Origin of the sequence: Streptomyces sp. P3 (assembly GCF_003032475.1) — a bacterium.
In the GTDB taxonomy this organism is placed as follows: domain Bacteria; phylum Actinomycetota; class Actinomycetes; order Streptomycetales; family Streptomycetaceae; genus Streptomyces.
In genome coordinates this window covers 3,381,860-3,612,545 of record NZ_CP028369.1, presented here as the reverse complement: position 1 = coordinate 3,612,545, position 230,686 = coordinate 3,381,860, and the positions used below count along the sequence as shown (strand labels likewise).

At 71.3% G+C, this 230,686-nt stretch carries 193 protein-coding genes, 4 tRNA genes and 3 pseudogenes (2 of these 200 cut by a window edge); 71 read left to right on the top strand and 129 right to left on the bottom strand.

Annotated features, from left to right (window positions below; all coding sequences use genetic code 11):
- Positions 1-137, top strand: the 3' portion of a protein-coding gene (locus tag C6376_RS16160) for an IS5 family transposase (protein ID WP_254075816.1). 685 nt of this gene lie to the left of the window's left edge; only the last 137 of its 822 coding nucleotides appear in the window; the start codon falls outside the window, past its left edge; it ends in the stop codon at positions 135-137.
- On the opposite strand, the gene C6376_RS16155 is transcribed toward C6376_RS16160, so the two are convergent.
- The 3 genes from C6376_RS16155 to C6376_RS46140 form a co-directional block, all read right to left on the bottom strand.
- The gene (locus C6376_RS16155; RefSeq protein ID WP_216825569.1) at positions 64-621 is read right to left on the bottom strand and encodes a hypothetical protein; all 558 of its coding nucleotides are present in this window, start codon (positions 619-621) and stop codon (positions 64-66) included. The two genes, C6376_RS16160 and C6376_RS16155, sit on opposite strands and share 74 nt — an antisense overlap.
- A gap of 328 nt (positions 622-949) precedes the next feature.
- Positions 950-1,888 (bottom strand): oxidoreductase, encoded by a 939-nt coding sequence (locus C6376_RS16150; protein ID WP_107444060.1) that lies wholly within the window; start codon positions 1,886-1,888, stop codon positions 950-952.
- 78 nt (positions 1,889-1,966) lie between these two features.
- Positions 1,967-2,095 carry a hypothetical protein gene (locus tag C6376_RS46140; RefSeq protein WP_301554697.1) on the bottom strand — a complete coding sequence of 43 codons (129 nt, stop codon included), beginning with the start codon at positions 2,093-2,095 and terminating at the stop codon, positions 1,967-1,969.
- A 202-nt stretch (positions 2,096-2,297) separates the two neighbouring features.
- Between C6376_RS46140 and C6376_RS16145 the strand changes: the two genes are divergently transcribed.
- Complete coding sequence (locus C6376_RS16145) at positions 2,298-3,119, top strand: MerR family transcriptional regulator (RefSeq protein ID WP_107444059.1); 822 nt, start codon at positions 2,298-2,300, stop codon at positions 3,117-3,119.
- A gap of 34 nt (positions 3,120-3,153) precedes the next feature.
- Here C6376_RS16145 and C6376_RS16140 read toward each other — a convergent pair whose 3' ends face one another.
- From C6376_RS16140 to C6376_RS16130, 3 genes are all read right to left on the bottom strand, one after another.
- A complete protein-coding gene (locus C6376_RS16140) occupies positions 3,154-4,461 on the bottom strand; it encodes a serine hydrolase (RefSeq protein ID WP_254075956.1) in 1,308 nt (435 codons plus the stop codon).
- Between the two features lie 197 nt (positions 4,462-4,658).
- Positions 4,659-6,956, bottom strand: coding sequence for an FtsX-like permease family protein (locus tag C6376_RS16135; protein WP_107444058.1), 2,298 nt, complete (start codon positions 6,954-6,956; stop codon positions 4,659-4,661).
- The gene (locus C6376_RS16130; RefSeq protein ID WP_107448994.1) at positions 6,953-7,639 is read right to left on the bottom strand and encodes an ABC transporter ATP-binding protein; all 687 of its coding nucleotides are present in this window, start codon (positions 7,637-7,639) and stop codon (positions 6,953-6,955) included. Before C6376_RS16130 ends, C6376_RS16135 begins: the two co-directional genes overlap by 4 nt.
- A 371-nt stretch (positions 7,640-8,010) precedes the next feature.
- On the opposite strand from C6376_RS16130, the gene C6376_RS43835 reads away from it, so the two are divergent.
- Entirely contained in the window at positions 8,011-8,187 is a 177-nt protein-coding gene (locus C6376_RS43835; protein WP_159083209.1) for a hypothetical protein, read from the top strand.
- Between the two features lie 255 nt (positions 8,188-8,442).
- Here the strand turns inward: C6376_RS43835 and ppdK are convergent, their stop codons facing one another.
- Both ppdK and C6376_RS16115 read right to left on the bottom strand, forming a co-directional pair.
- Positions 8,443-11,136: a pyruvate, phosphate dikinase gene (gene ppdK / locus C6376_RS16120; RefSeq protein ID WP_107444056.1), complete on the bottom strand. Its 2,694-nt coding sequence runs from the start codon at positions 11,134-11,136 to the stop codon at positions 8,443-8,445.
- Positions 11,137-11,776: 640 nt separating this feature from the next.
- A complete protein-coding gene (locus tag C6376_RS16115) occupies positions 11,777-12,976 on the bottom strand; it encodes an ROK family transcriptional regulator (RefSeq protein ID WP_107444055.1) in 1,200 nt (399 codons plus the stop codon).
- A gap of 274 nt (positions 12,977-13,250) precedes the next feature.
- Here C6376_RS16115 and C6376_RS16105 point away from each other — a divergent pair, with 274 nt between their 5' ends.
- The 3 genes from C6376_RS16105 to C6376_RS16095 all read left to right on the top strand — a co-directional run bounded on the left by C6376_RS16105 (position 13,251) and on the right by C6376_RS16095 (position 19,036).
- A complete protein-coding gene (locus tag C6376_RS16105) occupies positions 13,251-14,729 on the top strand; it encodes a hypothetical protein (RefSeq protein WP_254076385.1) in 1,479 nt (492 codons plus the stop codon).
- Positions 14,726-16,675, top strand: a complete 1,950-nt coding sequence (locus C6376_RS16100) for a glycogen debranching N-terminal domain-containing protein (protein ID WP_107444053.1) — start codon at positions 14,726-14,728, stop codon at positions 16,673-16,675. Before C6376_RS16105 ends, C6376_RS16100 begins: the two co-directional genes overlap by 4 nt.
- 588 nt (positions 16,676-17,263) lie before the next feature.
- Positions 17,264-19,036, top strand: a complete 1,773-nt coding sequence (locus tag C6376_RS16095; protein WP_254076384.1) for a CDP-alcohol phosphatidyltransferase — start codon at positions 17,264-17,266, stop codon at positions 19,034-19,036.
- Between the two features lie 105 nt (positions 19,037-19,141).
- Here the strand turns inward: C6376_RS16095 and dusB are convergent, their stop codons facing one another.
- Positions 19,142-20,284 carry a tRNA dihydrouridine synthase DusB gene (gene dusB / locus C6376_RS16090; protein WP_107444051.1) on the bottom strand — a complete coding sequence of 381 codons (1,143 nt, stop codon included), beginning with the start codon at positions 20,282-20,284 and terminating at the stop codon, positions 19,142-19,144.
- 128 nt (positions 20,285-20,412) lie between these two features.
- Here dusB and C6376_RS16085 point away from each other — a divergent pair, with 128 nt between their 5' ends.
- Together C6376_RS16085 and C6376_RS43830 are read left to right on the top strand one after the other, a co-directional pair.
- Positions 20,413-21,858 (top strand): MFS transporter, encoded by a 1,446-nt coding sequence (locus tag C6376_RS16085; protein WP_107444050.1) that lies wholly within the window; start codon positions 20,413-20,415, stop codon positions 21,856-21,858.
- Positions 21,859-21,965: 107 nt separating this feature from the next.
- Positions 21,966-22,310, top strand: a complete 345-nt coding sequence (locus C6376_RS43830) for a hypothetical protein (RefSeq protein WP_159083208.1) — start codon at positions 21,966-21,968, stop codon at positions 22,308-22,310.
- Here the strand turns inward: C6376_RS43830 and C6376_RS16075 are convergent.
- Positions 22,286-23,296, bottom strand: a complete 1,011-nt coding sequence (locus C6376_RS16075; RefSeq protein WP_254076383.1) for a helix-turn-helix transcriptional regulator — start codon at positions 23,294-23,296, stop codon at positions 22,286-22,288. The genes C6376_RS43830 and C6376_RS16075 overlap by 25 nt on opposite strands.
- Positions 23,297-23,508: 212 nt before the next feature.
- Between C6376_RS16075 and C6376_RS16070 the strand changes: the two genes are divergently transcribed.
- From C6376_RS16070 to C6376_RS16060, 3 genes are all read left to right on the top strand, one after another.
- Positions 23,509-24,867 (top strand): MFS transporter, encoded by a 1,359-nt coding sequence (locus C6376_RS16070; protein WP_254076382.1) that lies wholly within the window; start codon positions 23,509-23,511, stop codon positions 24,865-24,867.
- A 152-nt stretch (positions 24,868-25,019) separates the two neighbouring features.
- Complete coding sequence (locus C6376_RS16065) at positions 25,020-25,241, top strand: hypothetical protein (protein ID WP_107444049.1); 222 nt, start codon at positions 25,020-25,022, stop codon at positions 25,239-25,241.
- Between the two features lie 250 nt (positions 25,242-25,491).
- The gene (locus tag C6376_RS16060) at positions 25,492-26,505 is read left to right on the top strand and encodes an AraC family transcriptional regulator (RefSeq protein WP_107444048.1); all 1,014 of its coding nucleotides are present in this window, start codon (positions 25,492-25,494) and stop codon (positions 26,503-26,505) included.
- A gap of 97 nt (positions 26,506-26,602) precedes the next feature.
- Here C6376_RS16060 and C6376_RS16055 read toward each other — a convergent pair whose 3' ends face one another.
- Both C6376_RS16055 and C6376_RS16050 read right to left on the bottom strand, forming a co-directional pair.
- On the bottom strand, positions 26,603-27,199 hold the full coding sequence (locus tag C6376_RS16055) for a TetR/AcrR family transcriptional regulator (RefSeq protein ID WP_107444047.1): 597 nt from the start codon (positions 27,197-27,199) through the stop codon (positions 26,603-26,605).
- A 25-nt stretch (positions 27,200-27,224) separates the two neighbouring features.
- On the bottom strand, positions 27,225-28,235 hold the full coding sequence (locus tag C6376_RS16050) for an aldo/keto reductase (protein WP_107444046.1): 1,011 nt from the start codon (positions 28,233-28,235) through the stop codon (positions 27,225-27,227).
- Between the two features lie 210 nt (positions 28,236-28,445).
- On the opposite strand from C6376_RS16050, the gene C6376_RS16045 reads away from it, so the two are divergent.
- Together C6376_RS16045 and C6376_RS16040 are read left to right on the top strand one after the other, a co-directional pair.
- On the top strand, positions 28,446-29,558 hold the full coding sequence (locus C6376_RS16045; protein ID WP_107444045.1) for an endonuclease/exonuclease/phosphatase family protein: 1,113 nt from the start codon (positions 28,446-28,448) through the stop codon (positions 29,556-29,558).
- A gap of 188 nt (positions 29,559-29,746) precedes the next feature.
- Positions 29,747-30,127, top strand: a complete 381-nt coding sequence (locus C6376_RS16040) for a hypothetical protein (RefSeq protein WP_107444044.1) — start codon at positions 29,747-29,749, stop codon at positions 30,125-30,127.
- Positions 30,128-30,192: 65 nt separating this feature from the next.
- On the opposite strand, the gene C6376_RS16035 is transcribed toward C6376_RS16040, so the two are convergent.
- Positions 30,193-31,575 (bottom strand): glycine--tRNA ligase, encoded by a 1,383-nt coding sequence (locus C6376_RS16035; protein ID WP_107444043.1) that lies wholly within the window; start codon positions 31,573-31,575, stop codon positions 30,193-30,195.
- A gap of 218 nt (positions 31,576-31,793) precedes the next feature.
- On the opposite strand from C6376_RS16035, the gene C6376_RS16030 reads away from it, so the two are divergent.
- The 4 genes from C6376_RS16030 to C6376_RS16015 are packed head-to-tail and all read left to right on the top strand — an operon-like array spanning position 31,794 to position 34,926.
- Positions 31,794-32,750, top strand: coding sequence for a metal ABC transporter substrate-binding protein (locus C6376_RS16030; protein ID WP_107444042.1), 957 nt, complete (start codon positions 31,794-31,796; stop codon positions 32,748-32,750).
- Positions 32,751-32,767: 17 nt separating this feature from the next.
- The gene (locus tag C6376_RS16025) at positions 32,768-33,544 is read left to right on the top strand and encodes a metal ABC transporter ATP-binding protein (RefSeq protein ID WP_107444041.1); all 777 of its coding nucleotides are present in this window, start codon (positions 32,768-32,770) and stop codon (positions 33,542-33,544) included.
- The gene (locus tag C6376_RS16020) at positions 33,544-34,446 is read left to right on the top strand and encodes a metal ABC transporter permease (protein ID WP_107444040.1); all 903 of its coding nucleotides are present in this window, start codon (positions 33,544-33,546) and stop codon (positions 34,444-34,446) included. Before C6376_RS16025 ends, C6376_RS16020 begins: the two co-directional genes overlap by 1 nt.
- A 60-nt stretch (positions 34,447-34,506) precedes the next feature.
- A complete protein-coding gene (locus C6376_RS16015; RefSeq protein ID WP_107444039.1) occupies positions 34,507-34,926 on the top strand; it encodes a Fur family transcriptional regulator in 420 nt (139 codons plus the stop codon).
- Between the two features lie 52 nt (positions 34,927-34,978).
- Here C6376_RS16015 and C6376_RS16010 read toward each other — a convergent pair whose 3' ends face one another.
- The 4 genes from C6376_RS16010 to C6376_RS46135 form a co-directional block, all read right to left on the bottom strand.
- Complete coding sequence (locus C6376_RS16010; protein WP_107444038.1) at positions 34,979-35,569, bottom strand: hypothetical protein; 591 nt, start codon at positions 35,567-35,569, stop codon at positions 34,979-34,981.
- An 87-nt stretch (positions 35,570-35,656) separates the two neighbouring features.
- On the bottom strand, positions 35,657-36,508 hold the full coding sequence (locus C6376_RS16005) for an isoprenyl transferase (protein ID WP_107444037.1): 852 nt from the start codon (positions 36,506-36,508) through the stop codon (positions 35,657-35,659).
- 31 nt (positions 36,509-36,539) lie between these two features.
- Entirely contained in the window at positions 36,540-37,289 is a 750-nt protein-coding gene (gene recO / locus C6376_RS16000) for a DNA repair protein RecO (protein WP_057574747.1), read from the bottom strand.
- Entirely contained in the window at positions 37,286-37,408 is a 123-nt protein-coding gene (locus C6376_RS46135) for a hypothetical protein (protein ID WP_301554696.1), read from the bottom strand. Before C6376_RS46135 ends, recO begins: the two co-directional genes overlap by 4 nt.
- 199 nt (positions 37,409-37,607) lie before the next feature.
- On the opposite strand from C6376_RS46135, the gene bla reads away from it, so the two are divergent.
- Genes bla through C6376_RS15985 form a run of 3 tightly spaced genes read left to right on the top strand, consistent with a single transcriptional unit; the run spans position 37,608 to position 40,122 of the window.
- Positions 37,608-38,423 (top strand): class A beta-lactamase, encoded by an 816-nt coding sequence (bla, locus tag C6376_RS15995; RefSeq protein WP_254076381.1) that lies wholly within the window; start codon positions 37,608-37,610, stop codon positions 38,421-38,423.
- A 1-nt stretch (position 38,424) separates the two neighbouring features.
- The gene (locus C6376_RS15990; RefSeq protein WP_107444035.1) at positions 38,425-39,180 is read left to right on the top strand and encodes a hypothetical protein; all 756 of its coding nucleotides are present in this window, start codon (positions 38,425-38,427) and stop codon (positions 39,178-39,180) included.
- Between the two features lie 3 nt (positions 39,181-39,183).
- Positions 39,184-40,122: a pyridoxal-phosphate dependent enzyme gene (locus C6376_RS15985; RefSeq protein WP_107444034.1), complete on the top strand. Its 939-nt coding sequence runs from the start codon at positions 39,184-39,186 to the stop codon at positions 40,120-40,122.
- Between the two features lie 82 nt (positions 40,123-40,204).
- Here the strand turns inward: C6376_RS15985 and C6376_RS15980 are convergent, their stop codons facing one another.
- Positions 40,205-40,687, bottom strand: a complete 483-nt coding sequence (locus C6376_RS15980) for a protein phosphatase (RefSeq protein ID WP_107444033.1) — start codon at positions 40,685-40,687, stop codon at positions 40,205-40,207.
- An 80-nt stretch (positions 40,688-40,767) separates the two neighbouring features.
- Here C6376_RS15980 and C6376_RS15975 point away from each other — a divergent pair, with 80 nt between their 5' ends.
- Together C6376_RS15975 and C6376_RS15970 are read left to right on the top strand one after the other, a co-directional pair.
- Positions 40,768-41,352 carry a SigE family RNA polymerase sigma factor gene (locus C6376_RS15975; protein WP_254075955.1) on the top strand — a complete coding sequence of 195 codons (585 nt, stop codon included), beginning with the start codon at positions 40,768-40,770 and terminating at the stop codon, positions 41,350-41,352.
- Positions 41,300-42,238: a hypothetical protein gene (locus C6376_RS15970; protein ID WP_254075954.1), complete on the top strand. Its 939-nt coding sequence runs from the start codon at positions 41,300-41,302 to the stop codon at positions 42,236-42,238. Before C6376_RS15975 ends, C6376_RS15970 begins: the two co-directional genes overlap by 53 nt.
- A 6-nt stretch (positions 42,239-42,244) precedes the next feature.
- On the opposite strand, the gene C6376_RS15965 is transcribed toward C6376_RS15970, so the two are convergent.
- The 5 genes from C6376_RS15965 to leuA all read right to left on the bottom strand — a co-directional run bounded on the left by C6376_RS15965 (position 42,245) and on the right by leuA (position 49,142).
- Positions 42,245-42,922 (bottom strand): response regulator transcription factor, encoded by a 678-nt coding sequence (locus C6376_RS15965; protein ID WP_107444031.1) that lies wholly within the window; start codon positions 42,920-42,922, stop codon positions 42,245-42,247.
- Complete coding sequence (locus C6376_RS15960) at positions 42,919-44,319, bottom strand: sensor histidine kinase (RefSeq protein ID WP_107444030.1); 1,401 nt, start codon at positions 44,317-44,319, stop codon at positions 42,919-42,921. The genes C6376_RS15965 and C6376_RS15960 overlap by 4 nt, the downstream gene beginning before the upstream one ends.
- A complete protein-coding gene (locus C6376_RS15955) occupies positions 44,300-46,387 on the bottom strand; it encodes an MMPL family transporter (protein ID WP_107444029.1) in 2,088 nt (695 codons plus the stop codon). Before C6376_RS15955 ends, C6376_RS15960 begins: the two co-directional genes overlap by 20 nt.
- A 153-nt stretch (positions 46,388-46,540) precedes the next feature.
- Positions 46,541-47,236, bottom strand: a complete 696-nt coding sequence (locus C6376_RS15950) for a TerB family tellurite resistance protein (protein WP_107444028.1) — start codon at positions 47,234-47,236, stop codon at positions 46,541-46,543.
- Between the two features lie 184 nt (positions 47,237-47,420).
- Entirely contained in the window at positions 47,421-49,142 is a 1,722-nt protein-coding gene (gene leuA / locus C6376_RS15945) for a 2-isopropylmalate synthase (protein WP_107444027.1), read from the bottom strand.
- 345 nt (positions 49,143-49,487) lie between these two features.
- Between leuA and C6376_RS15935 the strand changes: the two genes are divergently transcribed.
- The 4 genes from C6376_RS15935 to C6376_RS15920 are packed head-to-tail and all read left to right on the top strand — an operon-like array spanning position 49,488 to position 53,483.
- Positions 49,488-50,558: a M4 family metallopeptidase gene (locus C6376_RS15935; protein ID WP_107444026.1), complete on the top strand. Its 1,071-nt coding sequence runs from the start codon at positions 49,488-49,490 to the stop codon at positions 50,556-50,558.
- A gap of 21 nt (positions 50,559-50,579) precedes the next feature.
- Positions 50,580-50,846: a protealysin inhibitor emfourin gene (locus C6376_RS15930; protein WP_107444025.1), complete on the top strand. Its 267-nt coding sequence runs from the start codon at positions 50,580-50,582 to the stop codon at positions 50,844-50,846.
- Positions 50,847-50,904: 58 nt separating this feature from the next.
- The gene (locus C6376_RS15925; RefSeq protein ID WP_107448990.1) at positions 50,905-52,227 is read left to right on the top strand and encodes a GH1 family beta-glucosidase; all 1,323 of its coding nucleotides are present in this window, start codon (positions 50,905-50,907) and stop codon (positions 52,225-52,227) included.
- Positions 52,224-53,483: an MFS transporter gene (locus C6376_RS15920; RefSeq protein WP_107444024.1), complete on the top strand. Its 1,260-nt coding sequence runs from the start codon at positions 52,224-52,226 to the stop codon at positions 53,481-53,483. Before C6376_RS15925 ends, C6376_RS15920 begins: the two co-directional genes overlap by 4 nt.
- A 136-nt stretch (positions 53,484-53,619) precedes the next feature.
- Here C6376_RS15920 and era read toward each other — a convergent pair whose 3' ends face one another.
- Positions 53,620-54,573: a GTPase Era gene (gene era, locus C6376_RS15915; RefSeq protein ID WP_173985655.1), complete on the bottom strand. Its 954-nt coding sequence runs from the start codon at positions 54,571-54,573 to the stop codon at positions 53,620-53,622.
- A gap of 173 nt (positions 54,574-54,746) precedes the next feature.
- On the opposite strand from era, the gene C6376_RS15910 reads away from it, so the two are divergent.
- Together C6376_RS15910 and C6376_RS15905 are read left to right on the top strand one after the other, a co-directional pair.
- Entirely contained in the window at positions 54,747-56,057 is a 1,311-nt protein-coding gene (locus tag C6376_RS15910; RefSeq protein WP_107444022.1) for an ammonium transporter, read from the top strand.
- Positions 56,054-56,392, top strand: a complete 339-nt coding sequence (locus tag C6376_RS15905) for a P-II family nitrogen regulator (RefSeq protein WP_107444021.1) — start codon at positions 56,054-56,056, stop codon at positions 56,390-56,392. Before C6376_RS15910 ends, C6376_RS15905 begins: the two co-directional genes overlap by 4 nt.
- A 13-nt stretch (positions 56,393-56,405) precedes the next feature.
- Here C6376_RS15905 and C6376_RS15900 read toward each other — a convergent pair whose 3' ends face one another.
- The 11 genes from C6376_RS15900 to C6376_RS15850 form a co-directional block, all read right to left on the bottom strand.
- The gene (locus tag C6376_RS15900; RefSeq protein WP_107444020.1) at positions 56,406-57,440 is read right to left on the bottom strand and encodes a DUF916 domain-containing protein; all 1,035 of its coding nucleotides are present in this window, start codon (positions 57,438-57,440) and stop codon (positions 56,406-56,408) included.
- Between the two features lie 101 nt (positions 57,441-57,541).
- Entirely contained in the window at positions 57,542-58,867 is a 1,326-nt protein-coding gene (locus C6376_RS15895) for a beta-xylosidase (protein ID WP_107444019.1), read from the bottom strand.
- 172 nt (positions 58,868-59,039) lie between these two features.
- Complete coding sequence (locus C6376_RS15890) at positions 59,040-59,516, bottom strand: hypothetical protein (RefSeq protein ID WP_107444018.1); 477 nt, start codon at positions 59,514-59,516, stop codon at positions 59,040-59,042.
- A 404-nt stretch (positions 59,517-59,920) separates the two neighbouring features.
- Positions 59,921-60,274 carry a cytidine deaminase gene (locus tag C6376_RS15885; RefSeq protein WP_107444017.1) on the bottom strand — a complete coding sequence of 118 codons (354 nt, stop codon included), beginning with the start codon at positions 60,272-60,274 and terminating at the stop codon, positions 59,921-59,923.
- A gap of 99 nt (positions 60,275-60,373) precedes the next feature.
- Positions 60,374-60,733: an MmcQ/YjbR family DNA-binding protein gene (locus C6376_RS15880; protein ID WP_107444016.1), complete on the bottom strand. Its 360-nt coding sequence runs from the start codon at positions 60,731-60,733 to the stop codon at positions 60,374-60,376.
- Positions 60,730-62,034: a hemolysin family protein gene (locus tag C6376_RS15875; RefSeq protein ID WP_107444015.1), complete on the bottom strand. Its 1,305-nt coding sequence runs from the start codon at positions 62,032-62,034 to the stop codon at positions 60,730-60,732. Before C6376_RS15875 ends, C6376_RS15880 begins: the two co-directional genes overlap by 4 nt.
- Positions 62,031-62,528, bottom strand: a complete 498-nt coding sequence (gene ybeY, locus C6376_RS15870) for an rRNA maturation RNase YbeY (RefSeq protein WP_057574725.1) — start codon at positions 62,526-62,528, stop codon at positions 62,031-62,033. The genes C6376_RS15875 and ybeY overlap by 4 nt, the downstream gene beginning before the upstream one ends.
- A gap of 12 nt (positions 62,529-62,540) precedes the next feature.
- On the bottom strand, positions 62,541-63,599 hold the full coding sequence (locus tag C6376_RS15865) for a PhoH family protein (protein WP_107444014.1): 1,059 nt from the start codon (positions 63,597-63,599) through the stop codon (positions 62,541-62,543).
- A gap of 123 nt (positions 63,600-63,722) precedes the next feature.
- The gene (locus tag C6376_RS15860) at positions 63,723-64,799 is read right to left on the bottom strand and encodes a carbohydrate kinase family protein (RefSeq protein ID WP_254076380.1); all 1,077 of its coding nucleotides are present in this window, start codon (positions 64,797-64,799) and stop codon (positions 63,723-63,725) included.
- Positions 64,800-65,140: 341 nt separating this feature from the next.
- A complete protein-coding gene (locus C6376_RS15855) occupies positions 65,141-66,430 on the bottom strand; it encodes a glucarate dehydratase family protein (RefSeq protein ID WP_107444012.1) in 1,290 nt (429 codons plus the stop codon).
- On the bottom strand, positions 66,427-67,374 hold the full coding sequence (locus C6376_RS15850) for a 5-dehydro-4-deoxyglucarate dehydratase (protein ID WP_173985654.1): 948 nt from the start codon (positions 67,372-67,374) through the stop codon (positions 66,427-66,429). The genes C6376_RS15855 and C6376_RS15850 overlap by 4 nt, the downstream gene beginning before the upstream one ends.
- Positions 67,375-67,479: 105 nt before the next feature.
- Between C6376_RS15850 and C6376_RS15845 the strand changes: the two genes are divergently transcribed.
- On the top strand, positions 67,480-68,262 hold the full coding sequence (locus C6376_RS15845) for an IclR family transcriptional regulator (RefSeq protein ID WP_107444011.1): 783 nt from the start codon (positions 67,480-67,482) through the stop codon (positions 68,260-68,262).
- Between the two features lie 162 nt (positions 68,263-68,424).
- Here the strand turns inward: C6376_RS15845 and C6376_RS15840 are convergent, their stop codons facing one another.
- The 5 genes from C6376_RS15840 to C6376_RS15820 all read right to left on the bottom strand — a co-directional run bounded on the left by C6376_RS15840 (position 68,425) and on the right by C6376_RS15820 (position 74,576).
- On the bottom strand, positions 68,425-69,414 hold the full coding sequence (locus C6376_RS15840) for an adenosine deaminase (RefSeq protein WP_173985653.1): 990 nt from the start codon (positions 69,412-69,414) through the stop codon (positions 68,425-68,427).
- A 20-nt stretch (positions 69,415-69,434) separates the two neighbouring features.
- Positions 69,435-70,340, bottom strand: a complete 906-nt coding sequence (locus tag C6376_RS15835) for a ribonuclease Z (RefSeq protein WP_107444009.1) — start codon at positions 70,338-70,340, stop codon at positions 69,435-69,437.
- 6 nt (positions 70,341-70,346) lie between these two features.
- On the bottom strand, positions 70,347-70,700 hold the full coding sequence (locus C6376_RS15830; RefSeq protein ID WP_107444008.1) for a histidine triad nucleotide-binding protein: 354 nt from the start codon (positions 70,698-70,700) through the stop codon (positions 70,347-70,349).
- A 102-nt stretch (positions 70,701-70,802) separates the two neighbouring features.
- Entirely contained in the window at positions 70,803-74,039 is a 3,237-nt protein-coding gene (locus C6376_RS15825) for a S41 family peptidase (RefSeq protein WP_107444007.1), read from the bottom strand.
- 45 nt (positions 74,040-74,084) lie between these two features.
- A complete protein-coding gene (locus C6376_RS15820; RefSeq protein ID WP_254075953.1) occupies positions 74,085-74,576 on the bottom strand; it encodes a hypothetical protein in 492 nt (163 codons plus the stop codon).
- Positions 74,577-74,650: 74 nt separating this feature from the next.
- Here C6376_RS15820 and C6376_RS15815 point away from each other — a divergent pair, with 74 nt between their 5' ends.
- Positions 74,651-75,046, top strand: a complete 396-nt coding sequence (locus C6376_RS15815; protein ID WP_107444005.1) for a hypothetical protein — start codon at positions 74,651-74,653, stop codon at positions 75,044-75,046.
- On the opposite strand, the gene C6376_RS15810 is transcribed toward C6376_RS15815, so the two are convergent.
- The 5 genes from C6376_RS15810 to hrcA all read right to left on the bottom strand — a co-directional run bounded on the left by C6376_RS15810 (position 74,988) and on the right by hrcA (position 79,712).
- Positions 74,988-75,380: a VOC family protein gene (locus tag C6376_RS15810; RefSeq protein WP_107444004.1), complete on the bottom strand. Its 393-nt coding sequence runs from the start codon at positions 75,378-75,380 to the stop codon at positions 74,988-74,990. The genes C6376_RS15815 and C6376_RS15810 overlap by 59 nt on opposite strands.
- A 68-nt stretch (positions 75,381-75,448) precedes the next feature.
- Positions 75,449-76,195: a 16S rRNA (uracil(1498)-N(3))-methyltransferase gene (locus C6376_RS15805; protein ID WP_107444003.1), complete on the bottom strand. Its 747-nt coding sequence runs from the start codon at positions 76,193-76,195 to the stop codon at positions 75,449-75,451.
- Positions 76,192-77,328: a nitronate monooxygenase gene (locus C6376_RS15800; RefSeq protein WP_107444002.1), complete on the bottom strand. Its 1,137-nt coding sequence runs from the start codon at positions 77,326-77,328 to the stop codon at positions 76,192-76,194. The genes C6376_RS15805 and C6376_RS15800 overlap by 4 nt, the downstream gene beginning before the upstream one ends.
- A 233-nt stretch (positions 77,329-77,561) precedes the next feature.
- Positions 77,562-78,695 (bottom strand): molecular chaperone DnaJ, encoded by a 1,134-nt coding sequence (dnaJ, locus tag C6376_RS15795; protein ID WP_107444001.1) that lies wholly within the window; start codon positions 78,693-78,695, stop codon positions 77,562-77,564.
- Complete coding sequence (gene hrcA / locus C6376_RS15790; RefSeq protein WP_107444000.1) at positions 78,696-79,712, bottom strand: heat-inducible transcriptional repressor HrcA; 1,017 nt, start codon at positions 79,710-79,712, stop codon at positions 78,696-78,698.
- Positions 79,713-79,873: 161 nt separating this feature from the next.
- On the opposite strand from hrcA, the gene C6376_RS15785 reads away from it, so the two are divergent.
- Together C6376_RS15785 and C6376_RS15780 are read left to right on the top strand one after the other, a co-directional pair.
- Positions 79,874-80,602 carry an MBL fold metallo-hydrolase gene (locus C6376_RS15785; protein WP_107443999.1) on the top strand — a complete coding sequence of 243 codons (729 nt, stop codon included), beginning with the start codon at positions 79,874-79,876 and terminating at the stop codon, positions 80,600-80,602.
- 33 nt (positions 80,603-80,635) lie between these two features.
- Complete coding sequence (locus C6376_RS15780; RefSeq protein WP_107443998.1) at positions 80,636-81,445, top strand: DUF3097 domain-containing protein; 810 nt, start codon at positions 80,636-80,638, stop codon at positions 81,443-81,445.
- A 96-nt stretch (positions 81,446-81,541) separates the two neighbouring features.
- On the opposite strand, the gene hemW is transcribed toward C6376_RS15780, so the two are convergent.
- The 5 genes from hemW to lepA form a co-directional block, all read right to left on the bottom strand.
- Positions 81,542-82,774 (bottom strand): radical SAM family heme chaperone HemW, encoded by a 1,233-nt coding sequence (hemW, locus tag C6376_RS15775; RefSeq protein ID WP_107443997.1) that lies wholly within the window; start codon positions 82,772-82,774, stop codon positions 81,542-81,544.
- 148 nt (positions 82,775-82,922) lie between these two features.
- Positions 82,923-84,137, bottom strand: a complete 1,215-nt coding sequence (locus tag C6376_RS15770; RefSeq protein WP_107443996.1) for a Dyp-type peroxidase — start codon at positions 84,135-84,137, stop codon at positions 82,923-82,925.
- Positions 84,138-84,388: 251 nt separating this feature from the next.
- Positions 84,389-86,413 carry a SpoIIE family protein phosphatase gene (locus C6376_RS15765; RefSeq protein ID WP_107443995.1) on the bottom strand — a complete coding sequence of 675 codons (2,025 nt, stop codon included), beginning with the start codon at positions 86,411-86,413 and terminating at the stop codon, positions 84,389-84,391.
- Positions 86,414-86,702: 289 nt separating this feature from the next.
- Entirely contained in the window at positions 86,703-88,577 is a 1,875-nt protein-coding gene (locus tag C6376_RS15760; protein ID WP_107443994.1) for a long-chain fatty acid--CoA ligase, read from the bottom strand.
- Between the two features lie 296 nt (positions 88,578-88,873).
- On the bottom strand, positions 88,874-90,742 hold the full coding sequence (gene lepA / locus C6376_RS15755; RefSeq protein WP_107443993.1) for a translation elongation factor 4: 1,869 nt from the start codon (positions 90,740-90,742) through the stop codon (positions 88,874-88,876).
- Between the two features lie 220 nt (positions 90,743-90,962).
- Here lepA and rpsT point away from each other — a divergent pair, with 220 nt between their 5' ends.
- Positions 90,963-91,229, top strand: a complete 267-nt coding sequence (rpsT, locus tag C6376_RS15750; protein WP_057574704.1) for a 30S ribosomal protein S20 — start codon at positions 90,963-90,965, stop codon at positions 91,227-91,229.
- 194 nt (positions 91,230-91,423) lie between these two features.
- On the opposite strand, the gene C6376_RS15745 is transcribed toward rpsT, so the two are convergent.
- The 9 genes from C6376_RS15745 to leuS all read right to left on the bottom strand — a co-directional run bounded on the left by C6376_RS15745 (position 91,424) and on the right by leuS (position 103,718).
- The gene (locus C6376_RS15745) at positions 91,424-91,819 is read right to left on the bottom strand and encodes a nuclear transport factor 2 family protein (protein WP_107448988.1); all 396 of its coding nucleotides are present in this window, start codon (positions 91,817-91,819) and stop codon (positions 91,424-91,426) included.
- 218 nt (positions 91,820-92,037) lie between these two features.
- The gene (holA, locus tag C6376_RS15740) at positions 92,038-93,027 is read right to left on the bottom strand and encodes a DNA polymerase III subunit delta (RefSeq protein ID WP_216825588.1); all 990 of its coding nucleotides are present in this window, start codon (positions 93,025-93,027) and stop codon (positions 92,038-92,040) included.
- Between the two features lie 45 nt (positions 93,028-93,072).
- Positions 93,073-93,318, bottom strand: coding sequence for a hypothetical protein (locus C6376_RS15735; protein WP_107443991.1), 246 nt, complete (start codon positions 93,316-93,318; stop codon positions 93,073-93,075).
- Between the two features lie 254 nt (positions 93,319-93,572).
- Positions 93,573-94,508 (bottom strand): arylamine N-acetyltransferase, encoded by a 936-nt coding sequence (locus C6376_RS15730; RefSeq protein WP_107443990.1) that lies wholly within the window; start codon positions 94,506-94,508, stop codon positions 93,573-93,575.
- A gap of 4 nt (positions 94,509-94,512) precedes the next feature.
- Positions 94,513-97,275, bottom strand: a complete 2,763-nt coding sequence (locus C6376_RS15725; RefSeq protein WP_254076379.1) for a ComEC/Rec2 family competence protein — start codon at positions 97,273-97,275, stop codon at positions 94,513-94,515.
- A 113-nt stretch (positions 97,276-97,388) separates the two neighbouring features.
- The gene (locus C6376_RS15720) at positions 97,389-98,741 is read right to left on the bottom strand and encodes a helix-hairpin-helix domain-containing protein (RefSeq protein WP_107443989.1); all 1,353 of its coding nucleotides are present in this window, start codon (positions 98,739-98,741) and stop codon (positions 97,389-97,391) included.
- A gap of 107 nt (positions 98,742-98,848) precedes the next feature.
- Positions 98,849-99,694: a DegV family protein gene (locus C6376_RS15715; RefSeq protein WP_107443988.1), complete on the bottom strand. Its 846-nt coding sequence runs from the start codon at positions 99,692-99,694 to the stop codon at positions 98,849-98,851.
- A 214-nt stretch (positions 99,695-99,908) separates the two neighbouring features.
- Positions 99,909-100,643, bottom strand: coding sequence for a hypothetical protein (locus tag C6376_RS15710; protein WP_107443987.1), 735 nt, complete (start codon positions 100,641-100,643; stop codon positions 99,909-99,911).
- A 189-nt stretch (positions 100,644-100,832) separates the two neighbouring features.
- Positions 100,833-103,718, bottom strand: a complete 2,886-nt coding sequence (leuS, locus tag C6376_RS15705) for a leucine--tRNA ligase (protein WP_107443986.1) — start codon at positions 103,716-103,718, stop codon at positions 100,833-100,835.
- A gap of 427 nt (positions 103,719-104,145) precedes the next feature.
- Between leuS and C6376_RS15700 the strand changes: the two genes are divergently transcribed.
- Entirely contained in the window at positions 104,146-105,462 is a 1,317-nt protein-coding gene (locus tag C6376_RS15700) for a ferric reductase-like transmembrane domain-containing protein (RefSeq protein ID WP_173985652.1), read from the top strand.
- The gene (locus C6376_RS15695) at positions 105,459-107,069 is read left to right on the top strand and encodes an NADH-quinone oxidoreductase subunit NuoF family protein (protein WP_107443985.1); all 1,611 of its coding nucleotides are present in this window, start codon (positions 105,459-105,461) and stop codon (positions 107,067-107,069) included. Before C6376_RS15700 ends, C6376_RS15695 begins: the two co-directional genes overlap by 4 nt.
- Positions 107,070-107,210: 141 nt before the next feature.
- Here C6376_RS15695 and C6376_RS15690 read toward each other — a convergent pair.
- The 10 genes and pseudogenes from C6376_RS15690 to C6376_RS44445 all read right to left on the bottom strand — a co-directional run bounded on the left by C6376_RS15690 (position 107,211) and on the right by C6376_RS44445 (position 113,116).
- Positions 107,211-107,283, bottom strand: a tRNA-Ala gene (locus C6376_RS15690).
- Positions 107,284-107,415: 132 nt separating this feature from the next.
- Positions 107,416-107,649 carry a hypothetical protein gene (locus C6376_RS15685; RefSeq protein ID WP_003976229.1) on the bottom strand — a complete coding sequence of 78 codons (234 nt, stop codon included), beginning with the start codon at positions 107,647-107,649 and terminating at the stop codon, positions 107,416-107,418.
- A gap of 245 nt (positions 107,650-107,894) precedes the next feature.
- A pseudogene (locus tag C6376_RS45210) lies at positions 107,895-108,418 on the bottom strand (MFS transporter); the annotation flags it as partial.
- Between the two features lie 198 nt (positions 108,419-108,616).
- Positions 108,617-108,689, bottom strand: a tRNA-Ala gene (locus tag C6376_RS15665).
- Between the two features lie 119 nt (positions 108,690-108,808).
- Positions 108,809-109,480 (bottom strand): histidine phosphatase family protein, encoded by a 672-nt coding sequence (locus C6376_RS15660; protein WP_107443983.1) that lies wholly within the window; start codon positions 109,478-109,480, stop codon positions 108,809-108,811.
- Positions 109,477-109,923, bottom strand: a complete 447-nt coding sequence (rsfS, locus tag C6376_RS15655) for a ribosome silencing factor (RefSeq protein WP_107443982.1) — start codon at positions 109,921-109,923, stop codon at positions 109,477-109,479. The genes C6376_RS15660 and rsfS overlap by 4 nt, the downstream gene beginning before the upstream one ends.
- A 148-nt stretch (positions 109,924-110,071) precedes the next feature.
- The gene (locus C6376_RS15650; protein WP_107443981.1) at positions 110,072-111,895 is read right to left on the bottom strand and encodes an LCP family protein; all 1,824 of its coding nucleotides are present in this window, start codon (positions 111,893-111,895) and stop codon (positions 110,072-110,074) included.
- A 16-nt stretch (positions 111,896-111,911) separates the two neighbouring features.
- Positions 111,912-112,538 carry a nicotinate-nucleotide adenylyltransferase gene (gene nadD, locus C6376_RS15645; protein WP_107443980.1) on the bottom strand — a complete coding sequence of 209 codons (627 nt, stop codon included), beginning with the start codon at positions 112,536-112,538 and terminating at the stop codon, positions 111,912-111,914.
- A 106-nt stretch (positions 112,539-112,644) separates the two neighbouring features.
- Positions 112,645-112,809 carry a hypothetical protein gene (locus C6376_RS44450; RefSeq protein ID WP_173985651.1) on the bottom strand — a complete coding sequence of 55 codons (165 nt, stop codon included), beginning with the start codon at positions 112,807-112,809 and terminating at the stop codon, positions 112,645-112,647.
- 145 nt (positions 112,810-112,954) lie between these two features.
- Positions 112,955-113,116: a hypothetical protein gene (locus C6376_RS44445; protein WP_173985650.1), complete on the bottom strand. Its 162-nt coding sequence runs from the start codon at positions 113,114-113,116 to the stop codon at positions 112,955-112,957.
- 139 nt (positions 113,117-113,255) lie between these two features.
- Between C6376_RS44445 and C6376_RS15640 the strand changes: the two genes are divergently transcribed.
- Positions 113,256-114,440, top strand: a complete 1,185-nt coding sequence (locus C6376_RS15640) for a M48 family metallopeptidase (protein WP_254076378.1) — start codon at positions 113,256-113,258, stop codon at positions 114,438-114,440.
- Between the two features lie 40 nt (positions 114,441-114,480).
- Here C6376_RS15640 and C6376_RS15635 read toward each other — a convergent pair whose 3' ends face one another.
- The 5 genes from C6376_RS15635 to proB form a co-directional block, all read right to left on the bottom strand.
- Positions 114,481-115,551: a hypothetical protein gene (locus C6376_RS15635; RefSeq protein ID WP_107443979.1), complete on the bottom strand. Its 1,071-nt coding sequence runs from the start codon at positions 115,549-115,551 to the stop codon at positions 114,481-114,483.
- 123 nt (positions 115,552-115,674) lie between these two features.
- Positions 115,675-116,250 carry a hypothetical protein gene (locus tag C6376_RS15630; protein WP_107443978.1) on the bottom strand — a complete coding sequence of 192 codons (576 nt, stop codon included), beginning with the start codon at positions 116,248-116,250 and terminating at the stop codon, positions 115,675-115,677.
- Between the two features lie 131 nt (positions 116,251-116,381).
- On the bottom strand, positions 116,382-117,668 hold the full coding sequence (locus tag C6376_RS15625) for a glutamate-5-semialdehyde dehydrogenase (protein ID WP_107443977.1): 1,287 nt from the start codon (positions 117,666-117,668) through the stop codon (positions 116,382-116,384).
- A 95-nt stretch (positions 117,669-117,763) separates the two neighbouring features.
- Positions 117,764-118,273 (bottom strand): hypothetical protein, encoded by a 510-nt coding sequence (locus C6376_RS15620; protein WP_107443976.1) that lies wholly within the window; start codon positions 118,271-118,273, stop codon positions 117,764-117,766.
- Positions 118,274-118,426: 153 nt separating this feature from the next.
- The gene (gene proB, locus C6376_RS15615; protein ID WP_107443975.1) at positions 118,427-119,533 is read right to left on the bottom strand and encodes a glutamate 5-kinase; all 1,107 of its coding nucleotides are present in this window, start codon (positions 119,531-119,533) and stop codon (positions 118,427-118,429) included.
- A gap of 246 nt (positions 119,534-119,779) precedes the next feature.
- Between proB and C6376_RS15610 the strand changes: the two genes are divergently transcribed.
- On the top strand, positions 119,780-121,180 hold the full coding sequence (locus C6376_RS15610) for a polysaccharide pyruvyl transferase family protein (RefSeq protein ID WP_107443974.1): 1,401 nt from the start codon (positions 119,780-119,782) through the stop codon (positions 121,178-121,180).
- A gap of 39 nt (positions 121,181-121,219) precedes the next feature.
- On the opposite strand, the gene C6376_RS15605 is transcribed toward C6376_RS15610, so the two are convergent.
- From C6376_RS15605 to rplU, 6 genes are all read right to left on the bottom strand, one after another.
- Positions 121,220-122,449 (bottom strand): glycosyltransferase family 2 protein, encoded by a 1,230-nt coding sequence (locus tag C6376_RS15605; protein ID WP_107443973.1) that lies wholly within the window; start codon positions 122,447-122,449, stop codon positions 121,220-121,222.
- Between the two features lie 195 nt (positions 122,450-122,644).
- Positions 122,645-124,732 carry a hypothetical protein gene (locus C6376_RS15600; RefSeq protein ID WP_254075952.1) on the bottom strand — a complete coding sequence of 696 codons (2,088 nt, stop codon included), beginning with the start codon at positions 124,730-124,732 and terminating at the stop codon, positions 122,645-122,647.
- Positions 124,733-124,890: 158 nt separating this feature from the next.
- Entirely contained in the window at positions 124,891-126,390 is a 1,500-nt protein-coding gene (locus tag C6376_RS15595; RefSeq protein ID WP_107443971.1) for a bifunctional cytidylyltransferase/SDR family oxidoreductase, read from the bottom strand.
- Positions 126,391-127,185: 795 nt separating this feature from the next.
- Positions 127,186-128,622, bottom strand: a complete 1,437-nt coding sequence (gene obgE, locus C6376_RS15585) for a GTPase ObgE (RefSeq protein WP_107443969.1) — start codon at positions 128,620-128,622, stop codon at positions 127,186-127,188.
- Positions 128,623-128,754: 132 nt separating this feature from the next.
- Positions 128,755-129,009 (bottom strand): 50S ribosomal protein L27, encoded by a 255-nt coding sequence (gene rpmA / locus C6376_RS15580; RefSeq protein ID WP_003990207.1) that lies wholly within the window; start codon positions 129,007-129,009, stop codon positions 128,755-128,757.
- Positions 129,010-129,023: 14 nt separating this feature from the next.
- Entirely contained in the window at positions 129,024-129,344 is a 321-nt protein-coding gene (gene rplU / locus C6376_RS15575; protein WP_007381993.1) for a 50S ribosomal protein L21, read from the bottom strand.
- A gap of 335 nt (positions 129,345-129,679) precedes the next feature.
- Between rplU and C6376_RS15570 the strand changes: the two genes are divergently transcribed.
- The gene (locus tag C6376_RS15570) at positions 129,680-130,279 is read left to right on the top strand and encodes an acyltransferase (protein ID WP_107443968.1); all 600 of its coding nucleotides are present in this window, start codon (positions 129,680-129,682) and stop codon (positions 130,277-130,279) included.
- Positions 130,280-130,363: 84 nt separating this feature from the next.
- Here the strand turns inward: C6376_RS15570 and C6376_RS15565 are convergent, their stop codons facing one another.
- From C6376_RS15565 to C6376_RS15500, 14 genes are all read right to left on the bottom strand, one after another.
- A complete protein-coding gene (locus C6376_RS15565) occupies positions 130,364-131,515 on the bottom strand; it encodes an acyltransferase (protein WP_107443967.1) in 1,152 nt (383 codons plus the stop codon).
- Between the two features lie 253 nt (positions 131,516-131,768).
- Complete coding sequence (locus C6376_RS15560; RefSeq protein ID WP_107443966.1) at positions 131,769-133,052, bottom strand: nucleotide sugar dehydrogenase; 1,284 nt, start codon at positions 133,050-133,052, stop codon at positions 131,769-131,771.
- Positions 133,053-133,061: 9 nt separating this feature from the next.
- Positions 133,062-134,708, bottom strand: a complete 1,647-nt coding sequence (locus tag C6376_RS15555; RefSeq protein WP_107443965.1) for a glycosyltransferase family 2 protein — start codon at positions 134,706-134,708, stop codon at positions 133,062-133,064.
- A complete protein-coding gene (locus C6376_RS15550) occupies positions 134,705-136,288 on the bottom strand; it encodes a glycosyltransferase family 4 protein (protein ID WP_254075951.1) in 1,584 nt (527 codons plus the stop codon). The genes C6376_RS15555 and C6376_RS15550 overlap by 4 nt, the downstream gene beginning before the upstream one ends.
- Before the next feature lie 20 nt (positions 136,289-136,308).
- Positions 136,309-138,897: a glycosyltransferase gene (locus tag C6376_RS15545; protein ID WP_107443964.1), complete on the bottom strand. Its 2,589-nt coding sequence runs from the start codon at positions 138,895-138,897 to the stop codon at positions 136,309-136,311.
- A 103-nt stretch (positions 138,898-139,000) separates the two neighbouring features.
- On the bottom strand, positions 139,001-140,020 hold the full coding sequence (locus C6376_RS15540; protein ID WP_107443963.1) for a Gfo/Idh/MocA family protein: 1,020 nt from the start codon (positions 140,018-140,020) through the stop codon (positions 139,001-139,003).
- On the bottom strand, positions 140,017-141,132 hold the full coding sequence (locus C6376_RS15535) for a DegT/DnrJ/EryC1/StrS aminotransferase family protein (RefSeq protein WP_107448984.1): 1,116 nt from the start codon (positions 141,130-141,132) through the stop codon (positions 140,017-140,019). The genes C6376_RS15540 and C6376_RS15535 overlap by 4 nt, the downstream gene beginning before the upstream one ends.
- A 434-nt stretch (positions 141,133-141,566) precedes the next feature.
- The gene (locus tag C6376_RS15530) at positions 141,567-145,721 is read right to left on the bottom strand and encodes an Rne/Rng family ribonuclease (protein WP_107443962.1); all 4,155 of its coding nucleotides are present in this window, start codon (positions 145,719-145,721) and stop codon (positions 141,567-141,569) included.
- Between the two features lie 277 nt (positions 145,722-145,998).
- Positions 145,999-146,760, bottom strand: coding sequence for a TIGR03936 family radical SAM-associated protein (locus tag C6376_RS15525; protein ID WP_107443961.1), 762 nt, complete (start codon positions 146,758-146,760; stop codon positions 145,999-146,001).
- A 48-nt stretch (positions 146,761-146,808) separates the two neighbouring features.
- Complete coding sequence (locus C6376_RS15520; protein ID WP_173985649.1) at positions 146,809-147,948, bottom strand: hypothetical protein; 1,140 nt, start codon at positions 147,946-147,948, stop codon at positions 146,809-146,811.
- A gap of 143 nt (positions 147,949-148,091) precedes the next feature.
- A complete protein-coding gene (locus C6376_RS15515; protein WP_254075950.1) occupies positions 148,092-149,243 on the bottom strand; it encodes a glycosyltransferase in 1,152 nt (383 codons plus the stop codon).
- 884 nt (positions 149,244-150,127) lie between these two features.
- Complete coding sequence (locus C6376_RS15510) at positions 150,128-150,538, bottom strand: arsenate reductase ArsC (RefSeq protein ID WP_107443960.1); 411 nt, start codon at positions 150,536-150,538, stop codon at positions 150,128-150,130.
- Positions 150,539-150,562: 24 nt separating this feature from the next.
- A complete protein-coding gene (locus C6376_RS15505; protein ID WP_173985895.1) occupies positions 150,563-151,309 on the bottom strand; it encodes an aquaporin in 747 nt (248 codons plus the stop codon).
- On the bottom strand, positions 151,300-151,677 hold the full coding sequence (locus C6376_RS15500; RefSeq protein ID WP_107443958.1) for a helix-turn-helix transcriptional regulator: 378 nt from the start codon (positions 151,675-151,677) through the stop codon (positions 151,300-151,302). Before C6376_RS15500 ends, C6376_RS15505 begins: the two co-directional genes overlap by 10 nt.
- Positions 151,678-151,781: 104 nt before the next feature.
- Between C6376_RS15500 and arsM the strand changes: the two genes are divergently transcribed.
- Positions 151,782-152,678 carry an arsenite methyltransferase gene (gene arsM / locus C6376_RS15495; protein WP_107443957.1) on the top strand — a complete coding sequence of 299 codons (897 nt, stop codon included), beginning with the start codon at positions 151,782-151,784 and terminating at the stop codon, positions 152,676-152,678.
- A gap of 287 nt (positions 152,679-152,965) precedes the next feature.
- Here arsM and C6376_RS15490 read toward each other — a convergent pair whose 3' ends face one another.
- The 11 genes from C6376_RS15490 to C6376_RS15440 all read right to left on the bottom strand — a co-directional run bounded on the left by C6376_RS15490 (position 152,966) and on the right by C6376_RS15440 (position 168,606).
- Positions 152,966-154,915 carry a TIGR03960 family B12-binding radical SAM protein gene (locus C6376_RS15490; protein WP_107443956.1) on the bottom strand — a complete coding sequence of 650 codons (1,950 nt, stop codon included), beginning with the start codon at positions 154,913-154,915 and terminating at the stop codon, positions 152,966-152,968.
- 121 nt (positions 154,916-155,036) lie between these two features.
- Positions 155,037-156,695 carry a CYTH and CHAD domain-containing protein gene (locus tag C6376_RS15485; protein ID WP_107443955.1) on the bottom strand — a complete coding sequence of 553 codons (1,659 nt, stop codon included), beginning with the start codon at positions 156,693-156,695 and terminating at the stop codon, positions 155,037-155,039.
- Between the two features lie 92 nt (positions 156,696-156,787).
- On the bottom strand, positions 156,788-157,987 hold the full coding sequence (gene rodA, locus C6376_RS15480; protein WP_107443954.1) for a rod shape-determining protein RodA: 1,200 nt from the start codon (positions 157,985-157,987) through the stop codon (positions 156,788-156,790).
- Positions 157,984-160,233 (bottom strand): penicillin-binding protein 2, encoded by a 2,250-nt coding sequence (gene mrdA, locus C6376_RS15475; protein ID WP_107443953.1) that lies wholly within the window; start codon positions 160,231-160,233, stop codon positions 157,984-157,986. Before mrdA ends, rodA begins: the two co-directional genes overlap by 4 nt.
- Before the next feature lie 142 nt (positions 160,234-160,375).
- A complete protein-coding gene (mreD, locus tag C6376_RS15470) occupies positions 160,376-161,047 on the bottom strand; it encodes a rod shape-determining protein MreD (protein ID WP_107443952.1) in 672 nt (223 codons plus the stop codon).
- Between the two features lie 15 nt (positions 161,048-161,062).
- Complete coding sequence (mreC, locus tag C6376_RS15465; protein ID WP_107443951.1) at positions 161,063-162,001, bottom strand: rod shape-determining protein MreC; 939 nt, start codon at positions 161,999-162,001, stop codon at positions 161,063-161,065.
- A 203-nt stretch (positions 162,002-162,204) separates the two neighbouring features.
- Positions 162,205-163,224, bottom strand: a complete 1,020-nt coding sequence (locus C6376_RS15460; RefSeq protein WP_054244925.1) for a rod shape-determining protein — start codon at positions 163,222-163,224, stop codon at positions 162,205-162,207.
- 231 nt (positions 163,225-163,455) lie between these two features.
- Complete coding sequence (gene ndk, locus C6376_RS15455) at positions 163,456-163,869, bottom strand: nucleoside-diphosphate kinase (RefSeq protein ID WP_107443950.1); 414 nt, start codon at positions 163,867-163,869, stop codon at positions 163,456-163,458.
- Positions 163,870-163,975: 106 nt separating this feature from the next.
- Positions 163,976-164,341: a DUF4233 domain-containing protein gene (locus tag C6376_RS15450; protein WP_107443949.1), complete on the bottom strand. Its 366-nt coding sequence runs from the start codon at positions 164,339-164,341 to the stop codon at positions 163,976-163,978.
- An 8-nt stretch (positions 164,342-164,349) separates the two neighbouring features.
- A complete protein-coding gene (locus tag C6376_RS15445) occupies positions 164,350-165,882 on the bottom strand; it encodes a folylpolyglutamate synthase/dihydrofolate synthase family protein (RefSeq protein WP_107443948.1) in 1,533 nt (510 codons plus the stop codon).
- 99 nt (positions 165,883-165,981) lie between these two features.
- Positions 165,982-168,606 (bottom strand): valine--tRNA ligase, encoded by a 2,625-nt coding sequence (locus tag C6376_RS15440; protein ID WP_107443947.1) that lies wholly within the window; start codon positions 168,604-168,606, stop codon positions 165,982-165,984.
- Between the two features lie 136 nt (positions 168,607-168,742).
- On the opposite strand from C6376_RS15440, the gene C6376_RS15435 reads away from it, so the two are divergent.
- Positions 168,743-169,717, top strand: a complete 975-nt coding sequence (locus C6376_RS15435; RefSeq protein ID WP_107443946.1) for a hypothetical protein — start codon at positions 168,743-168,745, stop codon at positions 169,715-169,717.
- A 766-nt stretch (positions 169,718-170,483) separates the two neighbouring features.
- Here C6376_RS15435 and clpX read toward each other — a convergent pair.
- From clpX to C6376_RS15410, 5 genes are all read right to left on the bottom strand, one after another.
- On the bottom strand, positions 170,484-171,773 hold the full coding sequence (gene clpX / locus C6376_RS15430; protein WP_057574661.1) for an ATP-dependent Clp protease ATP-binding subunit ClpX: 1,290 nt from the start codon (positions 171,771-171,773) through the stop codon (positions 170,484-170,486).
- A gap of 182 nt (positions 171,774-171,955) precedes the next feature.
- The gene (locus C6376_RS15425; RefSeq protein ID WP_057574660.1) at positions 171,956-172,636 is read right to left on the bottom strand and encodes an ATP-dependent Clp protease proteolytic subunit; all 681 of its coding nucleotides are present in this window, start codon (positions 172,634-172,636) and stop codon (positions 171,956-171,958) included.
- Positions 172,637-172,866: 230 nt separating this feature from the next.
- Complete coding sequence (locus tag C6376_RS15420; protein WP_062043785.1) at positions 172,867-173,475, bottom strand: ATP-dependent Clp protease proteolytic subunit; 609 nt, start codon at positions 173,473-173,475, stop codon at positions 172,867-172,869.
- A 319-nt stretch (positions 173,476-173,794) separates the two neighbouring features.
- Positions 173,795-175,198: a trigger factor gene (gene tig / locus C6376_RS15415; RefSeq protein ID WP_107443944.1), complete on the bottom strand. Its 1,404-nt coding sequence runs from the start codon at positions 175,196-175,198 to the stop codon at positions 173,795-173,797.
- 200 nt (positions 175,199-175,398) lie between these two features.
- Positions 175,399-175,475: transfer RNA gene (locus tag C6376_RS15410), tRNA-Pro, on the bottom strand.
- A 166-nt stretch (positions 175,476-175,641) separates the two neighbouring features.
- Between C6376_RS15410 and C6376_RS15405 the strand changes: the two genes are divergently transcribed.
- Positions 175,642-175,712, top strand: a tRNA-Gly gene (locus C6376_RS15405).
- Positions 175,713-175,810: 98 nt separating this feature from the next.
- Here C6376_RS15405 and C6376_RS15400 read toward each other — a convergent pair.
- Positions 175,811-176,005 carry a hypothetical protein gene (locus tag C6376_RS15400; RefSeq protein ID WP_107443943.1) on the bottom strand — a complete coding sequence of 65 codons (195 nt, stop codon included), beginning with the start codon at positions 176,003-176,005 and terminating at the stop codon, positions 175,811-175,813.
- 410 nt (positions 176,006-176,415) lie between these two features.
- On the opposite strand from C6376_RS15400, the gene C6376_RS15395 reads away from it, so the two are divergent.
- Entirely contained in the window at positions 176,416-177,648 is a 1,233-nt protein-coding gene (locus tag C6376_RS15395; protein WP_107443942.1) for an acyltransferase family protein, read from the top strand.
- Positions 177,649-177,711: 63 nt separating this feature from the next.
- Here the strand turns inward: C6376_RS15395 and C6376_RS15390 are convergent, their stop codons facing one another.
- Positions 177,712-178,188, bottom strand: coding sequence for an HD domain-containing protein (locus C6376_RS15390; protein ID WP_107443941.1), 477 nt, complete (start codon positions 178,186-178,188; stop codon positions 177,712-177,714).
- A gap of 49 nt (positions 178,189-178,237) precedes the next feature.
- The gene (locus C6376_RS15385) at positions 178,238-179,422 is read right to left on the bottom strand and encodes a PP2C family protein-serine/threonine phosphatase (RefSeq protein WP_107443940.1); all 1,185 of its coding nucleotides are present in this window, start codon (positions 179,420-179,422) and stop codon (positions 178,238-178,240) included.
- Positions 179,423-179,584: 162 nt separating this feature from the next.
- On the opposite strand from C6376_RS15385, the gene C6376_RS15380 reads away from it, so the two are divergent.
- Positions 179,585-180,850, top strand: a complete 1,266-nt coding sequence (locus tag C6376_RS15380; protein ID WP_254075949.1) for a GNAT family N-acetyltransferase — start codon at positions 179,585-179,587, stop codon at positions 180,848-180,850.
- Positions 180,851-181,015: 165 nt separating this feature from the next.
- Here the strand turns inward: C6376_RS15380 and C6376_RS15375 are convergent, their stop codons facing one another.
- Entirely contained in the window at positions 181,016-181,822 is an 807-nt protein-coding gene (locus C6376_RS15375) for an Fpg/Nei family DNA glycosylase (protein WP_107443939.1), read from the bottom strand.
- A 98-nt stretch (positions 181,823-181,920) separates the two neighbouring features.
- Positions 181,921-182,406, bottom strand: a complete 486-nt coding sequence (locus C6376_RS15370) for a ribose-5-phosphate isomerase (RefSeq protein ID WP_107443938.1) — start codon at positions 182,404-182,406, stop codon at positions 181,921-181,923.
- A gap of 217 nt (positions 182,407-182,623) precedes the next feature.
- On the opposite strand from C6376_RS15370, the gene C6376_RS15365 reads away from it, so the two are divergent.
- The gene (locus tag C6376_RS15365) at positions 182,624-184,132 is read left to right on the top strand and encodes an amino acid permease (RefSeq protein WP_254075948.1); all 1,509 of its coding nucleotides are present in this window, start codon (positions 182,624-182,626) and stop codon (positions 184,130-184,132) included.
- Positions 184,133-184,298: 166 nt separating this feature from the next.
- Here C6376_RS15365 and C6376_RS15360 read toward each other — a convergent pair whose 3' ends face one another.
- Entirely contained in the window at positions 184,299-185,525 is a 1,227-nt protein-coding gene (locus tag C6376_RS15360; protein WP_254075947.1) for a hypothetical protein, read from the bottom strand.
- Between the two features lie 76 nt (positions 185,526-185,601).
- Here C6376_RS15360 and C6376_RS15355 point away from each other — a divergent pair.
- Positions 185,602-185,994: pseudogene (locus tag C6376_RS15355) on the top strand (hypothetical protein); the annotation flags it as partial.
- Between the two features lie 131 nt (positions 185,995-186,125).
- Here the strand turns inward: C6376_RS15355 and C6376_RS15350 are convergent.
- On the bottom strand, positions 186,126-186,701 hold the full coding sequence (locus C6376_RS15350) for a biotin transporter BioY (protein ID WP_107443936.1): 576 nt from the start codon (positions 186,699-186,701) through the stop codon (positions 186,126-186,128).
- Between the two features lie 757 nt (positions 186,702-187,458).
- Between C6376_RS15350 and C6376_RS15345 the strand changes: the two genes are divergently transcribed.
- The 6 genes and pseudogenes from C6376_RS15345 to C6376_RS15320 all read left to right on the top strand — a co-directional run bounded on the left by C6376_RS15345 (position 187,459) and on the right by C6376_RS15320 (position 192,231).
- On the top strand, positions 187,459-188,514 hold the full coding sequence (locus C6376_RS15345) for an ABC transporter substrate-binding protein (protein ID WP_107443935.1): 1,056 nt from the start codon (positions 187,459-187,461) through the stop codon (positions 188,512-188,514).
- A 5-nt stretch (positions 188,515-188,519) separates the two neighbouring features.
- Positions 188,520-189,362: an ABC transporter permease gene (locus C6376_RS15340; RefSeq protein ID WP_107443934.1), complete on the top strand. Its 843-nt coding sequence runs from the start codon at positions 188,520-188,522 to the stop codon at positions 189,360-189,362.
- Positions 189,338-190,075 (top strand): ABC transporter ATP-binding protein, encoded by a 738-nt coding sequence (locus C6376_RS15335; RefSeq protein ID WP_107443933.1) that lies wholly within the window; start codon positions 189,338-189,340, stop codon positions 190,073-190,075. The genes C6376_RS15340 and C6376_RS15335 overlap by 25 nt, the downstream gene beginning before the upstream one ends.
- Positions 190,076-190,240: 165 nt before the next feature.
- Positions 190,241-191,581 carry an LLM class flavin-dependent oxidoreductase gene (locus tag C6376_RS15330; RefSeq protein WP_107443932.1) on the top strand — a complete coding sequence of 447 codons (1,341 nt, stop codon included), beginning with the start codon at positions 190,241-190,243 and terminating at the stop codon, positions 191,579-191,581.
- A gap of 135 nt (positions 191,582-191,716) precedes the next feature.
- Positions 191,717-191,851 (top strand): annotated as a pseudogene (locus C6376_RS15325) (TauD/TfdA family dioxygenase); the annotation flags it as partial.
- 143 nt (positions 191,852-191,994) lie between these two features.
- A complete protein-coding gene (locus C6376_RS15320; RefSeq protein WP_107443931.1) occupies positions 191,995-192,231 on the top strand; it encodes a hypothetical protein in 237 nt (78 codons plus the stop codon).
- Between the two features lie 105 nt (positions 192,232-192,336).
- Here C6376_RS15320 and C6376_RS15315 read toward each other — a convergent pair whose 3' ends face one another.
- Positions 192,337-192,981, bottom strand: a complete 645-nt coding sequence (locus C6376_RS15315) for a DsbA family protein (RefSeq protein ID WP_107443930.1) — start codon at positions 192,979-192,981, stop codon at positions 192,337-192,339.
- 152 nt (positions 192,982-193,133) lie between these two features.
- Here C6376_RS15315 and pepN (C6376_RS15310) point away from each other — a divergent pair, with 152 nt between their 5' ends.
- Positions 193,134-195,725, top strand: a complete 2,592-nt coding sequence (pepN, locus tag C6376_RS15310; RefSeq protein ID WP_107443929.1) for an aminopeptidase N — start codon at positions 193,134-193,136, stop codon at positions 195,723-195,725.
- Between the two features lie 278 nt (positions 195,726-196,003).
- Complete coding sequence (locus C6376_RS15305; protein WP_107443928.1) at positions 196,004-197,065, top strand: hypothetical protein; 1,062 nt, start codon at positions 196,004-196,006, stop codon at positions 197,063-197,065.
- 116 nt (positions 197,066-197,181) lie between these two features.
- On the opposite strand, the gene C6376_RS15300 is transcribed toward C6376_RS15305, so the two are convergent.
- Complete coding sequence (locus C6376_RS15300; RefSeq protein WP_173985648.1) at positions 197,182-197,718, bottom strand: NUDIX hydrolase; 537 nt, start codon at positions 197,716-197,718, stop codon at positions 197,182-197,184.
- Positions 197,719-197,966: 248 nt separating this feature from the next.
- Here C6376_RS15300 and C6376_RS15295 point away from each other — a divergent pair, with 248 nt between their 5' ends.
- On the top strand, positions 197,967-201,281 hold the full coding sequence (locus C6376_RS15295; protein WP_107443927.1) for a S8 family serine peptidase: 3,315 nt from the start codon (positions 197,967-197,969) through the stop codon (positions 201,279-201,281).
- Positions 201,282-201,549: 268 nt separating this feature from the next.
- Here the strand turns inward: C6376_RS15295 and C6376_RS15290 are convergent, their stop codons facing one another.
- Positions 201,550-202,395, bottom strand: a complete 846-nt coding sequence (locus C6376_RS15290) for a hypothetical protein (RefSeq protein WP_107443926.1) — start codon at positions 202,393-202,395, stop codon at positions 201,550-201,552.
- Between the two features lies 1 nt (position 202,396).
- A complete protein-coding gene (locus C6376_RS15285) occupies positions 202,397-202,939 on the bottom strand; it encodes a sigma-70 family RNA polymerase sigma factor (RefSeq protein ID WP_107443925.1) in 543 nt (180 codons plus the stop codon).
- A gap of 315 nt (positions 202,940-203,254) precedes the next feature.
- Between C6376_RS15285 and C6376_RS15280 the strand changes: the two genes are divergently transcribed.
- Positions 203,255-204,271 (top strand): aspartate-semialdehyde dehydrogenase, encoded by a 1,017-nt coding sequence (locus C6376_RS15280; protein ID WP_107443924.1) that lies wholly within the window; start codon positions 203,255-203,257, stop codon positions 204,269-204,271.
- 60 nt (positions 204,272-204,331) lie between these two features.
- On the opposite strand, the gene C6376_RS15275 is transcribed toward C6376_RS15280, so the two are convergent.
- The gene (locus C6376_RS15275; RefSeq protein ID WP_107443923.1) at positions 204,332-204,679 is read right to left on the bottom strand and encodes a type II toxin-antitoxin system PemK/MazF family toxin; all 348 of its coding nucleotides are present in this window, start codon (positions 204,677-204,679) and stop codon (positions 204,332-204,334) included.
- Positions 204,666-204,896 carry a ribbon-helix-helix domain-containing protein gene (locus tag C6376_RS15270; RefSeq protein WP_107443922.1) on the bottom strand — a complete coding sequence of 77 codons (231 nt, stop codon included), beginning with the start codon at positions 204,894-204,896 and terminating at the stop codon, positions 204,666-204,668. The genes C6376_RS15275 and C6376_RS15270 overlap by 14 nt, the downstream gene beginning before the upstream one ends.
- A 100-nt stretch (positions 204,897-204,996) precedes the next feature.
- Between C6376_RS15270 and pepN (C6376_RS15265) the strand changes: the two genes are divergently transcribed.
- The gene (pepN, locus tag C6376_RS15265; RefSeq protein ID WP_107443921.1) at positions 204,997-207,564 is read left to right on the top strand and encodes an aminopeptidase N; all 2,568 of its coding nucleotides are present in this window, start codon (positions 204,997-204,999) and stop codon (positions 207,562-207,564) included.
- Positions 207,565-207,691: 127 nt separating this feature from the next.
- Here pepN (C6376_RS15265) and C6376_RS15260 read toward each other — a convergent pair whose 3' ends face one another.
- A complete protein-coding gene (locus C6376_RS15260; protein ID WP_173985647.1) occupies positions 207,692-208,642 on the bottom strand; it encodes an EamA family transporter in 951 nt (316 codons plus the stop codon).
- Between the two features lie 108 nt (positions 208,643-208,750).
- Between C6376_RS15260 and C6376_RS15255 the strand changes: the two genes are divergently transcribed.
- Positions 208,751-209,287: a MarR family winged helix-turn-helix transcriptional regulator gene (locus C6376_RS15255; RefSeq protein ID WP_107443919.1), complete on the top strand. Its 537-nt coding sequence runs from the start codon at positions 208,751-208,753 to the stop codon at positions 209,285-209,287.
- 15 nt (positions 209,288-209,302) lie between these two features.
- Here the strand turns inward: C6376_RS15255 and C6376_RS15250 are convergent, their stop codons facing one another.
- The 4 genes from C6376_RS15250 to C6376_RS15235 all read right to left on the bottom strand — a co-directional run bounded on the left by C6376_RS15250 (position 209,303) and on the right by C6376_RS15235 (position 214,185).
- The gene (locus C6376_RS15250) at positions 209,303-211,189 is read right to left on the bottom strand and encodes a hypothetical protein (protein WP_107443918.1); all 1,887 of its coding nucleotides are present in this window, start codon (positions 211,187-211,189) and stop codon (positions 209,303-209,305) included.
- A gap of 266 nt (positions 211,190-211,455) precedes the next feature.
- Positions 211,456-211,740 (bottom strand): hypothetical protein, encoded by a 285-nt coding sequence (locus C6376_RS15245; RefSeq protein ID WP_107448979.1) that lies wholly within the window; start codon positions 211,738-211,740, stop codon positions 211,456-211,458.
- A gap of 69 nt (positions 211,741-211,809) precedes the next feature.
- Positions 211,810-213,993, bottom strand: coding sequence for a 4-alpha-glucanotransferase (gene malQ / locus C6376_RS15240; protein WP_107443917.1), 2,184 nt, complete (start codon positions 213,991-213,993; stop codon positions 211,810-211,812).
- Positions 213,994-214,185 carry a hypothetical protein gene (locus C6376_RS15235; RefSeq protein ID WP_057574850.1) on the bottom strand — a complete coding sequence of 64 codons (192 nt, stop codon included), beginning with the start codon at positions 214,183-214,185 and terminating at the stop codon, positions 213,994-213,996.
- Positions 214,186-214,678: 493 nt separating this feature from the next.
- Between C6376_RS15235 and C6376_RS15230 the strand changes: the two genes are divergently transcribed.
- From C6376_RS15230 to C6376_RS15215, 4 genes are all read left to right on the top strand, one after another.
- On the top strand, positions 214,679-215,098 hold the full coding sequence (locus tag C6376_RS15230; RefSeq protein WP_107443916.1) for a hypothetical protein: 420 nt from the start codon (positions 214,679-214,681) through the stop codon (positions 215,096-215,098).
- A 432-nt stretch (positions 215,099-215,530) separates the two neighbouring features.
- Positions 215,531-216,457 (top strand): hypothetical protein, encoded by a 927-nt coding sequence (locus tag C6376_RS15225; RefSeq protein WP_159083207.1) that lies wholly within the window; start codon positions 215,531-215,533, stop codon positions 216,455-216,457.
- A complete protein-coding gene (locus C6376_RS15220; protein ID WP_107443914.1) occupies positions 216,454-217,032 on the top strand; it encodes a hypothetical protein in 579 nt (192 codons plus the stop codon). Before C6376_RS15225 ends, C6376_RS15220 begins: the two co-directional genes overlap by 4 nt.
- A complete protein-coding gene (locus C6376_RS15215) occupies positions 217,029-217,772 on the top strand; it encodes an ABC transporter ATP-binding protein (protein WP_107443913.1) in 744 nt (247 codons plus the stop codon). The genes C6376_RS15220 and C6376_RS15215 overlap by 4 nt, the downstream gene beginning before the upstream one ends.
- A gap of 98 nt (positions 217,773-217,870) precedes the next feature.
- Here the strand turns inward: C6376_RS15215 and C6376_RS15210 are convergent, their stop codons facing one another.
- A complete protein-coding gene (locus C6376_RS15210; RefSeq protein ID WP_057574627.1) occupies positions 217,871-218,407 on the bottom strand; it encodes an HNH endonuclease in 537 nt (178 codons plus the stop codon).
- Between the two features lie 324 nt (positions 218,408-218,731).
- Between C6376_RS15210 and C6376_RS15205 the strand changes: the two genes are divergently transcribed.
- The 10 genes from C6376_RS15205 to C6376_RS15160 form a co-directional block, all read left to right on the top strand.
- Positions 218,732-219,844, top strand: coding sequence for a mechanosensitive ion channel family protein (locus C6376_RS15205; protein ID WP_173985646.1), 1,113 nt, complete (start codon positions 218,732-218,734; stop codon positions 219,842-219,844).
- Between the two features lie 216 nt (positions 219,845-220,060).
- Positions 220,061-221,272 carry an ROK family transcriptional regulator gene (locus tag C6376_RS15200; protein WP_107443911.1) on the top strand — a complete coding sequence of 404 codons (1,212 nt, stop codon included), beginning with the start codon at positions 220,061-220,063 and terminating at the stop codon, positions 221,270-221,272.
- Between the two features lie 123 nt (positions 221,273-221,395).
- Positions 221,396-222,745 (top strand): ABC transporter substrate-binding protein, encoded by a 1,350-nt coding sequence (locus C6376_RS15195; RefSeq protein WP_173985645.1) that lies wholly within the window; start codon positions 221,396-221,398, stop codon positions 222,743-222,745.
- Between the two features lie 2 nt (positions 222,746-222,747).
- On the top strand, positions 222,748-223,692 hold the full coding sequence (locus tag C6376_RS15190) for a carbohydrate ABC transporter permease (protein WP_107443910.1): 945 nt from the start codon (positions 222,748-222,750) through the stop codon (positions 223,690-223,692).
- Between the two features lie 4 nt (positions 223,693-223,696).
- Complete coding sequence (locus C6376_RS15185) at positions 223,697-224,590, top strand: carbohydrate ABC transporter permease (protein WP_107443909.1); 894 nt, start codon at positions 223,697-223,699, stop codon at positions 224,588-224,590.
- Positions 224,591-224,679: 89 nt separating this feature from the next.
- On the top strand, positions 224,680-225,945 hold the full coding sequence (locus C6376_RS15180) for a 6-phospho-beta-glucosidase (RefSeq protein ID WP_107443908.1): 1,266 nt from the start codon (positions 224,680-224,682) through the stop codon (positions 225,943-225,945).
- The gene (locus C6376_RS15175) at positions 225,936-226,907 is read left to right on the top strand and encodes an N-acetylglucosamine kinase (protein ID WP_107443907.1); all 972 of its coding nucleotides are present in this window, start codon (positions 225,936-225,938) and stop codon (positions 226,905-226,907) included. The genes C6376_RS15180 and C6376_RS15175 overlap by 10 nt, the downstream gene beginning before the upstream one ends.
- A gap of 396 nt (positions 226,908-227,303) precedes the next feature.
- Entirely contained in the window at positions 227,304-228,650 is a 1,347-nt protein-coding gene (locus C6376_RS15170) for a hypothetical protein (RefSeq protein ID WP_254076376.1), read from the top strand.
- Positions 228,651-228,664: 14 nt separating this feature from the next.
- On the top strand, positions 228,665-229,699 hold the full coding sequence (locus C6376_RS15165; RefSeq protein WP_107448977.1) for a glutamate ABC transporter substrate-binding protein: 1,035 nt from the start codon (positions 228,665-228,667) through the stop codon (positions 229,697-229,699).
- Positions 229,700-229,835: 136 nt separating this feature from the next.
- Positions 229,836-230,686: the 5' portion of a hypothetical protein gene (locus C6376_RS15160; protein WP_107443905.1), read on the top strand. It continues 487 nt past the right edge of the window; only the first 851 of its 1,338 coding nucleotides appear in the window; its start codon is at positions 229,836-229,838; its stop codon lies beyond the right edge, outside the window.

The window sequence follows — 230,686 nt, the reverse complement described above, 5'->3', positions numbered from 1 at the left end:
TGCGCGACTTCGAGACACTGCCCGCCTCCAGCGAGGCGTTCATCTACTTCTCGCAGGCCATGCTCATGAGCCGCCGTCTTGCCCGGACAGCCTCCCGGCCCCGGCAGGAGCGGTCACAGTGGACTGCCGCGGCGTGAACCGTCCAGACGGCGACACCGCCAGCCAGCCCCGCTCGGCCAGGCGCCTCGCCTTGGACCGCACCCCCTCGATCTTCGCCGGCACCAACTCCAGCCCCAGCCCGGACGCGATCTCCTTCGCCGGCACCCCCTCACCGCCTCCCGGACCGGACTCCACCACCTCCACGATCCGCCGGTAATCCGGCGCGAGCGCCTCCACCGTCGTCCCCTCCCCGAAGTGCGGCACGATCGACCCCGCAACCGGGACCTTCACCGCTGTGGTCTCCGGCACCGGTTCTGGCGCCTCCCGCACGGCCGCATCCGCCGCATCACCAGGGGCGGCCAGGGCCTCGGCCAGCTCCGCCCGAGCGATCGCCCGGCGTTCCAACACCGCCTCGGCCGCGGCGAGTTCGGACAAGATCCGGTCCGCCTCCACCTGAAGTTCCTCCACCCGCACCCGGGCAACGGCCTCCCGCTCCTCCAGCAACCCCATCACCGACGCCACCGGCCACCTCCGCATCATCCAGGACGAACTGATCGCCCGAACGCTCCCACGACGACACCGGAACCATGCCTGAGCAGCGGAAACTCAGTGATCACATCCGGAAAGACAACGGCTTCTGAGGGTGGCTTGTCAGAGGGTGCTTGCCTGAGGGTGGTTTGCCTGAGGGCGGCTGACGGGGGCCCCCGTAAGAACGCCGGGCGGCTTCGGGTGCCGAGCAGCCCGGCGCGGGGACACGAACCCGGTTCCGGGGCCCGGCTCTCCGGGCCCCGACTCCGAGCCCCGGAGAACTCAGGGGTTCGGGACATCAGGGCGTCGGGGAGTCGGGACGTCAGTTCTTCAGGGCGTCGTACGACACCCCGGTCAGCTCCTCGGAGGCGGTCCACAGCCGTGCCGCCACCCGGTCGTCGAGGGTCCAGGGCGCGCGCCAGGAGGGTCCGGGAGCGCCGCGCCACATCGCCAGCGACGGGCCGGTGAACGAGTCCGGACGCACACCCGGCGCGGTCGCCGCGTACAGGGCGGGCAGCGCACCGGCCTCGGCGGGCTGGGCGAGCACCCGGTTGCCGAGTGCCATCATCCGCTCGGCAGCCCGGCGCCCCTCCGCGCGCGGACCGGCCGTCTGGAGGTTGGTCGACGCGTAGCCCGGGTGCGCGGCCGCCGCCACGACGTCGGCGCCTGTCGCCGCGAGCCTGCGCGCGAGCTCGTGCGTGAAGAGGAGGTTGGCGGTCTTGGACCGCCCGTAGGCGATCCAACGGCGATACCGGCGTTCGGAGTTGAGGTCACGGAGATCGACGGCGCCGAGAAGGTGCGCCATGCTGGACACGGTCACGACCCGAGGTCCGGCGGTCCGACCGGGCGCGGCGAGCAGCGTGGGCAGCAGAAGCCCGGTGAGGGCGAAGTGCCCCAGATGGTTCACCCCGAACTGCGTCTCGAACCCGTCGGCGGTGACGCCGTACGGCATCGCCATCACACCGGCGTTGTTGACGAGCAGGTCGAGCCGCTCGTACGGCAACGACGCCGCGAACGCCCGCACCGAGGCGAGATCACCGAGGTCGAGCGAGCCCAACTCCACCTCGGCCTGCGGCACTTCTGCGCGCAACCGCTCGACGGCGTCCCTCCCCCGCGCCTCGCTCCGGCAGGCGAGCACGACGCGTGCACCCCGCCGCGCGAGTTCCCGCGCGGTGACGTACCCGAGCCCGCTGTTGGCCCCGGTGACCACAGCGGTGCGACCGCCCTGGTCAGGCATGTCACGCACACCCCAGGCAGCCATGGCCGTCCTCCCTCCGCACACCCTCTCGTTGGCAGGCACAGCGTACGGCGACCGTGGCCGGGGCCCGCGCGAGGCGCCTCAGCCGCCTGTCACCCGACAGCCGTACGCGTAGGTGATCAGCGTGTTCTCGAACCGCAGCTCCACGGGACGCTCGCAGAGGACGACGGAGTCGTCCAGGGGCCACCACCGGCGGGACTCCCTCGCCACCCTTCCGCGACCGCCCCGGTCACCGGCTCTTCGTCACCCATGCCCCCGAGCCTCCTCTTCGACCGCCCGGCTCACGCACGGGCGGGCACCCGATGCGGCTGCGCCGGCGAAGCCCGGTGTTCTCGCTGTCCGGCCTCCCTCCCCTGCTGCCAAGTAGCTTCTTGACCCTCACACCGTGTGAGGCGGTCAACTCGGAGACATCATGTTCACCATCGGAGACTTCGCCCGGCACGGCCGCGTTTCAGTCCGCATGCTGCGTCACTACGACGCGACCGGACTGCTGCGCCCGGCCCACGTCGACCCCGCCAGCGGCTATCGCCACTACACCGCCTCCCAGCTCGCCCGCCTCAACAGGGTCATCGCCCTCAAGGACCTCGGATTCACCCTCCAGCAGGTCCGGGACATCGTGGACGAGAAGGTCGGCCTCGAGGAACTGCGCGGCATGCTGCGGCTGCGGCGGGCCGAGCTGGAGACCGCGATGGCCGCCGCGGGAGCGCGGCTGGTCCAGGTCGAGGCGAGACTCCGAGCCATCGAAAGTGAGGGCCACATGCCCACGAACGACGTTGTCCTCAAGAGCGTCCCTCCCCTCAGGGTGGCGGAGCTGTCCGCGACCGCCGCGAGTTACGGGCCCGAGGACATCGGTCCCGTCATCGGCCCGCTCTACGACGAACTGTTCCGGTGCCTGGGCTCGGCGGACATCACCCCCACGGGGCCCGGCGTCGCGTACTACGAGGACGCCCCGGAGGGCGGTGGCAGGATCAGCGTCCACGCCGCCGTCCAGGTCTCCGCCCCTCTCCAGGACAGCGTCTTCCGCGTCCTCGACCTGCCACCCCTCGACCGGGCGGCGACCATCGTGCACCGCGGCCCGATGGACACCGTGCTCCCCACCGCCCAGGCCCTGGCCCGCTGGGTCGACGCCAACGGCTACCGGTCGATCGGGTACCCCCGTGAGATCAACCTGGAATGCCCCGAGAACCGCGACGACTGGGTGACGGAGTTGCAGGCGCCGGTGACCCGGATCTGACCACTCGCACCCCGGACGCTCTCCTCTTCGACGGTCAGCTCGTGGCCGGGACCACGGTGCCGAAGGAGGCGGCGGCGATCTGCTGGACATAGCGGATCTCGGAGCCGTTCACGTTGGTGGGGTTGACCGAGTAGACGATCTTCCGGGAGAGGTCGCGGGTGGAGAACACGCCACTGGTGTAGCCGGGACGGGAGCCGGTCTTGCCCCAGACCACGGCACCGTTGGATGCCTTCACCCGCATCAGGCCCATGGTCATACAGGCCCGGCCGGCATCGGTCTCGGTACGGCACTGGCTGCTGCGGAAACTGGGGACGTCCGGGACCGCGAAGAGCTCGGCCTGCTGGGCCGGCGGAAGGAAGCGGCCACGGAAGAGCGCGGATATGAAACGGTCGAGGTCAGCGGCGGTGGAGATCATGCCGCCCTCGGCCCAGGGCCAGGGACTCTGCTCCGTGACATCCACCGGATGCGAAGTGCCGTCCGAGGACTTGACCGTCAGATATCCATGGGAGTGCGGGCTCGGCAGCCGCGGGTCGTGGGCGTTGGGGACATACGTGTCGTGCAGGGCGAGAGGCCGGGTGATGCGGGCCCGCACCTCGTCGGCGAAGCGGTGCCCGGTGATCTTCTCGACCAGCAGGCCGGCGACGTAGTAGTTCATCCCGTTGTACTGCTGCGCGGTACCCGGCGCGAACTGCACGGGCTGGCCCGCCATCAGGTCGATCACCTGCTGCGGTGTGAAGCTCTTGAGGCGATTGGCGGCGAACCACTCGGGACTGCCGTCTCCGAAGTCGGGGTTACCGGCGCCGCGCGGAAGCCCGCTGGTGTGGTTGAGCAGCTGGCCGACGGTCACGGGCGGCAGCCCGGCCGGCAGAACGCCCGGCAGGTACCGCTGTACGGGCTCGTCCAGATCGAGCCGGTGCTCGGCGGCGAGCTGGAGAACGATCGTGGCGGTGAACACCTTGGAGATGCTGCCGATCCGGATGTGCGCATCAGACGGCACGCCCTGACCGGCCTTCAGGTCGCCCACACCCGAGGTGCCCGACCAGTGGCCCGCGCGACCGGTGATCCGTAACAGCGCGCCGGTGACGTCCGCGTTGGGCAATCCGCCGATGGCCGCCTGGAGCGCGACGGGATCCAGCCCGGGCAACGGCGCGGTGACGGCAGCGCGCGTCGGGCCGGAAGCGGCGGAGGAGGCAGGCGCTGCCAACGCCGTGGCCAGCAGGCTTCCGCAGGCGGCCAGGGTGATCCAACAGGTTCGACGCGCAGAGCTGTTCACTGTGGGGCCCTCCATGAGGGTGACGATGGTGGTCGGACCGGCAAGCGACCGGCCCACCACCAGTCTCATCCGCACCGACACCCCGTCCCATCAGGGAGGCCCCTGAGCCAACCCCGATCCAACCCTGGTACCACCCCTGCGCTGCCCGCTGCCCGCTGCCCGCTGCCCGCTGCCCGAACGAAGCAGCACACTCCTGCATGCCGGCCCGGCGGCACAACGAGAAGAGGGGCGGCGACACCGGCCGCCGCCCGTCATCACCCCCACCGCTAATCCCGCCGAATCAACTCCGGATCAATCCGCCGCCCCACCAACGGCAAGGACCCTAGAGCGGCGATGACGACGACCCCGAGCGCCGACCCAACCAACAACGGCAACCCGTCCCCGTCCCAGAAGATGGCTCCGCCACCGGTCACCAGATAGCTCGACTCAGCCATCTTCCCAGTCACCACGGCTAGCACGAGCCCGACGGCCAAAGGCACAACAACTTGGGCAACTTGAACGGCCTGCAGCGTACGAGGCCTGACCCCCAGCAACGTCAATGCGGTGACCTGCGGGCGACGCTCCACAGCCCTGTCGGTGGCGGCGACGAGATAGGCAGCCACACCGATGATCAGCCCGAGGATCATGCCCACCCCGAGGAGGGTCTTGATGACGGTGATCTGCTGGAGGGCGGCGGGGTCGACCCCGTCCAACTCAACCTCGATCGTGGGATCGACTCCTGCGATGCCCTCAAGTACAGAGCGCACGGTGTCGGGGTCGGAGCTACTGATGAGGGCAAGCGTGGCCCTGGTCTGCGGACGGAAGCCCTTGGGAAGGGCGGAGGGCGGGATCAAGACTGAGCCACTGCCAGCCAACTGCGTCGCGGTGTCGTCGTGGTAACGAATAGTCCGGGACGGCACTTGAACCGTCACGAAGCGGCTCTTACCCTCCGCGTTCTGTAACTGGAAGGGGAAGCGCCTCCCGGCCTTGCTGAACTCATTATTGGAGTAGTCCGGAATCATGAGTCGCGCGGAACGTCCTTCTACGCAGTTCCCGACTACTGACGCCATTCTGCGCAACTGGTCGCAGGTGGCGATCACCGCACTGATACTCTCCGGAAACTTCTCACTGTCAAGGTCGACCCACGAGTCCGCGAGGACGGCGTGCCCCCGCACTCCTGACACCCGTTGCATGGTCTGCTCCGTACGAGGACTCATGCCGCCGAGTGGCATTGTGTAGAGCTGAACCCGTGCGGTGTTCTTTGACACTTGGTCCAGTTCGATGAGCACCCCCTGGGTAAGGGAGGCTGCATACACCAGAAGCACCAGACCCGTCGCCACACGCAAAGCTCCGCCCGGTTCCATCTCGTTGCGACGCATGGCCAGACCGAGGGACAGTGAACTCGTCACTCGGGCCACCCTGCAGGCAAGAGCACGCGAGAGAATCGGAAGCGTCAACACGAGACCCGCACCGACCAACACGACGGCGAGGGGCATCAGGATCGCGGAAAGCGAGGTCTCGCTAGGGGCATGCCCTGTCGCTCCAGCCACGCAATATCCGATGACGATGCCCATGCCCGGAACGAGCGGGAGCAACCCCCACAAGCGGGGTGGCTTCTCCACCGCGCTGCGCCGCACGGACAGTGGATTGGCGGCAGCCTTCTTCGCGCCGGCTCTGCCCACGAACCAGGCAAGCGCCGGACACCCCACCAGGCAGACCAGGAACGTACTCCCAGACAGCGCACCATCACTCGGGTACCACTTGAATCCAGGCAGCCCCACTCGTGACACCAACTGATTGACGACCCAGTACGCCCCCAGACCGAGAACGGCGCCCAGCAAGGTGGCGGCGACGGTCTCCGCAGCGTTGACACGCTGCGTGCCCTTTCGGCTCAGACCGAGCAGACGCAATGCGGCCAGCCGCCTCATTCGAGAGGCGGCCGACAGCCGAGCGCAGACGGAAAGGAACACCGCCAGCGGAAGCAGGACGACGCCAGCGAGAGTGAAGCGGAGGATGTCGAGTGTTGAGGCTTCGACAGTCGGAAATCTAGTTTCCACCTGCCCGAACTTCGACAAATGCCCACCCGCCTTGAGCATTTCTCGACTGGAGCCCACATACGCATAGAGTTCATCGGGATTAGACAGCCCCTCGTGAGAGATCACACCTGCCTCGCGGCCCGGCAAGAGATGAGCCAAGCCCGCATCACCCCGAAGGAGATCATGCAATCGCGGGGACACAATCACTTGACCAGGTTCGGGAAGTTTAGATAGGCCTGGCGGCGGAGCGATCGACGCACCTCCTGCTGCCACGAAAATCCGAGTTAGGGGCTCCGTTCCGTAAGGGTCCACTCTAGTAAGCGCTAGCCCCCTTCCGGATTCAGAAATACATCCCCCCAGGCCGTTGGAACAATCCGGCTCACGAGCTGCCTTACGAGCGTCCTGCGCGGACAAAATACCTGGAATTGCGAGCATGGCGGCAAGGCAACACACCCCGATAGCGCTGCCTGCCGCCATGAGGAGGAAGCGGGCGCGATTTCCTCGACCACTGCCCATCAGGAGCCTCAGACCCAGGAGAAGTTCCTTCACGATGCTTCACATACCTCTTCTTTGAGCTCGCCATCGCACATGGTGTAGCGAATATCAGCCCGGGCTGCCACCTGAGAATCATGAGTCACAAGCACAACCGCCGTCCCCTGCGAGCGCGCCAGGCTCAGGAATTCTTCCAAAACAGCAGCGGCGTTGCCGCTATCGAGCGAACCAGTGGGCTCATCGGCAAACACAACGGCAGGTTTGTGCACCAAGGCCCGAGCGACGGCCACACGCTGACATTGCCCGCCTGAAACCTGCGATGGGCGACGTTCCCGAAGTTTCGCGAGACCGAGACGATCAAGTACCTCACCAGCTACGGCAAGCGCTTGAGCTTTTCGCTGTCCGGCAAGGCGCAGCGGCAGCGCCGCATTCTCCTCGACCGTCAACTCAGGCAATAGCTCTCCGTATTGAAAGACAAACCCGAACTGCTCACGACGGAGGGCACTGAGCCCCTCATCGTCGAGATCACCGAGAGCACGACCTGCAAAGCGAACCTCTCCACGGCTGACCGGGAGTACGCCAGCGAGGCAGTAGAGCAAGGACGACTTTCCAGAACCGCTCTGCCCAGTGATCGCCACAACTTCTCCTCGACCAAGAGAGATCTCAGCGTTCCGAACAGCTAGCGTTTCACCGTAGAGGAGATCAACACCTCTAGCGGACAGGACTTCTGACGTATTGATTTCGTTCCCCAATCAGGAGCCCGGGGCCAGGTTGATTTACCTGGACCCGGGATTTCCGAAGCCCTCAGCCATGATCCCAGTCGTAGGTGAGCATCTTTGATCGCATACAGTTGTCCGGCCGAAGGGTGCCGCGGTCACGACAGGCTCGAAGCCTGGCCTCCCCTGTATACCGCTGAGCACCATTCCAATTGAATTTATGCAGCTCCACTGCACTCCGCTGCTTACCGTAATAGCGTACCCAGCCGTGCCCCTGAACCTTTACCTCGACGTAGACGTTGTGTCGGTCGCTGGAGATCACATCCAGGAGTCGCCCAGACCATTCAAACGCCCCGTGATTTACGCCCGGCCGATTGAATACGTACTATCCCCCCGTGAACGCCACCCCTGCCGTTTCAAGCGTCGAAATCTCCCCCCTCGCCGGCGAGGCGAACGCTGCCACCGCCGCGCTGAGCACCAGGCCCACTGAAGCCACGCCGAGCACTGCCCTCTTCACGCATACCTCCATCACCACCAGCGACACTGTCGTCGCCTTGAGTAACGGACTGTAGCGGTGCGTATGTTGACAGAAACGATCTATCACCGCGTAACCACCACATCAGGTGATCGACTTCCAGCCAGACCGTCGGAAACAAGAAGGGGCACTCTCGGCTCGCGTGTGACGGCGTTCGCACGCGCCATGCCACCGCGAACGCAAGAAGACGGCACCCCCGCACAGGGTGCCGTCCTTCTTGTGGGCCGGGGCCACCGTCGATCGGTGAGGGTCGGGGACCGGCGGCGGTCCCGGGGTTCGTTGCCCGGAGGGGTCAGCGGTGGTCGCTGCCCGTGGACTGGGTCGCCGCCCGGCCCGCTTCCAGGCGGGCGACCGGGATGCGGAACGGGGAGCAGGAGACGTAGTCCAGCCCGACCTCGTGGAAGAAGTGCACGGACTCCGGGTCGCCGCCGTGTTCGCCGCAGACGCCGAGTTTCAGGTCGGGGCGGGTGGCGCGACCGGCCTCGGCCGCGGCCTTGACCAGGGAGCCGACGCCGTCCCTGTCGATGGTCTCGAAGGGGCTGACGCCGAAGATGCCCTTCTCCAGGTAGGCCGTGAAGAAGGAGGCCTCCACGTCGTCGCGGCTGAAGCCCCACACCGTCTGCGTGAGGTCGTTCGTGCCGAAGGAGAAGAACTCGGCCGCCTCGGCGATCTGGCCGGCGGTGAGGGCCGCCCGCGGGAGTTCGATCATCGTGCCGATCGCCAACTTCAGCTCGACGCCGGTGGCCGCCTCGACCTCGGCGATGACCTGGTCGGCCTCCTCGCGGACGATCTCCAGCTCCTGGACCGTGCCGACCAGCGGAATCATGATCTCGGCACGCGGGTCGCCCTTGGCGTTGCGGCGCTCCGCGGCCGCCTCGGCGATGGCGCGGACCTGCATCGTGAACAGGCCGGGGATGACCAGGCCCAGGCGCACGCCGCGCAGACCCAGCATCGGGTTCTGCTCGTGCAGCCGGTGCACCGCCTGGAGCAGCCGCAGGTCGTTCTCGTGGGACTCCTGGCGGGACTCGGCCAGCGCCACGCGTACGGACAGCTCGGTGATGTCGGGCAGGAACTCGTGCAGCGGCGGGTCCAGGAGACGGACCGTCACCGGGAGGCCGTCCATGGCCTCGAAGAGCTCGACGAAGTCCTTCTTCTGGAGCGGGAGCAGCTGCTTCAGCGACTCCTCGCGCTCCTCCTGCGTGTCCGCCAGGATCAGGCGCTCCACCTGCTCGCGGCGGTCGCCGAGGAACATGTGCTCGGTGCGGCACAGGCCGATGCCCTGGGCGCCGAAGCGGCGGGCGCGCAGCGCGTCCTCGGCGTTGTCCGCGTTGGCGCGCACCCGCAGCCGGCGCTTGCGGTCGGCGAAGGCCATGATGCGGTGGACGGCTTCGACCAGTTCGTCGGCGTCGTCGGCGCCCGCGTGCATCCGCCCCTCGAAGTACTCGACGACCGGGGACGGGACGACGGGTACCTCGCCCAGGTAGACCTTGCCGGAGGAGCCGTCGATGGAGATGACGTCGCCCTCCTCCACCACGTGGCCGCCCGGCACGGTCATCCGGCGGCGCTTGGTGTCGACCTCGAGCTCCTCCGCGCCGCAGACGCAGGTCTTGCCCATGCCGCGGGCCACGACCGCCGCGTGCGAGGTCTTGCCGCCGCGGCTGGTCAGGATGCCCTCGGCGGCGATCATGCCGTCCAGGTCGTCGGGGTTCGTCTCACGGCGGACGAGGATGACCTTCTCGCCGGAGCGCGACCACTTCACGGCCGTGTAGGAGTCGAAGACCGCCTTGCCGACGGCCGCACCCGGGGAGGCCGCGATGCCCCGGCCGACCTTCTCGACCTTCGCGTCCTCGTCGAAGCGCGGGAACATCAGCTGGGCGAGCTGCGCGCCGTTGACGCGCTGCAGCGCCTCCGTCTCGTCGATCAGGCCCTGGTCGACGAGCTGGGTGGCGATGCGGAACGCCGCGCCGGCGGTGCGCTTGCCCACGCGTGTCTGGAGCATCCACAGATGGCCGCGCTCGATGGTGAACTCGATGTCGCAGAGGTCCTTGTAGTGGTTCTCCAGCGTCTCCATGATGCCGAGCAGCTGGTCGTAGGACTTCTTGTCGATCTGTTCCAGTTCGGCGAGCGGCACGGTGTTGCGGATGCCCGCGACGACGTCCTCGCCCTGGGCGTTCTGGAGGTAGTCGCCGTAGACGCCCTGGTGGCCGGAGGCGGGGTCGCGGGTGAAGGCGACGCCGGTGCCCGAGTCGGGGCCGAGGTTGCCGAAGACCATCGAGCAGACGTTGACGGCGGTGCCGAGGTCGCCGGGGATGCGCTCCTGGCGGCGGTAGAGCTTGGCGCGGTCGCCGTTCCAGGACTCGAAGACGGCCTTGATGGCGAGGTCCATCTGCTCACGCGGGTCCTGCGGGAAGTCCCGGCCGGCCTCGGTCTTGACGATCTTCTTGAAGCGGGTGACCAGCTTCTTGAGGTCGGCCGCCTCCAGCTCGGTGTCGACGGCGACCTTCTTCGCCTTCTTCGCCGCCTCCAGGGCGTCCTCGAAGAGCTCGCCGTCCACGCCGAGGACCGTCTTGCCGAACATCTGGATCAGCCGTCGGTAGGAGTCCCAGGCGAAGCGGGCGTCGCCGGCCTGCTCGGCCAGCCCCTGGACCGACCTGTCGGAGAGCCCGATGTTCAGGACGGTGTCCATCATTCCCGGCATGGAGAACTTCGCGCCGGAGCGTACGGACACCAGCAGCGGATCGTCGGCCTGGCCGAGCTTCTTGCCCATCCGGTCCTCGAGGGCGACGAGGTGAGCACTCACCTCGTCACGCAGTGCCGCCGGCTCTTCGCCGCTGTCGAGGTAGACCTTGCAGGCCTCGGTGGTGATGGTGAAGCCGGGAGGGACGGGGAGGCCCAGGTTGGTCATCTCGGCGAGGTTCGCGCCCTTGCCGCCGAGGAGGTCCTTGAGGTCCTTGTTGCCCTCGGTGAAGTCGTAGACGAACTTCACGCCCTCAACGCTCGCGGCCTGCTCGGCACCATGAAGATCTTTGTTTTCCGACACGGGTCTCGACTCCTCGAGGACGCGGTGGCTGCCCTGACGGGCAGGAACATACCCAGATCAAAGGCTTCTGGGTACGTCCACTTGCACGTCATACGCGCGTAACCAGCCGTCCGCCAGCGGATCGAAAGTCAAGGCTTGGCAAGCGCAGGGCAGTCGATGTTTTCACCTCTTGAACGCAAGCATCTCCCATCCGTCGCCTATTGCGCTCACATGAGCGTCGAGTGGCGCGATTGTTTTCGATCGATGAACGATCACCTGGTGGCACTCAGTGCCACTCCTTGGAGAAGTGCAGTCGCCCTCGATTTGCTCATCTGAGCACCACTCCCCTCAGGGGTGGCGAGAATCACGCTTCTTCAGGCCTCCTCATGTCACCATGCGGACACCCCGGCGGACGCCCCGTCAACGCGGCCGGGCGACGGAAACCCGCCCGTCACACGAGCACGCGACAGCACGCGACCCACGAGTACGTGACCCACGAGCACCCGACGCGGGAGATCCGTCGTACGAGCCGTCGAGCGAGGTCCGTCGCACCAGCACCCGATGCATGAGCACCCAACACGCGAGCACCCCGTCACACGAGCGTCCCTCACACCCCCAGGGCCAGCAACCGCGCCTCGGCCCGCTCGGGCGTGTACAGGTGCTCCACCACCAGCGCTCCCGCCCCCACCAGGCCCGCCCGCTCCCCCAACCGCGAGGTCACCACGTCCAGCCGGGCCGTGGAGCGGGGCAGCGCGCGCTGGTAGAGCAGCTCGCGCACGCCGGTGAGGAACGCGGTTCCGGCCAGATCCCCGGCGATCATCAGCACACCGGGGTTCAGCAGCGTCACGACCGTGGCGAGCACGTCCCCGACGCGGCGGCCCGCCTCGCGGGCCAGCGCGGCCGCCTCGGGGTGCCCGGCGGCGAGCAGGTCGCGCACATCCGAGCCGGACGCCGCCGGCACCCCCGCCTCCGCCAGCCGGCGGGCCACGGCGCCTCCGCTGGCGACGGCCGCGAGGCAGCCGTGCGAACCGCAGCGGCACAGCGCGTCCGCGCCCACCCGGATGTGCCCGATGTCGCCGGCCCCGCCGTCCACGCCCCGGAAGATCGCACCGTCGACCACCACTCCGGCGCCGATGCCGGTCGACACCTTGACCAGCACGAACGCCGAGCAGTCGGGGTGTCCGGTGCGCTGTTCGCCATATGCCATGAGGTTCGCGTCGTTGTCGACGAGGACCGGGACCGCGGCAGGTGCGCCGCTCCGCTCCGTGAAGGCACGGGACAGGCGGCCCCGTATGTCGTAGCCGTCCCAGCCCGGCATGATCGGCGGCTGGACCACCCGCCCGGTCCCGGAGTCCACGGGTCCGGGGACGCCGAGTCCGATGCCGCAGACCTCTTCCGGCAGGTGGCCGGCCTGCTCGAGCAGGCCGGCGAACCAGCCGCCGAGCGCGCCGAGCACCGCGTCCGGGCCGTCCTCGACGACCAGCGTGCCGCCGCGCTCCGCAAGGATCTCCCCGGTCAGCGTCAGGACGGCGGCACGCGCGTGTCTGGTGTCCAGGTCCGCCGCGAGGACGACCGCGTGGGCGTCGTCGAACTCGAGGGTGATGGAGGGGCGGCCACCCAGCGGGGAGTCCACCGGGCCGCCGGCACCCTCGCGCAGCCAGCCCGCGCGGAACAGTCGGTCCAGGCGCTGGCCCACGGTGGCGCGGGAGAGTCCGGTGGCCTGCTGGAGGGCGCCGCGGGTGGTCGCGCGGCCCGTGCGGACCAGTTCGAGCAGATCTCCGGCGCTGCCCTGGCCTCGCCCCGTCATGCGCACCCCCTTGTGTTCATCAAGCCTGCATTACATATTGGGTTCTGCGTGTTAAATAGACGTAACTCTACGGTAGCCATCGCCGAGCCCTGCCGCGCGCGGTGGTCTCGTCGTCTTCGGGGAGCCCCGTGTGGATCGCACCGCCCAGCTCGTCGTCAACGCGGCCGAGCCCGCCGTCGCACGTCTCTCAGGCGACGCAGCTGTCACGGACATCACGGATGTCACATATGTCACCGAAGACGCAAGCCTCACAGGTGTCACAGGTGCCGCAGGCATCACAGGCGTCACGGGCGGTACAGGCGTCACAGGCACGGTCGGCGGGGAAGCGACCGCGTCGCCCGGCGGCGGGTCGGCATCCCTCCGTGTTCTGCACAGGAGGGCGGTGGCGGTGCTGGACGCCAACTGGACCGGCACGTCGACGGTTCCCTCACGCGGCCTGTACCCGCACCAGTGGTCCTGGGACTCGGCGTTCGTCGCCATCGGACTGCGGCACGTCTCGCCGCGCCGGGCGCAGACCGAGCTGGAGACGCTGCTGAAGGCCCAATGGGGCGACGGGCGCATCCCGCACATCGTCTTCAACCCCTCCGTGCCGCTCGACGCGTACTTCCCGAGCCCCGACTTCTGGCGTTCCTCGACCGCGGGGCGCGCTGCGGGCGCCCCGCGCACCGTACAGACCTCCGGCATCGTGCAGCCACCGGTGCACGCGCTCGCGGCCTGGCTGGTGCACCGCGCCGATCCGGGGCTCTCACGGGCCCGCGGCTTCCTCGCCCGGGTGTACCCGCGGCTGGCCGCCTGGCACCGCTATCTGGTGCACCGGCGCGACCTGGGGGGCGGCGGGCTGGCATCGGTCGTCCACCCGTGGGAGCAGGGTATGGACAACTCCCCGAGCTGGGACGCCCCGCTCGCCCGGATCACCCCCGCTCCCGCCCGCTCGTTCCGCCGCGCCGACCTCGATCACGGCGCGGCCGAGGACCGTCCGACGGACCTGGACTACGGGCGGTACGTCCGGCTCGCGACGGAGTACCGGGACGCGGGCTACGCCGACCCGGACCGCACCCGCACAGGTCGCACCGAGCCAAGCCGCACCCGCACAGGTCGCACCGACACGGGCCACGCCGACGGCTTCGCCGTCGAGGACCCCTCGTTCAACGCGCTGCTCATCGCGTCCGAGTACGCGCTCGCGCACATCGCGGACGAGCTGGGGGCGACGGGCGCGGCCCGCCGCACGCGCGCGGAGCGGCTGACGGCGGCGCTCGTCGAGCGGCTGTGGGATCCGGCGGAGGGCATGTTCTTCTGCCGGGACGTGATCGGCGGGGACCTCGTGCCGGAGCGCGGCGTCTCCGGTCTCGTCCCGCTCCTGCTGCCCGGGCTGCCGCACGAGGTCGCCGCCGGCCTCGTACGGACCCTGCGCGGCCCGCACTTCGGGCTGGGCTCCGCCACCCGCCTCGTGCCCAGCTACGACCTGCTCGGCGAGGCTTTCGACCCGCAGCGCTACTGGCGCGGCCCGGCCTGGTTCAACACGAGCTGGCTGCTGGAGCGGGGGCTCGCGCTGCACGGCGAGCACGCCGGGGCAGAGGCGCTGCGCCGGGCGGTGCTCGACCTCGCGGGCTCCTCGGACTTCGCCGAGTACGTGGACCCGTACACCGGCGAGGCCTGCGGCACGACCGGCTTCAGCTGGACGGCCGCGCTCACGCTCGACCTCGTCCACCGGGACGGGCCGGGCACCGGTACCGAGGGAGGGGACCTGGTATGACGGACCGGCACCATCTGCTCGTGTACGGCGGGACGTTCGCCGCCGTGGACGACCGCGGGGACATCAGCGGAGTCAGGGGGACCGGCACGGCCGCCGGGTCCCCGGAGGGGCTGTTCGTCCGGGACGCCCGGCACCTCAGCCGGTGGCAGCTGACCGTCGACGGTGCCGTGCCGGAGACGCTCTCGCCGGTGACGGACGGGGACGTCGCGCGGTGCGTGCTGGTCCCGCGCGGCGGGCGGGACGAACCGCCGTCCTGCACGGTCTTCCGCGAACAGGCCGTCGGGGACAGCTCGTTCGTGGAGTCGCTGCGGGTGGTCAGCAACCGTCCGGTGGCGACGACGGTACGTCTCGCGGTCACCGCCGACGCCGACTTCGCCGACCAGTTCGAGCTGCGCGCCGACCACCGCACCTACGCGAAGACCGGGGCCGTCCGCGGCCGCCAGGTCCTCGACGACGGGGTGGAGTTCGGCTACCGGCGCGGCACATGGGCGTCCTGCACGACGGTGACGGCCGAGCCCGCGCCGGACGGCGTGGAGGAGACCGGCACCGGGGCGCGCCGTCTGGTGTGGAGGCTGGAGCTGGAACCGCACGGTGCGGCCGAGCTGGTCCTGCGGGTGATGGCCCGGCCGCACGGCGAGCGGCGGGCCTTGCGCGTGCCTCGCTCGCCGGCCTCGGTGGCCGGTCAACTGCAGGCGCTGGAGGACGAGTTCACCGAGGGGGTGGCGTTCCCCACCGGCTGGCCCGACCTGGCCGCCGCCTGCGCCCGCGGCCTCGCGGACCTGGCCGCGCTCCAGGTCCTCGCGAGCGGTCCGGACGGTGAGGAGCTGCGCGTGCCGGCGGCGGGCGCCCCCTGGTTCCTGACCCTGCTGGGCCGCGACGCCCTCCTCACCTCCCTCTTCACGCTCCCCTACCGCCCCCGCACGGCCGCGGCCACGCTGCTGGCGCTGGCCGCGGCCCAGGCCACCGAGGCGTCGCCGCGGACGGTGTCCCAGCCCGGCAAGATCGTGCACGAGGTACGGCACGGCGAACTCGCGCACTTCGGGCAGGTGCCGTTCGGCCGTTACTACGGCTCGGTCGACGCCACCCCGCTGTTCCTCGTCCTGCTCGGCGCGTACGTCGAACGGACCGCGGACACCGCGCTGGCCCGGCAACTGGAGCCGCACGCCCGGGCGGCAGTCGGCTGGATGCTGGACCACGGCGGGCTCACCACCCGCGGCTACCTGGTCTACCGGGCCGACCAGGGCGGTCTGGCCAACCAGAACTGGAAGGACTCCCCCGGTTCCATCTGCTCCGCCGACGGCGTCCGCGCGACCGGGGCCGTGACGGCGGCCGGGGCCCAGGGATACGCCTACGACGCGCTGCGCCGCACGGCGTGGACGGCGCGCACGGTGTGGGGCGACGCGTCGTACGCGGCCCTGCTGGAACAGGCGGCCGCCGACCTGCGCGACCGTTTCCAGCGGGACTTCTGGATGCCGGGCCGGTCCTTCCCGGCACTCGCCCTGGACGGCGCGGGCCGCCAGGTGGACGCGCTCGCCTCGGACGCCGGACATCTGCTGTGGTCCGGGCTGCTGGACAAGGAGTACGGGGAAGTGGTCGGCCGGCGCCTGCTCGAGCCGGACTTCTTCTCCGGCTGGGGCGTGCGCACGCTGGCGGCCGGGCAGCCCGCGTACCACCCGCTCTCCTACCACCGCGGGTCGGTCTGGCCGCACGACAACGCGCTGATCACGCTGGGTCTCGCCCGCTACGGCCTGCACGACGAGGCCCGGACGGTCGCGCACGCGCTGGTCGACGCGGCGGCCGCGACGGGCCACCGGCTGCCCGAGGTCCTCGCGGGCTACGGCCGCGACACGCACGCGGAGCCGGTGCCGTACCCGCACGCGTGCGTGCGGGAGTCCCGGTCGGCTGCCGCGCCGCTGGCCCTGCTGACGGCGGTCGGCGGCGCGTAGCCGGATGGCGGCGGGGGTGTTTGGCGTGGCGTTTGCGCGGTGTTTGCCGAGCGCTGGCCGAGGGGGCTGAACGCGGGCCGGGGGCAGGCCGTACGAAACTGTGGCGGATCCGGCCCGCCTCGGATCCGCCGATCGCCAGGCTTCGTACGGAAGGACCCTCGGGTGCCTGTCTCCACCTCCACCCCCTCATCCCCGCTGCCCGACTCGACAGAACCCGAGGAGGCGCCGACGGCCAAGACCGCCCCGGCGGAACCCGCGGAGGAGGCGGCGAGGACCGCGAAGACGGCCGGTCGCGGCCCGGCGGAAGGCGCGGGGGACGCGGGGGACGCGGACGAGGCTGCGGGGGACGTGGACGAGGCCGCGGGGGAAGCGACGGGAAGCGCCGTGGAACCCGCGGGGGAAGCGGCGGGCGCGGGTGCAGCCGCGACGCGGCCCGCGGGGGAAGCGGCGGACGCCCCAGGAGACACGGCGAAGGCCGCGACCGACGCCGATCCCGCACCGGCTACGGGGGACGCGGCGGAAGCGCAGGAGGCTACAGGGGACGCGGCGGAGGCAAAGGAACCTGCGGGGGAAGCCGTGGGGGAAGCCGTGACGCGACCCGCGGAGGACGCACCGGAGGTCGCACCGCAGGACGCGGCAGGGGACGCCTCGGAGGACGCGGCGGACACCCCGGGCGCGGCGGGTGTCGTCGCGGAGGTTCGCTGGTGGCGCTGGCGGAGCCGGCACCCGCGGGCCGCCCGGGTGGTGTGGTGGACGGTGACCGTCCTCGCGTTCGGGCTCGTGCTCGGGGCGCTGCTGCTGCCCAACCGGATCTCCGGGCTCCAGGTCAACAGGTTCACGCGGCTGCCCGTGGAGGCGATCATCGGGGCGGCCCTGCTGCTGGTGCTGCCCCGGCGGCCGCGGACGGTGGTCGCGGTGCTGGGCGGGGTGCTGCTCGGCGCGCTGACCGTGCTGAACGTGCTCGACATGGAGTTCACGGAGTATCTGGGCCGGGACTTCGACCTCGTCCTGGACTGGGGCCTGCTGGACGACGCCCAGTCCTATGTGGCGGACTCGATGGGCCGGGCCACGGCCGTGGGCGCGGCGGTCGGCCTCGTCCTGCTCGTCGTGCTGCTGTCCGCGCTCATGGCGCTGGCGACGGTCCGGATCGGCAACCTGATGGCGCGCGACACCCGGCGGGCGACCCGGGCGACGCTGATCGCCGCCACGGCCTGGGTCACCTGCTCCGTCGTGGGCCTGCAGATAGCCGACATGCCCGTCGCCTCGCACCGCAGCGCGGACACGCTCGTGAAGAAGGCCAGGCAGGTGCGGCAGACGATCAAGGACGAGGCCACGTTCGGCAAGGAGGTCCGTCACGACACGTTCGGGGCCACCCCGGCCGACCAGCTCGTGCCGGACCTGCGCGGCAAGGACATGATCTTCACGTTCATCGAGAGCTACGGCCGCAGCGCCATCGAGGACCCGGTCATGGCGCCGGGCGTCGACAGGACGTTGGGCACGAGTACGCAGGCCCTGGCGAAGGCCGGCTTCCACGCGAAGAGCGGCTGGCTGACGTCGGCCACGTACGGCGGGAGCAGCTGGCTCGGCCACTCCAGCACGCTGTCCGGCCTGTGGGTCGACAACCAGCAGCGCTACCGCTCGGTGATGGCCAGCGACCACCTGTCCCTGACGAAGGCCTTCAAGAAGACCGGCGCCTGGGACACCGTCGGCGTGATGCCGGGCATCCAGAAGGGCTGGCCGGAGGCCAAGTACTATGGGCTGGAGAAGGTCTACAACGCCTTCGAGATGGGTTACCAGGGACCGAAGTTCAGCTGGTCGACGATGCCCGACCAGTACGCGCTGGAGGCGTTCCAGCGGCTGGAGCACGGCCGCACCGACCGCGACAAGCCTCTGATGTCGGAGATCATCCTGACCTCCAGCCACCAGCCGTGGGCCCCGATCCCGAAGATGGTGGACTGGGACTCCCTCGGTGACGGCTCGGTGTTCGAGGGCATCGAGAAGGACGGCAGGAAGGCGTCGGACGTCATCGCCGACGGCGCCGCGTCCAAGGAGGAGTACGGCAAGTCGATCCAGTACTCGGTGACCGCGCTCACCCAGTGGCTCGAGCGTTACGGGACCGACGACACGGTCCTGGTCGTCCTCGGCGACCACCAGCCGATCGCGCGGGTCAGCGGCGACAACGCCAGCCGGGACGTGCCGATCTCCCTCGTCGCCAAGGACCCGAAGGTCCTCGACAAGATCGCCGGCTGGAACTGGACGGACGGCCTCAGGCCGGCCCACAACGCCCCGGTCTGGAAGATGAGCGCGTTCCGCGACAAGTTCCTCACCGCCTACGGCTCGACCCCCCACCCGACGGGCTGACCGGCGGGGACGGTGGCCGCGCCGCCGCCCGGCCGGGGGGCCGGGCGGCGGCGCGAGGCGCGCTCCCGGCCCTCGGCCGCCCAAAGTCCGGCCGGGGGCCGGGACTCAGCCGCCCGAGGTGTCGAGTTCCGCTTCCTCGCTGATGCCCGCGCAGTCGTACGGGTCCTTCAGCCAGCCGTCCGGGAGGACGACCCTGTTGTTGCCGGAGGTGCGGCCGCGGGGGCCGTCGGCGCCGGTGGGCCAGGGCTGGTCGAGGTCCAGTTCGTCGAGTCCGGCGCGCAGTTCGGCGAGGGAGGACGTGATCGCGAGGCGTTTGCGCATCTCGCTGCCGACCGCGAAGCCCTTGAGGTACCAGGCGACGTGTTTGCGGAAGTCGACGACACCCTTGGTCTCGTCGCCGATCCACTCGCCGAGGAGGGTCGCGTGGCGGACCATGACGTCGGCGACCTCGCGCAGCGACGGCTCGGCGATGTCGTCCGGGCGGCCCTCGAAGGCGGCCACGAGGTCGGCGAACAGCCACGGCCGGCCCAGGCAGCCGCGGCCCACGACGACCCCGTCGCAGCCGGTCTCGCGGACCATCCGCAGCGCGTCCTGCGCCGACCAGATGTCGCCGTTGCCGAGGACGGGGATCTCCGGGACGTGTTCCTTCAGGCGCGCGATCGCCTCCCAGTCCGCCGTGCCACCGTAGTGCTGGGCGGCCGTGCGGCCGTGCAGGGCGATGGCCGTCACGCCCTCCTCGACGGCGATGCGGCCCGCGTCGAGGTAGGTGATGTGGTCGTCGTCGATGCCCTTGCGCATCTTCATGGTGACGGGCAGGTCGCCGGCGCCGCTGACGGCCTCGCGCAGGATCGCGCGCAGCAGGTGGCGCTTGTACGGGAGTGCGGACCCGCCGCCCTTGCGGGTCACCTTGGGGACCGGGCAGCCGAAGTTGAGGTCGATGTGGTCGGCGAGGTCCTCCTCCGCGATCATGCGGACGGCCTTGCCGACGGTGGCCGGGTCCACGCCGTACAGCTGGATCGAACGCGGCTTCTCGGCCGCGTCGAAGTGGATCAGCTGCATGGTCTTCTCGTTGCGTTCGACCAGCGCCCGGGTCGTGATCATCTCGCTGACGAACAGGCCCTTGCCTCCGCTGAACTCCCTGCACAGGGTACGGAAGGGCGCGTTCGTGATCCCGGCCATGGGGGCCAGGACGACGGGCGGCCGGACGGTGTGCGGGCCGATCTGCAGGGGGGACACGGGCGTGGACATTGCTCCATTGTCGCGTACGCGAAGGGGTGCCCGGCTTCCCGTTTCCCCGCGAGACCATGCGGCTCCCCCGAGATCGTGCAACACTCATTAGTTAGACGCACTATCGATATCGGCGTACGATGGTACGCATGCCCGAGCTCAGCCCTCGCCGACGTCTCCTGGTCCTCGCGATCTGCTGCATGAGCCTGCTGATCGTGAGCCTGGACGTCACCGTCCTGAACGTCGCGCTGCCCGCGATGCAGCGCGACCTGCACGCGACGACCGCCGGCCTCCAGTGGACGATCGACGCCTACACCCTGGTCCTGGCGGCGCTGCTGATGCTGGCCGGGTCGACCGCCGACCGGATCGGCCGCAGGAAGGTGTTCATGGCCGGCCTGGTCGTGTTCGCCGCCGGCTCCCTGCTGTGCTCGCTCGCCCCGAACCTGGAGCTGCTGGTCGTCGCACGGATGGTGCAGGCGGTCGGCGGCTCGATGCTGAACCCGGTCGCCATGTCGATCATCACCAACACCTTCACCGACCCGCGCGAACGCGCCCGCGCGATCGGCGTGTGGGGTGCGGTGGTGGGCATCTCGATGGCCGCCGGCCCGCTGCTGGGCGGACTGCTCGTGGAGTCGGTGGGCTGGCGCTCCATCTTCTGGATCAACCTGCCGGTCGGCCTGGCGGCCCTCCTGGCGACCCTGCGGTACGTCCCCGAGTCGCGTGCGCCGAAGGCCCGCCGCCCCGATCCGGTCGGCCAGTTGCTGGTCATCGTCCTCTTCGGCAGCCTGACGTACGCGATCATCGAGGCTCCCGAGGCGGGCGCGACCACCAGCGGTCCCTTCGCCGCCGTCGCGGTCGCCGCCCTGCTGGGCCTGCTGCGGTACGAGCCCCGCCGCGCCGAACCCCTCATCGACCTGCAGTTCTTCCGCTCGGCGCCGTTCAGCGGGGCGACCGTCGTGGCGATCAGCTCGTTCGCCGCGCTGGGCGGGTTCCTGTTCCTGTCGACGCTGTACCTGCAGAACGTGCGGGGCCTCGACGCCCTGCACGCCGGGCTGTGGATGCTCCCCATGGCGGTGCCGACGTTCCTGTGCGCCCCGCTGTCGGGCCGGCTGGTGGGCGCCCGCGGCCCGCGGCTGCCGCTGGTGATCGCGGGGACGGCGATGACGCTCAGCGGGCTGCTGTTCGCCCTGTTCGACGCGGAGACGTCCGACGCGACGCTCTTCCTCGGGTACGCGCTGTTCGGGGTGGGCTTCGGGTTCGTGAACGCGCCCATCACCAACACGGCGGTGTCGGGCATGCCGCGCAGTCAGGCCGGGGTGGCGGCGGCCGTCGCCTCCACCAGCCGTCAACTGGGCCAGACCCTCGGCGTCGCGGTGATCGGCGCGGTCCTGGCAGCGGGCGTGAGCGCCTCGTCGTACCGCGCCACCTTCACCGAGGCCGCCGTCCCCGGCTGGTGGATCCTCACCGGCTGCGGCGCGGTCGTCCTCGTCCTCGGCGCGCTGACGACCGGCCGCTGGGCCCGGCGCACGGCCGAGCGCACCGCGGAGCAACTGGAGGCCCCGGACGTCCGCGAGGCGGCGGGCGTCGGCGCCTGACCCGCCCGAGCGCGCGGGACCGGGGGGACGGCGTCCGCGCGGGCGGCGGAACGCGACCGCGGCGCACCCGGAACAGCCGCGCGGCCGTGCGGTTCACGACGGGCGACATGGCCGACGGAGATCTCGGAACCTGCGAGGGCAAGCTGGTCGCGACGGTCGCCGAGGCGATCCGCGGCACCGGCGATCACCGGTGCGCCGTAGCTGTGCCCGCACGGCGCGACGGGCGTTCCGTCGCCACGGTCGACGATCTCGGCCACCTGGTCGACATGGGCCTCCAGGTTCCGCGGACAGTGCACGTCGGCCGGCCTGTCCGGTTCCAGCCCGGCCAGGGTCACCGCCTCGACGCGGTGACCGCCTCGACGCAACTCGGCGGCGACCGGGCCGAACACCCAGCCGCCCTGCCGACCGCCGGGCACCATCACGAACCTCACCGGGCCACGCCCTGGGCGTAGACGTGCAGCTTCTCCAGACGCTCCCGGCTCTCCTCGTCCACCGGCGTGTAGGTCACCATGCGCGCCCCGTGGTCCGGGCTCAGCCAGAGGTCGGTGTGGGTGAGGGTGAGGAGGCCGACGTGCGGGTTGCGGAACTCCTTGGTCTTGCTGCGGCCCACCACCACCTCGTAGCGCTCCCAGTTCTCACGGAACTCCGGTGACTCCGCCTGCAGTCGCTTGACCAGCATCTTCCAGGCAGGCTCGGAGAGGTGACCGGCCATCGAGGCGCGCAGTTTCGCGGCCATCAGGCGCATGGACGCGTCGAGGTGGACGACCGACTCGCGCCACTGCGGATGGGTGTGGATGAGGACCATGCAGTTGCGGTCCTGCGGCGGGATCGCGTCGAGGTCGCACAGCAGATGGGCGTAGGTGCGGTTGTAGGCCAGGATGTCGTAGCGGCTGTTCTGGACGCAGGCGGGGAGCGGGTCGAGCTGGTCGAGCAGCAGACGCACCGCGTCGGTGACGCCGGCGCAGGAGGAGGCGGGCGTCGGGTCGGTCGCGCCGGCCAGCTGGAACAGGTGGGCCCGTTCACTCGGGTCGAGCAGCAGTGTGCGGGCGAGGGCGTCCAGCACCTGGACCGAGACGTGGATGTCCCGGGACTGCTCGAGCCAGGTGTACCAGGTGACGCCGACGGCCGAGAGGTGGGCGACCTCCTCGCGGCGAAGACCCGGCGTGCGGCGGCGCGCTCCGCGCGGGAGGCCGACCTGCTCGGGCGTGATGCGCTCGCGGCGGCTGCGCAGGAAGGCGGCCAGCTCGTGGCGCCGGATCTCCGAGCCGCCCGCCGCGCCGGCCGTGCCCGCCGTACCGGCCGCCCTCCTCGTCCCGGCCGAACCCGCCGAACCCGCCGCTCCCGCCGCTCCCGCCGTGCCCTCCGTTCCCGCCGTCCCCACCGCTCCGGCGGCTCCCGCCGTACCGGTGGTCGCGGTGCTCGTCGTCTCCTGAGCCATGGTCGTCATGTCTCCAGCCTGCCGCCGCGCGGATCCTGTTGCCAGGTACTCCTGCTACCAGGATAAGGAGACTCTGGTACCCGTCTGCGGGGCGGCGCAGGCTCGGCGGCGTGACCCAGACAACCCCGACCCCATCAACCGTCCCCGTCCCCGTCCCCGGCCCCCGGGGCGCCGGGGCCCCGGAACCGGACCACGTCCTCGGCCCGCTCGGGCTGTTCACGGTGCTGCTCGGCGCGGCGCTCCCCCTCATCGACTTCTTCATCGTCAACGTCGCCCTGCCCACCATGGGCCGGGACCTCGCCGCGAGCGAGTCGGTCCTCGAACTCGTCGTCGCCGGGTACGGACTCGCCTACGCGGTACTGCTCGTGCTCGGCGGGCGGCTCGGCGACCTGTTCGGCCGGCGACGGCTCTTCCTGGGCGGCATGACCGCCTTCGGCCTGACCTCGCTGGCCTGCGGGCTCGCTCCCGACGCGTGGTCACTGGTCGCGGCCCGGGTCGCGCAGGGCGCGTCGGCCGCCGCGATGGTGCCGCAGGTGCTCGCCACCATCCAGTCAGCCACCGCGGGCCCGCGCCGCGCCAGGGCGATGAGCCTGTACGGCGCGACCGCCGGGCTGTCCATGGTGGCGGGCCAGATCCTGGGCGGCGTGCTGGTCGCCGCGGACATCGCCGGCAGCGGCTGGCGGTCCGTGTTCCTGGTCAACGTGCCGTTCGTGGTCGTCGGGCTGCTGCTGGCCGTCCGTAGCGTCCCGGAGACCCGCTCGCAGCGCCCCGAGCCCGTGGACGGACCCGGCACCGTGCTCCTCGCCGCCGCGCTCCTCACCCTGCTCGCCCCGCTCACCGAGGGCAGGGCGGCAGGCTGGCCGCTGTGGACCTGGCTGTCGCTGGCCGCGTTCCCGCTGGTCACCGGCGCGTTCTACGCCGTGGAACGGCGGGCCGACCGGCAGGGCCGCACGCCGCTGGTCCCGCCGAGCCTGTTCGCCCTGACCACCCTGCGACGGGGCCTGACGATCATGGCGCCGCTCGCGGTCGGCTTCAGCGGGTTCATGTTCGTGATCGCCGTGGCGTTGCAGAGCGGGGCGGGGCTGGGTCCGGTGCGGGCCGGTCTCGCGCTCGCACCGATGGCGCTGATGTTCTTCCTCGCCTCGCTGGCCGGACCGCGCCTGGTGGCACGGTTCGGGGCGCGGGTGGTGACCGCGGGCGCGGTGCTGCAGGGCGCGGGCGTCATGCTGATCGTGCTGGCGGTGCGCGCCGACTGGCCCGACGTCGGTTTCGTCGAGCTGCTGCCGGGCGCGGCGGTCGCCGGTGCGGGGCAGGCGCTCCAACTGCCCGTCGTGATGCGGATCGTGATGTCCGAGGTGCCGCCGGCCCGGGCGGGCGTCGGCAGCGGTGTGATGGTGACCACCCAACAGGCCTCGCTGGCCCTGGGCGTGGCCACCCTCGGCACCCTGTTCCTCTCCCTGGTCCCGGGGATGGGCATGCGGGGCGCCCTGCTGACCACGCTGGCCGTGCAGTTGGCCGGGGTGGCCGTGACCGGGCTGCTGAGCCTGCGGCTGCCCCGCAAGGTGGGCTGAGGCCCGGCGGGGTGGACGCCGTGGAGAGGTGGTCGGAGCACGGCTTGGTCAAGTCGTCACCCCGGAATCCCCGTTGATGTCGGTCGTGCTGCACACTCCGAGAGGCCCTTGCAGGGGCAGCCGCGCTGTCCTCGGACACTGGGAGACGTCACATGCCGGAGAGCAACACGAGCAAGGTGAGCCGCTTCGACCAGCACGGCCGGCAGCACGTCGTCCGGGTGCGGCGCGCGGGCGTGCAGCGCACCATCAGCTGCGAGACGTGCGGCTGGCGCACGGGGGCGCAGTTCCTGCCCTGGCTGAAGGCGGAGGAGCATCTCGCCCAGGCGCACCAGGCGACCGTGGATCCCTCGGCAGGCGGCGGCGAGTCGCGATGACTCCCGGTCCGAGGGCCGGCTCATGAGCGCTCTGCCGCGATTGTCGGCGTTGCGCGGCGGCGAGTTGACCGACTCCGGGGCTCTGGAGCCGCTGTCCGCAAGCTGAAGTACCCTCCGCAGAAGCAGAAGCAGAGCACCCCGGCGGACGCCGACGCGGACGCATCGGCGGACGCGAACGGGCGGAGACGCGGCCGGGGTCGAGGGCGGGGCCGGGCGAGGCCCCCGGGAGTCGGGCGGAGAGCAGGGCGCAATGATCGGGACGGCGTTCCGCACCGCGGACGTGCCGGTGGCGGACAGGTTCGAGTACTGGCGTCAGTTGATGGACCGCACGATCGCGCCCAGCGACATCAGCAGTGACTACGCCGCGGACTTCCGGGCGGAGCAGCGGCTGTTCGAACTGGGGGCGGTGCGGGTGTGGCCGATCCGCGTGGTGCCGACGCGGTACCGGCGGAGCACGCGGCTGGTGCGGCAGTCCGATCCCGAGGAGTACCACCTGTCGCTGGTGCTGGGCGGTGGGCTCGGCTTCGACCACGTGGGGCGGTCCGAGACGTACGGGCCGCAGGACCTGTGGCTGTCCGACAGCTCACGTCCGTACGTCGTGGAGCCGCACGGCATGCGGGCGTCGGCCACCGCGGAGCCCCCCTTGGTCACCGGGGTGGGTGTGGAGGTCCCCAAGAGCCTGCTGCCCCTGCCGTCCGCCCGGGTCCGGGACCTCCTGGGCAGACGGCTGTCGGGACGGGAGGGACCGGGCGCCCTGCTGACGGGCTTCCTCTCCGGCCTGGACCAGCAGGCCGCCTCCCTCCGGCCGGCCGACGCGCCGCGTCTGGGCATGGTCCTGGTCGACCTGCTGGCGGCATGGCTCGCCCATGAGCTGGAGGCGGAGACCGCCCTGTCGCCGGAGGCCCGCCGCCGCATCACGGTCACCCGGATACGGGCGTTCATCCGGCAGCACCTGCACGACCCGGAGCTGCGCCCGCCCGTCGTCGCCGCCGCGCACCACATATCCCTCAGCTACCTGCACCGGCTCTTCCAGGAGGAGGGGACGGGCGAGACGGTCGCGGCCTGGATCCGGGGCCAGCGGCTGGCGGGCGCCCGCCGCGATCTGGCCGACCCCGCGCTGCTCACCACGCCGGTGCACGTCATCGCCGCCCGCTGGGGCATCCTCCGCGCCTCCGACTTCACCCGCGCGTTCCGCGCCGCGTACGGGATGTCGCCCACGGAGTACCGGTTCCTGGCGCTGACCGCCCCTCCCGAGGACGAGTAGTCGCGTCCGTCCGGCACGCCGGGGACAAGCCGTTCGGGCCGCGCCCCCGGGGACGTCGGGGCCGCGAGCCTCGGGGCTCTCAGGGCTCTCGGGGCTCTCAGGGCGAGGTGCGCAGCCCCCGCAGCAGCAGGTCGACCACGGCCGTGAAGTCGTCCTCGACGCCCGGCCGCTCCCACACCCGGTGGTAGCCGGGGGCGTGGAAACGGCCGGTGGCGTGGAAGACGGCGCGGGCGGCGGCCGCCGGGTCGGGGGCCGTGAAAGCCCCGGACGCGACTCCCCCCTCGATGATCCGGGTCAGCTGGCCGGTCAGGTCGGCGAGGTGTTCGTCGACCACGTCACCCGTCTCCCCGGTCAGCACCATGTACGTGGCGAACAACTCGGGGTCGTCGCCCGCCTTGCGGCGCTTGGCCTCGAACAGCGCCGCGAGCCAGTCGCGCACCCGGGTCTCCGGGGCCCGTGACGCGTCGGCGGTGATGGCGGACAGGGTCTGCGACGTACGGTCCAGCCACCGCTTCGTGACCGCCGCCCGCAGCGCCGCCTTCGTACGGAAGTGCCGGTAGACACTGCCGTGGCTGACCCCGAGCGCGCGGGCCACGTCGACCACGGTGGCCTTGGCAGGGCCGTGTCGGCGCAGCACCTCCTCGGTCGCCTCGAGGATGCGCTCCGCGGTCAGGGTCTCGGTGGTCGGTGGCATGCTCAGACCGTACCCGGAGGGCGGGTCAGCGCTCGCTGTCGAGGTGGGCCATCGCGGCGGCCGCGTAGCGCTCCCCGGCGGCCGCGCCGGCGGGGACGGCCTCCTCGATGGCGGCGAGGTCGGCGGCATCGAGGACGACGTCCAGCGCGCCCAGCGACTCCGCGAGCCGCTCCCTGCTCCGCGCGCCGATCAGCGGCACGATGTCCTCGCCCTGGGCCAGCACCCAGGCGATCGCGATCTGGGCGACGGAGACGCCCTTGTGCCCGGCGATCTTCCGCAGGGCCTCCACCAGGTTCAGGTTGTGCTTGAGGTTGTCGCCCTGGAAACGGGGCGAGTAGAGCCGGAAGTCGTCCGCGGCGAGCTTGCGGTCAGCCGTGAAGTGCCCGGAGATCAGCCCGCGCGACAGCACGCCGTACGCGGTGATCGAGATCCCCAGTTCCCGGGTCACCGGCAGGATCGACTTCTCGATACCGCGGGAGATCAGCCCGTACTCGATCTGCAGGTCGGCGATCGGCGCGGTGGCGGCGGCCCTGCGGATGGTCTCGGCGCCGACCTCGCTGAGGCCGATGTGCCGGACGTGGCCCTGTTCGACCAGTTCGGCGATCGCGCCGACCGTCTCCTCGATCGGGACGTCGGGGTCCAGCCGTGCGAGGCGGTAGACGTCGATGTGGTCGACCCCCAGGCGCTGGAGGGAGTAGGCGGCGAAGTTCTTCACGGCGGCGGGTCGGCCGTCGTAGCCGGACCAGGAGCCGTCCGGCCCGCGCAGGGCGCCGAACTTCACACTGGTCAGGGCCTGTTCGCGGCGGGCGGCGGGCGCGCCGCGCAGCGCTTCGCCGATCAGCAGTTCGTTGTGGCCCATGCCGTAGAAGTCGCCGGTGTCCAGGAGGGTCACGCCGGCTTCGAGGGCGGCGTGGACGGTCGCGATCCCCTCGGCCCGGTTCCCGCCGCTGTACAGCGCGGACATGCCCATGCAGCCGAGGCCGAGGGCGGATACCTGGGGACCGGTGAGGCCGAGGGAGCGGGTTGGCATCGTCATGCACACCAGCTTGACATGACGAGTGACAGATTTCAATATCTGTCATCTGTCACTTGTCACGTCACCGTCGGTTCGCGGCCCGGACCTCGGCACGGTCCGCCCGGTCGACGGGGCGCGAGACGCGAGGACAATGGGACATGTCGGTGCGCAGTCACCTCGGCGGCGCCTGCGGCCGACCGAGCGGCCCTTCGCGCCGCCGTGGAGGCTGCCATGAGCATCCGCATCGCCACCTTCAACATGGAGAACCTGTTCCGCCGGCCCACCGCGTTCCGCATCGAGGACCCGGCGAAGCGCGAGGAGATCCTGGACGACTTCGCCACGCTGGTCGCCCTCCTCGACCTGCCGGTGTACACGGACGACGACAAGAAGAAGATCGCCGGGCTCGTCGAGAAGCACCGGGCGTACGACATCGACCCGAAGGACCCGCCGCCGATCTACGTGAACCAGTCACGGCCGGGCAAGGACTCCGGGCTCTTCAGGACGACGGGCACCGGAAAGAACACCCGGGTCGAGGTCACCGCCAAGGGCCGTGCCGCGTGGGCCGGTTGGGCCGAACTCGGTCAGGACGACTTCGAACTGAACGTGGTGCGCAACACCGGCCGCGTGGTCTCGGAGGTCGACGCCGACATCCTGCTCACCGTGGAGGTCGAGGACCGGCTCACCCTGGAGCGGTTCAACACGCAGGTGCTGGCCGGGGCGCTCGGCCGGCGGCCGTACCCCTACGCCCTGCTGATCGACGGCAACGATCCCCGGGGCATCGACATCGGCATCCTCAGCCGGTACCCCGTCACGTCCGTACGGACCCACCTCTTCGACACCGACCCCGAGCGTCCCGACCTGCGCCTCTTCAGCCGCGACTGCCCCGAGTTCGAGGTCCGGCTCGACGGGACACCCCTGGTGGTCCTCGGCAACCACCTGAAGAGCAAGTTCCAGGACAACCCCGGCCTGCGCCTGGCCCAGGCGAAGCGGGTCGCGGAGATCTACCGGGCGGCGCTGGAGCGCACCCCGCACGTCATCGTCGCCGGGGACCTCAACGACGACCCGGACAGCGACTCCGCCACGGCCCTCCGGGACACCGGACTGCGGGACGTGATGAGTCACCGCGCCTATCGCGGACTTCCCGGCACCCACGGTGAGTGCCGGAGCGAGCGGGACAAGCTCGACTACCTCCTGCTCTCTCCCGAGCTGTGGCCGGAGGTCCAGCACGTCGGCCTGGAGACCCGTGGCATCTTCGCGAAGGACATCAAGTCCTTCGACACGGTGACCTCCAAGGGCACCGCGGCCTCGGACCACGCGGCGCTCTACGTGGACGTCGACCTGTAGGTACGGACGAGGCAGCCCCGGGCGTCCGGCTCCCGGAAGTTGTCGATTTTGCGCCGCCGGGAGTTGACGAAGGCCTCGTCGACGGCATGTCGGCCTCGCCCGGGGGTCATCCTGACGACGACCCCCACCACCTCGAATTCCCCAACCCCTGTATTCCTTGCGGAGGTTGGGTGCAAGGAGCGGACGACATGCAGCACGAACCCGGCACCCTCCTCTACGACCCGGCCACCGACAGGTTCGGCGAGTACCAGGACCGTTCCGGCCCCCACGCGATGCTGCGGCCGGTCGGCGGCGGCCGGGAGTGGCAGGCCGACCCGACGGCGCTGCGGCCGGCGACCGAGCGCGAGAGGCTCCGCGCGGGCGTGCGCGCGGCGAACGCGCGGGCGCGCACGGACGGCCCGTTCATGCTGGGCCTGCGCCGTCCGCCCGAGCCGGTGCCGGACTGCCCGGAGTGCGTCGAGCTCGCGACGCGACGCGCCGAGGCCCGGGCCGCGTACGACCGCAGCGCGGAGACCGACGCCGACGTCCTGCTCCGCGGCCACCAGCGCGAGCGGAACTGCCCGTCCTGACGCGAGGCCGGCCCCGACGGGAGTCCCGTCGGGGCCGGCCTCGTGGTGCTGAACGCCGTGGGCGGCTACGCGCCGATCAGGCGGGCGGCGAGGTAGCCCTCGATCTGGTCGAGGGAGACGCGCTCCTGCTTCATCGAGTCACGCTCGCGGACGGTGACCGCGTTGTCCTCGAGGGTGTCGAAGTCGACCGTCACACAGAAGGGCGTGCCGATCTCGTCCTGGCGGCGGTAGCGGCGGCCGATCGCGCCCGCGTCGTCGAACTCGATGTTCCAGTTCTGGCGCAGCGCGGCGGCGAGGCCCTTGGCCTTCGGCGACAGCTCGGGGTTGCGGGACAGCGGCAGGACCGCCACCTTCACCGGGGCGAGACGGTGGTCGAGGCGCAGGACCGTGCGCTTCTCCAGCTTGCCCTTGGCGTTGGGCGCCTCGTCCTCGACGTAGGCGTCGAGCAGGAACGCCAGCATCGCGCGGCCGACACCGGCCGCGGGCTCGATGACGTACGGCGTCCAGCGCTCGCCGGCCTCCTGGTCGAAGAAGGAGAGGTCCTGGCCGGAGGCCTTGGAGTGGGCGGAGAGGTCGTAGTCGGTGCGGTTGGCGACGCCCTCCAGCTCACCCCACTCGTTGCCGCCGAACTGGAAGCGGTACTCGATGTCGGCGGTGCGCTTGGAGTAGTGGGAGAGCTTCTCCTGCGGGTGGTCGTACCACCGCATGTTCTCCTCACGCATGCCGAGACCGGTGTACCAGTTCCAGCGCTGCTCCATCCAGTACTCCTGCCACTTCTCGTCCTCGCCCGGCTTGACGAAGAACTCCATCTCCATCTGCTCGAACTCGCGGGTGCGGAAGATGAAGTTGCCGGGCGTGATCTCGTTGCGGAAGGACTTGCCCATCTGCGCGATACCGAACGGCGGCTTGCGGCGCGAAGTGGTCTGCACCTGGGCGAAGTTGGTGAAGATGCCCTGGGCGGTCTCGGGCCGCAGGTAGGCGATGGAGCCGGTGTCCTGGGTGGGGCCGAGGTGGGTGGAGAGCAGACCCGAGAACTGCTTGGGCTCGGTGAACTGGCCCTTGTTGCCGCAGTTGGGGCAGTTCACGTCCGCCAGGCCGTTCTCCGGCGCGCGCTTATGCTTGGCCTCGTACGCCTCTTCCAGGTGGTCCGCGCGGAACCTCTTGTGGCAGGAGGTGCACTCGGTGAGCGGGTCGGAGAAGGTGGCGACGTGACCGGAGGCCACCCAGACCTCGGAGGCCAGGATGACGGACGAGTCGATGCCGACCACGTCCTCGCGCGACGTCACCATGTAGCGCCACCACTGGCGCTTCAGGTTCTCCTTGAGCTCGACACCCAGCGGTCCGTAGTCCCAGGCGGCACGCTGACCGCCGTAGATCTCACTGCAGGGGAATACGAAGCCACGGCGCTTGCTCAGGCTGACGATGGTGTCGATCTTGTCGGCGGCCACGGTGCTCTCTTCATAACGACGACGGGCGACGAAGCGAGATGCTTCCAGCGAAGACTTCAGGGTACCGGCGGGGACTCCCCCTCGACCAAATCGGGCCCCCGCCGGGACCGGGTCCCCAGCGGCCATACCGCAGCCCTTCGGGGCTTACCGGGCCCATACCGGGCCCTTGCCCGACAGCTTGTTGACAACGGTTTCCATATTTGTTGAAAATGACTGTCATGAACGTACGGCGACTCATATCCGGCACGGCCGTCGCGGCGGCCACCGCCCTCGGCCTCGGCACTCTCTCCGCCTGCTCCTCCGACAGCGCGGCCGCGGCCGACACGGACAAGTTCGACGTCGTCGCGTCGTTCTACCCGATGGCCTTCCTCGCCGAGCAGATCGGCGGGGACCACGTGCACGTCACCAGCCTCACCCAGCCCGGCCAGGAACCGCACGACCTGGAGATCAGCGCCAAGCAGACGGCCGCGCTCCAGGAGTCCGAAGCGGTGCTCTACCTCAAGAACCTCCAGCCCTCCGTCGACGACGCGGTGGCCCAGTCCGAGGTCAAGACCAAGATCGACGCGGCCTCCCTCACCACGCTGGAGAAGCACGGCAACGAGGTCGGCGGGCACGCGGCCGAGCACGACGACCACGAGAACGAGGAGCTGTCCGGCCTCGACCCCCACATCTGGCTCGACCCGGTGAGGTACTCCCAGGTCGCCGAGGGCGTCGGCAAGGCCTTCGAGAAGGCCGACCCGGCCCACGCGGCCGACTACCGGACCAACACCGCGACCCTGGTGAAGAGGCTCGGCGACCTCAACACCGAGTTCAGGGAGGGGCTGGCGAACACGAGGACGAAGGTGTTCGTCACCACCCACGCCGCCTTCGGCTACCTCGCCGAGCGCTACGGCCTGACCGAGGAGGCCATCAACGGCCTCGACCCCGAGTCGGAGCCCAGCGCCGCGCGCGTGAAGGAGCTTGAGAAGATGGCCAAGGCCGACGGCGTCACCACCGTGTTCTACGAGACGCTCGTCAGCGACAAGACCGCGAAGACCATCGCCGGCGACGCCGGACTGAAGACGGACGTCCTCGACCCGATCGAGGGCATCACGGACAAGTCCCGCGGCGAGGACTACTTCTCGGTCCAGCAGGCGAACCTCAAGGCGCTGCAGACGGCCCTGGGAACCAAGTGATCTCTACGGAGGGCGTCATGGACGCGAAGGCCGAGCCCGTGATCGCGATGCGCGCAGTCAGCGCCCGGCTGGGCTCGCGCCCCGTGCTGCGGGGCGTCGACCTCACCGTGCGGCGCGGTGAGGTCGTCGCCCTGCTCGGCGCGAACGGCTCCGGGAAGTCGACGGCCGTGCGCAGCGTCATCGGCCAGGTGGCGATCGACGCGGGCGAGATCGAGCTGTTCGGCACCGCGCACCGCCGGTTCCGCGACTGGTCGCGGATCGGTTACGTGCCGCAGCGCACCACGGCCGCGGGCGGCGTCCCGGCCACGGTGACGGAGATCGTCTCCTCGGGCCGGCTCTCCCGCACCCGCTTCGGCGTCTTCCGCAAGGCCGACCGCACGGCCGTCCGCCGGGCCCTGGACCTCGTCGGCATGGCAGACCGCGCCAAGGACAACGTGGACGCCCTCTCCGGCGGCCAGCACCAGCGCGTACTCATCGCCCGCGCGCTCGCCGCCGAACCCGAACTGCTGATCATGGACGAGCCGATGGCGGGCGTCGACCTCGCCAGCCAGGAGGTCCTGGCCCGCACCCTGAAGGACCAGGTCGCGGCCGGCACGACCGTCCTGCTCGTCCTGCACGAACTGGGCCCGCTGGAGCCCCTCATCGACCGGGCGGTCGTCCTGCGCGACGGCTGCGTCCTGCACGACGGCCCGCCCACCCCGGCCGTCGGGCAGCACGCCCTCCCCGGCCACGACCACGTACACCCGCACGCGCCCGCGGGCGTCGAACCGATCCGCACGGGACTGCTGAGCTGATGGACATCCTCGACTACGCCTTCATGCAGCGGGCCCTGCTCGCCGCCGTCCTCGTCGGCATCACCGCGCCCGCGGTCGGCATCTACCTCGTCCAGCGCCGCCAGGCCCTCATGGGCGACGGCATCGGCCACGTCGCGATGACCGGCGTCGGCCTGGGCTTCCTCCTCAACGCCTCCCCCGTGTGGATGGCGACCGCCGTGTCCGTCCTGGGCGCCGTGGCGATGGAACTGATCCGCTGGTACGGCAGGACCCGCGGCGACATCGCCCTCGCCATGCTCTTCTACGGCGGCATGGCCGGCGGCGTGATGTTCATCAACCTCGCGCCCGGCGGCTCCAACGCCAACCTGACGTCGTACCTCTTCGGCTCGCTGTCGACCGTCTCCGAGTCGGACGTCACCGCGATCTGCCTGCTCGCGGCGTTCGTCGTGGCGGTCACCGTGGGCCTGCGCCGTCAGCTCTTCGCGGTCAGCCAGGACGAGGAGTTCGCCCGCGTGACCGGCCTGCCCGTGCGGGCGCTGAACCTGCTGACCGCCGTCACCGCCGCCGTGACCGTGACCGTCGCCATGCGGGTGGTGGGCCTCCTGCTGGTCAGCGCGCTGATGGTGGTCCCCGTGGCCGCCGCCCAACAGCTCAGCCGCAGCTTCGCGGCCACCTTCGCGATCGCCGTCGCGATCGGTGTGACGGTGGCCCTCGGCGGCACGGTGACCTCCTACTACCAGGACGTTCCGCCCGGTGCGACGATCGTCCTGCTGACCATCGCCGCGTTCGTCGCGCTCGGCGTGCTGGCCGCCCCGCTGGCCCGCCGCCGCGCCCGTGCCCTGGCCGCGCAGGGACCCGCCGGCGACCCGGCCGAGTGCACGATTCCGGCCACCCGGGACGCGGGGGACGGGGTCGGCGTCTGACCGCGCACAGCCGCGGGCTGGCACAATGGCCCGGCAAGCCGCAGACGTGAGGAGACGACGGTGACGACCGCTGGACCGCCTGTGAGGGGCCGCTCCACCCGGCAGCGTGCCGCGGTGGCGGCCGCGCTCGACGAGGTCGAGGAGTTCCGCAGCGCTCAGGACCTGCACGACATGCTCAAGCACAAGGGCGACTCGGTGGGCCTGACCACGGTGTACCGCACGCTCCAGTCCCTCGCCGACGCCGGCGAGGTCGACGTCCTGCGCACGTCGGACGGCGAGTCGGTGTACCGCCGCTGTTCCACCGGCGAGCACCACCACCACCTCGTCTGCCGCGTCTGCGGCAAGGCCGTGGAGGTGGAGGGCCCGGCGGTCGAGAAGTGGGCCGAGGCGATCGCGGCGGAGCACGGCTACGTCAGCGTGGCCCACACCGTGGAGATCTTCGGCACGTGCGCGGACTGCGCGGGCGCCTCCGGCGGCTGACCCGTCGCGCGGCGCGGTCCGCCGGGGCGACCGTCGAGTGCCGGTCCGACCGTCATGACTGCACGGGGCCAGGCCGGGCGGGACCGGTGCGCGGCGCCCAGGCGCGCGGCAGCCGGCTGTCCAGCAGGGCCCGCAGCCGGTCGACGTCCTCCGGAGTCCGGGCGCCCCGCTTGACCAGCACGATCGCGCAGCGACCGGCCTTGTCGGGACTGCGCAGGGCGAAGACCCGGCCCGACTCCGCGTAGCTGCCGTAGTTGGCCCAGCCCATGCGCAGATCGGCGTGCGCGCTCACGGTGCGTACGCCCTCGGGGCCGACGGACACCTGGAGCCGGCCGTGGTGCCGGTTCGCCTTCAGCAACCCCGCGGCCGACATCCGCGGCGCGAAGTACATCAGCACCGGCCACACCACGCACATCACGCCGAACGGGATGTCGGCGCCGTCGCCGTCGCCCCGCACGCCCTGCGTGAGCATCCACACCCCGACCAGCGCGACGCACACCAGGAAGACCGGCCGGTGGATCAGACCCACCCGGCCGTTCTTGCGGGACACCAGCCTGACGGCGTCCTCCATGTCCGCGAGGTGATGCTCGTACTCGAGCACCACGGCGTCCTCCCGCACTCCCACAGCCTGCTCTTCGGCCACGGCCCCTCCCCCGGTCCTACGGTGACGAGCCGTGATCGTAACGGCCGGGGGCGACAGCCGGTGCACCGCCCGGGGGCGTACGACGGCTTACGAGGTGACTTCCTGGTCCGGGGTCCGTCCCTCCAGGGACAGCAGCACCTCGTTCGGGGTGGCGCCGCCGAAACGGCGGTCCCGGGAGGCGAACTCGACGCAGGCCCGCCACAGGTCGCGGCGGTCGAAGTCGGGCCACAGGACGTCCTGGAAGACCATCTCGGCGTACGCGCTCTGCCAGATCAGGTAGTTGGAGGTGCGCTGCTCGCCGCTCGGCCGCAGGAACAGGTCGACGTCCGGCATGTCCGGGTAGTACAGGTACTTGGCGAGGGTCTTCTCGGTGACCTTGGACGGGTCGAGACGCCCCGCCTTCACGTCCTGGGCCAGCGCCTGCGCCGCGTCCGCGATCTCGGCCCGGCCGCCGTAGTTCATGCAGAAGTACAGAGTGAGCCGGTCGTTGTCCTTGGTCTGCTCCTGGGCGACCTGGAGCTCCTTGGCGACCGACTTCCACAGCTTGGGCATCCGGCCCACCCAGCGCACCCGGATGCCGAGCTCGTCGAGGGTGTCGCGGGTCTTGCGGATGAAGTCGCGGTTGAAGTTCATCAGGAAGCGGACCTCGTCGGGCGAACGCTTCCAGTTCTCGGTGGAGAAGGCGTACAGAGAGATGTTGCGCACGCCCATCTCGACGGCGCCCTGCAGCACGTCGAGGACCTGCTCGGCGCCGACCTTGTGCCCCTCGGTGCGCGGCAGCCCGCGCTCCTTGGCCCAGCGCCCGTTGCCGTCCATGACGATCGCCACATGCTCGGGGACCAGCTCACCGGGGAGCTTCGGCGGCCGAGCGCCGGACGGGTGCGGCTCCGGAGTCCTGTACTCCCGACGCTGCCGCCCCAGGAACCCGCGTACGACCATGTGCCTCTCGTCTCCTTAGACGTTCGCTTGCTTATTTCTCGACGTACCGAAGGGAGCGCAGTCCGCGCTCCAGGTGCCAGTGCAGATAGGCGGACACCAGCCCGCTGCCCTCCCGGACGTGCCGCGGCTCGCACGCGTCGGCCGTCTCCCAGTCTCCCGTGAGCAGCGCGCCCAGGAGGACCAGGGTCTGCGGCGAGGGTACGACGCTGCCGGCCACCCGGCAGTCCGCGCAGACGGAGCCGCCGGCGGCGACCGAGAAGAACCGGTTGGGTCCCGGCATCCCGCACCTGGCGCAGTCCCCGAAGCTGGGGGCGTACCCGTTCACGGCCAGCGACCGCAGCAGGAACGCGTCCAGCACGAGGTGCGGGGCGTGCTCGCCGCGGGCCAGGGTCCGCAGCGCGCCCACGAGCAGCAGGTACTGCTGCACGGCCGGCTCGCCCTCGTGGTCGGTGAACCGCTCGGCGGTCTCCAGCATGGCCGTCCCGGCGGTGTAGCGGGCGTAGTCGGTCACGATGCCGCCGCCGTAGGGGGCGATGATCTCGCTCTGCGTGCACAGCGGCAGCCCGCGTCCGACCAGCTCGCTGCTGCCCCGCGCGAAGAACTGCACGTCGACGTGGGAGAAGGGTTCGAGCCGCGCCCCGAACTTGGACTTCGTCCGCCGCACCCCCCGCGCCACCGCCCGCACCCGCCCGTGCCCGCGCGTGAGCAGCGTGATGATGCGATCCGCCTCACCCAGCTTCTGGGTGCGCAGCACGATCCCGTCATCGCGGAACAGACTCATCGCACACCGCCGTGGGCCTGCCGGGGTCGCGGTCCGCCGTCCGGCCGCGGCGTGCCGCGCCCTGCCTCCCCCGGCTTCTGGGGGCGCAGCACGATGCCGTCGTCGCGGAACAGGCTCATGGCCCCATTCTCGCCTACGCCGAGCCGGGGTGTGCCCCACCGTCACGATCGCCGACGCCGCCCGCAACCACGGGGCGGCCCGTGACGTCTGTGCTGTCGGAGAAGCGATTCCCGACGGACGGAGAGACCGATCTCACGCTCGACCGGCTCGACCACTCGCCGCACCCTGCTCGCCGTCGGCGCGGGAGCGGGCGCCGCCCTGTTCACCGCCGGTCCGGCACGGGCGGCCGCCGATCCCGTCACCGCCCACCTGAGCGAACTGGAGGCCCGACACGGGGCCCGGCTCGGGGTGTTCGCCTACAACATGCGCACCCGCCGCAGTGTCCGCCACCGCGCGGACGAGCTCTTCCCGGTCTGCTCACTGTTCAAGACGCTGGCGGTGGCGGCCGTGCTGCGCGACCTGGACCCGGCGGCGCTGGACCGGCGCGTGCACTACTCGGCCGACGACGTCGTCGAGAACTCGGAGATCACCAAGGGCCACGTGGCCGACGGTATGACGATCGCCGAGCTGTCCGCCGCAGCGATCTGGCACAGCGACAACACGGCCGGCAACCTGCTGCTGCGCGAGCTGGGCGGTCCGGCCGCGATCACCCGCTTCGCCCGCTCCGTCGGCGACCGGGTGACCCGCCTCGACCGCTGGGAGCCGGAGCTCAACTCGGCCGAGCCGTGGCGGACCACGGACACCACGAGCCCGTACGCGATCGCCCGCACCTACGCCCGGCTGGTCCTCGGCGATGCCTTGCGGGCTCCCGACCGGCACCGTCTGACGGATTGGATGCTCGGCACAGTCACCAGCGCCAACCGCTTCCGCGCAGGCCTGCCCCCGACCTGGACGATCGCCGACAAGACCGGCGGCGGCTGGTACGGCGCGAACAACGACGCCGGCATCGCCTGGGCCCCGGACGGCACCCCGATCGTCCTCGCGGTCCAACTCACCAAACCGGACCGCGAGGCCCCTTACGACCACGCCCTGATCGTGGAGACAGCGGGGGTGTTGGCGAAGGCGCTGGGCTGAGGTGACCGACTGGGACAGCTTCGACAGCGAGGCCTACGCGGCTTCGAACTACGGCGACAGGATCCATGCCGAGGACGAGCAGATCATCCGGTTCGTGGTGACCGAATTGAAGAAGCTGCGAATCCCGTTCGGACACATGCGGCACGCGGCGGACATAGGAGCCGGGCCGAACCTCTACCCCGGCCTCCTGCTCACTCCGTACATGTCTCCCGGCGGCACACTCGAGCTTGTCGACCGTTCTGCCGCGAACCTTCGCCATCTGAGGAAAGCCATGGACGACGCGTACGGCAGCGCCGCGTCGTGGACGAAATTCGAGGATCTCCTCCTGCGGCTGGGCCACCGAACGAGCCTCCAGCGCCTGCGCGACATCGCAAGGGTGAAGGAAGGGAGCATTTTCGAGCTTCCCACCGGGCGATACGACGCTGTCCTGTGCTTCTTCGTGGCGGAATCCATAACCACCGACCGTGAAGTATTCGCCGCCGGTCTGGATTCTCTGATGAAGTCGCTGAAGCCCGGAGGCCTGTTCATCACGGCCCACATGGTCGGCTCGACCGGTTACCGAACGGGAACGGGAAACTCCTTTCCGGCATGCCACCTGACCATGCCGGACATCGAACGGCACTACCGCCCGTACGGAGAATTCCGGTCGATCTTCGCCTCGCACGGCGTGTGGGACGCCATTCGGCCCGGCTATCAAGGGATGACCGCCCTGATCGGCCGAAGGCCTCCCCCACGGCCTCGCGCGACCAACCGATAGCCGATGGATCACACAGCCGGGATCGAGGCCGCGGCTTCACGCATCGAGAGTGTCACGGTGAAGACGCCGTTGCACACCGCCGCCCGCGGGAACGTGCTGTTCAAGCGAGAGGATCTGCAGGCGGGCGGGTCGTTCAAGATCCGCGGCGCCGCCAACAAGCTCCTCGCGGGGGACGAATCCGCGTCCCGCAACGGCGTCGTCACCGTGTCCTCGGGGAACACGGGCCGTGCGCTGTGCGCACTTCGTGCGAAGTTCCCCGTCCCGGTCCACGTGTTCGTGCTCGATCAGTGCGAGGCCGCCAAAGTCGGCCACTTGAAGCGGGCAGGGGCCGCCGTTCACATGGCCGGGCGCTCGTTCTTCGCCGCCGGCGTACGGGCCAGAGAGTTCGCCCGGGCCCATGGAATGCTGTTCTGCTCCTCCTCGGCCGACTGGGAGTTTCTGTACGGCGTCGCGACCATCGGCCTGGAACTGCACCGGGCCCGGCCGGATCTGGAGGTGATCTATGTGCCGATAGGCGGCGGGGGCCTCGCCGCCGCCCTCGGCACGTTCTACGCGGGATTGCGCGGCACCGGGCGTCCTCACATCATCGGTGTCCAGTCGGCTCGCTCCCGGCCGGTCTACGAGCATTTCCACCACGGCCGGATCCTCAGCACACCGCGGGCCACGGCGGCGGCCTGTCTGGAGGGCGAGCCCGAGGCGGGTGCGATCATCCTGGACATCGGCCGGAAGGTCCTGACCGACGTCGTGGTCGTCACCGACGACGAGATCCTCGAAGCGGTCGCCCGCCTGGCCCGCGTGGGAGTCCTGGTCGAACCCGGCGCCGCGGCGGGCTATGCCGCCTACCTCGGGCACGCCAACGCGGCCGATCCGTCGGGAGTCATACTCACCGGCACGGCCATCGTCCCGGAAGACCTCGGACACACCCCTGTGGCTGAGCCGTAGTGGACCGCGCTCGGCCCCGGGTGAGGGGTGACGGAAGCACGTGCGCACCGCCGCCCCGGCATCCCCGAGTCAGGAATTCTGTTCACATGGTGTCCGGAACGGGCCGCCCCCCGGCGTCGTCCGCAGGTTTGAAACGGTGCACGTATCGTCGCTGGCCAGGCGTTTCCACCGCGCGGCGGTCGTAGTGGTCGCGGACGAAAGCGACCGCCGCCCTCGGGGGCACGCCGTCCAGGACGGCCAGGCAGGCGAGGGCGGTGCCGGTGCGGCCGCGGCCGCCGGCGCAGGCGATCTCCACGCGTTCGTCGGCCGCCCGGAGCCACACCTCGGCGAGGGCCGCGCGGGCGTCCTCACGGTCGGCGGGGAGGCGGAAGTCGGGCCAGCGCACCCAGCGGGACTCCCAGGGCGGCGCCGGAGGGCGGCGGCCCAGCAGGTAGAGGCCGTAGGCGGGGACGGGCGCCGCCGGGTCGAGCGGGCGGCGCAGACCGCGGCCGCGGATCAGCCGGCCGGAGGGCAGGGCGAGCACTCCGGGGGCGTCCTCACTCCATGCCCATGTGTCCTTCTGCACCACTCCATTCCAACGCGTTCGCCGCGACCGGGCAACCGATTCGGGCCCGCCGGTGGTCTGGGGGGCGAGGAGGGTGCTTGATGCAGGCCGAACAAGAGGACCGGTTCCACGAGTTCGTCAGAGCGCGGTGGTCCCGGCTCGTGCGAACCGCGTATCTGCTCACGGGCGACGTCCACCACGCGGAGGACCTGACGCAGACCGCGCTGGCCAAGGCGTACCGGTCGTGGCGGCGGATATCGCGCAGCGACAGCCCGGAGGCGTACGTGCGGCGGATGCTGGTCACGTGCAACAGCGACCGGTTCCGCAAGCGGCGGGTCACCGAGGCGCTGACCGCGGCGCCGCCGGACCGCGCAGGGCTCGACGAGGGCGCGGGGCAGGTGGAGGAGCGTGGCTCGCTGCTCGCCGGACTCGCCCAACTGCCGCCCAGACAGCGGGCGGTGGTGGTGCTCCGGTACTGGGAGGACCTTTCCGAGGCGGAGGTGGCCGAGGTGCTCGGCTGCTCGACCGGCACGGTCAAGAGCCAGGCGTCGAAGGGCCTGGCGAAGTTGCGAACGTATCCGGGACTGTCCGCGGGCCGCACGCCGGCGGACGGTCGGGGGCAGGGAGACAGCAGTGAACGAGACAGGCGGGCAAGAGGACTTCGGGTTCGAGGCGCGGATGCGTGAGCTGCTCGCGGAGGACGCGTACACCATCAGCCCTTCCGCGGCGCCGTACCCGGCGATCAGGCAGCGGGGGCTGGCCGAACGACGGCGGCGCGTGGCGCTGACCGGGGCGGTGCTGGCGACGCTGGCCGCCGTGCCGGTGGGGGCGTACGCCGTGGCGGGCGGGAGCGGAGGGCGGGGCTCCGACACCGCGGCGCCGCAGGCGTCGGCGAGCGTCCGGGGCGGCACGGCGGCGAGCCCGGGCACGACGCCGGGCACGACGGCGGGCGGCGACGCCTCCGGGCCCGCGCGGCCGGCCACGGACGGCCAGTTGCTGGACGGCATCACCTTCGCTCAGGCGGCGGACGGGCTGGCGGCCTGTCTGAAGGCGGAGGGCGGGACGAAGGCCCGTCTGGGCAGGGCCGAGGAATACCGGATCATCCTGGCCGCGAAGAGCACGGGCGACTCCAACGCCCCCGGTGACGGCTTCCACGTCGTCGGCGTGAAGGAGCAGCCGGCCGGCTTCCGGGTGGTGTGCGACGTCGAGGACGGCGTGGGCACCGGCATCAGCGTCAGTTCGAGCGACGCGAACTCGGCAGACGCGGGCGTGGTCGTGCCCGACGTCAACGGCGGGAACCTGTACCAGCAGTCGTTCCTCGACAAGGGCCACTGGAAGCTGCCGTTCCGCTGGGCGGCCATCGGCACCGTCGAGCCGTCGGTGGCCAAGGTGACCGTCTCCTACGGCGACGCCGGCCCGGTCGCCGCCGCCCTCGACCACGGCTGGTTCGTGGCCGCGGGAATGCTGGACCGGCAGGTCACCCTGGCCCCGCACGTGAAGGGTTACGACGCCGCGGGCAAGCTCGTCTACGACTCCGACACGGACAGCACGTACCACCGCACGCTGCCGTAGACGCGGTCATCCCCTGCCCGGGGTGACCAGCCCCGACTCGTAGGCCACGATGACCAGTTGGGCCCGGTCCCGGGCGCCCAGCTTGCCCATGATCCGGCTGACATGGGTCTTCGCGGTGAGCGGGCTGAGGCCCAGCGTCTCGCCGATCTCGGTGTTGGTCAGCCCGCGGGCGACGAGGGCGAGCACCTCGCGTTCCCGCTCGGAGAGTCCCTCCGGTCCGCCGACGGCGGGTGGGCCGCAGGGGCTGCGCAGGAACCGGGCGATCAGCCGGGCCGTCGGACCGGGCGACAGCAGCGCCTCGCCGGCGGCGACCGTGCGGATGGCGTCCAGGAGTTCGGCGGGCCGGGTGTCCTTCACCAGGAAGCCGGAGGCGCCCGCGCGGAGCGCCTCGACGATGTTCGCGTCGGTGTCGTACGTGGTCAGGACCAGTACGCGAACCCCGGTCAGGGTCTCGTCGGCGGCGATCAGCCGGGTCGCCTCGATGCCGTCGAGATCGGGCATGCGGACGTCCATGACGACGAGGTCGGGCCGCTCGCCCCGGGCCGCCGCCAGCGCCTCCCGGCCGGTGCCGGCCTGCCCGACGACCTCCATGTCCGGTGCGGAGTCGACGAGCATGGCGAACGCGGCCCGGACCAGGGTCTGGTCGTCGGCCAGCAGCACCCGGATCGTCCCGCCCTCGTTCATCGGCTCTCCCCCGTCGGCAGCACGGCGCTCACCGCGAAGCCCCTCCCGTCGTCCCGCGGCCCCGCGGTCAGCCTGCCGCCGACACTGCGGGCGCGTTCGCGCATGCCGACGAGCCCGAAGCCCGGCGCGTCGGCGACGGCCCCGGATCCGCCGGCGCCCGCGTCCACACCCTGAACCCCCCGCACTTCGGCACTCGGTGCGGCACCGCGCACGCCGGCGCCCGCCCCGTCGTCGGCGCCCGCCCCGTCGTCGGTGATCTCGACCCGCACCGCGCCCTGCGCCTCGTACACCCGTACCCGCACCCCCACCGGCGCACCGTACCGTCCGCCGTGCCGGACCGCGTTGGTCAGCGCCTCCTGGACGATCCGGTAGACGGCCGCGCCGACCGACGGCGGCGTCCGCGGCGCCGTCACCGTCACCGTCAGGTCGACCTCCGCCCCGGCCGCCCGCGCCGTCTGCGCGAGGTCGGCCAGGCCGTGCAGGCCGGGGAGCGGCCCGCGCGCGTCGGGGGCGCCGTTCTCGCGCAGCACCTCCAGCGTCGTACGGATCTCGGCGCGCGCGCTGCGGCAGGTCTCGGCGATGTCGTCGAGGGCCCTGGCCACCGCCGCGCGGTCGAGGCGTTCGGGGTCGGCGGTCAGGACGTGAGCGGCGACGGAGGTCTGCACGCCGACCAGGGTGATGGTGTGCGCCAGCAGGTCGTGCAGGTCACGGGCGATGCGCAGACGTTCCTCGGCGACCCGGCGGCGGGCCTCCTCGTCCCGGGTGCGTTCGGCGCGCTCGGCGCGCTCCACGATGGCGGCGACGTACTGGCGGTAGAAGCGGGCGCTCATGCCGCAGAACAGGACCGCGATGACCCAGCCGGAGATCCGCAGCACCTCCACCACGCCGTCGGGGTTGGTGAGGGCGTTGGCGACCATCGTCACGCCGAGGACGGCGACGCCGGTGAGCAGCGTGCGGCGTGCCGTGCCGCTCGCCGCGACCGTGTAGAGCGCCACCATGGTCCCGGCGATGGGCGCGGCGTGGTCGTAGTCGAGGGCGTGGTACGGCACGATGCAGGCCACCACCGCGAGCAGGGCCGTCAGCGGGGAGCGGCGGCGCCACACGAGGGGCACGTGGCCCGCGAGCAGCAGCGACCAGCCGAGTGCGTGGGGACGGCCGCCGTCACCACCGGCGAGGGCGATGGCCGTGGCGAACAGGGCGGTGGCCGCGGCCAGCAGCGCGTCGGTGCGGGTGCGGTGCGGGGCGGTGCGGGGATCCCGGTTGATCACCGTCATGATCCGCTCGCCCCGCCGGGCACGCGCTGGTGTCGTGGTCGGCTGCACGGGACCATCCTGCGGCACCCGGGCGCCCCTCCGACAGGGAGGGGCGCCCGGGCGTTCAGGCGAACTGCCGCTCATGGGCGGCGGCTTCGGGTTCCGGCGCCCGGGACAGCCGGCCCGGCCACCACACCGTCCGTCCCAGCGCGACGCTCGCGCTGGTCACCAGGTAGGTCCGGACGAGGAAGGTGTCCAGGAGCACGCCCACCGCGATCACGAAGCCCAGCTCGACGAGTTGCACGAGCCCCATGTTCGTCAGCACGGCGAAGGTCGCGGCGAGGACGAGACCGGCGGAGGCGATGACCCCGCCGGTGGTGCGCAGCGCGGTCAGCGCCGCCGCGTCGGGTTCGGCGCCGCGCAGCGACTCCTCCCGCATCCGGTGCATCAGGAAGATGCCGTAGTCGACGCCGAGGGCGACCAGGAACACGAAGGACAGCAGACCGAGCCCGGGATCCGTGCCCGCGAAGCCGAACACCGGCCCGAACACCAGCCCGCCGAGTCCGAGCGCCGCGCCCCACACCGCCACCACGGCGGCGACCAGCATCAGCGGCGCGACCAGGGAGCGCAGCAGCACCATCAGGATCAGCAGGACGGAGACGAGGACGATCGGCACGACCACGAGCCGGTCGCGGGCGTTGGCGTCCTCGAGGTCGATCTGCTGGGCGCTGGGCCCGCCGACGTAGGAGTCGGGCAACCGTTTGCGCAGTGCCTCGATGGTCGCCGTCTCGGCGGCGGACTGCGGCGGTGCGGCGGCGGTCACCGCGATCTCCGTCCAGCCTGCTGCGGTACGGCCCCGGCGGGCGTCGGCGACACCGTCCGTGTCCCGGATCGCGGCGAGGGCGGCGTCGGCGCGGCCGGCCGGGGTGAGCACGTCGACGGGCTGGGCGGACTGCTCGGGGAAGGCGTCGGCCAGGGTCTGCATGGCGACGACCGACTCGGGCCGGTCGACGAAGGAGTCCTGCTGCCTGACCGCGCCGGGCAGGTTGAGCGCGCCCAGTGCGAGCGCGCCGAGCAGCACGGCGCCGGCCGCCAGAACGGTCCGCGGGCGCCGCCCGGCCGAGGCGCCCATCGCGGCGAACAGCGTCCGGCGCGCTCTGGGCGTGCTGCCGTGGGCGGGGATCAGCGGCCAGAACACGCGGCGGCCCAGCAGGACGAGGAGCGCGGGCAGCAGCGTCAGCATCGTGACGAGCGCGCACAGCACACCCACCGTGCCCAGCGGGCCCATCCCCCGGTTGGAGTTGAGGTCGGCGGCGAGCAGGCACAGCAGCCCGGCGGCGACGGTCCCGGCGGAGGCGAGCACGGCCGGACCGCAGCCGCGCAGCGCGGCCCGCATGGCGTCGTGGGGCCGCTCGAAGCGCCGCAGCTCCTCCCGGTAGCGGGAGACGAGCAGCAGGGCGTAGTCCGTGCCGGCGCCGAAGACGAGGATGGTCATGATGCCGGAGCTCTGCCCCGACACCGTGGTGCCGAAGGTCTGGTTGAGGCCGTAGGCGACGCCCATGGAGAGGTAGTCGGCGATCCCGGCCACGGCGAGCGGCACCAGCCACAGCACGGGGCTGCGGTAGATGAGGATCAGCAGGAGGGCGACGACGCCGACGGTCGTGTAGAGCAGCGGGCCGCCGAGCGAGTCGTAGACCTTGGTGGCGTCGGTGGCCAGCGCGCCCGTGCCGCCCACCTCCACGGTCAGTCCGCCCCGGCTGTGGGCGACGTCCCGTACGTCCTCGACGAAGGCGTCCCGCTTGTCCTCGTCGGTGCCGGGCTCGTTGGTCGCGACCGGGTACATGAGCGTGGTGCCGTCGGCGGACGGGACGCCTCGCGGGGCCCCGGTCAGCGTGTGGTCCCCGGCGATCCGCGCGAGTTGCTCCCGCGCGGTCGTCCGGTCGGCGGCGGTCAGGCCGCCGTCGCGGTGGTAGACCAGTACCAGCTCGGTGCTCTCACCGCCGGGCAACTGCTCCTGGAGCCTGGCGACCCTGGTCGAGTCGGCGCTCGCCGGCAGGTAGTCGGTGACCCGGTCGTGCTGTACTCCGGCGAGTTCGGCGGCGAACGGCGAGGCCAGCGCGAGCACTCCCGCCCACAGCGCGAGCACCACCCAGGGGATGGCGCTGCGCCCGCCCTTCGTCCGTCCGGTCCTGATGAAATCTGCGGCCCCCATGAAACGGGACCTCCCTTCGGCGCGGCTGTCCGGTTGCGTTCTCCAGACTTCCGGCGGGGAAGGGGCGGATCGTCGCGCGTGAGGGCGAGTTCGGGCGTACTGCCGGGGGTGACCGGGTGGGGGGATTACTCCCCGGGGAGTATCCGGGGTGGGTCAGGACGGCGTGCGGGCCGCTGCCAGGAGGCGGGTCACGTCGTCCGCGCAGATCGTCAGGGCCGCGCCCACCGTCGCGAGGACCTCGCGTTCGGCCGGGGTGTAGGGGCCGTCCGCGAGGGCGATCCGGGCACCCTGCAGCAGGATCGACTCGCGGCCGACCGGTGCGAGGTGGGGTGTGAGCGGGTCGAGGGCCTCGTGGAGCTCTATGGCGAGCCCGGGGCCGTACGGCTCGCCGTAGCTGCGGCCGGTGTCCGAGGCCAGCGCGTCGACGAGGGCGGCGAGCTGTTCCTCCGTGCAGTCGGCGAAGCCGGCCGCGCGGACCGCTCCCGCCGCCGTCTCGAGGGCGGTGCGGGCGCAGCCGCCGCCCGCGGACAGCACGGCGAGGGCGACGGTGTGGACGGCGTCGCGGAGCATCGCCGAGAAGCGGACGGTGGTGGGACGGTCGAGGGCGTCGGCGCCGAAGTGCAGGTGGCAGGCCGCGCACTCGACGACCGGACCGGTCTCGCCGCGCGGCAGGACGGGCACGCCGAGCACGGTGAAGCGGCGCTGGCCGGTCAGCCGCTGGTAGTTGCGGTCTCCGCCGCAGCCCGGGCAGAAGAACTCGCCGTCGCCGACGGGCGTCCACGCGGTGCGGGTGCCCAGGATGCGGGCACGCCTGGTGACACGGCCGTCTCGTCCCCGTTCTGGCAGCACGTCGCACCTCCATCAGCCGCGGCAACATCGCCGCATGCCCCCGTGATGTTAGCCACATCATTGAGGTGTAGTCAGCACCCGGGACGAGACCTCTCCGTGACCTTCACGGCCGGATGGCCGATATACGACGGGGCCCCGGCCGCCGAGTACGGCGACCGGGGCCCCGAACCACCGATCGGGGTGGTCAGCGGCTCGCGCGGTTGACGGCCGAGACGACCGCCTTCAGCGAGGCTCGCGTCGTGTTCGCGTCGATGCCGATGCCCCACAGGACCTTGTCGCCGATCGCGCACTCGATGTAGGAGGCGGCCTGCGCGGAGGCGCCCTCGCTCATGGTGTGCTCCTGGTAGTCCAGCAGGCGTACGTCGACGCCGACGGACTGCAGGGCGTCGAAGAAGGCCGAGATCGGACCGTTGCCGGTACCGGTCAGGACGGTGTCCTCGCCGTCGACCGTGGCCTCGACGGTCAGGGTGTCCACGCCGTCGGTGTCGGTGGTCGACTGGCCGGTGCGGACCTGGATGCGGCCCCAGGGGTTCTCGGGGTTCGGCAGGTACTCGTCCTGGAAGACGGACCAGATGGCGCTGCCGGTGACCTCGCCGCCCTCGGCGTCCGTCTTGGCCTGGATGAGCCTGGAGAACTCGATCTGCATACGGCGGGGCAGGTCCAGCTTGTGGTCGTTCTTCAGGACGTACGCGATACCGCCCTTGCCGGACTGCGAGTTGACGCGGATGACCGCCTCGTAGGAGCGGCCGACGTCCTTCGGGTCGATCGGCAGGTACGGGACGGCCCACTCGATGTCGTCGACGGTGACGCCCCTGGCGGCCGCGTCGGCCTCCATCGCGTCGAAGCCCTTCTTGATGGCGTCCTGGTGGGAGCCGGAGAAGGACGTGTAGACCAGGTCGCCCACGTACGGGTGGCGCGGGTGGACCTCCATCTGGTTGCAGTACTCCCACGTACGACGGATCTCGTCGATGTCGGAGAAGTCGATCTGCGGGTCGACGCCCTGGGAGAACAGGTTCATGCCCAGGGTGACCAGGTCGACGTTGCCGGTGCGCTCGCCCTGCCCGAACAGACAGCCCTCGACGCGGTCGGCGCCGGCCATCAGCGCCAGCTCGGCGGCGGCGACGGCGGTCCCGCGGTCGTTGTGCGGGTGGACGGAGATCACGACGTGTTCGCGGCGGGAGATGTTGCGGCTCATCCACTCGAAGCGGTCGGCGTGGGTGGAGGGCGTGGAGCGCTCCACGGTGGCAGGCAGGTTCAGGATGATCTCGCGGCCCGGACCGGGCTGGTAGACGTCCATCACCGCCTCGCAGACCTCCAGGGCGAAGTCCAGCTCGGTGTCGGTGAAGATCTCGGGGCTGTACTGGTAGCCGAACTCGGTCTCCGGGCCCAGCAGCTTCTCCGCGTACTCCATGACCAGGCGGGTGCCGTCGACGGCGATCTGCTTGATGTCGTCCTTCGAACCGCGGAAGACGACCCGGCGGAAGACCGGGGCGGTGGCGTTGTACAGGTGGACGGTGGCGCGACGGGCGCCCTTCAGGGACTCCACGGTCCGCTCGATCAGGTCCTCACGGGCCTGGGTCAGTACGGAGATCGTGACGTCGTCCGGGATCGCGCCCTCTTCCTCGATGATCGAGCGCACGAAGTCGAAGTCGGTCTGTCCGGAGGCCGGGAAGCCGACCTCGATCTCCTTGTAGCCCATCTTGACCAGCTGGTCGAACATCCGGCGCTTGCGCTCGGGCGACATGGGGTCGATCAGGGCCTGGTTGCCGTCGCGCAGGTCGGTGGAGAGCCAGCGGGGGGCGGCGGTGATCCGGTTGTTCGGCCAGGTGCGGTCGGGGATGTCGACCTGGTCGTACTGCCCGTACTTGTGGATCGGCATCTGGCTGGGCTGCTGGCGGTTCGCCATGGGGCGTTGGCTCCTCGGGGTGACCGGAGGGATGTCCGGACGGAAGGACGGCCGACACGCAACACCAAGCTCCGCGGGGAGGGGGTCGGCCTCGACTACAGGCCCTCGCCGCGGCAGCTAAGGAGAAGCAGCCCGAAACGCATAGTGCTCCGCAGCCTAGCCGAGCCGCATCTGTCGCGGTGGTGCGTATCAGTATGCGGGACCACCGGGAGCAACTGAAGAGAAAAGGGACGAAACGTGCTCCATACCACTTGAAGCCATGAATCTGCCGTGTTTGTCACCGTTTTTCACCGATCATGGTTGCCTGTCGTGACAAGGGCGTCACACAGTGCAAGGGTGCCGGGCATGACGACCCACGGGGGCTTCGAGCCCGTCTTCTGCACCGTCGTACCGCCGCACCTCCTCCACCGGCTGGCGCGCAACGACGACCCCGCGCTCTCCGGTCCCGCCCGGCGCACCCTCCTGCGCGACAGCGAACTGCGCGCCCTGCGTCAGGTGACCACCGAATTCCGCCTGGCCGCCGCCCCGGCCGTGAAGGCCCCCTCCGACCAGCCGCTGCGCACGATCCACGACTGCGGGCACGGCACCGACCTGCCCGGCGAGAAGGTCCGCTCCGAGGGCCAGGACCCCGGCCGGGACGCGACCGTCAACCGCGCCTACTCCGGGCTCGGCGCCACCTTCGACCTCTATCTGAAGGCCTACCGCCGCCACTCCATCGACGACGACGGCCTGCCGCTGAACGCCAGCGTCCACTACGACGAGGGCTACAACAACGCCTTCTGGAACGGCGAGCAGATGGTGTTCGGCGACGGCGACGGCGAGATCTTCCTCGACTTCACCAACTCCATCGACGTCATCGGGCACGAGCTCACCCACGGCGTCACCCAGTACACGGCGAACCTGACCTACTACGGGCAGCCCGGCGCCCTCAACGAGTCGATGTCCGACGTCTTCGGCTCGCTCATCAAGCAGTACTCGCTCGGCCAGACCGCCGCCGAGGCCGACTGGCTGATCGGCGCGGGCCTGCTCGCCCCGGACGTCACCGGCACCGCCCTGCGCTCGATGAAAGCCCCGGGCACCGCGTACGACGACGACGTCCTCGGCAAGGACCCGCAGCCCGCGACCATGGACGAGTACGTCCGCACCGGCCGCGACAACGGCGGCGTGCACATCAACTCGGGCATCCCCAACCACGCGTTCTACCTGGCCGCCACCGCCCTCGGCGGATACGCCTGGGAGAAGGCGGGGCAGATCTGGTACGACGTCCTGACCGGCGGCGAGCTCGGCGACCGGGCCTTCTTCACCGACTTCGCCGCACTGACGGTGAAGGCGGCGCGCGAGCGGTTCGGCGACGGCGGCGACGAGTTCCAGGCCGTAGAGAAGGCGTGGGAGCAGGTCGGGGTGCGGATCCTGTAGTTCCGTACTACACAGGGACCCATGCGTATTCAGGTGAGGCGCACGGGCGGGTTCGCGGGCATCGAGCGGCAGGCCGAGGTGGACACGGCGGGGCGGCCCGACGCCGACGAGTGGCACGCCCTGGCCGAGCAGGCGGTCGCCGCCGGCCGGGGCACACCCCCGCAGGGCGTGCCGGACGGCTTCCGATACGAGATCACGGTGGACGGGAGGACCGTCCACGCGGCCGACCCGCGGCTGACGTCGCAGCAGCGCGAACTGATCACGAGAGTGCTGAAGGAAGGCGCCTGATCGGCAGTTGCCGTAAGGACGTTGACTTCCTTACCCATCGGTAAGGATGATCCCGACCATGGCGAACGATCCGCGCGAGGCGGCGCATCCGATCCCCCGGTTCCCGGCGGACTTCCTGTGGGGCGTGTCCACGTCCGCACACCAGATCGAAGGCGCGGTGGAGGAGCGCGACCCGTCCGTGTGGGACGTCTTCACGGCCGAGCCGGGACGGGTGAAGGACGGCTCCACGGCGGCTGTGGCGTGCGACCACGTCCGCCGCCACGGCGAGGACGTGGCCCTCCTCGCGGGCCTCGGCGTCAACTCCTACCGCTTCTCCGTCTCCTGGCCGCGGGTCAACGCCCCGGGCGGCCTCGACTTCTACGACCGTCTCGTGGACGAGCTGCTGGCGGCGGGCGTCCGCCCGGTCCCCACCCTCTTCCACTGGGACCTGCCGGCGGACCTGGACTGGCTGGAGCGGGACACGGCGTCCCGGTTCGCGCAGTACGCGTCCGTGGTGGTGGACCGGCTCGGGGACCGCGTCACGAAGTGGATCACCCTCAACGAGCCCGCCGAGCACACCCTGCTGGGCCACGCACTCGGCACCCACGCCCCCGGCAAGCAGCTCCTCTTCGACGCGCTGCCGGCCGCCCACCACCAGTTGCTCGGCCACGGTCTCGCCGTGCAGGCGCTGCGCGCGGCCGGCGCCGCGGACATCGGCATCGCCAACTCGCACGGCCCGACCTGGCCGGCCTCGCAGGAATCCGCCGACCTGGAGGCGGCGGCGTTCTACGACCTCCTGCTCAACCGCCTGTTCGCGGAGCCGCTGCTGCTCGGCGCGTACCCGGAGGGCCTCGGCGAACTGATGCCGGGCGACGTCGCGGCCGACCTGAAGATCATCGGCGAACCGCTCGACTGGTACGGCGTCAACTACTACGCCCCGACCCGGGTCGGCGCCCCGCAGGGCACCGAGATCGAGTTCGGCGGGATCACCATGCCGGCCGAACTCCCCTTCTCGGTGCGGGAGATCGAGGGCGTCCCGGTGACCGACTTCGGCTGGCCGGTGGTCCCCGAGGGCCTGACCGAGCTCCTGACGACCTTCAAGGACCGCTACGGCGACCGCCTCCCGCCGGTCGTCATCACCGAGAACGGCTGCTCCTACGAGGGCCTCGACGACCAGGCCCGGATCGCCTACCTGGACGGTCACCTCCGCGCCCTGCACCGGGCCCTGGAGGCCGGCGTGGACGTGCGCGGCTACTTCGTCTGGTCGCTGCTGGACAACTTCGAGTGGGCGGAGGGCTACGCACGGCGCTTCGGCCTCGTGCACGTCGACTTCGCGACGCAGGTCCGCACCCCGAAGGCCTCCTACGCCTGGCTGCGGGACGTCCTCCAGGCGCAGGGATGACCACGGCGGACAGGGCCCGGACGGCCGCGCTGGCCGAGCCCGTCGAACGGGTGGGCCGCGGCTGGACGTCGGCCCTGTCCCTCGCCAACGGGGCGATCTGGGTGGGCTGGTACGGCCCCCTGCAGATCCTGCTGGCCTCCCAGGCCGAGGACTTCGCGCCCGGCTCCGGCATGTCGAAGGAGGCGATGCTGGCCTGGGTGACGGGCGTCGGCGCGGTCGTCTCACTGGCGGCGAACCCGCTCTTCGGCGCGCTGTCGGACCGCACGACGTCGCGCCGGGGCCGCCGCACCCCGTGGATCGTGGCCGGGACGGCGGGCGGCGCCCTGTCGCTGCTGCTGCTCGCGGGCGCGCGCGGGGTGTGGACGATGGCGCTGGGCTGGTGCCTGGTGCAGCTGACGCTGAACGCGGCCTTCGCGGCGGTGACGGCGGCCGTCCCCGACCGGGTCCCCCGGTTCCAGCGGGGCTCGGTGGGCGGCTGGCTGGGCGTCGCGCAGATCCTCGGCGTGGTCGGCGGCACGGGGCTCGCGACGGCCGCCGGGGGCGTCGGGGCGGGATATGTGGCGTGCGCGGTCTTCACGGCGCTGGGCGTGCTGCCGTACGTGCTGCGGTACGAGGACCTGCGGCTGGCGGAGGAGGACCGGCCGGCCTGGTCCTGGCGGGGTTTCGCGGCCGGCTTCTGGCTGAGCCCGCGCCGGTACCCCGACCTCGGGTGGGCGTGGCTGACCCGCTTCCTGATGAACCTGAGCAACGCGCTGGTGCTGCTCTACCTCCTCTACTACCTGCGCGACCGCCTGCACCACGCCGACCCCGAAGGCGGCGTGCTGATCCTGACCGCGGTGAACGGGCTGACGCTGCTCGCCACGGTCGTCGTCGGCGGCGTCTGGTCGGACCGGATCGGCCGGCGCAAGCCGTTCGTGATCTGGTCGGGCGTGCTGATGGCGGTGGCGACGGCGATGCTGGCCGCCTGGCAGACCTGGCCGGGGGCGATCGTGGCGTCGGCGGTGCTGGGCGTCGGCTTCGGCGTGTTCACCTCGGTCGACTTCGCGCTGATGACGGACGTGCTGCCGAAGGCCGCGGACCGGGGCAAGGACCTGGGCGTCATCAACGTGGCCAACGCCCTGCCCCAGGTCGCCGCGCCCGCCCTGGCCGCCCCGATCGTGACGTACCTGGGCGGCTACCGGGTGCTGTACCTGGTGTCCGCCGTGATCTGCCTGGCGGGAGCGGTGCTGGTGGGGCGGATCAGGGGGGTGGACTGAGGCACCGGCCGACGGTCGCCGTACTCCCGGGGAACGCGCCCGGACACCGACGACATGCGCAGGCCGTACGGTCCGCGGGCCCGGCTCGTCCCCCTCCGACGGCGCCGGGCCGCCGCCTGTGAGCCCCCGGAAACCCTCAGAAGCCCAGTTTGCGCAGCTGCTTGGGGTCGCGCTGCCAGTCCTTGGCCACCTTCACGTGCAGGTCCAGGAAGACCGGCGTGCCCAGCAGCGCCTCGATCTGCTTGCGGGACTTGATGCCGACGTCCTTCAGGCGCTTGCCCTTGGGGCCGATGATGATGCCCTTCTGGCTGGGACGCTCGATGTAGATGTTGGCGTGGATGTCGAGCAGCGGCTTCTCGGCGGGGCGGTCCTCCCGCGGGAGCATCTCCTCGACGACGACCGCGATGGAGTGCGGCAGCTCGTCGCGGACGCCCTCCAGCGCCGCCTCCCGGATCAGCTCGGCGACCATCACCTGCTCGGGCTCGTCGGTCAGGTCGCCCTCGGGGTAGAGCGGCGGGCTCTCGGGGAGCATCGGCACGAGCAGGTCGGCCAGCAGCCCGACCTGCTGGTCGCCCACCGCCGAGACCGGCACGATCTCCGCCCACTCGAAGCCCAGCTCCTTGCCGAGCTGGTCGATCGCGATGAGCTGCTCGGCGAGCGCCTTGGAGTCCACCAGGTCGGTCTTGGTGACGACCGCGACCTTCGGCGTCCGCTTGATCCCGGCCAGCTCCTTGGCGATGAACCGGTCGCCGGGGCCCAGCTTCTCGTTGGCCGGCAGGCAGAAGCCGATGACGTCGACCTCGGCCCAGGTGGCGCGCACGACGTCGTTCAGCCGCTCGCCGAGCAGGGTGCGCGGCTTGTGCAGCCCCGGCGTGTCCACCAGGATCAGCTGGGCCTCGGGACGGTGCACGATGCCCCGCACGGTGTGCCGCGTGGTCTGCGGACGGTTCGAGGTGATCGCCACCTTCTTCCCGACCAGAGCGTTCGTGAGGGTGGACTTGCCGGCGTTGGGGCGGCCCACGAAGCAGGCGAAGCCGGCACGGTGTACGGACTCGGCCGACTGCTCGGATGACTGGTTGCGAACGCTCATGGCCCCCATTCTCCCTGATCCGCAAAGCACCGCCGTACACACGAGCGGTAGGGCCCCGGGCGGTGAGCTCCCGGAAACCTCCACGCAACGAAACCTCACGGAAACACACATGTGCGCTGGAGGAAACGCGGGCCGGTGACCCTCTGACGAGCCCCCGCATCGTTGGAGACATCGTGACTCTGGCCGCCGCCCACGCGAACACCGGCGACACCGCCTGGCTGCTCGCCGCCACCGCCCTCGTCCTGCTGATGACCCCGGGACTGGCCCTCTTCTACGGCGGCATGGTCCGCACGAAGAGCGTCCTCAACATGCTCATGATGAGCTTCGTGTCGATCGCCCTGGTCACGGTGGTGTGGCTGACGGCCGGCTACTCGCTCGCCTTCGGGAAGGACGCCGGCGGCGGCCTCATCGGCGGACTCGAGCACGCCGGGATGGCCGGCCTCGGCCCGGACAGCGTCCAGGGCACGGTCCCGACCCTGCTGTTCGCCACCTTCCAGCTCACCTTCGCGATCATCACCGCCGCGCTGATCAGCGGCGCGATCGCGGACCGGGCGAAGTTCGCGGCCTGGCTGGTCTTCGTACCCCTCTGGGCCCTGCTCGTATACGTTCCCGTCGCGCACTGGGTCTGGGGCCCGGGCGGCTGGATCCTCGAGGGGCTCGGTGCGCTGGACTTCGCGGGCGGCCTCCCCGTCGAGATCACGTCCGGGGCCTCCGGTCTGGCGTTGTGCCTGGTCCTGGGCCCGCGGCTGGGCTTCAAGAAGGACGCGATGCGTCCGCACAACCTGCCCATGGTGATGCTGGGCGCGGGCCTGCTGTGGTTCGGCTGGTTCGGCTTCAACGCCGGTTCCGCGCTGGGCGCGAACGGGCTGGCGGCGGCGGCCTTCCTCAACACGATGGCGGCCGGCTGCACGGGCCTGCTGGGCTGGCTCTTCGTCGAGCAGCAGCGCGACGGCCACCCGACGACGCTGGGCGCGGCCTCCGGCGCGGTCGCGGGCCTGGTGGCGATCACGCCGTCCTGCGGCTCGGTCTCCCTCCTCGGCGCCCTGGTCGTGGGCCTCGCCGCCGGCGTCGTCTGCTCCTACGCCGTGAGCTGGAAGTTCAAGCTGAACTACGACGACTCCCTCGACGTCGTGGGCGTCCACCTGGTCGGCGGCGTCATCGGCACGCTCCTGATCGGCGTCTTCGCCGTGGACACCATGACCGGCGGCCCCGAGGGCCTGCTGTACGGCGGCGGGTTGGGGCAGCTCGGCAGGCAACTGGTCGCGGTGCTCGCGGTCGCCGCCTACGCCTTCGCCGTGACCTACGGCATCGGCAGGATGCTCGACCGCACGATCGGCCTCCGTGCGGACGAGGACCACGAGCACACCGGCCTGGACCTTACGGTGCACGCCGAGACGGCATACGATCACGGCGTCCTGGGCCACGGCGCCCCGGTCTCCGCGCACTCCGTCCCCTCCGCCCAGAAGGTCAAGCCACAGGCATGAAGCTCATCACCGCGATCGTCAAGCCCTACCGCCTCGACGAGGTCAAGACGGCCCTGCAGGAGCTCGGCGTGCACGGTCTGACCGTGACCGAGGCCAGTGGTTACGGCCGGCAGCGCGGCCACACCGAGGTGTACCGGGGCGCCGAGTACCAGGTCGACCTCGTGCCCAAGGTCCGTATCGAGGTCGTCGTCGACGACGCGGAGTCCGAGGCCGTCATCGACGCGGTCGTGCGCGCCGCGCACACCGGCAAGATCGGCGACGGCAAGGTGTGGGCGCTGCCGGTGGAGACGGTCGTCCGGGTACGGACGGGCGAGCGGGGGCCGGACGCGCTCTAGTACTGCAACGGCACTAGCCTCCGGCGGTCTGGCCGATTCTCGTCCGCGGGTGAGCGGGGGCCGGCCGCGCCCCGCGGCGGAGCCGCCCGGCGCCGGCTCCCCGCGCCCCTTCAGGACGCCTTCCCCGGCGCCTGATCAAGAGCCACACCCCCGTCGCGGTCCCGATCGCCACGACCGCCAGGACCAGCCACGGAGCCGCCACGAACGACGCGGTCGCCGACTCCTGCGTCCTCGTGGCCGTCGCCGTCAGCTTCACGTCCGTCCGGTCGAGGTGCGGGGCGTCGGTCCAGCGTTCGGTGAGGCGGACGCGCTGGCCGGGCAGGAGCTGGGAGGGGACCTTCGTGAGGCGACGGTCGAGGAGCGTGCGGCCGAACAGTCCCCGCGCCGTCAGCCGCACCTTCGGATCGAGGGTCACGTTGCCGGTGTTGTGCAGGGTGTAGGAGATCGTCGCCGTGCTGTCGCCGAAGCCCGGCACCAGCGGCTGGTGGTGGCTGATTCCGACGTCCTCCACGGCGAGCGCGGGCAGGGTGGGTCCGCCGACCTGGAGGTAGACACGGGCGGCGACCGCCCGCTGCACGCCGAGCGCGACCGAGCCGTCGCCCCGCTCGACGCGTTCGTCGAGGGCGACGACGGCCCCCGGATGATCGCCCGGCTCGGCGCCCTCGGGCACCCGGACGGTGAACGGCACGGTGACGGCACCGCGGCCGGGCACGGTGATCCGGTCCCGTGACAGCTCGGCCCACGCGCCCACGCCCCGCATCCGCTCCCCCGCCGACCTGACGGCGAACCCGCCGTCGCGTGCGGTGTTGTAGGCGTCGGCCGCGTACAGCCGGAAGGTGAGGGGGGCGTCGGTCTTGTTGGCGACGACGACCTTGTCCTCGATCGTCTGGCCGGGATCGGCCGAGACGTAGAAATAGGGCCGCGCGGCGACGGCCGAGGCGACGGGGTACACGGACCAGCTGCCGTTGTCGGCGGCCCGTGCGGGCGTGGGCGCGGCGAACAGCAGGCCCAGCAGGAACGGCAGGAGGAGGACGTACGGCTTGCGCATGGGTGCGGACCCCCCACGTACGGGCTGCGACGGCTGGGTGGACGGGCGGGTGCGGACCTGTGGGGCGGGCGCCCGGCCACCGGTGGACATGGTGCGTGAACTCAGCTGAGCGTGAGGGTCAGGACGCCGGCGTAGGTACCCGGAGGCGTGAACGACGGTACGTCGAGGGACAGTTGCGCGTTGGCGGTGAACTCGCCGCCGGTGGCCGTGCCGTCGGGCGTGGACGCCAGGGTCGCCCCCGAGGCGCCGACCGTGCCCGCCGAACCGGCCTGACAGGTGCTCGGGCTGCCCGCCTTGGTGGTGCACGCGGGCGTCCAGCTCAGTTTGCCGGCGTCGATCTTGGCTCCGGAGCCGCTGAAGTCGGTGACCTTGCCGGTCAGGGACCAGCCGGCGGGTCCGCCGCGGAAGTCCTTGACGGTGACCGTCTGCAGGGCGCCGGTGGAGGCGCCGCCCTGGCCGAACTCGACCCTGGACAGCTGGACGGCGTCCCCGGCCTGGGACATCGACAGCGTGCCCGCGCGGACCGTGGTGGTCACCTTCTGACTGCCGTCCGGCACGGGCTGGTCGTCGATGACGACGTACGCGACCGGTCCGGCGCCGAGGTCGGCGCTCCAGGCGCTCCCCTCGTACGCCACCACGCCGTTGGTGGTGAGGTCGCTGACGACGAGCGAGCCGGAGATGTTCCCCTGCCCGTTCGCGGTCACGGTCGCGGTGTCCGCGGTCTGCGCGGATCCGGACCGGCCGGCCAGGGTGACCGACGCGCCCGGCGTGAAACCGCTGCCCGTGACCGCGACGCTCGCCCCCGGGCTTCCGGAGGCCGAACCCAGCTGGATGGCTCGGGTGTTGGCCGGCGGGTTGTCCGCCGCGGTGACCGTCTCCGACACCGGGGCGGGCGGGTTGGTCACCGTGCAGGGGGTGTCCAGCTCGAGGATGTAGCTGGTGTGGATGTTGTAGTCGCCGGGCGAGAGGGTGATCGCGCCGGGGCTGGTGACCGTGAACGTGCCGGTCATGGAGAACGACGGGAAGACGCCCTTGCCGGGCACCGGGTCGTTCTTCTTCGGGCCCGTCAGGGTAATGCTGCCGGTCTGCGCGCCACCGAGGGTGACCTTGCCCGTCGGCGTCATGATGTCGGCCGGCAGGGCCAGGTCGGTGGGGTTGCTCGCGGCGGGCGAGACCACCGTGTACGTCACGGTGACGGTGTCGCCGACCTCGGGCGTGGTGTCGTTCACCGCGAGCCTCGCGGTGGTGGTGCCGTCGATCGGCGGGATGCCGGCGATGGGCGGCGGAACACAGTGTGTCGGGAAGCTGACGTCGGTCGCGGCGCCGGCCGGACACGCCAGCGCCCCGCCCGCGGTGACCGCGAGCGCGGTGGCCCCGAGCAGTGACGCCCAGTGCCGTCTTCGGGAACTACGGGGTGTCGAACCCATTGGTGCCCCCTCCTCCAGGGTGCGGGCGCAGCGGCTCTTCTGCGCCGACAGGGGGCATTGAGATGCGGAACGCGCAAGAAGTCAATGGAAACGCGCCAACGAACTGATGGACCGTCAGCTTCCTGCTGCAGCAGGAGAACCGACGGCCCGCCCGGACGGTTTCCGACCGCTATCAGTCGTAAACGAACGGCCCCGGCGCCTGCGGGCCGGTCGCCTTGCAGGTGACGGTGATCCCGAAGATGACCATCTTCAGCGAGCCGCCGTTGATGTCGAGACTGTCTCCCGAGGCCACGGTCCCGTTGAGCGGTCCGACCGTGATCGGCGCGCCGGTCGCCATGGCGGGGTTCACCGCGCCGGAGAAGACCCTCGCGGCTCCGGTCGAGTTCGCCATCGTGAGCGTGGAGTTGATGCTGTTGGCGCTGATCGGGATGGGCGCGGTGATCGCGCTCGAGGTGAGGGTGAGGGTGGCGGCGCTGCCGCTCTGGGTGGCCGTGAGGGTGGCCGCCCCACCGCCGAAGAGACCGCAGCTCGCGGTGAACGTGGCCGTCGCCGGGCTGACGGCGGCGGCAGAGGGCGCGAACGCCAGTCCGGTGACCGCGAGGGTCCCGGCCAGCATGGCCGCACCTGATCCGATTCGCTTGCCTCTCATGGGGTTTCCGGCTCCTTCCCGGATGTGGGGAGACGGACGGCCGAAACGGGACGGTGGGTGCGGACACCGGTGCCGGTGGGGGGTGAATCTGACGGTCCGTCGGAAACTTACGGTCTTATTGACCCGGGAGGGACGGGGCACGGCAAGGCCGAAATCCGGCCGAGTTGAATCGGCGCCTTCGGCGTCCGGCGCACGGGCCGGACGCCACGCAGAACGTCGGCGAACCGGAGCCCCGGGAGCACCAAGGGTCCGGGGAACCGGAGGTCCGAAGACTGAGGGGCGAAGACCGGGGGGAGGTGGAGCCCCGCGGAGGGGCACCGGGGGAACAGGAGGCCCGGGAGGACACCGGCGGCACCGGGAAACCCCGGGATGCCCCCGGCTGCGGGGTGTGGCCCTCCGCGCCGTCAGCCGGCGGAGACGGTGCGCCGAACCGTTCCGTCCGGCGAAGCCAGCAGCACCGGCGTCCCCGGCCCGCCGAGATCCCGCACGGCGGCGAGATCGTCCCCGGCGGCCTCCTCCGACGACGTCACCACGGCCGCCGCCTCCAGCGACCGCGCGCCGGACGCCACGGCCATCGCCACCGCCGTCCGCAGCGCGCTCAGCCGCAGCGACGGCAGGTCCACCGTCCCCGCGACATACGTGCGTCCGGTGTCGTCACGGACGGCGGCCCCCTCGGGCACACCGTTGCGGGCCCGCGCGGAACGGGCCAGGGTGACGATCTTGCGGTCCTCGGGGTCGAGCGCGGTGCTGTCGGTCATGCCCCGAGCATACGAAGAACGGGCGCGCCGACGGCGGCGGCCCCCGACGAGACCGGGACCGCGCGGCCGCGGACCGGTCCCGGGGACGCCGAAGCGTCCTCAGGAACGGTCGAGGCGCAGCCGTTCGGCGCGCGGCAGACCGGCCACCACCAGGTCGTACGAGTCCTCGACGAGCTCCCGGACCAGGTCGGCGGGGAGCCCGCCGTCGACCGTCACCGTGTTCCAGTGCCGTTTGTTCATGTGGTAGCCGGGCGCGATCAGGTCCGGATGCTCGCCGCGCAGCCGCACCGCGTCCTCGGGGTCGCACTTGAGGTTGACCTTCAGCGGCCGTCCGGCCGTCCAGCTCAGCGCGAACATCTTCCCCAGCACCTTGAAGACCGAGATCTCCGGCCGGAACGGGAAGTCCTCCTGCGCCGCCTCGAAGGACAGGCAGAGAGCGCGCAGCTCCTCGGGAGTCACCCGGCCTCGCCCTCCTCCGACGGCACGGCGGGCTCCACCGGCTCCACCAGCACCGTCACGATCTTGTTCCGGCGGCCGGCCGCGGCCTCCGCCGTCAGCCGCAGCTTGCGCCCGTCGGGCAGCTCGACCTCGGAGGAGGCGCCGGCGATGGGCACCCGACCGAGGGCCTTCGCCAGCAGACCGCCGACGGTCTCCACGTCCTCGTCGTCGTACTCCTCCAGGCCGTACAGCTCGCCCAGGTCGGTGATGTCGAGGCGGGCGGTGACCCGGTGACGGTCGTCGCCCAGCTCCTCCACCGGCGGGAGCTCGCGGTCGTACTCGTCGGTGATCTCGCCGACGATCTCCTCGAGGATGTCCTCGATGGTCACGATGCCCGCCGTGCCGCCGTACTCGTCGATGACGACGGCCACGTGGTTGCGGTCCTGCTGCATCTCCCGCAGCAGGTCGCCCGCGTTCTTGGTGTCGGGGACGAAGGCGGCCGGCCGCATCGCCGTCGACACCAGCTCGCCCTCGGCGTCCCGGCTGATGTGCGTCTTGCGGACCAGGTCCTTCAGATACACGATGCCGACGATGTCGTCCTCGCTCTCCCCGGTCACGGGTATCCGGGAGAACCCTGAGCGCAGGGCGAGGGTGAGGGCCTGCCGGATGGTCTTGTAGCGCTCGATGACGACGAGGTCGGTCCGCGGCACCATGACCTCCCGCACCAGGGTGTCGCCGAGCTCGAAGACGGAGTGCACCATGCGGCGCTCCTCGTCCTCGATCAGCGACTCCTTCTCCGCCAGGTCGACCAGCGCCCGCAGCTCCGCCTCGGAGGCGAACGGACCGCGGCGGAAGCCCTTGCCGGGTGTGAGCGCGTTGCCGATGAGGATCAGCAGCGACGGGATCGGTCCCATGATCCTGGCCAGCGGCAGCAGCACGTACGCGGCCGCCGTCGCCGTGTTCAGCGGGTGCTGACGGCCGATGGTGCGCGGGGACACGCCGACGGCCACGTAGGACACCAGCACCATCACGCCGATCGCGGCGAACAGCGCCGGGGCCGTGCCGTCGATCTCCTGGAGGCACTCGTAGGTGACCAGCGCCGCGGCCGCCATCTCGCACGCCACCCGGACCAGCAGGGCCACGTTGAGGTAGCGGGTGGGGTCGGCGGCGATCTGCGCGAGCTTGGCGCTGCCTCGCCGGCCGGACCGTACGGCCTCCTCGGCGCGGAAACTGGAGACGCGCGCGAGGCCCGCCTCCGCGCAGGCGGCGAGCCACGCGACGACGACCAGGGCGATCGCGCCGGCGATGAGGGTGGGGCTCATGAGACGGTCGGCGCCGGCGACGGCCCGGTCAGGCCCTTCTCGGCCCGCCAGCCGTCCACGATGGCCGCCTGGAGACCGAACATCTCGGCCTTCTCGTCCGGCTCCTCGTGGTCGTAGCCCAGCAGGTGCAGCACTCCATGGACCGTGAGCAACTGCAGCTCCTCGTCCATGGAGTGCTCCGTGGGCGCTTCCTTGCCCTGCCGCTCGGCCACCTCGGGACACAGCACGATGTCACCGAGGAGGCCCTGCGGGGGCTCGTCGTCGTCCTTCGACGGCGGACGCAGCTCGTCCATCGGGAAGGACATGACGTCGGTCGGCCCCGGCAGGTCCATCCACTGGATGTGCAGCTGCTCCATGGCGTCGGCGTCCACGACGATCACCGAGAGCTCCGAGAGCGGGTGAATGCGCATCCGCGCGAGCGCGTAGCGGGCGATGTCGAGGACCGCCTGCTCGTCGACCTCGGTTCCGGACTCGTTGTTGACGTCGATCGACATGGCGCTGCTCGTCTACTTCCGCTTGTTACGGCCGCCCTGGTGGGTGCCGTTCTCCGTACCGTTGTGGCTGTCGTACTTCTCGTACGCGTCGACGATACGGCCGACCAGCTTGTGCCGGACGACGTCCTGGGACGACAGGCGGGAGAAGTGCACGTCGTCGAGGCCCTCGAGGATCTCCTGGACCTGCCGCAGGCCCGACTTGGTGCCGTTCGGCAGGTCGACCTGCGTCACGTCACCGGTGATCACGATCTTCGAGTCGAACCCGAGCCGGGTCAGGAACATCTTCATCTGCTCGGGCGAGGTGTTCTGCGCCTCGTCCAGGATGATGAAGGCGTCGTTGAGCGTCCTGCCCCTCATGTACGCCAGGGGCGCGACCTCGATCGTGCCCGAGGCCATCAGCTTCGGGATCGAGTCCGGGTCCAGCATGTCGTGCAGCGCGTCGTACAGCGGGCGCAGGTAGGGGTCGATCTTCTCGTAGAGGGTGCCGGGGAGGAAGCCGAGGCGTTCGCCGGCCTCGACCGCTGGGCGGGTCAGGATGATGCGGTTGACCTGCTTGGACTGCAGGGCCTGGACCGCCTTGGCCATGGCCAGGTAGGTCTTGCCGGTGCCCGCGGGTCCGATGCCGAAGACGATCGTGTGCTTGTCGATCGCGTCGACGTACCGCTTCTGGTTGAGGGTCTTGGGTCTGATGGTGCGGCCGCGCGAGGACAGGATGTTCTGCGTCAGAACCTCGGCCGGGGTCTCCTGGCCGTCGTTCGTCCCGTTCTCACTCGCCCGCAGCATGGCGATCGAGCGTTCCACTGCGTCCTCCGTCATCGGCTGCCCGGTGCGGAGCACCAGCATCATCTCGTCGAACAGGCGCTGGACGAGGGCGACTTCCCGTGGGTCGCCGACCGCGCTGATCTCGTTGCCCCGGACGTGGATGTCGGCCGCCGGGAAAGCCGTCTCGATCACGCGCAGGAGGGAGTCTCCGGATCCCAGCACGGTCACCATGGGGTGCTGGGCGGGAACGGTGAACTGTGCTCTCGCCTTGCCCTGCGCGGGCGTGTGAGCTGTCGGTGTCTGAGTCATAGGCCGGCCCGAAGGCCTCTACGTCCTCCCGGATGCGTCTCGCCTGCCACAAGGGCGGCCTGGCGATTCAAGGGTACGCCAGGGGGCTGACAACGCCCCAGGGGTTTTGTCATGTGCCGGTGGTCATGCTGACCGGCCGAAACCGATCGTCGGCACCGCCCTGCGCAGCGGCCACGGGGCGGCCTCCTCCTCCGCCGGGAGCAGCGCCGGGAGCAGGCCGTCCAGGAACGCGTACCGCCGCAGCGCCTCGGGGTCCTGGCCCTCGACCGACTGGACCCTGCGCCACCAGGCCGCGATCTCGGACCAGCCGGGGGCGGAGAGCGAGCCGCCGAACTCCTGCACGGACAGGGCCGCCGTGAGGCCGGCGAAGGCCAGCCGGTCGGCCAGCGGCCACCCCGCCAGGGTGCCGGTCACGAAACCGGCCACGAAGACGTCCCCCGCGCCGGTGGGGTCGAGGGCCTCGACGGCGATGGCGGGGACCTCGGCGCTCTCGCCCGTCACGCGGTCCACCGCGTACGCGCCCTCCGCACCGAGGGTGACGACCGCGAGCGGGACGTGTTCGGTGAGGGCGTGCGCGGCGGCGCGGGGGCAGTCGGCGCGGGTGTAGCGCATGGCCTCCTGTGCGTTGGGCAGGAACGCCTCGCAGTGCTCCAGGTCGGCGAGGCCGGCGAGGTCCCAGGCGCCGGTGTCGTCCCATCCGACGTCGGCGAAGACGCGGGTGCCGCGGCGGGCGGCCTGGGCGATCCAGGGGGCGCGGACGCCGGGGGCGAGGGAGGCCACGGCGGCGCGGGCGTGCGGCGGGCACTCGGGCGCCGGCTCCTCGGGCGGCGGCTCGTGTCCGTGCGAGACCATGGTGCGTTCGCCCTCGTAGGCCATGGAGACGGTGACCGGGGAGTGCCAGCCGGGGACCGAGCGGGAGGGGGTCAGGTCGATGCCCTCGCCCTGTTCCAGGGCGTCCCAGCAGTACTCGCCGTAGTGGTCGTCGCCGAAGGCCGCCGCGAGGGAGGTGCGCAGGCCGAGGCGGGCGAGGGCGGTGGCCATGTTGGCGACGCCCCCGGGGCTCGATCCCATACCGCGCGCCCAGGACTCGGTCCCGCGCACCGGGGCGGAGTCGAGGCCGGTGAAGATGATGTCGAGGAAGACCGTCCCGGTGAGGTAGACGTCCCACGGCGGGTCGCCGGCGACGCGCCGCTCCCCCAGCGGGTCGACCCGGGCGGCCCGCCGCCCCGGTCCCGGGTGGCCGTTCTGGCCGGTGTGGCGGTCCTGCCCGGTGCGGCCGGTGTGGCCGTTCGGGCCGGTGTGGCGGTGGCGTCCCTCTCCGGTGGACGCGTTGGACGCGGTCACGGTGCGCTCCCTGACGTGGTGCCGATCTGGCCAGTGTGCACCACGGTGCGGACACCGCGGGGTCCGTCACGCCCGGGGTTGCAATGCCTACCCACCGGTACGAAACAGCCTCGGCCTGCTCCTCCGGCGGGCCGTGGGGCCGTCCCGCGCGGTAGCCGCGCCCCCGACGCGCCCAGCCTCGCGCGCGGGGGCGCCGGTCACCAGCGGGGGACGGCGGGCGTCTCCCAGCCCGGTTCGGCCACGCGCATCGCCGCCGCGTCGTCGCGGTCGCGCAGGGCGCCGTCGTCGTCGAGCCAGCGCCGGTGGAGGAACGCGAGCCGGTCGCGGTCGAGTTCCACGCCTAGGCCGGGCGCGTCGGAGACCGCGACCCTGCCGTCGTCGAAGGTCAGCCGCTCGGTGAGGACGTCCTCCGACTGCCAGGGGTAGTGGGAGTCGCAGGCGTGGTGGAGGTTCGGGACGGTGGACGCCACGTGGGTCATGGCGGCCAGTGAGATGCCCAGGTGGGTGTTGGAGTGCATGGAGACGCCGACGCCGAACGTCCGGCAGATCGCGGCGAGTTGCCGGGTGTTGCGCAGTCCGCCCCAGTAGTGGTGGTCGGAGAGGACGACCTGGACGGCGTCGCGGGTGAAGGCCTCCTTGATCTCGGCGAACGTCGTCACGCACATGTTGGTGGCGAGCGGCACGTCGGTCCGCGCGGCGACCTCGGCCATCGCCGGGGTGCCGAGCGCGGGGTCCTCCAGGTACTCGAGGAGCCCGCCGATCTCGTCGGCGACCTTCAGCGAGGTCTCGACGGACCAGGCGCCGTTGGGGTCGAGGCGCAGCGGGTGCCCGGGGAAGGCCTCGGCCAGGGCGCGGACGGCGGCGATCTCCTCCTGTGGCGGGAAGACGCCGCCCTTGAGCTTGAAGGAGGTGAAGCCGTACCGCTCGGTGAAGCGGCGGGCCTGCTCGACGACGCCCGCCGGGTCGACGGCGGCGCCCCAGTCGTCCTTCTCCGCGGGCACGCCGTCGGGGTGGGCGGCCCACTTGTAGAAGAGGTAGGCGCTGTACTCGACCGCGTCGCGCACCTTGCCGCCGAGCAGTGCGTGCACGGGCAGGCCGAGCGCCTTGCCGAGGGCGTCCAGGCAGGCGACCTCGAAGGCGGACACGACGGACAGGCGCAGCTTGTCGGCGGTCTGGACGCCGCGCAGCCCGCCGACGTCCACCTGCCCCAGGATCCGGGAGCCGTCGACGTCCACCTCGTCGGCGAGCGTGAACAGGCCGTTCAGGTCTGTGGCTTGACGGCCGATCACTTTCGCGGCGTACGGGCGGGCCAGTTCCAGGTACTTGGTGTCGCCGTACGTCTCGCCGACGCCGGTGGTGCCGTCGGCGGTGACGACCTCGACGATCAGCCGGGGGGTGTACGGCTGGTGCACGCCCTGGGTGTTGAGCAGGGGCGGGTCGGCGACCAGGATCGGGGTGAGGCGGACGTCGGTGATCGTGAGGTTCACTGGGCGGCTCCTACGAGGGCGAGGCCGGCGGTCAGGAGGGTCGCGAGCGCGTCGAGGTCCGCGGGCGAGGGGTCGGTGAGCGGGGCGCGGACCGGGCCGACGCGCCGGCCGCGCAGCCGGGCGGCGGCCTTCACCAGCGACACGGCGTATCCCGGCACCCGGTCGCGCAGTTCGACGAGGGGGACGTAGAAGTCGCGCAGCAGCCGGTCCGTCGTCTTGTCGTCCCGGTCGCGCACGGCGGCGAAGAAGGCGTTCGCGATCTCCGGGGCGAAGGCGTGGACGGCTGAGGAGTAGGCGGGGACGCCGACGGCGGCGTAGGCGCGGGCCTGGATCTCGGCGGTGGCCGCGCCGTTGAAGAAGAGGAAGTCCTCGGGTGCGGCGAGGGTGAGCCGCTGGAGGCGGTCGAGGTCGCTGTGGCCGTCCTTGAGGCCGACGACGGTCGGGAGGGCGGCGACGCGTCTCAGGGAGGCGACGGTGAACGCGACCTGGCCGCGCTGGTAGGCGATGAGGGGCAGCGGGGTGCGGGCGGCGATCTGCTCCAGCTGGGCGACGAGGCCGTCCTGCGGGGCGGCGACGAGGTAGTGCGGGAGGACGAGGAGGGCGTCGGCGCCGGCGTCCTCGGCGATGCGCGCGAAGCGGGCGGCCTGGGCCCAGCCGTAGCCGATGCCGGCGACGACGGGCACCCGGCCGGCCGCCTCCTCGACGGCGATCGTCACCACCTGCCGGTACTCGTCCTCGTCGAGGGAGAAGAACTCGCCGGTGCCGCAGGCCGGGAAGAGGGCGCCGGGGGCGGCGGCGAGCTGGACGGCGACGTGCGCGCGGAAGCCGTCCGGGTCGAGGGAGCCGTCGTCGTGGAAGCTCGTGAGCGGGAACGACAGCACTCCCCGCGCCATGCCGTCCCGCAGGCGTCGGACCGTGTCCTGGTCGGGGTTCACCGTCACCATCTCCCTGCCATCTCCCTATGTAGACGTCATCCATGTATGCAGATGGAGGTTAGATACACGAACGCCTGGCGTCAATGGAGCGGGGCCCGCCCTTACGATCGGCTCATGTCGGAGACAGAGGGCGTCCGGGAGGTGAAGTCCGCGGCGCGCACGGTCGAGCTGCTGGAACTGCTCGCGGCGCGCGGCGACCGGCCCGCGCGGCTGCAGGAGCTCGCGGACGAGCTGGGCGTGCCGCGCAGTTCGATGTACGCGCTGCTGCAGACCCTGATCGGCCGCGGCTGGGTGCGCACCGACGTCACCGGGTCCCTCTACGGCATCGGCATCCACGCCCTGCTGACGGGCACGAGCTACCTCGACTCCGATCCTCGGGTGCGCCTGGTGCGCCCCTATCTCGACGAGGCGTCCGAGGCGCTGGGCGAGACGATCCACCTGGGGCGGCTGGACGGCCGGGGGGTCGCGTATCTGGCCACGCGGGAGTCGCACGAATACCTGCGCACGATCAGCCGGGTCGGCAGACGGCTCCCCGCGCACGCCGGCGCGCTCGGCAAGGCGCTGCTGGCCCAGCGGCCCGACGACGAGCTGCCCGAGGGGCCCTACGAGGCGCTGACCCCGCACTCGCACACCAGCAGGCGGTCACTGCTGGCGGACCTCACGGAGATACGGGCGCGCGGTCACGCCGTGGACCGCGAGGAGGGCGTCCTCGGCATCGTCGGCTTCGGCTTCGCCCTGCGCTACGACACTCCCGCGCAGGACGCGATCAGCTGCTCGGTGCCGGTGGCCCGGCTGACGCCGGAGCACGAGGAGCGGATCGTGGCGGTGATGCGGGAGATCAGGGCGAAGATCGAGGCGACCGCGCCGGGCTCCGCGGGCACGGCCGACTGGCGCTGACGCACGGAGGACGCCGGATCCCGGCCGGCGTTGACGCGCGGACGACGTTCGGGGGCCGGCCGGCGCACGCAGGACGCCGGATCCGGAGCGGGGCGTGCCGGGGCCGCGACGGGGACACCGGATCGGGAGCGGGCATGCCGGGGCCGCGACGAGGACGCCGGGTCAGAAGACGTAGGCGTCCACCTCGGCGAGGTAGCGCGACCGCCGCTCCTCGTCGTCCTCCAGGAACGAGGCCGCGAAGGAGTTGCGGGCCAGCTCGCGCAGCCGCTCCTCGTCCAGTCCCAGGGCGGTGCGCACGGCGTCGAAGTTGTCACCGGCGTAGCCGCCGAAGTAGGCGGGGTCGTCGGAGTTGACCGTGCACAGGAGCCCGGCGTCGAGCATGGCCGGCAGCGGGTGCTCCGCCAGCACGTCGACGGTGCGCAGCCGTACGTTGGACAGCGGGCACAGCGTCAGCGGGATCCGCTCCCGCACCAGCCGCTCCACCAGCGCCGGGTCCTCCATGCAGCGCAGCCCGTGGTCGACGCGCTCGACGCCGAGGACGTCGAGGGCCTGCGTGATGTACTCCGGCGGGCCCTCCTCGCCGGCGTGCGCGACCCGCCGCAGCCCGAGTGCGGCGGCGGCCGTGTAGACCTCGCGGAACTTGACCGGCGGGTGCCCGACCTCGGCCGAGTCCAGTCCGACGCCGGTGATCCGGTCGAGGTGGGGCTTGGCCGCGTCCAGCGTCGCCAGGGCCGACTCGGCGGACTCGTCGCGCAGGAAGCACAGGATCAGCCGGGTGGAGACGCCGTGCCGGACCTCACTGCGGCCCAGCGCCCGCCACAGCCCCTCCACCACCGTGCCCATGTCCACCCCGCGGGCGAGGTGCGCCTGCGGGTCGAAGAAGATCTCCGCGTGCCGCACGCCCTGTGCGGCCGCGCGGGCGAGATAGGCCTCGGCGAGGTCCTCGAAGTCCCGCTCGGTGCGCAGGACCGTCATGAGCTCGTAGTACAGGTTCAGGAAGGACTGCAGGTCCTCGAACCGGTACGCCTCGCGGAGCTCGTCGGTGTCGGCGTAGGGCAGCGCGACCCCGTTGCGGGCGGCCAGCTCGAAGGCCAGTTCCGGCTCCAGGGTTCCTTCGATGTGCAGGTGCAGTTCGGCTTTGGGGAGGGGCATCAGAGCATCGTACGGCCGCTTCACCGCCGTTTCGGAACCGGGATCCGCGCAAGGTCGTGGGCGACGGTCAGCTCACCGTCGAACCCGGCGGCCCGCGCCTGCCGCTCGAACTCCTGCGGCTCGGAATAGCGCTGGCTGAAGTGGGTGAGGACCAGATGCCGTACCCCGGCGTCCCGGGCGACCCGGGCGGCCTGACCGGCGGTCAGATGACCGTGGTCCACGGCGAGCCGCTCGTCCTCGTCGAGGAAGGTCGACTCGATGACGAGCAGGTCGGCGCCCTCGGCGAGCGCGTGCACGCCCTCGCACAGCCGGGTGTCCATGACGAACGCGAACCGCTGCCCGCGGCGGACCTCGCTGACGTCGTCGAGCGAGACCCCGCCGATCGCGCCCTCCCGCTGGATCCGGCCGACGTCGGGTCCGCCGATGCCGTGCGCGGCGAGCCGCTCGGGCAGCATGCGGCGGCCGTCGGGTTCGACGAGGCGGTAGCCGTAGGACTCCACCGGGTGCGAGAGTCGGGCGGTCTCCAGCCGGTAGGAGGCGGCGGCGGCGAGCGGCCCGTCCGCGTCGACCGGCGCCTCGGTGATGCCGACGGTCTCCCGGTAGGCGGTGGAGTAGCGCAGTCGCTCGAAGAACCGCTGCCCGGAGCGCGGGTAGTGGGCGGTGACCGGATGCGGCACCTGGTCCAGGTTGATGCGCTGGATGACGCCCGCCAGGCCCAGGGAGTGGTCTCCGTGGAAGTGGGTGACGCAGATCCGGTGGATGTCGTGCGCGGCGACCTGGGCGCGCAGCATCTGGCGCTGGGTGCCCTCGCCCGGGTCGAAGAGGAGGCCCTCGCCGTCCCAGCGCAGGAAGTAGCCGTTGTGGTTGCGATGCCGGGTGGGGACCTGGCTGGCGGTGCCGAGGACCACCAGTTCGCGTACGGACACGGCGGCCTACCCGGGGGGCCAGTGCAGACCGCGGCCGCCGACGACGTGCGCGTGCACGTGGAACACGGTCTGACCGGCGCCCGCTCCGGTGTTGAAGACGACGCGGTAGCTGTCCAGCTTGTCCTCGTCGGCCACGGCCTGGGCTTCGCGCAGCAGGTCGGCGGTGAGGGCCGGGTCGGCGGCCGCGAGGGCGGCGGCGTTCTCGTGGTGCGCCTTCGGGATCACCAGGACGTGGGTGGGCGCCTGGGGGTTGATGTCCCGGAAGGCGACGGTCGTCCCGGTCTCCCGCACGATCGTCGCCGGGATGGTCCCCGCGACGATCTTGCAGAACAGGCAGTCGTCCTGCGCTTCCCCTGTCATGCGGGTTCCTCCTCAGCCGGTTGATCAGTACGGGGGCATGGTAGCGGGGGGACCGCGTCGCTCCGGCCCGTGCGGCGTCCTCCGGCGCGGGCCGCGCCCCGGTCAGGGCAGAACGGGCGGTACCTTCGCGGGCGTGGACTCCAGCGAGGCCAGTGCCGACGCCACCGCCGCGTCGAGCTGGACGTCACGGGCGGCCGCGTGGTCCTGCGGTGCGCACACCACCTCGATGTCGGGGTCGACGCCGTGGTTCTCCACGCCCCACCCGTAACCCTCGAGCCAGATGGCGTACTTGGGCTGGGTGACGAGCGTGCCGTCGACCAGCCGGTAGCGGCTGTCGATCCCGACCGTCCCGCCCCAGGTGCGCGTTCCGACCACCGGCCCGATACCGAGCGCCTTGATCGCCGCGTTGACGATGTCCCCGTCCGAGCCGGAGAACTCGTTGGCCACGGCGACCACGGGCCCCCGCGGCGCGTCCTCCGGATAGCTGGACGCCCGCATGCCGCGCGGCACGTCCCAGCCGACGATGCGCCGGGCGAGTTTCTCCACGACCAGCTGGGAGGTGTGCCCGCCCCGGTTCTCCCGGACGTCCACGACCAGGCCCTCCCGCGCCACCTCGACCCGCAGGTCGCGGTGGATCTGCGCCCAGCCCGGCGCCTGCATGTCGGGCACGTGCAGATAGCCCAGCCGGCCGCCGGACGCCTCGTGCACGTACGCCCGCCGGTCGGCGACCCACGCGTGGTAGCGCAGCGCCTCCTCGTCGGCGACGGGGACGACGACGGCGTGCCGCGGCTCGCCCCCGCCGGCCGGCGACACCGTGAGCTCGACGACCTTGCCGGCCGTGCCGACCAGCAGCGGCCCGGGGCCGGTGACCGGGTCCACCGGCTGCCCGCCGACAGCGACGATCGCGTCCCCGGCCCGCACCGCGACGCCGGGCGCGGCGAGCGGGGAGCGGGCGTCGGGGTCGGAGGTCTCCGAGGGCAGCACCCGGTCGATGCGCCAACTGCCGTCCGCGTGACGGGAGAGGTCCGCGCCGAGCAGGCCCTGCCGGGCGCCCCCGCGGTGGCCGCCGTGGGGCGAGACGTAGGCGTGCGAGGTGCCGAGCTCGCCGTGCAGCTCCCACAGCAGGTCGACGAGGTCGTCGTGGGTCGCGACCCGCTCCAGCACGGGCCGGTAGCGGTCGAGGACGCCGTCCCAGTCGACGCCGCCGAGGTCGGGCCGCCAGAAGTTGTCCCGCATGATCCGGCCGGTCTCGTCGTACATCTGCCGCCACTCGGCGGACGGGTCCACGACACGGCGGATGCGGCCGAGGTCGACGGTGACGTTGCTGTCGCTGTCCTCGTCGCCGGAGGCGCGCCGGTCGCTGGGGACGACCTTGAGCTTGCCGTCGGTCCACAGCAGCAGCCGCTTGCCGTCGCCGCTGACCTCGAAGCGGTCCGCGTCCGTCGCGAGGTGCTCGACACGCTGGTGGGCGAGGTCGTAGCGCTCCAGCTCGGTGTCCGGTCCGGGGTCGTCCGGGGTGGCGCGGGAGGCCCCGAGGACGCCGTGCACGGGATGCCGCAGCCACAGCACGCCGTCCTTCGCCGCGGCGAGCCCGGAGTAGCGGCCGGCCTCGACCGGGAAGGGCACTATCCGGTCGGCGAGGCCCTCGAGGTCGATGCGGGTGGTGGGGGTGCCCTCGCTGTCGGGCGTCTCCTCCTTGTCGGGAGCCTCGAAGGGTCTGCCGTGCCGCTGCGGTCCGAACGGCGAGGGGGTGGTCGCCGCGAGGGTGATGAGGTGCGGGCGGGCGCCGGCCACGAAGGAGAGGTCGAAGACGTGCTCGTCGTAGACCGGGTCGAAGGCGCGCGTGGAGAGGAACGCGAGGTGCTTGCCGTCGAGGGTGAAGGCCGGTGCGTAGTCGCGGAAGCGCAGCGGGGTCGCCTCGGTGACCGACAGGTCGGTGACGTTCGCGAGCTTGAGCTGGCTGAGCGGGCGCGGGCCGGGGTGCGACCAGGCGAGCCAGGCCGAGTCCGGTGAGAAGACCAGGTCGGACACCTCGCCGTCGGGGCTGCTGTCGACTTCGCGGACCTCTCCGGTCTCCCGCTCGACGAGCAGCAGCCGTCCGTCGTGGGCGGCGACCGCGGCCCGGCTGCCGTCGGGCGCCATGGCGAGCTCGAGGACCCGGCCGAGCCGACCGGCGGCGAGCCGGCGCGGGGTGGCGCCGGGGGCCGGGCCGGTCGCCGGGGCGAACTCCAGCGCGTCCTCGCCCTCGGCGTCGGTCACCCACACCGCCCACTCCTCCCCCTCCGTGCGGAAGGTGCGCGGCAGCCGGGCCCGCACGCCGGGTTCGGCGGCGAGCGCCCGGGCGGGCCCGCAACGGTGGGTGACCCAGTGGACGGTTCCGCGCACCTCGACGGCGCTGCCGCGTGCGGTGTGGTCGGGCGCGGCCCCGCCCAGCCACCGGGAGGCGGCGACCGGGTAGGGGCGGCGGTCGGCGCGCTGGCCGCCGAGCCGGACGTCGAGGCGGCGCGGTTCGGCACCGTCGAGGTCGTCGAGCAGCCACAGCTCGCCTGCGGACATGTACACGATCCGGGTGCCGTCGCCGGCGGCCTGGCGTGCGTAGAACCCTCCGCCGCTCTCGGTTTCGCCCGAGCGGGAGGCGCCCCCGTGGGGCGTGTGCCGGCGCAGGTCGGAGCCGTCGGCGAGGGAGGAGTACAGCGCGCCCGTGCCCTCGTGGTCGGAGAGGAACGCGATACGGTCCCCGGCCCACACCGGGCACTCGATGTTGCCGTCCAGCTCCTCGTGCAGCCGGACGAACTCCCCGTCGCCCTCCCGGTCGATCCACAGCTTGCCCGCGGTGCCGCCCCGGTAGCGCTTCCAGTGGGCGGCCTCGCGGCCCATCGACGCGGACAGCAGCACGGTGTGCGGGCCGTGGGCGACCGTGCCGACCGGCCCGTACGGCAGGGTCGTCGCCGGTCCGCCGTCGACGGGGACGGCACGGGCCCAGCTGCGGCGCAGGGTCGCCTGGTCGTAGGTGCTGACGGCGAGGACCCGGCCGTCCGGGGTCCAGCCGCGCACCCGGGTCTGCGCGTTGCCCCAGTAGGTCAGCCGGGTCGAGGGGCCGCCGTCGACGGGGGCGATGTGCACCTCGGGCGCGCCGTCCCGGGTGGACGTCCAGGCGACGGTGGCGCCGTCGGGCGAGATGCGCGGGGAGGAGACCGGCATGTTGTCGGAGCTGACCCGCCAGGCGCGGCCGCCGTCGAGGGGCGCGAGCCACACGTCGTCCTCGGCGACGAAGGCCGCCAATTCGCCGTGCAGGTGCGGGAATCTGAGATACGCGGCAGGCGTCGCGGACTGGGTCACCGGATCACTGTATGCATCGCCGGGCCCGCTGGTCAGGGGTTTCGGTCACTTCCCCGCGCCGCCCGCGCCGACAGTCCGGGTGACGGTCACGGTCACGGTGACGGTCGGCCGGACGTCGGGCGCGGCGGAACCGGACGGCTTGACCGGCGACGGCGTCGCGGACTTGCAGTCGCCGAGCCCGCTCACCCGGAACAGCTGCTTCCGGCCGACGACCGCGGTGAGGTCCCCCCGCACGCAGGCCCCGTCGACCGCCCGCGCGACGCGGCCCTCGACCGTGATGTCGCGTCCGTCGGTGGTCCTGCCCCGGCAGTCGACGGCGGCGACGGCGCCCGCCTTCTTCTCGTCCCTGTACTGCGCCGTGCAGGTCAGCCAGCGCACGTCCACGTGCCGCCGCTGGATCTCGGCCGTCGCGGCCTCGTCGGTGGTGTGCGCCACGGAGATGGTGCTCAACGCGCCGGGCTCGCACCCCACGACACCGACCGCCGCCACCGCGACAGCCATCGCCGGAAACAGCCGATTACGCCTCAATGCCCCCATGGACAGCAGCGTGCCACTCGGGTCGGCCGCGCGACAGCCCTTATGCGGTCATTCCGCGCGGTTACCGTGGGCGCATGAGCGGCAGGCGTCACAGAACCCTGGTCGTGGACGAGGAGACCGTCTACGGGTGGACGGTCCGGCATCGGCACGGGGACGGGCAGCCGTGCCGGGAGATCCTCACCCTGCACCGGGACGGCCTGCGCACCCGCATCGTCTTCCGGGACGGCGAGGGGCGCTACTCGGGCGGCGGCGGCTACGGGGCGCACAGCGGCGGGGTGGGCGATCGCCTCCATCACCTCAACCTCCACGAACCCGGCGTGGTGCGCGCCTTCGTCGACGAGGCCGTCCGACGGGGACTGCTGCCCCTGGACGGGGAGTTGAACGGCTGGGAGCTGTTCAGCGCCGTCGCGCTCAGCCGCGCAGCAGCAGCCACTCCTGAAGCTCCACCAGGTTCCCCTCCGGGTCCTTGAGGTGGGCGACGCGCATGCGGTCGGTCAGCGGGGCGGGGCCGTGGATCACGGCGGCGCCACGGGCGCGGACGTCCGCGCAGTAGGCGTCCAGGTCGTCGACGCGCAGCACCACCAGGGAGCGGTGCCCGTTCGCCGCGTCGCCCAGCTCGCCGAGCACCTCCGCCATCATGGCGCGGTCCTGGATGGCGATGCCCGCCGACCCGGTGGCGGGGCTGAACTTCTCGTACGGCCCCTGCTCCGCGCCCGACTGCGGCTTCAGCCCGAGGACGTCGGCGTAGAAGCGGTAGCAGAGGGGGAAGTCCTTGACCAGCAGCCGGACTTGGACGAGTTCCACGAAACCTCCGGTGGACGGGCGGCCGCCGGGCGGGCCGCCGCAGGAGCGGGCGGACAGGCGAACGGGGGTCAGGACCAGCGGCCGGTCCGGCCCAGGACGAGGGCCGCGGCCGCCGTGCCGGCGGTCGAGGTGCGCAGTACGCTCCGGCCGAGCCGGTAGGCCTTCGCGCCCGCCTCCTCGAAGAGCGCCAGCTCCTCGGGCGACACGCCCCCCTCGGGGCCCACGACGAGCACGATCTCGCCCTCGACGGGGAGTTCGGCGGCGGCCAGCGGCTCGCTGCCGTAGTCGCGGTCCTCGTGCAGGACGGCGGCGAAGTCGGCCCGGGCGAGCAGCGCGGCCACCTGGCGGGCGGTCGAGGCCTCCGCGATCTCGGGGAAGCGGACCCGGCGGGACTGCTTGCCGGCCTCGCGGGCGGTGGCCCGCCACTTGGCGAGTGCCTTGGCGCCGCGCTCGCCCTTCCACTGGGTGATGCAGCGCGCGGCCGCCCACGGCACGATCGCGTCGACGCCGGTCTCGGTCATCGTCTCGACGGCCAGCTCGCCCCGGTCACCCTTGGGAAGGGCCTGCACGACGGTGATCCGGGGCGTCTCGACGGGCTCCTCGACCGTCTCGCCCAGCCGCACCACCAGCCGGTCCCTGCCCTCGGCGGCCACGACCTCGGCCCGCGCCCAGCGTCCGGCGCCGTCGGTGAGGACCACGTCCTCGCCGGCCCGCAGCCGCTTCACCGAGACGGCGTGCCGGCCCTCCGGCCCGTCCAGCACGAACTCGGGCCGACCGTCGGGGAGTTCGTCGACGACGAAGACGGGGGCGGTCATCGGGCGCCGCCCTCTGCGGCCGGGAAGTCCTGTGACAACGCTGTCCGTGCCGCGGCGAGTTCGCTCACCAGTACCTCCACCAGTCGTCCGGCGGGCAGTTCGCGGGCCATCCGGTGGCCCTGCCCCGCCCACAGCGCCATCCCCTGGGCGTCCCCCGCCTTGGCCGCCGCCTTGCGCAGCGGCACGGTGAGGTGGTGCACCTCCGGGTAGGCGGCGGGCGCGTAGGGGCCGTGCTCGCGCAGGAAGCGGTTGACCAGGCCGCGGGCCGGGCGCCCGGAGAAGGCGCGGGTCAGCTCGGTGCGCACGAAGAGGGGGTTGGTCAGCGCCTCCTTGTGCACGGCGTGCGCGCCGGACTCGGGCGTGGCGAGGAACGCGGTGCCCAGCTGGGCCGCGCTCGCGCCGGCCGCGAGGACCGCGGCGATCTGGCTGCCACGCATGATGCCGCCGGCGGCGACGATGGGCAGGCTCACTGACTCGCGGACCTGGGCGACCAGGGAGAGCAGACCGATGCCGCAGCCGTCGTTCTCTGGGTTGTCCCGGTGGCTGCCCTGGTGTCCGCCGGCCTCCACCCCCTGCACGACGACCGCGTCCGCGCCGGCCCGCTCCACGGCGAGGGCCTCCTCGGCGGTGGTCGCCGTGACCAGCGTGAACGTTCCCGCACGGCGCAGCGACTCCAGCGCCTCGCCGCTCGGTACGCCGAAGTGGAAGGACACCACGGGCGCCGGGTTGTCCAGCAGCACCGCGAGCTTGGCGTCGTACCCGTCGTCGCGGCCGCTGTCCGGATCGCCGAGTTCCGTGTCGTACCAGACGGCCTCGCCGGCCAGCTGGTGGGCGTAGACGTCGACGGCGCCGGCAGCGGGGGGCGCGGCGACAGCCGCTCCGGTGGAGCCGGTGCTCGCACCGGGGTAGTCGGGCTGCGGCATGAAGAGGTTGACGCCGAAGGGGCGGTTGGTGAGGCTGCGCAGCTGCTTGATGTCCTGGTACATGCCGTCGGCCGTCTTGTACCCGGCCGCGAGGAATCCGAGCCCGCCCGCCTCGGACACGGCGGCCGCGAGCTGCGGGACGGAGACACCACCCGCCATGGGGGCCTGCACGATCGGGTGAGGGAGAAGACCGGTCAGCGCGGAGGACATGGCGGCATGTTGTCACGTCCTCAGAACAAGTCCGAATCGGCCCTTCTCCTCGGCACGGGCCAGGCGATCCGGCCGCCGGCGCGCACACTCGGCCCGCCCGGGGCTTGAGGACGGGGCCCTTTCGGGCCCGAGGGCGCGGGGGTCCGGGGCGCAGTCCCTGATGACGGGAAGGGAAAGGAAGAGAAGGGAAGGTGCGGCGGGGGCGGAAAAGCAGCCCCCGCCGCACCCCACCGTCACCGCCCGTTGAACGCGTCCTTCAGTCGCGAGAACAGGCCCTGCTGCCCGGGCTGGAACTGCCCCGTGGGCCGCTCCTCGCCCCGCAGCTTGGCCAGCTCGCGCAGCAGCCGCTCCTGCTCGGGATCCAGCTTCGTCGGGGTCTGCACCTCGACGTGCACGATGAGGTCGCCGCGGCCGCCGCCACGCAGATGCGTGACGCCCCGGCCGTGCAGCGGGATCGACTGGCCGGACTGGGTGCCGGGCCGGATGTCGACCTCCTCCAGGCCGTCCAGCGTCTCCAGGGGCACCTTCGTGCCGAGGGACGCCGCCGTCATCGGCAGGGTCACCGTGCAGTGCAGGTCGTCGCCGCGCCGCTGGAACTGGGCGTGCGGCAGCTCGTGGATCTCCACGTACAGGTCGCCGGCGGGGCCGCCGCCGGGACCGACCTCGCCCTCGCCCGCGAGCTGGATCCGGGTGCCGTTGTCGACGCCGGCCGGGATCTTCACCGTCAGGGTGCGGCGCGAGCGCACGCGCCCGTCGCCCGCGCACTCCGGGCACGGGGTCGGCACGACGGTGCCGAAGCCCTGGCACTGCGGACACGGCCGCGACGTCATGACCTGGCCCAGGAAGGACCGGGTCACCTGCGACACCTCGCCGCGACCGCGGCACATGTCACACGTCTGGGCGCTGGTGCCGGGGGCGGCGCCTTCGCCGCTGCACGTCGTGCAGACGATCGCGGTGTCGACCTGGAGGTCCTTCGTGGTGCCGAAGGCCGCCTCCTCGAGGTCGATCTCCAGCCGGATCATCGCGTCCTGGCCGCGCCGGGTGCGTGAGCGTGGCCCGCGCTGCGACGCCGTACCGAAGAACGCGTCCATGATGTCGGAGAAGTTGCCGAAGCCACCCGCCCCGAAGCCGCCGGCGCCGCCGCCCGCCTGGGACAGCGGGTCGCCGCCGAGGTCGTAGACCTGCTTCTTCTGCGGGTCCGACAACACCTCGTAGGCGGCGTTGATCTCCTTGAACCGCTCCTGGGTCTTCGGATCCGGGTTGACGTCCGGGTGCAGCTCGCGCGCGAGCCTCCGGAAGGCCTTCTTGATCTCTTCCTGCGACGCGTCGCGGCGCACGCCGAGGACGGCGTAGTAGTCCGTGGCCACTTACGACTCCGCCAGGATCTGTCCGACGTACCGTGCCACCGCTCGTACCGCTCCCATCGTTCCCGGGTAATCCATGCGGGTCGGTCCGACCACGCCGAGTTTGGCGACTGCTTCGCCGCCCGAACCGTAGCCGACCGACACCACGGAAGTGGAGTTGAGTCCCTCGTAGGCGTTCTCGTGACCGATGCGTACGGTCATGCCCGAATCCCCCGCCTCGCCAAGGAGCTTGAGGAGCACGACCTGCTCCTCGAGGGCCTCCAGGACGGGCCGGATGGTGAGGGGAAAGTCATGTCCGAAGCGGGTGAGATTGGCGGTTCCGCCGATCATCAGCCGCTCCTCGTTCTCCTCGACGAGCGTCTCCAGCAGGGTGGAGAGCACCATCGTGACGGTGCCGCGGTCCTCGGCCTCGAAGGCCTCCGGAAGATCCTCCACCAGCCGCGGCACGTCCGAGAACCGGCGGCCGGCCACCCGGCTGTTGAGCCGTGCGCGCAGATCCGCCAGCGAGGACTCCCCGAACGGCGCCGGGCAGTCCACCAGCCGCTGCTCGACCCGCCCGGTGTCCGTGATCAGCACCAGCATCAGGCGGGCGGGCGCGAGCGAGAGGAGCTCCACGTGCCGCACGGTCGAACGGGTCAGGGACGGGTACTGCACGACGGCGACCTGCCGGGTGAGCTGCGCGAGCAGCCGTACCGTCCGCGCCACGACGTCGTCGAGGTCGACCGCGCCGTCCAGGAAGTTCTGGATGGCGCGCCGCTCGGGGCCGGTCATCGGCTTGACGCCGGCCAGTTTGTCGACGAAGAGCCGGTAGCCCTTGTCGGTGGGGATCCGCCCGGCACTGGTGTGCGGCTGGGCGATGTACCCCTCGTCCTCCAGGGCGGCCATGTCGTTGCGGACCGTCGCCGGGGAGACGCCGAGGTTGTGGCGCTCGGTGAGCGCCTTGGACCCCACGGGCTCCTCGGTGCCGACATAGTCCTGGACGATGGCGCGCAGCACCTGGAGCCTGCGTTCACTCAGCATCGCGCGCACACCTCCAGAATCTCGTCCCCCAGTCCCCTGGGCCTTCGCGTTTGGCACTCTTCACATTCGAGTGCCAGCGTTCCCCGGCCAGTGTACGGCTGTGGGGTACACCCGGGGCAAGGTCGGCCCCTGCACGGGTGCCGCGCAGTTAGCGTCGCGGTATGACGATGACTTGGGAAGAGCTGGGATGGGAGCGGGTCGCGGCCGGGGTGGGCCGCTGCCGGCTGCCGGGCTGGGACTGCACGGTGGGGCTGGTCGTCGGGGCGGGTGCGGCGCTGGTGATCGACGCCGGGTCGACGCTGGCGGAGGGGGCGCTGCTGCGGGCGCAGGCCGAGGAGCTCGCCGGCGGGCGTGTGACCCATCTCGCGCTCACACACCCCCATTTCGACCATGTGCTGGGGGCGGCGGCGTTCGCCGGCGCGGAGGTGTTCGGGGCGGTGGGCATCGATTCCGTGCCGGCCGACGAGCTGCGGGAGGACGCGGTCCGGCAGGGCGTGGACGAGGCGGCGGCGACGGAGGCCGCGGACACGCTCGTCCGGCCCCGCCACTTCGTCTCCGGGGAGTGGACGCTCGACCTGGGCGGGGGCCGCCAGGTCCTGCTGGCGAACGTGGGCCCCGCCCACTCCGCCCATGACCTGGTGGTCCTCGTCCCGGGTGCGGTCGCCGGTGAGCCCGAGACGGTCTTCTGCGGCGATCTGGTCGAGGAGTCCGGTGAACCGCAGGCCGGCCCGGACGCGGTGCCGTCGCGCTGGCCCGCCGCCCTCGACCGGCTCCTCGACCTCGGCGGCGAGGACGCGCGATACGTGCCCGGTCACGGGGCCGTGGTGGACGCGGCGTTCGTGCGTGCGCAGCGGGACGCGCTCGCGGAGCGATTCGGCGTGTCGACGTAATCCCGCCCAGGGGATTCTCCTATCGTCATCCGAATGCGCCAGTACTCCGCCGACCTGACACCTCCCTGGAAGAAGCCGACGCCGGTTCCCGAGGTCGCGGCGGAGCCCGGCCTGGTGGTGGAGGAGCCCGGCACCGGTTTCTGCGGCGCGGTGATCCGCTGCGAGGCGGGCACGGTGACCCTGGAGGACCGCTTCGGCAAGCACCGGGTGTTCCCGCTGGAGCCACGCGGCTTCCTCCTGGAGGGCAGGGCGGTGACCTTGGTGCGACCCGCCGCGGGCCCCGCACGTCCGGCCCGCACCGCCTCGGGTTCGGTCGCCGTCCCCGGCGCCCGCGCTCGGGTGGCCCGCGCCGGCCGCATCTACGTCGAGGGCCGGCACGACGCCGAGCTGGTCGAGAAGGTGTGGGGCGACGACCTGCGCGTCGAGGGCGTGGTCGTGGAGTACCTGGAGGGGGTCGACGACCTGCCGTCGATCGTCGCCGAGTTCGGCCCCGGCCCGGACGCGAAGCTGGGCGTCCTGGTGGACCACCTGGTGCCGGGGACGAAGGAGTGGCGCATCGCGCAGGCGGTGACCAGCGAGCAAGCGCTGGTCGTCGGCCACCCGTACATCGACATCTGGGAGGCCGTGAAACCGGCCTCCCTGGGGATCGCGGGGTGGCCTCGGGTCCCGCACGGCCAGGACTGGAAGACGGGCGTGTGCCGGGCGCTGGGCTGGCCGTCGGAGAACACCGGGGCGGTGTGGCAGGCGATCCTGAAGCGGGTCGGCTCCTACAAGGACCTGGAGCCGGAGTTGCTGGGCCGCGTGGAGGAACTGATCGACTTCGTCACCGACGGCGGGGCCTGACGTCCGTCCGGCACGGGCTGCTCCGCCGTGCCGGACCGCGTCACGACCCGGACCGCGTCACGACCCGGGGCGCGGACGCGTCACGACGCGAGGCGATCAGTCGACCAGATCCCGCACCACCGCGTCCGCCAGCAGCCGGCCGCGCAGGGTGAGCACCGCCCGTCCCTCGTCGTACGGTCCGTGCTCCAGCAGGCCTTCCCCCAGCGCCCGGCGGGACGCCGCGAGCCCCGCCGGCCGCAGCAGGTCCAGCGGCGCGCCGTCACGCAGCCGCAGCTCCAGCAGGATCCGTTCCACCCGGCGGTCCTCGTCGGACAGCAGCTCCCGGCCCGCGCCCGGGGAGCGGCCCGCCGCCAGCGCCGCCGCGTACGCCCCCGGATGCTTGACGTTCCACCAGCGCACCCCGCCGACGTGCGAATGCGCGCCCGGCCCGGCGCCCCACCAGTCGGCGCCGCGCCAGTACAGCTCGTTGTGCAGGCAGCGCGCCGCCCGCGACGTGGCCCAGTTGGAGACCTCGTACCAGTCGTAGCCCGCCGCCGACATCACCTCGTCCGCGATCAGATAGCGGTCGGCGTGCACGTCGTCGTCGGTCGTCGGGACCTCGCCGCGGCGGATCCGGCGGGCCAGCTGCGTGCCCTCCTCGACGATCAGGGCGTACGCGCTGACGTGGTCGGGTCCGGCGCCCAGGGCCGCCTCCAGCGAGGCCCGCCAGTCGTCGTCCGACTCACCCGGGGTGCCGTAGATCAGGTCCAGGTTGACGTGGTCGAAGCCCGCTGCCCGCGCCTCCGCGACACACCGCTCGGGCCGGCCGGGCGTGTGCGTGCGGTCGAGGACCTTCAGCACGTGCTGCCGCGCGCTCTGCATGCCGAACGACACCCGGTTGAAGCCGCCCTCGCGCAGGGCCGTCAGATAGGCGGGGTCGACGGACTCCGGGTTGGCCTCCGTCGTCACCTCCGCGTCCGCCGCGAGGCCGAACTCGTCACGGACCGCGCCCAGCATCCGTACCAGGTCGGACGCGGCCAGCAGGGTCGGCGTACCGCCGCCGACGAAGACGGTGCGGACCTCGCGCGGGTCGTCGCCGAGGACCTTGCGGGCCAGCCGGATCTCGTCGATCACGGTGTCGGCGTAGTTGTCGCGGGAGGCGAGGATGCCGCCGGTGCCGCGCAGCTCGGTCGCGGTGTAGGTGTTGAAGTCGCAGTACCCGCAGCGGGTCGCGCAGTACGGGACGTGCAGATAGAACCCGAGGGGGCGGTCGGCGGCGCCGGCGAGCGCGGACGCCGGGAGCGTGCCGTCGCCGGGAACCGGCTCACCGTCGGGGAGTGCGGAAGGCATACCGCCCATTGTCCCGCACGCCCGCACCGGCCCTCGTCGGCGTGCTTCGCCGCCGCGTCACCCTCGCGTCGGCACACGCCGTCGCCCGCGCCGCCCCCTCGTCCGCGCCGCCCCTCGGCTGCGGCCCGCGACCGCTGCCGGACCTCCCTCAGCCCAGCAGCTCCGCCCCCAGCGGACGGCCCGGACCGGCGCCCGGCAGGACGTACGCCACCGCCGAGCCCCGCGCCTGGGTGAACGCGGCCAGGTCGTCCTGCGCGGCCATACGGCGCTGGACCCGGGCGAACAGCGCCGGGTCCCGCATGAAGGCGAGGAACAGCAGGCCCTGGTCGGTGGGGCCGTCGGCATAGGAGTAGCTGCGGCGCAGCATCCGGGCGCCGTCGTCGAGGCGGGGGCTCACGGCGCGCACGTGCGAACGCGGCGGCGTGGCGTACCGGCCCTGAGCATCCTTGGCGAGCGGGTCGACGTCGTCGTGCTCCGAGCCGCCGTCGAGCGGGGCCCCGGTCGCGCGGCGGCGGCCGACGATCTCCTCCTGACGGTGCACGGCGAGCCGCGCGAAGTCCTCGACGCGCAGGTGGACACGCCGGACGACGAGGTAGGTCGCGTCGCCCGACCACACCCAGCGCTCGCACTCCTCGGCGGTGGGATTGGCACTGCCGTTCCTGAATCCGAGCAGGTCGCGCGGGGTGCCTCCGCCGTCCGGGGAAGGCGGCAGGAAGCCCCCCTGACGCCACCGCGGGCTCAGCGCGTCCCCCGCCAGCCGGGTCAGGGTGACCGCGGTCGCCTCGGTGGCGTCGGCCGAGTCGGCGCACAGCTGCACCAGCACGTCGCCGCCGCAGCGGGCGGGGTCGAGCCGGTCGCCGGGGAAGGAGGGCAGGTCGCGCAGGGCGTCGGGGGCGCGCAGGCCCAGGCGGTCGGGCAACCCGGGGCCGACTCCGAGCGTGGCGGTGAGACGGGCCGTGCGACCGCCGTCGGCTTCCCCGGCCTCCCCGGTCCCCTGGGTGTCCACGGTCTCTCCGGTCCCCTGGGTGTCCACGGTCTCTCCGGTCCCCTGGGTGTCCGCGGTCTCCTGAGCCTCCGCAAGGGCGTGGGTCCACCTCGCGAACACCGCCTTCAGCTGCCGTACGCCCACCGCACCGCGCAGGGCGGGATCGAGGTCGTACGCCAGGATCAGAGCGGTGGCCTGTTGCGGGGTGGTCACGCCGGCCTGGCGGCGGCGCGCCGCGTGGGCCCCTGGCCCGGGCGCGCCCACCGGCGGGCGGGCCTCGCGGGTGCATGCGGTCGCGGTCAGCCCGATTCCCGCGCCGGCGATCAGGACGCTGCGGCGGGTGGGCGCGTCATCTACGGCATTATTCGCCTTCGGCACAAAACCGGACCATACATGCGCAGAGTGCGCCCGGTCGCGTCCCTCGCCGCGCGGCCCCCGCCCCTCGCCACCCGGTCCGTAACCTTCGCGGCACCGCCCCGCCCCGGCGCTCGGCCTGACGCCCCGCGACTCCGCCGCCGCGCAGTTCCGTCGCCCGACGGCGGTTGGGCGGTCACCGGACCACCGTCGGCGCTCCTCGCCGCCGTACCGGTGCCTTCACCCGCGTCACCGCCCGGCGACGCTGCGGTCCGCTACTCCGCCTGCAGCACCAGCAGGGCCAGGTCGTCGTCCGGCGGCTCCTCGCCGAACTCGTGCACCAACTGCCGGATCCGCTCCGCGATCAGCTCCGCGTCCAGTCCGGCGCAGCCCGCCAGCGCCGTCGCCAGACCGTCCTCGTCGTCGAACTGGCGCAGTCCCGAGCGCCGTTCCGTCACGCCGTCGGTGACGCACAGCAGGCTGTCGCCGGGTCGCAGCTCCAGGCTGTGGCAGGTGTAGACGACGTCCTCGACGACCCCGAGAAGGGTCTGCGGGCGTCCGGCGGTGGCGACCGCGCCGTCCGGACCGAGCAGCAGGGGCAGCGGGTGTCCGGCGGAGGCGAGGGTGCAGCGGATGCCGCCCTCGAAGGGTGCCAGCTCGCCGTACAGGAGCGACAGGAAGCGGGTCTGCGGGCCGTCCGCGGGCCCGGCGGGGCCGACAAAGGCGCGGGCGGCGGCGTCGGCGGCCTCGGTCGCGTCGTCGAGGAGGAGCTGGTTGAGGCGGTCCAGGACGTCGGCGACGCCGTAGCCCTCACGGGCCAGCAGACGCAGCCAGGGCCGGGCCAGCCCGATGACGACGGCCGCCTCCGGGCCCTTGCCCTGGACGTCTCCCACGGCGAAGCACCAGCGGCCGTCGCCCGCCGGGAACAGGTCGTAGAAGTCGCCGCTGGGCCCGCCCTGCTCGCGCGGCTCGTAGACGAGGGCGCTGCACACACCGGGGATCTGGGCGACCGCGCCGGGCAGCAGCCCGCGCTGCAGAACGGCGCTGATGGTGGCCTGCCGGGCGTACTGACGGGCCGCGCCGATGGCGAGCGCCACCCGGCGGCCGAGATCCTCCACGAGCCCGGTGACCTCGTCGGGGAAGACGCCGGGTCCGGCCCGTCCGAGGACCAGGGTGCCCAGTGGCCGGCCGCCGGCGATCAGCCGGTAGGCGAGCGAGACGCCGTCCGGGCCGAGCGCCGTCGCGGGCCAGGGATAGGGCTCCGGCCCCGAGCGTGGACCGCCGTCGGGCGGGCACGGCGGATCCTTGTCCAGGGTGCGGCGCAACTCCTCGATGCGGTTCTCGCTGCCGTGCCAGACGCGGGCAAGCCGCGGCCCCGGCCCGCCGGACCAGTCACCGCGGCCGCTGACCTCGTCCTCCAGCCACACCGCGCACCAGTCGGCGAGCCGCGGCACCAGCAGCTGGCCGGTCAGCGCGGCGACCAGGTCCTCGTCGAGCTGGCCGGCCAGCAGGTCGGACGCCTCGGCGAGGAAGGAGAGGGCGCCACGGTTGAGCCAGTCCGGGTCGCCCCGGCCGCTGGGCTCCGGTGCGGGTGCGAAGGCGTCGAGAAGCCCGGAGAAATCGACATGACCGTAGCCGTGGTCGTAGCCGTGGTCCGGGTGCGGGTCGCAGGTGTGATCGCTGACGTGGCCGTGGCCGTCGTCGCACTCGGGGTCGACGCCGCCGTCGGGCATGCCGCCCCCCTCGGCGGCCTGCGCCGCGCCGCCGCCCGCGAAGCCCGGCTCGGCGGACTCGGCGGCCGGCAGCAGCCGCGCCCAGACCGTCTTCGCCCCCCTGCGGTACGTCACGCCCCAGGCGTCCGCCAGCGTGGCCACCAGGCGCAGGCCGCGGCCGTGCTCCGGTGTGCCGTGGGGCGGGTCGGCGGCGTGGTCGCGCGGGGTGCGGGAGGGGTGCCGGTCACAGACCTCCACGACGACCGCGAGGCCGCCGTCGGACGGACCGGACTCCGCCTCCAGCCGGCACACCAGCTCGACCTCGGTGCCGGCGTGGACCACGGCGTTGGTGACCAGCTCGCTGACGACGAGTATCGCGTCCTCGGCGAGGCGCTCGCGCAGCTTCACGGCGCCGGGCAGACCGGTTGCGGCCCACTCGGACAGCGAGGTGCGTACCAGATCGCGGGCGGCGCCGGGCGCGAGAGAGCTGCCGGCCAGGATCGCGCGCGCGTGCGGGAGCCCACCCGCGCGCGCGGGCGCGCCGCCGGCCCGGGAGAGGGTCTCCCGTTGCGTCGGAATGGCACCCATGCGCAGCTCCCCGGACGGTCGAATGCACCATCAGGGTGACAGACCGGTTCCGTCCGTGAGCGCTTAGTCACCGAAGTGGGCCGTCCGGAGTGAGAAGCGTGCTATGCGAGCACGCGTGTGCCAAATGACGCCCGATGACGCACGGATGAGGGGCGGGATCCGAACATCCGGACTCCACCCCTCCCCTTCGCGCCGGGGTGCCGCCGACCGGGATCCGCGCCACCCCCGTGCCCCGCACCACGCCGGAGCCGCGCCGCCGGAACTGCGCCACGCCGGAACTGCGCCCGCCCTACGCCTCGCGCGATCCGGCGTACATCTCGTCGATGAGGTGCTTGTACTCCCGCTCCACGACCGGCCGCTTGAGTTTCAGGCTCGGCGTGATCTCGCCGTGCTCGACGTCCAGGTCGCGGGGCAGCAGCCGGAACTTCTTGATGGTCTGCCAGCGCTGGAGGCCCTCGTTGAGCCGCTTGACGTAACCGTCGATGAGCTCCACGGTGACGGGTGCGGCCACGACCTCCGCGTACGGCTTTCCGGCCAGCCCGTTGTCCTTCGCCCAGTCCAGCAGGGACGGCTCGTCGAGGGCGATGAGCGCCGTGCAGAAGTTCCGGTCGGCGCCGTGCACGAGGATGTTGGAGACGTACGGGCAGACCGCCTTGAACTGGCCCTCGACCTCGGCGGGCGCGATGTACTTGCCGCCGGACGTCTTGATGAGGTCCTTCTTGCGGTCGGTGATCCGCAGGTAGCCGTCGGGCGACAGCTCGCCGATGTCGCCGGTGTGGAACCAGCCGTCCGCCTCGAGGACCTCGGCGGTCTTCTCGGGGAGCTTGTGGTACCCCTCCATGATGCCGGGGCCGCGCAGCAGGATCTCGCCGTCGTCGGCGATGCGCACCTCCGTGCCGGGCAACGGCTTGCCGACCGTGCCGGTGCGGTAGGCCTCGCCGGGGTTCACGAAGGAGGCGGCGGAGGACTCCGTCAGGCCGTAGCCCTCCAGGATGTGGATGCCGGCGCCGGCGAAGAAGTAACCGATCTCCGGCGCGAGGGCCGCCGACCCGGAGACACAGGCGCGCAGGTTGCCGCCGAAGGCCTCGCGGATCTTGGCGAAGACGAGCGCGTCGGCGACCTTGTGCTTGGCGCCGAGCCCGAAGGGGACGGACGCGCTGCCGGTGCGCCGGAAGTTGTCCTGGGCGGCCTTGGCGTACTCGCGGGAGACCTCGGCGGCCCACTGGAAGATCTTGTACTTGGCCCCGCCGCCCGCGCGGGCCTTGGCGGCGACGCCGTTGTAGACCTTCTCGAAGATGCGCGGCACCGCGGCCATGTACGTCGGCCGGACCACCGGCAGGTTCTCGATGATCTTGTCCACGCGACCGTCAACGGCCGTGACGTGCCCGACCTCGATCTGGCCGGAGGTGAGCACCTTGCCGAAGACGTGTGCGAGCGGCAGCCACAGGTACTGCACGTCGTCGGGGCCGACCAGGCCGGTCGCCGCGATCGCCTTCGCCATGTACGACCAGTTGTCGTGCGGCAGGCGCACGCCCTTGGGGCGGCCGGTGGTGCCGGAGGTGTAGATGAGGGTGGCGAGCTGGTCGGAGGTGATCGCGGCGACCCGCTCCTTGATCAGCCCGGCCTCCTTCTCCAGCCGGGCCGCGCCGCGCTTCTCCAGCTCGTCCAGGGTGAGGATCCAGTCGGCTGTCTCCACACCGGCCGGGTCGATCACGACCACATGGGTGAGGTCGGGCAGCTCGGCGCGCTTCTCGACCGCCTTGGCGAGCTGAGCCGCGTCCTCGGCGATCAGCACCCGGCTCTCGGAGTCCGAAAGGATGAACGCCGACTCGTCGGCGTTGGTCTGCGGGTAGACGGTGGTCGTGGCCGCTCCGGCGCACATGATGCCGAGGTCGGCGAGGATCCACTCGAGGCGCGTGGAGCAGGCGAGCGCGACGCGCTGCTCGGGCTGCACGCCGAGTTCGATGAGGCCGGCCGCGATCGCGTAGACCCGCTCTGCGGCCTGCGCCCAGCTCAGCGCCTTCCAGGCGTCGGGGCCCTCGCCGGACGCGGCAGGCACCGGATGGCGGTACGCCTCCGCGTCGGGCGTGGCCGCCACGCGCTCCAGGAAGAGGCCCGCGACCGACGGCGGACGGTTCTCGATCAGTGTCTGTGTGTCGCTCACGACATCCTCCGGGGCCCGCGACGGTGCGGCGGCTGGCTCGTTGCGGCGTCGTTCGACGCGCGGCTGCTGTTGACGGCGGCTCTTGTTGACGACGGCTGTGCTGGACGACGGCTGTGCTCGACGGCAGCTGTTGTTTAACTCACGAGTAACTACCGAGCAGGCATCAGAGTAAAGGGCGACTGGCCAGCGCGTAAGGGGCTCCGGTCGGTCACTTTCTCCTGAGTACAGCCAAAGGGCCCGCCGCGCGACAGCACGACGGGCCCCGGGCACACCCTGAACACGGGCCTCAGGTGCGGCTACTTCTTGCCCTTGCCGGATCCCGCGTTGTCGTCGCTGCTCAGGACGGCGATGAAGGCCTCCTGCGGAACCTCCACGGAACCCACCATCTTCATCCGCTTCTTGCCTTCCTTCTGCTTCTCCAGCAGCTTGCGCTTACGGGAGATGTCGCCGCCGTAGCACTTGGCGAGGACGTCCTTGCGGATGGCGCGGATGGTCTCGCGGGCGATGACCCGGGAGCCGACGGCCGCCTGGATCGGCACCTCGAAGGCCTGCCGCGGGATGAGCTCGCGCAGCTTGGCGACGAGCCGCACACCGTAGGCGTACGCGGCGTCCTTGTGGGTGACGGCCGAGAAGGCGTCCACCTTGTCGCCGTGCAGCAGGATGTCCACCTTGACCAGGCTGGAGGCCTGCTCGCCGGTGGGCTCGTAGTCCAGCGACGCGTAACCGCGCGTCTTGGACTTCAGCTGGTCGAAGAAGTCGAAGACGATCTCCGCGAGCGGCAGCGTGTAGCGGATCTCGACCCGGTCCTCGGAGAGGTAGTCCATGCCGAGCAGGGTGCCGCGCCGGGTCTGGCACAGCTCCATGATCGACCCGATGAACTCGGAGGGCGCGAGGATCGTGGCGCGTACGACGGGCTCGTGGACGTCGTTGATCTTCCCCTCGGGGAACTCGCTCGGGTTGGTCACCGTGTGCTCGCTGCCGTCCTCCATCACGACGCGGTAGACCACGTTCGGCGCGGTGGCGATGAGGTCGAGTCCGAACTCGCGCTCCAGCCGCTCACGGATCACGTCGAGGTGCAGCAGGCCGAGGAAGCCGACGCGGAAGCCGAAGCCGAGGGCGGCGGACGTCTCCGGCTCGTAGACCAGCGCGGCGTCGTTGAGCTGCAGCTTGTCGAGCGCGTCGCGCAGCTCCGGGTAGTCCGAGCCGTCGAGGGGGTACAGGCCCGAGAACACCATCGGCTTGGGGTCCTTGTACCCGCCGAGGGCCTCGGTCGCGCCCTTGTGCAGGGTGGTGATGGTGTCACCGACCTTGGACTGACGGACGTCCTTCACACCGGTGATCAGATAGCCGACCTCACCGACGCCCAGGCCGTCGGCCGACTTCATCTCCGGCGCCGAGACGCCGATCTCGAGCAGCTCGTGCGTGGCGCCGGTGGACATCATCCGGATCCGCTCACGCTTGTTGAGCTGGCCGTCGATGACACGCACGTATGTCACGACACCGCGGTAGGAGTCGTAGACCGAGTCGAAGATCATCGCGCGGGCGGGGGCGTCCTGGACGCCGACCGGGGCCGGAACGTCGGCGACGACCCGGTCCAGCAGCGCCTCGACCCCCAGACCGGTCTTGGCGGAGACCTTGAGCACGTCCTCGGGGTCGCAGCCGATGAGGTTGGCGAGCTCCTCGGAGAACTTCTCGGGCTGGGCGGCCGGCAGGTCGATCTTGTTCAGCACCGGGATGATCTTGAGGTCGTTCTCCATCGCCAGGTAGAGGTTGGCGAGAGTCTGGGCCTCGATGCCCTGGGCGGCGTCGACGAGGAGGACGGTGCCCTCGCACGCGGCCAGCGACCGGGACACCTCGTACGTGAAGTCCACGTGCCCCGGGGTGTCGATCATGTTCAGGATGTGGGTGTGCCCCGGATCCTGTGTCGGGGCCCAGGGCAGACGCACGGCCTGGGACTTGATCGTGATGCCGCGCTCACGCTCGATGTCCATGCGGTCGAGGTACTGAGCACGCATCTGCCGCTGATCGACGACTCCGGTCAGCTGGAGCATGCGGTCGGCGAGCGTGGACTTGCCGTGGTCGATGTGCGCGATGATGCAGAAGTTGCGGATCAGAGCCGGGTCGGTACGGCTCGGCTCGGGCACATTGTTAGGGGTCGCGGGCACGCAGGGTCCTGTCTCTTGAGGCGCCTTGTGCCTCGGGTCGGATCGATACGTAGGCTCCATGGTCCCACGGGTGGCGACCGGGGACCGGTTTGGGCCACTCGCGCAGCCACTGGTAGTCTGGGCAGCTGTGTCTCATGCCCTCTCAGCGCGGGACACACCCCAAGAAATCACCTGGTACGAGCCCGTGCGGCTCCGTGCCTGAACCTGAAAAGGCTCATTCGTGGCGAACATCAAGTCCCAGATCAAGCGGAACAAGACCAACGAGAAGGCTCGGCTGCGCAACAAGGCCGTGAAGTCCTCCCTGAAGACCGCGATCCGCAAGGCCCGCGAGGCCGCTGCCGCGGGTGACGCCGAGAAGGCCACCGAGTACCAGCGCGCTGCCGCGCGTCAGCTCGACAAGGCCGTCTCCAAGGGCGTCATCCACAAGAACCAGGCCGCCAACAAGAAGTCGGCGCTTGCTTCCAAGGTCGAGTCCCTCAAGGGCTGAACCGCTTCACTGATCTGATCGCCGGAAAGGGACTCAGCGGGCCCTCTCATCCGCTCCCGTCCGGCAACCCCCGAGCCTGTACGCGGCCTGCGTTCGCCACGCGGGTACGGGCTCACCAGCTTGATCGGCTTTCCCCGAAGGCCCCGGCGCTCCGCCCTTCCCCAGGGCGGGAGCCGGGGCCTTCGGCATGGCTCTCACGACCAGAAGTGGTTGCTCGCGTCGATGTCCGAGATGCACTCGTCAAGATCCGTGATCTTGTCGCCGACGATCCGGAAGACGATGCAACCGTCGTCCTCGAGGTGCTTGCCGTTGCGGTCGGCGATGAAGCGGTGCACCGCGACGGCGTGCCCACGGCCGTCGACCATCACGTTGCGCAACTCCACGCTCATGGACCCGGCCGTCTCCGAGAAGAGCCTGCCGTACATGTCCGTGATCGCGTCGAGGCCCTTGAAGTCCCCGGAGAGCATGTGGGAACCGGGCACGTGGTGCGTACAGTCCCCCGTCATCAGGCCGCGCAGGGTGTCCATGTCTCCGCGGGTGAAGGCCTCGTACCCCTGACGGACGAGTGCCGCGTGCGGGTGTTCAGCCATGTCGATCGCCACCTTTCGCATGCGTCGGCGATGTGGGACTGGTACGTCCGATTCTCCTCCCCGGCAGGGGAACGGCGACTGGATCACCCCGAGGACTGACACCCCAGGCGCTCACCCCCAGGACTGACACCCCAGGACGCCCACGCCGAGGGCTGTCACCGCCAGGAGGATCCCCCGGGCCCGCTGCAGCACTGGGCAGGAGGCACTCGTGAGGGCGGTTATCCGCGTCCCCCGGAGCGCGCCGCACGCGCGATGGCCACGACGGCCTTCTCGAGGGCGTACTCCGGATCGTCGCCTCCGCCCTTCACTCCCGCGTCCGCCTCGGCGACCGCGCGCAACGCGACGGCCACCCCGTCCGGTGTCCAGCCGCGCATCTGCTGCCGAACCCGGTCGATCTTCCACGGCGGCATGCCCAGCTCCCGCGCGAGGTCGGCCGGACGGCCGCCGCGCGCCGAGGACAGTTTGCCGATGGCCCGCACACCCTGGGCGAGCGCGCTGGTGATCAGCACGGGTGCCACACCGGTGGCCAGCGACCAGCGCAGTGCCTCCAGCGCCTCGGCGGCCCGCCCCTCCACCGCCCGGTCGGCGACGGTGAAGCTCGACGCCTCGGCCCGCCCGGTGTAGTACCGGCCGACGACGGCCTCGTCGATGGTGCCCTCGATGTCGGCGACCAGCTGGGACACGGCCGACGCCAGCTCCCGCAGATCGCTGCCGATGGCGTCGACCAGCGCCTGGCAGGCCTCGGGCGTGGCCGATCTGCCGGTCGCCCGGAACTCCTGTCGGACGAAGGCCAGCCGGTCCGCCGGCTTGGTCATCTTCGGGCAGGCCACCTCGCGGGCGCCTGCCTTGCGCGCGGCGTCCAGCAGTGCCTTGCCCTTGGCGCCCCCGGCGTGCAGCAGGACGAGCGTGATCTCCTCGGCGGGCGATCCGAGGTAGCCCTTGACGTCCTTGACCGTGTCGGCGGACAGGTCCTGCGCGTTGCGTACGACCACGACCTTGCGCTCCGCGAAGAGCGAGGGGCTGGTCAGCTCGGCGAGCGTGCCGGGCTGCAGCTGCTCCGGGGTCAGGTCGCGTACGTCCGTGTCGGCGTCGGCGGCCCGGGCGGCGGCCACCACCTCCTGCACGGCACGGTCGAGCAGGAGGTCCTCCTGGCCCACGGCGAGCGTCAGCGGGGCGAGAGGGTCGTCATTCGCAGTCTTCCTGGCCATCACCGAAAGCATCCCACGAGCCACTGACAACGCGGCCGACGCACCCTATGGCTCCTCCCGCCAGCCCTCCCACTCCGCCGCGAACTCGTCCAGCGCCGCCGCGTCGAGCCGCCCGTCCTCGTCGTGCAGCAGGACGAGCCACTGCGCGTCCTCCGCGTCGTCCTCCCCGGCCAGGGCGTCGCGGACGATCCTCGGCTCCTCGCCGACGCCGAACCGCTCCCCGAGCGCCTGGGCCACCTCTTCCGCAGCGTCACGGTCGGGCAGCACCAGCACATGTCTCACATCGCTCACGCCACCATTTTCCGGCACAGGCACACCACCTTGGCGCCGGCCGAGGGGTTCAGGTTTCCGGGAGCTCGGGGAGTTGCGGTGATCCGTCCTGACGGCTCCGGCGATTCGGCGACGAGGCGACTCCTTCCGGCGGTTCCGGTGATTCGGTGCCCGGTGATTCGGTGCTTCTTCCCGACGGTCGCTGCACGGGAGGCCGGCGCGATCCACCGCGGCGTGACGGCACGGGGCCGCCCGCATGGCCGTACGGGCGGGGACTACCCGTGCGCGCGGACCGCGGGCACCCGCTCCAGCTCGATCCCGAACCGCTCCCGATACACCTCCAACACCTCGTCGTCGGCCTCCAGTTCGTGTTCCCCGATCGTTCCGTCCGCGGACGTCGTCTTGAACCGTCGTCCGCTGAGCGTGATCCTCCCTCCGTCCTCCGTGAGCCGCGAGCAGATCAGCGACCGTGTGAAGTGCGACTCCGGTGAGGTGCTGTGCCACCAGGCTCCCGCCGCGAAGTCCCCCAGCACCCGGGGCCGCACCTCCAGCCGGTACACCCGCGCGCCGTCCCGCACGACGTCCATGTCCCGCGCCTGCACCGTCCCGCCGGCTGCCGCCTGCGCTCCGGCCGGATCCGGACCGGCCCCGACGATCCTGAACGTCCCACCGGGGTCGGTCTGTTCGTCGTCCTGCCCCCAGCGGAGCGGGTGGTGGCTGTGTGCCCCGAACCCGACGTCGGCCAGCCACTGCCCGCCGTCCACCGTCCTGACCAGCAGCGCGAGATGGTCGTACGGGATACCGAGCCGGCCCTCCTCGCCGTACACCCGCGCCGCCAGCAGGGTCACCTCGAAGCCCAGCGCCGTCAGCAGTGCCCCGAACGCCCCGTTCAGCTCGTAACAGAACCCTCCTCTCCGCGCCTCGACGACCTTCTCGACCAGTCGCCTCTCCTCCAGCACGATCCCCTCCCCGCGATGCACCGACAGGTTCTCGAAGGGCACGGACCGCAGATGCCTCAGGTGCAGGTCCCGAAGAACGCCGGCGGTCGGGGGCGGCGGGAGCGGGGGCTCGAGGCCGAGGCGGTGGAGATAGGCCGCGACCAGACGAGCGTCGGGGAAACGGACGTCCTGGTGCCGGACGTCGGAGGGACGGGCGGTGTCGCGGGGGACGGAAGGCCGGAGCGGTTCGTCCTTCGACTGTGCGGGATTCATACCCTCAGTCTCGCGCCACCCCCAACTCCCCGCCCGCGCCTCCGACAACCGCCAGCGCCCCGTCCCGGTCCGTCCGCAGCACCATCGCCCCACCCGCACGCAGTGCCGCGACCGTGCTGGGCGCGGGATGTCCGTACGGGTTGTCCGCGCCGCAACTGATCAGCGCCAGCCGGGGCGCCACTGCCCGTATGAGGTCCGGGTCCTGGTAGGCCGAGCCGTGATGCGCCACCTTCAGCACGTCCACTCCGCGCACCAGCGCGGCCGCCGGCGATCTCGACAGCGCCCGCTGCGCCGGGGGCTCGAGGTCGCCCAGCAACAGCATGCGCAGGCCTGCCGAACGCACGAGCATCGTCACACTCGCGTCGTTGGGTCCCTCCGGTCCGGGCGCCGGGAGCGGCGGTGGCCACAACACCTCCCATTCCAGGGCACCGACCCGGCGCCGCTCCCCGGCCACCGCCCGCACCACGGGGACGTTCCGCGCCCTCGCCTCCTGTCGTACGAATTTCACCTGCTCCACGGGTTCCTCGAAGCCCGTGGTCTCGACGGCCCCCACCTCCCGGCCCCGCAGCACCCCCGGCAGCCCGGCCACGTGGTCCGCGTGGAAGTGGGTCAGGACGACTAGCGGCACCCTGGTGATGCCGAGCGTGCGCAGGCACTGGTCGACCAGCGCCGGATCCGGACCGGCGTCCACGACCACACCGACGCCGTCGCCCGCCGCGAGGACGCTCGCGTCGCCCTGCCCCACGTCGCACATCGCCAGCCGCCAGCCCGGCGGCGGCCAGCCCGTGAGCACCCTCGTCAGCGGCGGCGGCCGTACCACCACGAGCAGCAGCAACACCCCGCAGACCACGCACAGCCACGGATGTCCCGACAGCCGCCGCGCGAACAGCACCACCACGAGGGTCACGACCGCCAGCGAGAGCGCACCGGCCCAACTGCCCGGCCAGTCGATTGCCGCACCCGGCAGCGCGGCGCCCGTTCGGGCCACGCCCGCGATCCACCCGGCGGGCCAACCGGCGCACCAGGCCAGCGCCTCGGCCACCGGCATCGTCACCGGCGCGGTCGCCAGCACCGCGAAGCCCAGCACCGTCGCGGGCGCGACCGCGAACTCCACGAGGAGATTGCAGGGCACCGCCACCAGACTCACCCGCGCCGACAGGACGGCGACGACCGGTGCGCACAGGGCCTGCGCGGCTCCGGCTGCCGCCAGCGCCTCCGCGAGCCTCGGCGGCACCCGCCGCCCGCGCAGTGCGGCACTCCAACGCGGTGCCAGGGTCAGCAGGGCCCCGGTGGCGAGGACGGACAGCAGGAAGCCGTAGCTCCGGGCCAGCCACGGGTCGTACAGCACCAGAAGCAACACGGCCGTCGCCAGGGCCGGGACGAGGGACCGGCGTCGGCCGGTCGCCAGGGCCAGGAGCACGATCGCTCCACAGGCCGCGGCGCGCAGCACACTGGGGTCGGGCCGGCACACCACCACGAAGCCGAGCGTGAGCGCTGCGCCCAGCACCGCGGTCGCGCGCAGGGGGACGCCCAGCCGGGGCGCCAGACCGCGCCGCTCGACCTGCTGGGCGAGGCCGGGCGGGCCGAGGAGCAGCGCGAGGATGATGGTGAGGTTGCTTCCGGAGACGGCCAGAGTGTGGGCCAGGTCCGTCTCCTTGAAGGCCTCGTCCAGTTCGGGCGTGATCCTCGAGGTGTCCCCGACCACCAGCCCCGGCAGCAGCGCCCTGGCGTCCGCCGGCAAGCCGTCGGTGGCCACCCGCAGACCCGCCCGCAGCCGCCCCGCAGCCCGTTGTGTGGCAGAAGGGCGTCCCACGACCGACGGCGCCGTCCCGTCCCGCACACGCAGCACCGCCGCGAACCGGTCCGCTCGGGCGAGGGCGGGCGCGAGCCGCCCGGCCACACGCAGCCGGGTGGACGGCAGCAACGCGAGCCACGACGCCTCCGGCCGCCCTTCAGGACCTTTCGCACCGCCGGGCTCCCCACCCCGTCCGGCCCTCCCACTCCCTCCGGGCTCCCCACTCCCTCCAGGACCTTTCGCGCCGCCGGACTCCCCACCCCGTCCGGCCCTCCCACTCCCTCCGGGCTCCCCACTCCCTCCGGGACCTTTCGCACCGCCGGACTCCTCCCGGCCGTCTGGCCCCTCGCGGCGGCCGTCGCCCCCGCTGCGCGATCCGGCGTCCACGATCAGCAGGACCGGCGTCCGCGTCGCCACTACCGTCCGGTCCGTGGTCTCGACCCTGCGCACCTCCGCCTCGATCATCACCGAGTCCGGCATCGCGTGGTCCCCTCTGACGCGGGGGCGCGTGAGCCGTGGGTCAGAGGTGAGCTCGACCTCCGCGGTGACGCTCGCATACCTGCCCGCCAGCGCCGGCACCGGCCCGCGGCGCAGATCGGCGCCGTGCAGCCCGGCCGACGCGGCGGCCGCGGCCGCACAGAGCAGCGAGGCGGCGACGGTCACCCGTGGCCAGACCCTCCGACGAACCGCGGTGCCCGTCACAACCGCCGCCTCGGGGATCACGCGCGGCCCGGTGCTCCGGGGGCCCGGCGTGCGCGGGGAGTTCCTCGCCCTGCCCCGCCGCACGGCGAGCAGGATCGCGGAGGTCGCCAGACAGATGATCACGAGCCCGCCCACCAGCCCGGGCTCCGCGTCCAGCGTGAGCGCGGCCGTGGCCCAGGCCGCGAGCGCGGGTGGTACGAGCCGAAGATCCACCGGCCCCTCCTGATGCGGGTGGGCCTCGCCCAGCCGCTTTCCGGAGTCGGCGTGCACGGCCTGCCGGCCGCGTCGGCCCGGCACCGTCCGGGCTCCGCTCGCAGGGGCCTCGTCCTCTTCCCCGACCCGGCCCCCGGGCCCGGGAATCCTCCGCCCGGTGTTCGCCCGCCTCATGGCCTCACGAGATTCCGCAGGTCGGCGAAGCGCCGCTCGCCGATACCGTTGACGTCCCGCAGCTCGTCCACCGACCGGAAGCCGCCGTGCCGTGCCCGATGGTCGATGATGTGCTGCGCCAGCACTGGTCCCACGCCGGGCAGGGCCTCGAGTTGGTCGAGCGTCGACGTGTTGAGGGACACGGGCACCGCGGGTCCGCCGCCCGGACCGACCGCCCCGGCGGACCCCGCCGATCCCGTACCCGCTCCGGCACCGGCACCGGCACCGGCACCGGCCCCGGCAGCCAACGGGCCGCCGACGACGACCTGCTCGCCGTCCATGAGGAACCGTGCGCGGTTGAGCCCGTCGGTGTCGGTACCCGGTCGCACCCCACCGGCCGCGGCCAACGCGTCGATGACCCGCGACCCGGCCGGCAGACGGTGGATTCCGGGCTTGCGCACCTTTCCGCTGACGTCCACCACGATCTCGCCACCGGCCGCGCTCCCGGCGCTCGCCGCGGTCCCGGGCCCCGGCGGACCTGCGGACGCTTCGAGCCCGGCCGCCGGCTCGCGCTCGCCCGCCGCCGCCCCGAAGGGGACCGCGGCTCGCACCACCTCCGGCGCCTTCACCGGCTGGACCCGTCCGGTCCAGAAGTGCTGCACGGCGAAGCCCCCGGCGGCGACCAGCAGCACCGCCAGCGCCAGCACGCTTCTGCGTTCCAGTCCGCACCGCGCCTGCAACCAGAGCGGCATCCGCTCCCGCAGCGCGAGCCCCGCCCGCTCCCACCACACCGCCCGGACCGCCCACGCCGCCCGTGCCGCCTGGCCCGCGCCCCCGGGCACACCGCTCTCTGCGACGACGGCACCCCCGGGGGGCGCACCGCCCACCGCCGCGACGACGCCCGCGGGAGCACCACCTCCTGCGGCGACGCCCGCGTCAGCACCATCGCCCTCGGGACCGCCCGGTGCCGCATCCTCCGGACCCAGGTCTCCCGCTGTGTCTTCCGGGCATTCCCCTCCCGTGCAGGCCGCGGCCCCCTTGCCGCCGACAGCACCGCTCCCGTGGAACCCCGGTCGGCGGCTGCCCCCACCACTCCCATGGGGTCCGGGCCGGCCGCTGCCTCCACCGCCCCGGTCGCCCGCGCCGCCTCCGCCCGGCGGGCCGACATCCGACTTCTCCGGCGCGCTCGCCTCCCGGGACCGTGCGGTGAACAACGCCTGCGCTCGACGGCGGTTCTCCTCCGCCGGAGCATGGCGGTGTCCCGCCCGGCCGCCGGGTGGACGAAGGTGGCGGGAGCGGCCGTCCGAGTTGCGGGCCCGCCCGGGGCCACTGGTCGCGTACGTGCTGCGTGAGCGTGATCGAAGTGCCATGCGACGAGGATCGGACACTTCGCCACATCGCGATGATCTTGCTCAATTTCCGTGGACCGACGCCCGGTTGTGGACAACTTCGCCACTCGGAGGGGTGAGGGAGACCCTCAGCGTGGCGAGACCACGACTCCCAGCAGCCCTGGTCCGGTATGGGCGCCGATCACCGCTCCGACCTCGCTGACATGCAGGTCGACGAGTCCGGGCACACGGGACCGCAGCCGGTCCGCGAGGGCCGACGCCCGGTCGGGGGCGGCGAGATGATGCACGGCGATGTCCACCGGAGCGCTGCCCGCCCGGTCGGCGCCGAGCTCTTCCAGACGTGCGATCGCCTTCGAGGCCGTACGTACCTTCTCGAGGAGGTCGATGCGCCCCGCGTCCAGCTGGAGAAGCGGCTTCACGGCGAGCGCCGAGCCCAACAGGGCCTGGGCGGTGCCGATCCGGCCGCCACGACGCAGGTATTCCAGGGTGTCGACGTAGAAGTAGGCGGACGTGCCGGCGGCTCGTTTCTCCGCCGCGGTGACCGCCTCGTCGACCGTCCCGCCCGTCTCCGCGACCTCGGCCGCCGCGAGCGCGCAGAAGCCGAGCGCCATGGCGACCATGCCGGTGTCCACCACCCGCACCGGCACCGGTGCCTCGCGCGCCGCGACCACCGCCGCGTCGTACGTGCCGGACAGCTCGGCGGAGAGGTGGAGGGAAACGATGCCGGCGGCGCCGGACTCGGCGACCCTGCGGTAGGTCTCGGCGAAGTACTGGGGGCTGGGGCGCGAGGTGGTGACGGGGCGTCGCTTCTGCAGCGCCTGGGCCAGCGAGCGGGTGGAGATCTCGCTGCCCTCTTCGAGTGCCTGGTCGCCGAGGACGACCGTCAGGGGCACCGCGGTGATGCCATGACGCTCCATCGTCCGCTGCGGCAGGTAGGCCGTTGAATCCGTGACGATCGCGACATGGCAGGACATGACCTGGAGGTTACCTGGCGTAGCGGCTGTGCGGCAGCCCGGCCCCTGGCAGCCGGGCTGCCCTTGACCGAATCAAATACCACGCCGAACAGTGCCCGAGCCGGCGCCCCGTGAGCTGTCGAACCCAGGTCTCGCGACCCCGTCCCCGCGTGACGACCACAGCACTTCCGTGCTCCCGGTCGCCGTGCCGACGGTGTCGGATCCCGGATTCCGCTCAGGTGGTGCTCTCCGGGCGCGGCTTCTTCTGCCAGGGGTAGGTCGGACGCGGTGCGGGCGGGGTGATGGCCTGCGGGGCCGGCTCGTCCGCCGTGCGTGCGCCGGGGGTCTCGGGCCAGGTCTGACCAGCCGTCGGGCTGTCGACGGCCGGCGCCTCGGGCCACGGGGGCGGCGTCCGGTCGGGTTCCGGGGTGGTCCAGTGCCGCAGGGCGCCGGCCTCGACACCGATCTGGGCGCTGAGGGAGTCGAGATCGTCCTGCGCGAAGCGGCCGGCACGGTCACGGGCGGCCCAGCGCAGCGAGTCGGCCGAGCCCGTGATGCGCTCGGTGCGCTCCCGCAGTGACGGCAGGCGCTCGGCGAGCGTCGCACGGTCCGGCTCCGACTCCAGGCGCTTGAGCTCGCCGTCCAGTTCGTGGCCGTGCACGCTGAGCCGCTGGAAGAGGCCGAGGGACTCCTTGAGGGACTCGTCCTCCACGGCGCCCGCGTGCAGTGCCTCCTGAGTGGCCCGCATCGACGTGCGCAGAGCGAGCCGCAGCTGGGCGATCTCGCCGGCCGGTCCGGGCTGGGCGTAGGACTTGACCCGCAGGGTGTGATCCTCGACCGTGCGGCGGGCCTGCGTGACGGTACGGTCGACGCCCCGCTTGGCGGCACCGATCACCTTCACCGTGGCGTAGGCGCCGAGCGCCAGGCAAAGCACGAAGAGCAGGACGATGACGGCGATCACGGCTTCCACGAGCTCCTCCTTCGACCTGCACGACGCGTCCGGCCCCGCAGGCGGCACACCGCAGCCGGCGCCCCGCCCTTCAAACGGTAAACGAGACGGGCAGGCCCGGAGTTCCAGAAGAACCCCGAACCTGCCCGCACGGAACCCCTAAGGGACGGCCGAAAACAGTGGACGACCGCCCGGTCGGCGAACGAAGCCCTACGCCGGGACGATGTTCACCAGCTTCGGCGCCCGCACGATCACCTTGCGGATACCGGCCCCGCCCAGCGCCTTGACGACCGCCTCGTCGGCCAGGGCGACCTTCTCCAGCTCGTCGTCGGAGATGGCCGGGGAGACCTCCAGGCGCGCCTTGACCTTGCCCTTGATCTGCACGACGCAGGTCACGCTCTCGTCCACGACGTACGCCGGGTCGGCGACGGGCAGATCCTGGTGGACCACCGAGTCGGTGTGACCCAGCTTGCGCCACAGTTCCTCGGCGATGTGCGGGGCCAGCGGAGCGGCCAGCAGCACCAGGTCCTCGGCGACCGTGCGCGGCAGCGCCCCGCCCGCCTTGGTCAGGTGGTTGTTCAGCTCGGTGATCTTGGCGATGGCGGTGTTGAAGCGCAGGCCCTCCAGGTCCTGGCGCACGCCGTCGATCGCCTTGTGCAGGGCTCGCAGGGTCGGCTCGTCGGCCTCGGCGTCGACGACGGTCACCTCGCCGGTGGACTCGTCGACGATGTTGCGCCACAGCCGCTGCAGCAGCCGGTACTGACCGACCACCGCCCGGGTGTCCCACGGGCGCGATACGTCCAGCGGGCCCATCGCCATCTCGTACAGACGCAGCGTGTCGGCGCCGTACTCGGCGCAGATCTCGTCCGGAGTGACGGCGTTCTTCAGGGACTTGCCCATCTTCCCGTACTCACGTTTCACGGGCGTGCCCTGATACAGGAATGCGCCGTCCCGCTCCTCGACCTCGGCGGCCGGGACGTACACGCCGCGGGAGTCGGTGTACGCGTAGGCCTGGATCATCCCCTGGTTGAACAGCTTGTGGAACGGCTCCGCGGAGGAGACGTGCCCCAGGTCGAACAGGACCTTGGACCAGAAGCGCGCGTACAGCAGGTGCAGCACGGCGTGCTCGGCGCCGCCGACGTACAGGTCGACGCCGCCGTGCGGCTGCCCCTCGCGGGGGCCCATCCAGTACTGCTCGACGGCCGGGTCGACCAGCTGCTCGCTGTTGTGCGGGTCCAGGTATCGCAGCTCGTACCAGCAGGAACCGGCCCAGTTGGGCATGGTGTTGGTCTCGCGGCGGTAGGAGCGCGGACCGGCGCCGTCGCCCAGGTCCAGCGTGACGTTCACCCAGTCCGCGTTGCGCGACAGCGGCGTCTCCGGGGACGTGTTCGCGTCGTCCGGGTCGAAGGTGCGGGGCGAGTAGTCCTCGACCTCCGGCAGCTCCAGGGGCAGCATCGACTCGGGCAGCGGGTGGGCGACGCCGTCCTCGTCGTAGACGATCGGGAAGGGCTCGCCCCAGTAGCGCTGACGGCTGAACAGCCAGTCACGCAGGCGGAAGTTGACGGTGCCCTCGCCGATCCCCCGGCCTTCGAGCCACTCGGTGATGCGCGCCTTGGCGTCGACGACGCCCAGGCCGTTCAGGCTGATCTCGTCGTTCGCCGAGTTGATGATCTTCGCGTCGTACGACGCGAATGCGTTCTCCCAGGTCGACGTGTCGGTGCCGCGGTCGTCGGTCGGCTCGACGATGCAGTGGATCGGCAGCTCGAAGGCGCGCGCGAACTCGAAGTCGCGCTGGTCGCCCGCCGGGACGGCCATGATCGCGCCGGTGCCGTAGCCCATCAGGACGTAGTCGGCGATGAAGACGGGAACCTGCGCGCCGTTGACCGGGTTGGTCGCGTACACGCCGGTGAAGACGCCGGTCTTGTCCTTGGCCTCGGCCTGGCGCTCGACGTCGGACTTCGCGGCCGCCTGCGCGCGGTACGCGGCGACGGCGTCGACGGGGGTGGCGTGACCGCCCGTCCAGACGTCGTGCGTGCCCTCGGGCCAGACTTCCGGGGTGAACTTGTCGACCAGCGGGTGCTCGGGTGCCAGGACCATGTAGGTCGCGCCGAACAGGGTGTCCGGGCGTGTGGTGAAGACCGGGATCCGCTCGCCGTCCACGGGGAAGTCGACGCGGGCGCCTTCGGAGCGGCCGATCCAGTTGCGCTGCTGCAGCTTGATGGCCTCGGGCCAGTCCAGCGCGTCCAGGTCGTTCAGCAGGCGGTCCGCGTAGGCGGTGATGCGCATGTTCCACTGGCGCAGCTTGGCCTTGAAGACGGGGAAGTTGCCGCGCTCGGAACGGCCGTCGGCGGTGACCTCCTCGTTGGCCAGCACGGTGCCCAGGCCGGGACACCAGTTGACCGGGGCGTCGGAGGCGTAGGCCAGACGGAACTCCCCCAGGACGTCGGCGCGCTCGGCGGCGGTCAGCTCGTGCCACGCGCGCGTGTGTCCCGGTACGGACCGCTCACCGGACTCGAACTGGGCGACCAGCGCGTCGATCGGGCGGGCCCTGTCCGCGTCCTCGTCGTACCAGGAGTTGAAGATCTGCAGGAAGATCCACTGGGTCCACTTGTAGTACTCGGGGTCGATCGTGGCGAACGACCGGCGCCTGTCGTGGCCCAGGCCCAGCCGGCGCAGCTGGGACTTCATGTTCTCGATGTTGGCCTCGGTGGACACGCGCGGGTGCGTGCCGGTCTGCACGGCGTACTGCTCGGCGGGCAGGCCGAAGGCGTCGAAGCCCAGGGTGTGCAGGACGTTGTGGCCGGTCATGCGCTGGAAGCGCGCGAAGACATCGGTCGCGATGTACCCCAGCGGGTGGCCGACGTGCAGGCCCGCACCGGAGGGATAGGGGAACATGTCCATGATGAACTTCTTGGGCCGGGCCACCGTCTCGGGGTCACCGGCCAGGTCGCCCTGCGGGTTCGGCGCGGCATAGGTGCCCTCGGCGTCCCAGAAGTCCTGCCAGCGTGCCTCGATCTCGGCGGCCATGGCCGCCGTGTAGCGGTGCGGCGCGGCCTCTGCCGGGACAGCGGCGGCAGCGGGGTTCGTCTCGCTCATGGTCCTCAAAGCTCCATCGATCGTCTCTGCCAGCGGGTTGTCGTCCAGGAAACGAAAAAACCCCTCGCACAGGAGGGGACGCCGCGCCGATTCCGAACCGTCCGTTCACCGGCGGTCGGGACTGATCAGCGCGGCTCGCTAAGCAGAAGGCGTACAGCACGCATGGCGTTAGGGTACCGCAGGCCTTGAGCACGAGGCCACGCGCTTACGTATGCATGGTCGAGACAACGTTGCTGTGCCGAGAACGGGGGGTCAGAGCTGCACCCAGGGTCATGGTTACTTCGCGTAACAGCCGCTAAAGGACATCACAACAGCCACATCGTCGTTTCATAACAACGCAATAACTCAAACCTCGTACCCATCGGTATGGAGCCACTTAGAGTTCGGCAGCGGGACCGCTTTCCCGAAACTGCTCGGAGTTGCCCCCATGAACCCTCGTTCCAGTAACAGCACGCTCCCCAAGCCCGGCCGGTCGGCCTACGGGTTGGCGACGGCTGTCGTCCTGGTCCTCATACCTGTGGTCGTGCTGGTCGGCGGCGACCAGTTGCAGGCATTCCTCAACTTCGGTGCGGGTGTCCTGTCGCTGGTGTGCCTCACCTGCTCGGTCATCTGGGGCCTCGTCGCCCAGGACCGGCTCATCCTCAACACACGTCAGCGGATCCTCGCGCAGGGCGTCCACCGCGTGACCGCCGTCGGCTCCATCGCGTTCCTCGTGGTGCACATCACCGTCAAGCTGGCGCTGGAGCACACCGTACTGATCGCCGCGCTGATCCCCTTCAGCCTGGGCGTCAAGGGCAGCGCCGGGCTCATCGGCCTCGGCTCCCTGGCAGCGCTGCTCATGATCTTCGTGGGCATCACCGGCGCGCTGCGCAACCAGTTCGCCGCGCCGGCCGAGGTCGCCGCCCGCTGGCGCGCGATGCACATGCTGGCCTACCCGGCGCTGTGCGCGGCCCTCATCCACGGCCTGTTCGCAGGGCGCGCGGCGAAGCCGTTCTTCATGATCTCGTACGAGCTCTGCCTGGCCGGCGTCATGGCCGCTCTCGCGCTGCGCGCCGCTCCGCGCCCGTTCAAGCGCAAGGTCGCCGACCGGATCACCACGCTCCTGGGGGCGTCGGACCGCTCCGCCCTGGACGGCCTCGAGGCGTCACGCGCGCGCGTGTCGGAGACCGGTTCGTCGGCGCTGCCCGGGTACGAGGGCCGCTCCGGCCGCTCGCCGCTGACGGACACGATGAGCTCCACCCGGATGACCCCGCCGTCGGCGTCTCCGCTGTACGACACGCCCGCCACCCCGGAGCCGGCGAACGGGTTCGCGGCCGCCTACCGCGCCGTCAACACCCCGCCGCGCGGCCAGCAACCGCCCTACATCGCCGATCAGACGGCTCGCATGGGCATGCCGTTCGACCTGCAGCAGGCCACCGAGGCCATCCCTCGGGTCGACAACGGCGGCAGCACCTCGGGCAACTGGCCGATCCCGTCCCCGCCGCCGGTCGGGGAGGCGCCCCAGTCCGTCTACGACCCGCTCCAGGACACGGGATTCACCATCCCGGTCTATGGCAATCCGGGCACTCCGGGACCCGGCGGACGTGACGTGTACGACACAGGTGAGACGAACCCCGGGTACGGCACGTACAACCAGAACGACACGTACAACAGCGGTCCCGCCAACGAACCATCGCCCGGCGCGTCGTACGACGCGCCGGGTTCGGGCGAACCTTGGAACACGCCTTCCGGAGGCTATAGGTGAACGAGGCCCTGCCCGACGTCCCAGAAGTCCGCGTGGTCGGTCTTCCTCAACTCACGTCGGGTTTCGACCTTGTCGAGAGACTTGACCTGCCCATGCATCTGAAGGTGCACGGGCCGCTGGAGCCCCTGGGCGGAGAGGCCCTCGCGAAGCTCTCCGAGAACATCAACCTGAAGGGCCGCGGCGGCGCGGGCTTCCCCTTCCACAAGAAGCTGCGCTCGGTCGCCGAGGCCGCGATCAAACGCGGCGTGCGGCCGGTCGTCGTCGTCAACGGCAGCGAGGACGAACCGGCCTGCCGCAAGGACACGGTGCTCATCAACCGCGCCCCGCACCTCATCCTGGACGGCGCGCTGCTCGTCGCGGAGGCGCTGGGTGCCCGCACGCTCGTGGTGGGGGTCACCCGCGAATCCACTCAGCGCTCCATGGAAGCCGCGCTCTCCGAACGCGGGCTCAGCAACGGCCGCAGATCGGCTCTGAAGGCGTTCGTCCAGCGCAACCCGATCCGCATGGTCACCGGTGCCGCGGCGTCGCTGATCCGTTCCATCGACGGCGGCCCGCCGATCCCGCCCGGCCGCAAGGTCAGCGCCTCGCAGAACGGCGTCGGCGGCGCGCCCACCCTCCTCTCCAACGCGGAGACGTTCGCCCAGCTGGCCATCGCCGCCCGCATCGGCCCGGAGCGGTACGGCAACACCGGCCTGTACGACGAGCCGGGCACCGTCATGCTGACGGTCTCCGGCGCGGTCGCCCGCCCGATGGTGATCGAGGTCCCCACCGGCGTGCCGCTGCGCTACGTCCTCCAGCTCGCGGGCGCCCCGCCGGTGCCCCAGGGTGTGCTGACCGGCGGATACCACGGCAAGTGGATCGACGCGGCGACCGTCAACGAGGCGGTCGTCTCCCGGAACTCTCTCGACGCGGTGGGCGGGGCGCTCGGCGCGGGCGCGATCCTGCCGATCAGCCAGGAGACCTGCCCGCTCGGCGAGTCCCTGCGCGTGGCCCAATGGCTGGCCGACGAGAGCGCGGGACAGTGCGGTCCCTGCTACCTCGGCCTGCCGGCCGCCGCGCGCGGCATGGAGGACATCATCAACGGCGGCGGACCGGCCGCCCTGGAGGCGCTCAAGCAGGTCGCCAAGAACGTCAAGCGGCGCGGCGCCTGCTCGCACCCGGACGGCTCCGCGATGTTCCTGGAGTCGACCATCAAGGCGTTCACCGACGACCTCGCGGCCCACGTCCTCGGCAACGGCTGCGGACGGCCCGTGGAGGGCGTTCTGCCGCTCTTCGAGGCGGGCATGGCCCCCGCGGGCATCACGAGCGGCAACGCGCCGGAGGAGAGCGGCTCGAGCCGTCAGAAGATCTTCGTCGACTGGACGCTCTGCCGCGGCCACGGCCTGTGCGCCGACATCCTCCCCGAGGTCTTCCAGCTCGGCGCCGACGGCTTCCCGACGGTGGCGCAGGCGAAGGTACCGCAGTACGCCGAGGCAAAAGCTCTACGCGCGGTGCGTCGCTGTCCGGCGCTGGCCCTGCGCATCGAGGAGGACACGCGCGCGCAGGCGCCCGCACGCAACCTCCCGGTCCTCTCCCAGGGGCGCGGCCGCCGCGCCCTCGGCCGCTGAGGGGCACACCGACGGCACACGGATCGGGGCCGCCTGAGAGCAGGCGGCCCCGATCCGTCGTTCCTGGCGGCACGTCCGGGACGAGGTGTCCGGACGCAAAAAGATCCCGCCGGATCGCATCCGATCCGGCGGGATCTGCTGTGGAGCTAAGGAGAATTGAACTCCTGACCTCCTGCATGCCATGCAGGCGCTCTACCAACTGAGCTATAGCCCCTCGTGGCCAAGCGGCGGAACCGCGACCCTGACCGTGCCGCCCGGTTTCCCCGGCGGCGACGCCAACTTTACCGGTCCGGCGGCGGACCACCAAATCCTTTCCGCCCCGTCCGATTTCGACCCTTGTGCGACGTCACGCGGTGACGAACGAATAGAACCGCTTGAGCGTGCAGTGCTCCTCGAGGAGCCGGCCGTAGATCGGCTCCCCCTCCAGCTCGCGGTACGTCTCGATCGGGTCGCCCTTTATGATCAGCGCCCGCGCGCATTCCTCGCACCAGTACTGGTAGTCGGGGTTGACCGGCTCCATGTCACGGACGATCGGAGTGCCGCTGCCGCACCAGTCGCATTTCCGCCTGTGTGCACCCATCGATCAGCTCCAGCTGTGGCCGCAGGCCGTGCACACGTAGGAAACCCCTCCGTTGTCGCCGAGAACCTGAGCCACATGGGCCGAACCGCAGGAGGGGCAACCGAGACGGGTGGCCTTGCCCCGTCCCACCGCTGCTCCGGAGAGACGACCGACCTCTCCGCGGATGCTCGCAGGCATCGCTACTCCCTCCCGTCGGGCCGCGCCCCCTCCGGTCGTTTGATTCTGCCACGGCCGGACCAATACGGTCAGCGACGCCTCAGTACCAGTCCGGACACGGCACCCAGGGCAGCTGTCGTAGCGAGCGCGAACATGCATGTGAGAAGCGCTTCCGAAGAGCTATACGCCCCCGGGGCCCCAAGTGACTCAAGGCGGTTGAAGAACAGTGTGCCGAAGACGGCCACATCGATCGGCTGCCCGAGCTGGGTGACCGTGGCCGGCAGCCCGCCGACGTCCGCCGCGTCCTCGGGCAGCACGGCAGTCGGCGCCCCGGTCGGCTCGGGCCGAAGGCGAGTGCGAGCCCGACGCCCACCCCGGCGTACGCCGCGTAGAGCCAGGCGCCCCCGTCCTCACCGCCCCTGAATAGCAGCCCCACCGCGACCACGGACAACGCGAGAAGCGCGAACCCGGACGGGATCAGGGCCCGTTGCCAGGAGGCGGGCCACCTGCGCCGGGTCAGTCCGACCACGGCGAGCACCCACGTCGTCGGCGCGAAGGTGGGACCGGCGCGCAACGCGCTGAAACCCAGGCCGCCCTGGACGTGCGAGGTCAGCAACGGGATGCCGGAGTGCAGGATCGTCGTCTGCTCACCCGATGACGGCACGGAGCGGCGCGCGGCTCTGCTACACGGCGGGACGACAAAAAATCCCGCCCCCTGAGGGGCGGGATCCTTCTGAAGTGATATCGACCGATCTCTTCGATCTTTGACAACTCGACAGAGTGTCGACCGACTGACCGACCGGCCAATCCGTGGAGCTAAGGAGAATTGAACTCCTGACCTCCTGCATGCCATGCAGGCGCTCTACCAACTGAGCTATAGCCCCTCGTGCCACGCGGTGAAACCGCATGGTGTCTCGCTCCGCTCGGCGGTGCGAACAAGAAGAACTCTAGCCTGCGACCTGCCGGAAAGTGAAATCCGCGGCCCGCCGGCCCGAGCGGTCGCTCAGTCGTCGTCGCCGAGTACCGGCTCGGGCAGGGTGCCGGCGTTGTGCTCGAGCAGACGCCAGCCCCGGGCGCCCTCTCCGAGGACGGACCAGCAGCAGTTGGACAGGCCGCCGAGACTCTCCCAGCTGTGCGCCTCCAGACCGAGAAGACGGCCGATGGTGGTGCGGATGGTGCCGCCGTGGCTGACGATGACGAGCGTCCCGTCCTCGGGCAGCTTCTCGGCGTGCCGTACGACGACCGGGGCGGCACGGTCGGCCACCTCGGTCTCCAGTTCGCCGCCGCCGCGGCGCACGGGCTCGCCGCGCTTCCATGCGGCGTACTCCGCACCGTGCCGGGCGATGATCTCCTCGTGCGTCAGCCCCTGCCAGGCACCCGCGTACGTCTCACGCAGGGATTCGTCGTGGGTGACCTCGAGGCCGGTGAGCGTGGCGAGCTCGGCGGCCGTACGGGCGGCCCGCGACAGGTCCGAGGCGACGATGGCGTCGGGCTTGAGGGAGGCGAGCAGCCGGGCGGCGCGGCGGGCCTGGGCCACACCGGTCTCGGTCAGCTCGACGTCCGTCGTGCCCTGGAAGCGGCGCTCCACGTTCCAGGCGGTCTGGCCGTGCCGCCAGAGGATGACCCGGCGGCCACGGCGTTGCCGACGGGTCGTCGTCTGCTCCGGAGCTGTCACCGCAGCTCCTCGAATCCGGCGGTCTCGTCCTCCTCGGCCTGCAGTTTGGCGTGCTCCTGGGCCTTGCCGCGGGTCGCGAGGGCGTCGGCGGGCAGTGCCAGCTCGGGACAGTCCTTCCACAGCCGCTCCAGGGCGTAGAAGACGCGCTCCTCGCTGTGCTGGACGTGGACGACGATGTCGACGTAGTCGAGGAGGATCCAGCGGGCGTCGCGGTCGCCCTCACGGCGCACGGGCTTGACGCCGAGCTCCTTCTGCAGGCGCTCCTCGATCTCGTCGACGATCGACTTGACCTGGCGGTCGTTGGGCGCGGAGGCCAGCAGGAAGGCGTCCGTGATCGACAGCACGTCGCTGACGTCGTAGGCGATGATGTCGTGCGCGAGCTTGTCGGCTGCCGCCTGGGCGGCGGTGTTGATGAGATCGATGGAGCGGTCGGTGGCGGTCACTACGTGGCTTTCCGTCGGCGGACACTTGTCCTCAAGGGTCTCACGGACCGCCGACGGCACCCCACGTGATTACGGCACCCCACGTGATCGAGCGGTCGCCCGCGAAGGCCCGCCGCTCTCGGACCTCCCGCGCGTCCTTCCTGTCGGGTCATCCGGTCGAGGAGCGCTTGTAGTCCTTGCCCAGGACGACCGCCACGTCGGCGTTCCCGGAGACGGCGCCCTTCTTCACGGCGCCAGCGTCCAGCCCCAGGGTCTTGGCGACCTCGACGGCGTTGCCCTTGTCGGCGGCGTCCCCGTACAGGACCTGGGAGGCCGCCTTCGTGCCGGACGGGGCCCCGCCCTCCACGAAGGTGAAACCGCCGTTGAGGAGGACCACGCGCGCGTCTTCGGTGTTGGCCCTGGTGCCACTGGCGTTCTGGACGAAGACGCTGACCGCCGCGTCCTTGTCGGGGCTCTTCGCGGTCCCGCCGAGGACGTTCTTGACGACGCTCGCACTGGCCTGGGCGCTGAGCGTGCCGTCGGCCTGGACGGGCAGCAGGGCGGTCTTGTAGTCACCGCCCTTGGCGAGATCGGCGAGCTTGGCCAGGAAGGCGCCGAGATCCTTGTCGGTCAGGGACGGGTCGAGGATCTGCGCGAGGGTCTGCACGGTGACGGTGGCACCCTGCGCGTCGGAGGACACCTTGCGCAGCACGCCCTGCATGACCTGGCCGAACCGCTCCAGCTGGGCGTTCTGGGCCTCGCCCTCGGCGCGGTGGGTGGCGTAGGCGACCGCCATCTTGCCGCTGAGGGTCTGGTTCTCACCCTTGGCGACGAGGGGGGCCTCACCCTTCTTGGCGTTCGGGCCGGGCACGGCCGTGTCGGTGTCGACCTCGATGCCGCCGACGAGGTCGACGAGGTTCTGCAGGTACGGGGTGTCGAGACGCCAGGTGCCCTGGATGCTGGTACCGAGCACGGTGTCCAGCGCGCCGCGCGTCCCGTCGGAGCCGTCGTCGTCGACGGATTTGGCGAGGGTGGTCGTGGTGCCGTCGTCCTGCGGGAGCACGAGGGAGTTGGGCAGCAGGACCGTGGTGGCCTGCTTGGTCGTGGTGTTGTCGACGAGCAGCGCCGTGGAGGTGCCGCCTGCGGCCGTGTCGTGCAGGTGGACGACGACCACGTCACGCTTCTGGGCGGCAGCCGCGGTCGTGCCGCCGGTGCCGGAGCCGGAGCCGGAGGACGACAGACCGGGCAGCTTCCCCGCATACCAGAGGTAGCCCACTCCGCCGACCGCGACCAGCGCCAGGACCACGACGAGGGCGACGAGTCGACTGCGGGCGCGTCGCTTGGCCTCCTCGCGGCGCTCGGTGCGGTTCTCGGTGAAGTTCAGCCAGTCGATGACGTCCTCGGAGTCACCGTCGGGCTCCTCCACGAACGCGAACTGCTCGGTGCGGTAATCCCGTTGTTCCGGCCCGGCGTCGCCTGCGCCGTCCTGGGCGTCGTCCGCGGCGTCGGCGGTGCCTGCACCGGGCACGGGCCGGGTGTCGCCGTCCGCGCCTGCCCCGACGGGTGACCCGGCCGGGCCGGCCTGTTGCGGAATGTAGGCGGTCCGCTCGGCGGTGCGTGGCTGTTCGGCCCGGTACTGCTGCCCGGCGGCGGTCTGCCCGTACGGGTCGTAGGGGGCCTGCGTCGCGGTGCCGTACGGGTCGTAGGCGGGGGCGGGCGTCTGGGAGCCGGTGTCGTAAGGGTCGTAGGCGGGTGTCTGCTGCCCGCCCGTGGCGTACGGGTCGTAGCCGTACCCCTGCTGCCCGTGGCCCTGGGGCTGGCCCTGCGGCGCCCGGTACTGCTGCTGCCCGTACGGGTCGTAGGACTGCTGTGCGGCCTGCTGGGGCGGGACCTGCCGGTAGACGGGCTGGCCGTACTCGTCGTAGCCGACGAGTTCGTACTGGTCGCCCCCGTACCCCGCGTCGTGTCGGTCGGCGTCGTGTCGGTCGTTCACCGGTGCCCCTCTCGGCTCACTCGCCGCGGTACAGCTCGCGCTTGTCGATGTAGCGCACGACACCGTCCGGCACCAGGTACCAGACGGGGTCGCCCTTGGCGACTCTCGCACGGCAGTCGGTGGAGGAGATGGCGAGCGCGGGCACCTCGACGAGGGAGACGCCGCCTTCGGGCAGGCCGGGATCCATGAGGTTGTGCCCCGGCCGGGTGACGCCGATGAAATGCGCGAGAGAGAACAGTTCGGCGCTGTCCCGCCAGGTCAGGATCTGGCCCAGGGCGTCGGCGCCGGTGATGAAGAAGAGGTCGGACTCGGGGTTGAGAGCCCGCAGGTCGCGCAGTGTGTCCACGGTGTAGGTGGGGCCGCCGCGATCGATGTCGATGCGGCTGACCGAGAACTGCGGGTTCTCGGCGGTCGCGATGACCGTCATCAGGTAGCGGTCCTCCGCCGGGGAGACGCTGCGGTGGCTCTTCTGCCAGGGCTGGCCCGTGGGGACGAACACGACCTCGTCCAGGTGGAACTGTGCGGCGACCTCACTGGCCGCCACGAGGTGGCCATGGTGGATCGGATCGAACGTTCCACCCATGACGCCGAGGCGGCGCCTGCCGGGGTTCGACGGGCCGGTGGCCATGTCCTGCTCTCCCATGCGTGCAGACCCTACCGGCCCCTACCGGCCCGGTCGCGGGGCCCCGGCAGGCGGATGCCCGGAGCGCCCCGCTATGCCGGACTGCCCGTCGCCGAACAACCGGGGCTCAGCGGTCGCGGTTGAAGCGGGTGGTGATCCACAGCAGGAGCAGCAGGACGATGAAGGCGCCACCGCCCGTGACCAACGGGTCGAGGCTCTGGTGGTTGCCGCCCTTCTCCTCGCCCTCGGCGGCGAGGGTGACCAACTGGGCAGCGGCGCTGTGAAGGCTCATCTTCGGCAGGACCTATCCGATGGAGGTCCCCCCGCTCGAGCGAGGTCGAGAGTGGGGGAGGGCGGGATAAAGACGTCGGCCCATCGTAAACGGGCGGCCCGGCGGGGATCACGCCGACTCCGCCATCGGGAACCTTCCCGTCGGCTCAGTCGTCTTTCCGCTTGTATCCCCGCAACAGGAACCACGCGGTGAACGCACAGCCCAGGATCATCACGATCAGTACGACGCGGAGCAGATTCCCCGGCCCCTGCTGCTGGGCGGCGCCGACGGCCTCGGAGAGCCAGGCGGCTGCGGGATGGTGCTCCATGGGGCGGGACTCCTTCGGTGTAGTGCCCGTCCAAGGTAACTCCGCCTAGGCTGGCCTCTGCTTCGGGGGCGCAAAGGGCCGCACAAGGGTCCGTAAAGGGTCACGCACAAGGGCCACACAGACGCACATGGGGGAAGACATGTCCGACGACGGCCACAAGCACGACGGCGCCGGCCACGAGAACGTGCCGAGCAGGCAGCGCAGGCGCTTCGCCGGGATCTCCTCGCGTGCGTACGAGCACCCCGCCGACCGCTCCGCCCTGGTGGCGCTGCGCAAGCTGAGCGGCTTCGACACGGTGTTCAAGGCGCTCAGCGGGCTGCTGCCGGAGCGCAGCCTCAGGCTGCTGTTCCTGTCCGACTCCGTGCGGGTCTCCGACCAGCAGTTCGCGCACCTCAACGACATGCTGCGGGACGCCTGTTACATCCTGGACCTGGAGAAGGTCCCGCCGATGTACGTCAACCAGGACCCGCAGCCCAACGCCATGTGCATCGGCCTGGACGAGCCGGTCATCGTGGTCACCACCGGCCTCGTCGAGCTGCTCGACGAGGAGGAGATGCGGGCGGTCGTCGGGCACGAGGTGGGTCACGCGCTGTCCGGGCACGCCGTGTACCGCACGATCCTGCTGTTCCTGACGAACCTGGCGGTCCGGGTCGCCTGGATCCCGCTGGGCAACCTCGCGATCATGGCGATCGTGACGGCGCTGCGCGAGTGGTTCCGCAAGTCGGAGCTGTCCGCCGACCGCGCCGGTCTCCTCGTCGGCCAGGACGTGAAGGCCTCGATGCGGGGTCTCATGAAGATCGCCGGCGGCAACCACCTGCACGAGATGAACGTGGACGCGTTCCTGCAGCAGGCCGAGGAGTACGAGTCCGGCGGCGACCTGCGCGACTCCGTGCTGAAGATCCTCAACGTGCTGCCGCGCACGCACCCCTTCACCACCGTGCGCGCGGCCGAGCTGAAGAAGTGGGCGGAGTCCCGCGACCACCAGCGGATCATGGACGGCCACTACCCGCGGCGCAGCGAGGACAAGGACACCTCGGTCACGGACTCCTTCCGGGAGTCCGCCGCCCACTACGCGACGAGCGTCAAGAGCTCCAAGGACCCGTTGATGAAGCTGGTCAGCGACATAGCGGGCGGTGCGGGCGGCCTGGGCGGGCGCGTCCGGCGCGGTTTCGACGGCTTCACCGGCCCGACTCCGGCGGAGGACCGGCCGCGCAACGGCTCGGACGGGGCGGACGGAGAGGGCGGGGCTGACCGAGAGGGCCGGGCGGACGGAGAGGGCGGGGCACAGGGCCCGAAGGACACGCCTCCGCACGGCGGCAAGTGAAGCTCCGCTCCCCCGCCCCGGCCTCACGCCCCGGGCGGCCTCACACCCTGGGCTGCGCGCTCGTCGCCAGAGCCCCGCACAGGGCCGTCGCACCGCCGGTCGCATAGGGATCCGTGCCGGCCGGGCCGCCCGTCTTCGCGGTCTGGCCGGCGAGCAGTGGCCGCAGGTGGTTCGTGGAGTCCTCGGCGCAGGAGAGCGGCCCGGCCTGGACGTAGGACACGATCAGCTGGAGCTGGTGGGTGCGCAGGTCCTCACGGTCGAAGCGGAACTGCAGCTCACGGCGGACGGTGAACAGGGAGGCCGGGGCGTCGGCGGCGGCGCCCGCGGGTCGCAGCGCGTACACGAGGGTGTGGTCCGCGGTGACCTCGAGGGTCGAGGAATCGGTCTCCGCAGCCTGCAAGGTGCCCTGGACCCGGACCTTGCGGTCGGCCAGCTGGGCCAGGGCGGGGTCGAAGCGGACCAGCCAGCCGGTCGGCGCGTGCCGGCCGTCGGCGGTGGGACGGCTGAAGCTCTCGTCGAACTGGTCGAGCTGGTCGGCGTCGATCAGCGCCCGCACGGGTCGCACCTGCTGTCCGGTGAGCACCTCCGGATAGAGGGAGGAGTGCACGATGTACTCCTTGGCCGTGGTCAGCGAGGCCACGACCTGGCTGTCGGAGAAGTGCGCGGTGCGCCGGGAGGCGGGCAGCGGGACGCCCTCGGCGCCGATGCGGAACTGCGCCGCGGGGCTGTGCGCGAAGAGCGATCCGGGGTCGGCCGCCCCGGGCACCGCCCCCTGCGGGGAGAGCGGGATGACGGTCATCCGCAGCGGTTCGGTGCTGCGGCGGGCCGTCTGGGTCTGGTAGGGGTTGCGCAAGCCCATGTAGACGGCGGTGCCGAAGGCAATGGCGATCAGCAGGACCAGGGCCAGGGCCTGCCGGGACAGACCGCCGCGTCGCCGCACGGGGCGGCGGCGGACGGCGGGGGCGTGGTCGGTCAGGCGCTCGTGTGCGGAGTACTCCTGAATGCGGGCAGCCCGGATGAACGATTCGTCGAAGACGACGGATCGGTACTCGTCCTCACCTCCGGGAGTGCCCTCGGGTGTCCCCTCCGGTGGGTCTCCAGGGCCGGCCATACCTTCAGGGTAGGTCGCACGGACCTCGGGTAAACGCCCCGCTGTACGACAAGTTCTGACAAGGGCTCACCGGCTTCCCGCCCGCGTGCGCACGGCACGTACGACCTTGCGTCGCACAGGCGTTCAGGGAGTGTGCGGCGCCGCCGAGACAGGTGGCCGGGACTGGTCGGCGGATACGGAGGGCGGTGGCACGCTCCCCTGTTCGAGTCCGGTCGTGGCGGGCGACGGCACCTGGTCACGGCTGCCCGAGGAGGTGCCCCGGTAGACCGCCGCGAAAGCCAGCGCGACCATGCCGACCCCCATGACGAGGGCGAGCATCCAGGCCACGGGTCGGTGCCAGCGGACCTGTCTGCCGTACGGCCCGTGGGCACCGTAGTGATGCTCCCAGGCATCGGTCAGGTCGGCGTCGTCCGGGTCTTCGAGGTCCGGATCATGGCCGAAATCTTCCGCACCGTAGACGTCCTCGAAGCGGTCACCCCGGGCGCGGGCTCTGCGGGCCTCGGCCTCCGAGGCCTCGGCTCTCGCCTCGGCGGCGGCAAGGAGGCGTTCGACGGCGGTCGGCTCGTGCACCACGGCCGCCCGTACGAAGGCCTCGTCGAAGACCACGGAGGCGAACTCTTCGTCCGACACCCCGCGGTCGTGGTCGTCGTCGGGCTCCCAGCCGTCAGGGAACGGCGTACCCCCCACGTCCTCCGGCACGTGTCCAGAGTAGACCTGGGGGGTCGATTTGGGCAGGCGGACGGAAAATTCAACGACCGGATGAGACGCCTTTCACGACGTTCGCCGCGCGGTGGCGCACTCGGCCGTTCGAGGCGTTCCCACCGCCGGGGTCAGCGCCGTACGTGTCCGTCTCCCGTGACGATGTACTTCGTGCTGGTCAGCTCCGGCAGGCCCATGGGACCGCGGGCGTGCAGCTTCTGGGTGGAGATGCCGATTTCCGCGCCGAAGCCGAACTGGCCCCCGTCCGTGAAGCGGGTGGAGGCGTTGACGGCCACCGTGGTGGAGTCGACCAGCTGGGTGAAACGCCGGGCCGCCTGCTGCGACGTGGTGACGATGGCCTCGGTGTGGCCGGAGGTCCACAACCGGATGTGCTCGACGGCCCGGTCCAGCGAGTCGACCACGGCGGCGGCGATGTCGTAGGAGAGGTACTCGGTCTCCCAGTCCTCCGGGGTCGCCTCGACGACGGTCGCCTTGGAGTCCTCGGCGTACGCCAGCACGCGCTCGTCGGCGTGCACGGTCACCCCGGCCTCCGCGAGGGCATCGAGGGCGCGGGGCAGGAACGTGGGGGCGATGTCCTGGTGGACGAGGAGGGTCTCGGCGGCGTTGCAGACGCTGACCCGGTGGGCCTTGGAGTTGATCAGGATGTCGATCGCCATGTCGAGGTCGGCGTGGGCGTCGACGTAGACGTGGCAGTTGCCGGTGCCGGTCTCGATGACCGGGACGGTGGACTCCGTGACCACGGTCCGGATGAGTGAGGCGCCGCCGCGCGGGATGAGGACGTCGACGAGTCCGCGGGCGCGCATCAGCTCGCGCACGCTGTCACGGCCCTCGCCGGGCACCAGTTGCACGGCGTCGGCGGGCAGCCCGGCCCCGCCCACGGCGTCGCGGATCACCCGGACGAGGGCGCTGTTCGACTCGTAGGCGGAGGAGGAGCCGCGCAGCAGGACGGCGTTGCCCGACTTCAGGCAGAGCGCGGCGGCGTCCACGGTGACGTTCGGACGGGCTTCGTAGATGATGCCGACCACGCCGAGCGGGACGCGCACCTGGCGCAGGTCGATGCCGTTGGGCAGGGTGGAGCCGCGGACGACCTCGCCGACCGGGTCGGGCAGCGCGACGACGTCCCGCACGTCGGAGGCGATGGCACGGACCCGCTCCGGGGTGAGGGTCAGCCGGTCGACGATCGCTTCGCTGGTGCCGGCCTCGCGGGCCCTGGCGATGTCCTTGGCGTTGGCCTCGACGATCTCGCTCGTACGGACCTCCAGTGCGTCCGCGATGGCGAGCAGCGCGTCGTCCTTGGCGGCCCGCGGCAGCGGCGCGAGGTCGGCGGCGGCAGCCTTGGCGCGGTAGGCGGCCCGGGTGACCGGGGACATGGAGTCGTACGGTGAGAGCGTGGTCATAAAGGAAGGGTAGTGCGCCGCACCGGCCCGTTCACCGCTCGTTCCACACCCCGAGATTCCCCGGGGAGCGTCCCCGGCCGTGGCGGCGAGCGGCGTCAGTAGGGGTGGACCCCCACGGGCGTCGCCGGGGCCGGGCTGTAGCCCTCGGCGATGCGCTGGTGGTACGTCTGGCGGTCGATGACCTCGAGACCGACGATCTCCCAGGGCGGCAGGCCCGCCGTCTGGCGGTGCTCACCCCACAGGCGCAGGGCGACGGCGGCCGCGTCATGCAGGTCGCGGGCCTCCTCCCAGTACCGGATCTCGGCGTGATCGCCCGCGTATCTGCTGGTCAGGAGGAACGGATGATCGTGGGCGAGCTGTTCCAGAGCTCGCCGGACCTCCTGCACCGGGGCCTCCTCTCCGGAGACGCTGAGGGTGACGTGCCACAGCCGCGCGACCTCCACGGGCTGCCCGCCCTTCGACTCGGCCACCTGCTGTGCCCGGTAGCGCTCTCCGGCGGCCACGCTGGTCAGGGCGCGCTCCTCGCCGGGCGGGCGCGGCGCCGCCGATCCGGCGCCGCCGGTACTCCCACGAGTCGCTGCCACCCCAGGGCGCACTCGTCTCACGACGGCCTCCTTTACGCAGCGCTCGTGCGGATGTCCCGCGTTTCGCCGCGGTCTCCCGCGGCGGTGTCCCTGAGACAAAGTTGAGCAGGCCGCACGCCTTCGCGGGGCGGTTTCACGGAACGTCCCCCACCGGTACGGATCGTTCGAGCGCGTTTACGGGTGGAGGATCACCAGGTCGTCCCGGTGGACGATCTCACGCTCGTACTCGGCTCCCAGTTCGCGGGCGAGGTCCCGGGTCGACCGCCCGATCAGCTGGGGGATCTCCTTGGCGTCGAAGTTGACGAGACCGCGGGCGACCGCCCGCCCCCGGGTGTCCCGGAGCTCGACGGGGTCGCCCGCGCTGAACTCCCCCTCGACGGACGCGATCCCGGCCGGCAGGAGCGACGTGCGCCGCTCGACGACCGCGCGCACCGCGCCGTCGTCCAGGGTCAGGGAGCCCTGCGGGGTGGAGGCGTGCTGAAGCCACAACAGCCGGTCGGCGGAGCGCTTGCCGGTGGGACGGAAGTAGGTGCCGGTGTCCTTGCCGTTCAGGGCGTCCGCCGCGTGGACGGCGCTGGTGAGCACCACGGGGATGCCTGCGGCGGCCGCGATCCGGGCGGCCTCGACCTTGGTGACCATGCCGCCGGTGCCGACGCCCGCCTTGCCGGCACTGCCGATCTCCACGTGCGCGAGGTCGTCCGGTCCGCGCACCTCGGCGATCCGCGAGGTGCCCGGTGTGCCGGGGTCGCCGTCGTAGACGCCGTCGACGTCCGACAGCAGGACCAGCAGGTCGGCGTGGACGAGGTGGGCGACGAGGGCCGCGAGCCGGTCGTTGTCGCCGAAGCGGATCTCGTCGGTGGCGACGGTGTCGTTCTCGTTGACGATCGGGAAGGCGCCCATCGCGAGCAGCTTGTCGAGAGTGCGGGAGGCGTTGCGGTGGTGGGCGCGGCGGCTCATGTCGTCGCTGGTCAGAAGCACTTGTCCGACACGGACGGCGTAGCGGGCGAACGAGGCGGTGTAGCGGGCGACGAGCAGCCCCTGGCCGACGCTGGCGGCGGCCTGCTGTCGGGCGAGGTCCTTGGGGCGGCGACGCAGCCCCAGCGGGGCGAGCCCGGCGGCGATGGCACCGGAGGAGACGAGGACGATCTCCTTCTCTCCCCCGCTGCGGCTCTTGGCGAGGACGTCGACGAGCGCGTCGACCCGGTCGGCGTCGAGGCCGCCCGAGGCGGTGGTCAGCGACGAGGAGCCGACCTTGACGACGATCCTGCGGGCCTCGCCCACGGCCTGCCTTGCCCCTGCCACCTTGTTCTTCGCCCCTTGTGTAGGTCCGCGGCTGCCCTGTCCGGCAATCTACGCGAACGGGGCCCGGGAGCGCTTCGGGGTTTCATTTCGCGGACACCCCGTCGAGCACACAACGTCACCGTTTGCTCACAATTTGCTTAGGGCAAAGAGGCTGTGCCGGTTCCCTGTCGAATTTGAAGAGAACACAAATTTATTTTCAAGTTTGGGTCACCTAGAGTTCACGGTGTGAAGCGCATACTCCTCAGGTCGGGGAAGAGCCCCTTCGACGTCGTCCCCGTCGAGGAAGCCCTCCACCGCGACGTCATGGCCACCAACTCCGGCAACCTGATCTTCAGTGACGCAGCGCACAAGATCCTCACGGCGCCGGACACCGAGGTCGTCTCGAACGGTATGCGGACAGACGCGAACGCGGCGGCGCGGATCAACGAGGAGTACGACGCCTTCGTCGTCCCGCTGGCGAACGCCTTCCGGCCGACCTTCGAGCAGCCTCTGCAACGGCTGACCCGGCTCATCGGGAAGCTGAGGATCCCGGTCGTGGTGCTGGGCGTCGGCGCGCAGACCGGGGTGACCTACGAGGCGGCGCGGCTGAAGCCCATCGAGGCCACGGTGCGCGCCTTCTGCGCGGCGGTGCTGGACCACAGCGCAACGATCGGCGTGCGGGGCGAGTTCACCGAGCAGTACCTCAACGACATGGGCTTCCGGGACGTCGAGGTCATCGGCTGCCCCTCGATGTTCCTGCACGGCGACCGGCTGCCGGTGGAGAAGAGGACGGCGGCGCTCACCGCCGGGTCGCGGATCGCCGTCAACGGCTCGCACGCCGCGGTGCGCGGCGGCGGCCTGCACCGGATCATCACCCGGACGAACGAGCGCTATCCGAACCTGCTCTACATAGGCCAGAACCTCACCGACGCCAGGCAGTTGTACTGGCGGGACACGGACTCCGTGGGCGGCCGGGTCACCGAGATGCCCACCCACCCGGACCACCCGATGTACCGGGCGGGCAAGGCACGGGTCTACATCGACCCGGTCACCTGGCTGGACGACCTGCGCGAGTTCGACTTCTCGTTCGGCTCACGCATCCACGGCAACATCGCGGCGCTGCTGGCCGGCACCCCCGCGACCGTGCTCGCCTTCGACTCGCGGACGCTGGAGCTGTGCCGCTATTTCGAGATACCGCACCGGCTGCTCAGCGAGACACCCGCGGACCTCGACCCGGCCGACCTCTACGAGGAGGCCGACTTCAGCGGGCTCACCGGCAACCACAAGGAGCGGTTCGACCGGTTCACCGCGTTCCTGGACAGGAACGGGCTGCAGAACACCTTCACCCACGGCGACGGGGGCCGGGCCTTCGACACGAAGCTGCGCTCGCTGTCCTTCCCGGCGGGCGTGCGTCCCTGGAACGACGCCGACCTCGCCTCGCTGACCAGCCGGTTCGGCTGGCTCCAGCAGCGGATCAGCGAACTGGACTCCACCAACGCCCAGTTGAGGCGAGACCTGGCCAGGAGCCGGTCCGGCGCGAGGGGCGCGGCCAGGGCCGCCGCGGTCATCCCGTCCCCCTCGATCTACCGCCGCGCGAGGCGTGCGGTGGGCGGTCCCCTGCGTCGCGCCCTCAAGCCGGGCAGGTGACCCCGGTCGGGGCTCCCTGCGCACGAGGCGCGCGCCCGCTCAGGCCGCCGCGGTGCCGCCCGGCCGCATCGGGGGCCGGCGGAGTCTGCGCAGCCGCCTGCGGACCTTGCGGGCGAAACCGCGCAGGAACGTCTCGGCGGCGTCCTTGCGCCAGCCCGGGTAGGCCGCGGCCTCGCGGGGCTCCGCGAGGTAGATCCGGTCGGGCAGACCGGCCTCGCGCGAGCCGTAGTGCGGGTAGGCCAGGTAGAGCTGGGTGTTGCGCTTCTTCAGGACGGGCGTCGGCTCGCTCTTGGCCCTGATGAACTCCAGGACGTCCACGAGCAGGTCGGGGCGCTGCCGGGCCACCAGTTCCAGGCGCAGCCGCTCGTGGACCTTGAGCCGCTGGGCGACGCCCTCGTTCCAGTAGGCGTCCATCAGCGGCCGGGCCAGCTCCATCTTGGTGCGCCGGATCTCCTCGTCGTTCCTGAGGAAGACGGGCCCGAACTGCGGCAGCACGGTGACGAGGAACGGGCGGACCATGAGCACGTCCCGCTTGGGGCCCGGCGGGAGCAGCCGCGCCAGCAGGCCCATCAGGGCGCGCGCGGAGTCGAAGCGCAGGGTGTAACTCCCGCTCTTGGTCACATGCTTGCCGTCGCTGCGGCCCACCAGGTAGTAGCAGGTGTAGTCGGCGACCACGGAGACGCCGTCGGCCCGCAGATAGGCCTCCATGGTGAACAGCGCGTCCTCGCCGGTCCACAGGGACTCGTCGAAGCGTATGTCGTGGCGCTGCAGGAACTCCCGGCGGAAGAGCTTCTGCGCGCTGAGGGTGAACTTGATGTTGGACGAGAAGACGTCCGTACGCTCGAGCGTCTTGGCCCACATCGACTTCGGGGGGTTGCGGTTGATGCCCTCGACACGCCCGAGGACCACGTCCGTGCCGTTGCGGTCGGCCATGGCGACCATGCGCTCCAGGGCCTCGGCGCCGAGCCGGTCGTCCGCGTCGAGGAAGAAGACGTAACGCCCGGTCGCCTTGGCGAGGCCGACGTTGCGCGGGCCGCTGGGGCCGCCGGAGTTCTCCTGCCGGATCACGGTGACGGCCATGGGAGCGCGGGCGGCGAACTCCTCCAGGCACTCCCCCGTGCCGTCGCGCGAACCGTCGTCTATGGCTATGACCTCGATGAGGTCGGGGGCCATGGTCTGCGCCTCGACCGAGGCAAGGCACTCGACCAGGTACGGCATCGCCTCGTACGCCCCGATGACCACCGTGACGTCAGGCTGCGCAACGGCCACTTTTCCCTCTCACCACCACAACGTTCCGACAAGACTGCTTTGGATACCGGATAGACGACGATCTGACGGGGCGGGTTGCTCGCACTTCCGTACGTGTTCCACATCACAGGATGCACGACGAGCCGGACCCCCGGAGAGTGGTCTCCGGGGGTCCGGCTCGTCATGCATCGCGGTGGCGCCGCGGGCCGTGCGACCTCAGGCGGTCGCGACTCCCTTGGGCAGCGCGGCTCCGTCGTCCGGTGCGGCGCCCACCGAGGCCTCCGCCGCCGCTGCCCCGAGGGACTGCTGGCTGACGTTGCGTGCCTCGGCCTTCAGGGCCAGACGGGTGACGGCGGCGTCGAACTGCTGCAACGACGTGGGCTCGTCGGGCCCGAGCAGGTACTCCTTGAGCTCCTTGCGGTCCTTGGCCAGCGGATCGGCGGCCGGGTCGCGCACCGCGTCCAGCAACTGGTCCAGCTCGGCCGCGTCGTTGCCGAGGATGACGGCCGCGCGCACCGCGGTGTTCTGCCGCCGGAACTCCTCGGCCCCCAGCTCCGCGGAGTCCGTGACCGCGTACGGCTTGCCGCTCGCGATGAAGTCGGAGACCACGCTGGAGATGTCGGAGACCATCGCCGCACAGGCGTTGAAGCAGTCGAACAGCCGGGGCGCCGCGCCCGTGATCACCCGGTGCTCGGAGGACGGGAAGGAACGCCAGTAGGCGTCGTCCCAGTCGGCGCGCAGCCGCGCGGCCTCCTCGTGCTTGCGGACGTCGACGATGCCGTCGCGGCTCGTGACGGCCTCGTCGGCCCGCGCGTCGAAGGCGAGCGCGAGACCGTCCAGCCGGGTCTTGAGGCGGGTCAGCTCGGCCTTGGCGGCGGCCTGCGCGGCGGGGTCCGCGGTGAACCGCGGGTTGCCGGCGCGCTCGGCGGCGGCCTTCTTGATCAGGGCCGTGATCCTCCGGTGGGCGGTGGCCGCCTTGGCGCTGCGGGTGCCGGTGAAGGGGTGCGGCTTGTACAGCACGCGGACCGGGGGCTCGGCCGCGATCAGCTTCTTCACGATGTTCTCGCCGGCCAGCAGCAGCGAGGTGTTGCCCGGGTTGTCGTCCCAGCCCTCCCAGGTGGGCGCGTACAGCACGGTGGGGACGTCGCCCTCGGGGGCGACCGCCCGGATCGGGGCCAGCTGCGGACGCCCGACCTCGACGATGTCCTCGTCGCGGATGCCGACGTCGGCGATGGCGTACCGGTCGCGGCCCGCCCGGCCGGCGGTCCACACCTCGTCGTACACCTTGCTGAACGGGTTGACGCTGGCGGCCTTGTCGCTGTCGCCGTGGCCGATGAAGACGTGCTTCATCGTCGGCACGCGCAGCAGATGGATGTTCTTGCCGACGTTCGCGCAGTACAACGCGACCCGCACCATGGACAGGTCCATGTTCATCAGGTGCACCCCCCCGGGCACGCAGACGACAGGGACCGACGTGGGCGCCATCTTCTCCAGGATGACGCGCTCACGCAGGATGACCAGCGGCCGGGACTCCATCTGCTCCATGGTCTCCAGCCACATGTTGACCTGGTAGGCGGAGTCGTCGGAGCCGGAGAAGTACAGCACCGTCTCGGGCCGGTACTCGCGCAGCCAGGCACTGAGCGTGCCCAGGACCTTGTCGGCCTTCGGCGGGAGCCGCCTCGCCCGCAGGTGCGGCACGAGCACGAGGACGTACAGCATGCCGAGGACCAGGGTGACGCCGATGCCGGCGAAGCCCGCGCGCTGCGAGTCGGTGACCGCGCCGACGAGCAGGCCCACGACGGCGGCGAGGTCGAGGTGGAGCATCTTCACGGTGGCGTCGGCGAGCAGGAAACGCGGCGGGGCGTCCGGGATGCGCAGCCGGGAGGCCAGGTCGACGTTCCTGGTCACGACCGGCATCTGACGGCGCTTGTCGATCAGGGCGATCAGCGCGCTGTGCGGAGCCTGGAGCCCGAAGAACACCGTGAAACACGCGATCGCCGCGTAGAAGACCGGATCCTCGGAGAGGCCGAGCCTCGCCAGGAGCAGGACCAGCAGCAGTTCGCGGACCAGGAAGCGGGTGGACATGCCGGCCCGCACCTTGACCAGGAGGCCGATGAGGCGACTGTCCTTGTGGTGGAGATAGAGGTCCGCCAGGTACGTCACGGCGGCCGCGGCGACGAAGGCGGGGGCGCTCGGGACGAGCGCGGACGCCATGAGGCCGGGATAGCCCAGCATCATGAGGAGCGCCGCGGCCAGCTCGGCCACGCTGCCCACCCGGGCGACGCGAATAGCAGTGGATATCACGGAGAAACCTGCTCTGGGAGGGGGCCGGTCAGAGGTGCCAAAAAGTCCGGAAAATCCTTTGTGAAGATTTCGGAAGTCTTACGGATACAGGCCTCTGTGAATTCTCCGTAAACAGGGATCCACAGAGGCCTGAAAAATCAATGACTAATTGTGCTCGATTATGCCACGCCGTTCTGGCGATCGAGCACCTCGGCCAGCGCCTGCTCGAAGTCGGAAGCCTTGCCCGCGGCCGCCGTCGGGTCCTGCTGACGGACGTCCACGACATGCCCGGTGAGCTCGGAAAGCAGCACGTCGAGGGAGGTGCGGGCGACCGCTTCGGAGGAGAGCAGTGAGCCCGTCGGCTCCTGGCCGAAGGCCTTGGTGCGCATGGGCGTGGCGGTTCGTTCCGGGTTCACGCAGTTCACCCGAATGCCGTCACCGGCCCACTCGTCGGACAGTGCCTGGGTGAGATTCACCATGGCGGCCTTGGTCGAGGAGTAGAGGCTGTACTCGGCCCTCCCGCGGGTGTAGCTGCTGGAGGTGTAGAGCAGCAACTGGCCCTTCGTCTCGGCGAGGTACTTGTAAGCCGAACGGGCGATCTGCACGGGGGCCAGATAGTTGACCTTCAGCGCTTCCTCGATGGTCGCGTTGTCGGTCTCGGCGAGCTTTCCGATGCGCAGCACGCCGGCCGTGTTGACGACGTGGTCGATGCGCCCGGTCTCGCTGTAGGCCTTGGACAGGGCGTCGTCGACCTCCTCCGGGTTCTCCACGTGGGTGCCGGTGGTGGAGCGGCCGAGGGCGTAGACGTTGGCGCCGTAGGACTCGGCGAGTTCGGCGATGTCCTTGCCGATGCCGTACGAACCGCCGAAGACGACCAGGGTCTTGCCGGTGAGCAGTTCGCGGTAGACCTCTTCGCCGTTCTGCTCCGGAGTGGCCGAGGAGGCCAACTGGAAGAGCTTGTCGGCGATGAAGACGTCGACGGGCTGCGTCACCTTCATGTTGTACTCGTCGCCCGCGACGACGTGGATCGGCACGTCCGGCAGGTAGCGCAGCACGACGGTGCAGTCGTCCGTGGCCTGGAAGTTGGGGTCCCCCGCCGCCACCTCGTAGGCCCGGCGGATGGTGGACAGCTTGAACGCCTGCGGGGTCTGTCCGCGACGCAGCCGGGAGCGGTCCGGGATCTCGGTGATGAACTCGCCGTCCTCGCCGTGCGTGCGCGTGACGATGATGGTGTCCGCGGACGGGATGGCGACGTCGACGGCCTGGTAGCGCTCCAGCGCGGTGACGCAGTCGTCGATGACGCGCTGTGAGAGCAGGGGGCGGACGGCGTCGTGGAAGAGGACGTTGACGTCCTCGCCGTCGGCCAGGCCCTCGCCCAGGGCGGCGATGGCGCGCTCGGTGGTCTCGTTGCGCGTGGAGCCGCCCTCGAGGATCGCCCGGACCTTCTTGAACCCGGCCTTGGAGACGATCTTCTCGACGTCGGGCACGTAGCCCGGCGCCATCAGCACGATGATCTCGTCGATCGAGTCCGCCTTCTCGAAGGTGGCCAGCGTGTGCTCGATGACTGCCTTGCCGGCGATCTTCAGCAGCTGCTTGGGAATCGACAGACCCACGCGCTGGCCGGTGCCACCGGCCAGGATCACTGCGGTGGTACGGGGCTTGGCTATGTGCTGAGACACAGAGGACCTACCTTGGGGCGACAGGGACGGGAAAATGGTCCCACTTGCGGTTACCTCGATGCAAGGTGAGCGCCGTTCGCTGCAAATGTGCACGCAACCTGGCATTCACCTTCCGTCACTGACGATTGGCGATACGGCGACGCTCCTTCCCGGGATGATCCCAGGAAATCCTGTGAGTAACTCCACAACGAGCGAGCATTGCCCTGAGTGACGAGAGCGGCGCAGACGGCAGTGTGACTCTAACGGTTCCCGGCGGGTGTCCGCGCCGCCGTGATCGCGGTCCACCGGCACGCCCTCCCGGGGCGGGCTCGGGCCGACGGACAGCACGGCGACCGGATCACCGATCATCCGCACACCCGCGCCCGTGATCGCCCGGGCGGGGCCGCGTCCTCCCGGCAGGCGTCCGAACGGCCCTGCCGGAACACCGAGATCTTCACGTTCCGTGAGGCGGGACCGCACGGGTTCTCCATATGCCGATCATGCCGTTGCGCAAACACCGGAAATAGAGATCGTCAGAAGAACATTTCCCGGAATTCACCTGCGCGACTTCACCGGATTTCGTCCCGCGAGAGCACGAACAGGAGCCGCGGCGAGGGCGAAGATGTGAGCGGGAGAACCATTCCCCGCGCCGCGAACGGCAGGAGAGTCGGCCGGGGGACGCTGAGAACAGCCTGGGTCATGGCCGAGGCGGACCGGGCGCCGATGTGGCGGCACACCACGGCCCCGGAGGCGGGAGAGCGCGCCACCGGGGCCTTCGTGGGTCGGGCGGGCTCGAAGCCCTGGATCGGTCCGCGCCTAGAACGGCTCGAAGCCCTCGAACTCCTGGGCCGCCTCGTCGCGTTCGGCCTGCTTGTCGCGGCGGCGCTGGGTCGCGGGACGCGGCTCCTCGAAGCGGTGGTCCTCACCCCGGCGGCCGAGCATCTCGGCGCCGGCCGTCACGGACGGCTCCCAGTCGAAGACGACCGCGTTGTCCTCGGGGCCGATGGCCACGCCGTCGCCGCCGCGGGCGCCCGCCTTCATCAACGCGGCCTCCACACCGAGGCGGTTGAGCCGGTCGGCGAGGTAGCCGACGGCCTCGTCGTTGCTGAAGTCGGTCTGCCGCACCCAGCGTTCGGGCTTCTCGCCGCGGACGCGGAACAGGCCGTCCTCCTCCAGCGAGACGGTGAAGCCGGCGTCGTCCACGGCCTTGGGCCGGATGACGATGCGCGTGGCCTCCTCCTTGGGCTTGGCGGCACGCGCCGCGCCCACCATCTCGGCGAGGGCGAACGACAGTTCCTTCAGTCCCATGTGGGCGACCGCGGACACCTCGAACACACGGTAGCCGCGCGCCTCGAGATCCGGGCGGACCATCTCGGCGAGGTCCTTGCCGTCCGGTACGTCGATCTTGTTCAGCACGACCAGCCGCGGCCGGTTGCCGAGCCCGCCGTACTGCTTGAGCTCCTCCTCGATGATGTCGAGGTCGGAGACCGGGTCGCGCTCGGACTCCAGGGTCGCCGTGTCCAGCACGTGCACGAGGACGCTGCAGCGCTCGACGTGGCGCAGGAACTCCAGGCCGAGACCCTTGCCCTGGCTGGCGCCGGGGATGAGCCCGGGCACGTCGGCGATGGTGTAGACGGTGGAGCCGGCGGTCACCACGCCGAGGTTCGGGACGAGCGTGGTGAACGGGTAGTCCGCGATCTTCGGCTTGGCGGCGGACAGCACCGAGATCAGCGAGGACTTGCCGGCGCTCGGGTAGCCGACGAGGGCCACGTCCGCGACCGTCTTCAGCTCCAGGACGATGTCCTGGAGGTCGCCGGGCTCGCCGAGCAGCGCGAAGCCGGGGGCCTTGCGGCGGGCCGAGGCCAGCGCCGCGTTGCCGAGGCCGCCGCGGCCGCCCTGGGCGGCGACGTACGAGGTGCCGTGGCCGACCAGGTCCGCCAGCACGTTGCCGGCCTTGTCCTGGATCACCGTGCCGTCCGGGACCGGCAGGATCAGGTCCTGGCCGTCCTTGCCGGAGCGGTTGCCGCCCTCGCCGGGCTTGCCGTTGGTCGCGCTGCGATGGGGCTTGTGGTGGTAGTCGAGGAGCGTGGTGACCGACTGGTCGACGACCAGGATCACATCGCCGCCGCGCCCGCCGTTGCCCCCGTCGGGGCCGCCCAGCGGCTTGAACTTCTCACGGTGGACGGAGGCACAGCCGTGGCCCCCGTTACCCGCGGCGACATGCAGTTCGACGCGGTCCACGAAGGTGGTCATGGTGGGTGCCTCCAGCACTGGCTACAAAACGACTACAAAACGAAACGTACGTATCTGTCTACTGCGTAACACGCGAAAGGCGGACCCGCCTTCCCGCACGGGAAGTGAGGTCCGCCTCGCGAAAGCTTCCGATCAGGCGACCGGAACGATGTTCACGACCTTGCGGCCACGGTGGGTGCCGAACTGCACCGAACCGGCCTCCAGGGCGAACAGCGTGTCGTCGCCGCCACGGCCGACGCCCGCGCCGGGGTGGAAGTGCGTGCCGCGCTGGCGGACCAGGATCTCACCCGCGTTGACGACCTGACCGCCGAAGCGCTTCACGCCGAGCCGCTGGGCATTGGAGTCGCGACCGTTCCGGGTGGACGATGCGCCCTTCTTGTGTGCCATGTCTCCTCAGTCCCTTACTTCGCAGCCGCGGGGATCTCAGTGACCTTGATCGCCGTGTACTGCTGGCGGTGGCCCTGACGACGGCGGTAGCCGGTCTTGTTCTTGTAGCGAAGGATGTCGATCTTCACACCCTTGTGGTGGTCCACGACCTCGGCCTGGACCTTGATGCCGGCCAGCACCCACGGGTCGCTGGTCACAGCGTCGCCGTCGACAACGAGCAGGGTCGAGAGCTCGACCGTGTCGCCAACCTTGGCAGTGGAAATCTTGTCAACCTCAACGATGTCGCCGACAGCAACCTTGTGCTGGCGACCACCGCTGCGCACGATGGCGTACACGCGGATCTCACTCTCTCGCTCTGGGACGGCATCCCCGCAGTCCAGCCGTCCGGGAACGAACACGGACGGCCTCTCCCGACCACCGAGGCAACCGGTACCCGGGAGGAAGAGGTTTACGGAGATGTGGCGCGTCAGTCGACACGCCGAGGGTCAAGGCTACGGGGCGGCCGTTCGGGGGTCAAACCGGGCCTGGCTCCCCCATGGCCGCATCGCCACGGCGCCGGGCGACGACGGCCGCCCGCCCCGTGCCGGGCCGGGCTCCAACCCCGCCCCGCCAGCCCGCCGCAGGCCCCGTATGCTCGCCGGACCAAGCCGCACACCGGAAGGCAGCAGAAGTGAACTACAGGGTCCAGCCGAGCGCGCAGGTCGACGAGCGTGCCGAGATCGGCGCCGGCAGCAGTGTCTGGGACCTCGCGCAGATCCGCGAGGGCGCGCGCCTCGGTGAGGGCTGCGTGGTCGGCAGGGGCGCGTACGTCGGCTCGGGTGTACGGATGGGCGACAACTGCAAGCTGCAGAACTACGCGCTCGTCTACGAGCCCGCGGAGCTCGGCGACGGTGTCTTCATCGGCCCGGCCGTGGTCCTCACCAACGACCACAACCCCCGCTCCGTGGACCCCGACGGCAAGCAGAAGCGCGGCGGCGACTGGGAGGCCGTCGGAGTGAAGATCGCCGACGGCGCGTCGATCGGGGCTCGCGCCGTGTGCGTCGCGCCCATCACCATCGGCCGCTGGGCCATGATCGCCGCCGGCGCGGTCGTCACCAAGGACGTCCCGGACTTCGGCCTGGTCGTCGGCGTTCCCGCGCGGCAGGTCGGCTGGGTCGGCCGGGCCGGCGTCAAGCTGGTCGAGCGCGCGGGCGAGGCGGACGTCTGGGAGTGCCCGCAGACCGGCGAGCTGTACGACGCGAAGGACGGCGTCCTCACCGAGCGCGTCTGAGGCTCCACGCGTGCAGAGCCCGAGGGCGGCCGGTGTGCAACCGGCCGCCCTTCCTGTTCCCGCCGGGGCTTTCGGGGCCTCGGGTCAGGCCTCCGCGGCCGCGGCGCGCTTCCGGGACTCCTTGTCCAGGCGGTCGCGCAGCCAGCGCTGGGACGGCTTCTCCACGAACCGGTGGACAAGCCACGCCAGCACGATCAGCGACACCGTGGTGATGGCCAGCGTGGCCCACGCCCCGACGTGCCCGTACAGGATGCGGATCATCGCCCAGCCCAGTTCCTCGTGGAGCAGGTACAGCGGGTAGACCAGGGCGCCCGCCGTGGACAGCCACTTCCAGCCGATCCGGTCGAGCTTGTGCAGCGCGACGGCGAGAACCAGCAGGTAGAAGACCGTGACCAGGGCGAGGGCGACGTACGGGGAGCGGTCCATGCCCTTGTCGTGACGCAGATGGTCCGCGTGCTGGACGAGGTCGCTCTGCATCACCAGCCAGCTCGCGCCCAGCAGCCCCCACAGCTTGAGGTCCGGACCGAACCGGTACATCAGGTACATCGCGATGCCGGACACGAACAGTGCGGTGTTGAGCGGCTGCGCGAAGATCCCGAGCAGCGGGAACTTCTCCTCCTGCACCAGGACGCTCGCGAGCAGCCACAGCCAGCAGAAGACCGAGACGCGGACGTAGTCGAGCCCCTTCCAGAGCACGACCAGGAAGATCAGGTAGAAGGTCAGCTCCACCCACAGCGTCCAGTAGGCGCCGACGAGGTGGCGTGCCGAGAGCGGCACCTGGAACATCGTGAGGTTGGTGAGCGAGTCGCTGACGCTCGGGGCCTTGCGGGCGCCGTCGGGCAGCGCCCGCCAGACGACGACGGCTACGACGACCGAGAACCAGTACGCCGGGAAGAGCCGCAGGAACCGCGCCTGCACGAACTGGCCGGGAGTGCGGTTCCAGGCGGACAGGCAGATGACGAATCCGCTGATGATGAAGAACAACTGCACACCGTAGGAGCCGTACGAGGTGTACGGGAAGATCGACGGGAACAGCGCCTTGGGATTGACGCCCCAGTTCGCCTTGGTCGCCGCGTCCACGCCGGTGAAGTGGAATATCAGCACCGAGAGCGCCGCTATGACGCGCAGCGCGTCCAGAGCGTAGAGCCGATTGCCCCGGGATTGCCGTGGCGGCACGGTTCCGGGTGCGTCGGGCGCGTCCGGCAGGGCCGAGACCTTGACGTCGGTCTGGGACATTCGTCGTCCTCGCTGTGTGTCCGTACGGAGGGGGGACCGACCGCTCGCAATTCCGCGTCTGCCCCCTTGCGGAGCCCCGCCGCCTCGCCTTCGGCGCGCCCGGCTCCCGCCTGGCGAGCATACGGGAGACACACAGGGGGCACAGGGCCAACCCCGCGGAGACGGCCGTCCGGAGCAGGCGGTCGGGACCGGCACCACGCACGCGTACGGCCCCGGCCGCAGGGCCGGGGCCGTAGAGCGACGGCGGGCTGTGTCAGCCTCCGATGACGACCCTGCGCACGCCCTCCCAGGCCTTCGGGTCGGTGGTGCGACGCCCGTCGACCAGGACCGTGACGTCCGGCAGGTCCGCCGGGGTCAGGCTGCGGTACTCGGCGTGGTCGGCCTGCAGGATCGCCGCGGTGACCTTCTCGCCCGCGTGCGGGGTGAGGCCGTGCGCGACGAGCTCCTCGCTCGTGTACATCGGGTCCGAAACGAACGGGACCGCGCCGCGCGCCTTCAGGGCCGCGACGGTCGGGAAGACGCCCGAGAAGGCCGTCTCCTTCACGCCGCCACGGTAGGCGGCGCCCAGCACCAGCACGTTCACACCGTTCAGGTCGCCGTAGGCGGCCGCCAGCAGGTCCACCGCGTAGTCCGGCATCGCCGCGTTCGCCTCACGGGCGGAGCGCACGACGGTGGCGGCCGGGTCGTTCCACAGGTACATCCGCGGGTAGATCGGGATGCAGTGGCCGCCGACCGCGATGCCGGGCTGGTGGATGTGGCTGTAGGGCTGCGAGTTGCAGGCCTCGATGACCTTCTTGACGTCGATGCCGTTGCTGTCGGCGAAGCGCGCGAACTGGTTCGCGAGGCCGATGTTGACGTCCCGGTAGGTCGTCTCGGCGAGCTTGGCCAGCTCGGAGGCCTCGGCGGTGCCCAGGTCCCACACGCCGTTCGGCTGCGGCAGGTCGGTGCGCTCGTCGAAGTCGAGGACCTGCTCGTAGAACTGCACGCCGCGGGCGCCGGACGCCTCGTCGATGCCGCCGACCAGCTTGGGGTAGCGGCGCAGGTCGGCGAAGACCCGGCCGGTCAGGACGCGCTCCGGGGAGAACACCAGGTGGAAGTCCTCGCCGGCGGTGAGGCCCGAGCCCTCGGCCAGCATGGGCGCCCAGCGGGTACGCGTGGTGCCGACCGGGAGGGTCGTCTCGTAGGAGACGAGCGTGCCGGGCTTGAGGCCTTGGGCTATCGCCTTGGTCGCCGCGTCCATCCAGCCGAAGTCCGGGACCCCCTCGGCGTCGACGAACAGCGGCACGACCACGACGACGGCCTCGGACTCGGCCACCGCGGAGGCGGTGTCCGTGGTCGCGCTCAGCAGCCCGGCGTCGACCGCCTGCTTCAGCTTGACGTCCAGGTCGTGCTCACCGGGGAACGGCTCGACGCCGGCGTTGACCAGCTCGACGACCTTCTCGTTGACGTCCGCGCCGATGACCCGGTGGCCCTTGGCGGCGAACTGAACCGCCAGCGGGAGCCCGATCTTGCCGAGCGCTACTACACAGATGTTCATGGAGGGTCGCTACTTCCTTCTCAAACGGGACTTCAGTTTCCTGACGGCGCCCCCCAGCGCCCGCCGGATGACCGTCCTCTTCGGGGGGTGGAGCTGGGCCGTGTCGACGACGACGCGTCCCTTGGGGTTGACGAGCGCCGACGCCCGGTACAGGTCCGCCTGCGGACCCCACAGCCTGGCCAGCGGCATGGGCAGCCCCTCGCCGCGCACGGGTATCTCGTAGGTGAACCCTGCCACGTCCAGGTATACCCGCACACCCCGGCCGGCGGTGACGAGCTCCAGCGGGACCCGGGCGTGCAGCGCCGTGGCGGCGCCGTCCTCGGTGGGCTCCACCGTCGTCTCGCCCTGCGGGGCGGGCAGGCCCTGGTCGGCCTTCAGCCGGCGGGCGCCCGCCTTGTCCGCGGACTTCGGCATGGCCCCCTTGACGAGCCGCAGCACGGCGCCGTCGACGTCGCCGACCACCGGCACCCGCACGGACGCCGTGTAGGCGAGCGCCTCCCCCTGCTGCTCCCAGGCGGAGGCCAGCAGCTCGGTGCCCTCGGCGAGCGGAGCGGGGACGGACTCCCCGAGCAGTTCGTAGACCCGGTCGGCCAGGCCGATGCGCGGGTCGCGGAAGCCGGGGTAGCGGGCGAAGGCGCGGTCGCCCTCGAGGACGAACGGGGTCGCTCCGGGCTTCTTCTCCGACGAGATCGCCTCGGCCAGCTCGTCGATCGCGCCGGCGTGCGCGAGGGCGATCCGCACCCGGCGCTTGACGTCCATCGCGTCGCGGATGCCGTCGGTGAAGTACGTGTCGGCCAGTCGCGCTATGCCCGCGCAGAGCTGCCGCTGCAGCTCGCGGTCGAGGGACGGGAAGTCGTCCTGGACGAGCTTGGCCAGCTCCCAGGTGAAGTGCCGCCGCAGGACCGCGTCGCGCTGCGGGCCCGCCTCGATGAGGCCGGCCGTGAAGTCCATGATCTCCGCGGTGGCGCGCAGCCGGGCCAGGTGGTCGGCACGGTAGGTGATGTTGCTGGCGTCGCCCCGCTTGACCGCGTAGTAGCAGACGTAGTCGGCCACCACCGAGATCTTCGCCGCGCGCACGCACGCCTCGATGGTGAACGGCTGGTCGCTGCCCACCGGCAGGTGCTCGGGGAAGCGCAGCTTGTACTTCTCGACCAGCTCCCGCCGGAACAGCTTGGTGTTGGCGAGGGTGAACGGCAGCGCCGAGTCGTACAGGCTGACGTCCGCGTCGTTCTTCTTGTACAGCGCCTGGTGCACGTACCGGCCGTTGGTGCCGACCATCTTGCCGACGACGACGTCGGAGCCGTGCTTGTCGCCGCACTTCACCATGCGCTCCAGGGCTTCCTCGCCCAGGTAGTCGTCGGAGCCGATGAAGTACACGTAGCGGCCGGTGGCCACCTCGAGCGCACGGTTGCTGGGCGCGGCCGGGCCGCCGGAGTTGGGCTGGTGCAGCACCTTCACGGTGTCCGGGTACAGCGCCGCGAACCGGTCCAGCTCGGGGCCGCTGTCGTCGGTGGAGCCGTCGTCGACCGCGACGATCTCGAGACGTTCGCGGCCTATGCTCTGCCCGAGGAGCGAGTTCAGGCACTCCGTCAGGTAGGGCATGGTGTTGTACACGGCGATGACGACGGTGACGTCGGGAGCCGGAGCCGCCCTCATGATCCCGCCTTCGGGTTTCTGGGGACGAGACGGGTGTACAGCCCGTCGAGGACCTCGGCCTGCGCCTCCCAGGTCCAGGTGTCCAGCAGACCGGGCTTGTCGTAGGCCGTCCGGTACTTCTCGGGGTCGGCCAGCACGGCCTTGATCGCGCGGGCCAGGTCGTCGATGTCCTCGGCCCGGCAGACCTCGCCCTGGCCCGTGGCACGGGTGACCTCGGACATGGTCTTCACGTCGCTCACCACCAGCGGCAGCCGGGCGTGCGAGTACTCGAAGAACTTCGTGATCAGGGCGATCTCGTGGTTCGGCCAGTGGTGGATGGGGATGCAGCCGACGTTCGCCGCGGACAGGAAGCGCACCACCTGCCAGTGCTTGACGTACGGCACCGCGTGCAGCCGGTCGCCGACGCCGAGTTCCCGGGCGCGCGCGAGCAGGCCCTGGATGTAGCCGGCGGCCGGCGCGGGCACGACGAACGCCATGTGGACGCCGTCCAGCTTCGGCAGGGCCTCGACCATGTCGCCGAGGCCGCGCTGCGGGCCGGGCGAGCCGCTGTAGACGACCAGCGGGACGTCCGGTCCGATCCCGCACAGCTCGCGCAGGTCCGGCTCCGGCTCGGTGTCCTCGATCGCCGGGTCCCGCTCGACGGGGCGGTCGGGGGCGTTGAGGACGACGGTCGGCTGCTCGTCGAGACCGTGGCGCTCGCGCAGCAGGTCGGCTAGGCCCTCGGAGACGGTGACCACGGCGTCGGCGAACGGGGCGTACTCGCTCTCGTGCGCGGTGTTGCCGGGGATCCAGTGGGCGTTGTCCTCCCACGGGCGTACGCCGGGCAGGAACTCGTGGGCGTCCCACACCAGCTTGACCGTGCGGCCCTTGGCGCGGGCGCGGACGGCGGCGCGGGCGCCGACGCCCAGCATGCGGAAGTCGTTGGCGTGGATGAGATCGGGCTTGAGCGCGTCGATCTCCGCGCCGTACGTCAACTCGTAGTCCCACAGCACCGGTTCGAGGCGGCGCCAGGCGCGCTTGCCCTTGACGGCCTTCCAGGTCGCGGTGAAGGCCCGGTCGACCGGGCCGTTCAGGGCACGGCCGGCCTTCTGGGCCTGGCTGCTCTGACGGGCTCGGAAGCCGACCCACTTCTGCATGAACTTCGACACCGGTCCGGCCACCGTGAGGCGGGCCGTCTCGGCCTTGCGGAACAAGGGGGAACCGACCGCCTTCGGCGCGACCTTCAGCGCGGCACGGCGGGTGGCCACGTCCGCTCGCCAGGCCTTGATCCACTGGCGGCGGTAGGCGGCCATCGGACCCGGCGGGTAGGCGAGCGGACGGCGCAGCGGCGAGCGGTGACGTTCGGCGTGCCGCTTGGCCAGCGGGGTCTTCAGCGGCAGCAGCCGGACCTCGGCGTCGCCGAGCTTCCAGCTGCGGCCGTTGCCGGAGCGGACGAGACCGAGCAGCACCACGTCCCAGCCGGCGGCCGCGGCGGACTCGGCTGCCTTCTGCACCCGCGAGTCGCCGTCGACCTTGTTGTCGACCAGCATGACGACGCGACCCTTGACGGGGCGGGGTGCGCCGGCACTCTGCGCTTCCATTAACAGCCTCTCTAAACCGGTCACTTGAGGAAATCGCTGAGGACCTGCACGGTCCAGGTCCCGTCGTGGTACATACGGGCGAACGCGGCGGACTCCCGGCCGATCCTGGCCGTGCCCTCACGGTCGTCGACGAGGGCCTTCACGACCTCGCCGAGGGTGTCGGGGGTGGCGGAGACGATGGGCAGGGCGCCGTCCGTCGCGGCCTTCACACCATCGCTGATGTAGGCGACGACAGGCTTACCGGCAGCCATCGCCTCGACGGCGAACGTGCCATAACTGCCGGTGGTGAACTGGTCGAGCACCAGGTCGCAGCTCTGCACCAGCTCACGCATCTCGGCCCACGGGATGCCCTCGGCGAGCCGGAACTCGATGAGTCCCTTGTCGTGGAGCTCGGTCATCACGGGGATGATCCGGTCGGTGCCCTTGGTCCAGCGCTTCGAGGGGGCGTGCAGCACCAGCGGCCGCTCGCGCTCCATCACCGGCCGGTCCGTGGCCCAGGCGAGGACGTCCACGACCAGCGGCGCCCACTTCGCGGTCGGCAGGTCCTCCAGCAGGTCCGGCGTGGTGACGTACAGCGGCAGACCGGCCTCGGTGGCGATCCGCTTGTTCCGCTCGGCCTTCGCCTGGAGCTTCTTCGCGATGCCCTTGGGGGCGTCGTGGAACAGCGAGAAGGGGTGGCGCGCCATGTGGTTGCCGGGGTGCCGGATCTCGCTGCCGTGGGCGAGCAGCGCCACCTTGATTCGGGCCTGCTTCAGCGCGTCGAGGTCACCGGCGATCGAGGAGCCGTTGAGATTGCCGAAGACCGGCATGAACGCGTCGACCAGCAGATGCGTATAACGTCCGACGATCCGTTCCACCTGCTGGAACTGGACGGGCAGCTCACCGAGCGCGGTCGCGTCGACGTAGACGTCGGCCGGGTAGTCGAAGGACTCCGGCTGCTTGTTCATGACGACCTCGACCGACACGTCCGGGTTGACGCGCGTGATCGCCTGGGCGTACGCGGCGCCCTGGCCCGCATAGTTGGCCGGTCCGAGGCCCAGCCGGACGCGGGTCTCGCCGAGCTTCTTCCAGGTCGGCTGGCCGTCGCCGTCGGTGATCTCCACGGTCCGTACGGCGTCCGGGGTCTCCTGCACCGTCCACGACAGCTCGGGCCGCGGGCCGGGCGGGGTCTTCTTCGACAGCTCGCGGTACAGCTTCAGCAGCTTGGCGCTCTGCGTCTCCCAGGACAGGTCCGAGCGGACCTCCTCGGTGATCGCCCCGGCGAGCTCGGCGCGGCGCTCCATGGCCCGCGCGGCGGCCGTGGCGAACGTCTTCGGGTCGTCCCAGGTCCACACCTCGCCCAGGCCGCGCTCCTCGACGTACGCCTTGATGACCTTCACGTCGCTGGTGACCAGCGGCAGGCCGGCCTGCAGGTACTCGGAGACCTTCGTCGGCAGCGACACCTCGCAGTTGGGGACCCGCCGGAAGGGGGTGAGGCCGAGGTCGGCGGAGGAGAGGTAGTCGGCGACCTCGTGCTGCGGCACGTACGGCACCAGGTGCACGCGGTCGCGCACGCCGAGGGCCTCGGCCCGGGCGAACAGCTGCTCGAGCAGGGGCGTCATCCGGCCGTGGACCAGGGCGAGGTGGAAGCCCGGAAGGTCAGGCATGCCGTCGATGACGGCGTCCACACCGCGCTCCGGGCCGATCCAGCCCGCGTAGACCATCAAAGGCGTCTCGGGGCCGAGACCGCAGGCCTTGCGCACCGACGCGGTGGACCGGCCGCCGCCGATCACCTCACGGACCGGCGAATTGCCCACCACCAGCGGCGACTTCGCCAGCTTGTGGTCGTTCTTCAGCAGCTCCGCCATCTGCGGGGAGACCGTGACGACCGCGTCCGCGCGGCCGATGAACTCGGCCTCCACCGCGGGCAGCGCGGAGGCCTGGCGGGCGTTGGGCCACTCCACGCCCCTGATGTACTCGTGCGCGTCGTACAACCAGACGCAGGTCCGGCCCCGGGCGCGCAGCCGGGCCGCGCTGAGCGCCGCCGTCGCGATCATCGTCACGTCGTTGGCGTGGATGACGTCCGGCTCGACCTCTTCGATGACCGGTCCGAAGGCGAGGTCGAGGTCGACCACCTGCGGCCAGTCCCGGCGCCAGTCGCCGACCGGCGCCGGGTCCTTGGACTTGCGCCGCTGCTCCCACTTGAACGCCTTGACCCGCAGCCGGTGCACCGACCGGCGGGCCCGCAGCGCGGCCTTGATCGACGCCCGGCGCGGGGTGCCCGCGTACGCGGTCTCGGCGGACTTCTGCCGGACCCACGCCCGGTAGGCCGCGGTGTAGCGGTTCAGGGCCGCCTGGTCCTGCAGGTTGAACTGGGTGGCGGCCGCCCGCAGGGGGCGCGCCTTGCGGGTGTTCACCTCACGCAGGTAGTCCACGCCCACCGGGACACGGATCACCTCGATCGGACCCATCTTCGACCGCTGGACGCGCTTGCTGTCGCTCCGGCCGATGAGGGTCACGTCCCAGCCGTCCCGGGCCGCGGCGACAGCGGTCTTCTGTACGCGAGAGTCGCCTGTGATGCCGTTGGCGACAATCACGGCAAGGCGCGGCCGGCGGGCAGGGGATTCCATGTGTGAGTTCCTCCGAGTGGAAGACAGAAGTTCGGCGTCCCCGGTTCCACGATCTGGCGGGAACCGGGGACGGGCGTTTTCGGCGACCCGCCACGCGGGTGGGTCAGGCCGCTCCGCTGCGGCTGTCGTCGAACCGCAGGGTCTTGCCTTCGGCCGCCGATTCCAGCACCGCGGCCGCCACCTCGACGGTGCGCATGCCCTGGCGGAGGGTGCAGATGTCGGCGGGCTTGCCGAGCACCGCGTCCCGGAAGAGCTCGTGCTCCACCAGGAGCGGCTCACGCTTCGCGATCGCGTACCGGATCATGTCGCCCTCGGAGACACCGCGGAAGGCCCGCAGGGCCTCCCACTCGGTGGTCACCGCGGCGTTGGAGTGGAACGTCAGATCGGCGGTGAGGGTGTCGGCTATGAAGCAGCCCCGCTCACCGGTGACCGAGGTGAACCGCTCCTTGAGCGGGCTCAGCCAGTTCACCAGGTGGTTGACCATGGTGCCGTCGTCGAGACGACCGACCGCGGAGACCATGTCCTCGTGCTCACGACCGCTCTTGGACACGGTGTGCGCGGCGATGGACACGTACTGCCGCCCCGTCACCCAGCCGGTGAGGTCGATGTCGTGGGTGGCGAGGTCCTTGACGACGCCGACGTCCGCGATGCGGTGCGGGAAGGGGCCCTGACGGCGGGTGACGACCTGGTAGACGTCGCCCAGCTCACCGGCCTCCAGCCGCGTCCGCAGCGACATCAGCGCCGGGTTGCACCGCTCGATGTGACCGACGCCGGCCACCAGACCGCGCGACTCGAAGGCTTCGACGAGGCGACGGGCGCCCTCGACGGTGTCGGCGACCGGCTTCTCGACCAGCGCGCAGACCCCGGCCTCGGCGAGCGCCAGGCCGACCGGCTCGTGCAGGGCGGTCGGGCAGGCCACGACGGCGTAGTCCACACCGAGGGCGATGAGCTCCTCGACGGTGTTCAGGATCGGCGCCCCCTGGGCGGCGCCGAACTTGTCACCCATCGGGTCGACGACGCCGACGAGTTCGACGCCGTCCAGACCGGACAGGACGCGGGCGTGGTGACGCCCCATGGAACCGAGGCCGACGAGTCCTGCTCGCAGCGACTTCCCGGTACTCACAGTTGCTCCCCCAGAGCATTGACAGCGGTGACGATGCGCTCCAGGTCCTGCGTGGACAGGGCCGGGTGCACGGGCAGCGACACGACCTCGGCGGCCGCGCGGTCCGTCTCGGGCAGGTCCCAGTCACGACCCGCCTTCTGGTCCGGCTCCCAGTACGGCTTCAGCCGGTGGATGGGCGTCGGGTAGTACACGGCGTTGCCGATGCCGGCCTCGGTCAGCTTGGCCATGGCGGCGTCGCGGTCACCCTGGATGCGCACCGTGTACTGGTGGTAGATGTGCCGCGCGCCCTCGGCGACCTTCGGCGTGAGCACGTTCGGCGCGGTGATGTGCTCGGTGAGGTACGCGGCGTTGGCGATGCGCTGCTCGGTCCAGCCGTCCAGCTTGCGCCGCTGGACGCGGCCGATGGCGGCGGACACGTCCGTCATGCGCACGTTGGCGCCGACGATCTCGTTGGCGTAGCGCGTCTCCATGCCCTGGTTGCGCAGCAGGCGCAGGGTCCGCGCGGTCTGCGCGTCCCCGGTGGAGATCATGCCGCCCTCGAGGCTGTGCATGTTCTTCGTCGGGTAGAAGCTGAACGTGCCCGCGGCGCCGAACGCGCCGACCGGGGTGCCGTTCAGCGCGGCCGCGTGAGCCTGGCACGCGTCCTCGACCACGGCGAGCCCGTGCTGCTGCGCGATCGCCATGATCTGGTCCATGGCCGCCGGGTGACCGTACAGGTGCACCGGCATGATCGCGGCGGTGCGCGGCGACAGGGCCGCCTCGACCGCGGCCGGGGACAGACAGAACGTCTCCGGGTCGATGTCGGCGAACACCACGTCGGCGCCGACCAGCCGGACCGCGTTGGCGGAGGCGGCGAACGAGAACGACGGCACGATGACCTCGTCGCCCGGGCCGAGGCCGAGGGCGAGGAGCGACAGGTGAAGCGCCGAGGTGCCGGAGTTGACCGCGACACAGTGACGCCCGTCGACCAGCTCCGAGAACTCCTCCTCGAAGGCGGCGACCTCGGGTCCTTGGACGACCATGCCGCTGCGCAGTACGCGTACCGCGGCGTCGATCTCCTCCTCGCCGATCACAGGCTTGGCGGCCGGTATGAACACATGGGCGTCGGTCATCGACATCCCCTCCTCTACGGCGACCTCGAAGGCGCACCACGTCTTGCCTGGTCGGGAAGGAGCCGTGTCGATGCTCAGCACGGCCGCATCCCTGGTTGTCCGCCGATGCCTGTGGGCGGGCGAACGGCTTGTACACAGGACCCGCCTCATAGGGTTCCTGGCGGGAAGTCAGCCGCGTCCGGCTGGAAGACCGGATGTGCTCCATCGGCTGTGGTCACGGTGTGCATGTCATCGGCCACCGGGACCACAGTGCACGTTACCAGCCCGCGGACGGCGATTTTCTCCAGGGTTATCGCAGTGAAACCCAGCGCATGGGTGCGCTCTGTCACAAGCAGAACACAGAGTAACCCGCGGGTGAACGCACGGCGACGCGGACACCCGGGGTGCCGGGCGGCCGCGTCGACGTGCGTTCACGAAGGCTCCCTCACGGGACGTCAGTCCTCCGTCGGGGCCGTGACGGACGGCGCGCTCTGCTGCGCGGCCACCGTCTTCTTGGACACGGTCTTCGCCGCCTTCTTGGCCGTCGTCTTCTTGGCGACGGTCTTCTTCGCGGCCGTCTTCTTGGCCACCACCGTCTTCGTGGCGGCCTTCTTGGCCGTGGCCTTCTTCGCCGTCTTGCGGGCGGCCGTCTTCTTCGCCGGAGCGGCCTCCGCCTCCTCGGCGGCGGGCATCCCGGTGTCGGCGTCGGCCGGCTCGCCGACGGCCTCCGCGGCAGTGACCTGCGCGACAGCGGCCTCCGGCGCGGCCGACGGGACGACCACCACGGCCGTCTCCTCGGACGCGGTCGGCGCGGTGGCCTTGCGCACGGCGCGGCGTCGCGGGCGGGCCAGAGCCGCGCTCTCGACGACGGGCTCGTCACCCGCTGCGGCCTCCGGCTGCGCGGCCTCGGCGACCGGGGCCGGCGCGACCGCCGGCTCGGTGACCGTGACAGCGGCGGCCTCGGCGCCCGCGGGCGACCCGGCCGGCGCGGACGCCTTGCGGGTGGCGCGACGACGCGTACGGCCCTTGGGCGCGGCCTCGTCGACGGCCGGCGTGTCGCTCGGCGTCTCCGCGGCCTCGACCACCGGGTCCTCGACGGCGACCGGCTCGGCGTGCACCGCGGCCGCCTCGGCGGGCCGCACCGGACGCTCGGCCTCCGCCTCGGCGGTGACCTCCTGCGCGGTGGGCGCGTCGACGAGCGTCTCGGGAGCCGCGGGCGACGCGGGAGCCGCCTCGACGGTCTCCGCCGCGTCGAACGCCTCGGAGCCGCCCGTCCTGCGCGACGCGCCGCCTCGCGGCGTGCCCGCCGGGGCGGACGCTCTGCGGCTCGCCCGGCGCCGGCCACGGCCCCGGCCGGCGGAGGCCTCCGCCTCGGCGATGCTGCTGTACAGCTCCTCGTCCGGCGCGAACTCCGGAGCGGCGAGCGCGACCGGCTCGGCCACCTCGGCGGCGACCTCGGCCTCGCTCTCCGCCTCCTGCTCGACGTCCAGCGGCTCGACGACGTCGACCGCCGCCTCGTGCTCGTGGACGTGTCCGTCACCGCCACGGCCGCGCTTCTTGCGCTTCCCGCCGCCGCCGACCGCGGTCGGCTGCTCCATGTGGACGATGACGCCGCGCCCGTTGCAGTGCACACAGGTCTCGGAGAAGGACTCCAGCAGCCCCTGCCCCACCCGCTTGCGGGTCATCTGGACCAGGCCCAGCGAGGTGACCTCCGCCACCTGGTGCTTGGTGCGGTCGCGGCCCAGACACTCCAGCAGCCGGCGCAGCACCAGGTCCCGGTTGGACTCCAGCACCATGTCGATGAAGTCGATGACGATGATGCCGCCGAGGTCGCGCAGCCGCAGCTGACGCACGATCTCCTCGGCCGCCTCCAGGTTGTTCCTGGTGACCGTCTCCTCGAGGTTGCCGCCCTGCCCGGTGAACTTGCCGGTGTTGACGTCGACCACGACCATCGCCTCGGTCCGGTCGATCACCAGCGAACCGCCGCTGGGCAGCCAGACCTTGCGGTCCAGCGCCTTGGCGAGCTGCTCGTCGATCCGGTAGGTGGCGAAGACGTCGACCTCGGAGGTCCACCTCGACAGCCGCTCGGCGAGGTCGGGGGCGACGTGCGAGACGTACCCGTGGATCGTCGACCAGGCCTCGTCACCGCTGACGATGACCTTGGAAAAGTCTTCGTTGAAGATGTCGCGCACGACCCGGACGGTCATGTCCGGCTCGCCGTACAGCAGCGTCGGGGCGTTGCCGCCGTTCTTCGCCTTCTTCTGGATGTCCTCCCACTGGCCCTGCAGCCGCTCGACGTCACGGCGCAGCTCGTCCTCGCTCGCGCCCTCGGCGGCGGTGCGCACGATGACGCCCGCGTCCTCGGGGACGATCTTCTTGAGGATCGTCTTCAGCCGGGCCCGCTCGGTGTCGGGCAGCTTGCGGCTGATGCCGGTCATCGAGCCCTCGGGCACGTACACGAGGTAGCGGCCCGGCAGGGAGACCTGGCTGGTCAGACGCGCGCCCTTGTGCCCGATCGGGTCCTTGGTGACCTGTACGAGGACCGACTGGCCCGACTTCAGGGCGGCCTCGATGCGGCGCGGCCCGTTGGCCATGCCGAGCGCCTCGAAGTTGACCTCGCCGGCGTACAGGACGGCGTTGCGCCCCTTGCCGATGTCGATGAAGGCGGCCTCCATCGACGGCAGCACGTTCTGGACCTTGCCCAGGTACACGTTGCCGACGTACGAGGTGGCCTGCTCCTTGTTGACGTAGTGCTCGACGAGCACGTTGTCCTCGAGGACGCCGATCTGGGTGCGCTCGCCGCTCTGGCGGACGACCATCACCCGCTCGACGGCCTCGCGCCGGGCCAGGAACTCGGCCTCGGTGATGATCGGCACCCGGCGGCGGCCCTGCTCACGGCCTTCCCGGCGGCGCTGCTTCTTGGCCTCCAGACGGGTCGAGCCCTTGATGGACTGCACCTCGTCGGACGGCTCGGAGGGCTTGCGCGGCTCGCGGACCTTGACGACCGTCCGCTCCGGGTCCCCGTCGCCGGGCTCTGCCTCGGTGGACGAGTCGCCGGCGCGACGACGGCGACGACGGCGACGACGGCTTCCGGCGGTGGAACCGCCCGCCTCGTCGTCCTCCGTGTCCTCGTCCTCCTGCTCGGCGGTGTCCTCGGCGTCCTGAGCGGACTGCTCCGCGGCGAACTCGTCGGAGTCCGCGTCCCCGGAGTCACCGTCACCGTCGGCGGCCTCGCCACGGCGACGGCGACGGCCGCCCCGGCGGCGACGGCGGCGCGAACCGGTCTCCTCGGTCTCGTCGTCGCCGTCGGCGATGTCCTCGGCGGCCTCGTCGGCGTCCTCCGGCTCGGTCTCCGGCTCGTCCTCGACGACGGGGGCGGCGGCCCGGGCGACGGGCGCGGCGGTGCGGTCGGCCTCGGTCTCGTCTCCGGCGGCCCGGCGACGCCGACGGCGGCGCGAACCGGTCGGCTCCTCCACCGGCTCCTGGACCTCTTCGTGCTCCTCGGCCTCCGCCTCGTCGGCGTCGGCCTCCGCGGCGGCGGCCTCGGCGGCGGCCCGCTGCGGGGTCTGGAACTGCGGCTCGGCGAACACGGGCGCCTGGAACACGGCGACCGCGGGCCGCGCGGGACGGCTCGGCGCGTCGGACTCGGAGCGCTCCTGGGCAGGCGCGGTGAAGCCGCCTGCGGCCCGGCGGACCACGCGCCGACGCCCACGCCGGGAACCGGCGTCATCGTCGGCGGCGGACGTCTCGTCGGCGGCAGGGGCCTCGGCCACCGCCGTCTTCGTCTCGGCAGCGGGGGCCTGGGCCGGCTCGGCGACCGTCACGGTCTCGGGGACCTCGGTGACCTCCGGGACCTCGGCCTCGACGGGCGCGGCGGCGCGGCGGGTCGTGCGGCGTCGGGTGCGGGGCGCGGGCTCGGCAGCCGCCTCTTCGGCGACGGCGGGCACCTCGGCCTCGACGGCGACTGCGGGCGCCTCGGCCTCCGGGGCTCCGGCGGGGGCGGTCGCCCGGCGGGTGGCCCGACGGCGGGCACGGGGGGCCTCGACGGGCACCTCGGGCTCCGCCTCGGGCTGCGCGAGGGCCGTCTCGGTCGCGGGCTCGACGGCGGGCTCGACGACCTCGGCCGCGGCCTCCTCGGCCGGTGCGGACACGCGACGCGTGGCCCGGCGACGGCCACGGCGAGGAGCGGCGTCCTCGGCAGGTGCCTCTTCGGCTTCGGCCGCGACCTGGTCCGCGGGGGCTTCCTCCACCGCGGGCACGACGGTCTCGGCGGCCTCGGCGGCGGCCGGCGCACCGGCGGGCGCGGAGGCACGGCGGGTGGCCCGGCGGCGCGCACGGGGCGCGGCCTCGGGCTCCTGCGCCTCGGCCTCCGCGGAGACCTTCTTCTCCGGGACGGTCACGTCCGGGAGGTCCTCCTCCGCCAACTGCTCGGCGGACTCCACCGCCGGTATGGCCGGCGTGGTGATCTCGGCCGAGGCGTCGGCGGCGGCGACCGGCGGACCCGCCGGCCGGGAAGCGGCACGGCGCCGACGACGCGGCGGCAGGGTGTCGCTGGGGGTGTTCGCATCGGAGTCCGGAACGGACTCTGTGGATTCGGTTGGCTCGAGCATGCGGGCGTTTCTCCCGTCAGGCTCCCGGGCGCCGCGCCTGGTCCGGCGGCGATCACGAAGGATCGACCGCCGTTGACGTCCGCGGCTCGCGCGATGCGCGGTGCCGCCGTCCGGGGCGCGGGCGCCGCACGGGAGCTCTCTGTGTCCTGTCTCGCCGGTTCCGTACGCCGAATGCGCACGGCCTGGCGAAAGTCTTCTGGTCGGTTCGCCGCCCGACCCAGGTGGCTCCCGAGTACGAGGGCGGCGCTACGGCGTACGTTCCTTCGCGGAACCTTCCCTACGCGGGCGCCTTCGCGGCGGCAGCGGGTCGGGCCTCAGGGGCCCGAACTGCCTCGCGGTCGGGCGCGAGCGGGTCGGTCACCGTGCCGGTCCCTGCATCGAACAGCCCCTGCGCCAGCCTGGTCACCGCTGCGGGGACCGGCGGCGCCAGGTCGGCCACGGCGCGGAGACCGGACAGGACGTCGTCGGGTCGTACGGCAGGCGTCACGTGCCGAACAACCAGCCGCAGTATCGCACAGGGCTGGCCGGTCGGCCTATCAGCGGGTTCACTGTGCGTTTCCAGCCGGGCGACCGCGGCGCGGGCGTCGAAGGTCCGGACGCCGTTCTTGGTCATGCGCTGGACCTCGACGGCGTCGGCCTCGTTGAAGGCGTCCACCGCGCGATCGGCGTCGGCCGGGTCCACGCCGTCCAGCCGCAGCTCCCACACGGAGGCCGTCAGCCGGTCGGCGAGCCCCGAGGTCCGGGCCTCGACCGCGTCGACGACGTCGAGCCCGGTGGGCAGCGACTCGTCGAGGAGGACTCGCAGTTTCTCCGGGTCACGCGCCTCGGTGAGCGCGATCTCCAGATACTCCGCCTCACTGCCCGTGCCGGTGGGTGCGGCATTGGCGTACGACACCTTCGGGTGCGGCGTGAACCCCGCCGAGTACGCCATCGGCACCTCGGCACGGCGCAACGCACGCTCGAAGGCGCGCTGGAAGTCACGGTGGCTGGTGAACCGGAGGCGGCCGCGCTTGGTGTAGCGCAGTCGGATGCGCTGCACCGCGGGTGCGGGCGGCGGGCCTTCGGGCTGTCGCTTGCCCAGTGTCGTTCAGTCCTTCGTGAGAGCGGTCGTACTGCTACCAAGAGTACGTGCCTCGCCCGTCGATGGTTCCCGCCCGCCGACCGCCGCCGGCTGCCGCGGCTTCCCGAAGAGCAGCTGCCGCACGTCGGCGCGGGCCTGCCGTGCCGTCTCCCGGGCGGCGGCCAGCGCCTGCCGGGTGGTACGGCCCACGCTGCGCGCGGCGCGGGCGGCGGGCCGCAGCACGGCATCGCGCACGACGTGCCCGACCGGGGTGAGGACGGTCCGGTACACCCAGCGCACCGGCTCGACGAAGATCCACCGCAGGAGGGTCCCCAGGGCCCGTCCGACCGTCAGCGAGAGGCGTCCGGCGATCCGCCAGGCCTGCCCGAGCGCGTCCCCCACCTCCCGGGCGACGACCGCGAGGACGCGGCCGACGGGGGCGAGCACCCAGCGCCACAGGGCGACCGCGGGCAGCACGACCAGGATCCTGGCGGTCCAGTACAGGGCCCTCCCGACCCCGCTGACCAGCAGTGTCAGCAGGCGCAGCAACCCGAGCGCGCACCAGGCCACGGCCCGGCCGACCGGCACGAGGACCCACGTGTGGAGCCACCGGGCGGGGACGACGACGAGGTGCCGCAGCAGCCAGGCGGCGGCCGTGTACGAGCCGGCCCCGACGGCGGCGAGGACGGCCCCGATCCCCTTCCCCAGCCACGCGAGCGCCTGTCCCACGGGCGTCAGCACGCACGCGTACACCCACCGGAGCCCGGCCCCCGCCGTCCGCCCCAGCCAGGCGACACCCTGCCCCAGCGGCGTCAGGACGTACCGGTACAGCCAGAGTGCCGGTACGACCAGCAGCATGTGTCCGAGCCAGACGAGCGCCTTGCCCGCGGGGGTCAGGACGTATCGCCACAGCCCGATCAGCGGCAGGACGAACAGCACCTTCCCCAGCCGGAGCAGGGCCCGCCCGAACGGCCGCAGCACGGTGTCCCGGAGCAACCGCCCCGCGACGACGAACAGGTCCCACGCCATCCGCACGGGCACGACCAGCACGAGCACGACGATCCGAACGGGCAGCCGGATCGCGACGACCAGACATCCCTCGGGAGCCCGGCCGCCTGACGCGGACTGGCGCACGGGCGGATCGGCGGTCGGTTTCTGCAGGTCCATGTGGACGTAGACGCCACAACGGGCTCGCCGGATGCACCGAGGGCGGGCACGCCGACCCGATCGGTCCTACGCGGGCGTCTGCGGACGGGTGCGGGCATCTACCGGCATCTACGGACGGGATCGTGAGGGAGCGTCAGGGCCGACTACCGCTTGCGGACCCGCTTCGTCTTCCCGGCCCGGGACGCCTTCGGACGGCGTACCGGGGTGAGCGTGGAGGCCCCGGACTTGACGTGGGGAACGGAGAACTCCCGGTTGGTCTCCGTCTGGCGGCGGACCGCATCGGGCAGATCCGGCATGGCCAGCAGCACGTCGCAGGCCCGGACGGCGGCCGCATGGTCGCCGACCCAGTAGGCGCAGAGGGAGAACTCGAAGAGGAGTCCCCACTGGTACACCCAGGACCTGGTGAAGAGCAGATCGTCCGGCTCGCGGCGGCCGACGACCCCGCCGAGCAGGGAGTACGCCGTGTGGTAGCGGCTTCGCAGGCGCAGTCGCGAGGCCAGTTCGTAGACGGCCTCGAGCCGGGTGGGCCGGGACTCCCAGGCACGGGAGAACGCGTCCATGGCCCCGGGCCAGTCGTCGGCCTCCTCCGCCCGGAGGATCCCCGCCTCGAGGAGCGAGCAGTACACCTCCTCCGCCCAGCCGCCCAGTTCGGCCCGCCGCTCGTACAGCGCGATCGCCTCCTCCGCATGCCCCAGGTCGCGTTCGGTGTTGGCGAGGTAGAAGACCGTGCGCGGGTCGGCGGGGTCGCGCTCGAACTCGGCGCGCAGCAGCCGCGCGTCACGTTCGAACTTGTCGCCGCGGCAGCCGCCGTCCGCGTGGTCCTCGATGACGAGCGCGTTGAGGTTCTCCTGCCGTTCGGGGCCGTCGGTGCAGGGGTACTCGTAGGTGACGCCCTCGTACCGCCAGGCGCGGTCGCCGCGCATGAGGTGCTTGAAGCGGTGCTGGGAGCCGGGAGTGTCGTAGCGCAGCATGTACGAGTCCGCCGTCAGCCGGGGCAGCGCGGCGTCCTGCCGCAGGACGTGATCGGCGTCGAGGGTGAGCAGGTAGTCGGCCTTGCCGAAGGCGTGCCGGATGTTCCGTGTCCGGTTGTGCCCGAAGTCGACCCAGGGTTCCTCGTGGAGCTCGCCCGGAATGCCCTCGAGCACCGTGCGGATCACTTCCCGCGTTCCGTCCGTCGACCCGGTGTCGGAGATCACCCAGTAGTCGATGAGGGGGCGGACGGATTCCAGGCAGCGGGCGATCACCTGCGATTCGTCCCTGACGATCATGCACAGGCAGAGGGTCTGGTGTTTCACGGGCGCCAACGTGGCACAGGCCCGCTCAGCGGCCGCCCGTCCCACGCGCGCAATGACCCCATCAGTGCACATCGATTGGTCCGATACGTCGATGAAGGCGATGATGCGGGCCACCTGGTGCGCCGGTCGAGCAGTTCCGCTGCGTCCAGGCTCGCCCTCACGGCCGGAATGCACCCGGACCGGCCGACCACGAGGAGGACGCACATGCGGCATGAGTTCGGACCGGACTCCTCCTCGGGCCGATCGCCGGGCACAGGTGCAAGCAGGCAGGCAGGCTTCGCTCGCCGTGATCCTGGCGACCGACGTGATCAAACCTGGCGGCGGCGGACACTGCCACCGAGGGAGCACGGACGGCCGCCGGCGCCGGCGCCCGACCTCAGCACCAGACCGGGTACCGAGCGGGGGCGCGGCGGGAATCGCCTGCGAGGTCCTCGATCAACGAGCACAGCCGGGGCAACCAGGACCTGGCGGAAATCAAAAAGATCGACGTGACGTCCTGACCACCACGGATCAGGTCTTCGAGATCATCTGCAGGGCGCGCCAAGTCGCCGGCCGGGCAACCCTGACCTGTCCCGACCCCGCGCTGGCGACCCCGGCCCTGCCGCCGTTGAACTCCCCGGGACCGGGAGACGGCGACAGTCTCCGCCACGCCACCTGACGGCGACGGCCCCCTCTCCCGGCGGGACAGGAGGCCGTCGCCGGACTCGGTGCGCGTGCCCGCTGCCCGCTGCCCGCTGCCCGCTGCCCGCTGCCCGCCGACTGCTTCACGGTCAGCGGCAGCAGTTGCTGACCGGCCGGGCCGATCTGGATATGGCTGTCCACTGCAGGCCAGTCCGACACGGCAATGCGGGCAAGCTGTGAGACCTCGGACGTAACTGGGCTGTTCAGCCTGTCAGGTCGTTCACCAGCGCACGGATGCGCCGCTCGATCTCGTCCCGGATCGGGCGGACGGCTTCGACGCCTTGGCCGGCCGGATCGTCGAGTTGCCAGTCGAGGTATCGCTTCCCCGGGAAGACGGGGCAGGTGTCTCCGCATCCCATCGTGATGACGACATCGGACGCTTGTACAGCTTCCACCGTGAGGACCTTCGGTGTCTCGGCGGATATGTCGATGCCGACTTCGTTCATCGCTTCCAGCACCGCCGGATTGACCGTGGCGGCAGGGGCGGAGCCGGCCGAGCGGACTTCCACCTTCTCCCCGGCGAGGTGAGTGAGGAAGGCGGCGGCCATCTGGGAGCGCCCGGCGTTGTGGACGCAGACGAACAGAACGGAGGGGCGCGAAGTGGAGTCGCTCATGTCGGAGGTTCCTTGGAAGACGGTTCAGTGAGGAGAAGCAGCGAGTTCTGTGGCGCCCTGCGGCATGACGACATCGGTTTCGGCAGGAGCGGCGGGCCCGAAGATCAACACCACCAGTCCCAGGCCGACGGCAGCACCCGCCAGTTGAGCCGCGATGAAGGGCGCGACGGAGGTCGGAGCGATTCCGGCGAAGGTGTCGGTAAGCGTCCGGCCGATGGTCACGGCAGGGTTCGCGAAGGAGGTGGAGGACGTGAACCAGTAGGCGGCCCCGATGAAGGACGCGACAGCGACCGGAGCGAATCGCTCGTGACCCGTCCGGTTCAGGCCGAAGATCAGCAGAATCAGCCCGGCGGTCGCCACCACTTCCCCGAGCCATAGGTGTCCTGCGAAGCGGTCATGGGTGGACCACTTCACCAGGGGTTCGGCGAACATGGCGTCGGCCAGGACTGCCCCGGCGACGGCCCCCGCGATCTGCGCCGGAACATACGCGGCCACCTCCCGCAGACTCAGCCCGTCTGCGCTCCTCCGGCCGGTGAACCACGCTGCGAGGGTGACGGCCGGGTTGAAGTGCGCGCCGGAGACCGGCCCGAGGAGCACGATCAGCACGGCCAGGCCGAAGACCGTGGAAATGGAGTTGGCGAGCAGTTGGACCCCGACGTCCCGTGAGAGTTCGGTGGCCTGAATCCCCGAGCCGACGACCACCGCCACCAGGGCAGCCGAACCCACCGCCTCCGCGGCGGCACGACGACCGAGGGGCGCGCTCACGCGGATGCCTTTGCCGTCTGCGGCATGGCCAGGAACCCGGACAAGCGGTCGAGGGCGGTCGGAAGCACCCAGTAGTAGACCCAGGTACCGCGGCGTTCACAGTCGATGAGCCCCGCCTGCCGGAGAAGCTTCAGATGGTGCGAGATCGTCGGTTGCGAGAGGTCGAAGGCAGGGGTCAGCTCACAGACGCACACCTCCCCGCCCTCCCGCGAAGCGATCATCGACATCAGCCGCAGACGCACCGGGTCGCCCAGGGCTTTGAAGATCTTTGCCAGGTCTGCCGCCTGCTCTTCCTCCAGGGGTGCTGTGGCCAGTCCCTCACAGCAGGAACCATCCCCGTTCCGGCCGAGGATCTTCAGCTCTTGATTCGACATGCTTCTATGTTGACGTTTTCCGAACCAAGGCGCAAGGTTGATTCAACGAACGTCAATACAAGCCGTTCAGGGCACCGCCATGCCCATTCACCCAGGAGTGATCCATGTCCGACCAGTCCACCGACCTACGGGAAACCGTCCGGCAGCGCTACGCGGCTGCTGCTGTGAAGGTCAGCGAAGGGGGCGCCGCCTGTTGCGGTCCGCAGCCCATCGAGGTCGACGAGAACTTCGGCTCGACCCTTTACGCCGTCGACGAGCGCGAGACCCTGCCCGCCGAGGCCGTGGCCGCCTCTCTCGGCTGCGGCAACCCCTCCGCCGTCGCCGAGCTGCGCAAGGGCGAACGCGTCCTCGACCTCGGCTCAGGCGGCGGCATCGACGTCCTGCTCTCCGCCCGCCGCGTAGGCCGCACGGGCAAGGCGTACGGGCTCGACATGACCGACGAGATGCTCGCCCTGGCCCTGGCCAACGCCGAGAAGGCCGGCGCGAAGAACGTCGAGTTCCTCAAGGGCACGATCGAGGCGATCCCCCTGCCCGCGAACACCATCGACGTCGTGATCTCCAACTGCGTGATCAACCTGTCCACCGACAAGCCCGCCGTCTTCGCCGAGACCTACCGTGTACTCAGGCCGGGCGGTCGAATCGGCGTGTCCGACGTGGTCGCCGACGACTCACTCACCCCGACCCAGCGCGGGGAGCGAGGCGACTACGTGGGGTGCATTGCGGGGGCCCTCTCCTTCGAGGAGTACCGCGCAGGTCTGGAAGCGGCCGGATTCACGGGCGTCGAGATCGTTCCGACGCACCCGGTCGCCGACGGCATGCATTCCGCGATCGTCCGCGCGTCCAAGCCGGCGGCGACTCCGCTGCCCGACACCCGGACGGACACGTCGGCGGACCCTTGCTGCGGAGTGCACGCCTGCTGCACCGAGGTCGAGACGTCGGCAGAGCCCACCGTCAGCGTCAGTGCGGCAAAGGCAGCATCCGGCTGCGGCTGTCAGAGCTGATCCCGACACCACTGAGCCCCCTCCCGATCAAGGAGGGGGCTCAGAAGTAGTTCACAGAGACCGTTCTCGGACAGCCGACGGGGAATCAGACCCACCACCTCGGAGAGGATCCCCGGCGTGCCTCCAGGCGGCGGCAGCGGCGTTCTGGACGCATCCGGCACCCGACTCTGCCGCTCCCTCAGCGCCCGAGGGAGCCAAGCGCGGCGGCCACCTCATCCTCCGCGACCTCCGCGACCTCCGCGACCTCCGTCACAGCCTCAGCGATCCGCCGCAGCGCCCCACTCACCTCAGTGCGCGTGCCCGCTGCCCGCCGGCTGCTTCACGGTCAGCGGCAGCAGCTTCTGGCCGGTCGGGCCGATCTGGATATGGGTGTCCATTGCAGGGCATACGCCGCAGTCGAAGCAGGGGGTCCAGCGGCAGTCCTCGACCTCGGTCTCGTCGAGGGCGTCCTGCCAGTCCTCCCAGAGCCAGTCCTTGTCGAGGCCCGAGTCCAGGTGGTCCCAGGGCAGGACCTCCTCGTAGGTCTTCTCGCGGGTCGTGTACCAGTCGACGTCCACGCCGAAGGCGGGCAGCGTCTTGTCGGCGCAGCTCATCCAGCGGTCGTAGGAGAAGTGCTCGCGCCAGCCGTCGAAGCGGCCGCCGTCCTCGTAGACGGCCCGGATGACCGCGCCGATGCGGCGGTCGCCGCGGGAGAGGAGGCCTTCGACGATGCCGGGCTTGCCGTCGTGGTAGCGGAAGCCGATGGAGCGGCCGTACTTCTTGTCGCCGCGGATCTTGTCCCGGAGCTTCTGCAGGCGCGCGTCCGTCTCCTCGGCGGAGAGCTGGGGGGCCCACTGGAAGGGGGTGTGCGGCTTGGGCACGAACCCGCCGATGGAGACCGTGCAGCGGATGTCGTTCTGGCCGGAGACCTTGCGGCCCTCGGCGATCACGTTCATCGCCATGTCGGCGATCTGCAGGACGTCCTCGTCCGTCTCCGTGGGCAGGCCGCACATGAAGTACAGCTTCACCTGACGCCAGCCGTTGCCGTACGCGGTGGAGACCGTCCTGATCAGGTCCTCTTCGGAGACCATCTTGTTGATGACCTTGCGCATGCGCTCCGAGCCGCCCTCGGGCGCGAACGTCAGACCGGAGCGGCGGCCGTTGCGGGTCAGCTCGTTCGCCAGGTCGACGTTGAACGCGTCGACGCGGGTGGAGGGGAGGGACAGGCCGATCTTGTCCTCTTCGTAGCGGTCCGCGAGTCCCTTGGCGACCTCGCCGATCTCGCTGTGGTCTGCGCTCGACAGCGAGAGCAGGCCGACCTCCTCGAAGCCGGTGGCCTTCAGGCCCTTCTCCACCATCTCGCCGATGCCCGTGATGGACCGCTCGCGCACCGGGCGGGTGATCATGCCGGCCTGGCAGAAACGGCAGCCGCGGGTGCAGCCGCGGAAGATCTCCACCGACATGCGCTCGTGGACCGTCTCGGCGAGCGGGACCAGCGGCTGCTTGGGGTAGGGCCACTCGTCGAGGTCCATCACCGTGTGCTTGGACACGCGCCACGGCACGCCCGAGGTGTTCGGCACGACACGCGCGATCCGTCCGTCCGGCAGGTACTCGACGTCGTAGAACCGCGGGATGTACACCGCGCCCGTCTTCGCGAGGCGCAGGAGGACCTCCTCGCGGCCTCCCGGGCGGCCCTCCGCCTTCCACTCGCGGATGATCTTCGTCATGTCGAGGACGGCCTGCTCGCCGTCGCCGATGACCGCCGCGTCGATGAAGTCGGCGATCGGCTCGGGGTTGAAGGCCGCGTGGCCGCCCGCGAGGACGATCGGATCGTCGATCGTGCGGTCCTTGGACTCCAGCGGGATGCCGGCCAGGTCCAGGGCGGTCAGCATGTTCGTGTAGCCCAGCTCCGTGGAGAAGGACAGGCCGAACACGTCGAACGCGCCCACCGGGCGGTGGCTGTCCACGGTGAACTGCGGGACGTTATGCTCCCGCATCAGCGCTTCCAGGTCCGGCCACACGCTGTAGGTGCGCTCCGCGAGGACACCCTCCTGCTCGTTCAGCACCTCGTAGAGGATCATGACGCCCTGGTTGGGCAGGCCGACCTCGTACGCGTCCGGGTACATCAGCGCCCAGCGGACGTCGCAGGACTCCCAGGGCTTGACCGTGGAGTTGAGCTCGCCGCCCACGTACTGGATCGGCTTCTGCACATGCGGGAGCAGTGCTTCGAGCTGCGGGAAGACCGACTCGACAGACATCGCGGGGGCACCTTCGTGAGCGGACTGGGGGGTCCCCCCGGACGGAGGCTGGGGGGTGACCATCTAGCCTAACCCGGCCGAAGGCCTCCCCCACCCGCGAGGGAACCGCCGCGGCCCGCCGCTAAACCTCTGCCGCCCCGCGGATCCTGTCCCAGGCTGCCGGCAGCTCCTTCTCCACCAGCTCGGCCCGCCGTTCCTCCCGTCCGTACAGGAGCCCGTACGTGAAGGCGCTCTCCCCCGCCGCGTGCGCCACGGCGGACAGCTCGCGCAGGGTCTGCCGGGCCATGACGCTGTCCTGGTGCTCGCCGAGCAGGCTCTGCAGCGACTTCATGGACTTGGCCAGCGTTTTGGCGGGACCGCCGATCGCCGGGGTGGCCGTCTCCGCCGCGTACCGGGTCCGCTTGGCCTTCTTGCGCGCCTCGTGCAGGCCCCCGTCACGGTCGTGGCCCGGCGGCTCCTCCAGGGCCTGCTCGACGAGGTCCGACACCTTCTCGAGGTCCTTGCGCACCGCCTTGGCGAGCACCTTGGCCGGCTTGCCCTCGGCCGCCGTCCGCAGTGGCGGGTCGGCGACGAACGCGTCCAGGGTGTCCAGCAGGGTGAGGTAGCGCGCCGAGTCGAGGACGCCCAACAGTCGGCGGCGGGAGCCGCGGTGTTGTGCCTTGGCCCAGTTCTGCAGCCGTTCGCCGACCGGCCCGGAGACGAGGGTGCGGGGCAGGTCGTCGAGACCCTTGGTGAGGCGTTCGGCCAGCACCTCCTGGTCGCGGCCCACGCCCAGCTCGCCGGCCAGCCACTTCAGCTCGACGCCGATCGGGTCGGTGACGCCCCGGTCGAGGACCTTGCGGAAGGAGCGGAAGGTGCTGCGCAGCCGGCGGGTGGCGACGCGCATGTCGTGCACGGCGTCCTCGGTCTCCTGGCGGACGGCCGGATCCAGGGCGAGGATCGCGTCCCGTTGCGCACGGATGTATGCCAGCACATGATCACCGGCGGTCACGGGCTCCCGGTCCGGGGCCTTGCGCCCCGCTGCTTCCGACACGACCGCCGGTTTTCCCTCCGCGCGGCCCTTCCCCTTGCCGTCGCCCTTGCCCTTCCCCTTGCGCTTGCCCTTGACGTCGCCCTTCCCCTTCGCCGCCGGCGCCGCCTCGTCGCCCTCGGCCGCCGCCTTCGCCCTGGCCCGCTTCTTCCTGGGCGCCGTCTCGGCGAGGGCCCGCGCCAGCTTCGACGCCGACTTCGAGGGCCGCACGCCCGCCTTCCGCAGCCTCTTGTCCAGCTTGTCGAGCAGGGTGGGATCGCCGCCGTCGGCCAGCTCCACCTCGATCTCGGTCCACTGGGCGCTGCCCTCGCCGCCGAACAGCCGGTCCGCCCGGACGGCGTCCACGCTGGCCTCGGCGAGCAGCCGGCCCTCGGCGTCGAGGAGAAGGCGGATGTCACGCTGCGAGCGGAGTCGCACCACGGGCACCAGCTGTCCCTCGCGGACGCGGGAGCGGACCAGCCCGGCGAGCTCGTCGGGCACGGCGTCGGAGAGCGGGGCCCGGATCTCGTCCCGGACGCCGGCGGCGACGGGGAGTTTCAGGTGCCAGCCGGCGTCGGAGCCGCCGGTGCGGCGGCGCAGGGTGATGGACGCCGCTGCCAGTCGCAGGTCGGACGTGTCGTAGTAGGTCGCGTCCAGCTCGGCGACGCCTTGGTCGAGGACGGACGCGACCCCGGCCACACCGGTGAGGTCGGGCAGTCCGCTGTCATCGGATTCGTACTTGCGCTCGATCTCGCGCTTCGTCTCCGCCATGAATTGAATCTAGTCGGAGTCGGGCCCGTACGGCAGGGCGTACGGGCCCGGATACCGGCCGGACTCGGGGAAACCGCGAGGTCTGCGCGTGCTTACGCGGACATCGGGCGCTGCACCCGGATGGACTGCAGCAGCCCCACCGCCACCCAGACGGCGAACATCGACGTGCCTCCGTAGGAGACGAAGGGCAGCGGCAGACCCGTCACGGGCATGATCCCCAGGGTCATCCCGATGTTCTCGAAGGACTGGAAGGCGAACCAGGCCACGATGCCCGCGGCGACGATCGTGCCGTACAGCTCGGTGGTCTCCCGCGCTATGCGGCAGGCGCGCCAGAGGACCACACCGAGCAGGACGATGATCAGGCCAGCGCCCAGGAAGCCCAGCTCCTCGCCCGCGACGGTGAAGACGAAGTCCGTCTGCTGTTCCGGGACGAACTGGCCCGTCGTCTGCGAGCCGTGGAACAGGCCGGCGCCGGAGAGGCCGCCGGAGCCGATCGCGATGCGGGCCTGGTTGGTGTTGTAGCCGACGCCCGCGGGGTCGAGGCTGGGGTTGGCGAAGGCGGCGAAGCGGGCGATCTGGTAGTCGTCCAGGATGTGCAGCTGCCATACGGCGACGGCGCCGGCCGCGCCCGCGCCGAGCAGGCCGAAGACCCACCGGTTGGATGCTCCGGAGGCCAGCAGCACACCCAGCACGATCATCACCATGACCATGACGGACCCGAGGTCGGGCATCAGCATCACGATCAGCATGGGGACGGCCGCGAGCCCGAGGGCCTGGAGCACCGTGCGGTGGTCGGGGTAGAGCTTGTCGCCCGCGTCGACCCGGGCCGCGAGCAGCATCGCCATGCCCAGGATGATCGTGATCTTCACGAACTCGGAGGGCTGGAGCGAGAAGCCGCCGCCGATCACGATCCAGGAGTGTGCGCCGTTGACCGTCGAGCCCAGCGGGGTCAGCACCGCCAGGATCCCCATGAGCGAGAGGCCGTAGAGGATCGGTACCGCGTTGCGCAGGGAGCGGTGTCCGAGCCAGAGTGTGCCGATCATCAGGCAGATGCCGATGCCGGTGTTCATGAGGTGCCGGATGAGGAAGTAGTACGGGTCGCCCTGGTTGATCTCGGTGCGGTTTCGGGTCGCCGAGAAGACCAGGAGCGAGCCGATCAGGGACAGCGCGATCGCCGACGTCAGAATCGGCCAGTCCAGCCGCCGGGCCAGCGAGTCACGGGCGAAGACCCTGGTCCAGCCGGCCCGCTCGGGCCCGTATCCGGAGACGGAGAAACCGTTCGCGCCGCTCATGTGCACATCCTCCGGCTTCCCCTCTTCCGCCGTCGCCTGCGCGTGTCGCGGTTGCTGTTCGTGTTCTGCTGGACGGTGGCCGCGGTCTGTGTCCCGCCCGGGTTCGGGGCGGTCTGCTGGCCGGCGCGCTGCTCCTTGGCCGGGTCCTTGGAGACCTTCGGGGACTTGATCGTGCCGTCCGCCTGGATCTTCGGCAGACCGGCCTGCGGGGTGGGCAGCAGGGCGTTCCTCTTGTCGATCTTGCCGTCGTCGGAGACGCCGTACATCGCGTTGTAGATGTGCCGCACGGCCTCACCGGAGGCGCCCGAACCGGTACCGGCCTGGGCGATCGTCATGACGACCGTGTAGTCCTTGCTGTACGTGGCGAGCCAGGACGTCGTCTGCTTGCCGTAGACCTCCGCGGTACCGGTCTTGGCGTGCAGCGGGATCTCCTTCTGCGGCCAGCCGCCGAACTTCCAGGCGGCGGTACCGCGGGTGACCACGCCCTCCAGGGCGGCGTCCATGCCCTTGATCGTGGCCTTGTCGACCGGCAGCCTGCCCTTGGGCTTGGGTTTGATCTCCTGGACGGTCCTGCCGTCGGCGCTGACGATGGCCTTGCCGATGGTGGGGGTGTACATGGTGCCGCCGTTGGCGAGCGCCCCGTAGATCACGGCCTCCTGGATCGGGGTGACGAGGGTGTCGCCCTGACCGATGGAGTAGTTGATCGAGTCGCCCTCGCGCATCTTGTTGCCCTCGAGGCAGTTCTCGTACGCGATCATCTCGACGTAACTGCCGCCCTTCTTGCCGTACTTGCACCAGGAGTCCTTGTTGGCCTTCCAGTAGGACTCCTTCCACTGACGGTCCGGGACGCGGCCGGTGACCTCGTTGGGCAGGTCGACGCCGGTCTCCTTGCCGAGGCCGAACTGGTGGGCCGCCTTGTAGAAGTAGTCCTTGGGCTCACCCTTCTTCGGGTTGATGCCGCCGTCCTTCTTCCACTCCCGGTCCGCGAGGCCGTAGAAGACGGTGTCGCAGGAGACCTCGAGGGCCCGGCCGAGTGAGATGGGGCCGAAGCTCTCGCCCTCGAAGTTCTTGAAGACCTGGCCGCCCACCGAGTACGAGCTGGTGCACGGATAGCCGCCGTCCCACTCGTAGCCCGCCTCGACCGCGGCGGCCGTGGAGACCACCTTGAACGTCGAACCGGGCGCCGACTGACCCTGTATGGCCCGGTTGAGCAGCGGGTAGTCGGAGTTCTTGCCGGTGAGCTTCTTGTAGTCCTTGGCGGAGATCCCGCCGACCCAGACGTTGGGGTCGTAGGCGGGGGCGGACGCCATGGCGACGACGCGGCCGGTTTTGGCCTCCATCACCACGACCGCCCCGGAGTCGGCCTTGTAGTTCTCGCCGGTGATCTTGTCGAAGGACTGGCGGGCCACCTTCATCGCGTTGCTCAGCTCGTACTCGGCGACCCGCTGGACGCGGGCGTCGATGCTGGTGACGAGGTTGGCGCCGGGCTGCGCCTCGTCCGCCTCGGCCTCACCGATGACGCGGCCGAGGTTGTCGACCTCGTAGCGGGTGACGCCGGCCTTGCCGCGCAGTTCCTTGTCGTACTGGCGCTCCAGGCCGGAGCGGCCGACCTGGTCGGAGCGCAGGTAGGGCGAGTCGCTGTCCTGGGCCTTGGTGATCTCGTCGTCGGTGACCGGCGAGAGGTAGCCGAGGACCTGGGCCGTGTTGGCGTTGCCGGGGGCCGCGTAACGGCGCACGGCCTCGGGCTCGGCGGTGATGCCGGGGAAGTCCTCCGCGCGCTCGCGGATCTGGAGGGCCTGCTTGGCCGTCGCCTCGTCGGTGATGGGGATCGGCTGGTACGGCGAGCCGTTCCAACAGGGTTGGGGGGTCTTCGCGTCGCACAGCCGGACCTTCTGCGCGACCTCGTCCGGCTTCATGCCGAGGACGCCCGCGAGCTTGGCCAGGACCGCCTTGCCGTCGTCCTTCTGCTTCAGCAGGTCGGTGCGGGAGGCGGAGACCACGAGCCGGGTCTCGTTGTCGGCGAGGGGCACGCCGCGCGCGTCCAGGATCGAGCCGCGTACGGCGGGCTCGACGACCTGCTGGACGTGGTTGCCGGAGGCCTCCTTGGCGTAGGCCGCCCCCTCCCGGATCTGGAGGTACCACAGGCGGCCGCCGAGGGTCCCGAGCAGGGAGAGGACGAGAATCTGGATCACGACGAGCCGGATCTGGACCCGTTGGGTCCGACCGGTCTCGGGGATGTTGGTCACTGCGGCTGCTCCCCCTCTCGGTGCGCGAACGTGTGTGCGCGGACGAATGATGAACGATCAGCCTGTGAGGCCTCGTTCCGCCTGGCGTTGCCCCGTTCGGGTGATTCCTCCACGGACGCGCCCCGCGCGCCGGCGTCGGCGCTCACAGCCGCTTGACCCCCTTGATGCGGCCCGCCCGGGTCGCCCGCGACCTGGCCGCCTTCAGCTTGAGTCCGCCGCGCTGTCCGCCGATCCGCAGACCCGTCCCGGAGGAGAGCCAGCCGGAGGAGATGTCGGGGCTCTTGGCGGCGGAGTTGGTCTCCGCGAGGGGGTCGTTGTCGGCGCGCCGCGCCAGGAACATGATCGCGGGGACCACGAACGGCGCGAGCAGCAGGTCGTACAGGGCGGCCGTGAACAGCAGCCCGGTGAGGCCGACATGACGGGCGGCGGTGTCGCCGACGAGGGCGCCGACCCCGGCGTACAGCAGGGTGGAGCCGATGGCGGCGCCGACCACGACGACCATCGGGCCGGTGGCCGACTTGATCTGCCCGTTCTCGGGCTTGACGAGCCCGGCGAGGTAGCCGATCACGCACAGCACGAGGGCGTAGCGGCCGGCGGCGTGGTCGGCGGGGGGCGCCAGGTCGGCGAGCAGTCCGGCGCCGAAGCCGATGAGGGCGCCGCCGACATGGCCGTACACCATGGCGAGGCCCAGGACGGTGAGCAGGAGCAGGTCGGGGACGGCTCCCGGGAGGTGGAGCCGGGCGAGGACGCTCACCTGGATCACCAGGGCGACCACGACCAGCGGGGCGGAGAGCAGGATCCGGTTGACGCGCATGGGGGTTGTCAGCTCCTACTGCTGCTGGCCGTCTTCGGGTGCGTTCGCGCTCGGCGTGACCGTGACGGTCACCGTCGGCGTGGGGACCGGTTTGGGCTTCGAGGGGAGCACGGTGTCGCGCGGATCCTTCTTCGGGGCCTCGACGACGACGCCCACGATGTCGAGCTTGGTGAAGCTGACGTACGGCGTGACGTAGAGGGTGCGGGTGAGGTCGCCGCCGGAGGGGTCGACGCGGGAGACGACGCCGACGGGGACGCCGGGCACGAAGGGCTTGGAGGCCTGCGAGCCGAACGTGACCAGCCGGTCGCCCTTCTTCACGTCGGCCTTGCCGTTGAGGAGTTCGACGCGCAGCGGCCGGTCGCCCTGGCCGGAGGCGAAGCCCAGCTCGTCGGACGCCTCCATCCGGGTGCCGACGGTGAAGTCGGGGTCGTTGGCCAGAAGTACGGTCGCGGTGTTCGGGCCGACGGTGGTGACCCGCCCGACCAGCCCGTCCCCGTTGAGGACCGTCATGTCGCGCCTGACGCCGTCGCGCGCGCCGATGTCGATGGTGATGGTCCAGGAGAAGCCCTGGGCCGCTCCTATCGCGATGACCTCCGCGCCCTTGATGCCGTACTGGCCGGCGCCGGCGATCTTCAGCGTCTTGTCGAGCTGCGCCAGCCGGCTGCGGTTGCGGTCGTCGCTGCCGAGCTTCGCCTTGAGAGCCGCGTTCTCCTGCTCCAGAGCGGTGAGCCGGTCATGGCGTTCGCCGGAGTCGCGGACGGCGGAGACGGCGTTGCCGACGGGGTCCACCGCCGACGCCACGCCGTCCTCGATCGGGCCGAAGGCCGCGGCCGCGGCCTGCCGGGCGCCGTCGACCGGGGAGTCCTCACCGCCGCGGATGTCCACCGTGATCAGCGCGAACGCGACGGCGATCAGCAGCACCAGGAGCAGCCGGCTCTCTCGTGTGTCCCTCACGTGCGGCGGCCGTGCCCTTCCTCGAGAGAAAAACCAAGAACAGGAATCAGGAAGCAGGTGTCGGTTCCGGGGAACGGAATCGGTAAGTCGGGTAGCCCCGGGCCAGGATGGCCAAGGGCGCTTTTGTCGGAGCTTATGCCTCTGGATCAACGATCCGCCGCACGAGAGGAGATCATCCCGTACGGCGGAATCGAAGCGTTACGTCATCTGCGCGGCGCGGCGTCCAGAACCTGCTGGAGCGCCTCGAACTCCTCGACGCACTTGCCGGAGCCGAGCGCCACGCTGTCCAGCGGGTCCTCCGCGATGTGGATGGGCATGCCGGTCTCCCGGCGCAGCCGCTCGTCCAGCCCGCGCAGCAGGGCTCCGCCGCCGGTCAGAACGATTCCGCGGTCCATGATGTCGCCGGACAGCTCCGGAGGGCACTTGTCGAGGGTGGTCTTCACGGCGTCGACGATCGCGTTGACCGGTTCCTCGATCGCCTTGCGCACCTCGGCGGCCGAGATGACGACGGTCTTGGGCAGCCCGGAGACGAGGTCCCGGCCGCGGATTTCGGTGTGCTGGTCGTCGTCGAGGTCGTAGGCGGAACCGATCGTGATCTTGATCTGCTCAGCGGTCCGCTCACCGAGGAGGAGCGAGTACTCCTTCTTGATGTGCTGGATGATCGAGCTGTCCAGCTCGTCACCCGCGACGCGGATGGACTGGGCGGTGACGATGCCGCCGAGCGAGATGACCGCGACCTCCGTGGTGCCGCCGCCGATGTCCACCACCATGTTGCCGGTGGCCTCGTGGACCGGCAGGCCGGAGCCGATGGCCGCGGCCATGGGCTCCTCGATGATGTGCACCTGACGGGCGCCGGCCTGGGTCGACGCCTCGATGACGGCACGGCGCTCGACGCCCGTGATGCCCGAGGGCACGCAGACGACGACCCGCGGCCGAGCAAGATACCGCCGCTTGTGGATCTTCAGGATGAAGTACCGGAGCATCCGCTCGGTGATCTCGAAGTCGGCGATCACGCCGTCCTTCAGCGGGCGCACGGCAACGATGTTGCCGGGGGTGCGCCCGATCATCTTCTTCGCTTCGGCGCCGACCGCGAGGATGCCACCGGTGTTGGTGTTGATCGCGACGACGGACGGCTCGTTGAGTACGATCCCGCGACCCCTGACGTACACCAGCGTGTTGGCGGTCCCGAGGTCGACAGCCATGTCACGGCCGATGAACGACATTGAGTTCCCCATCAGGATTCGACTGGCCTTCCATGAGCTTTGAGGGCTTTTCAGGTCGGCGAGGTGGGTGCTGTGACGTGAAGGCTTCCATCGTAAACGCGCCTGCACGAACACTGCGGAGCGGTCTCCGCCATTGTTTGCAGATGCTGTGTGGGTTCGCTTCCGGAGACGGGCGTTCGGGGGCTCACGTTCCCTCGATCGCCCGCTCAGTCGCTGCGAAAGCCCCGCGGGTCAGGCGCGACCGGGGAAGAAGATCTTCACCTCGCGCTCGGCGGACTCCTCGGAGTCGGAGGCGTGGATCAGGTTCTCGCGGACGATCACACCGTAGTCGCCGCGGATGGAGCCGGGCGCGGCGGCGATCGGGTCGGTCGGGCCGGCCAGCGCGCGCACGCCCTCGATGACCCGCTCGCCCTCGACGATCAGCGCGACCACCGGGCCAGAGGCCATGAACTGCACCAGCGGCTCGTAGAAGGGCTTGCCCTTGTGCTCGCCGTAGTGCTGTTCCAGCGTGTCCTGGTCCAGGGTGCGCAGCTCCAGCGCCGTGATCCGCCAGCCGGCCTTGCGCTCGATACGGCTGATGATCTCGCCGGTCAGGCCACGACGGACGGCGTCGGGCTTGAGCAGGACGAGGGTGCGCTGGCTCACGAGGTGACTCCTTCTACTACCGGTGTGCTGTGCCGATGGGCCGGCGCCTGATGACGGCGCCGGCGTGTGCGGTGGGATGAGGTTACAGGGCGTGTCCCGGCGTTTGTCACACAGCGTCAGCAGGGTCCGGGGAAGGGCCCGCGGCCTGCTCGGCGAAGCGGGCCTTCGCCTCGTCGACCTTTCTGCCGTAGTGCACCGACGCCCACCACAAGGCCCCGAACAGCACACCCATGAAGAACATGATCGGAACGAAGAACCCGGAGGCGACGAGGGCGATCTGCAGTGCCCAGCCGAGGGCGACGCCCCCGGGCCGGGTGACCGTCCCGCACAGCAGCAGGCTGATCAGCATGGCGATGCCGCAGACCGTCCACACCGTGGACGTGGACAGGTCGGCGTCCTTCATGGCGACCAGGCCGGCGAAGCCGATGACGAAGAACTCGCCGATCAGGGTCGAGGAGCAGAGCGTGCGCATGGTGGTCCTCAGCCCTTCCCGAGGAGCAGTCGGGCCTCGCCGACGGTGATGACGGAACCGGTGACGAGTACGCCGCCGCCGGCGAACTCGCCCTCCTCCTCGGCAAGCGTGATCGCCGCCTCGAGGGCGTCCGGCAGCCGTGGTTCGACCTGGACGCGGTCGTCGCCGAACACCTCGACGGCGATCGCGGCGAGTTCGTCGGCGTCCATCGCGCGATGGCTCGTGTTCTGGGTGATCACGACCTCGGCGAAGATCGGTTCGAAGGCCTCCAGCAGCCCCCGGACGTTCTTGTCGGCGCTGGCCCCGACCACGCCGATCAGTCGGGAGAAGTCGAAGGCCTCGCCGACGGCCTCGGCGGTGGCGCGGGCCCCGGCCGGGTTGTGCGCGGCGTCCAGGACGACGGTCGGGGAGCGCCGGACGACCTCGAGGCGGCCCGGCGAGGACACCGCGGCGAAGGCCTTGCGGACGGTGTCGACGTCGAGTGGTTCGGGCCGCTGGGAGCCGACGCCGAAGAACGCCTCGACCGCGGCGAGCGCGACGGCCGCGTTGTGCGCCTGATAGGGGCCGTGCAGCGGCAGGTACACCTCGGGGTACTCGCCGCCCAGGCCGCGCAGGGTGACGAGCTGTCCGCCGACGGCGACCTGGCGGGCGACGACGCCGAACTCCAGCCCTTCCCGGGCGACCGTGGCGTCGACCTCTACGGCCTTGCGCAGCAGCACCTGCGCCGCGTCGACGGGTTGCTGGGCGAGGATGACCGTGGCGTCCTGCTTGATGATCCCGCCCTTCTCGGCGGCGATCGCCCCGGGCGTCTCTCCGAGCCGGTCGGTGTGGTCGAGGTCGATGGGCGTGACGACGGCCACGTCGCCGTCGATCACGTTCGTGGCGTCCCACGAGCCGCCCATGCCGACCTCCACCACGGCGACGTCGACGGGCGCGTCGGCGAACGCCGCGTAGGCCATGCCGGTCAGCACCTCGAAGAACGACAGCCGGTACTCCTGCATGCCGTCGACCATCTCGACGTACGCCTTGATGTCGTCGTACGTCTCGATGAACCGCTCGGCGGAGACGGGTGCGCCGTCGAGGCTGATCCGCTCGGTGATCGACTGGACGTGGGGGCTCGTGTAGCGGCCGGTGCGCAGTTCGAAGGCGCCGAGCAGCGCCTCGATCATGCGGGCGGTCGACGTCTTGCCGTTCGTGCCGGTGATGTGGATGGAGGGGTACGAGCGCTGCGGCTCCCCCAGCACGTCCATCAGCGCGGCGATGCGGTCGACGGAGGGCTCCAGCTTGGTCTCGCCCCAGCGGGTGGCCAGCTCGGCCTCGACCTCGCGCAGGGCCTTGTCGACCTCCGGGTCCGCGGGGCGCGCGGGCGTGTCGGACTGCGGGGCGCCGCCCTGGCTGCGCAGGGTGCGGCTGCCGGCTTCGATGACCGCGAGATCCGGGTCGCGGTCGGTCTCCTCGGCGATGATCTCGTCGAAGGGATCGAGGGGGTCGAAGGGGGCGGGCAGGTCGTCTGGGTTGCCGTTCGGGGGGAGCTCGCTCACGGGCCCAGTCTACGGACGGGCGGTGACAGAGGTGGGCGGAGGTGGGCGAAGGCCCCCGGGACCGTGCCGGTCCCGGGGGCCTTCGTCCGTCGCGGTGTCCTAGGCCTGCGGCAGACGCTCCAGCTGGGCCTGGATGCGGGCGATGTCGTCGTCCGCCTTGGCGAGGCGGGTGCGGATCTTGTCGACCACGTTGTCCGGGGCCTTCGCCAGGAACGCCTCGTTGCCGAGCTTGGCCTGGGCCTGGGCCTTCTCCTTCTCGGCGGCGGCCAGGTCCTTGGCGAGGCGCTTGCGCTCCGCGGCCACGTCGATCGTGCCGGAGAGGTCCAGCGCGACCGTGGCGCCCGCGACGGGCAGCGTCGCCGTGGCGGAGAAGCTCTCGCCCTCGGGCTGCAGGCGCAGCAGCTGCCGGATGGCGGCCTCGTGGGACGCCAGCGCCGTGCCGTCGAGGGTCAGGCGGGCGGGGACCCGCTGGCCCGGCTGGAGCCCCTGGTCGGCACGGAAGCGGCGGACCTCGGTGATGACCGACTGGAGGCTCCCGATCTCACGCTCCGCGGCGGCGTCCCGGAAGCCCGAGTCGGTCGGCCACTCGGCGACGACGACGGACTCGCCGCCGGTCAGCGTCGTCCAGAGGGTCTCCGTGACGAACGGGACGATCGGGTGCAGCAGCTTCAGCGTGACGTCGAGGACCTCGCCGAGGACGCGGCCGGAGACCTTCGCGGGCTCGCCGCCGGCCATGAACGTCGTCTTGGACAGCTCGACGTACCAGTCGAAGACCTCGTCCCAGGCGAAGTGGAACAGCGCGTCGGAGAGCTTCGCGAACTGGTAGTCCTCGTAGAGCGCGTCGACTTCGGCGACGACGGAGTTGAGACGGGAGAGGATCCAGCGGTCGGCCGCCGACATCTGCGAGGCGTCCGGCAGCGGGCCGTCGACCGTGGCGCCGTTCATCAGCGCGAAGCGCGTGGCGTTCCAGATCTTGTTGGCGAAGTTGCGCGAGCCCTGGACCCAGTCCTCGCCGATCGGGACGTCGACGCCGGGGTTGGCACCGCGCGCGAGGGTGAACCGGAGCGCGTCGGAGCCGTACTTGTCCATCCAGTCCAGCGGGTTGACCGCGTTGCCGAAGGACTTCGACATCTTCTTGCCGAACTGGTCGCGGACCATGCCGTGCAGGGCGATGGTGTGGAACGGCGGGGTGCCGTCCATCGCGTACAGGCCGAACATCATCATCCGGGCGACCCAGAAGAAGAGGATGTCGTAGCCGGTGACCAGAACCGAGTTCGGGTAGTACTTCGCGAGCGACTCGGTCTGTTCGGGCCAGCCGAGCGTGGAGAACGGCCACAGGCCGGAGGAGAACCAGGTGTCGAGGACGTCGGTGTCCTGACGCCATCCCTCGCCGGTCGGCGCCTCGTCGTCGGGGCCGACGCAGACGACCTCGCCGTTCGGCCCGTACCAGACCGGGATGCGGTGGCCCCACCACAACTGCCGCGAGATGCACCAGTCGTGGAGGTTGTCGACCCAGTCGAAGTAGCGCTTCTCCATCTCCTGCGGGTGGATCTTGACGCGGCCGTCGCGGACGGCGTCTCCGGCGGCCTTGGCCAGCGGTCCGACCTTGACCCACCACTGCATGGACAGGCGCGGCTCGATGGTGGTCTTGCAGCGCGAGCAGTGGCCGACGGAGTGGACGTACGGGCGCTTCTCGGCGACGATCCGGCCCTCGGCGCGCAGCGCGGCGACGATGGCGGAGCGGGCCTCGAGCCGGTCCAGGCCCTGGAAGGGGCCGTGGGCGGTGATGACCGCGTGCTCGTCCATGACGGTGAGCGACGGCAGGTCGTGGCGCTGGCCGATCTCGAAGTCGTTCGGGTCGTGCGCGGGAGTCACCTTGACGGCGCCGGTGCCGAACTCGGGGTCGACGTGGGTGTCGGCGACGACCGGGATGGAACGGTCCGTCAACGGCAGCCGGATCAGCTTGCCGATGAGGTGCCTGTAGCGCTCGTCGTCGGGATGGACGGCGACGGCGGTGTCGCCGAGCATCGTCTCCGCGCGCGTGGTGGCGACGACGATCGTGTCGTCGCCCTCGCCGTACTTCATGGAGACGAGCTCGCCGTCGTCGTCCTGGTACTCGACCTCGATGTCCGAGATCGCCGTCAGACAGCGCGGACACCAGTTGATGATGCGCTCGGCGCGGTAGATCAGCTCGTCGTCGTAGAGCCGCTTGAAGATGGTCTGGACGGCCTGGGACAGGCCCTCGTCCATGGTGAAGCGCTCACGGGACCACGCGACGCCGTCGCCGAGGCGGCGCATCTGGCCGCTGATCTGGCCGCCGGACTCGCCCTTCCACTGCCAGACGCGCTCGACGAACGCCTCACGGCCGAGGTCGTGACGGGACTTGCCCTCCTTGCCCAGTTCGCGCTCGACGACGTTCTGGGTGGCGATGCCGGCGTGGTCCATGCCGGGCTGCCAGAGCGTCTCGAAGCCCTGCATGCGCTTGCGGCGGGTGAGGGCGTCGATGAGCGTGTGCTCGAAGGCGTGCCCGAGGTGCAGGCTGCCCGTGACGTTCGGCGGGGGGATGACGATGGTGTACGGAGGCTTCTCGCTCTTGGCGTCGGCCTCGAAGTAGCCCCGCTCCACCCAGCGCTCGTACAGCGGCCCCTCTACGTCGGCCGGCGCGTACTGGGTCGGCAGTTCGGTGTGGGGCGCTGATGGCTGCTGCTGAGCGTTCTCGGTCACGCGCCCAGTTTAGGGGTGTCACGGGGCCGTCCCGAAACGTGTTTGCCGTGTAACGGTGGGGGCCCCGCCGCCGTACAGGCATCACCTTTGAGCCAGGATGTGAAAATCACATAAGTATCTGGAGGGGAACCCAGGAATGAGTCACAACCAGCCGGGCCCGTACGGCGGGCAGCCCCAGCAGCCCGGACCCTACGGACAGCCCGGTCCGTACGGCCAGCCGCCGCAGGCGCCCCAGCCCGGCTACGGCTACCCCCAGCAGCCCCCCGCTCCGCAGCCCGGTTACGGCTACCCGGCGCAGCCCCCGCAGGGCGTCCCGCCGCAGACCCCGCCCTACGGCCAGCAGCCGGCGTACGGCCAGCCCCCGACCCCGCCCTACGGCCAGCAGCCTCCTTACGGCCAGCCGCCCTACGGCGTCCCGCAGCCCCCGCCCCCGAGCGGCGGCGGCAAGAAGACGGGCCTGATCATCGGCGCGGTGGCGGTCGTGGCGGCGATCGGCGTGGGCGCGTACTTCGTGATCGGCGGAGGCGGCGCCGGCGGCCTGAAGGACGACGGCCCGCACAAGCTCACCGCGCCGGCCTCTCTTGTGTCGAGCAAGTACAAGCGGATGGGCGACGCGAAGGAGGAGAAGGCGAGCGCGAGCGACGAGAAGGACCTCGCCAAGGCGGGGGTGAGCGGCGCCACCTCAGTAGGCGCGATCTACTCCACCATCGACCTGACCTCCATCGACCCCACGGACCCGAGTGAACTCGCCAAGACGGTATCCGCCGAGAACGTCACCTTCTTCGGTGTCTACGGCACGGTGAAGGATCCAGAGCAGGCTCTCGACGCCACCATCGCCCAGATGAAGTCCGGGTCTGACGACGACGTCAAGTTGATCGGCAACGCCGAGGCAGTGAGCCCCGAGGGCCTGAACGGTGCCGTCATGAAGTGCCAGTTGGCCGAGAGCACGAACAAGCTGACCAAGAAGACTCAGAAGACCTACATGTGCATATGGGCCGATTACAGCACCATGGGCGTCGTCGAGCCCACAGCCGGCGCCAAGACCTACACGCTGGACGAGTCATCGCGCATCGCAGCCGACGTGCGCAAGGAAGTCCGTGTCAAGGCTTGACGCACCTTGAGACCCGGGCTTCGACACATCGCCCGAGGACCCTGCACGTAGTCGCCGACCGCTCCGCCGAACCGGCCCTCACGCGCCATGACACGCCACCGGAGTCGCAAGGAGATCGTTGACGGCTTCGAAAGTCGTAGCATGGTCACGTCAATCGACTGAAGGGGGAAACGGTGCGCAGGCGCTATTCCGTGCTCATCGCAGCATCCGTTGCATCACTTGCGATTCCTCTCGCGGCAAGCCCCGCGGCTGCCTACGAGGCAGCAAGCAGCTGCTACGTCACGGCGGGGAGTATCGGGACCAATCCAATCGCTGGGCGGGCTGTCGGCTCATGGAACTGGTCATCCAGCAACTCATTGACGGGTGTTCATCTCGAGGCGTCGGATCTAAGAGCCGACGGCTACACGCCCGCAGTGCGCCTGGTCACCAAGCAGCGCGACGGCGACACTCATTACTGGACCCTCCACAAGGCCACAGGAGGCTCGGGGACCACATTGTCCTGGGACACCTCGGCCACGGATTCCCAGGGCATCGTGTCTGCCTGGATCCAAGGAGAGCTTCTTAACGGCTCATCCCTGGCCGGTCTCTGCTACGGCGCCACGAAAACAAACCCCGACTGAGATTGGGGCAGCCGACGGGCCTCTCTGAGGGCCTGTGCACCAACGGGTAGGGGTGCCGACGAGAATTCGTCGGCACCCCTACGCGCTATGTTTCGAGCAGCCTACGCGCCCTCGGCCCGGTGGTCGAAGGCTGGTCGACGCCTTTACTAAGCCGTCTTCTGCTCGCCCGGGCCGCGGCCGCCGCGGGCGTCGCGCGGGATCAGGGTCGGGTTGACGTTGGAGAGGACGACGTCCGCCGTGATGACCACGCGGGCCACGTCCTTGCGGGACGGGACCTCGTACATGACCGCCTGGAGGACTTCCTCCATGATGGCGCGCAGACCGCGGGCGCCGGTCTGCCGCAGGATGGCCTGGTCGGCGATGGCCTCCAGCGCCTCGCGCTCGAAGTCCAGCTCCACGCCGTCGAGTTCGAAAAGCCGCTGGTACTGCTTCACCAGGGCGTTGCGCGGCTCGATCAGGATCTGCAGGAGCGCCTCACGGTCCAGGTTGTGGACCGAGGTGATCACGGGCAGCCGCCCGATGAACTCCGGGATCATGCCGAACTTGACCAGGTCCTCGGGCATGACGGCCTCGAACTGGTCCTTGGACTCCAGCTCGCGCTTGGAGCGGATCGTCGCCCCGAAGCCGATGCCCTTGGCGCCGGCCCGGGTCTCGATGATCTTCTCCAGGCCGGAGAACGCGCCGCCCACGATGAACAGCACGTTCGTGGTGTCGATCTGGATGAACTCCTGGTGCGGGTGCTTGCGGCCGCCCTGCGGCGGTACCGAGGCGGTGGTGCCCTCCAGGATCTTCAGCAGGGCCTGCTGCACGCCCTCGCCCGACACGTCGCGCGTGATGGAGGGGTTTTCACTCTTGCGCGCGACCTTGTCGATCTCATCGATGTAGATGATCCCGGTCTCGGCCTTCTTGACGTCGTAGTCGGCCGCCTGGATCAGCTTGAGCAGGATGTTCTCGACGTCCTCGCCGACGTATCCCGCCTCGGTCAGCGCCGTCGCGTCGGCGATTGCGAACGGGACGTTCAGCATGCGGGCGAGGGTCTGCGCGAGGAGCGTCTTGCCCGAGCCGGTGGGGCCGAGCAGGAGGATGTTGGACTTCGCCAACTCGATGGCGTCCTCACGACCTTGGCCGCCGCCGTTCTCGCCGGCCTGGACGCGCTTGTAGTGGTTGTACACCGCGACCGACAGGGCCTTCTTCGCGGGCTCCTGGCCCACCACGTAGCCCTCGAGGAACTCGTAGATCTCGCGAGGCTTGGGGAGTTCCTCCCAACGGACCTCGCTCGTCTCGGCGAGCTCCTCCTCGATGATCTCGTTGCAGAGATCGATGCACTCGTCGCAGATGTACACACCGGGCCCTGCGATGAGCTTCTTGACCTGCTTCTGGCTCTTGCCGCAGAACGAGCACTTGAGCAGATCGCCGCCGTCACCGATGCGTGCCACGGTGTGCTTCCCCTTCGCCTGGGAGACGACTGGACGCTTACGAATCCAGCGGCTCCTGGTGCTGCCTTATTCCGACGGTACCTTGCCCGGCCCCCCGTTCGGGCCCCCCTTGGCACGGTTCACTGCGACGTGGACCGTGTCACACCGTACCGAGGGGGGTCCGCACCGGACGACCACGTGCGTCAACGCAGGTTGTCGTTGTTCATCTTCCGGGTGGAGATGATCTGGTCGATCAGGCCGTACGACAGCGCGTCCTCGGCCGTGAGGATCTTGTCGCGCTCGATGTCCTCGCGGATCTTCTCGATCGGCGTGGTCGAGTGCTTGGCCAGCATGTCCTCCAGCTGACCGCGCATCCGGAGGATCTCGTTGGCGGCGATCTCCAGGTCGGAGACCTGACCGCGGCCGGTCTCGCTGTACGGCTGGTGGATCAGCACGCGCGCGTTCGGCAGCGCCATGCGCTTGCCCGGCGTGCCGGCGGCCAGCAGGATCGCGGCGGCGGAGGCCGCCTGGCCCATGCAGACCGTCTGGATGTCGGGCTTCACGAACTGCATGGTGTCGTAGATCGCGGTCAGCGCCGTGAAGGAGCCGCCGGGGCTGTTGATGTAGACGGAGATGTCCCGGTCCGGGTCCATCGACTCCAGGCACAGCAGCTGCGCCATGACGTCGTTGGCGGAGGCGTCGTCGATCTGCACGCCGAGGAAGATCACGCGCTCCTCGAAGAGCTTCGCGTAGGGGTCGTACTCGCGGATGCCCTGGGAGGTGCGCTCGACGAAGCGCGGGATGACGTAACGGGACTCGGCGCGGGGTCCGGTGTATTCGGCCTCGGTGCGGGCGTAGATGCCGCTGCCGGGGAAGTCGTTCACGGTGTCTCCTGGAGAGAGGGCTGGGGCGGTGGACTGAAGGGGAGAGGGGCGCCGACGGCTTCCGAGGGCCCTCCGGCCCCCGCTGGGAGGCTCCGGGTGACCCGGGGGCCCGGAAGGGCTTCCCGGGCCTCCGGGAGGCCTCAGCGGGCTCCTGGAGCCTCGGAGGGGTCAGGGGCTCAGGGGGCTCCGGGGAGCACCCTGGGCGGCCCTGCCGCCGTCAGTGGCGACTCTCAGGCCCCGGTACCGCCGCCGCCCGGGATGCCGGCGGCCGTGGCGATGACGTCGTCGATCAGGCCGTAGGCCTTGGCCTCCTCGGGGTCGAACCAGCGGTCGCGGTCCGAGTCCCGGGTGACCTGCTCGACGGTCTGGCCGGTGTGCTGCGCCGTGAGCTCGGCCATGCGCTTCTTGGTGTGCAGCAGCCGTTCGGCGTGGATCTTGATGTCCGACGCCGAACCGGCGAGGCCGGCGGAGGGCTGGTGGATCAGGATCTCCGCGTTCGGCAGCGCGAAGCGCTTGCCGGGGGTGCCCGCGCTGAGCAGGAACTGGCCCATGGAGGCGGCGAGGCCCATGGCGATGGTCATCACGTCGTTCTTGATGAACTGCATCGTGTCGTAGATCGCCATGCCGGCCGTGATCGAGCCGCCCGGGCTGTTGATGTAGAGGTTGATGTCCTTGTCGGGGTCAGCTGCGGCAAGGAGCAGCAACTGCGCGGTGATCTTGTTCGCGATGTCGTCGTCGACCGGCTGGCCGAGGAAGATGATCCGCTCGTTGAGCAGCCGGTTGTAGACCTGGTCGCCGAGGCCACCGCCGATGGAAGGCTCGCCGGCGGCGGAGGGCATCAGATTCGTCACGTCGTATCCACCTGCTCGTCTTGCGACGGCGCCGGGCCGTCTCACGTGTACTGCCGGGGGCAACGGGGACTCCCCTGCCCTCGTACTCATGGACCCTAACGCGCGGGTCCCTTCGGGGAATCCCGGAGAGCTGGGTGTTCGCCGGGGGCGTAGCCCGGGGCCGGGGCGACGGGGCGGGTACCGGTCGTGTTCCGGCCGCGGGCGGGCGTCGGCGGCTCACGCGCTTCCCGCGTCCCCGGGGAGGACGACGGGCCCCGGGACAGAAGTCCCGGGGCCCGTCACACCTGCTTCAGGAACTGCTCGAGGCTCAGGCCTCGGGCTTCTCCTCAGGCTGCTCCTCGGTCTCGACAGCGGCCTCGGCGGCCTCTGCGGTCTCCGGGGTGTCCTCGGCCTCGTCCTCGTCGTCCAGGTCGATGATCTCGCCGTTGGTGTCCTTCACCGTGGCGGACTCGACGACCGTGGCGAGCGCCTTGCCGCGGGCGACCTCGCCGACCAGGAGCGGAACCTGGCCGCCCTCGACGACCGCCTGGGCGAACTGGTCGGGGGACATGCCGGAGGAGGCGGCACGGCGCATGAGGTGCTCGGTGAGCTCCTCCTGGTTGACGTTCAGCTTCTCGCGCTTGACGAGCTCGTCGAGCACGAACTGGGTCTTGATGCCCTTGACCGCGGCCTCACGGGTCTCGGTCTCGAACTCCTCGGCGGTCTTGCCCTGGATCTCCAGGTACTTGTCGAGGTCGAGGCCCATCTGGCCGAGCTGGTGGTGCTCGAGGTTGTGCTTGCGGGTGTTGACCTCGTCCTCGAGCAGCTTCTCGGGGACGGGCACCTCGACGAGCTCCAGCAGCTTCTCGAGGACGCGCTCCTGGGCCTGCGTGGCCTGGTCGTACTGCTTCATGTTCTCGAGGCGCTTGCGGCTGTCCGCCTTGAGCTCGTCGAGGGTGTCGAACTCGGAGGCGAGCTGCGCGAACTCGTCGTCCAGCTCGGGGAGCTCGCGGGCGGCGACCTGGGTGACCTTGACGGTGACCTCGGCCTCCTTGCCGGCCGCGGAACCACCCTTCAGCTCGGAGGTGAAGGTGGTCTCGCCACCGGCCTCCAGGCCCTTGACGGCCTCGTCGATGCCTTCCAGCAGCTCGCCCGAGCCGATGGTGTAGGAGACGCCGCTGGCGACGCCGTCCTCGAGGACCTCGCCGTCGACCTTGGCCTCCAGGTCGACGGTCACGACGTCGCCGTCCTCGGCGGCACGCTCGACCGGGGAGGTCGAGGCGAAGCGCTCACGAAGCTGCTCGACCGACTTGTCGATGTCCTCGTCCGTCACCTCGACGGCGTCGACCTCGACCTCGATGGAGGAGAAGTCCTCGGGGAGCTCGAGGGCGGGACGGACGTCGACCTCGGCGGTGAAGTTCAGCGTCTCGCCGTCCTTCAGCTCCGTGATGTCGACCTCGGGCTGGCCGAGGACGTCGATCTCCGCCTCGTTGACCGCCTCGGTGTAGAACTTCGGAAGCGCGTCGTTGACGGCCTCCTCCAGCACGGCGCCACGGCCGAAGCGCTGGTCGATGACCCGGGCGGGAATCTTGCCCTTGCGGAAGCCCTTCACCGTGACCTGCTGGTTGATCTTCTTGTACGCCGCGTCGAGGCTGTCCTTGAGCTCCTCGAAGGGCACCTCGATGCTGAGCCGAACCCGAGTCGGGTTCAGGGTCTCCACGGCGCTCTTCACGGTTCGGTCTCCTTGGGGGCTGACATCTTGGTTTCCGCCGGAGCCAGACCGGCTCCCGCAAATTCGCCGCCCGGAGGACTTCAGGAAGAGGCACACGGGCGTGCAGCTTGCATAGTAACGGCAGCAGGGACACGCCCCAAAGGCGATCAAGCGAGGTGACCGCGGAGACGGCCGGCGACGCCGGGTGGGAACCGCGGCACTGGTCGGGGTGGCGGGATTTGAACCCACGGCCTTCCGCTCCCAAAGCGGACGCGCTACCAAGCTGCGCCACACCCCGTCTGGTGCGACACGTAGGGTACATGCCCGCAGGCCGTCCCACCGCCGCATTTGCCGAGCGCCGGGGTGACCCGCGAGGGGGCGCGGAAAGGCGGTGTGCGACAGGGGGCGCCGACCCGCTAGGATGCCTGCAGTGCCGCGGTCGGCTGACCTGCGGCGCGTCGTGTGCGGGCGTAGCTCAATGGTAGAGCACTAGTCTTCCAAACTAGCTACGCGGGTTCGATTCCCGTCGCCCGCTCTGTATGGCGAAGGCCCGGGTGAGAGGGCGGTTTCCTCTCCCCGGGCCTTCGGCGTGCCTGGGGGCTCTTCCCGCCCCTCGCGCCCCGGTCGCCCCACTCAGAAGCTGATCGAGTTGATCGTGTCGGCGAGGGAGTCGAGGAAGCGGTTGATCGACGGGGCCATGCCGGTCGAGGCGAGGAAGAAGCCGAACAGGACGGCGACGATCGCCGGGCCCGCCTTGATCGACCCGCCCCGGATCAGTACCACCAGGATGATCGCCAACAGCAGCACCACTGACAGTGAGATGGCCACAACTGATCACACACCCTCGGTCGGTCCGCACTCCCGAGACCATCGTGCCACCAACCCGGCCCACCTATGCGGCCCGTGACGCATCATCGCGCGGCCCGGCCGGCCGACACACGCCTCGGGTTATTCGGATCACATCTCGATTCGCGTGTCGGCAGCGGGAATTGGGGAACTCCGTTTCCGTGTCCACACAATGCCTGCGCAGTTATTTCGAATTACGGCCGCGGGTGCGGCGCCCCGCGCCAACTACAGGCTCACAACCGGCGTTATGCACCCTTTAGTCGGAATGAAGTGTGACATAACGGACGGTTCCACACCCCGGCCGTCCCACCGTCCACCTCGCCGAAGAGTAATAACGAGGAATGACCAGGGGCGTTTTACGAATAGCCGCGCACGACGCTAGGGTGCCTCAAATGTTCCACGCCGCCTCGTCTCTCGTTCCGAGCACGCGCTCGTCCCCGAACCAGGACGACCAGGACGACCAGCACGGTCACAACGGTCGGCGCGGCCGGGCCCGGGACAGATCCGCCGAGCGCTCGACCCCACGCCCGTCCGCGCAGCGTGACGCGTTCTTCGACAACGCCAAGTACCTGGCGATCGTGCTGGTGGCCCTGGGACACTCCTGGGAGCCCCTCAAGGGCGACAGCCGGGTGCTGCAGGCGGCCTACATGTTCGTGTACACGTTCCACATGCCGGCGTTCATCGTCGTCTCCGGCTTCTTCTCCCGGAGTTTCGACGGCAGCCCCACCCGGCTCAAGCGCCTGATCACGGGCGTCGCCGTGCCGTACGTCGTCTTCGAGACCGCCTATCCTGTCTTCCGGCGCTACGTCGACCACAACCCCGCCCAGGAGATCAGCCTTCTCGACCCCTGGTACCTCACCTGGTTCCTGTGCGCGCTGTTCGTCTGGCGGCTCACCACGCCCGTCTGGAAGCTCGTCCGGCATCCGCTGCCGGTGGCGCTGGGCCTCGCCATGCTGGCGACCGTCACCCCCGCCATCGGCGACGACCTGGACCTCCAGCGGGTCCTGCAGTTCCTGCCGTTCTTCGTGCTGGGCCTGTGCCTCAGGCCCGAGCACTTCCGGCTGGTGCGCCGGCGCCCGGTACGGATCGCGGCCGTGCCGGTGTTCGCGCTGGCGCTCGCCTTCGCCTACTGGGCGGTGCCGCGGATGAACGTCTCCTGGCTCTACCATCGCGACTCCGCGCAGGAGCTGGGCGCCCCCTGGTGGGCCGGGCCCGTGATGCAGTTCGCCCTGTTCGGCTGCTCCCTGCTGCTGACGGCCTGCTTCTTCTCCTGGGTGCCGGGCCGCACGATGTGGTTCACGGTCCTCGGCGCGGGCACGCTGTACGGCTATCTGCTGCACGGCTTCCTCATCAAGACCGCCGACTACCGCGGCTGGTTCGAGCACCCCGCGCTGCACCGGCCGCTCGGGGAGATCGCCGTCAGCGTCGCCGTGGCCGTGGCCGTCACCCTGTTGTGCACCCCGCCGGTACGACGCGTCTTCCGGTTCGTGATGGAGCCGAGGATGGAGTGGGCCTTCAAGCAGGACGCCGCCCGGCTCGCCCGCGAGCGTGAGAAGGGCGACCGGCGCGAGGAGAGCCGGAGGCGCGAGACGGACGAGTCGGTCGCGGGCGGGGTCGGGGGCTGAACACCCGTATGTCCGGGGGTTCATGCCCATGGGACTCCTGCCCGAGGGCTCACACCCGGCGGCTCATCCCGGGGGTCCGTTCCGGGGGGACCGTTCAAATGGCGTGGCGAGGCCGAGGAGTGCGCGCATGCGCACGTACTTCTCCGTCAGTCGTGCGCGGGTGGGCGCGTCCAGGACCGCCAGCCGGGCGGGGTCCGCGTTGTGGGCCAGGTCCGCCTCCTTCACCAGCAGGGCGCCCGGCGTGGCCAGGACGCGGGTCGCGTACGCCTCGGGCGTCTCCCCCACCCGCTTGGTCACGGCGAGGACGACGGCCTTCGTGCGGTCGCTCAGCGCGGCGGCCGCCAGCCAGGCCTCGGTGAGGGCGTCGTCCTCGACGGCGTCGTGCAGCCAGGCGGCAGCGATCTGCTCGTCGTCTCCGCCACGCTCGCGCACCCCCTCCGCGACCGCCCGGAGGTGTTCGGCGTAGGGGCGGCCCGCCTTGTCGGTCTGCCCCTCGTGGGCGGCCCGGGCGAGGGCCTCGACCTCGGACAGGGTCAGCAAGACGGTCCCCTCTCGTCGGGCGGGCTCACGGTTGCGGCGAGCTCGCGGTTCAGGACAGCGCCGCCGACTGGGTCGTCGGGCCCTCGTGGCAGATCAGCAGCAGAGCACGGTCGTCGTTGACGTCCTTCGCGACGGCCTCGATCAGGTGCCAGGCGGCGCCCTGGAAACCGCCGGCGACATAGCGGTCGGCCGCGCCGGTGAGGCGGTCGATGCCCTCGACGATGTCCCGGTCGGAGGTCTCCACCAGGCCGTCGGTGAAGAGCATCAGGACGTCGCCGGGGCGCAGCGATCCCTTCACCGGGTCGAACTGGGCGCCGTCGTACACCCCGAGGAGGGGCCCCTCGGCGGCCTTCTCCTCCCAGCAGCCGCTGCCCGCGCTGAGCTGGAGGCCCGGCGGGTGCCCGGCCGAGTAGAGCTCGTAGTCGCCCGAGTCGAGGTCGAGGACGAGGTGGATGGAGGTCGCGAAGCCCTCCTCCCAGTCCTGGCGCAGCAGATAGCCGTTGGCGGCCGGGAGGAAGGCGTGCGGGGGCAGCGAGCCGAGCAGGCCGCCGAAGGCGCCCGACAGCAGCAGCGCGCGCGAACCGGCGTCCATGCCCTTGCCGGAGACGTCGGTGAGGACGACCTCGAGAGTGCGGCCGCCGTTGGTGCGGGCCGCGACGACGAAGTCCCCGGAGAACGACTGGCCGCCCGCGGGCCGCAGCGCCATCTCGTGGTGCCAGCCCGGCGGCAGACTCGGCAACTTGCTCTGCACGCGGATGCGTTCGCGCAGGTCGAACAGCATCGTGCCGCCGCGCCGCCAGGGGACGCCGACACGGCTGCGGAACTGGGCGATGAGCAGCCCGAAGAAACCGCATGCGGCGACCACGAGCACCACGCCGGGCGTGACCCGGGAGGGGCCCTCCGTGTACGGGCCCAGCCGCACCGACTCCACGATGAGGGCCGTCGCGGCCGCCGCGTACAGCCCGAGCAGACTCGACGGGCGCAGCAGCAGGCCGCCGGTGACGATCGGCAGGACGAGGGCGGCCGGGGAGCACCACACCGAGTTGGCGAGCGTGGTGGCGGCGATCAGCGGGACGGTGAGCAGCAGGAAGGCGAGCGCGATCCAGTCCGAGCCGTCACCACGGAAGTAGTCGACGGCGCTTCGGCGCACGCCGGTGCGGACCCGGTGCATCAAGTGCTTCAACCGGGCCGTCAACGTCTCGGCTTCCGCGCGCCGCTGTCGTCCTGCTGCCATTAGTTCGGGACCCTATCCATCCGACCCGCCGCTTGGCACGGGAGGTCCCACTTGTCCCCCGTCCGAGGTTCAACTTCACAGTGAACGTCACGGAAAGCGCTCGCGCCGCAAGAGGGCGAAATTGCCTGGCCCGGCCGCCGTCGGCCTGCTACGCATGAGTGCATGACGAGTGAGGCGGGTCACGGCGCAGCGGCGCGGGCGGCGACCGACATGCGGGTGCTGCGGCAGGACGAATGGGACACCTGGTACGACGCTCTGGTGCGCGCCTTCGGCGGGGTCCCCGAGTCGCTCGAGGAGCGGGAGCTTTACCGGTCGCTCACCCCGTACGACCGCTGCCTCGGCGTCTGGGACGGCGACATCTGCGTGGCGACGGCGGGAGCGTACGACTTCCGGCTGACCGTGCCCGGCGGGGCGTCGACGCCGGCTGCGGGCGTGACAATGGTCGGGGTGAGCGCGACGCACCGGCGGCGCGGGATTCTGACGTCGATGATGCGGCGGCTGCTGGACGACACGCGCGCGGAGGGGCGCCCGCTCGCCGTTCTCACCGCCTCCGAGCCGGACATCTACGGACGGTTCGGGTACGGCGCGGCGACCTTCGGACTGTACGCGGAGATCGACACCAGCCGGGTGCGGTTGGCCGTCCCGGACGGGACGGACGAGGTCCGGCTGCGGTACGCCGACCCCGGCGCGGAACTCGCCGTGTGCGAGGCGGTGTACGCGCGTACGGTGCCCGGCCGGGCCGGGATGCTCGCGCGGCGGCCCGGCTGGGAACGGCTGGGGCTGCTCGATCCCGAGAGCGAGCGGGGCGGGGCGTCGCCGCTGCAGTGCGTGCTCGCCGAGCGGGACGGCGAGGTCACCGGTTACGCCCGGTTCCGGGTGCGCCCCGAGTGGAGGCACAGCGGGCAGAACGGGCGGGTGCTGCTCCAGGATCTGACCGCGGTCGACGCGCCGTCGCAGGCCGCGTTGTGGCGGTTCCTGTTCGAGGTCGACCTCACCACCTCGCTCGAGGTGCGGGGACGGCCGGTGGACGAGGGGTGGCAGCATCTCGTGTCCGACATCCGGCGATGCGAACTGCGGGTGCGGGACGCGTTGTACGTGCGGCTCGTGGAGGTAGGCGCGGCGCTGGAGGCGCGGACGTACCAGACGCCGGTGGACGTGGTGCTCGATGTCGAGGACGCCTTCTGCCCCTGGAACTCCGGGCGTTGGCGGCTCTCCGGGGACGCCAAGGGCGCGGTGTGCTCGCGGACCTCCGACACTGCCGACCTCGCTCTGTCGGTACGGGAGTTGGGGGCGGCCTACCTCGGCGGGGTGAGCCTGGCGGCACTGGGTGCGGCCGGACGGGTGCGGGAGATCAGGCGGGGAGCACTGGCGGAGGCGGCGTCGGGGTTCGGGTCGGTCACGGCGCCGTGGCTGCCGCACGGCTTCTAGGGCCGCGGTGCCGCAACTGCGTATCGGCACCGCGTTACCCGTACTGCCTGCTGTCCGCTGTCCGCTGTCCGCTGTCCGCTGTCCGCTGTCCGCTGCGACGGTACCCGGGAGCCGGCGGGCGCGTGGTCCCGGCGGGTTCCGCGGTCCCGTCGTGGCCGCGGCCGGTCAGTTCTTCTGGCAGGTGGGGCACCAGAAGAGGTTGCGGGCGGCGAGGTCGGCGGTGCGGACGGCGTCACCGCACAGATGGCAGGCCTGGTGCGCGCGACGGTAGACGTACACCTCGCCGCCGTGGTCGTCGACCCGCGGCGGTCGGCCCATCGCCTCCGGGGTGTGCTCCGGGCGGACCGTGTCGATGCGGTTGTCACGGACGCCCTGGCGCATGAGGGCGGCCAGGTCGGACCAGATCGCGTCCCATTCGGCGGGGGTGACCGTCCGGCCCGCGCGGTAGGGGTCGACCCGGTGCCGGAAGAGGACCTCGGCGCGATAGACGTTGCCGACGCCGGCGATGACCTTCTGGTCCATGAGGAGTGCGGCGATCGTCGTACGGCTGCGGGAGATGCGGGCGTACGCGGCCTGCGGGTCGGCGTCGGCGCGCAGCGGGTCGGGGCCGAGGCGGGCGTGTACGGCCTGCTTCTCCGCGTCCCCGATGAGGGCGCAGGTCGTGGGGCCCCGCAGGTCGACGTAGGAGGCCGGGGCCGCGAGGCGTAGCCGGACGGTGTCCGTGGGCGGCGGCGCGGGGGCCGGACCGAAGGTGACCTTGCCGAAGAGCCCGAGGTGTATGTGGATCCACCGGTCGGCGGTGAAGCCGAGGAAGAGGTGCTTGCCATGGGCCTCGGTGCGGGTCAGCGCGGCGTCGGCGAGGAGGGCCGCCGCCGCGGCGAACTTGCCCTGGGGACTGCTCACTTGCAGAGGCCGCCCGGTGAAGCGGGCGTAGTCCTGCGCCAGTCGGTGGATCGTGTGGCCTTCCGGCACCGGTGTGTTCCTTCCCCGCCCCGGGCTGTCCGGGATCCGTCTCGCCCACCCGCCGGGTCCGGTCGGGTGGGCGGCGTCTTCCGCCTGCGGCCGGAGGGTTACTGCTGGGGGTGGTGGGGCGGGACGGGGGGCAGGTCGCCGGTCGTCTCGTAGTCCGCCAGCATGTCGATGCGGCGGATGTGGCGCTCGTCCTGGGAGAACGGGGTGGCCAGGAAGGTCTCGACGAACTTCGTCACCTCGTCCTCGGTGTGCATGCGGGCGCCGACCGCGACGACGTTGGCGTTGTTGTGCTGACGGCCGAGGGACGCGGTCTCCTCGCTCCAGGCCAGCGCCGCCCGGACGCCCTTCACCTTGTTCGCGGCGATCTGCTCGCCGTTGCCGGAGCCGCCGATCACGATGCCGAGGGAGTCGGGGTCCGCGGCCGTCCTCTCCGCCGCGCGGAGACAGAAGGGCGGGTAGTCGTCCTGGGCGTCGTAGATGTGGGGCCCGCAGTCGACCGGGTCGTGACCCGCCGCTTTGAGCCATTCGACGAGGTGGTTCTTGAGTTCGAAGCCGGCATGGTCCGAGCCGAGATACACGCGCATGGGACGAGTGTGACATGGGGGCCGCGGGGTAGCAGCCCCGGGTGCCGCGTCTGGAAACGCTCAACAATGCCGTGGAAGCTCAGGAAAACCTCAAGTAACAATCTGGAATCAAAGGTTCCTGAATTCATTCGCCTCGGATTCACTGGACCGGCTCGTACGCCCCCCACCGCACGATCCCCCTGATTCCCCTCACGCGGCGCAAAGGAAAGACATCCCCATGACTTCGCAGCCGACTCTCACCAAGGCCGAACCAGGCCCCGGAGGCACCGGAGAACCCGGTTCCGGACTTCAGGCAGGCCTCAAGAACCGCCATCTGTCGATGATCGCCATCGGCGGCGTCATCGGCGCCGGGCTGTTCGTCGGTTCCAGTTCCGGCATCGCCACCGCGGGGCCGGGCATCCTGCTCTCCTACGCGCTCGTCGGCACGCTCGTGGTGCTGGTGATGCGCATGCTGGGTGAGATGTCCGCGGCCAATCCGACCTCCGGTTCCTTCTCCGCGCACGCGGACCGCGCACTCGGACGCTGGGCCGGGTTCTCCATCGGCTGGCTGTACTGGTTCTTCTGGGTCGTGGTGCTGGCCGTGGAGGCGACCGCCGGGGCCAAGATCCTCGAAGGATGGATGCCCGCCGTTCCCCAGTGGGGGTGGGCGCTCATCGTGATGGTCGTGCTGACCGCGACCAACCTCGTCTCCGTCGGCTCCTACGGCGAGTTCGAGTTCTGGTTCGCCGGCATCAAGGTCGTCGCCATCGGCGCGTTCATCGTGGTGGGCGGCCTCGCCGTGTTCGGCGTGCTCCCCGGCGCCGACAGCGACAAGGCCGGGCTGGGCAACCTCACCGGCCACGGCGGCTTCCTGCCCAACGGACCCGGCGCGATCCTCACCGGCGTCCTGCTCGTCGTGTTCTCCTTCATGGGCAGTGAGATCGCGACCCTCGCCGCCGGCGAGTCCGAGAACCCGCAGCGGGCCGTGACCAAGTCCACCAACAGCATCATCTGGCGGATCGGCGTCTTCTACCTCGGCTCGATCTTCGTGGTCGTCACGCTGCTGCCCTGGGACGACCCGTCCATCAAGGAGCAGGGCTCCTACGTCGCCGCCCTCGACTCGCTCGGCATCGCGCACGCCGGTCAGATCATGAACTTCATCGTGCTGACGTCCGTCCTGTCCTGCCTCAACTCCGGTCTCTACACGGCTTCCCGCATGGCCTTCTCGCTCGGCGAGCGGGGCGACGCGCCGAAGGCCTTCGCCCGGACGACGCGCCGTGGCGTCCCCCTCGCGGCGATCGTCTCCTCCGTGGTCTTCGGGTTCGTCGCCGTCTTCTTCAACTACCGGTTCCCGGACTCCGTCTTTCTCTTCCTGGTGAACTCCAGCGGCGCCGTGGCGCTGTTCGTCTGGCTGGTGATCTGCTTCTCACAGCTGCGGATGCGGAAGATCATCCAGGCCGAGGCACCCGAGAAGCTGGTCGTGAAGATGTGGCTGTACCCGTATCTGACCTGGGCGACCGCCGCACTCATCGTCTTCGTGCTCGGCTACATGCTGACCGACACCGAGGGGGAGAGCAGCGGGCGGACGACGGTACTGCTGTCGCTGCTCGTCGCCGCGATCGTGGTCGCCATCGCCGTGGTGAAGGAGCGCGGCGCGAAGGCGCGGACCAACCACTCCCCCACCGGTCCCGCCGACCCCGCGGTCGGCTCCTCCGTCTCCGCCGGCTCCCCCGCCGACAAGAGCTAGCGCCGCGACCGGACGGCCGATGACGGGGGGCTCGTTTCGGCGGGCCCCCCGTCCGTCGTGTCCGGGCCGCGCTGGCCGACCGTCCCGACCGCTCCGCTCCCCCGCTCTGTCCCCTCATCCCCCCGCTCTGTCCCCTCCCCTCTGTCCCCTCCCCTTCGCTGGGCTCTCACATCACCGTGAAGCTGTCCTTCACGGCCTCGTACGTCTGCAGGGCCTCCGCCTCCCTCCCGGGCCGGTACCGGGTGTTGATCTGATAGGACTTCCCGCTCTCGTCGAAGCCCGGCAGCCGGGCGTGCCAGGGGTCGCCCCGGAGGGTGAAGGCGTACTCCCAGACCACCGCCGGCCGGCCGCGGAACGTCGTCTCCTCCAGCCGGATCTTGCGGTAGTCCCGGTCCTGGCGGGCGTTCTCCTCGGAGGTCCGCCAGGCGTCCATCACGTCGCCGCGGGCCAGGGAGGACTTCGCGACCAGTTCCTGGGCGCCGTCGGGGGACGTGTAATGCACCTCCGAGCCCGTCTTCACGTCCCGCCGCCAGCCCTTCGGCGTCGCCCAGGCGTAGCCGCCCGCCTCCGCGTGCGTGCCCGGCGGCAGGCTCGGCGGCCGGAACGTCCGCTGCACCGTGGGGGACGCGGAGCCCGAGCCGGGCGGCGGGTGGGCGGCGGAGCCACTGGCGGAGCCAGCGACGGATGCGGCGGCGGTGGACGGGCCGGACGCCCTGCCGCCGGCCCGGTCCGCACCGTTCCGTGCGCCGGGGATCGTCGCCGGCACGACCGCGACGACCGCACCGACGGCGGCGACGCCGAGGGCGGCGAACAGGCCGGTACGCCGACGGCCCGCCCCTCCGAGTGCCCGCCTGCTCGCGGTCCTGCCCGTGCGCTGCGACTGCGCCTGTCCCGGTGCGGGTTCGCGTGCCTGCCGCCGGGTCCGCCCCCGGGTCCGCCCCGCCGCTCGTTCCGCGCGAGGGGCGTCGGACGCCGGGGCGGTGCGCCCGTCCGGGATCGACCTGCGTTCCGTGACCGCCTGGAAGCGGGCGAGGGAGATCCCGGAACGCGGGGGCGGGGCTCCGGCCGCCGGCGCCGACGCTGGGCGGGGGAAGGCGATGGGGGTGAGGAGAGACTCCAGGGCGGGGAGGGTGGGACGGGCCGCGGGGTCCTTCTCCAGCAGCGCGGCGAGGACGTTTCGCAACGGGCCCGCGTCGGCGGGGAGTTCGGGCTCCTCGTAGAGCGCCGCGTGCAGGGTGGCCAGTGTGGTGTCGCGGGCGAAGGGGGAGTGGCCGGCCAGCGCGGCGCAGAGTGTCGCGCCCAGGGACCACACGTCGGAGGGCGGGCCCTGCGGGCGGCCGGAGATGCGCTCCGGCGCCATGTAGTTGGGGGAGCCGACCAGCATGCCGACCATGGCCAGCGCCTTCGTGTCCTGGATGGCGGCGATGCCGAAGTCCGTGAGGACGATCCGCCGACCGCCGGGCGCGGCGAAAGACCTGCCGGAAGGATCCAACAGCGGTTTCTCCTGCCCCATCGACCGTCTCGCGGCCGGCGCGTCGAGGTCCTTTGCGGTGGACGCGACCTTCGACCTGGGGAAGACCGGAAAGATCTGCCTTCCCGTCCAGACCGCCGACGGCGCGAAGACGTACTGGCAGCAGGGCCCGGTGCCGTTCGGCACGACGAACCCGTAGCCGAACGCGCCCGCCACCCCGCTGCTCCTCGGCACCGACAACACGCCCGTGAGCCCGGTCGGCGACGAACTGCCGAGGACCGGCGTCGGACGGGACCTGCTGCCGCTCGGCGCGGCCGGGGCGTCGCTGCTCACGGCGGGCGCGGCCGGCCTGTGGTGGTCCCGGCGTCCGACCGGGCCGAAGGCGACCTGAACCCCGAAGGGCCGCAGAACGCCCAAGGGCCGAAGAACGCGGAAGAGGTCCGCCGGGGCGCGTCGCTGGACGACCCGGGCGGACCTCTTCCGCACCGACCGGACCCGCCGGCCGGAATTCGTCGCAGGTGCCTACCGCTTGACGAGCTTCCACGCCGTCGGCAGCAGGCCCATCGCCAGGGCCGCCTTGACCGCGTCCCCGATCAGGAAGGGGGTGAGGCCCACCGCGATCGCCTGGGAGGCCGAGAGGTCGGCGGCGTAGGCCAGGTACGGGACGCCGACGGCGTAAATAACGGCCTCGCCCAGCAGCATCGCGCCTGCCGTGCGCGGCACGGAACGGTCGGCGCCGCGGCGGGCGAGCGCGCCCACGACGGCCGTCGCGAGGATCATGCCGAGGATGTAGCCGAAGGAGACGCCGATGCCGGAGGAGCCGTCGGCGAACCACGGCACGCCGGCCAGGCCGGCCAGCGCGTAGACGGCGAGCGAGGAGACTCCGCGACGGACGCCGAGGGTCGTGCCGACGAGCAGCGCGGCGAAGGTCTGGCCGGTCACCGGAACGGGGCTGCCGGGGACGGGGACCGCGATCTGGGCGGCGAGTCCGGTCAGCGCTGCACCGCCGAGTACGAGCGCGAGGTCCCGGACGCGGGAGGCCGGGAGCAGGTCGGCGAGGACCTGTCCGGGGCGTGCGGGGGTGGCGGCGGTGCTCATGGGGACTCCGCGGGGATCGGGGGCGGATCGGAACACGGCGACGCTATCCCAGCGCGGTCGAGCCGCTCACCGTCAACGCTCGACAAAGGGTGCGACCGCGGCGTGGTGGACTCCACACAAAAGATGCCCATTACACCGGGTGTGGCGTGACGCCGATCACTGAGGTGGGGATGTTTCGCTCACCTTTCCGCCTGCGACGGGATTGTGAACTCCCGCCAACGAAATCCTAGTGGTCTGGTGGGATTCAGGTTCTCTGCCCTACGCTTCCAGCCATGTTCGCCCTCGCCCAGTCCAGGAACCTCACGTCGCGTCGCTATGTCGACCTGCGACGCCAGGGCACGGCCACCTGTCGTCGGCCGGTCTGAGGCGCTGTCGCTCGGCGCCTCTCCCGAGGCGTGCGCGGACGTGGACCCGCCACGTCGTAAGCCACGTGGTTCACAACTCCGGACATCGACCCACTGCTCCAGTGGACGGGAAACACATTCCATGAGCTGTCGCACCCTCTGTCGCTGACGCGCCCTCTGTCGCTGTCGCGCCGCCTGTCGCTGACGCACTGTCTGCCGTCGGCGCGCCCGGCGCGCCTTCTCGCCGCGTTCTCCGTCCGCTTTGCCGCGTTCTCCACAGACGCGGGCGGGAGAACGCGGTCCGACGCCGCGTGATCCTGCGCGCGTGCGTTCCCCTGGCCCGGACCGTCTTTCCGTGACGGCTCCCGCGTTCCGTCTGCGTTCTCCGCCGCTTTCCCCTTGGGGGTCCCGCTGTGCCTGCCATCCATGACCGACGCGTCTTCCTCACCTCCCTGCTCGGCGCCGCCGCCGGTGTCGCCGGTCTCAGCGGTTGCGCCCGGAGCAGCGCCGCCGCGAGCGGGAAGGGCCCCTCCACCGCCCCGCTCACGGCAACGGTGCCCGCCGGCACGAGCCTGAGGATCTCCTCCTTCCAGAACGTCCAGCAGGTGCAGTTCAAGCTGGCGAAACTGCCCGCGTTGCCGTTCGAGGTGTCGGACTGGCTCAATATCGGGGCCGGGCCCGACGTCATCAACGCGTTCCGCGCGAAGTCCCTGGACCTCGCCAACAACGCGGGAATTCCGCCGATCCAGGCGCATTTCCAGGGTTTCGACGCGAAGATCGTCGCTGTCGACATCACGCGCAAGCCGAACTACCTCTTCGCCACCAAGCCCGGCAGCGACATCCGCACCGTGGCGGACTTCCACGGCAAGAAGCTGGCGTTCTCGCAGGGACAGGCCCAGGGCGTGGTCCTGCTGCGGGCGCTGAAGAAGGCCGGCCTGGCGTACGACGACGTGCAGCTCGTCCCGCTGACCAGCAACCAGTTCCTCACCGCGCTGCAGTCCGGCCAGGTCGACGTCGCCCCGCTCGGCAACACCCAGGTGCCCGCCTACCTCCAGCAGTACGCGTCCAAGGGCGCCCGGACCGTCACCACCGACGTCGTCGACCTGCTCAACCTGCTGTGGGCGCCGGCGTCCGTGCTGAACGACAGGGCGAAGGCGGCCGCGGTCGCCGCGTACATCCCGCAGTGGGCGCAGGGCCAGGTGTGGCAGTACGAGCACCCGGACGTGTGGAACGAGGAGTTCTACGTCAAGACGCAGAACCTGAACCTCGACCAGGCGCGGGCGATCACCGCGCTCGCCAACAAGCCGCTGTTCCCGCCCAGTTGGGCCGAAGCCGTCCGATGGGAGCAGGAGACCGCGGATCTGCTCGCGGAGGGCGGCTTCGTGAAGGAGTTCGACGTCTCCTCGCTCTTCGACCACCGCTTCGAGGGCATCGCCGCGAAGTCCGTAGCCGCCGAGTACCGGAAGTGACCGCCATGACCACCACCACCCTGAGCACGGCCCCCCTCGCGGCCGCCGAACCGGCGCCCCGACGACGGCGCCGCCGCAGCCTCTCCCCCGGCAAACGCCTGCCCGCCGCCCGCATGGCCGGACCGCTCGTCGTCCTCGCCCTGTGGGCCGCCGCCTCCGCCGCCGGGCGGCTCGACCCCGCGGCGATCCCCGCGCCCTGGACGGTGCTGGAGACCGGCGCCCGGCTGTGGAGCGACGGCACGCTCACCACCGACGTCCTCACCTCGCTGGAGCGCGCCGGATACGGCTTCGCGATCGGCCTGACCGCCGGCGTGGCGCTCGCCCTGGCATCCGGGCTGTCCCGGACCGGAGAGGCGCTGATCGACGGGACCGTGCAGCTCAACCGGGCGATCCCGACGCTCGGCCTGATCCCGCTGTTCATCCTCTGGCTGGGCATCGGCGAGACCTTCAAAATCGCGATCATCGCGATCGTCGTCTACATTCCGATCTACCTCAACACCCATGCCGCGTTGTCCGGCATCGACCACCGGTTCGTCGAACTCGCCGAGGTGCAGGGGCTGTCGAGGGTGCAATTCATCCGGGAGATCGTGATTCCCGGCGCGCTGCCCGGATTCTTCGTGGGCCTCCGGCTCGGCGTCACCGGCTCCTGGCTGGGTCTGGTCGTCCTGGAGCAGATCAACGCCACCAGCGGCCTCGGCTACATGATGTTCCAGGCGCAGAACTACGGCCAGTCGGACGTCATCCTGGTCGGCCTCCTCATCTACGGCGTCTTCGGTCTGATCTCCGACAGCGCGGTCCGTCTCGTCGAACGGAGGGTGCTGTCATGGCGCCGTACACTGAGCAGCTGACCCGTACCGCTGGCGTCCAACTGCGCGGTCTGACCCGGTCGTTCGACGGACGCACGGTCCTCGACGCCGTCGACCTGGACATCCCCGCCGGACAGTTCGTGGCCCTGCTCGGGCACAGCGGCTCCGGCAAGAGCACCCTGCTGCGGGCGGTCGCGGGCCTGGACCACGCGGTCGCCGGCGGCGGAGAGCTGACGGCTCCGGAGCGGGTCTCCGTCGTCTTCCAGGACTCGCGACTGCTGCCCTGGCGGCGGGTGCTGGAGAACGTCCTGCTGGGCCTCGACGGCCGGGAGGCCGGGCACAGGGGGCAAGAGGCGCTCGCCGAGGTCGGGCTTGAGGGACGCGAGCGGGCCTGGCCCAACGAGCTGTCCGGCGGTGAGGCGCAGCGCGCCGCACTGGCCCGCTCCCTGGTCCGCGAGCCCGAACTCCTGCTGGCCGACGAGCCGTTCGGGGCGCTGGACGCGCTCACCCGGATCAAGATGCACACCCTGCTGCGCGAACTGTGGGAGCGCCACCGGCCCTCCGTGCTGCTCGTCACGCACGACGTGGACGAGGCGATGGTGCTCGCCGACCGCGTGCTCGTCCTGGAGCACGGCCGGATCGGGCTCGACCTGACCGTCGAGCGGCCGCATCCGCGCTCGTACCGGGATCCGCTGCTCGGCGAGTACCGCGAGCGGCTGCTTGCGGCGCTGGGCGTGACGGCGGACATCGGCTGAAGCCGGTCGGTCGCCGGCCGGTCCGCCTGCTTTGGGCCGCCGCCCCCCGGACCCCCGATTCGGGCCCTGCCAGGCCTCGTCCCCGAGCCCCCCAGAGGGGGCGCCGCCGGACGGGCCGAGTCTTCCCAGCGTTCATTCCTCCTCCCACCGTCCGAAGGACACGCAATGCCCCGCCAGCTTCATCTCAACGCGTTTCTCATGAACACCGGTCACCACGAGGCCTCGTGGCGGCTGCCCGAGAGCGATCCGCACGCCCATGTCGAGCTGAGCCACTACGTCAGGCTGGCCCGGACCGCCGAACGCGGCGCCTTCGACTCGCTGTTCCTCGCCGACGGCCCCCAGCTGTGGGGCGACCTGGCACAGCGGCCGGCCGGTTCGCTGGAGCCGCTCACGCTGCTCACCGCGCTGGCGACGGCGACCGAGCACATCGGTCTCATCGCCACCGCGTCGACCTCCTACAACTCTCCCTACAACCTGGCCCGCAAGTTCGCCTCGCTGGACATCATCAGCGGTGGCCGGGCCGGCTGGAACATCGTCACCACGGCCGGTGCGGAGGCCGCCCGCAACTTCGGTCTCGACGCCGAGCCCGCGCACGCCGAGCGGTACGCCCGGGCCGCCGAGTTCCTCGACGTGGCGCTGAAGCTCTGGGACAGCTGGGAGGACGACACGATCGTCGCCGACAAGGCGTCCGGCGTCTGGGGCGACGACCGCAAGATCCACCCGCCCCGGCACCGGGGGACGTACTTCAGCGTCGAGGGCGCGCTCAACGTCCCGCGTTCGCCGCAGGGTTACCCCCTGCTGGTGCAGGCGGGCTCGAGCGAGGACGGCAAGGTGTTCGCCGCCCGGTACGCGGAGGCGGTGTTCACCGCCCAGCAGACCCTCGCCGACGCGCAGGCCTTCTACGCCGATCTGAAGGCCCGCACGGCGGCGGGCGGCCGCGATCCGGACCACATCAAGGTGCTGCCCGGGATCGTGCCGGTGATCGGCTCCACGGAGGCCGAGGCACGGGAACACGAACGTGTCCTCGAGGACCACATCGTGTACGCGCACGGCGTCGGGCGGCTGGAGTCGCTGCTGCAACTGGAGCCCGGCACACTGGAGTTGGATGCCGAGCTGCCCGCCGCTCTGCCGTCCGAGGAGGCCATCGAGGGCGCGAAGAGCCGCTACACGCTCGTGGTGGAGCTCGCCCGGCGCGAACGCCTCACCGTGCGGCAGCTGATCGGGCGGCTCGGCGGCGGCCGCGGGCATCTCACCTTCGCGGGGACGCCCGAGCAGGTCGCCGACAAGATCGAGACCTGGTTCCGGCAGGGCGCCGCCGACGGTTTCAACATCATGCCCGCCGTCCTCCCCTCCGGCCTCGACGCCTTCGTCGACCACGTCGTCCCGGTCCTGCGCGCCCGAGGGCTGCTGCGTACCGGGTACGGCCCGCGCACGATCCTGCGCGAGCGGTACGGCCTGCCGCGTCCCGCCAACCAGTACGTCGGCCCCACACTCGCCACCGTCTGAAAGGACCCTCCCATCTCCCTCCACCTGCGCAAGCTCCCCGCGAACATCGGCGCCCACGTCAGCGGCGTCGACGTCGCCGGGCCCCTCGACGAGGGCGCCCGTACCGCCCTGCGCGAGGCGCTCAACGTGCACAACGTGCACAACTACGACAAGCAGCCGCGCCGGCTGCACCGGGTGACCCTCGCCGGCGACATCCCGGTCGGCGTCGAGGGCAAGGAGAGCTACTCGACCGAGGGGGGCGCGGCGCACTACACGTCCGTCGCGGCGTGACCGCGCCGTGACGGGACGGCCCCGCGAGGACAGGACTCGCGGGGCCGTTGCCGTGCCGTTCCCGTACGGCGACCGTGCGAGTCGCGACGCCCGCACGGCGCGGGGGGTTCCCGGCGGACGCCGTCGCGGGCGACAGTGCCCGCATGGGTCTTCCGAAGAGACGTTGCCCCAACTGCGGGGACACCGAGCAGCACTTCCGGCGCCTGCACGACGCCGAGCGCGCCTACGCCCTCGGGCAGGTGCACAGCGCGGACGTCCACAAATACCGGCGCTGCACCCGCCAGGGCTGTGTGCGGGTGCAGTCCTACTTCAACTGGAGGGCCGGCTTCGACCTCCCGGAGGAGTTCCGGACGCCGCCGCGGCCGGTCCCCCAGGTGTAGTGCCCTGTGAGGTCGGGGACCTCGGGGCGTGCGGGTCACGCCGCCGTGCCGGCCGATGGGCGGGAGCGGCGGGCCGTGCTGATGCGGACGCCGCACGTCACGGCCTCACAGGTTGCTGAAGTCGGGGCCCTTGGTCCGGGTGCGCTTGATCTCGTAGAAACCGGGGACCGACGCCACCGCGAGAGTGCCGTCCCACAGGCGGCCGGCCTCCTCGCCCTGGGGGGCGGGGGTGACGACGGGGCCGAAGAAGGCGATCTGCTCGCCGTCGGGTCCGGGCACGGCGATGACGGGGGTACCGACGTCCTGGCCGACCTTCTCTATGCCCTCCTTGTGGGAGGAGCGCAGCTGGGCGTCGAACTCGAAGTCCGACTGCTCGGCGTAGTCGATCAGGGAGGCGGGCAGGCCGACGTCCTTCAGCGCGCCGGCGACGGCCTCCAGGGTCGGGCCCTCGCCGTTGTTGTGGATGCGGGTGCCCAGAGCGGTGTACAGCGAGCCGAGGACGCCCTCGCCGTGCAGCTGCCAGGCGGCGGTGACCACGCGCACCGGCTGCCAGGCCTTGACCGCCAGCATCTCGCGGTACTCGTCGGGCAGTTCGTCGAGCTTGTTCTCGTTGAGGACGGCGAGGCTCATGACATGCCAGCGGACCTCGATGTCACGGACCTTCTCCACTTCCAGCACCCACCGGGAGGTCATCCAGGCCCACGGGCACAGCGGGTCGAACCAGAAGTCGACGGGGGTCTTCTCCGACATGTCTCTCCCTAGAGATCCTCAGCAGACGCAACTCTCCCGCTACAACACCGCGACCCGTGCCGCACATTCCCTGCCGCCCCGCGTCAGGTGCGCATGGCAGGATCGCTCCTGTCCGCCAGACCCATGCGCCACGCAGTGAGGGAGTACCGCCCGTGCCCGGTGAGAACCTGTCCCGTGACGAGGCCCGGGAGCGGGCCGCCCTGCTGTCCGTCGACGGGTACGACGTGTCCCTCGACGTCCGTTCGGCGGTCGCCGGCCCGTCCGAGGACGGGCCGCGCACCTTCAGGTCGGTCACCGCGATCCGGTTCCGCTGCAACGAGCCCGGCGCGTCGAGTTTCGCCGACCTGATCGCGCCGAGTGTCACGTCCGTCTCCCTCAACGGCCGCGATCTCGACCCCGGCGAGGTCTTCGACGGCACCCGGATCCTGCTGGAGGACCTGGCGGCGGAGAACGAGCTGGTGGTGGACGCCCGGTGCGCCTACTCCCGCACGGGCGAGGGCCTGCACCGCTTCGTCGACCCGGAGGACGACGAGGTCTACCTCTACACGCAGTACGAGCCCGCCGACGCGCGACGGGTCTTCGTCACCTTCGAGCAGCCCGACCTCAAGGCCCCCTTCCGCTTCGAGGTGCGCGCGCCCGAGGAGTGGACGGTGTGGAGCAACGGCGCCGGCGAGCTCGCGGACGGGGTCTGGCGGTTCGCGGAGACGAAGCCGATCTCGACGTACATCACCTGTGTCGTGGCCGGCCCCTACCACTACGTGACGGACACCTACACGCGTGACCTGGGCGACGGCACTACGCTGGAGATCCCCCTCGGCGCGATGTGCCGCAAGGGGCTGGCCCCCTACTTCGAGGCCGACGACGTCTTCCTGATCACGCGGCAGGGCCTGGACTTCTTCCACGACCACTTCGACTACCCGTACCCCTTCGGCAAGTACGACCAGGCGTTCGTGCCCGAGTACAACCTCGGCGCGATGGAGAACCCGGGCCTGGTGACCTTCCGCGAGGAGTACATCTTCCGCGGGAAGGTGACGCGGGCCTCGTACGAGGCGCGGGCCAACGTCATCCTGCACGAGATGGCCCACATGTGGTTCGGCGACCTCGTCACCATGGTGTGGTGGGACGACCTGTGGCTGAAGGAGTCCTTCGCCGACTTCATGGGCACCTTCGCGAGCGTCGGCGCGACGCGCTTCTCCGACAGCTGGATCACCTTCGCCAACCGCCGCAAGGCCTGGGCCTACCGCGCCGACCAACTGCCCTCCACGCACCCGATCACCGCCGACATCCGCGACCTTCAGGAGGCCAAGCTCAACTTCGACGGGATCACCTACGCCAAGGGCGCCAGCGTGCTCAAGCAGCTGGTGGCCTACGTCGGTCAGGACGCGTTCCTGGAGGGCGCCCGCCGCTACTTCAAGCGGCACGCGTACGGCAACACGGGCCTCGGCGACCTGCTGTCGGTCCTCGGCGAGACCAGCGGCCGGGACATGGCCGCGTGGGCGCGGTCCTGGCTGCAGACGGCGGGCGTGAACTCGCTGACCCCGCAGGTGCTGCTGGACGCGGCGGGCCGGATCGCCGAGCTGGCGGTGCTCCAGGAGGCCCCGGAGTCCCATCCGGAGCTGCGACCGCACCGGGTCGCGGTCGGTCTGTACCGCCGGGAGGAGGGCCGCCTGGTGCGGTACGCGCGCACCGAGGCGGACGTCGACGGTCCGCGCACGATCGTGCCGGACCTGGCCGGCCAGGAGGCGCCGGAGCTGGTCCTGGTCAACGACGACGACCTGACGTACTGCAAGACCCGCTTCGACGAGACCTCGCTGGACGCCCTGCGCTCCTCCCTGGGCGACATCACCGACCCGCTGGCCCGCGCGCTGTGCTGGTCGGCGCTGTGGAACATGACGCGGGACGCGCTGCTGCCCGCGCGGGACTTCATCGGGCTGGTGCTGCGCTTCGCGGGGCGCGAGTCGGACATCGGCGTGCTGCAGATGCTGCACGCGTGGGCGGAGTCGGCACTGGTGCACTATGTGGCGCCGCCGCTGCGGGAGACCGGAGCGCGACTGCTGGCCGAGGGCGCCGAGCGCGAGCTGTACGCCGCCGCGCCGGGCAGCGAGCACCAGCTGGCCTGGGCGCGGTTCTTCGCCGGCACGGCCGAGAGCCCGGCCCGCTTCGAGCTGCTGCAGGGCCTGTTGGACGGCACGACGGCCATCGAGGGGCTGGAGGTCGACCAGGAGCTGCGCTGGACGTTCCTGGAGCCGCTGGCCGCCCACGGGTACGCGGACGAGAAGGCGCTGGAGGCCGAACTGGCCCGCGACGACACGGCGTCCGGCAGGCGCCACCAGGTCCGCTGCCTCGCCGCCCGCCCCTCGGCGGCGGTCAAGGCGCAGGCGTGGGCGCAGGTGGTGGAGTCCGACGCCCTCTCCAACGCCCTGGTGGAGGCGACGATCGCCGGGTTCGGCCAGCCCTCGCAGCGGGAGCTGCTGGCGCCGTACCGGGACAAGTACTTCGCGGCGATCGAGCGGGTCTGGTCCGAGCGTTCCATCCAGATCGCGATGACCATCGTCAAGGGCCTGTTCCCGTCCTTGCAGGACTCCCCGCAGACGCTCGTGGAGACGGACATCTGGCTGGCCGCGCACGACTCGGCGCCCCCGGCGCTGCGCCGGCTGGTCCTCGAGGCGTGGGACGACCATGCGCGGGGCCTGCGCGGACAGGCGTGCGACGCGCGGGCCGAAGCGGGGACCGCGACCGACTGAGGCGTGCTTCCGGCGTGATTCGGAAAGCCCCTCCGAGCGTTTCCCGTCCGAGCGCTTCCCCCTGCAGGCTCTACCTTTGGCCATGAATTTTGCCGACGGTCACCGTTACGGAATTCAGCCAATCCGACCCGTAACCCCTGGCACCCTCCTTCGGGACCAGGGGTTTTCGGCCCCTACTCGGCATCCGAACATCCGTCCTTTAGGGCGAACTTGTCCCGATTTGCCGACAGGCGTGTAACGGCGGTTAGTCGGCCCGCCGCGGGCGGAATCCCCTCTGCATGACCCACAACACCCCGCTCCCCCGCGTCCCTTCGGCGTCCCCCCGCCCCGTCCGCCACCTCTTTGACGTCCACCGCCGCGTCGCCACCGCCGCCCGCCTCCGCTCGCAGGGCGTGACGGCCGCCGAGGCCGACGAGCAGTGCCGTCCCGGCGGGCCCTGGCAGCAGGTGCTGCCCGGTGTGTACCTGCTCCACCCGGGACCGCCCACCAGCGAGGAGCGGCTGCACGCGGTGCTGATGTACGCGGCCCGCCAGACCTCGGCGGCCGCGGTGCCGCCCCAGCCCGTCTCCGGGGACCCGCACCGGCCGGTGTACCGGGACGCGATGATCACGGGTCTGGCCGCCCTGAACCTGCACGGGCTGGCGTCCGCCCCGCCGCTGACGTCGCTGGAGCACGTCGACGTCCTGGTGCCGCGACTGCGCCGGCTGCGCTCGACGGGCTGCGCGCACGTCGTCCGCACGGCCTCGCTGCCGGCTCCCGAGCAGGCGACCGGGGTCCCGGTGGCGCCGGTGCCGCGCGCCCTGGCCGACGCGGTGGCCGGGCTCACGGACGCGGGAGCGGTGCGGCGGCTGCTGTCGGAGGCGGTGCGCGGGGGTCACTGCGAACCGGCGTCCGTGGTGCGGGAGCTGAACGACGCCAGGCTGCTGAGCCGGCCGCATGTGGTCGACGCCGTGGACGCGTTGCTCGCGGAGGGACGCGCGATCGCGGAGGACCGCCTGTACGCGATGGTGCGCGAGCACGGGCTGCCCGACCCGGTGTGGAACGTGGACCTGTGCCTGCCGGGCGGCCTCCACCTCGGCGGCCTGGACGCCTACTGGCCGGATCAGGCGGTGGCGGTGGAGCTGGACACCCGGGCCCCGCGCCAGGACGAGGACGCGCTGTGGTCCGAGTACGCGCGCAAGCGGGAACACCTGGAGCGGCTGGGTATCACCGTCGTGTACGTCACCCCGAAGAAGCTGCGGGACGCGGGGGAGCAGCAGGCGGCGGTGGTCCGCACGGCGCTGATGGCGTCGGGCGACCGCGACCCGGCCGCGTACGTCGTGGTGCTTCCCCGGCATTGACCCATTCCCCTCGCGAACGAGAGGGATACCCGGTGCGCCGCCTCGCCGGACGCCGACGACAGACGCCCCGCGGCCGGGCGTCCCCGGCGGCCGGCGACAGGCCCTCGACCGCCCTCTCATTCCACTGGCGGCACGGCTTCTTCCGGCGGCACGGCTTCCTTCGGCGACACGGGCTCCCCGGACGCCACGGCCTCCCCGGACGGCAAGACCCTCCGGCCGTTCACCGGGCGTTCCCGCCACAGCGCGAGCGCGGTGTCGACCAGGCGGACCCGGGTGAGGGAGGGCACCGCGTCCAGGTCGTGCCAGGCGGCCATGTCGGTGGAGCCGTTCACCTCGTGGCGCAGCTCCCCGCCGACGACCCGCCCCTCGTAGACGACGCGGACGCCGTGGTGGTCCACGGGACCGCGCAGGCCCTCGCGGCCGACGGTGCGGCGGGAGGAGTCGATGCCGAGCAGACCGGTCACCTCGACGCGGTAGCCGGTCTCCTCGTCGAGCTCGCGCACGACGGTGTCGAGGGGGTCCTCACCGTGCTCCATGCCGCCGCCCGGGAGCACCCACTCGAGGGTGCCGTCGAGCGCGGGCGAGCGGGCGAGCAGCAGCCGGCCGTCGCGGACACAGACGGCGTAGGCCGCCACCCTCAACTTCTTGCGCATACCGGGACGGTAGCCGGACCCGTCCGCCCGGACCGGGGTTTTCCGGCCCCACAGCCGCCGGACAGCGCACACAGTCGGCTCGTAGAGGGTTTTCCCCATGCATCCATATCGATTCGGTCAACTCTCCCCAAACAACTGACTCTTAGGCAAAGCTTTGCGGTCATCCGGGAGCGCATTCCGGAGGACCGTGATCAGTCAGGAACGGCCTGATCACGCGTCGCTCGTTCCTTTACCTACAAGGGATGCCGATGACCCTCACCCCCGAGCGTGAACCGATATCGGGCGCAAGACGCGTGGCCCGGACAGCCGTGGCCGCGGGCCTCGTGGCCGCGCTGTCCGCGGCCGGACCGATACCGATGGCCTTCTCCGCCGACGCCGGCCAGACCCCGGCCGCGGCCGACCCGGGCGTGAAGTCCGCCCACGACAAGCTCGGTTCCGACGACGCCGACCTCCTCGCCGAGGCCAAGGCCGCCGGCGACAAGAACGTCACGCTGATGGTCGCGACCGCCCCCGGCCGGACCGAGCAGGTCGCCGAGGAGCTGAACGCGGTCAAGGGCGGCTCCGTGGGCCAGTCCTACGACAAGCTCGGTTACGTCCGCGCCACCGTCCCGACCGGCAAGGCCGACTCCGCGATCGCCGCGGCCGCCAAGCTGTCCTCGGTGCACGCCATCGACCTGCGCCAGAACATCGTCCTCGACGACCCGGCGCCCAGCGCGGACACCGCCAAGTCCGGCAGGTCCGCCGCGAAGACGAAGACCTACCCGGCGCCGAGCAGGAAGACGCCCGCCGAGAACCCGTACAACCCGTCCTTCGAGACGGGCGCCGTCGACTTCGTGGAGAAGAACCCGAAGGCGGACGGCCGCGGCGTCACCATCGGCATCCTCGACTCCGGCGTGGACCTCGGCCACCCCGCGCTGCAGAAGACCACCACCGGCGAGCGCAAGATCGTCGACTGGGTGACGGCCACCGACCCGATCCTCGACGGCGACGCCTCCTGGCGCCCGATGACGACCTCCGTGTCCGGCCCCAGCTTCACCTTCGGCGGCCGCACCTGGACCGCGAAGCCCGGCTCCTACCAGGTCAACCTGTTCCGTGAGTCCGCCACCGCCGGCGGCGACGCCAAGGGCGACGTCAACCGCGACGGCGACACCACCGACGTGTGGGGCGTCCTGTACGACGCGGCCGCCGGCACCGTCACCGTCGACGTGAACAACAACGGCGACTTCGGCGACGACGCCGCGATGAAGCCGTACAAGGACGGTTACCAGGTCGGGTACTTCGGCACCGACAACCCGGCGACCGACGTCGTCGAGCGCCAGCCGTTCGTCGTGCAGATCCGCAAGGACGTGCCGATGGACCCGTTCGGCGGCGACTGGGTCGGCAAGAAGGCCGACTTCGCCAACATCGGTCTCATCGCCAGCGAGCACGGCACCCACGTGGCCGGCATCACCGCCGCGAACGGCCTGTTCGGCGGCAGCATGAACGGCGCCGCGCCCGGCGCGAAGCTCGTCTCCTCCCGCGCCTGCGTCTTCGGCCCGGGCTGCACCAACGTGGCCCTCACCGAGGGCATGATCGACCTGGTCGTCAACCGCGGCGTCGACATCGTCAACATGTCGATCGGCGGTCTGCCGGGTCTGAACGACGGCAACAACGCGCGCGCCGAGCTGTACACCCGCCTCATCGACACCTACGGCGTCCAGCTCGTGATCTCCGCGGGCAACGAGGGCCCCGGCGCGAACACCATCGGCGACCCCGGTCTGGCCGACAAGGTGATCTCGGTCGGCGCGGCCATCTCCAAGGAGACCTGGGCCGCCAACTACGGCTCGCAGGTGACGAAGAAGTACGCGCTGCTGCCGTTCTCCTCGCGCGGCCCGCGTGAGGACGGCGGCTTCACGCCGACGCTCGTCGCGCCCGGCGCCTCGATCAACACCACCCAGACCTGGCTGCCGGGCTCCCCGGTCGCCGACGCGGGCTACCCGCTGCCGGCCGGCTACTCCATGCTGCAGGGCACCTCGATGGCGTCCCCGCAGGCCGCGGGCGCCTCGGCGCTGCTGATCTCGGCCGCCAAGCAGCACAAGGTCGCGCTCACCCCGGCGATCCTGCGCACGGCGCTGACCTCGACCGCCCACCACATCAAGGGTGTGCAGGCGTACGAGGAGGGCGCGGGCGCCATCGACATCGTGGACGCCTGGAAGTCCATCAGGAAGGGCGCCACCGCCCACGACTACACCGTCAAGGCGCCGGTCGACACCGCGCTCGACCAGGCACTGAAGACCCCGGGCTTCGGCACCGGCGTCTACGACCGCGAGAGCGGTCTGAAGGCCGGGCAGAAGAAGACGTACGACGTCACCATCACCCGTACGTCCGGCCCCGACAAGGCGGTCCGCCACGAGCTCGAGCTCGAGAACAACGCGGCCGGCACCTTCCGGATCCTCGGCGACGACGAGGTGAAGCTGCCGCTGAACAAGCCGGTGACCGTCAGGATCCAGGCCAAGCCGAAGGCGGCGGGCATCGCCAGCGCCATCCTGGCGGTCGACGACCCGAAGACCGAGGGCGTCGACAAGCAGATCCTCAACACGGTCGTCGTCTCGACGCCGGTGAAGCACACGTTCTCCGTGTCGAACTCCGTGCAGCGCAACAGCTTCCAGTCGTACTTCCTGACCGTGCCCGAGGGCGCCAAGTCCTTCGAGGTCGCGATCGGCGGGCTGAAGGACAAGAGCCAGACGCGGTTCATCTCGATCCACCCGTACGGCGTCGCGGTCGAGGACAGCTCCACGATCTACTGCTACAGCAACTACCCCGACACCAACGGCTGCCGGCCGGACGCGCGCTCGTACCAGAACCCGCAGGCCGGGGTCTGGGAGATCGAGGTCGAGTCGCGCCGCACGTCGCCGCTGCTGGACAACCCGTACAAGCTGGACGCGACCGTCTACGGCGCCGTCTTCGACCCGGCGACCGTGACCGTGCCCGAGGCGAAGGTCGGCACCCCGGCCGCCGTCTCCTGGAAGGTCACGAACAACTTCGCCGCGATCGACGGCAAGCTGGCCGGCGGCCCGCTCGGCTCGTCCAAGGCGACCCGCCCGACCATCGCGAACGGCACGACCCAGACCACCACGGTCGAGGTCCCGGCCGGCGCCAAGTCGCTCGACGTCTCCATCGGCAACGTCTCGGACGCCTCCGCCGACCTGGACCTCACGGTCTTCGACGCGGCCGGCAAGCAGGTCGCGCAGCAGGCCGACGGTGACTCGGAGGAGGCGGTCTCCATCCCGTCGCCGGCCGCCGGCACGTACACCATCGAGGTCGCCGGGTACTCCGTCCCGGCCGGCACGACGGCGTACGACTACCTGGACGTGTTCTTCTCGTCCACCCTGGGCACCGTCTCCGTCGACGCGTCGACGCCGGTGAAGCTCGGCACGGGCGCCTCGACGTCGGTCAAGGCGACCGTCACCGCCGCGGCCGCCGCGCCCGAGGGCCGGGCCTTCTTCGGCCAGGTCCAGCTGGTGAACGCGCGGGGCACCGTCGCGGGCTCCGGCAGCGTGGCGATCGAGAAGGTCACCCCGTAACAAGGTCACCCCGTGACACCGTGCACGGCAGTGGGGGCGGGCGTCCGAAAGGGCGCCCGCCCCTCGCCGTTCCCGCCCCGTGCCCTTCCCCTCCCCGCGCCGTCGACCGGCTCCAGCCGGGGCACGCGCCATGCCCCGGTACCCGCCCGCGGGCCGACCCTCCCACCGTCTCACCGGCGTCCGTCCGGCGCCGCCCGGCTTGACCGACCCCCGTGGGAGCCCGCGCCCCGCGACCGACCCCGTCCCGGCCCCGGTCAGCCGGTCGTGGTCAGCCGGACGGGCTTCCTGTGCAGGTGAGGTCGGCCGTCTCGGGCAGTGCCCGGGCGAGCGCGGTCCGCATGGGCGCGATGTCGGCCTCGCCGACCGCCCAGACGTCGGGCGTGACCGACCCCCGCCCCAGCGCGACCAGCACGTGGTCACCCGCCGCCAACAGCGGGTCCATGTCGCGCTCCATCTCGAAGCCCGCCTCCCGCGTGCTCTCGGCCGGCCGGTACGCGTGCGTGACGCGCAGCGTGACCCGTTCTCGGGTCGTACCGGACAGCGGGCGGACGTCCGTCACCTCGCCCTCCACCACGAGCCGCGTGCAGACGAGGTACCCGGGGTCGCCGAGGGGGCTGCCGGCGTCCTCGGTGCCCTTGGCCCCCGGCCCGTCGGCGCGCGCGCCCGCGTCGCTCGCGGCGCTCGCCTTCGCGTCGGCGTCGTCGGACGCCCCGTGTCCCACCTGGACGACCGCCCACCCGGCCCCGAAAACCATCGCGCCGGCGGCGGCGACGCCCGCGGCGCGCAGCACGAGAGGCCGCAGCCGGGCCCCCGGCGAGGGCCGGGACGGCGAGGAGAACCGGGACGCGCGGGGCGGCCGGGAGCGCCGGAGTCGCCCGGGCCGGTGTGCCGGGGCGGCCCGCTGCTCCGCCGGCTCCGCCTGGACCGCCGGCTCCGCCGTGAGGGCGTCCGCGAGGACGCCGAGCTGTTCGCGCAACAGCGCGAGGTCGGCCGTCGCCGAGCGGTGCTCCGCCATGAAGGCGTCGTCCGCGCGGCTCTCCTGCGGCAGCGGCTCGTCGACGATCGCCGCCATCAGCGCGTCCAGGCCCGCGCGGCCGTCGTGTTCCGCGGTCACCTCACACCACCTCGTCCTCGTGCAGGCGGGCGCGCAGGGCCCGGACCGCCGTGTGCAGACGGCTCTTCACGGTGCCTTCCGGCACGCCCAGCTCCCGGGCTATCGAGCGCACCGGCAGGTCGGCGTAGAACCGCAGGACGAGGACCTGCCGCTGGGCGTCGGGCAGCTCGTCCAGGCCCTGGGCGACGGCGAGGGAGAGCACGCTGGTGTCCTCGCCCGAGGCGGGCTCGTGCTGGCGCAGCGAGGCGAGCCGCTCCCCCAGCCGCTCCTGACGGCGCTTGGCGCGATGCCAGTCCATGGCCAGGTTTGAGGCCACGACCGCAGCCCACGCGGAGACGTCGCGCGGCGCCTCGTAGCCGTTCGCCGCGCGTTCCAGCAACCGCAGGCGGACCTGCTGCACCCCGTCCGGCAGGTCCGCCTGCGGCACCCCGCCCAGCGCGAGCACCGCCCGAACCCGGCGTTCCTGCGCCGCGTCCAGGGGATCGTCGCCGGACACGGTCCCGTCCCCCTGGGCGCGATGGGCTCTTCTGCGCAGCACAGCCACCCCTCCCTACCGCGTCTCCACTACGACGTCGTGGGCCGCGGAAACGTTCGGCGCAGCCGTGACGAATGGCGCAGAGGCGTACGTCACACCGGCGCGCGCGGCAGCACAGCTTGCGGTGCGGGGTGCGCGCGGGGCGAATTCCTCCAGTTCAGCGGGGTGTGGGAGAGAGTTCCGCAACCGGTGTTCCCGGCGGGGCGTCCCAGCCCTCGGGCATGCGGGGCAAAGAATTGGACAGGCGGGCCGGGGTCGGCCGCATCATGGAATGGCCTCGGCCAGGGAACACGCACGTAAATGGGACGGACAGAGGGAGTCGCCGTGAGGGTCGGAATCGTCGGAGCCACCGGTCAGGTCGGCACGGTCATGCGCAGGATCCTCGAGGAGCGGGACTTCCCGGTCACGCAGCTGCGCCTGTTCGCGTCGGCCCGCTCGGCGGGGACGGTCCTGGACGGCGTGACGGTGGAGGACGCGGCGACGGCCGACTACACGGGCCTGGACATCGTCCTGTTCTCGGCGGGCGGCGCTACGTCGAAGGCGCTCGCGGAGAAGGTCGCCGCCCAGGGCGCGGTCGTGATCGACAACTCCTCCGCCTGGCGCAGGGACCCCGAGGTCCCCCTGGTCGTCTCCGAGGTGAACCCGCACGCGATCGCGAACCGCCCCAAGGGCATCATCGCCAACCCGAACTGCACCACGATGGCAGCGATGCCAGTCCTGAAGCCGCTGCACGCGGAGGCCGGCCTGGAGGCGCTGGTGGTCGCCACGTACCAGGCGGTGTCCGGTTCGGGCGTGGCCGGCGTGGCGGAGCTGCACGGCCAGGCGCAGAAGGTGGTGCCGGAGGCCGACAAGCTGACCCACGACGGCGGGTCGGTCGACTTCCCCGAGCCGCAGGTCTACCAGCGTCCCATCGCCTTCAACGTCGTCCCGCTCGCCGGCTCGATCGTCGAGGACGGCCTGGGCGAGACGGACGAGGAGCAGAAGCTCCGCAACGAGTCCCGCAAGATCCTGGAGATCCCGGACCTCAGGGTCTCCGGCACCTGTGTCCGGGTCCCGGTATTCTCCGGGCACTCCCTTCAGGTCAACGCCCGCTTCGCGCGTCCGCTGTCCGCGGAGCGCGCGACGGAGCTGCTGTCCGAGGCCGCCGGCGTGGTCCTCACCGACATCCCGACGCCGCTGGAGGCGGCCGGCAAGGACCCGTCCTTCGTGGGCCGCGTCCGCCGGGACGAGACCGTGGAGCACGGCCTCGCCCTGTTCATCTCCAACGACAACCTGCGCAAGGGCGCGGCGCTGAACGCGGTGCAGATCGCGGAGCTGGTGGCGGACGAGCTCAGGGGCTGACGCCTCGCGCACTTGCTGAGGGGTGACCGCCCGTGTTCGGCGGTCACCCCTCAGGTGCGCTCAGAGAGCGAGGTGCCGCCTGAGTGCGCCGTCGATCTCCGCCATGCGCGGTCGTGGCACCGCACCGATCCGCGCAAGGATCCGCTCCGGAGTCACGGCTCGAACCTGCTCGCACTGAGCCTTCGAGTCCTTGGGCAAGTGGCACTCGTCCGCGCCGAGGAACACCTGGAACGTCAGGACGCGCGTCGTGTTCGACGTGAGGGGCACCACGGTGATCACCCCTCGGCCGTGGCGCTCGACCGACCGGTTGGCGGCGTCGTTGGAGACGATCACCGAGGGGCGCGCCTTGTTCCCTTCGCTGCCTCGCGTCGGCTCGTAGTCGACCAGATAGATGTCACCGCGTCTCATCAGCCAGCCCGTCGCCCGCGAACCTGTCCCAGAACCCGGCGTCCTCGCTCCCGTCCCATTCCTGGAATGCCTCGGCGTACTCGGCCTCCAGCTGATCGGCACGCAGCAGTTCGATGGCAGCGTGTATCACGGCGGACCGCGAATCGGCCTCGGTTCTGGACGCGTACTCGTCGACGAAGGCGACGTCCTCCTGCGGCAGGCTCACACTGATCTTCATACTCCCGATGCTACCAACGGTAGGCAATCTGTTGCCACCGCGCAGTGGCCAGACTTCGTGGAAGGATGGCGCAACCGACACATATCGAGGAGATGACCGCGTGCCTGGCACAAACCTGACTCGCGAAGAGGCGCAGCAGCGGGCGAAGCTGCTCACCGTTGACTCGTACGAGGTCGATCTCGACCTCTCCGGCGCGCGGGAGGGCGGAACCTACCGGTCCGTGACCACGGTGCGCTTCGACGTGGCCGAAAACGGTGCCGCGTCCTTCATCGACCTGGTGGCCCCGACCGTCCACGAGGTGACGCTCAACGGGGAGGAACTGGCCCCAAAAGAGGTGTTCCAGGACTCCCGGATCGCCCTGCCGGGCCTGCTGGAGGGCCGCAACGTCCTGCGGGTCGTGGCGGACTGCGCGTACACCAACACCGGTGAGGGTCTGCACCGGTTCGTCGACCCGGTCGACGAACAGACCTATCTCTACACCCAGTTCGAGGTGCCGGACGCCCGTCGGGTGTTCGCGTCCTTCGAGCAGCCCGACCTCAAGGCGACCTTCCAGTTCACCGTGAAGGCGCCGACCGGCTGGACCGTCGTCTCCAACTCCCCGACGCCGGAGCCCAAGGACGACGTCTGGGTCTTCGAGCCGACGCCGCGGATCTCCAGTTACATCACCGCGCTCATCGTCGGCCCGTACCACAGCGTCCACAGCGTGTACGAGAAGGACGGGCAGTCGGTGCCGCTCGGCATCTACTGCCGGCCCTCGCTCGCCGAGTTCCTCGACTCGGACGCGATCTTCGAGGTCACCCGGCAGGGCTTCGACTGGTTCCAGGAGAAGTTCGACTACGCGTACCCGTTCAAGAAGTACGACCAGCTGTTCGTGCCGGAGTTCAACGCGGGCGCGATGGAGAACGCGGGCGCGGTCACCATCCGCGACCAGTACGTGTTCCGGTCCAAGGTGACCGACGCCGCGTACGAGCTGCGCGCCGAGACGATCCTGCACGAGCTGGCCCACATGTGGTTCGGCGACCTGGTCACCATGGAGTGGTGGAACGACCTGTGGCTGAACGAGTCGTTCGCCACCTACACCTCGATCGCCTGCCAGGCGTACGCGCCCAACTCGCGCTGGCCGCACTCGTGGACCACGTTCGCCAACTCCATGAAGACCTGGGCCTACCGGCAGGACCAGCTGCCCTCGACCCACCCGATCATGGCCGAGATCGGCGACCTGGACGACGTCCTGGTCAACTTCGACGGCATCACCTACGCCAAGGGCGCCTCCGTCCTGAAACAGCTCGTGGCGTACGTCGGCATGGACGAGTTCTTCGCGGGCGTGCAGGCGTACTTCAAGCGGCACGCCTTCGGCAACACGCGGCTGTCCGACCTGCTCGGCGCACTGGAGGAGACCTCCGGCCGCGACCTCGCCACCTGGTCGCAGAAGTGGCTGCAGACGGCCGGCATCAACGTCCTGCGGCCCGAGATCGAGACGGACGCCGAGGGCGTCATCACCTCGTTCGCCGTCCGGCAGGAGGCCCCGGCGCTCCCGGCCGGCGCGAAGGGCGAGCCGGTCCTGCGCCCGCACCGGATCGCCGTCGGCCTGTACGGCCTCGACGGCGACAGCGGCAAGCTGCTGCGCGACGAGCGCGTGGAACTGGACATCGACGGCGAGTTGACGGCCGTTCCGCAGCTGGTCGGCAAGCGCCGTCCGGACGTCGTCCTGCTCAACGACGACGACCTGTCGTACGCCAAGGTCCGCCTCGACGAGCAGTCGCTCGCCTTCGTCACCGAGCACCTCGGCGACTTCGAGGCGTCCCTGCCGCGCGCGCTGTGCTGGGCGTCGGCCTGGGACATGACCCGGGACGCCGAACTGCCCGCCCGTGACTACCTGTCCCTGGTGCTGTCCGGCATCGGCAAGGAGTCGGACATCGGCGTGGTCCAGTCGCTGCACCGTCAGGTCAAGCTCGCCGTCGACCTGTACGCCGACCCGACGGCCCGTGAGGCCCTGCTGACCCGCTGGACGGACGCCACGCTCGCCCACCTGCGGTCCGCCGCCGCGGGCAGCGACCACCAGCTGGCCTGGGCGCGCGCGTTCGCGGCCACCGCCCGCACGCCCGAGCAGCTGGACCTGCTGGATTCCCTGCTGGACGGTTCACAGACGATCGAGGGCCTCGCCGTCGACACCGAGCTGCGCTGGGCCTTCGTGCAGCGGCTCGCGGCGGTCGGCCGGTTCGACGAGGCGGAGATCGCCGCCGAGTACGAGCGCGACCGCACGGCGGCCGGCGAGCGGCACGCGGCGAGCGCGCGGGCCGCGCGTCCGACGCCGGAGGCCAAGGCGGAGGCGTGGGCACAGGTCGTCGAGGACGACAAGCTGCCCAACGCCCTGCAGGAGGCGGTCATCGGCGGCTTCGTCCAGACCGACCAGCGTGAGCTGCTCGCGCCGTACACCGACCGCTACTTCGAGGTCGTCAAGGACATCTGGGAGTCCCGTTCGCACGAGATCGCCCAGCAGATCGCGGTCGGCCTCTACCCGGCGGTCCAGGTCTCCCGGGAGACCCTGGACAGCACGGACGCCTGGCTGGCCTCGGCCGAGCCGAACGCGGCCCTGCGCCGCCTCGTCTCCGAGTCCCGCTCCGGCGTGGAGCGCGCGCTGAAGGCCCAGGCGGCCGACGCGCGGTAGCCGGCAACGGTACGGCGGAACGCGGCGCGCACGGGCCGGAGCGCGTGCGGAACGCGGCGCGTGCGTCGGCGCGCGGACGACGGCGAGGGCGTCCGGTGATCTCACACCGGGCGCCCTCGCCGCATGCTCACCTCCCCGCGGCCGTCCCAGCGGCCGTCCGGGCGGGAGGACGGTCGGCGGCGGCCCCGAGGTCCTCGCGGGGGCGGGACGCGGTCGGCACGGCCGGCCGCCGCGGCGCCAGCTGTCCCGCCACCGTCGCGGCGAACGCCAGCGCCATGCCCGTCAGTTGCACGGGGGTCAGCGACTCCCCGAGCGCGGCCCAGCCGACGACGGCCGCGGTCAGCGGCGAGAGCGGCGCGAGGAAGGTGACCTGGGTGGCGCTGAGGCGGCCGATGCCGCGGAACCAGAGCCAGTACGAGACGGCCGTGTTCGCCAGGGCGAGGTAGAGGTAGCCGCCGAGGGCGCGGCCGTCCAGCGCGGGCGGGGCGCCCTCGACGAGCAGGGCGAGCGGGGCGATGAGCAGACCGCCCGCGGTCAGCTGCCAGCCGGTCAGGGCGAGCGGGCCGACGCCCTGCGGACGGCCCCACTTCTTCGTCAGGACCGTCCCGGCCGACATCGAGGCCGTGGAGGCGAGGGCGGCGACCACCCCGAGGGCATCCGGCGCCCCGGCCGCCTTCAGCACGACGAGGCTGACGCCGAACACGGCCGCCACCCCGGTGAGCAGGGTCCGCCCGGTGGGCCGCTGTCTCAGCAGCACCGCCGAGAGACCGACGACGAACAGGGGGCCGACGGAGCCGACGATGGCCGCCATGCCGCCGGGCAGCCGGTATGCGGCGAGGAAGAGGAGGGGGAAGAAGGCGCCGATGTTCAGCGCGCCGAGCGCCGCGGCCTTGCCCCACCAGACTCCGCGCGGCAGCACCCGGCCGAGCGCGAGCAGCAGCAGCCCGGCGGGCAGCGCCCGCATCAGGCCGGTGAACAGGGGCCGGTCGGCCGGGAGGAACTCGGACGTGACGGCGTAGGTGGTGCCCCAGGAGACCGGGGCGAGGGCGGTGAGCAGGACGTTCGCTGACCTCTTCATACAGATAACTTAGCGCTAAGCTACTTACTTGCAAGCCACTTACTGTTCATCCGCTAGTTCGTGATCCACTTTCTTGCGGGTCACCGAAGACGGGCGGATACTCACCCCATGAGCAGCCAGCGCCCCACGCCCGCGGCCCCTTCGCGTAAGGACCCCGTCGACGCGATCGCCGAGCAGTGGGCGACGGTGCGGCCGGACCTCGACACGGCCGCCATGCAGGTGTTCGGCCGCATCGGCCGGATCGCCCGCGCGATGGGCGACCGCACGGAGCAGGCGTACGCGGCATTCGGCATCGCCCGCGGCGAGTTCGACGTCCTCGCCACCCTGCGCCGCTCCGGCGAGCCCTACACCCTCTCGCCGCGCCAGCTCTCGGCGACGCTGATGCTCACCACCGGCGGCATGACCGGCCGCCTCGACAAGCTGGAACGGGCCGGGCTGCTGCGCCGCTCCCCCGACCCGCACGACCGCCGCGGCCTCCAGGTGACGCTGACCGACCGCGGCCTGGAGCTCGTCGACCGTGCCGTGGGCGCGGGCCTCGCCGTCCAGACGGACGCCCTCGCCGCAGCCCTGAACGCCGAACAGGCCGGCCGACTGGCCGACCTGCTACGGGAGTTGCTGTTGTCCACGGAAACGCCCCGAAGCTGACGACGCCCGCTCCGCTCAGGTGTCGAAGGGCCAGGCGAAGCCGAGTTCCTCGGCTCGCTCGCGGGTGCCGCCGTTGACCCGGCTGTAGTGCTTCGGGTCCTCCTCGGCCAGCCGGCGCAGGGCGGCCGCCGCCTGCTCCTCCGGTGGCGCGCCGTCGTCCGGAACGGCCCACTGGAACACCAGGGCGTCCCCTTCCGGGTGCCCGGCGGCGAGGCCCGGCCGGTACCAGAAGTTCACCTTGACCGTGTCCGGGTCGTCGAAGCCCGTGCCGATCCAGCCCCGGCGCGCGTCCCACCGGGCGAGCAGCTCCGGGCGTGCCGTCAGCCCGGCCTTGAGCAGACAGGCCGTCCGGCGAGCCCGCCAGGACCAGTCGCCGTCGGTCAGCGCCCGGGTGATCTCGGCGTCGTAGGCGGCCGCGTCGAAGCGGAGGGCGGGGACCGCGGGCGCGGGCCCACGGCTGCCGGGGAGGGCCGGGCGCCGCCAGTCCTCCCACACCACCTCGTCGCCGTCGCGGCGGACGGTGACGTGCAGCGCACCGCAGCACCCCTCGGTGCACCAGGCCTCCGCGAGCCGCACCCGGCGAGGCTCGGTGTCCGCCCGGAGCATCCCCTCGTCCAGCAGGATCTCCGGACTGTGCGCCGGACCGAACGGGAACAGCGCCGGGACGAGGGGCCGACCGTCCACGAGGATGCGGGTCTCCAGGGGCGCCCGCTCGCCCTCCGGGTCGCCGGCGACGATCTCGATGCGCAGCCTGCCGCCGGCCGTGGCCGCGCCGGTGAACGGCCGCCGTCCGGTACGCCGGATCCAGCCGGCCCGCCGCCGCCAGGCAGCAGCGGTGTCCGGATCCACCTCGGCAACGCCCGCCGTGGCGGCCTCGGGAGATCCGCCGGCCGGGTCGAACACGCTGACGGGGTCCGTCAGGGAGGTCCACGCCGGTCGGGCCAACAGACTGTCGAGGGCTGCCAGCAGGGTCTCGCGGCGGCCGGGCGGCCAGTCCAGCAGCACTGCGGTCCCGCTGCTCAGGCTCAGCGCGAGCGAAAGCAGCATGGCGTGGTGTCCGAGGGTCGGGGCCAGCAGACCGGCCCGGCCGACGACGGTCTCGTACACGCCGGGCGCGTCCCGGTAGGCGAGGAGTTCGCCCGGCGCGTCGCCCGCGCACGCGATCCGGACGAGCAGCAGACCCGCCCGCGCGAGCAGTTCCGGGTCGGCGGGATGCGCGGCGAGCAGGTCGTGCAGCCGGGCGGCCTCCGCGATGCGCCGGGCGGTCCCGGCACCGAGGAGGTGCGGACCGGCGGGGAAAGCCGTCAGCTCCCGGCGGACGGCGGCCTCGTCCGCCGTCGCCAACGCCCTCACCAGCGGCCGGAGTTCGCCGCGGCCGACCGACGACACCAGAGTGACGACGGCGCCGGCCCGGCGGTCGAGGACGTCCAGGGCCTGCAGAGCCGGGCCGGCGAGGGAACGCACCAGACCGAGCACGAAGACGTGCGGGACGTCCTCGGGTTCGCCCACGCGGGCGAGCAGGGCGAGGCCGACGGTGACGGCGGGCACGGTGGTGCCGGTCCGGGTCAGCTGCCGGGCCAGCGAGCGGGCCGCCGGGCGCTGCTCGGCCGGCAGCGGCAGCGCCGCGACGGCGTGCAGGACCGCCCTGCGGTGGCAGGCCCGGACGCCGAGTTCGGCGAACCGGCGGTGCAGGGCCGCCGCGTCCGCCGGCAGCGGGTCCAGTGCTCCCGGGACGACGGCCGCCGCCTCCTTGTGGGACAGCGTGGCCTCCCCCGCACGCGCTTCGGCCGGGGAGCCGGGGAGGTCGAAACCGCGGCCCGGCGGGAGGCCCTCCGGGGACTGCCGTCGCAGGCCCAGCGCCTGTTCGTACAGCGCGGGCGGGAGATCGTCCGGGGCGCTCACCGGACGGTGGGGAACTCGATTCCGTGGGTCATGCGCACCAGCCTGCCCGCCGGATTCCCGGCCTGTCGACGCATTTTCCCGGGCCGTCGAGGGATTTCGCGTCCCGACCGGGCCCACGGCTCGGGCCGCCTGCCGACACCTGTCGCCGACCCGGGCCGCGAGCGGACACGCATCCGGCACAGCGAGGGCGCCGGTCCCGCTGCGTACGGTCTGTACGTACGCGCGGTGGGACCGGCGCCCTCGGGAAGCGTGCCGAGAACGGGAGCCTAGGCCTTGGCGGCGTCGGCCTTCGCCCGGACGGAGATGTTGGAGCTGGTGTCGTCGCCCCGGTCCTTCGACCTGTCCAGGACCCACACCAGTCCGGCGATCAGCGCGAACAGTGCGAGAGGGGCCACGACGTAGAGGCCCAGCGTCTCGACGACACTGAGACCCGGGCCGGGGTCGTCGCCGTCGTCGCGGGTCGCCGCGAGCGCGGGGGACGACATGAGCAGCATCATCAGCGTCGTACCGGCAGCCAGGGCGCCGGCGCGCAGGGCGTTCTTCTTGTCCACGGTGCCCAAGTTAGCGAACGGCGTCGGGGCGCGCGCGTCCGGGGTGCCGTCCGGGACGCGGAACAGCCGTCACGCCTCCTCCCGGGCGTCGCCGAACGGTTCGCCCCGCAGGCCGCCGGACGGCTGCTCCACCGTGTCGCCGGGCGGCCCGCCATCCGGGCCACCCGACGGACCACCGGACGGGCGTTCCCGATGCCGCTCCCGCAGGACGTCCATCAGCGCGTGCAGTCGCGGGGAGGCCGCCAGTTGTTCCAGGGTGACCGGGCGGCCCTCGGCGTCCGCGATCGGCAGTCGCCAGTTCGGGTACTGGTCCCAGGTGCCGGGAAGGTTCTGCGGGCGGCGGTCGCCGACGCCGTCCGGCAACCAGACGCCGATCATGCGGGCCGGGCTGCGCACCAGGAAGCGGTGGACGGCCTGGACCTCGGCCTCCTCCGAGGAGGCGTCGCCGCCGCCGGTGCCGGCCAGCAGTCCGAGCCGGCTGAGCTCGGCCAGCCATTCGGCGGTGTCGTTGGCGGCCGCCGCGCGCTCCTCCTCCAGCGGCCGGGTCAGCAGGCCCAGCCGGTCGCGGAGTTCGACGTGCTCGCCGGTGAGCCGGGCCGCCGTGGACGGCAGGTCGTGGGTGGTCGCGGTGGCCAGGCAGTCGGCCCGCCAGCGGTCGGGGGACAGCGGACGTCCGTCGCCCTCCCAGTCCCGTTCGAACCACAGGACGGACGTGCCGAGCACCCCGCGCTCGCGCAGCGCCTCCCGCACCCCCGGCTCGACGGTGCCGAGGTCCTCGCCGATCACCGCCGCACCGGCCCGGGACGCCTCCAGCACCAGGACGGCGAGCATGGCCTCGGCGTCGTAGCGGACGTAGGCGCCCTCGGTCGGCGGCTCGCCCTGCGGGACCCACCACAGGCGGAACAGGCCCATGACGTGATCGATGCGCAGCGCGCCGGCGTACCGGAACAGCGCCCGCAGCAGCAGCCGGTAGGGGGCGTACCCGGACGCGGCCAGCCGATCGGGGCGCCAGGGCGGCAGGCCCCAGTCCTGGCCGCGGGCGTTGAAGGCGTCCGGTGGGGCGCCCACCGACATGCCTGCGGCGAAGTACTCCTGCTGCGCCCACGCGTCGGCGCCCTCGGGATGCACGCCGACCGCCAGGTCGTGCACGATCCCGACGGGCATGCCGGCCTCACGCGCGGCGCGCTGGGCTGCGGTGAGCTGCTCGTCGGTGAGCCAGGCGAGCCGCGAGTGGAAGTCGACGCGGTCCATCAACTCGCCCCGCGCGCGGGCGGTCTCGGCCGAGCGGGGGTCGCGCAGCGCCGCCGGCCATCGCCGCCACTGCGAACCGTGCACCTCGGCGAGGGCGCACCAGGTGGCGTGGTCCTCCAACGCCCGGCCCTGCTCGGCGAGGAAGTCGCAGTAGGCGGCGCGCCGGCCGGGGCCGAGCGGCACGCGGCCGACGAGTTCCAGGGCCTCCCGCTTGAGCTGCCACACCGCGTCCCGGTCGATCAGCTCGCCCCCGTCGAGGACGGCCTCGCGCAGTCGGCCCGCCCGCTCGAGCAGCGCGGCGCGCAGGGCGTCGTCCGGGACGTACGCGTATTCGGGGACGTCCTCGACGCGCAGGTGCACCGGGTCGGGAAAGCGCCGGGAGGAGGGCCGGTAGGGGGAGGGATCGGTCGGGGAGCCGGGCACGGCCGCGTGCAGGGGGTTGACCTGCACGAATCCGGCGCCGAGCGTCCGTCCCGCCCAGCCGGCGAGTTCTCCGAGATCGCCCAGGTCCCCCATGCCCCAGGAGTGGCGCGAGAGCAGCGAGTACAGCTGGACGAGGAGCCCGTACGACCGTCCCGCGGGCGTGGGCAGGCGGGCCGGGGCGACGACGAGATGGGACGTGCCCCTGCGCCCGTCGGGTGCGGTGACCGTCAACCGGTGCACCCCGAGCGGGAGTTCCCCGACGCCGTCACGGCTCTCGCCCTGCTCCGTCTCGACGTGCAGCCGACTGCCCTCGGGGAGAGCCGCGAGCGCCTCGGGCGGGCTGCCGCTCCAGGACACCACGGTCGGTGGCAGCAGCCGCTCGCGCAGCTCCGCCTCCCGGGCCGCGAGCGCGGCGCGCACGGCCTGCGGTCCGGCCACGTCGACGCCGAGGGCGGTCAGGACGCGGGTGACGGCGCCGGCGGAGGCCGTGACCGTGCGGTCCACGGAGGGCTGGTAGGAGGTGGCCACGCCGTGCAGCGCTGCGAGCCGGGCGAGCTCTTCCCCGGGGGGTGCGGTCATCTACGGCCTCGTGGAGTCGGAGTCCGCGGCGGCGAGCGGCGGCTCGCTGGTCAGGGGCTCGGCGTCGGGCAACGGGGGTTCGCTGGTCAGCGGGGGTTCGGCGCAGGTGCCTTCGGCGCTGAAGGCGCACAGACGGACGTCTTCGGTGGCGGCGGAGAGCTCCGCCGGGCGTTTGGACCGGGGCGGCGCGATCACGGTGGCCTCCTCATCGGATACGACATCGGTTACCGCAGCCCTACCCAGCGAACGCCGGGCCAGACGTCCCCTCGAACGTCCCGCTGCCGACGCACCGCGTCACACGCTGCCACATCCCCGTGCCGCATCCGGGTGCCATGGCGGCGGACGCGTCGGGTTCACACCTGCGACGCGGCGAACCGGTGCCGAGCAACGCGGCCGCGCCACCGACACCGACACCGACACCGACAAGATCAATGGGTGAATTCGGAACACCCCGCCACAATCCAGACGGTGAAAAATCGCCCCACTTTAGACAACTCGACGAGGGCGATGAGGCCAACAGCGCACACTTTGAAAGAAGTTGACCTTTCACGAAGTGGACTGATACTTTCCAGACACAGGCTGAAGAACCCTCAGCCACACGGGGGACGGGGGATGTGGGGGAAGTGTGTTCTCAACTTCACAAGTGCCTGACCCCGTGCTTTACGCGCAAGGAACAGGGGAAAGCATGAAGCGCGGTACGCGCATTTCCACGATCGTCGGCACGGCCGCCGTGATCACTCTGGCGATGGCTCCCATCGCCGAGGCCAACTGGAGCAGCTCCATAACCGGCGCCAGCGCCAGCTTCGAGTCCCGCCGCTGGTCGGACGAGCTGTACTCGCAGGTGAAGTTCACCGGGTGCACCACCGACGGCTCGAAGAGCACCGACGTGCAGATCTGGAACGACATCTCGTTCCAGCCCGACGAGGCCTACGACAACAAGACGTTCACCGCCTGCTTCAACGGCGGTACGAGCAACGGCGAGTGGACCGACCTGCCCTCCGGCATGCGGGACTACTACTTCAAGCTCATGAAGATCGGGGGCTCCACCTTCGGCCCCCAGCTGAGCGTGCGCACGGTGTCGGTGGACACCACCAAGGCCGACTAGACGGCTGACAGACCAGCCCTGAGGGGCGTCCCGCACGGGGCGCCCCTCTCCGGCCGACAAGTGGTTCGGTGAGACTGCATGAAATTCAGCACCACTCTGCGCAGCGGTAGTGTGCGATGGGCTGCACCCATTATTCTCCTACTGACATTCCTTTACTATGTCGTAGGCCAGACAGCCCCTCTCTCGAGTTATTTCCATTACGCGCCGAGCATTGTCGCAGAGCCGCTGATGACGCTGTACGCGCTGGCTTATGCGACAGCCGCAGGACTTTCCTGCTGGGAGAGTGGCCGCCTGAAAAGCGCACGGATATGGGCCTTGGCTCCGGCCCGTTCGCGCTACCGGATCGCGGCCAATATCCTGGCCCCGGTGATCGCGCTCTCGTGGTTGGTTCTGCTCCTTCCCCCCGCGGTCTCACTCGCACGGTCGACGACCATGCCCAGCCTCGACAGCCTGCGCCTGCCGCTCGCGGCAATGGTGATATGCGTCGCACACGCGATCGTGGGATTCGCCGTGGGCTGCCGGGTTCCCCGCATCATCGCCACGCCGATCCTGGCCGTGGCCGACTGGCTCCTCGTCGCCTTCACCCGGGCGATGCTGCCGTACTGGCCCCGCCATGTGTCAGGGCAGTTCGGCACGATCGGCTTCGGCGAGGTGCCCCGGTTCGTCACGGCGGCTGCCCCGATGCTGCTGGCCGGCGGTATCGCCGTCGGACTGCTCCTCCTCTGGCTGCCCTACGGGTGGCGCCTGCTCCGGGTCGCCCTCGCCGCCGCGGTCGCCGTGGCCGGCGCCGTCGGGGCCTACCGGCTGACCGCCGACTGGTCGGCCACTCCGCCGATCACCACCGGGAACGTGGCGATGGCGTGCACCGGCAGCGCGCCGCGCATGTGCGTGCCCGACTTCAACGAGCGCTATCTGCCCGAGGTGCAGAGCGCCAGCGCCAAGGCGCTCAGCGTGCTGCGGGACGCCGGAGCGACCTCGGCCCGGCCTCGGCTGATCACCGACGGCTACGTCGACGGCCGCCACCAGAAGGCGTCCACGGACACCGAATGGCGCATGATGCTGACCGTGCCCGTGCAGCGGGGCGACGCGGTGTACCAGGTCGTGGTGCGCTCGCTGAAGTTCCGCTGCAAGGAGGTCGACGTCCGCACCGCGCACTCGGCCTGGCTGTGGGCCGCCACGAAGACCGGGCAGGCGGAGGCCTACCAGATGCGCCGGGAGCAGGAGGGCATGAACCCCGAGGACCGGCAGTTGGAGAAGCAGATCAAGGCCGACGTCACGCGTGTGCTGGCCGAACCCGCGGCCGCGCAGACCAAGTGGATCAAGCAGAAGCTCGACACCTGTCAGGCGAACGCGTCGTGAGATGGTGGTTCAAGGCGCGGCGGGGGCACACGCTGCTGCCGCTCGCCCTGGTCGTCTTCACCGCCGCCCTCTACGCCGTCCAGGACACCACGGTGCTGCTGCCGGCCATCACCGGCAGCCCCAGGGTCGCGCTCGCCCTGTTCGTCCCGGTGCCCCTGTTCGCCATCCTGATGGCGATGCTGGAGTCCCGGCTGCCCGCGGCCGAGGTCTCCGGCGTACGGTCCGTCACCCGGCTCGACAACCTGCTCGTCACCGCGGTCGTGGCGACCGCCGTACTGTGCAGCGTCGTCGTCGCCGCCCTCCAGGGAACCGGGACGGCCACGACCGGAGGGCGCAACGCCCTGTTCCTGACCGGCCTCATGCTGCTCGGACGCGCCTGGGTCGGCCAGGGAGCCGTGATGCTCCCCGTGGGATGGTTGGTCACCGTCGCCGTCATCGGGTTCCGCGGGAACGTCCCGCGCTCGTGGACCGTCATCGCGCTCCCTGCGGACGACCTGTTCGCAGCAGCCGCCTCCCTGGTGGTGTTCGCCCTCGGACTCGCCGCCCAGATCCGCTCGTCGAGGAAAACAGCGTGACACTCGAACTCCGCAACTGCACCTACGGCTACCGGCGCTGGAAGCAGCCCGTCCTCCAGGACTTCTCCTACAGCCTGCCGGAAGGCCTCACCGTGTTGCTCGGTCCCAACGGGGCCGGCAAGTCGACGCTGCTGAAGCTCGCGGCCTCGGTGACCACCCCCCAGAAGGGACGCGTCGCCCTGGACGGCGCGCCGGCGGGGACCGCGGCGTACCGGCAGGCCGTGGCCTGGATGCCGCAGGACATCGTGCCCATGCCGACGCTGACCGCCCGCGAGTACGTCGCCTACATCGGCTGGCTCAAGGGCATGAACCGCACGGACGCCTGGAAGCAGGCCCGCAAGGCCCTCGCCCGTGTGGAGCTGACCGACAAGATCGACGCCCGCACGAGTCAGCTCTCCGGCGGCCAGTTGAGGCGCGTCGGCGTGGCCGGGGCGCTGGTGCACGGCGCCCGGGTCCTGCTGCTGGACGAGCCGACCGCCGGCATGGACCCCTACCAGCGCCGCGTGTTCCGCGACATCCTGCGCGGGCTCACCGGTGACGTGCGCGTCCTGCTGTCCACGCACGACGTCGCCGACCTCGCGGAGGAGGCCGACCACGTCACGGTCATGTACGGAGGGTCCGTCCTGCACCACGGCGACACCCACACGTTCCTGGCCCACACTCCGCCCGGAACCGTCGAGGGACGCGCCGCCGAAGGGGCGTACACCGCGCTGCTGAGAAGCCACAACGTCGCCGCCTGACGCCCGGGGCCGACCGGTGGGCCGACCGCCGGAGCCCCGGGCGGGCTCCGCGGGCGGCCCCGGCAGCACTCACAGCCGCACGGGACGCCTGACAGACCCTAGGCGGAGATGCCGTCGATCCTGGCCAGGGCGTCGTCCGCGCCGTACGGCTGCAGGTACGGCAGCCAGCGCGGATCCCGATGGCCCGTGCCGATGATGCGCCAGGCGAGGCCGGAGGGCGGGGCAGGCTTGTGCCGCAGCCGCCAGCCGATCTCGACGAGGTGCCGGTCGGCCTTGGTGTGGTTGCAGCGGCGGCAGGACGCCACGACGTTGTCCCACACGTGCTTGCCCCCGCGGCTGCGCGGGACGACGTGGTCGACGCTGGTTGCGACGCCACCGCAGTACATGCACCGGCCCCCGTCCCGGGCGAACAGCGCCCGACGGGTCAGCGGGACGGGCCCACGATAGGGAACCCGGACGAATCGCTTGAGCCGGACCACGCTGGGTGCGGGGACTGTGACGGTCGCGCTGTGCAGGAAGGCGCCGGATTCCTCGAGGGAGACCGCTTTGTTCTCCAGGACGAGGACGAGCGCGCGGCGGAGCGGTACGACGCCGAGTGGTTCGTACGACGCGTTGAGGACCAGGACGTGCGGCACGGATGCCTCCTTGGGCGTCGGCGGCGCGTGGCTCGCGCCGGGACGATCTGTGGTCAGTCTCCCCTCTCGCCCGCTGACCGCGCCACCATGTCCCGGTAACGGGCTGGGAGTGTTTTCGACCACACCCTGTTGTCTCCCCAGGATCACGGCCTGTTCAAGCACGGGTGAGGACCGTCTCTCCTTCACCGATCGCGCCGAACCACGCACGATGCCCCGTTAGTGTGGTGGTTCTGTCTGTCCGGTGACCTTTCCGTGACCTGGCCGGGCGCGTCGACCTCGACCGCCGCGCCGGACGGAGCAGTGCAGCACCTGGAGGTACCTGCCGTGTCCTTGCCCGCCGTCCTGCTGGCCGCCGACGCGTCGCCGTCGCCGACTCCCTCGGAGTCGCCGACCGCGGTGACCGTCCCGTCCCTCCAGGATGCCCAGGAGAGCGCGACGAACGCGGCCAGCTGGGTCGAGCAGAACTGGTCGACCTGGCTGGCGATCGGTCTGCGGGTGCTGCTGATCCTGGTGATCGCGGTGGTGCTGAGAGTGGTGGTGCAGCGGGCGATCACCAAGCTGATCGACCGGATGAACCGCACCGTCGCCTCGGTCGACGGCACGGCGCTGGGCGGGCTGCTGGTCAACAACGAGCGGCGGCGTCAGCGCTCGCAGGCGATCGGCTCGGTGCTGCGCTCGGTGGCGAGCTTCCTGATCCTGGGCACGGCCGCGCTGATGGTGCTGGGCACCTTCGAGATCAACCTGGCCCCGCTGCTGGCCTCGGCGGGTGTCGCGGGTGTCGCCATCGGTTTCGGCGCGCGCAACCTGGTCACCGACTTCCTCTCCGGCGTGTTCATGATCCTCGAGGACCAGTACGGCGTCGGCGACCAGATCGACGCGGGCGTGGCCTCCGGCGAGGTCATCGAGGTGGGGCTGCGGGTGACCAAGCTGCGCGGCGACAACGGGGAGATCTGGTACGTCCGCAACGGCGAGGTCAAGCGGATCGGCAACCTCTCCCAGGGCTGGGCGACGGCCGGCGTCGACGTGACCGTCAAGGCGTCCGAGGACCTCGACCGGGTGAAATCCACCCTGGACGAGGTCGCCGAGAAGATGAGCAAGGAAGAGCCCTGGAACGAGCTCCTGTGGAGCCCGATCGAGGTCCTCGGCCTGGACAGCGTCCTGCTCGACTCGATGGTGGTCCGCGTCTCCGCGAAGACGATGCCGGGCAAGTCCCTGACGGTCGAGCGGGAACTGCGCTGGCGGGTCAAGCGCGCCTTCGACGCGGCCGACATCCGCATCGTGGGGGGCGCGACCGCCCCCGCGACGGAGGACCCGGCGGACTCCTCGGCGGCGGTCGCGGCGCCCTCCGCGTTCGCCAACACGGAGTCCCCGCAGTCGTCGGCGGCGACGCCGATCGCCCAGCCCCGCGCGGGGACGACCACCCCCTCGCCGATGTAGCGGAACGGTTCGGCACACACGTTCGAGGCAGGGCGCTCCCGGGTAACGACTTCGTCGACCCGGGAGCTTTCGCCGTTTCAGTCCTTGACGTCCCCTTCCCGGCGGGTCTACGTTCCTGCCAGTCGATAGGAAACTTTCCTAACAATGACCGGATGTGGACGTGTGTCCGGCGGACTTGAGAAGCTGGGCAGTTCAGAGAGGCAGGTGTCGATCCCCATGGCAGGAACCGCCGGCACGCCGGGCACCCCGCGCGTCCTGCGCGCCATGAACGACCGCGCCGCGCTCGACCTCCTGTTGACGCACGGCCCGTTGTCGCGCACCCGCATCGGCAAGCTCACCGGCCTGTCGAAGCCCACCGCCTCACAGCTCCTGGCCCGGCTGGAGGCGGCGGGACTGGTCCTCGCGACCGGCACCACCGCGGGGCGGCCCGGCCCCAACGCCCAGCTCTACGCGGTCAACCCGGCCGCCGGGTACGCCGCGGGGCTCGACGTCACCCCCGAACGCGTCCTCGCCTCGGTCGCCGACGTCACCGGCCGGACCGTGGGCGCGCACGAGGTGCCCACACCCGGCAGGAACACCGCCGGAGCCGTCGTACGGCAGGTCACCGACGCCCTCGACGGCGCCGTCAAGGCCGCCGGCCTCACCCGGGACGACGTGCGCCGGCTCGTCGTCGCCACCCCCGGCGCCTTCGACCCCACCACCGGTCGCCTGCGCTACGCCTCCCACCTGCCCGGCTGGCACTCCCCCGCGCTGCTCGACGACCTCGCCGCAGCCCTGCCGATGCCGGTCGAGTACGAGAACGACGTCAACCTCGCCGCCGTCGCCGAACAGCGGCTCGGCGCGGCCCGCGGCCACGAGGACTTCGTCCTGCTGTGGAACGAGGGCGGGCTCGGCGCCGCCCTGGTCCTCGGCGGCCGGCTGCACCGCGGGTGGACCGGCGGCGCGGGCGAGGTCGGCTTCCTGCCGGTTCCGGGCGCGCCCCTGGTCCGTCAGGTGACCAAGGCCAACAGCGGCGGCTACCAGGAGCTCGCGGGCTCGCAGGCCATCCCCCGGCTGGCCCGGGAGCTCGGCATCGACGACGTCCCCGAGGGGCCGTACGCCGAGGTCGCCGCCGCGCTCGTACGGCGGGCCGCCGCCGAGGACACCGCCCTGCACCGGCTGCTGCTGCAGACCTACGCGACCCGGCTCGCGACCGGTCTCGCCTCGCTGGTCTCCGTGCTCGACCCCGAACTCGTCGTCCTCAGCGGCGCCTCCCTGACCGCCGGCGGCGAACTGCTGCGCGCCCTCGTCCAGGACGAACTGGAGGAGCTGGCCGCCTCCAGGCCGAAGCTGGTCATGGGCGACGTCACCGAACGGCCCGTGCTGCGCGGCGCGTTGGAGAGCGCGCTGGCCGCCACCCGCGACGAGGTCTTCGACACCTCGCGCTGAGCCACACCCCGCACCCCGCACCCCTCACCCGTCATTCCGTGACCCCGTGACCCGCGGCGGAGTCCTCCTCCGCCTCTTCACCTCACCTCACCCCGTCATGTCCTGTCCCTGGAAGGCTCCGCCATGCCCACACGCATACCCCAGGTAGTCCGAAAAGCGGCTTTCGCCCTCACCGTTTCCACCGCTCTGCTGCTGAGCACGACCGCCTGCACCGGCCAGTCCGCCTCCGACGCGAGCGACGACGCGTCGAAGGAGACGACCCTCACCTTCTGGCACGCCTGGAGCGCGCCGAACGAGGTGAAGGCCGTGCAGGCGCTGGTCGCCGGCTTCGAGAAGACGCACCCCGACGTCCATGTGAAGGTCGTCGGCAACATGACCGACGACAAGATCAACCAGGCGTTGCGGGCCGGCGGCAGCACGGCGCCCGACGTGATCTCGTCCTTCACCACCAACAACGTCGGCAAGTTCTGCTCGTCGGGCGCCCTGGTCGACCTCAACCCCTTCTTCAAGAAGGCGAACATCGACCCGGCGACGACGTTCCCGAAGGCGATGAACGAGTACACCCAGTTCGAGGGCGACCGGTGCGCCGTCCCGCTGCTGGGCGACGCCTACGGCCTCTACTACAACCGGACGGCGTTCGAGAAGGCCGGCATCACCGCTCCCCCGAAGACCTGGTCCGAGTTCGAGGCCGACGCCAAGAAGCTGACGATCACCCAGGGCGCCACCTACAAGCAGCTCGGCTTCATGCCGAACTACCACGGCTGGGAGACGACCACCGAGCACTACATGGGCCAGTTCGGGCCGACCTACTTCGACGCGTCCGGCAAGTCGACCATCGGCACGGACCCGGCGGTCGCGGCGGCCTTCACCACCCAGAAGAAGCTGGTCGACGAGCTCGGCGGGTTCAGGAAGCTGGAGACCTTCCGCGCCGGCCTCGGCGACGAGTGGGGCCCCAAGCACCCCTTCCACACCGGCCAGGTGGCCATGCAGCTGGACGGCGAGTGGCGCCTGGGCATGGCCCTGGAGGCCAAGCCCGCCTTCGAGATCGGCGTCGCCCCGCTGCCCGTCCCGGACGACCAGGCGGCCCGGTACGGCAAGGGCTACATCACCGGAACCATCGCCGGCATCGCCGCCACCAGCAAGAAGCAGAACGCGGCCTGGGAACTGGTGAAGTACATGACCACCGACACGGACGCGGTCGTCGCCTTCTCCAACGCCATCCACAACGTGCCCTCCACCCTGGACGCCCTGAAGTCCCCCGACCTGAAGTACGACCCGCGGTTCAAGACGTTCCTGGACATCGCCGCGAACCCGAACTCCACCACCTCCCCCGCCTCGGTCAACGGCGGCGTCTACCTGACGACCGTCCAGCAGCTCGGCTACGACTACGAGAGCGGCAAGGTCACCGACCTGGCGGCCGGGCTGAAGAAGGCCGCCGCGCAGATCGACACGGACATCGCGCAGGCGAAGTAGCGATGGCGACGACCCATACGCTGAGGGCGAAGCACCGGCGCTCGGCCCTGCGCACGCTCGCCTTCCTCTCGCCCTGGCTGATCGGCTTCGCGGTCTTCTTCGCGTACCCGATGATCTCCACCGTCTACTTCTCGTTCATGCACTACGACGGCTTCCGGCCGCCGACCTGGAGCGGCACGAAGAACTGGACGTACGTCTTCGAGCACTACCCCTTCTTCTGGCCGGCGCTGCGCAACACCCTGTGGCTGGTCGTGATCATGGTGACCCTGCGAGTGCTGTTCGGGCTCGGGATCGGCATGCTGATCACGAAGATCAAGACCGGCACCGGAGTCTTCCGCACCCTGTTCTACCTGCCCTACCTCGCCCCGCCGGTGGCGGCGACCATGGCCTTCGCGTTCCTGCTCAACCCCGGCACCGGCCCCGTCAACTCGCTGCTGGAGAACGTCGGCATCCCGGCACCGGGCTGGTTCAACGACCCGGACTGGTCCAAGCCCGCGCTCACCCTGATGTTCCTGTGGGGGGTCGGCGACCTGATGGTCATCTTCATGGCCGCCCTGCTCGACGTGCCGAAGGAGCAGTACGAGGCAGCCGAACTGGACGGCGCCTCGGCGTGGCAGCGGTTCCGGTTCGTCACCCTCCCCAACATCTCGCCGATCATCATGTTCGCGGTCGTGACCGGCGTGATCGCGGCGATGCAGTGCTACACCCAGCCCCTGGTCGCCGGAAAGGTCGCCTCGGGCGTGATCCAGGGCGCGGGCACCATGTTCGAGCCCGGTTACCCGGAGCACTCCACCCTCACCCTCCCCCAGCTCGTCTACAACCTCGGCTTCCAGCGCTTCGACTACGGCTCGGCGTGCGTCGTGGCCCTGGTCCTGTTCGCCCTGTCGATGGCGTTCACCGCGCTGCTGATGCGGCGCCGGGGCGGGCTCCTCCAGGCAGGTGACTGACCCCATGACGCAAGTACTCGACCGTCCGGCGGAGTTGACGGCACGCGCCACGCCCGCCGAGCGCACCGCCCGCCGCAGGGCGCTGCTGGAATGGATCGCGGTGCACTCCCTCGGCGTCGCCGCCGCGCTCTTCTTCACCCTCCCGTTCGTGTTCGTGTTCCTGACCTCCCTGATGAGCGACTCGCAGGCGCTCAGCCGGGACCTGATCCCGCACACCTGGGAATGGGCCAACTACCGGAAGGTCTTCGACACCCCGGGCTTCCTCACCTGGTGGCGCAACACGCTGATCTACGCCGGCCTCGGGACCGTCCTCACCGTGGTGTCGTCGATCCCGGTCGCCTACGCGCTGGCCAAGTTCCGCTTCCGGGGCCGGAACCTGACGCTCATGCTGGTGATCTCGATGATGATGCTGCCCCCGCAGGTGGTCGTCATCCCGATGTACCTGTTCTGGGCCAAGCAGCTCGACCTGTCCGGCACCCTGTGGCCGTTGATCATCCCGCTGGCGTTCGGCGACGCCTTCTCGATCTTCCTGCTGCGCCAGTTCCTGCTGACCATCCCGGGCGAGTACCTGGACGCGGCGAAGGTGGACGGCTGCGGCGACCTGCGCACCCTGCTGAAGGTCGTCCTGCCGATGGCCAAGCCCGGCATCGCCGCCGTGGCCCTCTTCCAGTTCTTCGCCGCCTGGAACGACTACTTCGGCCCGCAGATCTACGCCTCCGAGAACCCGGACGCGTGGACCCTCTCCTACGCCCTGGAGTCCTTCAAGGGAGCGCACCACACCGACTGGAACCTCACCATGGCGGCCACCGTGCTGGTCATGGCCCCCGTGATCCTCGTGTTCTTCTTCGCGCAGAAGGCGTTCGTCGAAGGTGTCACCCTCACCGGAGTGAAGGGTTAACAAGGCATGCGCAGTCCTCACGGGGAACAACCCCCGTACCCCCGGCCGATGATCGCCGACCCCGGCACAGCGAAGCGAGGCGGCTCGAAGTGAAACTCACCGTGGTCGGCGGCGGCTCGACCTACACCCCCGAACTGATCGACGGCTTCGCCCGGTTGCGCGACACGCTGCCCGTCGAGGAGCTGGTCCTCGTCGACCCGTCGGCCGAACGCCTCGAGCTGGTGGGCGGGTTGGCGCGGCGCATCCTCGCCCGCCAGGGCCACCCCGGCACGATCGTGACGACGAACGACCTCGACCGGGCCGTCGAGGGCGCCGACGCCGTGCTGCTCCAGCTCCGCGTCGGCGGCCAGGCGGCCCGCGAGCAGGACGAGACCTGGCCCCTGGAATGCGGCTGCGTCGGCCAGGAGACGACCGGCGCGGGCGGCCTGGCGAAGGCGCTGCGCACGGTCCCGGTGGTCCTGGACATCGCCGAGCGGGTCCGCCGGGCCAACCCGGACGCCTGGATCATCGACTTCACCAACCCGGTCGGCATCGTCACCCGCGCGCTGCTCCAGGCCGGCCACAAGGCCGTCGGCCTGTGCAACGTGGCGATCGGCCTCCAGCGCAGGTTCGCCGCGCTGCTCGACGTCGCACCCGCGGACGTCCACCTGGACCACGTGGGCCTCAACCACCTCACCTGGGAGACCGGGGTGCGGCTGCACGGCCCCGAGGGCGAGGACGTCCTGCCCCGCCTGCTGGCCGGTCACGGCGACACGATCGCCGCCGACCTGCGGCTGCCCCGCCCGCTCCTGGACCGTCTCGGCCTGGTCCCGTCCTACTACCTGCGCTACTTCTACGCGCACGACGAGGTCGTCCGCGAACTGCGCGCCAAGCCCTCGCGGGCCTCCGAAGTGGCGGAGATGGAACACCGGCTGCTGTCGCTGTACGCCGATCCCGCGCTGGACGAGAAGCCGGAGCTCCTCGCGAAGCGCGGCGGCGCCTACTACTCGGAGGCCGCGGTGGACCTGGCCGCGGCGCTGCTGACCGGGACGGGCAGCCCTTACCAGGCGGTGAACACGCGCAACGACGGCACGCTGCCCTTCCTCCCGGACGACGCGGTGATCGAGGTCCAGGCGGCCGTGAGCCGGAAGGGCCCGACCCCGCTCCCCGTGACGCCGCTCGATCCGCTCTGCGCGGGTCTGACGGCGCAGGTGACGGCCTACGAGGACCTGGCCCTGCGGGCGGCCCTGCACGGCGGTCGCGACCGGGTGTTCAAGGCGCTCCTCGCACACCCCCTGATCGGCCAGTTCGCGTACGCCGAGCAGTTGACCGACCGGCTGATCGCACACAACCGGGAGCACCTCGCGTGGGCCTGACGGCAAGAGTCCTCGCGATCGACGCGGGCAACAGCAAGACGGACGTCGCGGTGGTCGCGGCCGACGGGGAGGTCCTCGCCACGGCCCGCGGCGAGGGCTTCCGTCCTCCCGCGGTGGGCGTGACGGCGGCGATGGACGCCCTCGCCGACACCGTCACGCGCGCGTACGGGGCGGCCGGGGTGACGGCGGCGTCGCACGTCTCGGCCTGTCTGGCCAACGCGGACCTGCCCGTGGAGGAGGAGCACCTGGCGGCGGCGCTGCACGCGCGCGCGTGGGGCGCGTCGGTGGACGTCCGCAACGACACGTTCGCGATCCTGCGGGCGGGCGTGGCCGAGCCCCGGGGCGTGGCCGTGGTCTGCGGCGCCGGCATCAACTGCGTGGGCATGCGCCCCGACGGCCGCACCGCCCGCTTCCCGGCCCTGGGCCGCATGTCCGGCGACTGGGGCGGCGGCTGGGGCCTGGCCGAGGAGGCCCTCTGGCACGCGGCGCGGGCGGCGGACGGCAGGGGCGGACCGACGGACCTGGCGCGGGCGCTTCCGGCCCACTTCGGACTCCCGTCCATGTACGCGCTGATCGAGGCCCTGCACCTGGAACGCGTCCCGCCGGCCCGCCGCCACGAACTGACCCCGGTCCTCTTCGCGACGGCCGCGGAGGGAGACCCGGTGGCGCGCACGATCGTCGACCGGCTGGCCCAGGAGGTGGTGACGATGGCCGCGGTGGCCCTGTCCCGACTGGACCTGCTGGAGGAGGAGACGCCGGTGCTGCTCGGCGGCGGCGTCCTGACCGCGGGCCACGGACAGTTGGACGACCGGGTCCGGGAACTCCTCGCCGCGCGCGCCCCGAAGGCGGTCGCGCACGTGGTGCGGGCGCGGCCCGTACTGGGGGCGGCGCTGCTGGGCCTGGACCGGACGGGAGCGGAGGCGGCGGCGCAGGACCGAACGCGCGCCTTCTTCGAAGGGTGAGCCGCCCCCGTCCTCGGCAGACCTCGACGCCCCCGTCCTCGGCATCCTCGACGCCCCCGCCCCGCGGAGTCGGGCACCCCCGCCTCGAAGGCCGAGCCTTCCGCCGAGGGCGCGGAAGGCGTCGCGGGCGGCGCGGCTCCGGCGCGGAAGCCGGGCGCGCGACCAGCCACGACGCCCCGCGCGCCGAAACCGACGCACGCCCCCGGGAAGGAACCGAACACTCGCCCCAGGCGTATTCATGGACAGGGGTGACTGCGATCTGATCAAGATCCAGTGAAGGCCGGTGCGCAGTACCGCTCCCGCCAGGGATACTGACCGGCGGGAGATGACCATGGGGGAGGTCGAACAGTGGCAGATCCGGCAACCAGCACGGCACCACCGCCGGTCAAGGCGCCTGTGCCGACGCCGTCCGGCCCGCGCCGGACGGCGTTCGCCGAGGGCGTCGACAGGGTCCAAGCCGCGGCGACCACCGAGCCCGGGCGGCTGCGTGTCATCGGCGCCGTCCTCGCCCTGCTCGTCCTCGCCTTCGGCGCGGTGACCGCGTGGCAGACCACCGACCGCGCGGCCGCCGCCGACGACGTGCTGAACAAGAGCCAGCCGCTGAGTTCGGCCGCGGCGGACATCTACCGTTCGCTGGCCGGCGCCAACACGGCCGCCTCCGACGGCTTCCTGGCGGGCGGCCAGGAGACGGCTACGTCCCGGCAGCGCTACGAGGAGAACATCGACAACGCGGCCGAGAAGCTCGTCAACGCCGCCAACAGCGCCGACCCCGACTCCGCCTCCACGATGTACATCGTCAAGCTGAACACGATGCTGCCCGAGTACAAGGGCCTGGTGGAGCGCGCGCGGACGTACAACCGGCAGGGCTTCCCGGTCGGCGGCGCCTATCTGCGCTACGCCAACCAGAAGATGCAGGACGAGATGCTCCCGGCGGCCCAGGAACTCTACGACAGCGAGAACCGGCGGCTGCAGGACGACTACGGGGACGCCACCCCCTACCCGTGGGCGGCGATCGCGCTCGGCGTGGTCGCGCTGGCCGGCCTGGCCTGGGCGCAGCACCGCAACTACCGCCGTACGAACCGCGTTCTGAACCACGGGCTGGTCGCCGCGACGGCCACGACGACGGTCGTGCTGCTCTGGCTGGTGGTCGGTCACAGTGTGGCCCGCGCCGGGCTCGACGACTCCTACGACCACGGCGTCCGCTCGCTGAACGTACTGCACGACGCGCGGATCGCCTCCCTCAAGGCGCGTGGGAACGAGAACCTGACCCTGGTGGCGCGCGGCGCCGAGACGGTGAAGGTGACGGCCGACGGCAAGGACGTGACGCTCGACAAGTACGACCACGACTTCACCACCGACATGGCCGACCTCGGCAAGGGTCTCGCCCAGGCGGCGAAGCTCGCCGACGACGAGGCCGGCGAGAAGCCGGTCACATCGGCCGAGAGCAACATGGCGGAGTGGAAGGAGCGCCACACCGCCGCCCGTGAGCAGGACGACCACGGCAACTACGAGCAGGCGCTGGCCCTCGTGATCGGCGGGAAGGACGCGACAGGCGCGTGCTTCGACAGCGTCGACGACAATCTCGCCACGGCACTGGAGCACGAGCGGCTCGAGTTCCGCAAGGCGGCGAGCGGCGGTCTGGACGCGATGACGGGGCTGCCGGTCGGTGCCGCGGCACTCGCCGTGCTCGGCGCGGCGGGCGCGGTCCTCGGCATCGGCCGCAGGCTGTCGGAGTACCGGTGATGGGGGGCGTGACGATGCGTGTGCGACGTGTGCGGGCGGGCCTGAGGGGCTGGGGCGGAGTCGGCGCGATGGCGGGCCTGTGCGCCCTCGCGCTGGCCTTCGTGCTGCTGCTGCCGTGGACCGGCTCAGGACCGGCCGCCGGCGCGGGAGCCGGCCGGGGCGGCCGGGGCGTCGCCGCGGCCACCCCGGCGGCCGACGCCACCTGCAAGGACCCCGAGAAGCAGACGCTGACGCCGTCGAGCGCGGACGGTCCGACGATCGCCGCGATCAAGGCCAGGCAGGGCGAGAAGCGCAAGCTGATCGTCGGCGTCGACCAGAACAGCTACCGCTGGGGCTACCGCGATCCCAACAACTCCGTCGCGGAACTCGAGGGCTTCGACATCGACCTGGTCCACCGGATCGCACAGGACATCCTCGGCGACCCGAAGGCGGTCCAGTTCAAGGCCATCCCGACCAACCAGCGCATCCCGGCCATCCAGGAGGGCCGGGTCGACATGATCGTGCGCACCATGACGATCTCCTGCAGCCGGCTCGGCGAGGTCGCGTTCTCCGCCCCGTACTTCAAGACCGGCCAGCAGGTCCTCGCCCCCAAGTCCTCGTCCGTGGCCGGCTACGACGCCACACTGGCGAAGAAGAAGATCTGCGCGGCGGCCGGTTCGACGGCCTACACCAGGCTGGCGGACGACCAGAAGGCCGGCAGGCTCGCCGCAGGCGCCACCATCGCCACCGTCCCCAACCAGCTCGACTGTCTGGTGCGGTTGCAGCTCGGCGAGGCCGACGCGGTGGTCACCGACGGTGCGCTCGCGGCCAGTCAGGCCGCGCAGGACCCGACGGTGGAACTCAAGGGCGCCCCGTTCACCACCGAGTACTACGGCGTGGCGATGAAGAGCACCGCGAGCGATCTGGTACGCCGGGTCAACCAGATCCTGGTGGCGTACAGCGCGAGCGGCTGGCAGACGTCGTACGACAAGTGGCTGTCGGCCACACTGGGCAGTGACGCGGCCACGTCGAGGCCGCCCGCACCGCCGCAGTATCTGCGCACGAGCTGACGGCCGCCCTCGGGGGGCACACCGGTGCGGCCGCCGGCGGACGCACCGGGCAGAACGAGCAGGACGGGCGGGGGCCGGCGGGGCAGGACGGGCAGCGGACAGAGCAGCGGACCGACACGACAGCGAGAGGTGATCGATGGGCGTCACGGGACCCCCCGGGCCGGTCATGGACCGGGACGAGGTCGACCGTGCGCTGGCGCGGCTCGGCGCGGAACACGAGGCGATCGAGACCTCGCTTCTCGCCCTGCAGGACCACGCGGGCCGCAGACTCCTCGAGGGCGCCGAGCTCACCGGCGTCACCAAGGAGCGCTGGGCGTCCGCGGAGACGTCGATCACCCTGCTGTGGGCGTACTTCGACGCGTACACGGCCGCCCTGCGCGGCGCCCGCGAGATCCGCTCGCGCCGCCGCTGGTCCAGCCGCGAGGACCTGGCGGAGCTGACGGAACTGCTGCGCGGCGAGTCCGTCACCGTCGCCGGATCGCTAGCGGGTCCGACGGCCTCGACGGCCAACGCGCCGACGCTGCACGGCACGGGCAAGCTCAGCCAGACCTTCTCCCTGACGACGCTCGTCGACCGGATGAACGAGCTGTACGCGTCGTCGCTGGACATGGTCGTGGCCGCCGACGCGGTGTGGTCGGCGCTTCCCGCCCGGATAGATTTACTGGCCGCGGAGCTGCAGCGCACCCGCCGGCTGGCGCACTCCGTCGGCGTCCGCCCGGGCGAACACCCGGCGGGCGACGACCTGGAGCGCATCACCCGCACGCTGACCGACCTGCGCGAGCAGGTGGTGTCGGACCCGCTCGCCTACTGGACGCCGGCGCAGGGCAGTTCGGCGCCGGGCGGCGGCCGTCCCGACACCACGGTGTACGACCGCGAGGCACGCGCCCTGGACGACGTGCGCCGGGAGATCGACGCCGTGCTGACGGTCCGGCAGGACGCCGAGCAGCGGCTGGTACGGCTGCGGGACGTCCTCAGCCGCGCCGACCG

Coding starts and splice junctions, on each gene's coding strand:
- C6376_RS16150 (WP_107444060.1), bottom strand. CDS start 1,888: ATGGCTGCCTGGGGTGTGCGTGACATGCCTGACCAGGGCGGTCGCACC.
- C6376_RS16145 (WP_107444059.1), top strand. CDS start 2,298: ATGTTCACCATCGGAGACTTCGCCCGGCACGGCCGCGTTTCAGTCCGC.
- C6376_RS16140 (WP_254075956.1), bottom strand. CDS start 4,461: ATGAGACTGGTGGTGGGCCGGTCGCTTGCCGGTCCGACCACCATCGTC.
- C6376_RS16115 (WP_107444055.1), bottom strand. CDS start 12,976: ATGACGGGGCGAGGCCAGGGCAGCGCCGGAGATCTGCTCGAACTGGTC.
- C6376_RS16100 (WP_107444053.1), top strand. CDS start 14,726: ATGACGGACCGGCACCATCTGCTCGTGTACGGCGGGACGTTCGCCGCC.
- dusB (WP_107444051.1), bottom strand. CDS start 20,284: ATGTCCACGCCCGTGTCCCCCCTGCAGATCGGCCCGCACACCGTCCGG.
- C6376_RS16085 (WP_107444050.1), top strand. CDS start 20,413: ATGCCCGAGCTCAGCCCTCGCCGACGTCTCCTGGTCCTCGCGATCTGC.
- C6376_RS43830 (WP_159083208.1), top strand. CDS start 21,966: ATGGCCGACGGAGATCTCGGAACCTGCGAGGGCAAGCTGGTCGCGACG.
- C6376_RS16075 (WP_254076383.1), bottom strand. CDS start 23,296: ATGGCTCAGGAGACGACGAGCACCGCGACCACCGGTACGGCGGGAGCC.
- C6376_RS16065 (WP_107444049.1), top strand. CDS start 25,020: ATGCCGGAGAGCAACACGAGCAAGGTGAGCCGCTTCGACCAGCACGGC.
- C6376_RS16060 (WP_107444048.1), top strand. CDS start 25,492: ATGATCGGGACGGCGTTCCGCACCGCGGACGTGCCGGTGGCGGACAGG.
- C6376_RS16055 (WP_107444047.1), bottom strand. CDS start 27,199: ATGCCACCGACCACCGAGACCCTGACCGCGGAGCGCATCCTCGAGGCG.
- C6376_RS16050 (WP_107444046.1), bottom strand. CDS start 28,235: ATGACGATGCCAACCCGCTCCCTCGGCCTCACCGGTCCCCAGGTATCC.
- C6376_RS16045 (WP_107444045.1), top strand. CDS start 28,446: ATGAGCATCCGCATCGCCACCTTCAACATGGAGAACCTGTTCCGCCGG.
- C6376_RS16040 (WP_107444044.1), top strand. CDS start 29,747: ATGCAGCACGAACCCGGCACCCTCCTCTACGACCCGGCCACCGACAGG.
- C6376_RS16030 (WP_107444042.1), top strand. CDS start 31,794: ATGAACGTACGGCGACTCATATCCGGCACGGCCGTCGCGGCGGCCACC.
- C6376_RS16025 (WP_107444041.1), top strand. CDS start 32,768: ATGGACGCGAAGGCCGAGCCCGTGATCGCGATGCGCGCAGTCAGCGCC.
- C6376_RS16020 (WP_107444040.1), top strand. CDS start 33,544: ATGGACATCCTCGACTACGCCTTCATGCAGCGGGCCCTGCTCGCCGCC.
- C6376_RS16005 (WP_107444037.1), bottom strand. CDS start 36,508: ATGGTCGTACGCGGGTTCCTGGGGCGGCAGCGTCGGGAGTACAGGACT.
- recO (WP_057574747.1), bottom strand. CDS start 37,289: ATGAGTCTGTTCCGCGATGACGGGATCGTGCTGCGCACCCAGAAGCTG.
- C6376_RS46135 (WP_301554696.1), bottom strand. CDS start 37,408: ATGAGCCTGTTCCGCGACGACGGCATCGTGCTGCGCCCCCAGAAGCCG.
- C6376_RS15985 (WP_107444034.1), top strand. CDS start 39,184: ATGGATCACACAGCCGGGATCGAGGCCGCGGCTTCACGCATCGAGAGT.
- C6376_RS15975 (WP_254075955.1), top strand. CDS start 40,768: ATGCAGGCCGAACAAGAGGACCGGTTCCACGAGTTCGTCAGAGCGCGG.
- C6376_RS15965 (WP_107444031.1), bottom strand. CDS start 42,922: ATGAACGAGGGCGGGACGATCCGGGTGCTGCTGGCCGACGACCAGACC.
- C6376_RS15960 (WP_107444030.1), bottom strand. CDS start 44,319: ATGAGCGGCAGTTCGCCTGAACGCCCGGGCGCCCCTCCCTGTCGGAGG.
- C6376_RS15955 (WP_107444029.1), bottom strand. CDS start 46,387: ATGGGGGCCGCAGATTTCATCAGGACCGGACGGACGAAGGGCGGGCGC.
- leuA (WP_107444027.1), bottom strand. CDS start 49,142: ATGGCGAACCGCCAGCAGCCCAGCCAGATGCCGATCCACAAGTACGGG.
- C6376_RS15935 (WP_107444026.1), top strand. CDS start 49,488: ATGACGACCCACGGGGGCTTCGAGCCCGTCTTCTGCACCGTCGTACCG.
- C6376_RS15930 (WP_107444025.1), top strand. CDS start 50,580: ATGCGTATTCAGGTGAGGCGCACGGGCGGGTTCGCGGGCATCGAGCGG.
- C6376_RS15925 (WP_107448990.1), top strand. CDS start 50,905: ATGGCGAACGATCCGCGCGAGGCGGCGCATCCGATCCCCCGGTTCCCG.
- C6376_RS15920 (WP_107444024.1), top strand. CDS start 52,224: ATGACCACGGCGGACAGGGCCCGGACGGCCGCGCTGGCCGAGCCCGTC.
- era (WP_173985655.1), bottom strand. CDS start 54,573: ATGAGCGTTCGCAACCAGTCATCCGAGCAGTCGGCCGAGTCCGTACAC.
- C6376_RS15905 (WP_107444021.1), top strand. CDS start 56,054: ATGAAGCTCATCACCGCGATCGTCAAGCCCTACCGCCTCGACGAGGTC.
- C6376_RS15900 (WP_107444020.1), bottom strand. CDS start 57,440: ATGCGCAAGCCGTACGTCCTCCTCCTGCCGTTCCTGCTGGGCCTGCTG.
- C6376_RS15895 (WP_107444019.1), bottom strand. CDS start 58,867: ATGGGTTCGACACCCCGTAGTTCCCGAAGACGGCACTGGGCGTCACTG.
- C6376_RS15890 (WP_107444018.1), bottom strand. CDS start 59,516: ATGAGAGGCAAGCGAATCGGATCAGGTGCGGCCATGCTGGCCGGGACC.
- C6376_RS15885 (WP_107444017.1), bottom strand. CDS start 60,274: ATGACCGACAGCACCGCGCTCGACCCCGAGGACCGCAAGATCGTCACC.
- C6376_RS15875 (WP_107444015.1), bottom strand. CDS start 62,034: ATGAGCCCCACCCTCATCGCCGGCGCGATCGCCCTGGTCGTCGTCGCG.
- ybeY (WP_057574725.1), bottom strand. CDS start 62,528: ATGTCGATCGACGTCAACAACGAGTCCGGAACCGAGGTCGACGAGCAG.
- C6376_RS15865 (WP_107444014.1), bottom strand. CDS start 63,599: ATGACTCAGACACCGACAGCTCACACGCCCGCGCAGGGCAAGGCGAGA.
- C6376_RS15850 (WP_173985654.1), bottom strand. CDS start 67,374: ATGGTGACGGTGAACCCCGACCAGGACACGGTCCGACGCCTGCGGGAC.
- C6376_RS15845 (WP_107444011.1), top strand. CDS start 67,480: ATGTCGGAGACAGAGGGCGTCCGGGAGGTGAAGTCCGCGGCGCGCACG.
- C6376_RS15840 (WP_173985653.1), bottom strand. CDS start 69,414: ATGCCCCTCCCCAAAGCCGAACTGCACCTGCACATCGAAGGAACCCTG.
- C6376_RS15830 (WP_107444008.1), bottom strand. CDS start 70,700: ATGACAGGGGAAGCGCAGGACGACTGCCTGTTCTGCAAGATCGTCGCG.
- C6376_RS15820 (WP_254075953.1), bottom strand. CDS start 74,576: ATGGGGGCATTGAGGCGTAATCGGCTGTTTCCGGCGATGGCTGTCGCG.
- C6376_RS15815 (WP_107444005.1), top strand. CDS start 74,651: ATGAGCGGCAGGCGTCACAGAACCCTGGTCGTGGACGAGGAGACCGTC.
- C6376_RS15805 (WP_107444003.1), bottom strand. CDS start 76,195: ATGACCGCCCCCGTCTTCGTCGTCGACGAACTCCCCGACGGTCGGCCC.
- C6376_RS15800 (WP_107444002.1), bottom strand. CDS start 77,328: ATGTCCTCCGCGCTGACCGGTCTTCTCCCTCACCCGATCGTGCAGGCC.
- hrcA (WP_107444000.1), bottom strand. CDS start 79,712: ATGCTGAGTGAACGCAGGCTCCAGGTGCTGCGCGCCATCGTCCAGGAC.
- C6376_RS15785 (WP_107443999.1), top strand. CDS start 79,874: ATGACGATGACTTGGGAAGAGCTGGGATGGGAGCGGGTCGCGGCCGGG.
- C6376_RS15780 (WP_107443998.1), top strand. CDS start 80,636: ATGCGCCAGTACTCCGCCGACCTGACACCTCCCTGGAAGAAGCCGACG.
- hemW (WP_107443997.1), bottom strand. CDS start 82,774: ATGCCTTCCGCACTCCCCGACGGTGAGCCGGTTCCCGGCGACGGCACG.
- C6376_RS15765 (WP_107443995.1), bottom strand. CDS start 86,413: ATGGGTGCCATTCCGACGCAACGGGAGACCCTCTCCCGGGCCGGCGGC.
- C6376_RS15745 (WP_107448988.1), bottom strand. CDS start 91,819: ATGGCTGAACACCCGCACGCGGCACTCGTCCGTCAGGGGTACGAGGCC.
- holA (WP_216825588.1), bottom strand. CDS start 93,027: ATGGCCAGGAAGACTGCGAATGACGACCCTCTCGCCCCGCTGACGCTC.
- C6376_RS15730 (WP_107443990.1), bottom strand. CDS start 94,508: ATGAATCCCGCACAGTCGAAGGACGAACCGCTCCGGCCTTCCGTCCCC.
- C6376_RS15720 (WP_107443989.1), bottom strand. CDS start 98,741: ATGGCACTTCGATCACGCTCACGCAGCACGTACGCGACCAGTGGCCCC.
- C6376_RS15715 (WP_107443988.1), bottom strand. CDS start 99,694: ATGTCCTGCCATGTCGCGATCGTCACGGATTCAACGGCCTACCTGCCG.
- leuS (WP_107443986.1), bottom strand. CDS start 103,718: ATGAGCGAGACGAACCCCGCTGCCGCCGCTGTCCCGGCAGAGGCCGCG.
- C6376_RS15700 (WP_173985652.1), top strand. CDS start 104,146: ATGAACCCTCGTTCCAGTAACAGCACGCTCCCCAAGCCCGGCCGGTCG.
- C6376_RS15685 (WP_003976229.1), bottom strand. CDS start 107,649: ATGGGTGCACACAGGCGGAAATGCGACTGGTGCGGCAGCGGCACTCCG.
- nadD (WP_107443980.1), bottom strand. CDS start 112,538: ATGGGAGAGCAGGACATGGCCACCGGCCCGTCGAACCCCGGCAGGCGC.
- C6376_RS44450 (WP_173985651.1), bottom strand. CDS start 112,809: ATGAGCCTTCACAGCGCCGCTGCCCAGTTGGTCACCCTCGCCGCCGAG.
- C6376_RS44445 (WP_173985650.1), bottom strand. CDS start 113,116: ATGGAGCACCATCCCGCAGCCGCCTGGCTCTCCGAGGCCGTCGGCGCC.
- C6376_RS15640 (WP_254076378.1), top strand. CDS start 113,256: ATGTCCGACGACGGCCACAAGCACGACGGCGCCGGCCACGAGAACGTG.
- C6376_RS15635 (WP_107443979.1), bottom strand. CDS start 115,551: ATGGCCGGCCCTGGAGACCCACCGGAGGGGACACCCGAGGGCACTCCC.
- C6376_RS15625 (WP_107443977.1), bottom strand. CDS start 117,668: ATGACCACGCTCTCACCGTACGACTCCATGTCCCCGGTCACCCGGGCC.
- obgE (WP_107443969.1), bottom strand. CDS start 128,622: ATGACCACCTTCGTGGACCGCGTCGAACTGCATGTCGCCGCGGGTAAC.
- rpmA (WP_003990207.1), bottom strand. CDS start 129,009: ATGGCACACAAGAAGGGCGCATCGTCCACCCGGAACGGTCGCGACTCC.
- C6376_RS15565 (WP_107443967.1), bottom strand. CDS start 131,515: ATGTCCCAGACCGACGTCAAGGTCTCGGCCCTGCCGGACGCGCCCGAC.
- C6376_RS15560 (WP_107443966.1), bottom strand. CDS start 133,052: ATGAACATCTGTGTAGTAGCGCTCGGCAAGATCGGGCTCCCGCTGGCG.
- C6376_RS15555 (WP_107443965.1), bottom strand. CDS start 134,708: ATGAGGGCGGCTCCGGCTCCCGACGTCACCGTCGTCATCGCCGTGTAC.
- C6376_RS15550 (WP_254075951.1), bottom strand. CDS start 136,288: ATGGAAGCGCAGAGTGCCGGCGCACCCCGCCCCGTCAAGGGTCGCGTC.
- C6376_RS15545 (WP_107443964.1), bottom strand. CDS start 138,897: ATGGAATCCCCTGCCCGCCGGCCGCGCCTTGCCGTGATTGTCGCCAAC.
- C6376_RS15535 (WP_107448984.1), bottom strand. CDS start 141,132: ATGACCGACGCCCATGTGTTCATACCGGCCGCCAAGCCTGTGATCGGC.
- C6376_RS15530 (WP_107443962.1), bottom strand. CDS start 145,721: ATGCTCGAGCCAACCGAATCCACAGAGTCCGTTCCGGACTCCGATGCG.
- C6376_RS15520 (WP_173985649.1), bottom strand. CDS start 147,948: ATGGACCTGCAGAAACCGACCGCCGATCCGCCCGTGCGCCAGTCCGCG.
- C6376_RS15510 (WP_107443960.1), bottom strand. CDS start 150,538: ATGAGCGACTCCACTTCGCGCCCCTCCGTTCTGTTCGTCTGCGTCCAC.
- C6376_RS15500 (WP_107443958.1), bottom strand. CDS start 151,677: ATGTCGAATCAAGAGCTGAAGATCCTCGGCCGGAACGGGGATGGTTCC.
- arsM (WP_107443957.1), top strand. CDS start 151,782: ATGTCCGACCAGTCCACCGACCTACGGGAAACCGTCCGGCAGCGCTAC.
- C6376_RS15490 (WP_107443956.1), bottom strand. CDS start 154,915: ATGTCTGTCGAGTCGGTCTTCCCGCAGCTCGAAGCACTGCTCCCGCAT.
- C6376_RS15485 (WP_107443955.1), bottom strand. CDS start 156,695: ATGGCGGAGACGAAGCGCGAGATCGAGCGCAAGTACGAATCCGATGAC.
- rodA (WP_107443954.1), bottom strand. CDS start 157,987: ATGAGCGGCGCGAACGGTTTCTCCGTCTCCGGATACGGGCCCGAGCGG.
- mreD (WP_107443952.1), bottom strand. CDS start 161,047: ATGCGCGTCAACCGGATCCTGCTCTCCGCCCCGCTGGTCGTGGTCGCC.
- C6376_RS15460 (WP_054244925.1), bottom strand. CDS start 163,224: ATGTCGTTCATCGGCCGTGACATGGCTGTCGACCTCGGGACCGCCAAC.
- C6376_RS15450 (WP_107443949.1), bottom strand. CDS start 164,341: ATGCGCACGCTCTGCTCCTCGACCCTGATCGGCGAGTTCTTCGTCATC.
- C6376_RS15435 (WP_107443946.1), top strand. CDS start 168,743: ATGAGTCACAACCAGCCGGGCCCGTACGGCGGGCAGCCCCAGCAGCCC.
- C6376_RS15420 (WP_062043785.1), bottom strand. CDS start 173,475: ATGCCCTCCGCCGCCGGCGAGCCTTCCATCGGCGGTGGCCTCGGCGAC.
- C6376_RS15395 (WP_107443942.1), top strand. CDS start 176,416: ATGTTCCACGCCGCCTCGTCTCTCGTTCCGAGCACGCGCTCGTCCCCG.
- C6376_RS15385 (WP_107443940.1), bottom strand. CDS start 179,422: ATGGCAGCAGGACGACAGCGGCGCGCGGAAGCCGAGACGTTGACGGCC.
- C6376_RS15380 (WP_254075949.1), top strand. CDS start 179,585: ATGACGAGTGAGGCGGGTCACGGCGCAGCGGCGCGGGCGGCGACCGAC.
- C6376_RS15370 (WP_107443938.1), bottom strand. CDS start 182,406: ATGCGCGTGTATCTCGGCTCGGACCATGCCGGCTTCGAACTCAAGAAC.
- C6376_RS15365 (WP_254075948.1), top strand. CDS start 182,624: ATGACTTCGCAGCCGACTCTCACCAAGGCCGAACCAGGCCCCGGAGGC.
- C6376_RS15360 (WP_254075947.1), bottom strand. CDS start 185,525: ATGGTCGGCATGCTGGTCGGCTCCCCCAACTACATGGCGCCGGAGCGC.
- C6376_RS15350 (WP_107443936.1), bottom strand. CDS start 186,701: ATGAGCACCGCCGCCACCCCCGCACGCCCCGGACAGGTCCTCGCCGAC.
- C6376_RS15340 (WP_107443934.1), top strand. CDS start 188,520: ATGACCACCACCACCCTGAGCACGGCCCCCCTCGCGGCCGCCGAACCG.
- C6376_RS15335 (WP_107443933.1), top strand. CDS start 189,338: ATGGCGCCGTACACTGAGCAGCTGACCCGTACCGCTGGCGTCCAACTG.
- C6376_RS15330 (WP_107443932.1), top strand. CDS start 190,241: ATGCCCCGCCAGCTTCATCTCAACGCGTTTCTCATGAACACCGGTCAC.
- C6376_RS15320 (WP_107443931.1), top strand. CDS start 191,995: ATGGGTCTTCCGAAGAGACGTTGCCCCAACTGCGGGGACACCGAGCAG.
- C6376_RS15315 (WP_107443930.1), bottom strand. CDS start 192,981: ATGTCGGAGAAGACCCCCGTCGACTTCTGGTTCGACCCGCTGTGCCCG.
- C6376_RS15305 (WP_107443928.1), top strand. CDS start 196,004: ATGACCCACAACACCCCGCTCCCCCGCGTCCCTTCGGCGTCCCCCCGC.
- C6376_RS15300 (WP_173985648.1), bottom strand. CDS start 197,718: ATGCGCAAGAAGTTGAGGGTGGCGGCCTACGCCGTCTGTGTCCGCGAC.
- C6376_RS15295 (WP_107443927.1), top strand. CDS start 197,967: ATGACCCTCACCCCCGAGCGTGAACCGATATCGGGCGCAAGACGCGTG.
- C6376_RS15275 (WP_107443923.1), bottom strand. CDS start 204,679: ATGAGACGCGGTGACATCTATCTGGTCGACTACGAGCCGACGCGAGGC.
- C6376_RS15270 (WP_107443922.1), bottom strand. CDS start 204,896: ATGAAGATCAGTGTGAGCCTGCCGCAGGAGGACGTCGCCTTCGTCGAC.
- C6376_RS15260 (WP_173985647.1), bottom strand. CDS start 208,642: ATGAAGAGGTCAGCGAACGTCCTGCTCACCGCCCTCGCCCCGGTCTCC.
- C6376_RS15255 (WP_107443919.1), top strand. CDS start 208,751: ATGAGCAGCCAGCGCCCCACGCCCGCGGCCCCTTCGCGTAAGGACCCC.
- malQ (WP_107443917.1), bottom strand. CDS start 213,993: ATGACCGCACCCCCCGGGGAAGAGCTCGCCCGGCTCGCAGCGCTGCAC.
- C6376_RS15230 (WP_107443916.1), top strand. CDS start 214,679: ATGAAGCGCGGTACGCGCATTTCCACGATCGTCGGCACGGCCGCCGTG.
- C6376_RS15225 (WP_159083207.1), top strand. CDS start 215,531: ATGCCCAGCCTCGACAGCCTGCGCCTGCCGCTCGCGGCAATGGTGATA.
- C6376_RS15200 (WP_107443911.1), top strand. CDS start 220,061: ATGGCAGGAACCGCCGGCACGCCGGGCACCCCGCGCGTCCTGCGCGCC.
- C6376_RS15195 (WP_173985645.1), top strand. CDS start 221,396: ATGCCCACACGCATACCCCAGGTAGTCCGAAAAGCGGCTTTCGCCCTC.
- C6376_RS15190 (WP_107443910.1), top strand. CDS start 222,748: ATGGCGACGACCCATACGCTGAGGGCGAAGCACCGGCGCTCGGCCCTG.
- C6376_RS15185 (WP_107443909.1), top strand. CDS start 223,697: ATGACGCAAGTACTCGACCGTCCGGCGGAGTTGACGGCACGCGCCACG.
- C6376_RS15165 (WP_107448977.1), top strand. CDS start 228,665: ATGCGTGTGCGACGTGTGCGGGCGGGCCTGAGGGGCTGGGGCGGAGTC.